Origin of the sequence: Pseudomonas sp. PP3, from assembly GCF_905336995.1 — a bacterium.
GTDB classification, from domain to species: domain Bacteria; phylum Pseudomonadota; class Gammaproteobacteria; order Pseudomonadales; family Pseudomonadaceae; genus Aquipseudomonas; species Aquipseudomonas reinekei.
Genome location: NZ_HG995459.1, coordinates 4,690,219 through 4,920,904, shown reverse-complemented (window position 1 = coordinate 4,920,904; position 230,686 = coordinate 4,690,219). Strand labels below are relative to the sequence as shown.

Below are 230,686 nucleotides of genomic sequence, written 5' to 3'. Positions count from 1 at the left end.
TTTTTGTCCGCCAGCGCCGCGCTGATGCTGCTGCCGATAATCAGCAGCGTCATGATGGCCACGGTCAGGCCCAGTTGCAGGTGGTTGTTTTCCCCCGGCGCGGTCAGGAGGCTGCCAGTGGGCAGCACCAGATTGAAGGCGGCCATGCCGGTGAAATGCATGCTGATGATGCCGGCCCCGAGCACCAGGCTGGCGCCGTACTTGAGCAATTGATGAAAAGCCCCTGTGCCATTGCGCAAGTAAGTCGACAGCAGCAGCGCCGCCAGGCTGGCGCCGATGGCGATCACGATCGAAAGGCCGAACAGCAGCGGTTGATAGTAGGTCTGCGCCGGTGTACGCAGTGCCGACATGCCCACGTAATGCATGGCGGCGATGCCCAGGCCGATACCGATGGCGGCCCTGAAGCATTGCCACAAGCTCAGTTGCGTATGGCTGAGGGTGTGCATCGCCAGCCACGAAGCGAGCAGGGCGATCAGCAGGGAAACGAGGGTGATGGGCAAGTGGTAATGGATAGCGACAGGCGCCTGGAACGCCAGCATGCCGATGAAGTGCATGGCCCAGATTCCGCCCGCGAGGCAGCCGGCGCCGACCCAGCGCCAGAGTCGTTGTGAGGCCTTCTTTTCTGCGTGAGCCACCCGCTCGGCCATGTCCAGCGTGGCAAAACTGCCGGCGCAGGCAACCAGATAAGCCAGCAGCACCAGAAAAGGGTCATGAATGCAGTTGAGTATGACCTGCCCACTCTCTGGCAGCTCGGTAATGAAATGCAGACCAAGCCACTCCATAGCATGCCCCGTCGTTGTCTTCCTGACCGGCACAATGAGTGCCAGCGAATGACATGGAGTATAGAAGGAGACGGGGGAACGCAAGCCGTAGTGGCACATTGGCCTGCAATCCTTTTGGAATTATGGCTAGATCGTTTAGAAATAAAATGTTGCACGGGCCACGGCGGATCCGATGGCCGGGTATCAGCTTTACGAATAATTACAGACAGCAGTGGGGCGCCTGACTAGATTGCAGGTTCCGGGCTCGGATGCACTGGCAGTGAAGCCCCCATAACAATAAATGAGACGGACCCATGCAGAACTCGACCCAAGCGGCGAATGCCTGGCGCATTCTGTTCCTGCTGTTCCTGGCCAACCTGTTCAACTTTTTCGACCGCACCATCCCGGCCATCATCATCGAACCGATCCGCATGGAATGGCACCTGAGTGACTTTCAACTGGGGATCATCGGCACCGCATTCACCATCGTCTACGCCATTGCCGGCCTGCCCCTGGGACGGATGGCCGACACCGGCTCGCGTGCCAAGCTGATGGGCTGGGGCCTGGCAGCATGGAGCGGGTTGACGGCGGTCAACGGCATGGTGGGCAGTTTCTGGAGTTTCCTGATCGTGCGCATGGGCATCGGCATCGGCGAAGCCAGTTACGCGCCCGCCGCAAATTCGCTGATCGGCGACTTGTTCCCGGCTCACCGTCGGGCGCGGGCCATGGGCATTTTCATGCTCGGCCTGCCCTTGGGCCTGCTGCTGGCGTTCTTCACCATTGGCGCGATGGTCAAGGCTTTCGACAGCTGGCGCGCACCCTTCTTCATTGCCGCCGTCCCGGGGCTGATCCTTGCGGTCTTCATGTTTTTCATCAAGGAGCCGAAGCGCGGCGCCGCTGAAAGCGTGCAGGTTTCGCAGGAGAAGGTTGACCGGCCGATTCGCCGGGTGCTGGCGGTGCCGACCTTCCTCTGGCTGGTCATGGCCGGGCTGTGCTTCAACTTCGCCACCTATGCCTGCAACTCGTTCATGGTGCCGATGCTGCAGCGTTATTTCCTGATGCCGTTGCAGGAAGCCGCAGTGGCGACCGGGGTGATCGTCGGCGTGACCGGGTTGTTCGGCCTGACGCTGGGTGGCTGGGTCGCCGACAAGATTCATCAGCGGGTTGCCAATGGACGTCTCCTGTTTGCGGCGTTCAGTCTGATCATCTCCACGGTCTGCACGGCTTGGGCGCTGCATTCGGGACGGATAGAGATCGGTGTGTTCGTGGCGGTATTCAGCGTAGGCTGGTTGTTTGCCTACAACTTCTACACCTGCGTGTACACGGCGATCCAGGACGTAGTCGAGCCACGCTTGCGCGCCACGGCCATGGCGCTGTTCTTTGCCGGTTTGTATTTGCTCGGCGGTGGATTGGGGCCGGTGGTGGTGGGTGGGTTGTCCGACCACTTCGCCCACACGGCGATGCTCGCGGCTGGCGCTGGGCAGATGACCGAAGCGTTCAAGGCTGTCGGCCTGCACGACGCGATGTACCTGATTCCGGTGGCGCTGTTCTTCACCATGGTGTTTCTGGTGCTGGCTTCGCGGTGTTTTGTGCGCGATGCCAAGCGGATGAAGGAGGGGTTGGTGGCAGTGGTTGGGCCTGAGGTTCCAGCGGCTGCGGCTTTGTAGCCATCACGCAAAACCTGTAGGAGCCGGCTTGCTGGCGATTGGATGCGGCGTTTAACCAGACCATACGCGTCATCGGTAACGACCATCGCCAGCAAGCCGGCTCCTGCGGGGCGCGCGACCCACCCCAAAAAAAGGCTCGCATCGCTGCATAATGCTGTTCAGTTAAGAGATAGAGCGAGCAATCAGTAACCTGTGGCGAGGGAGCTTGCTCCCGCTGGACTGCGTAGCAGTCCCATTTTTGGGGGCGCTTCGCTCCCCAGCGGGAGCAAGCTCCCTCGCCACAGGTACAGTGTTCGTCCTTAAATGAATAGCATTACGCATCGCTGCGGGCCTTTTTATTACCGGTGGAGCAGGGGGCTTAACCCGCCACCAACACCCGGATCGCTTCCAGTCGCAGCGCAGCCTTGTCGAGCATGGCCAGGCCTTGCTCGCGTTGTTTGCGCAGGGCAACCAGTTCGCTGTCACGAACGGTCGGGTTGACCGCTTGCAAGGCGGTCAGGCGCGCCAGTTCTTCGTCGGTGTCGGCGGCCAGGCGACGTTGCGCCTCTGCCACACGCTCGGCGTGACGCGGGAAGATCTTGTCTTCGCCGGCATTGATCCGTGGTGTCAGCTGATCGCGCTGAGCCTGGATGAACTTGTTGGCGCTGGCGCGCGGAACGCTTTCCAGTTGATCGTTCAGGGTCTCGAACGACACCCGGGCCGACAGGTCGTTGCCATTGGCATCGAGCAGGCAGCGCAGCGCCGCCGGCGGCAAGTAACGGCCCAGTTGCAGCGAGCGCGGGGCAACCACTTCGCTGACGTAGAGCAGTTCCAGCAACACGGTGCCAGGTTTCAGCGCCTTGTTCTTGATCAACGCCACGGCGGTGTTGCCCATGGAGCCGGACAGCACCAGATCCATACCACCCTGGACCATCGGGTGTTCCCAGGTGATGAACTGCATGTCTTCGCGAGACAGCGCCTGGTTACGGTCGTAAGTGATCGTCACGCCTTCGTCGTCGCCCAGCGGGAAGCTGGCGTCGAGCATTTTTTCGCTCGGCTTGAGGATCAGGGCGTTTTCCGAATGGTCCTCGCTGTCGATGCCAAAGGCGTCGAACAGGGTTTCCATGTAGATCGGCAGGGCGAACTGGTCGTCCTGTTCAAGAATGTCTTCGACCAGTGCGTCGCCTTCGCCAGCGCCACCGGAGTTGAGCTCCAGCAAGCGGTCACGACCGGTGTGCAGTTCGGCCTCCAGGCGCTCACGCTCGGTGCGCGCCTCGTCGATCAGCGCTTGCCACTCGCCATCGTCGGCTTCTTCCAGCAACGGCAGCAGGCGTGGGCCGAACTGGTGCTGCAAGGCGTTGCCGGTCGGGCAGGTGTTGAGGAACGCGTTGAGCGCTTCGTGATACCACTGGAACAGGCGCTCTTGCGGGCTGGTTTCCAGGTACGGCACGTGCAGTTCGATGGTGTGCTTCTGGCCGATCCGGTCCAGACGACCGATACGTTGTTCCAGCAGGTCCGGGTGGGATGGCAGGTCGAACAGCACCAGGTGGTGGGAGAACTGGAAGTTGCGACCTTCACTGCCGATTTCCGAGCAGATCAGCACTTGCGCGCCAAATTCTTCATCGGCGAAGTAGGCGGCGGCGCGGTCACGCTCGAGGATGTTCATGCCCTCGTGGAACACCGTGGCCGGAATGCCGGAGCGCACGCGCAGGGCGTCTTCCAGGTCCATGGCGGTTTCGGCGTGGGCGCAGATCACCAGCACTTTGGTGCGTTTGAGCATTTTCAGCTGATCGATCAGCCACTCGACACGCGGGTCGAATTTCCACCAGCGCTCTTCTTCATTGGCGTCCGGCTGAGCCTGGAAGCTGACTTCCGGATACAGCTCGGCGTGATCGCCCAGCGGCAGTTCGAGGTATTCGTCCGGGCATGGCAGCGGGTACGGGTGCAGTTTACGCTCCGGGAAACCTTGCACGGCGGCGCGGGTATTACGGAACAGCACGCGACCGGTGCCGTGACGGTCCAGCAGCTCACGCACCAGACGGGCACTGGCTTCAGTGTCGCCATCGTTGACCGCTGTGAGCAGGGCCTCGCCTTCGTTGCCGAGGAAACCGTGGATGGTCTTGTGTGCTTCAGGCGACAGGCGACCCTTCTCCAGCAACTCCTGAACGGCTTCGGCCACCGGACGATAGTTTTCGCTCTCGGCGCGGAAAGCGGCCAGGTCATGGAAACGGTTCGGGTCGAGCAGGCGCAGTCGGGCGAAGTGGCTGTCCTGGCCGAGTTGTTCCGGGGTGGCGGTCAACAACAGCACGCCGGGAATGGTTTCAGCGAGTTGCTCGACCAGCGTGTATTCAGGGCTGGCCTGGTCTTCGTGCCACACCAGGTGATGCGCTTCGTCGACCACCAGCAAGTCCCAACCGGCCGCGAACAGCGCGTCCTGAGCCTTCTCGTCTTCCACCAGCCATTCCAGGGCCACCAGCGCGAGCTGAGTGTCTTCGAACGGGTTGGAGGCATCGCTTTCGATAAAGCGCTCTTCGTCAAACAGCGCAACCTGCAGGTTGAAACGGCGACGCATCTCCACCAGCCACTGATGCTGGAGGTTTTCCGGGACCAGGATCAGCACGCGATTGGCGCGGCCCGAGAGCAGTTGGCGATGGATCACCAGACCGGCCTCGATGGTTTTGCCCAGGCCTACTTCGTCGGCCAGCAAAACCCGCGGTGCAATACGGTCGGCCACTTCGCGGGCGATGTGCAGTTGATGCGCGATCGGTTGCGCACGCACGCCACCCAGGCCCCACAGCGAGGACTGCAGCTGGCGGCTGGTGTGTTCGAGGGTGTGATAACGCAGGGCGAACCAGGCCAGCGGGTCGATCTGCCCGGCGAACAGTCGGTCGCTGGCCAGGCGGAACTGGATGAAGTTCGACAGTTGGGTTTCCGGCAGGGTAACCACTTCGTTCTGCGCGTTGAGGCCGTGGTAGACCAACAGGCCATCGACGTCGTCGACTTCGCGAACGGTCAGTTTCCAGCCTTCGAAGTGAGTGATGGAGTCACCCGGCGAAAACCGTACGCGGGTGAGGGGCGCATTCCTTAGCGCGTACTGGCGGGTGTCGCCAGTGGCCGGATAGAGCACGGTCAACAAGCGGCCGTCCTGTGCCAGAACGGTGCCCAAACCCAGCTCGGCTTCGCTGTCACTGATCCAGCGTTGCCCCGGTTGATACTGCTGCGCCATGCTGCCTGACTCCCACCTTGAAAAAGCGGGCTATCTTAACGGAATCAGGTCTCCAGACCAAAGGAATACCTGTGTAGAAGCTGCCGTAGGCTGTGATTCTATGATCCTCAGGGCCTGAACAAATCGTAGCTGGCGACCGTTATTGCAGTGTCGATTGGGTCACAGTTTGCGACCGATGGCTCAAGTCGCCATCCACGCAGCCGACACCCTGCTGACAGGAGACCAAAAACATGCTGCCACCGATGCTCCCCCTGAGTGCCGTGCCGATCACCTCACAGCACGACCCGGTCCGCCCGCGCCCGGACATCGCCCCTGTGGTGCCCGTACAGGAAAGCTCCACGGACAGCACCATCGACCTGAAAAATCGCGACCCCGACGAAGCCGCCTTGCTACTGCGCGAAGAACAGCGCCGCAAGCAAGAACAGGAACGGCGTCGACGTGAAGCCGACGAAGACCCAGAAGCGCACCTGGCCATTCCCGGGGATGAACTCAATGCCGACAACACCGTGCCGGTAGCGCCCTTGATGGAAGATCAGCCCCGTCAGGGTTTGTGGGTCGATATCGAGATTTGAGCGAGTGGCTGGTCAGCGCCGTCGCCAGACCGCATTATTGGCGCAAACCTGCCGAGCGAAGCGGCAGCTGAATTCATTTTCAAGCGATGCACTGAACGCCATGAGCCAAGACGACAAACTGATCGACCTCAATGCCGAACGCGCCAAGCGTGTCCATGACCTCAACGACAAGCGCCTGAATGAAGTGCGTCAGGCCTTCGAGCAAGCCATGCCGCTGGGCAAACCGAAGAAAAAGCCGAAGAACAAACCGAAAAAACGTTGAATCCCCCTGCATCGTTTGATGCAGGTCAGTTTTTCCCCTCCTTTGAGCCCTGTCTTGGGCGACATTGATCCCGGTCAATATTCTCTCCTGCCCATTTGGGTAACTTAGCCCTATCGCAACAGGGCAAGAGCAGGAGACGCGTCATGTTTTTCGACAACGTGGTGATCGCCGGAGTGCTGACCGTCAGCCTCATGTTCGTTTTTTTTGCAGGATTCGGATTTTTTATCTGGAAGGATTCGCACAAACGGAAAAAGCCGTAGGTCTTTCCGGATGCAATGAGCACGCAAGGCATTTTGGGCAACTTCGGTTGCCCTTTTTTTTGCTCTGAAGAATCTATTGGCATGCACCGATCCCCAGTAGACGCGAAGACATCGGCAATAAAAAAGGCGCGGTCCTTGCGGAACGCGCCTTTTTCGTTCGGCTGCTGATCAGCTGCCGAGTGCCTTCGAGGCCAGCCAGAACAATCCGGCCGACAGCGCGACCGTGGCTGGCAGGGTCAGAACCCAGGCCAGCAGGATGGTTTTGACGGTGCCGCCTTGCAGGCCGCTTTTGTTGGCGACCATGGTGCCGGCAACACCCGAGGACAGCACGTGGGTGGTGGACACCGGCAGGCTGAAGATGTTGGCCATGCCGATCAGGCTGGCGGTGGTGATCTGCGCCGACATGCCCTGGGAATAGGTCATGCCCTGCTTGCCGATCTTCTCACCGATGGTCAGTACCACGCGTTTCCAGCCAACCATGGTGCCCAGGCCCAGGGCCAGTGCAACCGCCAGAATCACCCAGAACGGCGCGTATTCGGTGGTGGTGGTCAAGTCCTTGCGCAGCTTGTCCAGGTCAGCCTTTTCACGGGGTGCCAGGCCAGGCAGCTTGCTGACCTTTTTCGCCGTGTCATCCAGGCAGAGCAGGTAGCGACGTACTTCGATGCGGCTATCAGACGGCAGCGAGTGGTAGTCGGCTACACCCTTGAGGGTGCTCAGCAGCGCGGCGATGGTCGGCTCGGTCTGCTGCGGGTTGCAACGGAATTTCTCCGGCAGATCGCCTTCCACGCTTTTGCCCAGGGCCAGGAACTCGCCCAGGGTCTCGGCGTTGCGCTGATAGAACTGGTTCAGGTGCAAAGTGGCGTCGCGGGTACGTTCGATCTGGTAGGTGGTGCTGTTCAGATCAAGTACGAACTGCGCCGGCACGATGCCGATCAGTACCAGCATGATCAGGCCGATACCTTTCTGGCCATCGTTGGAACCGTGCACGAAGCTCACGGCCATGGCCGAGATCACCAGCACCAGGCGGTTCCAGAACGGCGGGTGTTTCTTGTCGTCGATCTTGCGGCGCTGCTCCGGCGTCTTGTGCATCTTCGACAGCGGACGCCACCATTTCAGGCCGATCAGAATCAGCGCGGCAATCAGAAAACCTGCCATTGGCGAGAACACCAGCGACATCGCGATATCGATTGCCTTCTGCCAGTTCACGCCATCGGCCAACGGGATATCGTTGATCAGGGCGTTGGCCAGGCCTACACCGAGGATCGAGCCGATCAGCGTATGGGAGCTGGAGGCAGGGATACCGAAGTACCAGGTGCCCAGGTTCCAGGCGATGGCGGCGGCGAGCAACGAGAACACCATGGCCAGTCCGTGACCGGTGTTCACATTGATCAGCAGCTCCACCGGCAGCAGGTGGACAATGGCATACGCCACGCCAACGCCGCCCAGCAACACGCCGAGGAAATTGAACACACCGGAAAAGAACACCGCCAGATGAGGCGGCATCGCTTTGGTGTAGATAACAGTGGCGACCGCGTTAGCGGTGTCATGAAATCCGTTGATGAACTCGAAGGCGAGGACAAAAGTCAGGGCGAGCAGGAGGCTCACTAGCACCCAAGCATCCAGTCCGCTGAATAAATCGATCATGAAGGTTTTCTGACCCGGTCATAAGGGGGGCGGGATTATGCCAGAAAAGCGTGTCAATCAATGCACTAGCTGCTCGTCGGTAACATTCTTCAACGAATTAATTGACGCCGAAGCCCGGCACGCCAATGGTTTTCAGGGGTGTGCAAGTCGTTGAATTTCTTTGAAAACGCCTATGGCACAAGGGTTTCGCTCGCCTGATGGCGGGTTCTGAACGCTTGTGTGAAATTTCTGAGATGAGGGTCAGATATGCACCCTTTACCCTGTCAGATGAGGAAGGGAGCCGCTGCCCGCTCGTAGCGGGCGCAAAAGGCAACATCCATACATCCCGCTTTTAACGGGTGCAATCGTAGACCCTTGAAAGAACTCGAACCGAGGCCGTCAAGGCTCTTCGGCTTTGAGTTCCTTTTCCATTTTTTCAAGTTCTTGCTTGAAAACCTGATCCTGAACGGTGGCGCGTTTACGCCAGGGTTTGCGTTCCGGTTCGGGCTGGGCGGCGTAGGTGGTGACTTCCCCGCCGTAAACTTCCTTGTAACGTTGTTCCTGGCGCTCAAGTTCCACGCGCAGTTCTTCTTTCGTCACAGTGCTACCTGATTGAGTTGAGATAAATTCTGGTGATACGCGCTGCATTCAATGTATTGACCATGCTCGACGCAACGACAAGGCCGGTGAAGGCATCGTTTTACGGCTGGGCGATCAATACGTCCATGTTGCAGGCGGCCACGGCACCAGAGATAAACAGCTGACGCAGCATCAGCTTCCAGTTTCAGCGAGCGCATTGACGATGCAAATGCAGTCAGCGTCGGGCGCTTGCCGGGGGCGGCAGCGATGGAACATCGTGCCACCGGGTAGCGGAGTCGGCCAGTAGAAAACCGTTTGGCTACTGATTTGCATTATAGCGAGCGATTCACAGAACTCTATCTCCAAAGAGTTAAAAGTTGGTCGTGATGTGTGATTGTTTTGTTACTCGTAACTTTCACTGCCAACTAGAACACGCAATGATGTCACTGTGCAGTGATGTCTTTCTGGCGCCATTAAGTCGAACAACTTTGGGCAAGTACATCGACTGTGTTAACTGTGCACGCTGGCGGCAGCGAAAATATTTATCCCGCTCTTTCGTCGTCGGAATTTCAGGGTGCCAGCGATTGCGATTATCGGTCGATGGTTCGATAATCGCCCAATCTTGGCTGGCCGGGGTTGTGCGCCGGACCGATAGCCGCTTGTAATAGTCGCTGATCCGTGTGGGACAAGGACCTTATATGAACGATCAATTGCGTAATTCTTTCGCTTCTGTGGCTCCGCCCATCGTCGCTTCGCCTGCCAAGCGGATCCAGGCTCTGACCGGTGATCCGGACTTCATGACTTCGCTGGCGCGTGGGCTGGCGGTCGTGCAGGCGTTTCAGGAGCGCAAACGGCACCTGACCATCGCCCAGATCAGCCACCGCACGGAAATTCCCCGCGCCGCCGTGCGACGTTGCCTACATACCCTGATCAAACTCGGCTACGCCACCACCGACGGCCGCACGTACTCTCTGCTGCCCAAGGTGCTGACCCTCGGCCATGCCTACGTCTCCTCGACGCCGCTGGCGGTTTCGGCCCAGCCGTACCTGGACCGCATGAGCGAACAACTGCACGAGGCCTGCAACATGGCCACCCTGGAAGGCGATGACATTCTGTACATCGCCCGCTCGGCGACCACCCAGCGCCTGATTTCGGTCGATCTCTCGGTCGGTGGGCGCCTGCCGGCCTATTGCACGTCGATGGGCAGGATTCTTCTGGCGGCGCTGGACGACACGTCCCTGGGCGAATACCTCGACCACGCCGATTTGCAGGCCAAGACCAGTCGCACGATTCACACCCCCGACGCATTGCTCGAATGCCTGCAGGAAGTCCGGCAGCAGGGCTGGTGCATCGTCGATCAGGAACTGGAGCAAGGCCTGCGCTCGATTGCCGTGCCGGTGTATGACGCTTCCGGACAAGTGGTTGCAGCCCTCAACGTCAGCACTCACGCGGGCCGGGTCAGTCGCAATGAGCTGGAGCAGCGCTTCCTCCCCGGTTTGTTAAGCGCCAGCCGCGACCTCAGCGCTCAGCTGTTTGCCTAAGGTGTTCGATAATCGCACGGAGTCGCGCCCGGTGAATTGACGCTGTTTCCTGTGGGTCATTAATGTCGCGGCTGCGCCAGCGTTGGCTGGCTACACCGATCGACTGTGATCCACGGATAAAAATAATGAACCAGCCTCAGTCTGCTGTAGGAAACTGCCTCGACGTGCAGTCCTTCATCAATGCTCAACCCATTTCGCGCTATCAGTGGCGGGTTGTGATTCTCTGTTTCCTCATTGTCTTTCTCGATGGCCTCGATACCGCGGCCATGGGTTTCATCGCGCCTGCGCTTTCCCAGGATTGGGGCATTGATCGCGCCAGTCTCGGGCCGGTGATGAGTGCCGCGTTGATCGGCATGGTCTTCGGCGCATTGGGTTCCGGCCCGTTGGCTGACCGCTTTGGGCGCAAAGTCGTGCTGGTCGGCGCGGTGTTGCTGTTCGGTGCGTTCAGCCTGGCTTCGGCTTACAGCACCAACGTCGAGCAACTGTTGGTGTTGCGCTTCCTGACCGGATTGGGCCTGGGCGCCGGTATGCCCAATGCCACGACGCTGCTGTCAGAATACACCCCGGAGCGCAAGAAATCCCTGCTGGTGACCAGCATGTTCTGCGGCTTCAACCTGGGCATGGCCGGTGGCGGATTTATTTCGGCCAAGTTGATTCCCGCGTTCGGTTGGCACAGCTTGCTGCTGATCGGCGGGATTCTGCCGTTGATCCTCGCCGTCGTGTTGCTGTTCTGGCTACCGGAATCGGCGCGTTTTCTTGTAGTGCGCAATCGCGGCACCGACAAAGTCCGCAAGACGCTGGCGCCGATCGACCCAACGGTGGTCGCCCAAGCCTCGAGCTTCAGTGTGCCGGAACAGAAAACCGTGAAGGCGCGCAACGTGTTTGCGGTGATCTTCTCCGGCACCTACAGCGTCGGCACTTTGTTGCTGTGGCTGACCTACTTCATGGGCCTGGTGATTGTTTACCTGCTGACCAGCTGGCTACCGACCCTGATGCGTGACAGCGGTGCGAGCATGGAACAATCGGCGTTCATTGGCGCATTGTTCCAGTTTGGCGGCGTATTGAGCGCGGTGGGTGTGGGTTGGGCGATGGACCGGTTCAATCCACACAAGGTGATCGGCATTTTCTATCTGCTGGCCGGCGTATTTGCCTACGCGGTTGGGCAGAGCCTGGGCAACATCACGCTGTTGGCGACCCTGGTGCTGGTGGCGGGGATGTGTGTCAACGGCGCGCAATCGGCGATGCCGTCGCTGGCCGCGCGGTTCTATCCGACTCAGGGGCGTGCCACCGGGGTTTCGTGGATGCTCGGGATCGGTCGCTTTGGTGCGATCCTCGGTGCCTGGATGGGCGCAACGTTGCTGGGCCTGGGTTGGAACTTCGAGCAGGTCCTGACGGCGCTGGTCATTCCGGCGGCACTGGCAACCGCAGCGGTGGTGATCAAAGGCTTGGTCAGTCATGCGGATGCGACCTGATCCTGGCTCGAAATAGCGGTGTCCTGATCGTTCCCGCGCAGGGCGTGGGAACGATCAATAGCCAGACAACAATGTGTTCGATAAACGAACACTCAGTCGATTATCGGATTGTTTGGCGTTTTTTACAGGCTTAATCTGCAGTCATTCCGGCGCTGCGCATCGGCGCCTTTTTCCACTGTCGGTTAATAACAAACGGGAGCCTGCCCCAATGGCTGAAATTCTTTCGCTGCACGACGCGGTGAAGCAATTCGTAAACGATGGCGATACCGTCGCGCTCGAAGGCTTTACTCACCTGATCCCTACGGCGGCGGGTCACGAAATCATTCGCCAGGGCAAGAAAGACCTGACCCTGGTGCGGATGACCCCTGACCTGATCTACGACCAGTTGATCGGCGCCGGTTGTGCTCGCAAGCTGATTTTCTCCTGGGGTGGCAACCCTGGCGTAGGTTCACTGCACCGTCTGCGTGACGCTGTCGAGAAGCAGTGGCCACACGCGCTGGAAATCGAAGAACACAGCCACGCTGACCTGGCCAATGCCTACGTCGCCGGTGCTTCCGGCCTGCCGTTCGCAGTGCTGCGAGCCTACGCCGGTTCCGACCTGCCAAAGGTCAATCCGCTGATCAAGTCCGTCACTTGCCCGTTCACCGGTGAAGTGCTGGCCGCCGTGCCTTCGGTGCGCCCGGACATCACCGTGATCCACGCACAGAAAGCCGACCGCAAGGGCAACGTCTTGCTCTGGGGCATTCTCGGCGTGCAGAAAGAAGCCGCACTGGCCGCCAAGCGCTGCATCGTTACCGTTGAAGAAATCGTCGACGACCTCAATGCACCGATGAACGCCTGCGTATTGCCGACCTGGGCCCTGAGCGCGGTCTGCCACGTCCCTGGCGGCGCGCATCCGTCCTACGCCCACGGTTACACCGAACGCGACAACCGTTTCTACCAGGCCTGGGACCCGATTGCCCGCGACCGCGACACCTTCACCGCGTGGATCAACGAGTACATCCACGGCAGCGCTGACTTCAGCGAGTTCCAGGCCAAACTGGCCGCCGCTTCGGAGGCGAAGTAATGACTTACACCACCAATGAAATGATGACCGTCGCCGCCGCTCGCCGCCTGAAAAACGGTTCGGTATGCTTCGTAGGCATCGGCTTGCCATCGAAAGCGGCCAACCTGGCGCGCCTGACGTCCTCGCCAGACGTCGTCCTGATCTACGAATCGGGCCCGATCGGTGCCAAGCCGAGTGTATTGCCGCTGTCGATTGGTGACGGTGAGCTGGCTGAAACCGCCGACACCGTAGTGCCGACTGGCGAAATCTTCCGCTACTGGCTGCAGGGCGGGCGGATTGACGTCGGCTTCCTCGGCGCCGCGCAAGTCGACCGTTTCGGTAACATCAACACCACCGTGGTGGGTGATTATCACGCACCTAAAGTGCGTCTGCCGGGTGCCGGTGGCGCGCCGGAAATTGCCGGTTCGGCCAAGAGCGTGCTGATCATCCTCAAACAGTCGGCGCGTTCCTTCGTCGACAAACTCGACTTCATCACGTCGGTTGGCCATGGCGAGGGCGGTGATTCGCGCAAGCGTCTCGGTCTGCCGGGCGCCGGTCCGGTCGGCATCATTACCGACCTGTGCATCATGGAGCCGGAGGAGGGTACCCACGAGTTCGTGGTCACCGCACTGCACCCGGGCGTGACCCGCGAGCAAGTGGTCGCCGCTACCGGTTGGGCGATTCGTTTTGCCGACCATGTCGAGCAAACCGCTGAGCCGACCGAGGTCGAGCTGACTGCATTGCGTGATCTCGAAGCCCGCACGGCAGCCGCCCACGGCCAAGCACCTGGAGAAGCGTGATGCGTGACGTTTATATCTGCGACGCGATTCGCACCCCGATCGGCCGTTTCGGCGGTGGCCTGTCGACGGTTCGCGCCGACGACCTGGCCGCCGTGCCGATCAAGGCCTTGATGGCGCGCAACCCGTCGGTGGACTGGACGGCGGTAGACGAGGTGTTCCTCGGCTGCGCCAACCAGGCCGGTGAGGACAACCGCAACGTCGCGCGCATGGCGCTGCTGCTGGCCGGTTTGCCGGAAAGCATTCCGGGCGTGACCCTCAATCGCCTCTGCGCTTCGGGCATGGATGCCATAGGCACTGCGTTCCGCGCTATTGCCAGTGGTGAAATGGAATTGGCGATTGCCGGTGGCGTCGAGTCGATGTCCCGCGCGCCGTTCGTGATGGGCAAGGCTGACGCTGCTTTCTCTCGCAACATGAAACTGGAAGACACCACCATCGGCTGGCGCTTCATCAACCCGTTGATGAAGGCCCAGTACGGTGTGGATGCGATGCCACAAACCGCCGACAACGTGGCGGACGATTACAAGGTGTCCCGCGCCGATCAGGACGCGTTCGCCTTGCGCAGCCAGCAACGTACCGCCGCCGCGCAAGCCGCCGGTTTTTTCGCCGAAGAAATCGTCGAAGTGCGCATTACCCACAAAAAGGGTGAAACCGTGGTCAGCCAGGATGAACATCCTCGCGCGGATACCACCCTGGAAGCCCTGAGCAAACTCAAACCGGTCAACGGTCCCGACAAAACCGTTACCGCCGGCAATGCGTCGGGCGTCAACGACGGCGCCGCCGCGTTGATCCTGGCTTCAGCCGAAGCCGTGAAGAAACACGGCCTGACTGCCCGCGCCAAAGTGCTGGGCATGGCCAGCGCCGGTGTGGCACCGCGTGTAATGGGCATTGGCCCGGTACCGGCGGTGCGTAAACTGATCGAGCGCCTCGGTGTGGCGGTCAGCGATTTCGACGTGATCGAACTCAACGAAGCCTTTGCCAGCCAGGGCCTGGCGGTGCTGCGTGAACTGGGCGTCGCCGACGACGCGGCCCAGGTCAACCCGAACGGTGGCGCCATTGCCTTGGGCCATCCGTTGGGCATGAGCGGTGCGCGTCTGGTGCTGACTGCGTTGCATCAGCTGGAGAAGACCGGTGGCAAGAAAGGCCTGGCGACCATGTGCGTCGGTGTCGGCCAGGGTCTGGCTTTGGCAATCGAACGGGTCTGACACACCCTGTCGGCTAATAAGAACTGAGGAAAAAGTAATGACTGACAAGCCTGGTTACCGTCGCCCGCAGGAGGGTACTCAGCCCGAGTACCTGCACCCGAGCTATCAATCCACCAACCTGCGCTCGCCCTCCAAGCCGTTGGTGTTTTTGCCCCATTCGCTGTCGGAAATCACCGGGCCAACCGTCGGCGCCGAGCGCGTCAACGAGAAGGACAACGACCTGACTGCCCAGCACGAAGGCGAACCTCAGGGTGAACGCATCATTATCCACGGCCGCGTGCTGGACGAAAACGGTCTGCCGGTGCCGGGGATTCTGGTGGAGATCTGGCAGGCCAACGCCGCCGGTCGCTACGCCCATGCCCGTGACCTGCACGACGCGCCGCTGGATCCGAACTTCACCGGTACCGGCCGCACCGTGACCGACGCCGATGGCTGGTACCAGTTCCAGACCATCAAGCCCGGTGCGTATCCGTGGGGTAACCACCACAACGCCTGGCGCCCGGCGCACATCCACTTCTCGCTGTTCGGCCCGAGCATCCTGACGCGGCTGGTCACGCAAATGTATTTCCCGGGCGACCCGCTGCTGGCCTATGACCCGATCTACAACTGCGTGCCCGACACTAGCGCCAAAGAGCGTTTGATCGCCACGTTCGATCTGGAAAAAACCATCCCTTCCTATGCCCTCGGTTATCGCTGGGACATCGTTTTGCGCGGCCGCGACGCCACGCCGATGGAGAAATAAGATGACGCTGACTGCGACCACGTCCCACACCGTCGGACCGTACTACCACATCGGCCTGACCTGGCTGAACCGCGAAAACCTGACTGTCGAGCAAACCCTGGGCGAGCGCGTGGCGATCACCGGGCAAGTGGTCGATGGCAACGGCGATGTCGTCAACGACGCCATGCTGGAAGTCTGGCAGGCCAACGCCGCCGGCAAGTATGACCACCCGGAGGACGACCAGGAAAAACCCCTGGACCCGAACTTCGAAGGCTTTGGCCGGGTGCCGGTGGATGCCGAGGGGCGCTTCCGGTTTACCACCATCAAGCCGGGCACGGTCGAGGGCCTCAAGGGCACGACCCAGGCGCCGCACCTTGTGGTTCTGGTGTTTGCCCGTGGTTTGGTCAAGCACTTGCTGACGCGGATCTACTTCGATGGCGAACCGGCCAACGTCGACGATCCGTTGCTCGAATGTGTACCGGCCGAGCGCCGGACTACGCTGATGGCGAAGCAGGATGCGAGCGGTGTGTATCAGTGGAACGTCATCCTGCAAGGCACTGATGCCGAGACGGTGTTCTTCGATTACTGATTGGATACAGAACTTGTGGCGAGGGAGCTTGCTCCCGCTGGCTCGCGAAGCGAGCCCAAACCCGGCGATCACGATAAATCAGGCAGACCACGTCGGCCGAATTTACGACTGCTTCGCAGCCGAGCGGGAGCAAGCTCCCTCGCCACGGGAACGTGTGTTGGCTTTAGGCTTATGCATCTGCGGAACGGGACTGTTGCAAAGTGTGTCTAGACTCTCACAGTCCCCATTGAGTAAAAAACAATGACAACGACCACCGCTACAGAACCTCTATACACCGGCGAAGAACGCAGCAAGCGGATCTTCGCCATTGTCGGTGCCTCGTCCGGCAACCTCGTCGAATGGTTCGACTTCTACGTCTACGCCTTCTGCGCGATTTATTTCGCCCCGGCTTTTTTTCCGTCAGACAACCCCACGGTGCAGCTGGTAAACACGGCAGGCGTGTTCGCCGCCGGGTTCCTGATGCGACCGATCGGCGGCTGGATCTTCGGCCGTGTCGCGGACAAGCACGGGCGCAAGAACTCGATGCTGATCTCGATTCTGATGATGTGCTTCGGCTCGCTGCTCATCGCCTGCTTGCCCACCTATAAAGACATCGGCGTCTGGGCTCCGATCCTGTTGCTGTTCGCGCGCTTGCTGCAAGGTTTGTCGGTGGGCGGCGAGTACGGCACCACCGCGACTTACATGAGCGAAGTGGCGCTCAAGGGCCAACGCGGTTTCTTCGCTTCGTTCCAGTACGTGACCCTGATTGGTGGACAGTTGCTGGCCGTGTCGCTGGTGGTGATCCTGCAACAGTTCCTCACAGAGGAAGACCTGCGTGCCTACGGCTGGCGGATTCCGTTCGTGGTCGGTGCGGTGGCGGCGTTGATTTCGCTGTTCCTGCGTCGTTCGCTGAAGGAAACCACCAGCAAGGAAATGCGTGAAAACAAAGACGCCGGCAGCATCCGCGCACTGTTTCGCGACCACAAAGCCGCGTTCATCACCGTGCTGGGTTACACCGCCGGTGGCTCGCTGATTTTCTACACCTTCACCACTTACATGCAGAAATACCTGGTGAACACCGCCGGCATGCACGCCAAGACCGCCAGCTACATCATGACCGGCGCGCTGTTCCTGTACATGTGCATGCAGCCGCTGTTCGGCATGCTCGCCGACAAAATCGGTCGACGTAATTCGATGCTCTGGTTCGGTGGCCTTGGTACCTTGTTCACGGTGCCCATCCTGCTGAGCCTGAAAACTGTCGGCAGCCCATTCCTGGCCTTTGTGTTGATTACCCTGGCCTTGGCGATCGTCAGTTTCTATACCTCGATCAGCGGCCTGGTGAAAGCCGAAATGTTCCCGCCGGAAGTGCGCGCATTGGGCGTGGGCCTGGCGTATGCGGTGGCGAATGCGATCTTCGGCGGTTCGGCGGAATTTGTGGCCCTGAGCCTGAAGAACGTGGGCATGGAAAACTCCTTCTACTGGTACGTGACGGCGATGATGGCGATCGCCTTCCTGTTCAGCCTGCGTTTGCCGAAACAGGCGAAGTATCTGCATCACGATCTTTGATCTTCACGCGCGGGCCGCCAAGGCCCGCGCCTTCAGGAACTGTTTATGAACCAGCGACCGGGCAACCAATTGTTCGATGCCTATTTCACTGCCCGCGATATGCGTGAAGTGTTCTGCGATCAGGGCCGGGTCCAGGCCATGCTTGACTTCGAAGCCGCGCTGGCCCGAGCCGAAGCGCGGGTCGGGTTGATTCCGCAGTCTGCGGTGGCGCCGATCAGTGCGGCGTGCCAAGCCGGGCATTACGATTTCGCGGCCCTCGGCGAGGCGATTGCCGTCGCCGGCAACTCGGCGATTCCGTTGGTCAAGGCACTGGGCAAACAGATCGCTTCGCACCATGCCGAGGCTGAGCGCTACGTGCATCTGGGCGCGACCAGTCAGGACGTGATGGACAGCGGCCTGGTCCTGCAACTGCGGCAGGCGCTGGAACTGATCGAAAACGACCTGGCGCAATTGGGGCAAATCCTCGCGGACCAGGCCCAGCGTTATGCGGCGACACCATTGGCCGGGCGCACCTGGCTGCAGCACGCTACCCCGGTGACCCTCGGCATGAAAATCGCCGGTTGGCTGGGGGCGGTGACGCGCAGCCGTCAGCGACTGGTTGAACTCAAACCGCGTCTGCTGGTGCTGCAATTCGGTGGTGCTTCCGGAACGCTCGCGGCCCTCGGCGACCAGGCCATGCCGATTGCCCAGGCGCTGGCTGAAGAGCTGCAACTGACATTGCCCGATCAACCGTGGCACACCCAGCGCGACCGGGTGGTGGAATTTGGCGCGGTGCTTGGCCTCATTGCCGGTAGCCTCGGCAAGCTCGGCCGCGACATCAGCCTGCTGATGCAAACCGAGGCCGGCGAAGTGTTCGAGCCTTCGGCGCCAGGCAAGGGCGGCTCGTCGACCATGCCGCATAAACGCAACCCGGTCGGCGCGGCGGTGTTGATCGGCGCGGCGACCCGTGTGCCGGGCCTGCTGTCGACGCTGTTCAGCGCCATGCCGCAAGAACATGAGCGCAGCTTGGGGTTGTGGCATGCCGAGTGGGAAACCCTGCCGGAAATTTGCTGCCTGGTGTCCGGCAGCTTGCAGCAGGCGCTATTGGTCGCCCAAGGTCTGGAAGTGGACGCCGAGCGTATGGCCCGCAACCTCGACCTGACTCAAGGCCTGGTGCTCGCCGAAGCGGTGAGCATCGTCCTCGCGCAACGGGTTGGCCGCGATACCGCGCATCATCTGCTGGAACAATGCTGTAAACGCGCCGTGGCCGAACAGCGTCATCTGCGCGCGGTACTCGGCGACGAACCGCAAGTGACTGCCGAACTGACGGCCGCCGAACTCGATCATCTGCTGGACCCCGCCCATTACCTCGGTCAGGCCAAAACCTGGGTCGAGCGAGCGGTGGCTGAACATTCTGCGTTGACTGCCTGAAGGAGATTGCTGTGGCTTTCGTACAACTCGCCGATGGCGAACTGAATTACCAAGTTGACGGTCCGGTCGATGCGCCGGTGCTGGTGCTGTCCAACTCATTGGGTACCGACCTGCACATGTGGGACGCGCAAATCCCGGCGTTCACTGAGCATTTTCGCGTGCTGCGTTTCGACACCCGGGGTCACGGCAAGTCGCTGGTAACGCCGGGGCCGTACAGCATCGAGCAACTGGGCCGCGATGTGCTGGCGCTGCTGGATGCGCTGCACATCGAGCGCGCGCATTTCTGCGGGTTGTCCATGGGCGGCTTGATCGGGCAGTGGCTGGGAATCAATGCCGGCGAGCGCTTGAACAAACTGATCGTGTGCAACACCGCGGCGAAAATCGGCGATCCGTCGGTGTGGGACCCGCGTATTGAGATGGTCTTGCGTGATGGTCAGGCCGCCATGGTTGCCCTGCGCGATGCGTCGATTGCACGCTGGTTCACCCCGGACTTCTCCGAAGCCAACCCGGCGGCGGCCAAGCAGATTACCGACATGCTGGCGGCGACTTCGCCTGAGGGCTATGCGGCCAACTGTGCGGCGGTGCGTGATGCCGACTTCCGCGACCAGCTGTCGTCGATCAAGGTGCCGCTGCTGGTGGTTGCCGGCGCGCAGGATGCGGTGACACCACCGTCCGGCGGGCATTTCATTCAGGAACATGTGGCGGGTGCCGAGTACGCCGAGTTCTACGCGGCGCACCTGTCCAACGTGCAGGCCGGTGACGCGTTCAGCCAGCGGGTCCTGACGTTTTTGTTGGCTCAATAAGGGGATTGTTGTGGACGAGAAGCAACGTTACGACGAGGGAATGAACGTTCGTCGCGCGGTATTGGGCGACGCCCACGTCGATCGCAGCCTGACCACCCTGACCGAGTTCAACTCGGAGTTTCAGGAAATGATCACCCGCCACGCCTGGGGTGACATCTGGACGCGCCCGGGCCTGCCGCGCCACACCCGCAGCCTGATCACCATCGCCATGCTGATCGGCATGAACCGCGAAGGCGAACTCAAACTGCACCTGCGCGCCGCCGCCAACAACGGCGTGAGCCGTGGCGAGATCAAGGAAGTGATCATGCAAAGCGCGATTTACTGCGGCATCCCGGCAGCCAATGCGACATTCCACCTGGCGGAGTCGGTGTGGGATGAATTGGGAGTTGAATCGCGGGAGTGATCCCGCGATTGTTGTTGCCTGAACTGACGCCATCGCGGGCAAGCCCGCTCCCACAGTGGTCCGGTGTGAACGCCAATTTTGTGGTCACTGAAGATCCCTGTAGGAGCTGGCTTGCCAGCGATGGCGTCAGCGAAATCGCCATCGCGGGCAAGCCCGCTCCTACAGTGGTCCGGTGTGAGCGCCAATTTTGTGGTCACTGAAGATGCCTGCAGGAGCTGGCTTGCCCGCGATGGCGTCAGCGAAATCGCCATCGCGGGCAAGCCCGCTCCCACAGTGGTCCGGTGTGAGCGCCAATTCTGTGGTCACTGAAGATCCCTGTGGGAGCTGGCTTGCCAGCGATGGCGTCAGCGAGATCGCCATCGCGGGCAAGTCATGCTCCTACAACAGGCTGATCGGGTAGCTGATGATCAAGCGGTTCTCATCGAACTCGTTGTTGCTGTAATCCCGGCGCATGGTCGAGTTACGCCATTTCACGTTCAGGTCCTTCAGCGCACCGCTTTGCACGGTGTAGCCCAGTTCACTTTCACGTCCCCATTCCTTGCCGTCGGTGATGGTGCCGGTGTGCACGTTGTCGCCGCTGATGTAGCGGTTCATCAGGGTCAGGCCCGGCACGCCGAGGGCGACGAAATTGTAGTCGTGACGCACCTGCCAGGATTTCTCCCGGGCGTTGTCGTAGCTGGAGTTGTAGCTGTCGTTGGCCAGGGTGCCGCCACTGGTGCCGTTGACCCGCATCCATGGGCTGTCGCCGGTGAGTTTCTGCAGGCCGACGTAGAAGGTGTTGCCGCCGTATTTGGCCGAGAGCAGACTGTACATGGTTTTGTTGTCGAGCTCACCGGCGCGGGCGCTGCCGTCATCCTTGCCATAGAAGAAACCGAGGTTGGCGCCCAGAGTCCAGTCACCCAGCGGCTGGCTGTGGGTCAGGTTGATGAACTGCTGGCTGTAGATGTCCTTGAGTTCGGCGTTCCACAGGCCGATCTGCGTGCGCTTTTCGTTGAACAGGTATTCGCCGCCCTGAAAGTTGAAACGGTCGGAGGTGAACGCCGCTTTGCCGGTCATCGACATGTCGTCCATGCTGCTGTCATCGCGGGGGCTGTTCTGGCGGAACTGGCCGCCGTACAGCGTCAGGCCCGCGATTTCCTTCGAGGTGATCTGCCCGCCGCGGAAGGTTTGCGGCAGTGAACGCCCATCGTCCGAACGCAGGATCGGCAGCACCGGCATCCACTCGCCAACCTTCACTTCGGTCTGCGACAGCTTGGCCTTGAACGCCACGTTGGTGCGCCCGAAGTTGTCGGCCGGGCGGCCGTCACTGTTCAACGGCAGCAGTGCCGTACCGCCAGTGCCTTTACCGCCATCGAGTTTCACCGAATACAACCCCAGCACATCCATACCAAAACCGACGGTGCCCTGGGTGAACCCGGACTTGGCGTCGAGGATAAAGCTTTGCGTCCATTCTTCAGCCTTGCCCTGGGTCTTGGTCGGGTTGGTGAAGTTGCGGTTGATGTAGAAGTTGCGCAGGTTCAGGTTGACCTTGGCCCCTTCAACGAAACCAGATTCCTCGGCGTGGGCGGGCAGGGCGGCGGCCGCGAGGGCCAGGGCGATCAGGCTGGGAACAAAATACTGCGCAGGAGAAGGCGTCATGGGCTCGGGTCTCTCTAATTTTTGTAGATAAAGCGAGGGTGATGCCGCAACTCTTCAGTTGCAGACGAATACGGGAAAACAGGGCAAACGAATCGGGATCAGCCGGACAGGGCGGGGCGCGGGGGCATGCTGTAGAACCTGTTGTTTTTAGTCTTGTGGAGCGGATGGTGCGGGGAATGTACTGGATGGTTCAATCGGTGAAAGCGGGTTTTGGGCGATTATCGAACGTAAGATTGATCCGGGTTTTTGTGCTGTTCTTCAGCGCTTCATCGCTGGCAAGCCAGCTCCCACCGGTTCACAGTGGACCCTGAAATTTACGTACGACACGGACACTGTGGGAGCTGGCTTGCCAGCGATGAAGCCCGCACGGCTAACACCGCTTTTCCCGCAACCAACAAAAAGCCCACCAAAAGGTGGGCTTCGTATGTTCACCGCGGTATCAGAACAACTTCAACTTCGGCGCTTCTTCCTTCAACGGCTCGACCTTCGCCGTCTGTTCGTTCCAGCCACCCCCCAGTGCCTTGTACAGGTTCACTGCGCTGACCAGTTGCGCCAGGCGGTCAGTAATCAGCACTTGTTGTGCGCTGAACAGCTGACGCTGGGCATCGAGGAAGGTCAGGTTGCTGTCGACACCGATACGGTAGCGACGCTCGGCCAGGCGGTAGTAATCCTGGTTGGCGCTGACGAAGTCACGCTGAGCCTGCAACTGCTGGGTGTAGGTCTGGCGGGCAGCCAGGCCGTCGGCGACTTCCTGGAAGGCCGTTTGAATGGACTTCTCGTAGTTCGCCACGCCGATGTCTTTCTGGATCTTCGAGTAGTCCAGGCTGGCACGCAGGCTGCCGGCGTTGAAGATCGGCAGGTTGATCTGCGGCTGGAACAGCCAGGTGCCCGAACCGCCCTTGAACAGACCGGACAAGTCCGGGCTCAGGGTCCCGGCGTTGGCGGTCAGGCTGATGCTCGGGAAGAACGCTGCGCGCGCCGCGCCGATATTGGCGTTGGCCGCTTTCAGGTTGTATTCGGCTTGCAGGATGTCCGGACGACGTTGCAGCAGGTCGGACGGCAGGCCCGGCGGTACGTCGCTCAGCAGATCGTCCGCCAGCGGTTTGGCCGCTTGCAGGTTGGCTGGAATGCCGGTGCCGAGCAGCAGCACCAGGCTGTTCTCATCCTGGGCGACCTGGCGGGTGTACTTCGCCAGTTGTGCACGGGCGTTTTCCACCGAGGTCCGCGACTGCGCCAGGTCCAGCGCCGAGGCGACCCCCACTTCGTTGCTGCGGGCGGTGAGCTTGTAGCTCTCCTCGAACGCGGCCAGGGTGTCCTGGGTCAGCTTGAGCAGTTCCTTGTCAGCCTGCCAGGTCAGGTAGGCGTTGGCCACGCTGGCCACCAGGCTGATCTGAGTGCTGCGACGGCCTTCTTCAGTGGCGAAGTACTGCTGCAGTGCTTCTTCGTTCAGGCTGCGAATTCGACCGAACAGGTCGAGTTCGTAGGCGCTGACACCGACGGTGGCCGAGTAGGAACTGGTGATGCTCGATTCGCCGGTCTGCGACGCATCGGCCGGAACCCGTTGACGGCTACCGGTGCCATTGGCCGAAACAGCCGGGAACAGGTCGGCGCGGGAGATGCGGTATTGAGCCGCAAACGCGTCGATGTTCAGGGCCGCGACGCGCAGGTCACGGTTGTTTTCCAGGGAAACCTGAATCAGCTGCTGCAGCGCCGGGTCATGGAAAAACTGCTTCCAGCCCTGCTCGGCAGCGGCCTGAGCCGGCGCCTGGGCCGGCGAATACGCCGGCCCTTGAGGGTATTGGCCCGCCACCGGAGCATCCGGTTGCTGATAATCAGGTATCAGCGAACAGCCACCGAGCACGAAGGCGGCGACTGCCAGGGAGAGTAGCGACTTGCTCATTAGCCAGCCTCTTTAGGAGTTTCAGTAGCGTCTTCCTGGTCGACGTTTTTACGCTGACCCATGGCCGACACAGTGACGAAGAACAGTGGGACCCAGAAGATCGCCAGTACGGTTGCCGTGATCATACCGCCAATCACCCCGGTACCGATGGCATGCTGGCTACCCGAGCCTGCGCCCGTGGAGATCGCCAGGGGTACCACACCGAGGACGAAGGCGAGCGAGGTCATGATGATCGGTCGCAGACGCATGCGGCAGGCTTCGATGGCCGCCTCGCGCAGGCTGCGTCCCTGTTCGTGCAGTTCCTTGGCGAACTCGACGATGAGGATGGCGTTTTTCGCCGCCAGACCGATGGTCGTCAACAAGCCCACCTGGAAGTACACGTCGTTGGACAAGCCGCGCAGGCTGGTGGCCATCAGCGCACCGATGATCCCCAGCGGCACCACCAACATCACCGCGATCGGAATCGACCAGCTTTCATACAGCGCCGCCAGACACAGGAACACCATCAGCAGCGACAGGGCATACAGCGCTGGCGCTTGCGAGCCGGACAAACGTTCCTCGTACGACAAACCGGTCCAGGAAATACCGACACCGGCCGGCAGTTTCTTGGCAATGGCTTCGACTTCGGCCATCGCTTCACCGGTGGAGTAACCCGGGGCCGGGGCGCCGAGGATTTCCATCGCTTCCACGCCGTTGTAACGGGCCAGTTTCGGCGAGCCGTAAATCCATTCACCCTTGGCGAACGCCGAGAACGGAACCATGGTGCCGGCGCTGTTGCGCACGTACCACTTCTTCAAGTCTTCAGGGCTCATGCGCGCCCCCGGCTGGCCTTGTACGTAAACCTTCTTCACCCGACCGCGGTCGATGAAGTCGTTGACGTAGCTACTACCCAAGGCGATCGACAGGGTGTTGTTGATGTCCGCGATGGTAATGCCCAGGGCACTGGCCTTCTCGTCATCGATTTCCAGCTGGTATTGCGGCTCGTCGTTCAGGCCGTTCGGACGGACCTGAGCCAGGATCTTGCTCTGCGCGGCCATGCCGAGGAACTGGTTACGCGCTTCCATCAGTTTCTCGTGACCGATACCGGCGCGGTCCTGCAGGAACACGTCGAAACCGGTGGCGTTACCCAACTCCAGTACCGCTGGCGGAGCGAAGGCGAACACCATGGCATCGCGGAAGGTGAAGAAGTGCTGTTGGGCACGGGCCGCCACCTTGAACACGCTGTTGTCGGCGTTACGATCGCCCCACGGGCGCAGCATGATGAACGCCATACCCGAGCTCTGGCCACGGCCGGCGAAGTTGAAGCCGGTCACGGTAAACACCGAGTTCACCGCATCGCCTTCACCACCGTCCTTGCTCGGACGCAGCAGGAATTCACGCATTTCGTCCACGACCACTTGGGTACGCTGGGCGGTCGAACCGGCCGGCGTCTGCACCTGGGCGAACAGTACGCCCTGGTCTTCCTCAGGCAGGAACGCGGTTGGAATGCGGGTGAACAGCCAGATCATGCCAACAACGATGATCAGGTACGCCAGCAGATACGGCGCCTTGTGCGTGAGCATGCTGCCCACGCCGCGCTCGTAGCTTTTGACGCCACGGTCGAAGTTGCGGTTGAACCAGCCGAAGAAGCCGCGTTTCGGGGTGCCGTGGTCGCCTTTCGCAATCGGCTTGAGCATGGTGGCGCAGAGCGCCGGGGTGAAGATCAGCGCAACCAGTACCGACAGGGCCATGGCCGAGACGATGGTGATCGAGAACTGCTTGTAGATTACACCGGTGGAACCGCTGAAGAACGCCATCGGCAGCAGTACCGCCGACAGTACCAGGGCGATACCCACCAGGGCGCCCTGGATCTGGCCCATGGATTTCTTGGTAGCTTCCTTGGGCGACAGGCCTTCTTCGCTCATCACCCGTTCGACGTTTTCCACCACGACGATGGCATCGTCCACCAGCAAACCGATGGCCAGCACCATACCGAACATGGTCAGGGTGTTGATGCTGAAACCGGCTGCCGCGAGGATCCCGAACGTACCCAGCAACACCACCGGAACGGTCATGGTGGTGATGATGGTGGCGCGGAAGTTCTGCAGGAACAGGAACATCACCAGGAACACCAACGCTACCGCTTCAACCAGGGTGTGAACCACGCCCTTGATCGACTCGGTCACCACCGGCGTGGTGTCGTACGGGAACACCACTTCCATCCCTTGCGGGAAGAACGGCTTGAGGCTGTCGATGGTGGTACGCAGTGCCTTGGCGGTATCCAGCGCGTTGGCGCCGGTGGCCAGTTTCACCGCCAGACCGGACGCCGGAGCGCCGTTGAACTGAGCGTTGATGCTGTAGTTCTCGCCACCCAGGCCAACTTCGGCGACATCTTTCAAGCGAACTTGAGAACCGTCCTTGTTGACCTTGAGCAGGATCTTGTCGAATTGCTCGGCGGTCTGCAGACGGGTCTTGCCGATGATCGTCGCGTTCAGCTGCGTGCCGGGCAGGGCAGGCAGGCCGCCGAGTTGACCGGACGACACCTGCACGTTCTGTGCGGCAATGGCGGTCTTGACGTCGATCGGGGTCAGGTTGAAGTTGTTCAACTTGGCCGGGTCGAGCCAGATACGCATGGCGTACTGGGAACCGAACACCTGGAAGTCACCGACACCGGCGGTCCGCGAGATCGGGTCCTGCATGTTGGACACGATGTAGTTCGACAGGTCGTCCTTGGTCATGCTGCCGTCGCGCGACACCACGCCGATGACCAGCAGGAAGTTCTTCACTGCCTTGGTCACGCGGATACCCTGTTGCTGCACTTCTTGCGGCAGCAGCGGGGTGGCCAGGTTCAGCTTGTTCTGGACCTGAACCTGCGCGGTATCGGAGTTGGTGCCTTGCTCGAAGGTCGCGGTGATGGTCATGGTGCCGTCGGAGTTACTTTCCGAAGACACATAACGCAGGTTGTCGATACCGTTGAGCTGCTGCTCGATCACCTGAACCACGGTGTCCTGCACGGTTTGCGCAGAAGCGCCCGGGTAGGTCACGGAAATGGCGATCGCAGGCGGCGCGATGCTCGGGTATTGGTTGATCGGCAACTTGAGGATCGATAGTGCCCCGACCAGCATGATCACCAGGGCGATTACCCAGGCGAAAATCGGACGGTCGATAAAAAATTTCGACATGGTTTACTCCCCTTTGCCGCCAGACGCTTTATCAGCTGCCTGTGCGGGGGCCGGGTTTTTTGCGGCAACGTTGGTCGCCTCGCTGGCTTTGACTTCGACGCCCGGTTTGACGTATTGCAGGCCTTCGGTGATCAGGCGATCGCCGGCTTTCAGGCCATCTTCGATCAGCCATTGGTTGCCGACAGTGCGGCTGGCCTTGAGCTGACGCAGTTCAACCTTGTTGTCCGGGCCGACGACCAGTGCGGTCGGCGTGCCTTTGAGGTCGCGGGTCACGCCTTGCTGCGGGGCCAGAATCGCCGCGCTGTTCACACCGGCCTGCAACTGGGCGTGCACGAACATGCCCGGCAACAGCGTGTGGTCAGGGTTCGGGAATACCGCGCGCAGGGTGACGGAACCGGTGGTCTGGTCAACCGAGACTTCGGAGAACTCCAGCTTGCCATCGAGTTTGTACTGGCTGCCGTCTTCGAGGGTCAGCTTGACCTTGGCCGAGTTGTCGCCGGCCTTCTGCAAGCGACCGCTTTCCAGTTCGCGGCGCAGCTCGAGCAGCTCGACCGAGGACTGGGTCACGTCGACGTAGATCGGGTCGAGTTGCTGAATCACCGCCATCGCCTCGACCTGGGCATTGCTGACCAGTGCGCCTTCGGTCACCGAAGAACGACCGATACGACCGGTCAACGGGGCATAGACCTTGGTGTAGCGCACGTTGATCTGGGCCGATTGCAGTGCGGCTTCCGATTGCAGGCGGTTGGCGACCGCGGTGTCGTATTCCTGACGGCTTACGGCTTGCTCGTCGACCAGTTGCTTGTAGCGGTCGGAGATCGACTTGGTCGAACGCAGGTTGGCTTCGGCGCTTTTCAGGGTCGCTTCATAGACCGACGGGTCGATCTGATAGAGCTGTTGGCCGGCTTTGACGTCGCTGCCTTCCTTGAACAGACGCTTGAGAATGATGCCGTTGACCTGTGGACGCACTTCAGCAATGCGGAATGCACTGGTGCGGCCGGGCAGTTCGGAGGTCAGCGTAAACGTTTGCGGTTGCAGGGTGACAACGCCGACCTGAGGCGGTGGTGCGGCCGGTGCCGCTTCTTCCTTTTTGCATCCGCTGAGCAGCGATGCCAGGGCGACGGCGGCGACCAGAGCGGTAAGAGCTGGCTTGAATTGCATGAAAATCCTCGGGTCAGGCGCGTAATAAACGCACAAGAAAAGATGGAAAGTAAAAATGGGGTGCCGGGTGGATAAGTAGCTTGCTAAGGAATATACTTACGTTCACGGCTGTTTGTAAATACCTTGGCTGTGTACCCACGCTGTTACAGAAGCCATCGAATGGCTGCAATTGTTGGCCCGGGGACGATACCCAAGAGCGATCGCCCCACTTTTATTCAGCTGATATCCAGACATCGCTGAAGCATCCTGATTGAGGTTGTACTGCCATGGTCCGTCGTACCAAAGAGGAAGCTCAAGAAACCCGCAGCCAGATTCTCGAGGCGGCTGAAAAAGCCTTTTTTGAAAGGGGCGTGGCGCGCACGACCCTGGCGGACATCGCAACCCTGGCCGGCGTTACGCGCGGGGCCATCTACTGGCATTTCAGCAACAAGGCGGATCTGGTGCAGGCCATGCTCGATAGCCTGCAAGAGCCCCTTGATGAACTGGCCAAGGCCGCCGAGAGCGAAGACGAGCTCGATCCACTGGGCTGCATGCGCCGGCTGCTGATTCATTTGTTTCATGAAGTTGCGCTGGACCCCAAGACCCGGCGCATCAACGAGATTCTGTTCCATAAGTGCGAATTCACCGATGAAATGTGCGACCTGCGTCAGCAGCGTCGTGCGGCCAGCCTTGAATGCAACACGCGCATTGGCCTGACCCTGCGTAATGCCGTCAATCGTGGGCAGTTGCCAGAAGACCTCGACACTGCCCGTGCCGCCATCAGCTTGCACGCCTATATCGATGGCATCCTGTATCAGTGGCTATTGGCCCCCGACAGTTTTGAGCTGCACATCGAGGCCGAGCGCTGGGTTGATACCGGTCTGGATCTGTTGCGTTTCAGCCCCAGCCTGCGCAAATAAAGCAAGATGCTAATCGGCGTCTTGTGTGTCAACCGTTGAAGCCGTGGATGAACAGTTCTTCACGTGCTTTGCGCTAATGGGGTGCTTTTATATACGTCCGTTCACGCGGATGACAGGTCGTCAGCGACGTAATTTGTAGGAATTTTGTGTCGATTGTGTTGGCAGTGGGTGCACTTGGCATAAACCTCAGCAAAACACCGCACGCTGTAAGAACGAGCTTGCTCGCGATGACAGTGGATCAGTCGACGGTAAATAGAATGCGATCGCCGACCTCAGACTGTCGTTCAGCTAATGGTAATTGCACGGACTTGCCCACCCATTCGAATGGCCCCGGCAGAGGCAATGCCGTTTCACCTTGCAGGGGCGCAAAAGTACTCTGGAAGTACTTCCGCCCCTGATTTGTCTGTTGGAATTACATCTGTCTGCCATTACGCGCAGCTATCGCGACGGTGGTCGGCGAATCAGCAAGAGGAACGAACTGTCGAGTCGCACCATCCAGCGCATCAATGCACCCCGCCTCGATGTCGTAGACCCAGCCGTGCAGATTCATGCGTCCCTGCTCGAGCGCAAGGGCAACCGATGGATGCGTACGCAGATTCGCCAATTGCGCGATCACGTTTTCGCGCACGAGGCCATCGAGCTTTTCGCGGGGTGTGTCGAACTCATGCGCGGCGTTGATCGCTTTTGCGGCGTCCGAGTGACGTAGCCAGTTCGCGACCGCCGGAAGATGATCCAGGCACGTGCAGCGCGAGATCGCGCCCATCGCCCCGCAGTCCGAGTGGCCGCAGATCACGATGTCCTGTACGCCAAGTACGGCGACCGCGTATTCGACGGTAGCCGACACGCCGCCGGGTTCGGGACCATAAGACGGCACAATGTTGCCGGCGTTGCGAATCACGAACAGTTCGCCCGGCTCGCGCTGCGTAAGGAGTTCGGGCACAACACGGCTGTCCGAACAGGTGACGAATAACACTTTCGGATTTTGTGCCGTCGCGAGCTGCTTGAACAGCTCGACGCGTTGCGGATAAACCTCGCGCTGAAAGCGCAAAAAACCGTCAATAATGTCACGCATCGAGTTCTCCAAATTCTGATGCCGGATGCTGACACGAGCACTCGATATGCCATCGTGCCGCAGTGGCCGCCATTATTGCAGACGTTGATCGCGCTGGCTGTACTCGATCATCAATGGACGTCGTACCGCGACCAGCACGGCAGGTGTCCGAAGCATCCTGTCTGCCTTCATCCACCGCCACATCGCGCATTTTTCAAACAGGCCCCCAAGCCAGCCACGAACCAGATGAACAAAACACCGAGAGCCCTCGGCGGTCTATTCTCAACGACTTGAGTTCACTTGAACGGGGCACCGATGTATGAATTCTCTCTGGATCGCACTGGCCATTTTCGGGTGCCTGCTAGCGTCTTCGCTTCTCATGATGCATTGGTACCCCAAGCTCGCAGTGCACCACAGGGATGAGGACACCAACACGGTCGTTCGCCTGGTCGCCAATATTTTTGTAGTCATGACGTCGCTGGTCTTTGGCCTGATGATCAACTCTGCCAAGAACACCTTTGAGTCCATCGACGCGAACTTCCATGGGTACGCAACCAGCCTGATCATTTTTGACCGGACTCTGCGTAGCTACGGGGATGCCACACAAGACACGCGCAGCCGACTGCTTGCTTATCTTGAGCGCGCGATCGAGACCCCCTATCGAGGAGACGAAGCCTTGCAGCATCGTAACAGCGAGGCGGCGAAATACCTGGATGACATAGGAAAGTCGTTGACCGGTATCAAGCCCCCGGATCGCTTCCATGAAACGATGTTTCAGGATATCCGTCAGCAATACCGTTCGCTCATCGAGCAGCGCTGGAGAATCGTCGAGCAATCGGAGGGGGCGATTCCGGGCCCATTGATCGGGATGCTGGTCGCGTGGTTGACCCTCATCTTCGCCAGTTTTGGTTACCGCGCGCCCCGGAACCCGATCGTGATCGGGATGTTTATCATCTCGTCATTGCTTATCGCGGCTTCTGTCTACCTGGTGTTAGACATGGATGAGCCATTTCACGGGCCTATCCAGATATCCGACGAGCCCCTGCGCAGGGCGCTCGCAGTCATGCAGCTCTAGGTTGTTCATTGGGCGCTTGTATTCACAGCGATTGGTGCTCGTTTAAGGGATGGACAGCGAAATGAGTAATCTTGAGAGACAGCCGGGTGTCATGCATATTGCGTGAAGCACGCGAAGGGCGCGTGATGCAGAGATATTGATATTGGCAGGGCTGCTCCGCTGAGCGGTCTCACGAAAACAGATGCGTCAAGGTAGACATCGATGGATAGAGCCAACAATCAAAAGGATTCGGCCGCTGACAAGAGGGTAGGCGATCGCCCTCCCGGCGTGGTTCTGGACTTGCGTTGGCTTATTCTCACCCTTGTGGTGCTCTCGGTACTGGCCACTTTAGGCAACAGCCTCATCACGGCCTATCGAGTGCAACGGGATGCGTTGGTAGAACATGCGCTTCAGGCAAACAGTGCTTACGCCGCGAAAGTAGCCTCAAGCCTTTCTGAATTTATTCGCTCGGCCCAGAGCCACCTGCACTACGGTGCTGTGGAGTTGGGCAAGGAGTGGGGCAATGCCAAGGAATTGCGTGCCGAAGCGATGCGTCTGCAGAAGCAGGATGCCGATTTCAATTCAATCGCGATTGTCGACGTTGATGCCCGGGTGCTGGAAGCGTATCCGGATACGCTGCAAATCATCGGTTCTACACTGAACTCCGACGCCGTTCAGAAAGCCATCGAGGCGAGGCGCCCGTTTATCAGTCCTGCTTACAAATCAGCGGCTGGCAACCTGGTCGTGTTCGTCTCTGAGCCCATCTATGATTCGTCAAACCGTTACGTTGGCATCATTGGCGGTTCAATTTACCTGCAGCAGGACAATGCGCTGCATACCTTGATCAGCCGGCATTTTTATCACACCGGGACATTTGCCTTCGTCGCGGATCAGGATCGACATCTGCTCTATCACCCCGAGGCGTCGCGAATTGGCGAAACGCTTGGATGGAGCAAGACCGTGGACGCTGCGTTACGCGGCGAGAGCGGATCCATGGAGGTGCCTAATTACAAGGGCATACCGATGCTTGCTGGATACGCTCAGGTTCCGGGCGCCGGTTGGGCTGTGGTCGCACAGCAGCCGCGCGAGGTCAGCCTTGCGCCTCTGAAGACGTTGATGGATAACGTGATTATGGGCATGGTGCCAGCTGCTCTGATCGGCTTTGTGCTCATGTGGTGGGGGGCTCTATTGATCTGTCGACCTTTGCACCAGCTTTCCAGCATCGCTGGCCAACTGTCGGCACCGCAAGCGACTGAGAAACTTCACCACGTGAAGGCTTGGTATCGGGAAGCTTTTTCTATTCGTCAAGCGATGCTGACCAGCGTGCAGCTTTTGCAAGCAAAAATAGGCCGCCTCAATCAGCAGGCGTTAACTGACCCGCTGACAGGTCTTGCCAATCGCAGGGCGATGGATGGAGAGTTGCTTGGGCTAGAGCAGGCAGGCCGCACATATTCGGTACTGTCACTGGATATCGACCATTTCAAAAAAGTGAATGATACCTTCGGCCACGACAAGGGTGACTTAGCGATCAAGCAGGTCGCTGGAACACTGGCGAGCTACTCACGCACCGGTGATCTCGCGTGTAGAGCGGGTGGAGAAGAGTTCTTGCTGATTCTGCCGGATACCGATCTCGACTCGGCGAACTTGATTGCCGAGCGAATTCGCCAAGCCATCGCTACGGGTGACATCCCTGGGGTCGGGCGTATTACCGCGTCGATCGGTATCGCTACATGTGTGCAAGCACCCACTCCCGCGGACGTTGTGCTCAAGCAGGCAGACGAATGCTTGTATCGCGCCAAACAGAGCGGGCGTAATAGAGTGGAATCGTGCCTTGCATCAACGCTTCAAAGTGCCGGACCAGAATAAGATTAATCGGGCGTATCCCCCGCGCTTTCGACTCGCTGATGGCTTGTTGATCGGCTCCAGGATTTTAAGCTAAAAGCAGCAATCCTCATCAACGACCCGACACGTCAAACCACGGCCAAGACGCGTCATTAGCCATTGCTCAGGCGGTGATATGAACAGTTCAAGGATCAGCAGCCAGGGTATGCTTCTGGCGCTCCTATCGGTCATCGTCCCGCTGGCCCTCACTTTTGCGGGTGGATGGCTGTTGACGACCTATGTCGCCAACGAACGACTCCACACCCTCGCGCAGATTGCCAGTCAACGCGCCAGCGCTACGTTTGAACAGGCATCCCAAACGCTCAAAAACGTTGCCCTTACCGATCTGCAACCCTGCACGCCGGAAAGCATCGAGCAGATGCGCATGATTGCCATGAACACTTTTTCGGTTGAGTCGGTGGGCTACGAGGAAGATGTGTTTGCCTGTAGTTCCTGGGGCGCTACGTCGCCACGCGCCACTCAGTGGCCCGAAGATTTCGTCACCGAGGATGGCGTGAAGGTTTCCATCGAAGCGTACGACGACAACCCTCTGATCAAGCCGATGCTGGCCCTGCAGTTCGCGGCGTTCAATGTTCTGGTGGACCCCGAGCAATTTCGCGAAGTGGACTTCGATCAAGGCATCAAACTGGCAGTGGGGACACGGCAAGGCCGTTTGCTGGGCCCTGCGCTGCCGAACATGGCGAGCTTCCTGGCATTGGTCCACCAAGGCCCGACTCACGGTCTGAAAGACGGTTTTCTCTATACGTCGGCGGCGCAGGGCAACTTCACAGTCATTGCCGCTATCCCGCGGCAGGAACTGCTGCGAAGTCTCTGGAAACATGTGCTTTATCTGCTGCCTGTTGGCCTGATTGTCTCGGCAGCGTTGCTAATGGTTAATCTGCGCTGGTGGCGGCGAAAACTGTCACCGCTTAACGCTTTGGAACAGGCTGTACGCCGGAACGAATTTCTCGTCCATTACCAGCCAATCATCGAGATTGAAAGCCATCGATGCATTGGCGCCGAGGCGTTGGTCCGCTGGCAAAAAACCGACGGCACAATCGTCTATCCCGACCACTTCATCCCTTTGGCCGAGTCCAGTGGCTTGATTGAGGGCATCACGAATCAGGTGATCCAGACCGTTCTCAATGACCTCGGGACAATACTGGCCAGTGATCGCTCGATGCACGTGGCGTTAAACCTGGCGGCGGCCGACGTGTGTACAGGGCACTTTTTGCCGAAACTACTGGAGGAGGTTCAGCGCCTGGACGTTCTCCCGGGGCAAATTTGGCTGGAGGTGACTGAGCGCAGCCTGCTTGATCCTGCTCCAGCCAAAATCACCATAGAGCGTGCGCGTAATGCCGGGTTCATTATCGCGCTGGATGACTTCGGTACAGGCTATTCAAGTTTGCAGTATCTGCAGCAGTTGCCGCTCGATGCGCTCAAGATCGACCGGTCGTTCGTTGAGCAGGTCGGTGCAGCTGCTGAAAAGACGCTCTTGGTCACTCACGTCATTCAGATGGGCCGCGCCTTGGAATTGACGCTGATTGCAGAGGGCGTCGAGACGACAGGGCAGCTCGACTACCTGCGTGCGAACCAGGTCCGTTACGCTCAGGGATGGCTGTTCGCGAAGGCTATGGATTGTGCGCAGTTCAAAAAACTTTACTGGGCAAGCAGACCTTTGGCGCTGCGGCACAGCTACGATGTTAATGAGAGTTCTTGAATGTGATGTCGGCGCGCTGAGAGCGCCGGTCAGAACCCATGCAAGTGACTGGTCAGGTCGGATGCAAACGGGTAGTCAAGTGGAGCGCAATTTCGCCGTTGAAAAAGCCGCGTTCTTACGCGCAATGCTGTTCAGTTAAGAGATAGAGCGAGCAATCAGTAACCTGTGGCGAGGGAGCTTGCTCCCGCTGGACTGCGTAGCAGTCCCATTTTGGGGGGGCGCTCCCCAACGGGAGCAAGCTCCCTCGCCACAGGTACAGTGTTCGTCCTTAAATGAACAGCATTGCGTTCTTACGCGGCTTTTTTACGCCACATGAGCCGTCGCTATTGCCTGGTGTCTCTGGGCTCACGATCAGCCTCTCGATCCAGCACCTTCGCCACATCATCGATCACCGCTTTGCTCATCGCCGTCAGGTAATGCGCGGCCCAGGCGTGGCGGTCGGTGTCTTTGGCGTAGGCGGCGTCGACGGTGAGTTCCTTGGCGAGGAACAGCAGGTTGGAGGCTTGAGCCAATGCGTCGGCGAGGGGCACGCCGCGGCTGACATGAAACAGCGCCTGGTTCGAGCAGTAGATGAAAGGGGTGAAGCCGATGGTTTTGAGTTCTGAAGGATCGATTGGATTTGTTTTAGCCATGGTGAAGCTCCTAATTTGAAAGAGCTGCTGCATTCGTTTCCAAGCGAATGGGTGGCAACTGTGCGCAGGTTGGAAAACCGGGAAATTAGGAAACCGGCACGCCCGAAGACGTCCCGCGCACAGCCGCCATGACTCAACTTCGTGATGGGCAAACTGTTGCTTTCAATTTCGACGGGTTTCCAAGCCCGATCGCTGAATGGTCAGCGACGTCCGGAGACTATCCCGTCAAACAAAAACGCAACAAGGCATCAAAGTGCCCAAAAGCAAGATTCGGAGTTTGCCTACAAGGTCCTACGGCGTCATCTGATATTGCGGTTTCGTAATTAAACGAGACTAATTAATGGGCGTGCCGGCGGGGCGCGCAGCCGCAAGTGTCCGCTGTCCTGGGACCGAGGACACGTTGAGCATTCGGAGCTAATCGCTGTCAATAGCTCGATTCAAGATTTCCAGTACCTGGATGCGTTCGCAACAAAAAGCCCCGGCTCTTTCGAGTTCCGGGGCTTTTGCATTTCTACGGGAAGCGCTTACAGCGTCGGGTAGTCGATGTAGCCGACCGGGCCCTTGGCGTAGAACAGTTCCGGACGCGCTTCGTTCAGCGGCGCATCGGCCTTCAGGCGTGCCGGCAGGTCCGGGTTGGCAATGAACGGTACGCCGAAGGCGACTGCATCGGCCTTGCCAGCGGCCAGCCAGGCGTTGGCGCTGTCCTTGGTGAAGCGTTCGTTGATGATGTACGGGCCGCCGAAGGCTTCCTTGATTTGTGGGCCGAGGCTGTCGGCGCCTTCTTTCTCGCGGGAGCAGATGAAGGCGATGCCACGCTTGCCCAGTTCACGAGCGACGTAGGTGAAGGTTTCGGCCGGGTTGTCGTCGCCCATGTCGTGGGAATCGGCGCGCGGTGCCAGGTGCACACCGACGCGGCCGGCGCCCCAGACTTCGATGGCGGCATCGGTCACTTCCAGCAACAGGCGGGCACGGTTTTCCAGGGAGCCGCCGTAGATGTCGGTGCGCTGGTTGGTGCTGCTTTGCAGGAACTGGTCGAGCAGGTAACCGTTGGCGCCGTGGATTTCCACGCCGTCGAAACCGGCGGCCTTGGCGTTTTCGGCGCCGGTGCGGTAAGCGTCGACGATGTCGGCGATTTCAGCGGTTTCCAGGGCGCGAGGCGTCGGGTAGTCGGACAGCGGGCGAACCAGGCTGACGTGACCTTTTGGCTGGATGGCGCTCGGTGCGACCGGTGCTTCACCATTCAAGTACAACGAGTGCGAAACCCGGCCCACGTGCCACAGTTGCAGGAAGATCTTGCCGCCCGCGCCGTGGATCGCCTTGGTCACGTTGGCCCAGCCACGCACTTGGTCGTTGGACCAGATGCCGGGGGTGTCCGGGTAGCCGACGCCCATTGGCGTGACCGAGGTCGCTTCGCTGAGGATCAGGCCGGCGGAGGCGCGTTGTACGTAGTACTCGGCCATCAGCGCGTTGGGCACTCGGCCTTCGTCAGCGCGGCAGCGGGTCAGCGGTGCCATGATGATGCGGTTGGACAGTTCGAGGTCGCCCAGTTTGATCGGATCGAAAATAGTCGTCATTTAATTGCTCTCTTTTGAAGATCAGTTAGTAGCAGGAGCCAGTTCGGGATTGCCGTTCTGACGGAAAGTAATCAGGGTCACCACCAGGGCGAGTACGGCCAGTGCGGCGGCCGCGAGGGGCACGCTGGTCAGGCCGAAACCGTGGGCAATCACGCTGCCGCCGACCCAGGCGCCGAGTGCGTTGCCGACGTTGAAGGCGCCGATGTTCAGGGTCGAGACCAGGTTCGGCGCGGCCTTGCCGTAGGTCACCACGTTGACTTGCAGGGCAGGCACAGCGGCGAAACACGCGGTGGCCCAGAGGAACAGGGTGATTTCAGTCGGGATCAGCGCGACGCTGGTCCAGGTCAGCACGGTGGAGACCACGGCCATGGCGATGAAGACGCCGATCAATGTGGCGGCCAGGCCTTTGTCGGCCAGCTTGCCGCCGATGATGTTGCCGACCGTCAGGCCCAGACCGATGAGCATCAGGGTCCAGGTCACGCCACGGGGCGAGACGCCGGTGACTTCGCCCAGCAGCGGCGCGACGTAAGTGAAGAGGGTGAACACCGACGCGGCGAACAGTGCGGTCATGCTCAGGGACAACCAGATACCGGCGCCTTTGAGGGCACGCAGTTCGGCGCGCATGTCGAGTTTTTCTTCATCACGCTTGGCCGGCAGGAAACGGATCAGGCCGAACAGCGCAATCACACCAATCACGGTCACTGCCCAGAAGGTCGAACGCCAGCCGGCTTCCTGACCGAGGGCGGTGCCCAGTGGCACGCCGAGTACGTTGGCCAGGGTCAGGCCGGTGAACATCAGGGCCACGGCCGAGGCGCGTTTGTTGGCCGGCACCAGGCCGGCGGCTACCACAGAACCGATACCGAAGAAGGCACCGTGGCACAGGGCTGTGACCACGCGGGCAAACATCAACACGTTGTAGTCACTGGCCACGGCGCAGAGCAGGTTGCCGATAATGAAAATCCCCATCAACGCCACCAGCGCTGCTTTGCGCGGCAGTCTGGCGGTGGCCAGCGCCATGAACGGCGCACCGATGGCCACGCCCAGGGCGTAACCGGTCACCAGCCAGCCGGCACCGGGAATCGACACACCGAGGTCGGCCGCCACATCGGGCAGCAAGCCCATGATGACGAACTCGGTGGTGCCGATGGCAAAGGCGCTCAACGCGAGGATGAGTAGCGAGAGGGGCATTGGTTAATTCCTTGTCGGCTGGCTGACGTAAAGGGTCAGAGCTCTTTGCTGAAGATTTTGAGGAACTCCTGAATGGTTTCCTCATTGCGTTTGAAAAAGTGCCACTGGCCGACTTTGCGGCTGCTGATCAGGCCGGCGCGTTGCAGGGTCGCCAGGTGCGCGGACACCGTGGACTGCGACAGGCCGCAACGTTGATCGATCTGCCCGGCGCATACGCCGTGCTCGTTGCTGTGGGACTGGTCTGGAAATTCGACGTCCGGGTTTTTGAGCCAGTGCAGGATGTCTCGCCGTACCGGGTGTGCCAGGGCTTTTATTATTTCGTCGAGTTCAAGGTTCATGATGGGGGCTCGTGATCAGTAAAACGCTATATCGCGATGAAGCGAAATTTAAATCGTTATTTCGCGATATACAAATATGATTTTGCTCTGATGACCGAGCAAATCGGTATATCGGGTTATAACGATATGTGAGGTGTCGATACCAAGGCGCAATGCTAAGCTGCGCCCATGAACTATCTCGCACATCTTCACCTCGGTGGCCAGCGCCCCGGTCAATTGCTCGGCAGTCTGTATGGCGATTTCGTCAAAGGCAGGCTGCAAGGGCAGTTCGAACCGGAGATCGAAGCGGCCATCCAGCTGCATCGCAGCATCGACGTGTTCACCGATCGCCATCCGTTGGTGGATGCCTCGCTGTCGCGGTTTTCCCTGACGCGCCGGCGCTACGCCGGGATCGTCCTCGACGTGTTTTTCGACCATTGCCTGGCCCGGGACTGGGCGCTGTACGCGGACCGGCCGCTGGAGCTGTTCACCTCGGATGTGTACCGCGTGCTGTCCAGCGAACGGCAACTGCCGGAGCGGCTGGCGAAGATCGCCCCGCACATGGTGGCCAATGACTGGTTGGGTTCGTATCGGGAATTCGAAGTACTGGAGCAGGTGCTGCGGGGGATTTCGCGACGCTTGACCAAGCCTGAAGAGCTGGCGGCCGCCATGCAGGAATTGCGGGTGTTGTATGAGCCGTTGAGCGAGGATTTCCGGCTGTTCTACCCGCAGTTGCAGGATTTTGCGCAGAGCCATCCGACAACATAGATCACTGTGGGAGCTGGCTTGCCAGCGATAAGTCCGGATCATTCAACATCTACATTGGCTGACCCACCGCTATCGCTGGCATGCCAGCTCCTACAGGGGGATGCGTTCAGGCTGCGATGGCAGGGCGCAACGGGACTTGCTGTTTTTCCGGGATCGCCCCAAACAACGCCTTCTGCACGGCCTGTTGCGCCTCGAACGCCAATGCCGCGCGTTCACGTCCTTCGCAAGCGATCGGCTTGAGCAAATGGATCTCCACACCGCCGCGGTCATTGGCAAACAAGCGCATCAGGTGTGAGAGCAAATCGTCATCGCCAATGAACGGCGCCAGCGTATCGAGCTCACCATCACGCACGTAACGAATCGCCACCGGTTGCAACGCCACGTCGGAATCGATGGCGGCGGACAGCAGGCGCCCGTGGAACGTGCGCAACGAACGGCCATCGGTGGTGGTGCCTTCCGGGAACATCAGCAGTGGATGTTCATGCTGCAGATGGCGGGTCATTTGTTTGCGGATCAACTGGCTGTCGCCCGAACCCCGACGGATAAACAGGCTGCCGGCCTTGGCCGCCAACCAACCGGCCACTGGCCAAGTGCGCACTTCGGCCTTGGACAGGAACGACAGCGGGGTGAGCATGCCCAGCAGCGGGATGTCGGTCCATGACACGTGATTGCTGACCCACAGCATCGGCGCTTTCGGTAATTGACCGTGAACGGTCACGTCGAAGGGCAGGGCATTGCTCAGGCGCGCCATGAAAAATCGCGACCAGCGCTGACGACGTTCCATCGAATGGGCCAGGCCCAGACGTTCGAACATCCCGAACACACTGGCCATGCTCAGCCCCAGCGCCACCACCAGCAACACTCGCGCGATTCGCGCGTACACCCGCAGCCGGCTCATTACACAGCCGCCTTGAAGTGTTTGGCGTAGCGCGGGCAGAGTTCGTCGCGCTTGAGCAGGATGAACACGTCGGCGACCTGAAAATCTTCGTCCCAGCAGGGTTCGCCACAGATTTTCGCGCCCAGGCGCATGTAGGCCTTGAGCAGCGGCGGCATTTCGGCGATTACGTTGGAAGGAATATCCAGGGTCGGCAGCGGTTTTTTCGGTTCGGCGCGCAGGTGTTCGGTGCACAGGTAGCGCTCGCGCAGACGCTGCATGATGGCGTGGGCCTGAATGCCGCCGTCCTGCATCGGGATGCTCGCGCAACCCATCAGGTAGCTGTAGCCGCCCTGGTTCAGCACTTCGGCCAGTTCGCCCCAAAGCACGGCGATGGTGCCGCCGTTGCGGTAGGCCGGGTCGACGCAGGTGCGGCCGATTTCCAGGATCGGCCCTTGCAGATGAACCAGGCCATGCAGGCTGAATTCTTCTTCGCTGTAGAACTTGCCCAGGCTGCTGGCGGCGGTGTGGTCGAGCAAACGGGTGGTCGCCACCAGACGCCCGGTGTTCAAGTCACGCACGCCGATGTGGGCGCAGTGAACATCATAGTCATCCATGTCCAGACCCAGTTCCGCGCCTTTCAGCTTGGCGTTGAACTCGCCGCTGAACACGTTGAAACGCAAGGCCTGAGCTTCCTGCAGAGCCTCGGCGCCCACCAGGCGTTCGGCTTGCAGGCGGCGTTCGTTGCCGGTGTCGCTGATGCGGGCGATCTGAGTCATGGCGAATCTCCGTGCGGGCTGCTCACCCGTCTTTGGGTTACAGCGGATCGACTTTCTTTATCCAGCCTTGTTGTGCAAAGTCAGGCTATGTAGCCCCGGTGTCATCGCCATGAAGCTTTGGTGATGCTTATATGACAGCCCAAAAGGAGCCTCTTATGCCCTGGCAAACCCTGTTGAATAGCCGCGATCGCTTGCCCGCCAACCCGGACCTGGGCGAAGGGTTCGCAACCCTGTTACAGCAATTGGGCACGGTCACGCCGTTCGAGTTGGCGGTGGCGGGCGGGCGCCTGATGGCGACGCCGGGGTTGGCGTTTCTGGTGGGGTATCAGGCGGCATTGCGCATGCTTTGGCCGAGCGCGCCACTCAGCCTCGGCGCCCTGTGCGCCACCGAACAACGCAGCCTGCGCCCGGCCGACATGCAAACCCGCCTGAGCGGTTTGCGCGTGAGTGGGCGCAAGGATTTCGTCACCGCTGGCGATGCCGCCGACTGGCTGCTGATCGCCGCTCGCAGCGAGCAACCCGGCGACGATCCGCGCTTGAGTCTGACGGTGGCCTATCCCGATGAGCCCGGTGTGCGGGTGGAAAAACTGCCGCCGATCCCGTTGATGCCGGATATCAGCCACGGTCGATTGTTTCTGGATAACGCGTTGTGTGAATTGCTGGCGGGGGATGGCTGGGACGCGTACGTCAAACCGTTCCGCACCCTGGAAGATGTCTATGTGCTGAGTGCCATGACGGCGTGGCTGTATGGCGTTGGTCAGGACTGTGATTGGCCGCAGAATCTGCAGTTGCGCTTGCTGGCGTTGCTGGCCGGGTGCGCGGAAGCCAGTCGGCAGGCACCGAATCATCCGGCCGGGCATGTGTTGCTGGGTGGATTGTTTGCGCAGTTCGAGGGGCTCAAGACTGAGGTCAATGAAGCGCTGGCCGAGGGACCGGCGGAGTGGGCGACGATGTGGCAACGGGATCAGGCGGTGATGGATTTGGCGGCGGGGGCGCGAGCAAAGCGTCTCGCCAAAGCATTGGCGGCGACCTGACGGGCCTCATCGCTGGCCAGCCAGCGCCTACAGGGATTTCAGGCGAATGAAATATTGTGTACGACGCAGATCCTGTAGGCACTGGCTTGCCAGCGATGACGGCCTCATTGACAGCACAAATCCCGGAACTGTCATCAACCTCGGCTAGGCTCAGCAGGTTCACTTCCAAGAGCCCCCCGCTATGCCCAAAGGCCTGTCGCTGTTTTTCCTGCTGTTATTCAGCCTCTCGGTCCACGCTGAAAACTGGCCCGCCGAACAATGGGCAACCGGCCCGGCCGTCACCGGTCCAGCGCTTCAATCTCTGGAAAACTACGCCTTCCCACCGCGCAACGACACCACCCGTCAAGGCATCCGCACTGACGCCTTGCTGGTGATCCGCGACGGCCAATTGATCTACGAACGGTACGCCGGCCCGACCTCCGCCGAGACGCCGCACCTGACCTGGTCCATCAGTAAAAGCCTGATGGCCACGGTCCTCGGCGTGGCCTATGGCGAAGGCTTGTTCAAGCTGCAGGACCCGGTGCAGAAGTTTTACCCGCCACTGAAAAAACACCCGGACATGAACATGGCCGACTTGCTGCATTGGGCCTCGGGCATCGACTGGCAGGAAGACTACGAATACGCGCCGTTGAAGTCGTCGGTGGTGGCCATGCTTTACACCCGAGGGCACCAAGACATGGCGGCATTCACCGCCGAACACGACCGATACGCGGCGCCGGGCCAGGCGTTTCGCTACTCCAGCGGCGACAGCAATCTGTTGTCCGCCGCGCTGAAAACCATCGTCGGTGCGAATCGCTATGGGGACTTTCCATGGACGGCATTGTTCGAGCCGCTGGGCATTCGCCACGCGGTTTGGGAAACCGATGCCACGGGCACGTTTGTCGCGTCCTCGTATGCCTACCTCACCGCGCGGGATCTGGCGCGGGTCGGTTTACTGATGGCCCGCGACGGGCGCTGGGGCGACAGGCAATTGCTGCCCAAGGATTGGGTCGCCTTCAATCGTGAACCGTTCGACCACTACCGCGCCCATCAGGATGAGGCGGTGCCCGGCGGCCACTGGTGGCTCAATCGTGCCGTGGATAGCGCCGCGCAACCTTGGCCCGATGCGCCCGTCGATACCTTTGCGGCACTGGGTCATTGGGGGCAGGCGATGTATGTGATCCCCAGCGAAAAACTGGTGATCGTGCGCTACGGCGATGACCGTGACGGCCGCTACCGGCACAACGAAATGCTCAAGCTCGCGCTGAAGGCGTTTGCCGGGAAGGGGCAGCCATGAGTGGTTTCATCAGGCGTCGACCGATCAGCTCATTGTTGTTGATCCTGCTGCTCGTCTTGCTTGGCTGGCTCTGGCATGAGCGGGTCGCGCTGTGGGCATTCCCCGACATCATCAGCGCCTACACCGCCAAGGAATATTGCTCGTGCCGGTATGTGATGAACAACGAGGCCGAGTATTGCCGTGGATACGTCAAACAGTGGCTACCCACCAGCAGCTTCACCGATGACACTGCCAGCAAGCGCATCACCGTCAGCGGCATGGGCCGCAGCAACAGCGCCGCCTGGCTCGGCGAACACCAGGGCTGCCGCTTATCCCCCTGACTGCGGCGATGCTTTTTGTGGCGAGGGAGCTTGCTCCCGCTCGGCTGCGCAGCAGTCGCAAAGTCAGCGACGCGGTGAATCAGACACGCCGCGGTTGCCGGTTTTGGCGCTGCTTCGCAGCGCAGCGGGAGCAAGCTCCCTCGCCACAAGGGGCCGCCAGTGAGATCGACGGCCATCAGGTTCCACACCGTGGAACCACATTCGATTGTCCTCACGCGCGACTCGCGGTTATCTGGCGGTGAGCGCGACCTGCCTTGATGTGTCGCGAAATCAAAACGAACAAAAAGAACGGGACTTCACCCGGCCCGAGGACAATCGTCATGACCCGACATCAGCACATTCTCGCCTGGCTCAGCGACGTGGCCAGCGACCTGCACGCCACCCGCCAGGACATCCATGCCCACCCCGAACTCGGCTTCGAGGAAAACCGCACCTCGGCACTGGTGGCCAAATCCCTCGAAGCGTGGGGCTACGACGTGCACACCGGCATCGGCAAGACCGGTGTGGTCGGCGTCCTGCGCAACGGCAGCAGCCCGCGCAAACTCGGGATTCGGGCGGACATGGACGCACTGCCGATCATTGAAAATACCGGCGCCGCGTACAGCAGCCAGCATCAAGGTTGCATGCACGCTTGCGGGCATGACGGTCACACCACCATGTTGCTGGGCGCCGCGCGCTATCTGGCGGCAACCCGTCAGTTCGACGGCACCCTGACCCTGATTTTCCAGCCGGCCGAAGAGGGTCAGGGCGGCGCCGAAGCCATGCTCGCCGATGGCTTGCTCGAACGTTTCCCCTGCGATGCGCTGTTCGGCATGCACAACATGCCGGGCCTGCCTGCCGGGCATTTGGGTTTTCGAATAGGGCCGATGATGGCCTCGCAGGATTTGCTCACTGTCACCATTGAAGGTGTTGGCGGCCACGGTTCGATGCCACATCTGGCGGTCGATCCGCTGGTGGCGGCGGCGAGCGTGGTGATGGCGTTGCAAACGGTGGTCGCGCGCAACATCGATGCGCAGCAGGCCGCTGTGGTGACGGTCGGCGCATTGCAGGCGGGAGAGGCGGCCAACGTCATTCCACAGCAGGCAATCCTGCGCCTGAGCCTGCGCGCGCTGAACGCCCAGGTGCGTGAGCAGACCCTCGACCGCGTGCGTGCGATCATCGAATCTCAGGCTAAGAGTTTTGGTTGCAGTTCGACAATCGAACATCGCCCGGCTTATCCGGTACTGGTCAACCATGCCGCCGAAACCGAGTTCGCCCGGCAGGTCGGTGTCGAGTTGGTGGGCGCCGACGCAGTGGACGGCAACACCCCCAAACTCATGGGCAGCGAAGACTTCGCCTGGATGCTGCAACGCTGCCCCGGCGCCTACCTGTTCATCGGCAATGGCGTGTCGAGGCCGATGGTGCATAACCCCGCATATGACTTTAACGATGACATCCTGCTGACCGGCGCTGCGTACTGGGGCGCGCTGACCGAGAGCTGGCTCAAGCCTGCCTGATTTCCTCACTTTCTACTGCCGCTGGAACGGGCGCGCGCTGGCGTGCCCGCCGTTACCCATCAGGTTTTTGGAGAGTTCCCATGCAGACTTCGAGCACTGGCGTTTCGCGCACCCGGCAGGTGGTCGCCGCCGTTATCGGTAACGCGCTGGAATGGTATGACTTCATCGTTTACGGCTTTCTGGCGAGCATCATCGCCCGGCAATTTTTCCCGTCTGAAGACGAATACGCATCGCTGCTGATGGCGCTGGCGACCTTCGGCGTTGGCTTCTTCATGCGCCCGGTGGGCGGCATTCTGTTGGGCATGTACTCGGACCGCAAAGGCCGCAAGGCAGCGATGCAGATGATCATCCGCCTGATGACCGTGTCCATCGCCCTGATCGCCTTTGCACCGAACTACGCCGCGATCGGCATGGGCGCGCCGCTGCTGATCGTGGTTGCACGGATGCTGCAAGGCTTCGCCACGGGCGGCGAATACGCCAGCGCCACGGCGTTCCTGGTGGAGAGTGCGCCCGCGCATCGCAAGGGTTTGTACGGCTCGTGGCAATTGGTCGGGCAGTGCCTGGCGGTGTTTTCCGGCGCGGGCATGGTGGCGTTGTTCACTCACCTGCTGACCCCTGAGGCGCTGGACAGCTGGGGCTGGCGGATCCCGTTCATGATCGGCTTGTTGATCGGTCCGGTGGGCTTGTGGATTCGCAAGCACATGGAGGAACCGGAGGAGTTTCTTGAAGCGCGCAAACAGGCCAAAGGCGCCAGCCCGAGCTTGATGCAAGTGATCCGCGAACATCGCCGCGCCATTCTGGTGTCGATGGGCCTGGCGTGCGGTGCGACCGTGTCGTTCTACGTGGTGCTGGTGAACATGCCGACGTTCGCCCACAAGAATCTTGGCTTGCCGCTGGACCAGGTGTTGTTGGTGCAAATGCTGGCCGTGGCGCTGATGACGGTGATCATTCCATTGTCCGGTGCACTGTCGGATCGCCTGGGCCGACGCCCGGTATTGATGGCCTTCACCCTGGCGTTTTTCGTGATGGTGTATCCGCTTTACGTGTGGGTCGCGGCAGCACCTTCCATCGAGCGCTTGCTGGTGATGCAACTGTTGCTGTGCAGCGCGATTGGCGGCTTTTTCGGCCCGGCACCGACCGCGCTGGCCGAGCAGTTTCCGATTGAAGTGCGCTCCACCGGGGTATCAGTGGCCTACAACGTGGCGGTCATGGTCTTCGGCGGTTTTGCGCCGTTGATCGTCACCTGGCTGAGCAAGGTGTTGGCGACACCGGTGGCGCCGTCGTTCTACGTGTTGTTCGCTTGCCTGCTGACGCTATTGGGGACTTACTGCATGCAGGAAGCACCACGGGCAAAGCGATCTGTCGAACTCAACCTTGAGGTGAAACCTTGAGCATCAATCCAATTGTAGAAATGGACGCCGATGCGCTGTCCCGGGCCATCCACGGGCGGCAGGTGTCTTGTCGCGAGGTAATGCAGGCGTATCTGACGCAAATCGAGCGCTTCAATCCGCAGGTCAATGCGCTGGTGTCGCTGCGTGCGGACGATGAATTGCTGGCCGAAGCGGACGCCTGCGACCGGCAACTGGACCAGGGCCAGTCCCGTGGCTGGATGCACGGCATGCCGCAAGCGGTCAAAGACCTGGCCGCCACTTCCGGTTTGCGCACCACCATGGGCTCGCCGCTGTTTGCCGGGCAAGTGCCGCAGCACGACGCCATCAGCGTGGCGCGGGTGCGTGACTGCGGGGCGATCATCATCGGCAAGAGCAACGTCCCGGAATTCGGTCTTGGTTCGCACACCTACAACAGCGTGTTCGGCACCACCACCAATGCCTACGATCCGACGCTGGCCGCCGGTGGCAGCAGCGGCGGGGCGGCGGTGGCGCTGGCGTTGCGCATGCTGCCGGTGGCCGACGGCAGCGACATGATGGGCTCGCTGCGCAACCCGGCGGCGTTCAACAACGTCTTCGGTTTTCGCCCGTCCCAAGGCCGCGTGCCGCACGGTCCGCAGCCGGAGGTGTTTGTCCAGCAACTGGCGACTGAAGGGCCGATGGGCCGCACGGTCACCGATGTCACACGGTTGCTCGGGACGCAGGCCGGTTACGACTCGCGCGTGCCGTTGTCGCAGACGCAGGACCCGGCCATTTTCCATCAATCACTGGCGCAGGATTTCAGCGAGGTCCGCGTGGGATGGCTGGGGGACTACAACGGTTATCTGCCCATGGACCCCGGTGTGATGAGCCTGTGCGAATCGGCGCTGCAGGACTTCGCGGCACTCGGTTGCAAGGTCGAAGCGTGTCAGCCGGATTTCTCCATGGAGCCCCTGTGGCAAACCTGGCTGACCCATAGGCACTGGCTGGTGCAAGGCAGCCTCGGTGCGTTGTACGCCGACCCACAGAAACGCGAGCAACTCAAAGCCGAAGCGCAATGGGAAGTCGAAGGCGGGCTGCGCCTGACGGCAGCGGATGTCTATCAGGCTTCGGTCAACCGTAGCGACTGGTATCGGGCCTTGAACGAGCTGTTCGAACGTTACGACTTCCTGTTGCTGCCCACCGCCCAAGTGTTTCCTTTTGATGCACAAACACCCTGGCCGCGCGTCGTTGGCGGGCAGAGCATGGACACTTACCACCGCTGGATGGAAGTCGTCATCGGGCCGACCCTGGCCGGATTGCCGAGCATGAACGTCCCCGTGGGTTTCAGCCCGGGCGGACTGCCGATGGGCCTGCAAATCATTGGCCCGGCCCAGGCTGACTTCGCGGTGCTGCAACTGGCGTATGCCCACGAGCAGCTGACCCAGTGGGTCAAGCGTCGGCCGCCCGGTTGTCTGCAAAACGCCTGAGCCTTTGGGGGCGGCGCGCATCTTGCTGTACTTTGAAAAAAGAGCAAGCGAGCGTCCATTCCGGCTGAGGGAGATCGAACCGATGGAGACCAAGGCAGAAACCGGCAGCGTGCGTTCGGTCGAGCGTGCGTTGGCGATCGTCGAACTGCTCGGCGAGCATCAGGCGTTGGGGCTGGAGGAACTGCATTACCTGACGCGCCTGCCCAAGGCCACCGTGTCGCGCATGCTGTTGACCTTGCAGGAGCAGGGCTGGATCTACCGCGGCTTGAGCGACCGGCGTTACCGCTTGTGCGCCAAGCGTTTGTTTGGCGACAGCCAGCAACGCTTCAAGCGACGACTGGTGGAAAACGCTGCGCCGTTGTTGCTGGAGTTGAGCGAACGCACCGGGCTGGTGGTGGACCTGTCGTGCTTCGACGGCGAACGAATCGAGGTCATGGAAAGTGCCATTCCCACGGTGCTGCGCAAACGTTACCCAAACAATTGCCAGATCGTCGGCCAGCACGCCAGCCTGTTTCATTCGGCCATGGGCCGGGCTTGTCTGGGGGAACTGGACAGCCATGAAGTGCAGCGCCTGGCCGAGCGTGAACGATTGAGCGACGAAACGCTGTTCAATACCTCGCAAACGGCATTGCATCAGGGCTTTGGCCAACGCACCGAAGGTTACTGGGAATACCCGGTGCGCTTGCCGTTCCTGATTCGCGCGGTGGCCTTGCCGATCCGTACCGATGGCCGACTGGTCGGCAGCATGGCGCTGCACTGGCCGATGGATCAGGCACCGGTGGAGCGGGTGCTGAACCTGCACCTCAACAGCCTGGCCACGACCATTGGCGATGTGCAGCAGGCGATGGCCTGAGTGGAACTTGTTTTGGTTTAGAGACTCAAGGCAACACATTTCTTGCAACCTGTGACAGGCCGGTTAAGGTTCAGCACAGGTTTACTTGCCCCCACGAGTCTCTATGTCCAAGCGGTCAGTCACCCACACCCTTGCTTTACTGCTGTTGGCCGGCGCTTCGCTGTCGGCCCAGGCCAACTGGTATCTGGACGGCGAGTCTTCGCGGCTGTCGTTCGTCAGCACCAAAAACGCCAATGTTTCCGAAGTGCAGCGCTTTCTGGTGCTGCACGGCAAAGTCGATCCCAAAGGCCTGGCGCAGGTTGAAGTCGAGCTGGACTCGATCAACAGCGGCATTCCGCTGCGTGATGAGCGCATGCGTAACAACCTGTTCGAGATCGACAAATTTCCCGAAGCGCTGATCACCACGCAAATCGACCTGCGCCCGATCAACGACCTCGCTCCCGGTGCGCAACTGGAGTTGCGGCTGCCGCTGACTGTCGACCTTCACGGCAAGCAACACACCTACGACGCCGAACTGCTGGCCACCCGCCTGGATGACCGGCGCTTCCAGGTGGTGACGCTGGAACCGCTGGTGATCAATGCCGAAGACTTCGACCTGGCGCCGGGTCTGGAAGCGTTGCGCAAGGTCGCCGGTTTGTCGGCCATCAGCCTGTCGGTGCCGGTGGGTGCGGTGCTGATTTTTACGGCGCGTTGACATGGCCGGGGCGATTTTTCCGTGGCGTGAAGGCAACCACTTCGAACTGCTGATCGACGGTCCGCAGTTTTTCCCGCGCATGCTGGTGGCGATTGCCCGTGCCGAGGAGCAGGTCGAGCTGGAGTTGTACCTGGTGGAGGCGGGCGCCTGTGCCGAGGCCATGGTCCAGGCGCTGGTCCAGGCAGCCGAACGCGGTGTGCGGGTGCGTTGCCTGTTCGATGATTACGGCAGCCTCGCGTTCACCCTGGCCTTGCGCCAGCGGCTGATGGCGGCCGGGGTCGAATTGCGTTTCTACAATCGCCTGAACTGGCGGCGCTGGGTCGGCAATTTTTACCGCGATCATCGTAAGCTGTTGCTGGTCGATCAGAGCATGGCGGTGGTCGGTGGTACTGGCGTCACCGATGAGTTCTGGACGCCGGGCGAAGACGTCAGTGAATGGCACGAAGTGATGGTGGAAATCACCGGCCCGCTGGTGCTCGACTGGCAACTGTTGTTCGACCGCCAATGGATCGCCAACCGCCATCGCCGCGCCTGGAAACCCGCCGCGCATTTCGGTTTGCCGCGTTTGCCTCGCGTGCCGTCGATGGGCGAGGGCATGGGCCGCGTTGCCTACGCCGACGCCCGCCAGCACCGCGACATTCTGCAGTCGCTGATTCGTGCACTGAACAGCGGCCACAAGCGCATCTGGCTGGCCACACCGTACTTTCTGCCGACCTGGAAAGTCCGTCGCTCATTGCGTCGTGCGGCTGGTCGCGGCGTCGATGTGCGCCTGCTGCTGACCGGGCCACGCACCGATCACCCGTCCGTGCGTTACGCCGGGCATCGCTACTATCCGCGCCTGCTCAAGGCCGGGGTGAAGATCTACGAATACCAACCGTGTTTCCTGCACCTGAAAATGGTGTTGATCGACGACTGGGTCAGCATCGGCTCGTGCAACTTCGATCACTGGAATTTGCGCTTCAACCTGGAAGCCAACCTCGAAGCACTGGACCCCGGACTGACCCGGGACGTGGCGGCGAGTTTTGAGAAGGACTTCGCGCTCAGCCAGGAAGTAAGCCTTGAAGCCTGGCGACGCCGACCGCTGTGGCGGCGGATCAAGCAGCGGGTGTGGGGATGGGTGGATCGGCTGGTGGTGAATCTGCTGGATCGACGGGGTTGATCCCGAATTCCTGAACACCCACAAACCACTGTAGGAGCTGGCTTGCCAACGATGGCGCCATAACATCCAACATCTTCGCTGGATGTTACGCGATGCCCTTGTAGGAGCTGGCTTGCCAGCGATGAGGCCATAACATCCAACATCTTCGCTGGATATTACGCGATGCCCTTGTAGGAGCTGGCTTGCCAGCGATGGGGCCATAGCATTCAACATCTTCGTTGGATATTAAACAGCCATCGCTGGCAAGCCAGCTCCTACAGAGGGTCGTGATGTGTTGGATTACAACAACTCAAAACTCTGCTGCGTCACATCCTGGGAATCCAGGCCGATCTGCACATTGAACTTGCCCGGTTCAGCCGCGTACTTGAGCTGGCTGTTGAAGAACTTCAGGTCATCCTCGGCGATGGTGAAGTGCAGGACCTTCTGTTCGCCCGCCTTGAGCAGCACTTTCTGGAAGTTCTTCAATTCCTTGATCGGGCGAATCATCGAGCCGGTCACGTCCTGGATGTACAGCTGCACCACGGTTTCGCCGTCACGCTTGCCGGTGTTTTTCACCGTGACGCTGGCGTCGAGCTTGCCGGTCTTGTTCAGCGTGGTCGACGACAAGGCCATGTCGCTCAGGCTGAAATCGGTGTAGCTCAGGCCGAAACCGAACGGGAACAGCGGACCGGTGGTGTCATCGAAATACTGCGAGGTGTAGTTGCCCGGCTTGCCAGGCGTGAACGGCCGGCCAATGCTCAGGTGGTTGTAGTAGGTCGGAATCTGGCCCACCGAGCGCGGGAAGGTGATCGGCAGTTTGCCCGACGGGTTGTAGTCGCCGAACAGCACGTCGGCAATGGCGTTGCCGCCCTCGGTGCCGCTGAACCAGGTTTCCAGGATCGCGTCGGCCTGTTCCTTCTCTTCGAGGATCGACAGCGGGCGGCCGTTCATCAACACCAGCACCAGCGGTTTGCCGGTGGCTTTCAGGGCACGGATCAGCTCGCGCTGGTTTTCCGGGATGTTCAGATCGGTACGGCTCGACGATTCGTGGGACATGCCACGGGACTCACCCACCGCCGCGACCACTACGTCAGCATCCTTGGCGGCTTTTACCGCTTCGTCGATCAACACGTTCGCCGGGCGCGGGTCATCGACCACTTCCGGGGCATCGAAGTTGAGGAAGTTCAGGTAGTCGAGGACCTTCTTGTCGCTGGTGATGTTGGCGCCACGGGCGTAGATCAGGGTCGATTTATCGCCCAGCGCGGCACTCATGCCATCGAACAGGGTCACCGATTGCGCCGGGCGACCGGCAGCGGCCCAGCTGCCCATCATGTCGATCGGCGCCTTGGCCAGTGGACCGACCAGGGCCACTTTCGCGGTTTTCTTCAGCGGCAGGGTTTCGTTCTGGTTCTTCAACAGCACCAGGCTGCGACGCGCGACGTCGCGGGCCTCGGCGCGGTGCAGGCGGCTGTCGGCGTAGGTGTCGGCCGGATCATCCTCGGCCTTGCCGATGCGCAGGTACGGGTCCTTGAACAGGCCCATGTCGTACTTGGCGTCGAGCACCGCACGCACGGCGTTGTCGATGTCGCTCTGCTGGATCTCGCCGGACTTCAGCAAGCCCGGCAGTTCCTTGCCGTACAAGGTGTCGTTCATGCTCATGTGGATGCCGGCCTTGATCGCCAGCTTCGCCGCTTCACGGCCATCGCGTGCGACGCCGTGCTTGATCAGCTCGAAAATCGCCCCGTGGTCGCTGACGGCCAGGCCCTTGAAGCCCCATTCCTTGCGCAACAGGTCGTTCATCAGCCAGGTGTCGGCGGTGGCTGGCACGCCGTTGATCGAGTTCAGCGCAACCATCACGCCGCCGGCACCGGCATCAATCGCCGCGCGGTACGGCGGCAGGTAGTCCTGGTACATCTTGACCGGGCTCATGTCGACCACGTTGTAGTCGCGACCACCCTCGACCGCGCCATACAGGGCGAAGTGCTTGACGCTGGCCATGATGCTGTCGGCCGCATTGGCGCCAGCCCCCTGGAAGGCCTTGACCATCACCCCGGCAATGCGCGACACCAGGTAAGTGTCTTCGCCGAAACCTTCGGAGGTGCGGCCCCAACGCGGGTCGCGGGAGATGTCGACCATCGGCGCAAAGGTGATGTCGAGGCTGTCAGCCGCGGCTTCCTTGGCGGCGATACGCCCGGACAGGCCGATGGCCTCCATGTCCCAGCTCGACGCCAGGGCCAGCGGGATCGGGAAAATGGTACGGTGGCCGTGGATCACGTCATAGGCGAAGAACATCGGGATCTTCAAGCGGCTGCGCATGGCCGCGTCCTGCATCGGACGGTTTTCCGGGCGGGTGATCGAGTTGAACGTGCCGCCGATGTTGCCCGCTGCAATTTCCTTGCGGATCATCTCCCGGGGCATTTCCGGGCCGATGCTGATCAGGCGCAGCTGGCCGATTTTTTCATCGAGGGTCATTTGCTTCATCAGGTTGCTGACGAAGGCGTCCTTGTTCTCCAGAGGTGCGGGCGTCGTGGCGGCCAATACGTTATGACTGGCCAGGCTGACGAACAGGCCCAGCAAACACAGCTTATTCATGAATAGTTTTCTCAAGGGCCCAAACGGCGATGTACACGCCGGCCAGCCAAAATTTAGGGAGCGACTATTGTTGTTCGGGTACCGGTGCAAAAAATGCCGGATACGGTTGTTTGCGCAGGGCATCTTTTAGCCCATTGCCCCGATGCAATCCAGTGGCGCGGCCGATTATGCCCCAAGAGCCGGCCGAGAGGGTCGCCGGTTGTTTTTTCCATGCCTGTGAAGGGAGCATCACTGATATGAATGTACGACAGTCCTACCGATCGAGCCTGCAAGTTGCCACGTTATTGGTGCTCGCTACGTTGCTGACCGCCTGCGGTATCAACAACATTCCGACCCTCGACGAACAGGCCAAGGCTGCCTGGGGCCAGGTGCAAAACCAGTATCAGCGGCGCGCCGACCTGATCCCCAACCTGGTGGAAACCGTCAAGGGCTACGCCGCCCATGAAAAGGAAACCCTGACCGCCGTGATTGAGGCACGGGCCAAGGCGACCTCGATTCAGGTCGATGCCTCAACCCTCGATAACCCGGAAAAACTCAAGCAGTACCAACAGGCTCAGGATCAGCTCAGCGGTGCCTTGAGCCGCTTGATGGTGGTGTCCGAGCGCTATCCGGACCTCAAGGCCAACCAGAATTTTCTCGCCCTGCAATCGCAGCTTGAAGGCACCGAAAACCGCATCAGCGTGGCCCGGCGGGATTTCATTCTGGCGGTGCAGAAATACAACACCGAGATCCGCACCTTCCCCGGTCGGCTGTGGCACAGCGTGATGTACAGCGACTTGCAGGTACGCGAAACCTTCGAAGCCACGCCGGGTTCGGAAAAACCGCCCGAAGTTAAGTTCTGATCGGTGCGTCACCACGGGCGAGGTTGCACATGCGCGTCTTGAAAGCTGGCCTGGTGCTGTTGCTGTGGGTATTTGCCCTGGCGGCACAAGCCGAATTGAAGTTCCCTGAACTGACCGGTCGGGTGGTGGACAACGCCGGGATGATCGAACCGGTGGTGCGTGAGCAACTGACGCAACAGCTTCAGGCCCACGAAAAAGCCACCGGTGAGCAACTGGTGGTCGTAACGTTGCCGGATTTGCAGGGCACTGACATTGCCGACTTCGGTTATCAACTGGGGCGCCACTGGGGCATCGGGCAAAAAGACAAGAACAACGGCGCGCTACTGATCGTCGCGCGGGATGAGCGAAAACTGCGTATCGAAGTCGGCTATGGCCTGGAAGATCGCCTGACCGATGCGCAGAGTTCGGTGATCATCCATCAGGTGATCACCCCCGCGTTCAAGGCCGGCCATTTCAGCAAGGGCATCAGCGACGGCGTCGCGGCGATGCTGGTGGTGCTGGGCGGAAATCCGCTGGATGAACCATCAACCGTGTATGAATCCACCGGCGATCCGAGTGATGATTTCATCTCGCGGCATCCCGGCCTGTTCGTGTTTTTGCTGCTGTTGTTCATCCTGACTGTGTTTGTTTGCCAGATGCTCGGTATTCTTCCCGCCGGCCGGGGCGGTTCAGGCGGATCCGGTGGTGGTTTCGGCGGAGGCGGTTTTGGCGGTGGCGGTGGCGGTGGGGGCTTTAGCGGCGGCGGTGGCAGTTTCGGCGGCGGTGGTTCATCCGGCGGTTGGTAACAACACAAATGAGCAGGCATTTCACAACATGGCATTACTGACTGAACACGAACAACGCAAAGTCGCCGAAGCGATTGCCCGGGTCGAGCGTGACACCGACGCCGAACTGGTGACCGTGCTCGCGGCCCGCGCCGACGACTATGCGTACATCCCGCTGCTGTGGGCCAGCCTGCTGGCGCTGGTGGTGCCGGGGATCGTGCATTACCTGACGGGCTGGCTGACCCTGCACAGCCTGCTGATGGTGCAGTGGATTTCCTTCATCGTGTTGTGCCTGGTGTTCCGGTTGCCGAAAGTCACCACCCACCTGATTCCGCGCTCGGTCCGTCACTGGCGCGCCTCGAACCTGGCGCGCCGGCAGTTCCTGGAGCAGAACCTGCACCACACCGAAGGCAGCACCGGCATTCTGATTTTCGTCTCTGAAGCCGAGCGCTACGTGGAGATCCTGGTGGACGAGGGCATTTCCAGCCGCCTCGACAATAAGAACTGGGACGCGATTGTCGCCGCCTTCACCCAGCAGGTGCGGCAGGGGCAGACGCTGCAAGGGTTTGTCAGTTGCGTCGAGGCATGCGGTGAGTTGCTCAAGGTGCATGTACCAGTGACGCATGTGCGAAATGAGTTGCCGAATCGCCTGGTGGTGTTGGGCTGACAATCCCTATTGTGGCGTTCCGACAAGCTCCGTCGCCACAGAATTCTTGCCGTTCAGCAAATAACCGCGTGTTCCTTGACGCCATCCCCCCTAAAATACCCGCCATTCTCGATCCGCCCGCCTGAGGCCGTTTTTTCATGTCTGTCACCGCCACTCCCGCCAGCCTCGCGCCGGATCATCACGCCCAGTTCATCGACCTGCTGCAAAGCAGCCTCGAGCAAAACGCCTTCATCAAACTGGTGCTGGCCAAGTACGTGGGCGATGAAACCGATCTGCAGCGGATTATCATCAAACCGGTGACGGTCAAGACGCAGCCTTGCCTGTCCTTCGTCTACCGCTACAAAACCCGCGACATCACCAAGAACCTGCCGCTGGCCGAAGGCGTGGCGAGCATTGCCGAGCTGCTGCCGGCCTCGTTCAAAAATGCGCATCTGTTGGCACTGACCGACGAAGCCCAGCTGGAATACAGCAAAAAGGGCAAGCCTTCGCTGTTCAAGAGCAAACCTCAGCAATTGCGTGAAGTGCCGTCCGCTGAGCACAACCGCGAGAAAAACCGTTTTCTGGATTTGAGCCGACCGTTCCTTGCCGACCTCGGCGTGACCAACAGCAAGCACGAGCTGATCCCGGCGATGTCGCGCAAGTGGAAGCAGATCAACAAGTTCATCGAAGTGTTCAGCCATGCGCTGACCTCGTCGCCGCTGGCGCTGGACAAACCGGTGCGCGTAGCGGACTTCGGCTCGGGCAAGGGTTACCTGACCTTCGCCATTCACGATTACCTGCGCAACACCCTGAACGCCGACGGCGAAGTGACCGGGGTCGAGCTGCGTGAAGACATGGTCACCCTGTGCAATGCGGCGGCCGCCAAACTCGAGCATCCGGGGCTGGTGTTCAAGTGCGGCGACGTGCGCAGCGTGGCGCCGAGCGAGCTGGACGTGATGATCGCGCTGCACGCCTGCGACATCGCCACCGACTATGCCATCCACACCGGCATCCGCTCCGGGGCGTCGATCATCATGTGCTCGCCGTGTTGCCATAAGCAGATCCGCCTGCAAATCCAGAGCCCGGCCCTGCTCAAGCCGATGCTGCAATACGGTTTGCACCTGGGCCAGCAGGCGGAAATGGTCACCGACAGTTTGCGTGCGCTGTTCCTCGAGGCCTGCGGTTACGAAACCAAGGTGTTCGAGTTCATCTCACTGGACCACACCAACAAGAACAAGATGATCCTGGCGGTCAAACGCGCCGAACCGGTTGACCCGGCCCAGCTGCTGACGAAGATCCAGGAACTGAAGGATTTCTACCACATCACCGAGCATTGCCTGGAAACCCTGCTGCGGGCCGACGGCTATCTCTGATCCCTTGCAGGCGCCGGCTTGCTGGCGATGGCGATCTTGAGGGCGCCATCGCCAGCAAGCCGGCTCCTACAGGTTCAGGCGGTGGCGACGCGGGCGGGTTTGACTGCGGTTTTTCGCCCGAGCATCACAGTGACGATCACCCCGCCGGCAAACAACCACGTCACCGGCTCGACGTGTTCGCCAAAGAACAGCGCGGAAAAGGCGATGGTGAAAAAGATCTGCAGCAACTGGATCTGACTGACCCGGGCGATGCCTCCCATGGCCAACCCGGCGTACCAGGCAAAGAAGCCGATGAACTGCGAAAACAGCGAGACGTACCCGAAGGCCCACCAGGTCTTGGCGGAAATCTCGCCCTGATGCTGCAGCGCCAGATACACCACCGGGCCGATCAGCAGCGGCGTCGACAGCACCAACGCCCAGCAGATCACCTGCCAGCCGCCCATTTCCCTGGCCAATCGGCCACCCTCGGCATAACCCAGGCCACCCACGGCAATCGCACCGAGCATCAGCAAATCGCCCGCCTGAATGCTGCCGGCGCCGCTGATCAGCGCGTAACCGAGCACCAGCGCACTGCCCAACGCGGCGCAGGCCCAGAAGGCTTTCGATGGACGTTCATGGGACAACCACGCGGCGTACAGCGCCACGCACAGCGGCTGCAAACCGTTGACCAATGCACCGTGGGACGCCGGCAAGGTTTGCATGGCCCAGGCTGACAACACCGGAAAACCGAGAATCACCCCGGCAATCACCAGGCTCAGGCCTTTGATCTGTTTCCAGGTCGGCCACTTTTCCCGGCGCCACAGCAACAGCAACGCCGCCGGAACCGCTGCGAACAATGCGCGGCCAAGGCCATTGAGCAGCGGATGGAGTTCCTGCACGACGATGCGTGTGAAGGGCAGGGTGAGGCTGAAGATGACGACGCCGAGCAGGCCCAAGGCCATGCCGGTGTTTTCGCGGGAGGACATGATGGCGACCGAAATTGTGGGTTATTGGAAGTGCTTTCATCTAGCCATAAACCGTGGGGTTCGCGCTGTTACAGCTAGGCGCAGAGTTATCCGTACAGTTGGGAGCGAAGCTCTTGTGGCGAGGGAGCTTGCTCCCGCTCGGCTGCGCAGCAGTCGTCAAACCTGCGCACGCTTTCTCAAAATAAGACGCAAGGGGCCGCTTCGCAGCCCAGCGGGAGCAAGCTCCCTCGCCACAAAAGCGCAGTGTCCGTAGTAGTCGGTTATTACCCACCCCCGCGGATAAGGACTACCTTGAATACTCCTGCATGCCCACGTTTCCCAGAGGAGTCCTCCCCATGGCCGCTAAAAAAATTCTGATGCTGGTCGGCGATTACGTCGAAGACTACGAAGTGATGGTGCCGTTTCAGGCGCTGCTGATGGTCGGCCATACCGTTCACGCGGTGTGTCCCGACAAAACCGCCGGCCAGACCGTGCGCACGGCCATCCATGACTTCGAAGGCGACCAGACCTACAGCGAGAAACCGGGTCACCTGTTTGCCCTCAATTTCGACTTCGCCAAGGTCAAGGCAGCAGATTACGACGCGGTGCTGATCCCGGGCGGTCGTGCGCCGGAGTACCTGCGCCTGAACGAAAAAGTCCTGGAGCTGGTACACGATTTCGACAAGGCCGGCAAACCGATTGCCGCTGTGTGCCACGGCGCGCAATTGCTGGCGGCGGCGGGGGTTCTCGAAGGGCGCGAGTGCAGCGCTTACCCGGCCTGTGCCCCGGAAGTGCGTCTGGCCGGCGGTACGTTTATCGATATCCCGGTGACGGACGGCCACGTTCAAGGCAATCTGGCCACGGCACCGGCCTGGCCAGCGCACCCGAACTGGCTCGCCGGTTTCCTCGGTTTGCTGGGCACCAAAATCACGCTGTAACGAGGAACCTGTCATGTGCGAGCTCTACGTCAAGGCTGACCCGATTCTCTACGAATCGCGTTCCCGCTCGCTGCGCATCTGCGGTGTGGTGACCACCTTGCGCCTGGAGAACCAGTTCTGGGACATCCTCAGCGAAATCGCCGAGGTCGACGGCATGACCACCAATCAGTTGATCGCCAAGCTGTATGAAGAGGTGATGGACTACCGCGGCGAGGTGGTGAACTTCGCCTCGTTCTTGCGGGTGAGTTGTACGCGCTATTTGAGTCAGCGGCGGGTTGCACCTGCGGGGTTGTCGGTGGTGCGCGCAGTGGTGAAGTAGGAACTCCGCATCGCCCCCATCGCGGGCTTGCCCGCGATGGGGCCCATACAGGCGACAGAAATCCCGGCTTGGTCTTTACTCTGAAGCGCGCAACCTCTCAATCGCCAAGGAGAAACAGCATGTCCGGATGGTACGAAGTGAGTAAGAGCAGCACCGGTCAATTCCGGTTTGTATTGAAAGCGGCGAACGCCGAAACCATTCTGACCAGCGAGCTGTACACCACCCGCGCCGCAGCCGACAAAGGCATCGCGTCGGTCCAGGCCAATAGCCCGCTGGATGAGCGCTACGAGAAGAAAACCACCAAGGATGGCCATCCTTATTTCAATCTCAAGGCCGGCAATCACGAGATCATCGGCAGCAGCGAATCGTATTCCTCCGACGCTGCCATGGACAAAGGCATCGCCAGCGTGAAGGCCAACGGCCCGAGCAAAGTGATCAAGGACAAGACCTTGCCGGTACTTTGAACCCACCACACTTCCCCTGTAGGAGCTGGCTTGCCAGCGATGGGGCCGGCACAGCCAACGATGGTGTCGTCTGACATGACGCTATCGCTGGCAAGCCAGCTCCTACAAAAGGGCTGTGCAGGGTGGCAGATCAACGTAGGGCTTTGAGCAACCCTTGCAGTTGTTCACAACCGGCCTCGCTCAGCGGGAACACCGGCAGCCGCGGATCCCCAACTTCCAGATCGGTCGCCCGCAAACCCGCCTTGATCGTCGCCGGCAAGCCACCCTTGAGGATGAAATCCAGCAACGGCAACTGGCGATAGAACAGCTCGCGTGCCTTGCCCAAATCATTGGCCAGCACCGCTTCGTACAAATCCAGATTGAGCTGCGGGATCAGGTTCGGCGCCGCCGTGCACCAACCTTTGGCCCCGGCCGCGAAGGCTTCCAGCGCCAGCGGATTGCAGCCGTTGTAGAACGGCACCTGGCCCTCGCCCAAGCGTTGCAGTTGATGCATACGCTGAATATCGCCAGTGCTCTCCTTGACCATGGTCACGTTTTCCACGCCGTTGACGATGCGCAGGATCAGGTCCACCGACATATCGGTGCCGCTGGTGGCCGGGTTGTTGTAGAGCATGATCGGCACGCCGATGCTCTCGCCGATGGCGCGGTAGTGGGCGAGGATTTCCGCTTCGCTGAGCTTCCAGTAGGACGTCGGCAGCACCATCACCACGTCAGCGCCGTGGGCTTCGGCGAAGCGTGCGCGGCGCACCGCTTTGGCAGTGGTCAGGTCGGACACACTGACAATGGTCGGCACGCGCTTGGCCACATGCCTGATGCTGAACTCGGCGACCTGGTCCCACTCCGCGTCGCTCAGGTAAGCGCCTTCACCGGTGCTGCCCAGTGGTGCGATGGCATGCACGCCGCCATCGATCAAGCGGTCCATGGAACGCCCGAGCGCGTCAAGATCAACGCCTTCGCCGTTGGCGGTAAACGGGGTGATGGTGTAGCCGATGATGCCGTGAATGGTTGCGCTGGACATGGTGTCTCTCCGTTCAAAAAATGGTCAGGGGTCAGTTCAGGCAATCGGCGTGTTGGCGCAGATTCTGTCGGGCGTAATAGTTGAAAGCGGCGGCGTGGCGTTTCGGCCGGGCAATCCAGTCGTGGGCTTCACGGCCAAGCTCCGGGATGATTGGCTTGATGGTCCCGGCACTCATCGCCAGCAACTGCAACTTGGCTGCGCGTTCGATCAATTGCGCGATCACACAGGCCTCCTCGATGGTGGTGCCGGTGGACAACTGGCCGTGGTGGGAAAGCAGGATCGCCCGTTTGTCGCCCAGTGCACCGGCAATCAACTCGCCCTCTTCGTTGCCGACTGGCACACCGGGCCAGCCTTCGAGGAACGCGCAGTCGTCGTAGAGCGGGCAGAGGTCCATGTGGGAAATCTGCAGCGGCACTTCCAGCATCGACAACGCGGCGACATGGGTCGGGTGGGTGTGAATGATGCAGTTCACATCCGGTCGGGCGCGGTACACCCAACTGTGAAAACGGTTGGCCGGGTTGGGCATGCCGTGGCCTTCGAGCACTTCCAGGTCTTCGTTGACCAGCAGCAGATTGCTCGCGGTGATTTCGTCGAAACCCAGGCCCAGTTGTTGAGTGTAGTAAGTGCCAGGTTGCGGGCCGCGGGCGGTGATTTGCCCGGCCAGACCCGAGTCATGGCCATTCTCGAACAGAATACGGCAGGTCAGGGCCAGCTTTTGCCGGTCGGTCCACGTATTATCGGCGAGGGTGTTTTGCATCTGGTTGAGCGCTTGCTTGACCAGTTGATCTTTGGGCAGTGCTAATGTCTTGGCCATATCGGAGTCCTCTTTGGCTGAGTCATGCAGATGACACGAAAGATGCTATATGACACTTTGTGTCATGAGCAAGGACAATTCGTCACCTTCTTGATGGATTAATCGCTCCACATGTCTATCCGTTTGAAATTATTAAGAAAAAAACTTGGGGTAACCCTTGAGGCGCTGGCGGAAAAATCCGGCATGACCAAGAGTTACCTGTCGAAGGTCGAACGCGGGCTCAACACGCCATCGATTGCGGCTGCGTTGAAACTGGCCAAGGCGTTGAACGTGAAGGTCGAGGAATTGTTCTCGGAGGACAACGTCAGCGTCGACAGCTACAGCCTGGTGCGTAGCCACGAGCGGCAACCTTTGGGCGCCAGCGACGACAATCCGGGTTACGCCGTACTGGCCCATCAGGTGAGTGAACGTAACCTGCTGCCGTTCATCATTTATCCGCCAAGCGAGTTTGCTGACAAAACCTTCAAGGAACATTTGGGCGAAGAGTTTCTGTTCGTCCACGAAGGGCAGGTGGAAGTGGATTTCGTCAGCGAGCGAGTGCTGCTCAATCGGGGTGATGCGCTGCACTTCAACTCACAGAAACCGCACCGGATCCGCTCAGTGGGCGAGGTGCAGGCGCAGCTGCTGGTGGTGGTGCATAGCGCCGAGGAATGAGCGGTGAGGCTCTTTGTGGCGAGGGAGCTTGCTCCCGCTCGACTGCGCAGCAGTCGTAAAACCTGCCAGCGGATTTACCCTGAAAGTATGCAGGGGGCCGCTTCGCAGCCCAGCGGGAGCAAGCTCCCTCGCCACAAGTTCAGTGTTTGTCTCAGACTTCAACCGGAACAGTGAGCTTCGGGCTGCCAAGCGCATGGGTCTTCGAATCAAAAAACCGCAACTCAATACCCGTTCCTTCGAACACCTTCGCGTAATGCCGCTTCTGATGCTGGATGAACGCCTTGCTGCGCGGATAAATCGAGATCGCCAGCACCTGCGGTTTTGCCAGGCGCAGGGCGTGGATGATGTGGCTGTCCTGCTCGCCCAGCGCATGTCCGAAGATGCACAAGCCGTCGCCGTGGCCGAGTAGCTGCTCGTAGCAGAACGACAGGTAATCGGAACTGCGAATGGTCTTGAGCTTGTCCGCACTCGGGCCTTCGTTGACGAACAGCGGTACGTCATCGAGGGTCTTGATCGTGTTGTTGATGGCGAAATTGCCCAGCAACGTGCCCTCGGTCGACATCAGTTTGCGCGCCGTACCGTCCTGATTGCGCACCAGGTGCAGCCCGCCATGCAGGTACAGCAAACGGGTTTTATCGGTGGCGGTGACGCTCAGGTCGAAGGCGGGTTCGTCACCCTGAAACAGATCGGTGATCGCCTCGGGCTGATGTTGCACCGCCCAGTAGTTGAGCAGGTCGTAATTGGTGGTGAACACCGTGCGATAGGTGCTCAATTCCTGATTGATGGTCGCCAGCGTCGACGGCACCACCAGTCGCCAAGGGATGTGCACCGCATGCACGGTGTTGATCAGCGCTTCCTTGATCGCGTAGTAGCGGTTACGCGGCGCGGCGGAACTCACGGCCAGCGCCTTGTTGACCCGGCTGGTGGTTTTCAGCGCGCTCAGCACTTGCTCGAAACTGCGGCTCTGCATCGCGTCGAACACGCTCAACTCGGAGGGGCTCAGCGGTTTTTCTTCGACGGTGCGAGCGTTTTCGAACAGTGAGTCGTAGCCGAAATCGTCCCACACCGCGCGGCTGGCGCCATTGCCCACCAGCAGGCCGCCGAACGCAGCGTTCGTGCGCAGGGCGTTCCAGTCTTCAAGTTGGGCATCGACATCCTGGAAATCGGTCATTGCGTTGTTCGACTCACGGCAAAAAAAGGGTGATGGGCGGCGACTTTATCACGACCGGGTGCAGAGCCAGCGTGTTCTCACCGGGCACAGCCCGGGCGAACAACGCTATGCTGCGACTTCGTCCGAGCCAACATCACCGAGCCCCTGATGCTGCAAAAAAGCCTGATCCGCCGCCTCGACCTGATCACCCTGCAACTGTTTGTCGCCGTGCACGAAGAGGGCACGCTGACCCGTGCCGCCTCGCGCGAAGCGATTGCCGTGTCGGCGGCGAGCAAGCGTTTGATGGAGCTGGAAGAGGCGCTGGGCATCAGCCTCTTCGTGCGTCAGGCCAAAGGCATGACGCTGACGCCGGCCGGCGAAACCTTGCTGCATCATGCGCGGCAAATGCTGTTCAACGTCGAGAAAATGGGGCTGGAACTGGGCGAGCACAGTCACGGGGTGCGCGGCTATGTGCGGATGCTCGCCAATCTCTCAGCGATCATTCAGTTTCTGCCGGAAGACTTGCGGGACTTTTCCGCGCGTCACCCGCAGGTCAAGACCGACCTCGAAGAACGCCCCAGCGCCGGGGTGATTCAGGGGGTTCTGGATGGCGTGGCTGACCTCGGCATCTGTTCCATCGACAGCGACATCAAAGGCCTGCACAGCGTGTTGTACCGCCCGGACAAACTGGTGGTGCTGATGCCGCCGCATCATCCGCTGGCCAACCGTTCAAGCGTCGCCTTCGCCGATACCCTGGACAGCGATTACGTCGGCCTGCACGCCGCCAGCTCGATCAACATGCGCACCCACGCCGCCGCGCGCGAGGCCGGCAAGGTGCTGCGGGTGCGCATCCATGTGCCGGGGTTCGACGCCATGTGCCGCATGGTACAGGCCAACATGGGCATCGGCGTCCTGCCGCAGCGGGCCTATGAATTGTTTGGTCGGGCACTGGGACTGACGGCAGTGCCGCTCAGCGACGACTGGTCGGATCGCGCCTTGATCGTGGTGGTGCGTGATGAGGCGTTGCTGTCGCCGGTGAGCCGGATGTTGTTTGAGCATTTGCGTGGTTCTGTCTGACAGATTTTCATTGACTGGACTGGTCTCTTCGCTGGCAAGCCAGCTCCTACAAGGATCGGCGGCGCACACGGATCCCTGTAGGAGCTGGCTTGCCAGCGATGGCGGCATGGAGGCCGCGATAATCTCCGCGGTCGTTCGCGTTTCGCGAACGCCCGTTGCCCACTGAAGGTTGGATTCCTTTGTCCCCGGTCCTCTAGCCTTGGCAGCAATTCCAAGAACAACTAGAGGTCCCCCGCGATGACTGCCCCCTTGAGTGCAATCAAAGTGATCGAGATCGGCACGCTGATCGCGGCGCCGTTCGCCGCGCGCATGCTCGCCGAGTTCGGCGCCGAAGTGATCAAGATCGAAGCCATGGGCCAGGGCGATCCCCTGCGCAAATGGCGCAAGCTGCACGAAGGCACCTCGTTGTGGTGGTACCTGCAATCGCGCAACAAGAAATCCCTGGCGCTGAACCTCAAATCCCCCGAAGGTATCGAGCTGGTCAAGCAACTGGCGACCAGCGCCGACGTGCTGATCGAAAACCTGCGCCCCGGCGCCCTGGAAAAACTCGGCCTCGGCTGGGATGTGTTGCATGCCCTCAACCCGAACCTGACCCTGGTGCGGATTTCCGGCTACGGCCAGACCGGCCCGTACCGCGACCGGCCCGGCTTCGGCGCCATCGGCGAGGCCATGGGCGGGATTCGCTACACCACGGGCACCCCGGGTTCACCGCCGGCGCGGGTGGGCGTCAGCCTCGGCGATTCCCTGGCGTCGCTGCACGCGGTGATCGGTGCGCTGATGTCGCTGCTGCGGGTCAAGACCGGGCAGGGCGGTGGGCAAATCGTCGATGTGTCATTGGCCGAAAGCGTGTTCAACGTCATGGAAAGCCTGGTGCCCGAATACGACATGCTCGGCCATGTGCGCGAACGTAGCGGCGGTGCCTTGCCGGGCATCGCGCCTTCCAACACGTACCTCACGGCCGATGGCGCCTACGTGGTGATCGCCGGCAACAGCGACCCGATCTATCGCCGCTTGATGAACGTGATTGGCCGCGCTGATCTGGCTGAAGCGCCGGAATATGCCCACAACGACGGACGTGCGGCCAAGAGCAATCTGCTCGACGCAGCGATCACCCACTGGACCAGCAGCCTGCCCATCGACGACGTGCTGGCCGCGCTGGAAGCCGCCGAAGTCCCGGCCGGGCGCATCTATTCGGTGGCCGACATCGTAGCCGATCCGCACTATCAGGCGCGGGACATGCTGCTCAACGCCGAACTGCCGGGCGGCGTCACGGTGAAGATGCCGGGCATCGTGCCGAAACTCTCGCAAACCCCCGGCGGCGTGAATTGGTCAGGTCCCGGACTGGGCCAGCACACCGACGGCATCCTCGCGCAATTGGGCCTGACCGTCGCCGACATCGAACGCCTGAAAACCCAAGGAGTGGTGCAATGATCACTGATTATTCCGAGCGCCTGATCGTTCAGGAAGTTTCCCCGCGTGACGGTTTGCAGATCGAGCCGACCTGGGTTGAAACCGTCGACAAAATTACCCTGATCAATCAACTGTCGCTGGCCGGGTTCAGTCGTATCGAAGCCGGGTCGTTCGTGTCGCCAAAAGCCATTCCGGCCTTGCGCGATGGTGAACAGGTGTTCAAGGGCATCGACCGGCAACCGGGGGTGATCTATGTCGCGTTGATCCCCAACCTGAAGGGCGCGCAACGGGCAATGGCCTGCAGCGCCGATGAGCTGAATCTGGTGATGTCCGCCAGCCAGACCCACAACCTGGCGAACATGCGCATGCATTGCGAAGACTCGCTGGCCGCGTTTGGCGAGATCGTACAGTCCGTTGGTGATAGCAACGTTCGGCTCAACGCCAGCATCGCCACCACCTTCGGCTGCCCCTTCGAAGGCAAGATCGATGAAGACCGGGTGTTGCAGATCGTCGAGGCCTATCAGGAACTCGGCATCCAGGGCATCACCCTGGCCGACACCACGGGCATGGCCAACCCGCGCCAGGTGGATCGCCTGGTGCGGCGGGTGTTGCAGCGGGTATCGCCCGCGGATCTGACCCTGCATTTCCATAACACCCGAGGCCTCGGTTTGTGCAACGTGCTGGCCGCTTACGAGGCTGGCGCTCGGCGTTTCGACGCGGCCTTGGGCGGCCTGGGCGGCTGTCCATTCGCGCCGGGAGCTTCGGGCAATATCTGCACTGAAGACCTGGTCAATTTGTGCGATGAGATCGGGATCCCAACCGGCATCGATCTGCCGTTGTTGCTCAAGCTCTCCCGAGAATTGCCAGCGTTGCTCGGCCACGAAATACCCGGCCAACTGGCCAAGGCCGGACGTAACTGCGACCTGCATCCCCTGCCGCACAACTTGTAGGAGCCGGCTTGCTGGCGATGCGGACGTGCCAGTCAACCTCAATCTCGACTGACACACGGCATCGCCAGCAAGCCGGCTCCTACAGAAAGAAAGTCACCACCCACCAGACAACAAAAACAATCGGACACCCCAAGGGAAGTCCGCCTGGAGAAATGCAATGAGCCTTAATGCACTGGAGGCCGGCGCGATCCCGGCCGTTAGCCACGATGAAGAAAAAGCCCTGGTCAGCAAGGTCGCCTGGCGCCTGATGCCGCTGATCATGGTCTGCTACTTGTTCGCGTTTTTCGACCGCATCAACATCAGCTTCGCCAAGTTCCAGCTACAGGCCGACCTGAGCCTGAGCGACACCGCTTACGGCCTCGGCGCCGGGCTGTTCGTGGTCGGTTATGTGATTTTCGAAGTGCCGAGCAACATGATGTTGTACAAGGTCGGCGCTCGACGGTGGATCGCCCGGATCATGATGTCCTGGGGCCTGGCCACTGCGTTGATGGTGTTCGTCAACAGCGAATGGCAGTTCTACGTCCTGCGCTTCGTGATCGGTGCGATGGAAGCAGGCTTCGCCCCTGGCGTGCTGTATTACCTGACGCTGTGGTTCCCGCAGCACTACCGCGGGCGCATCACTTCGATGCTGTTCCTGTCGTCGGCGTTCGCTGGCCTGGTTGGCGCGCCGTTCTCCGGGCTGGTGTTGCAACACCTCGACGGTTTTATGGACATGCGTGGCTGGCACTGGTTGTTCCTGCTCGGCGGCGTGCCTTGCATCGGCCTCGGTTTGCTGGTGCTGACCTTGCTCAAGGATCGCATCGAAGACGCCCATTGGCTGACACCCTCTGAGAAAACGCTATTGGCCAGCCGCATTGCGCACCATGAACCCCACAAGAGCGGCGGGTCGTTACTTGCAGCGCTGCGGATTCCGGGTTTCCTGACCCTCGGCTTGATCTACTTCCTGATTCAGGTAGCGTCCTACGGCTTGAATTTCTGGGCGCCGCAATTGATCCGCAGTGCCGGCACCGAAAGCCCGGTGATGATCGGTCTGCTGACCTCCATCCCTTACATCTGCGGCGCCATCAGCATGGTGGTGATCGGGCGGTTGTCCGACTCGACAGGCGAGCGGCGCAAGTTTGTCGCCGGATTGGTTGCTGTCGGCGCGATTGGCTTCTTCTGTGCGGGAATCTTCGCTGACCACACGACCTTCCTGATTGTCGCCCTTGGCTTGCTCGGCGCCGGGATCATCGCCTCGATCCCGAGCTTCTGGACCCTGCCACCGAAACTGCTGGCCGGTGCTGGCGCAGGGGCTGCGGGCGGGATTGCGGTGATCAACACCCTGGGCCAGTTCGGCGGTATCGTCAGCCCGGTCATGGTCGGCCGCATCAAGGACCTCACCGGCAGCACCACGCCGGCGCTGTATGTGATTGGTGTGTGTGCGCTGATCGCGGTGGCGCTGCTGATGTGGGGACTGCCGCAGAAACTGCGCACCCTCGACAAAGCCTAGAAAAATCGCAAGTTACGCCATCTCCCACAGGGACCACGCATCCCTGTGGGAGATGGCGCAGCCTGCGATCTTCTGATTCTCAAGATGTCACCGTCATCACTTCCCCTCCCTGCTTTACCCGAAATTCATCGACTGATGAAGTTCTTCGACGATCTGTCAGTCAGCAACTAAAGACCTGATATAGACTGGCGACCATTTACCACCTGTGCAAAAGGACTTCCCATGACCCCCTCGTTGCTGATGGCTGTTCTCGCCTCGGGATTCATTTACGGCATCACCCCGGGACCGGGTGTTTTGGCCGTGTTTGGCATTGGCGCGGCGCATGGGCGGCGAGCGGGGGCCGGGTTTCTTTGCGGGCATTTGCTGGGGGATGTGATCTGGTGCAGCACCGCGCTGGTAGCGATTGTCGGGGCACGGGAAATCGGCAGCACCGCGTTTGACGTGCTGGGCGTGCTCAGTGGCCTCTATCTGTTCTGGCTCGGCTGGCGTGCGGTGAGGGCGCGGCGCAACAGTGCCGATGCGCCGCAAGGCCCGGCGCGCCAACCGTTTTGGCATGGCATCCTGTTCGGCCTGACCAACCCGAAGGCCTACCCGGTGGCGGTAGCCACGTTCACGGCATTGTTGTCGAGCCGCGCCGAATTGTTGACCTGGTCGATGTTGCCGTGGCTGATATTCCTGAGCTTTGTTGGCGGCCTTATTGCTTACGCTATCCTCATCGGCATTGTCGGGGCGCAGCGGGTTCGCACCTTGTATCAACGTCATGAGCTGGCGATTACGCGGTTGTGCGGGGTGATGTTCATCGGTTTTGCTATCAATGCTTTGGCCCATGCGCTGCCGGGGCTGGTGACGAACAAGGTTTGACGCTGATCGCTCGGATGCATCAGCCGCACATGTACGGGTCAGGGATATGTTTCTATTGCTGCATTGTTCGGACACGCGCTCGGCACCATGACCACCAGAAACTCCGCTCCGATGGCGAGCTACATCGACCTCCTGCTGGACGCCGTTTGCGCGGTCGACAAACAAGGTCGCTTCGTTTTTGTCAGTGCCGCCTGTGAGCGTATTTTTGGCTATACCCCCGACGAATTGATCGGCCAGCCAATGATCGAACTGGTGCACCCGGCCGATCGCCAGCGCACCCTCGACGCCGCCCGCGAGATCATGGACGGCGAGCCCAAGCTCAACTTTGAAAACCGTTACCTGCGCAAGGACGGCCAGGTGGTGCACATCCTCTGGTCGGCGCGCTGGTCGGAGGTCGACCAGCTGCGAATTGCCGTGGCCCGCGACATCACCGAGCGCAAGCAGGCCGAGTCCCGGCAGGCGGCACTTTATGCGATTTCCGAAGCAGCCCATGCGGCGGAAGACCTGCTGGCGCTGTTTAAACGTATCCACCTGATCATCGGCGAATGGTTGCCGGCGCTGAATTTTTCCGTCGCGTTGTTCGACGAACACTGCGCAGAGCTGAATTTCCCCTACCACGTCGACGACCACGAACCACAACCCGAGCAGCCCGGCACGATCACCGCTCGGCTGTGCGCCGAAGTTATCCGTAGCGGCCTGCCGATCCTGCTGACCCCGGGCCAGGAAAACCCGCCCAAGGGCTTCGAGGTGCTGGTGACCGGGCAGAGTTCGCCGTGCTGGCTCGGCGTGCCGCTGAACTCACAGAACGGCACCATCGGCGCACTGATCGTCAAAAGCATCCCGGGGGGCGAGCGCTACACCGAGCAGGATAAAGAGCTGTTGCAGTACGTCTGCGCCCAGGTCGCCACGGCGATCGAACGCAAGCAATTGCACGAGCGGTTGCAACGCATGGCCCAGTACGATCAGTTGACCCAGCTGCCCAACCGCGGATTGCTGCGTGACCGGCTCAAAGTTGCCATCGAGGCGGCGCGTGAGGCGCAGGGGCGCATGGCGCTGCTGTACGTCGACCTCGATCGCTTCAAGCAGGTCAACGACACGCACGGTCATGCGGTGGGCGACATGCTCCTGCAAACCGTGGCCAATCGGCTCAAGGGCTGCGTGCGCGAAACCGACACGGTGGCGCGCATCGGCGGCGATGAATTCGTGGTGTTGTTGCACAGCATCCACGCCTCGGGCGATGCCGATTGCGTGGCGGGCAAAATCCGTCAGGTGCTGGCCGCACCACTGCGCCTGGACGGGCACAGCCTGAACATCCAGCCAAGCATCGGCGTTGCCCAGTATCCCGAACACGGGACGGAAGAAACGCAGTTGTTCCGGCATGCCGACGAAGCCATGTACACCGCCAAGCGCGAGCAACACCTGCGGCTCGTCTGAAAAAATCGCCACCGTTCGTCGTGGCGATTACAGGTTTTCTAAACCTTTTGCATCGCGAAAATTCAGATTCTATGCGGGCTCCAGCTCGCCGCGATCAATACCAAGAGGTAGAGAATCATGCCTAACTCAAGAAACTCGAACTCGGGAAACTTCGCCAACGATCGAACCAAGGCCTCTGAAGCCGGTCGCAAAGGTGGGAAAACCACCACAACGACTGTCGATAAAGAGCCTGCGAAACCCGATATGGGCCGCAAGCCCGGACAGAAATCCAAGTAAGGATGAAGGTGGTTTTGATTGAGAAGCGGGGGCGAAAGCTCCCGTTTGAATTTGAAGAGGAGGGCGCGACCATGAGCCCGATGGCCACCCGATTACGCAACAGCGGTTTTGCCGTATTACTGGGCCTGTGCGCCAACAGCGCCTTTGCCCAGACACCCACCGAATTCATCAACGATGCATCGGCCAAGGGGGTGGCCGAAATCGAAGCCAGCCGCCTGGCGCATCAGAAAGCCGAATCCAAGGAGGTCAAGGATTACACCATCGTCGTGATCAACGACCGCACCACCGCCAACCAGCATCTGGCGAAAATCGCCAAGCAACTGGACCTGCCGGTGGCACCCCGCGAAGAAGTCGTGGAGAAGGCCAAGACCTTGATGCCGCAGGTCATGGACGGCGCGACGTTCGATGAGGCGTACGCCGCGAGCCAGGTGAAGACGACTCAAGAAGCCATCGAGCAACTTGAACAAACGGCGCAAACCACCGACGTGCCGCAAATCAAAGCCTTCGCCGAAGAAACCTTGCCCAAACTGCAAAACCATCTGCAAATGGCCAGGGCGCTGCAGGCCAGTCGCTAGGCGCTGCATGGCTCAGGCGACTTCGGTCGCCTGAGCAACTTCAGCAGTCCTGCAAACCTGACTTGCCCTTTTCTTCGACAACAGTACCTTCCAGTTTTATCGTCTGTCCCTCGCCAAGCTTGCGGTACTGCTTTCTCAGCGCCTCCAGTTCCTTGAGGTCCAGCGCTTCCAGGCCCAGCATCGCGTTCTGCGCTTCTTTCGTCACCCGCAGCAATTCATCGACCTTCAAATGCAAAATGTCCGTGTCGCGGTTCTGCGTGTTCTGGATCAGGAACACCATCAGGAACGTAATGATGGTGGTCGAGGTGTTGATGACCAGTTGCCAGGTGTCGTTGTAACCGAATAACGGACCGCTCACCGCCCACAAAAAAATCAGAATGATCGCACCCATGAACGTCGTGGGGCTGCCGGCCCACAGAGCGAGTTTCTGCGCGACTTTTGCGAATTTCATGGTCGTGTTCCTTATTGGGGATGAACCTGAAATTCAGACATCGGCGGTGGGATGAAAATTCGGCTGAGATCGCGCTAATGAATCGAGGTAGTGGGCTAAATCTTAATTCTGGGTGGGAATCTTCCTTTGTGCCGGTTTGTGTCTAGTATCTATGACAGTCAATTTGCCAGCATGCATTAACACGGAACGATATCGAATAAGAGGGTACTCATGGAATTCTTCGAAAAGTTAGCAAGTCTCGCTGCCAAGGTCCGTTTGCAGGGTGCAGCCATCCAGACGGAGGAGGCGACCAAAAATGCTTTTGTCATGCCGTTTATCAGTACGGTACTGGGCTACGATGTTTTCGATCCGACCGAAGTGACGCCCGAGTTCGTTTGCGATATTGGAACGAAGAAGGGAGAGAAAATTGACTATGCGATTATGAAGGGGGGAGAGGTTCAGATACTTATTGAGTGCAAAAAAATAGGCGAGCCATTGCACATCAATCACGCCTCCCAGCTGTTTCGTTACTTTCACGTTACCAGCGCAAGAATCTCGATCCTTACCAACGGTCAGGTCTACAAGTTTTTCACCGACCTGGACGCGCCGAACAAAATGGATGAGAAACCGTTTCTGGAACTCGATCTATTGGACATCGATGAGTATTCGGTCCCCGAGTTGATCAAACTCACTAAGTCGGCGTTTGATGTAGATTCGATCATTAGCGCCGCAGGTGAGTTGAAGTACGTCAGCCAGATCAAGAAGGTCATTGCTTCTCAGGTGAGCAAGCCCGATGACGATTTCGTAAAAGTGTTTGCTTCACGGGTTTACGACGGGGTGATTACGCAAAAGGTCCGCGATCAATTCCACGAACTTACGCGAAAGGCTGTTGTGCAGTTTCTCAATGACCAGATCAATGACCGTCTCAAGTCGGCCATGAGTGGCGCCATTCAGCCTGCACTGGCCTCACTGCCGATCACTACCGGTAACTCTGAGCAACCAGAGGTTCGAGACGAGTCAGAGGACAAAGTATTGACGACGTTGGAAGAACTGGAGGGCTATCACATCGTCCGTGCAGTGGTCCGGTCGGTTGTCGATGCCAAACGAATTGTTCAACGCGACACCCAAAGCTACTTCGGCATCTTGCTTGATGATAACAACAGGAAACCGATCTGCCGCCTGCACTTCAACCGTTCACAGAAATACATCGGCATATTTGACGAAGAGAAAAATGAAACCCGGCATGCCATCAACTCCGTCGATGACATTTACGAGTACTCGGATCACTTGAAGAAGACCGTCGGATACTACGATTAGGTTTGCTGTCTAGCGACGATGGTCAATCTATTTGCAAAACCTGTGGGAGCGAGCTTGCTCGCGATAGCGCCCTGTCAGTCCACGACAATGTTGACTGTGCATTCGCCATCGCGAGCAAGCTCGCTCCCACAATTTTTGTGCCAAAAGTGCAATAGAGCAGACCTGCCGGCCGATGTATCGTAGCAATCCGGTTTGGCTTAATGGGCTGAACGACGCACCGACAGGAGAACGCAATGAGTTGGTCCGCCAAACAATACGTCGCTTTTGAAGATGAACGCACCCGTCCCGCCCGTGACCTGCTGGCGGCGATTCCCGCTGGGGACGTGCGTTCGGCCGTGGACATCGGTTGCGGCCCCGGCAACTCCACCGAGTTGCTGGTAGAGCGTTTTGCCGGGGCGACGGTGCGGGGGCTGGACAGTTCGCCCGATATGATCGAAGCCGCACGCAAGCGCTTGCCGCAGGTGCGGTTCGACCTTGCGGACATCGACACCTGGCTGGAAAGCGGCCCGTTCGACGTGATTTTTGCCAACGCGGTGTTGCAGTGGTTGCCGGACCACGCCACGTTGCTGCCTTCGCTGGTGAGCAAACTTTCTCCCGGTGGCAGCCTGGCGATCCAGATGCCGGACAATCTCAACGAACCTTCGCACCGCTTGATGCGTGAAGTCGCGGCTGACGCCCCATGGGCGGGCAAACTGGCGGGCGCCGCTGGCCAGCGAACTGAGATGGAAAGTGCCAGCGGTTACTACTCGATACTGAAAGCCTGCTGCACCCGCGTCGATGTGTGGCGCACCACCTATCATCACCCATTGGCGGGCGGTGCCTCGGGTGTGGTCGAGTGGTTCAAGGGCAGTGGTTTGCGGCCGTTTCTCGAACCGCTGGATGAGGCAGAACGGGCGCAGTATCTGAAGCAATATCAGGCGGCTATCGAAAAGGCTTATCCGGCGCTGAGCGATGGTTCGGTGCTGCTGCCGTTTCCGCGGTTGTTTCTGGTGGCGACGCGCTGAGGTGAAAAAGGGGCAGGTGTCATCTGCCCCTTTTTTTCGCGCGTCTGGCGCTCAGGTATTCAAAAATGAATGAAGCAAAGCCGAACAACCCGATCATTGAAATGATCATGATCCCCAACTCTGAACTGGCCATGTTGATCTCTTGGCTAAAGGTGAGCCGAGAGAGTAATTGATCTTTCTCCGGGCTCAACGCCTTGCTACGGATTCTTTACTGCCGCTCGAAAATCCATACGAAAAATAGACGAGCGCCTTCAAAGGCGCCCGAATAATCGTCAGGACGTTTCTGCGTCCATGCGCCGGGCGATCACATCCAACACATCGCAACCATCGCGCAATGGTATGGAGCACAGCAATGCGAAGTCGCTGAGAATGACCGAGTCGGTGCTGATTTCATCTCGCATCGCGAGGTTTTCGAGAACCTGCGTCACGGCACCGATTCGATATCGGGCGCTGCTGAGCAGTGAGTGAAGCGGTTGGGTGGTGTTGACGTAAAACGAAGGGAGGTCGTCGGCGTTGCTGGTTAAAGCCATATATTCATTCATGAGTGATTCCTTGAATTGAGGAGATTCCACCACTCAGTGTCGCCAAACAAAGGGTGGCAGCTATACGCGGGTTGGCGAACCGGGACAAGGCAAACCGGCAGACCCTAGAGTCTCCCACGCACAGCCGCCAAAAAAGGCAGATGAGTGCGTTCAGAAACGCTCCGAGATAGCCCGGAGGTTTCTGTGCTTTGCCATCGAGTCGCCAAACGCGATACGCCATTTGGGCGCGTACCGACTATAGATCTCATGACAAAAGCACAGCAATGCGCAAGTGTACGGACATTTCCCAGACTATTGTAGGACGTTGCTTTTTCTGAAAAACGGCTTCGTTTGAGCGTTCTAATTTCGAGGGTGGGACCAGCGATTCACGAAATGCCGGACATAAAAAAACCGGCCATCAAGGCCGGTTTTTTCTGTCTCTACATCCCCCGTCAAAATCCTCTTAACGTGAGATCAAAATTCGATTGGAGCGGTGAAGGGAGCAGAAGTATTCAGAAGATATAGGGGTTCTAAGATGTTTTGAAGTGCTGGTGTACATGTGGGTGTACAAAATAAAATTTCCAGTAGCTAACGCGAGCTATGGCTTTCAACGCAATCAAGCTATCCAGCACTTAGGTGTTCCAGATGTTCAATGCAGCGGAGCTGTGCAGATTCTGACCTACGTTGAAAGGTGATGTTGGGTGGCGGGGCCAGGCCAACAGCCGTCGTTCCATGACGGGAGCGGATCGGCGAATTGCGCGCCGATCGCGGTGAAAGTCAGTACACAAGCCAACATGGCGGCCAGAATCGTTTGTGCACGTACCGTTTTCATCAATTCGGCTCTCAAAATAGAGACCGCGCCCAATGATACGGGAGCGGTCCAGCTAGCGGGATCAGCCTTGCATTGCGCGAACATCAATTGAGTGCGCCCGCCCGCCGGCGGACGCGAGGTGCGAGTTTTTTCTGTTTTTTCTGTTTTTTCTGTTTTTCTGTTTCATCTTTTCAGCAATTTCTTTGTCTACTTCCTCACGTATCTGATCGATGCTGAAGCTCGCCGGACGTTGACTTGGCGGATATCCGAGTAAGACTTCAGCTTGCTGAGAAGATGCGTGATTTGGCGCTCTTCAACTTGGCCATCGATAGCAAACTGTAGGATCGAGCGTACCGCGAAGTCGACCGAGCGCGGGAAGAAGGCAAGTCGCGCCAAGTAGAGCTGCGCGAACTGCAGCGTCAGTTGAAGGATAGCCGGCAAACGCTGGAAGCCTGCCACACGGCATTGACCGAGTGTAAACGCGAGGCCTCGGCCCAGCAGGCGCGCGCTGAACTCGCGTCGGAACAGGGCGGCCAGGAACGAGCCGCCTTGCAAGCACAAGCCGAGGCGGCGCAGCAGGTGCTAGCCGAGGTTCAGCGCAACGCCATTGCGCAACAGGCGCGTACTGACGCCCTCGAAGCTCAATTCGCTCAATTGCGAGACACATTGCAGAGCAAACGGCAGCGCAATCGCCCTTGATCGGCGGCACTACTTCACTTTGATCACACAGGTCGCGCTCGCCGCATTGAACGACATGAAACCAAGGTTTGCATAGGAGCAACTGATGACCACTGATGACCTGCAGTCGGCCCATGGGAGAAGGCTGCGACGAAGCTGCACCGGGATTGACGCCGGCCGCTCAATACCCGGTGTTCGCGCGCCTAAATCTCTGTGGAGTTACTCGCTGGCCTGGACACAATCGCTCGCCCCACGACGTTCGCAGAGCCGGTAGCGCAAGCGCTCAGCCCAGTAGAGCCCGGCTGCGTTGACATCGCTCCATGAGTCGTAGGTGCTGCTTTCAAACAGACCGATGATCGGCCGCCGCGAGCCGACCCGGCGATCGATTTCGGCGGCGATCACTTCTCCGGTCTTGGCGTCGTCAATCTTGCCTTCGATGGTCACTTGTCCGGTAAACGGTGGCTTGCCGGTGGTCTGTGTGATCGTCTGCATGGTCGCGGCCTTGGCCCCCGGCAGGCCAATCGGGATCGGGATGTAGGAGGCGGCTTTCATCGAGGCATCAGCCGCTTCAGCATCAACAATCGCCACCGAAATTTGCAAGGTGTCCGGCCCAGGCTGATTGACGATCTGGTAGTCCTTGCCCAGTTGTTCGGTCAATTGCTGGTGGAAGCCTTGAACGATGGCGGCGGTGTCGGTCGCAGGGGCATCGTGCAGCTTGGACTTGGGCCCGGCGTACAACTTGATCGGGTCAATGAGCACTTTGTTGTAGTGCGTAAAACTGGCGGCGGAAGCGAATTTCGGGTTGCGATACAAGCGCAATGCTTCCTTGTCTTCGCCTTCTTTCATTTTCGGATAGATATCCCCCAGGAACCCGGAGCCTGTCACGTCCTCCCCGAGGCTTGTGTGCCGGCCTGGCTGCGAAGTCGAAGAACAACCGGCCATCGTGATCAGTGCGGCAGTGAGGGTCAAAGTACTCAAGCGTGATTTCATGAAGTTCTTCCTTGGTTGCATCTTGGTTGGCCCTGCGGTTTAAAACCCAACATTCAGGGTAGTCGATCGAATGGCTGATGCACGTACCCGCACGGATTTCCTCCTAAACGCCAACCTTTGCACATTCTCGGCACGGGTTTACTACGCTGGCAGCATCTGATGGAAAGTTGGCGTGAAATGCAAAAACCGGATGGCCAAGGTGCATCAAGCTGACCTTGGGTCTGCGTGATCCGAAACTCAAAAAACAATTGCCGGAGCGACGGCTTCGAGCACGTCGCAAGGATCTCGTATGACGAAAACAACAATGCCCGTGGGTGCGGGCGGGCAAACCCCGCAAATTCCCCGTTCGGTGTTCATCACCGGGGCCAATGGTTTTATCGGCAAGGCACTGCTCAAACGCTACAAGGCTCTGGGTGCGCAGGTGCGAGGCATGGATCTGTTTGCCGACCCGGAAAATGACGTCGTCGCCGGGGACCTGACCCGGCCACAGGTCTGGGCCGAGCACGCCAAGGGTTGCGATTTGTTCATAAACACGGCGGCGGTCGTATCGCTGGCTGCGCCGTGGAAGCTCTATCGGGAAGTGTCAGTACAGGGCGTGCGCAATTGCCTGAACGTCGCGATTGCCGGCGGTGCGACGCGCTTCGTGCACATTTCTTCGATTGCGGCGCTGGGCTGGAACTACCCGGACAAGGCCGATGAATCATGCGACGTGGTGATTGGTAACCAGTATCGCTACGGCGTGGCCAAGGGTGCGAGCGAGCATGTGGTGTTGGCCAGCCATGCCGCCGGTGAGATCGATTGCACCGTTGTGCGGCCTGGTGATGTCTATGGTCCGGGTTCACGAGCGTGGCTGATCGAGCCGTTGAAGATGGCCAAGGCCGGTGCACTGATTCTGCCCAATGGCGGCAAGGGCGTCTTCACGCCGGTGTACGTCGAGGATTTGCTCGACGGCATCATGCTGGCGGCGGGCCTGGATCAGGCGTGCGGGCATATCTTCCATCTGAGCAGCGCCAGCCCCACCACCTGCAAGGCGTTTTTCGCCAATCACTGGCGCTGGGCCGGGCGCAGTGGCACGCCACGCACACTGCCACTGAGCCTGGCGACAGCGTTGACGCAGCTGATCTGGCGGGTCAACGGTTTGCTCAACATCAAAAGCGAAGTCACCCCGGACGCGATGTACATGCTGGCCCGTAGCGGCGATATTTCGATTGCCAAGGCACGGCGTTTGCTGGGGTATGAGCCGAAGGTGTCATTGGAAGAGGGCTTGCGTCGTTCCGAGGGCTGGTTGCGGGTGAACGGGCAGATCGCGCTGTAACCAGCGGGAGCGGGCTTGATGTTCACCCCTAGTAAATGGCAGCCATTGGCTGCCATTTTTTGCAGGCATCGATTTTACCGAGTGTGCTTGTTGAACTTCAGCACCGACGCCAGCGCCGGCATCAACAGCAGCGCACCCACCATGTTCCACAGGAACAGCAGTACCAGCAACAACCCCATGTCCGCCTGGAACTTCAGCACCGAGAACGACCACGTTGCGACGCCCAGGGCGAGGGTGATGCCGGTGAAGGCCACCGACGTGCCGGTGGTTTTCAGCGCTTCAAAGAACGCAGCCTGGAACTTCAATCCTTGATGCAGAAAGCCTTCGATGCGGCTGTACAGGTAAATCCCGTAGTCCACGCCGATGCCCACGCCCAGGGCAATCACCGGTAGCGTGGCGATTTTCACCCCCAGTCCCATTTTCGCCATCACTGCTTCGCACAGCACGGTGGACAGGTACAGCGGCGCCATCAAGGCAAAGGTCACCTTCAGCGAACGGAACTCCCACAGCACCACCAGGCTGATGATCACGAACACCAGGACCAGCATGGTTTTTTCCGATTGCTGGATGGTGATGTTGGTCGCCGCTTCGATCCCAGCATTGCCGGCGGCTTGCAGGATTTCGAAGTCACCTGCGTCGTAGCGGGCGTTGAAGGCATTCACGGCATCGACCACGCGGGTCAGGGTTTCGGCCTTGTGGTCGGCCAGATAGAGGCTGATCGGCGCGACGCTGCAATTGGGGTCTACGAACTCGCCCGAGACATTCGAGCGCGCGTTGTTCATCACAAACTGGTCACGGGAAAACTCGGCCCATTTCGGATTGCCCTCGTTGCGCGCGAGGATGTTGAAACGCATCGCGTTGTACAGCGACTGCACCGATTCCACGCCCGGCACTTCGCGCATGTGCTGTTCGAATTGATTGGCCAGATCGGCGGCGGCATAGCGCGAGCATTGCTCCGCCGGTGTCTTGAACATCACCACGAAAACATCGGTGCTGGTGGTGTAGTGATCGAGCAGGTACGCGTTGTCTTGGTTGTAACGCGACTCCGGACGGAACTCCGGTGCGCCTTTGTCGAGGTCGCCGATTTTCAGGTCCTGGCGCGCGTAGTAGCCGATACCAAGCAGCATCAGGCTGACCACGATCAACGCCATGGCGCGACGAGGCTGGACGATGCTCGCCACCCGGCGAAACACCGGCCACGACGATCGACTGCGCTTGAGTTGTTGCTGCAAACCCCGTGGGCTGACGCCGACATACGACATCAACACCGGCAGCAGGAACATTTTGGTAAAAATCGCCACGAACACGCCGATGCTGGCGGTGATCGCCAGTTGCTGGATCACCCCGATGTCGATCACCAGCAAAGTGATGAAACCGACCGCGTCCGCAAGCAGCGCGGTGGTGCCGGGAATGAACAACGCACGGAACGTGCGCCGCGACGCTTCGACAGGCGTCACGCCATGGCTCATCTCGCTCATCATCAGGTTGATGTTCTGCACCGCGTGGCTGATGCCGATGGCGAAAATCAGGAACGGCACGAGGATCGAATAAGGGTCGAGGCCAAAGCCCAGCAGGCTGAGCAGACCCAACTGACAAACCACTGTCAGCAGGCAGGTCAACACCGTCACCGCCGTACTGCGCCAGCAACGGCAATACCAGAACAGCAGCGCGCTGATCAGGCCCACGGTCAGGGCGAAGAACAACGCGATATCGCTGGCGGCGGCGAGCAGGTCGCCAATGATCTGGGCAAATCCGATCACGCGAATCGTTACGCCTTGGGCGGCGAAGTGCTGGCGAACCTGGGTTTCCAGGGCCTGGGTGAGGGCGCCGTAGTCCAGTGGCTGGCCGGTTTGCGGGTCGCGCTCGAGCAATGGCACGCGGATGATCGCCGACTGAAAGTCATTGGCCACGAAGCTGCCGATCATGTTGGCGCGCTGGATATTGCGTCGTACCTGATCCAGCGCTTGCGGGCTGCCGTCGTAGGTGTCCGGGATCACCCGGCCGGCGCGCAGGCCTTCTGTGGTGACTTCCGACCACAAGGCATTGGGCGTCCACAGGGACTTGAGGTTGCTGCGGTCGACGCCGGGAATATAGAAAACCTTGTCGTTGACCTCGCGCAGGGTCTCAAGAAACTCCTTGGTGACGATGTCGCCCTTGGGGTTTTGCACCAGTACACGCAGCACATTGCTTTGCGGGCGCAGGACGTCTTCGAACTTCAGGTAATTGGCAATGAACGGGTGCCCGGTGGGAATCATCCGCGTGAAGCTGGCGTCCGGTCGCAACGACAGTGCCGCGATGCCCAGCACCACCGATGCAATCATGAAAAAAGCCAAAACCAGCCAACGATGACCGAACAGCAGGCGCTCGGTGAAGCCCACGGCACGTTGCATGGCGCCGATCTTGATCGGGTCCTGAGGGAGGGGGGCATTCATTTTACGTGTTCCTTGAAGGGCATCATCGGCAGAACCTGCAGGCCGGCAGCGCCGACCAGCAACAGTTGCCCGGTGTGGGTTTCACTGACATTGAGCAGCGCTGCCTTGCTCGGCGCGCGCCATTGCTCGAAGGCCTTGCCATCGGTGCTGTACAGCAACAAGCCACCTTGTCCCGCCAGTACCACGGCGCCAGAAGACAACTGCCTGACGCCGTACAGACTGGCCTTGACCGGTAATTCGCGAAACGCCCAACTCACACCCTGATCATCACTGACCAGCAACGTACCGCCGAAACCGGCTGCCAATACCTGGCCGCTGGACAGTTTGGCCAAGGTGTACAGCGATGCATCGGTCGGCTGTTGAGTAGGTTGCCAGTGTTCGCCGCTATCGACAGAACGATAAAGTCGGCCACCTTCACCGGCGACCAGCAAGCTACCATCGGCCAGGCCCAGAATGCTGTTCAGGTGTAGGCGGTCCGGGTTTTCCAGGCCGTTGACCGCGCGCCACGAAGCGCCGCCATCAGTGGTCTTGAGAAAGATGCCGTAGGCGCCGACCACCCAGCCTTCGCGGGCATTGCGAAACCACAGGCCCAGCAGCGGACGAGAAGGGCCGGACTCACTGGCTGCCTGGGCGTCATCTAGCGCAAACCGGGCATTTTCCAAGGCGTTGGCGAAGTGATCGTCATCGGGTGCAGCGCTGGCAGCCTGCTCGGCAGTGGCCAAAACGTCTTCGGCTGCCTTGAGCAGCAACGGATTGATTGCACGGCCATCAAGTTGCTTGTTCCAGGACCGACCGCCATCCTGGCTGTGCAGCACCACACTGTCGTGGCCCACGGCCCAGCCGTTTTGCCCGTCGACGAACTGCACGGCGGTCAGCAGCAGATCGACCGGCACCTGGGCTTGTCGCACCTGGCCGCTGGCATCGCGCAGCAGAATATGACCTGCCGCGCCGACCATCACTTGTTGCTCGCCAACTGGCTGGACATCGCTCAACAATGTTTGAGCCCCCAGTGCGGTCGATTGCGACGGGCGCTCCAGGCGATCGTTCAGCGTTGCTGCATTTACGGCCGTAGTGCCCAGACAAAGCAGCAGGGCGAAAGCGGGATGTAGGGGGAATTTGAGTGGCATGGCGCACCCTGTTTTTTAGGGAGAGAACGTAAAACAGGCGGTCAACTTGTGCCGACCGCCCGGCCATCGAGGAAGGGACTAGCGGCCGCTGCGACGCAGGGCGGCGGTGCTGAAGTCCTTGAGGTCGGCCTTGATGCCGAACTGCGCGCGTTTCTCTTCGTTTTCCAGACCCGAAACGATGTAGCGGCGAGCCTGCAAGTCATAGCCGACGTCGCTGATGTGAATCGCCGAGAGCACGTCATAGCGCTGCAAACTGTGGGCTTCCTGCACACGCCACAGCTCGCCGCGACCGTCATACAAATCAGCGGCCAGGATTGCCCAGCTGTCTTCGTCGATGTAGAACACGCGCTTGCCGTAGATGTGACGCTGGCCAGGCTTGAGCGTGGCTTCCACCACCCAGACGCGGTGCGGTTCGTAACGAATCAGATCCTGATTGAGGTGATCGGGCTGGATGATGTCGCCGTACTTGAGTGAGTGGGACGCCAGTTTGTAGGTGTTGTAGGCCACCAGCATGTCTTTCTTGCCGACCAGCTTCCAGTCATAGCGATCCGGTGCGCCGTTGAACATGTCCATCATGTCGTTGGTGCGCAGCCCTTCGGACGTCACGACCGGCGAGTCATAAGAGATTTCCGGTGCGCGCAGCACCCGGCGCTGACCCGGGTTATAGGTCCAGGCAAGGCGGGTTTCGGTGGTCTGGTCGATGGGTTCATGCACCAGGTTCTGGCTGCCCGCCACGCTTTCCGGCGAAGTGACCTTGCCCAGGTAGTAATAGAGGCGATTGGGCTCTGGGTTGCCCATCGCCGAGGCCATCATCACCGAGACATCACGACGCACCGGGGTGAACTTGCCGTTGGCTTGCACCACCATTTCCGTCGGGTAGTTGTGATAGCCGCCGGCGCGGTAACGGACCATGTGGTTGTAGATGGCTTCCAGGCCCGTCTTGGGAATCGGGAACGGAACTGACGTGTTCTGGTAATTGAGCATGCCGTTGCCGTTGTCGGCGAGCGAGACCGTGGCTGCTTCCTTGCGGATTTCGGCGTACTCGCTCTGCGGCAGGGCCGCCGTGCGATGGCTTGGGTAGACCTGCATCTTGAAGGTCGGGTACTTCTGCAACATCGCTTGGTAACCCGGCGTCAGCTCGGCCTTGTATTGGGCCATGTTGGCGGCCGTCACGGTGTAAAGCGGTTTCTCATTGGCGTACGGGTCGAGGTAGTCCTGGGCCGGGTTGGAACCGGCGGGCGCCGTGGTTAGTCCGCCGGTCCAGGCAGGAATGGTGCCACTGGCGTTGCCGGCCTTTTCCGCGCCCACCGGGGTCAGGTCGGTGCCGAGGCGGGCGATGTCCTTGCTATCCAGGGCGGCCAGTGCCGGGGCGCTGGCAACGCTGATCATGGCGCCGAGCAGAGTGAGTCGAAGCAGTTTTTTATGGTTCATGGTGAAGTCTCGAACTAGAAGCCCATGCGCAGGCTGAGAGAGATGAAGTCCTTGTCGGTGGGAGCGAAAGGGGTGTTGCCAGTGCCCGACCAGGACACCTCGGCGGAGTAGTCCTGCAAGTAATCAGCGCGCAGGCCGACCGAACCCAGCAAACGGTCTTCGACGAAATTGCCGTCGTAGGACCAGCCCTTGACGTCCTGGCCGAAAGCCACGAACGGCGACAGGTTGACCCCGGCTAACACGCCCGGGTAATTCAACTGGGCACGCAGGCGATAACCCCAAGAGAACCGGCTGGTGTAGCCATCGCTGGAGCAGGCGTACTGTTTGTATTGCTGCACCGTGACCCCGGCGGCGCAGCCGGCCGCGCTGCCGGACGCCAGGTCACTGCCGTAGATTTCCGACTTGTTGTAGCGCCGGTCCGACTGGTCTGGCAGGTCGTGCATGTACTTCATCGCCGCTTCGCCCATCAGGTTCAGACTGTCCGCGCCGAGCACCTGCGGAATAGATTTGATGAAGCCCAGGGAAAACTGGGAAATCTCCAGACGGTCGTAGCCGTTGTAGACCGAACCCGGTGTGGCACGCAGGGCGTCATTGCCCAGGGTCAGCGGCTGGCCGATGGCGGCGCCGGTCGCTGCGGCGTTGCCGGCGAAGGCCGGAATCAGGTCGCCAGTGGCCAATTGCACAGGCTGGTTCGGGCGATAGCTGTACTCGCCGAACACCGAGGTGCCCCACAGGTTGGTGGAGAAACTCAAGCCGAAAATGCTGATGTCTTCGGGGAAGTCGGCAAAGTACGTGGCGTTTCTTGACGCATTACCCGGAGCCAGGTTGGGATCACGCCAACCGGCACCCGCCGGACCATAGAGGTCGGTGTTGATGCTGGCGTAAGGCGTGCGCGAGTGAATGTTCATGGCGTAGGCGCCGAACTCGGTGTCGATGGCGTCGACGAAGTAGCGCAACGACACACCGAACTGGCCGCTGTCACGGGGATCGTTGTCCGGGCCACGGTTGATGTACTGGCCTGCTGCATAGGAGGCCGGGTCATTGGCACCCGCGCGTGGCACGCCGTAGCAGCCGTCGGTGATGTAGTCGTTGCTGGAGAAGTACGTGCCGCAGCCTTCCAGGGTCGAGGCCTTCCATTGCAGTTGGTAAAAGGCTTCGAGGCTCAGGTTGTCGGTCAGGCCGAGGTTGCCGAACAGCATCGGTACCGGCACCAGCGCTTCCTTGAGTTGCGAGCCGGGGCGGCGCAGGGCCGCGGTATCGACCGGGTTGACGGCGTTGATGCCGTTCTGGAAGAACAGGCCTTCACCCCAGTTGACCACCTGATTACCGGCCCGGGCATTGAGCGGGTGCCCGGCGAGATCGAAGTCACCGAACACGTAGGCGTCGAGCAGCTCGATGCCCTGGAACTGCGCAAGATCATCGAAGTGACTGTCGTTGAGCGTGCTGTTGGCCTTGTAGCCGTTGGCGGAATGGCCGAAGTCGACGTTGTGCTGGTTAAGTGTGTAGTCGTACCAGGTTTTGCCGCGGATGAATGCGCCGTAGTTTTTCCAGTTCAGCTCCATTTCACCGAGCACTGTCACGGGGGACGACACCAGGTCGCCCTTGCGCCAGTTCAGGCGGCTGTCATCGACGTTGCGCGCGCTGTTGGGGTTGTACTTTCCGGCATGACCACGTCCGATGCTGTCGGCGTTGCCCTGGAAGATGTAATTGCTGTTGGGGTTCTCAGCGCTCCACACCGAACCCACGCTGATGCTGCCGTTGGCTCGGCCACTGATTTCTCCCCATTGAAACTCCCCCGCTTGCACGGTCTGCATGACAGCCAGTGACAGTGGCGAGAGGACTAGGGCGGTGCGGGCCAGCAAGGTGCGACCACGGATTGGGGTCATAAAAATGCCCTCCTGATTTTTATTGTTGGGGGCTTGAAACAGGCGCGGATTACCTGGGGCCTTGCGCCACTGCGTTACGCAGCCGCGGCAAGGTGGACAAGCTGAGGGAGATGATGGATAGCGCAGCAGGGGAATTCAGTGCATATCACGCCAGTGATTTACCAAATGCTGTCAAAACCTGTGTGCGAGCTTGCTCGCGATGGCGGCAGTACATCCAACATCAAAGTGCCTGACACACCGCCATCGCGAGCAGGCTCGCTCTTGCAGGCTTGTTTCGGTCAAGACTGTGCCTTTTGCTGCTTCAACCACTGCCGCGGACTCACGCCAAACCAGCGTTGGAACGCACGGCTGAAAGCACTCTGGTTGGCGTAACCCAGCACTTCGGTGAGTTGCATCAGGGTCATGTCCGATTCTTCGAGGTAGCGCAACGTCATCGATTGACGGGTGTCGTCCAGCAGTGTCTGGAACGAGGTGCCTTGCTCGGCGAGGTGGCGTTGCAGCGAGCGCGGGCTCAGGCGCATGAAGTCGGCGATGTGGTCGATGGTCACGCGGCCGCTGGGCAGGAAACTGCGCAGCAGTCGCTGAATGTGGCTGGGCAACTGATTGCTGTGCAAGCGGCTGATGTTGTCCAGGTGCTGCTGCATCAGACGATGCAGGGCCGGGTCGGCATCGCTCAAGGACACGCTCAGCAGGTTGACGTCGAACATCCACGCATCGAAAGCGCTGTTGAACCTCGGCGCCACACCGAGCAATCGCCGGTAGCGCACGGGATTTACCGCCGCCGAGTGCTGGAACATCGCCACCGCCGGTTGCCAGCGATTGCCCAGCAGCGTACGCATCAACTGGTGCCCGACACCGACCACCAACTCACTGACATGACGGCTGCCGGGTAGGTTTTCCGCCTCGCTGGCGTAGTAAAGCAGGGCATGTTCATCGGCCTGATGGACCACGACATCGCCATAGTTATCGTGCACGTGAAAGTAGTGTCCGAGATCGCGCAGGGCGTCACCGACGCTTCTGGCATTGCGCACCAGATACAGCAGCGAGCCGAAGATGCCCACGCCCTGATAGAGACCGAACTCCAGCCCGAATACCGGGTTGGCGCTGGCTTTGCTCGCCAGTTCAAGCACCAGGGCGAAGCGGTGAAAGGAGATCAGTGCGTCCGGATTTTCCATGACATCACGAGGCAGGCCCGCCTCGCGCAAGAGCATGTCGGGATTGATGTTCTGGCTGCGGGCGAACTCATTGAAGCCATGCAGTGATGACGCACGGGTGAGGTAAGTCATATGGATTTGCTTGCCTGTATGGCGGGCCGCGCCGGAGCACGACCCTGGGTTGAATCAGAAACGCCAGGTCACGCCGCCACCAATGATATGAAGTGCGCTATTGGGATACTGCCCCGACAGGGTTTCGCCTGAACGCTTGCGCTGCTGTACGTCCATGTCGCCGAGCCAGACCAGCGTGTAATTGACGTTGACGTCCATGTCCTCGGCGAACCGATAGTGCAGGCCGGTGGCCAGGCGCCAGGTCTCGTTCATCGGGTTGTCGACGGTGCGGTCCTTGTCCTTGACCGCCGAGCTGTCGTAGGCGACGCCCATGTTCCAGCGCAGTTTCGGGCTGAGCTGGTTCTGTGCACCGAAGGACAGATGCCAGGTGTCCTGGTATTGACGACTCACCGTGCGCGAGACCGTACCTGCCGCGCTGTCCACCGAGACGCCAATATCGCCGAAGTCACTCCAGTCCTGCCAGTTCGCCGAACCGAGCAGGGTCCATTGCTCGTTGAGTTGGTGGGCAACGCTCACAGTCAGCGTCTGCGGGATATTCATGTCCAGCTCCAGGTTGTCCGCATCGAGTCCGGACAGGGCTTGGCGGAGCAACGGGTTCTGGATGCCTTTGGCCTGTGGCGAATCCTCGAAGTCGAGTTTGACCTTGCTGGTGTAGGCCAAACCCACTGTGGTATGTGCATCCAGTTGGTAGCGCAGGCCCAGGTTCAAGCCGACCCCGGTGGTGGTGTCCTTGTACTGCAACTGGCCATCCTGCTTGAAAGGGCTGACCGGCAGAAACGCATTGTTGTCTAAGGCCATTTCGGTGTTGTAGTAACCCACCACCAGACGCGGGCCGATGCCGACCGACAGATCGTCGCTGATCCTGTAGGCGAAAGTCGGCTGCATCGAGATGCCGAGCAGGGTCGACTTCTGGGTGAAATATCGACCGGCCCAGTCATCATCGTAGTTCACGCTCAGGCCGAAATTCCCGTACAAACCGAATCCGATGCTGGCCCGATCATCGAGTTGATGGCTGATGAACAGGCTGCTTCCCGGCAGGATCGGCAGCGGGTTGCCACCTTCGTTGCCCGGGAAGTCATTGCCGCTATCTCGCTGGAAGCCAAGGTCGCCGAACACGGCCTGACCGTTGAGACTGACTTGCGTACCCTTGAGCGCGCTGATGCCGGCCGGGTTGGTCATCAGTACGCTCGGGTCACTGGCCAGCGCCGCGGAACCGGCATTGGCCAGTCCGGCGCCTTCCTGGCCGACCTCGTAGAGTTGAATGCCACCGGCCAGCGCTTGTGCGCAGTTGCCGGCCAGGGCAAGGAGCATCAATGATTTAGACATGTTCATTTGTGATTACTTGGCAGCAAGGGTGGAGGTGTCCAGTCGCCTTTGATCAGGGCGGCCGACGGGCCATAGGCGCGGAGGGTCAGGGCGAATTCGTGCTCCGGTGCTGGCAGCCAGTTACCCACTTTGTCTTCCGTCGGGCGCCGGTGTTGGATGTACAACGTCAGCGAGCCGTCGGCGTTGTATTTGAGGTCCTTGTTCTTGGTGCCGGTCGAGTAGCGCTTGATCTCGTTGGCGGCGAAGAAGTGCAACGGGTCATACAGGGTCAACGACCAGAAACCCGCCACCGGTGGCGTTTGCCCGGCCGGGAAGGTCAAGGTGTAGCTGCGCTGGCCGGTGAGTCGCTGGCCGTCGCCGTCTTCTTCGCGGAACAGGTAGGTGGTTTCGTTGACGTGATTTTCGAAGATGTTGGATTTGGCAATCGCCAGGCGCGTCAGGTAATCAGTGCCGAAGGCCGCGTTGTTGAACGGACGGTTCCAGCCATTGGCGATGCGCACGCCATTGCTGCTCAAGTAAAACAGGGGGTCGACAAGTTCTTTCTCGCTTTGTTCTGCTGTGTCTTGCAGCACCTTGGCAATCGCCGGGTTCGCTTCGCCAGCGGCAATCAGCGCTCGGAACTGCGCATACAGCGACTCTTCCCCCGGCAGCGGCGGCACCTCGGCCAACACCCGCTTCAATTGCCCGAAGAAGCGCCCGGGCGTGACCCATTTAGTTTCACCGGCCGGCTTGTCGACGCCCGCTTTGGGTAACGGCAGCTTGGGCAGGCTTTTCCAGTCGACGATCTTCACCTTGCCGTCGAATGCCGAGAGCGGGTACATGGCGATCTGGTTCAGGACCGGCTGGATTGCCTGGTGATCTTCTGTCGTATCCGCCATAAACACCCGCGGGACAACTACGCCGGTATTGGTCGGCGAGCGCAGCACCGCTTCGACGCCGGCAGGTTTTTCGCCTTTCCAGTCGGGACCGACGATCAGGTAGAAGCCCGGTTTGGTACCGTAGATTTTTGCCACCTGGGCAAAGCTGTCAGTGCGTTGGTCAGCCAGTTCGAACATCCAGAAGCGGTCGGCGAAATCCGGGACTTGCAGGATCACCGGTTCCTTATCCAGCGCCAGGGCGCCGAAACCGTAGACAACGTCCTGATTGGGGTGGGCGACGATGCGGATGTCCGGGTCGATGTAGTCCGATAGCATGGCCAACTGATTGACCGGCGCCACCGGGGTCGGGCCGAGCAGGCCAATGGTCGGTACCTGTTCATACATCATGCGCCGGGTTTGCAGGTTCACCAGCGGCCAACCCCAGGCGTAGGCCATTTGCGCCACAGCGCGGGCGTAGCCTGGTGTCATCACCGTGTTGGTCACTGGACCTGCGGGAATCACCGTTTCGTTGGCGCTGACCGGTAGCGTGATCAACAGGCTGCTCATGGCCATTGCGGTGAGGGTCATGCGCATGAGTTTCGGTTGGTTGAGCTTATTCAACGGCTTCCACCTGCGGCAGTTCATATTTGCCCTCAAGCACTTCGCCTTTTGGCTGGTACAGCCGCAGGATCGTGTAGAACGGGCCCTTGGGTGCCGGCAGCCAGTTGGCGGCGAACTCGCCATCGGGCTTTTCAGCCTGCAACGGCACTTCGAACGAGCCGTCGGCACGGACCTTCAAACCCTGGGTATCGGAGCCGAGCTTGTAGCGGGCGATGGGGTTGTCCACCAGCATTTTGTCCACGGCGTTGTAGACCGTCAGCGACCAGAAGGCATCCACCGGTGGCGCGCTCTTGAAGCGCAAGACATAGCGTTTTGCGCCGGTAAGTTGCTGGCCCTTGGCATCGGTGGAGCGCAGGGGGTACATGGCTTCTTTCTCGCCCTGACCGCCCAGGTAAGGGCCACTGACCAGCGCGCGCAGCGGGTAGTTGGTGCCGAACTGATCAAGACCGGTCGCCCAGGCCCAGCCGTTACGCTGGGTCGCCGCCGTGGCCAGCGCCGACACTGCGACTTTCGGCCCATCGGCCAAGGCTCGTAGCAGTCCGGCCTTTTGTGGAGGAGTGAGTCGCGAAGGATCGAAACCCTTGGCCGTGAGACCGAAGCGGCCGAATTGGGCAAACAGGGCTTCGTCACGCGGTGCTACCGGGTTGTCCTTGAGCGCCGCCGCCAGATCGCGGAAGAAATCCAGGCCATCGTCACTCGCCGCGGGCAGGGGCGACAGGGACTCCGCCTTGGGCTGATAGTCGCGGTTGTCGCGTTGCGACAGCGGGCGCAGGGTGAATTGTTTTTGCAAGGCGTGCAGGGGCGCTAGGTCTTCACCGTCCTTGACGTGCAAGCGACCCCAGAGCCAGACCTTTTTAGTGCTGACATTCAGGCGTTTCAGGCCTTCGGGCAGCTTGCCTTGCCAACCCGGTGGCACGAGCACGTAATCCCCGGCGGCGGTGCCGGTGGTGCGGCGGCCGACGTAATGCTCCAGTTCCTGCCACATGTTGAACACGTCGACCACGTAGTAACGGTCGGCGGTGTCGGGAACGTGCAGCACATAAGGCTCATCCAGTTGCACCACCGAGCTCAGGTACAACGTGTCGTTGTTGGCGGTCGGCATGTCCTTGGCCGCTGGCGTGGCCAGGGTTTCAGCCCAGCCCAACTGGTTGAGCGGGGCGCGGTAGCTGGTGGTGGGGCGCGGGCTCGGTACCGAGGTGTAGTCGCGCATCACACGCTCCATGCGCACCAGCGGATAACCCCAGACGTAAGCGTTGATCCCGTTGGCGTAAGCGTCTGCTTCAAGCCCGGCGACGATGTTTTCCTGGCTGGTGGGCATGCTCAGCAATGCATCGGGCTGGCTTTGGGCGAAAACCGTTGTGCTGCAAATGCCACTGCTGAGCACGGCGGTTGCCAGGGCGCAGCGTAGCCATATCGATTTTTTAGGCATGAAGACTCTCCCATGCGCTCGGCGGACGCCCTGTCGGGGCGCCCGGTTTCGCATGTGCTGAAGGTGATGAGACGGGTTGGGGTGTTGCGTCAGTTCGACATCGAAGCCATGCCGATGCCACCCGCGCCTTTTTGCGACGGTGGGTAATCCTTCATGCTCTTGGCGAAAGCCTGCATGTAGGGCGCGATGATCGGAATGATCCAGCTGCGCTGCTGCTGCCAGCGGAAGTGGTCGCCGGCTTCAGGCGAACGTTCATACGGATCGACCTTGATGTCGATGACCAGACCGCCCGGGATATTTTTGGCTTCATCCATCCACTTGTCCTTGACGGCGGTGTGCACCTTCCACTGATCCACTCGCACGGCATTCATGTGGGTTTCGCCAAAGAAGAAGAACTCGTGGCGGTTCGACTTGCCGTCGGGTTTGGTCAGCATGTCCAGTTGGTTGTAGCCGTCCAGGTGGTTCTTGAAGGTCTTGTCATCGACGTGTAGGCCGGTGAGCAGTTTTTCTTTGACGTCGGTCTGGCCGACCGCCGCCATCAGGGTCGGCACCCAGTCTTCGGAGGTCATGAACTCGCCGGTCCAGGTGTTGGGCTTGATGTTACCCGGCCAGCGAACTAGCATCGGCACGCGGAATCCGCCGTCCCAGGTCAGGCCTTTTTCACCGCGAAACGACGCTGCACCCGAGTCCGGCCAGTGGGACAGGTTGACGCCGTTGTCGGAGGTGAACAGCACGATGGTGTTCTTCGCCAGCCCCTGGTCATCCAAGGTTTTCAGCAGTTTGCCCACCAGCGAATCGAGTTGCAGGATCGCGTCGGTGTATTCGGTATGGCCGCTCTTGCCCAGCCATTCATCGCTGACGTGGATCTTCTGGTGCATGCGCGACGGGTTGTACCAAAGGAAGAACGGCTTTTCGGCGGCTTTCTGCTTCTTGATCCAGTCGATCGACAGGTCGGTGAACTGATCGTCCACGCTCTTCATGCGCTCGATGGTTAGCGGACCTTCATCGGTAATCTTCTGCTTGCCGACGCGACCCCAGCGCGGGTCTTCGGTGGCGTCGTCATTGGCCGTGGCCACCGAGTGGATCATATTGCGCGGAATACCCGGAAATTTCGGGTCTTTGGGGAAGTTGGTCATCTCGGCGATTTCCATCACGTTCAAGTGATAGAGGAAGCCAAAGAACTCATCGAAGCCGTGGACGGTCGGCAGGTATTCGTTGCGATCGCCGATGTGCGACTTGCCGAACATCCCGGTGGCGTAGCCCTGAGCCTTGAGCAATTGGGCCAAGGTCACGTCGCTGTCCTGGATACCCACTTTCGCGCCGGGCTGGCCGACGGCGGTGAGGCCGGTACGAATCGGATACTGGCCGGTAATGAACGCGGCGCGGCCAGCGGTGCAGCTTGGTTGCGCGTAGTAGTCCGAGACCATCATGCCTTCCTGGGCAAGTCGGTCGATGTTGGGTGTGGTGACGGCGCCGAGCCCGCGGTTGTAGGCCGAGACATCCATGGGTGCCATGTCGTCGACCATGATCACGACGATATTGGGCTTTTCGGCAGCCTGGGTAACGCCCATCGCCGCGAGGCTCAGGCCGATACCCAGCACGGCAGTTCGAATAAAGTGCATGTTGAATTCCTGTTCAATGCGGGAACGGCAAGCCAGAGCTAGTGTGGTTCAGGCTTTACCGTTGCGCAAAAAAAAGCGGCGTTGACGGGATGCTTCAACGTCGGTGAAGGTTGCCGTGTTTGGCATGCCCGACGTAGAACGCCGGCCGGGTGCCCGGGAACATCCAGAACGGCGTCATCTCGGACGATGGAAAGACATTTGGAAAACGCGGGTCGCGCTTGGAGGGTCCGGCGACGGTCGCTTCCTGGACCATGGAGATGTATTGGTCGACGGCGTTTTCCAGGGTGTTGCCGTTGATGATCACTTCGGTGCCGATCATTCGCGCGTAGTCGGCCACGCCGCTGGCGCTGGACAGATGAGGCGCATAGGCATCGACGCTGACACCGTTTTCACTGGTCACCCACAGGCCTTCGTCGGTGTGCACGACGATCGAGTGATTGCCTTCGGTGTGCCCCGGGGTGTGCATCAGCGCCACGCCGTCACCGAGCATGATCGAACCATCGAAACAGATCACCTTGTCTTCCGGCACGCCGGCAATGCCACTCGGGCAGTACCAGTCAGCCTGATAGGGGTTCAGATCCTTGGTCGACTCCCACTCGCGCCAGTGCACCAGCAATTTGGCGTTGGGGAACAGTCCGGGTTGCTTGTCAGTACCGAGCCAGCGGCGGATGTCTTGCGTGTGCAAGTGGTCGTAGGTGATGAAGTCAATATCTTCCGGGCGCAGACCAAGGCGCGCGAGGATCTCGGGCACGGTGTTCTGACGGTCGATAAGGATTTTGGTCAGCCAATTGGCCGTGCGGTCCTGCAAGCGGCGGAAGAACGGTGTTTCACCGTTCCGCTCGTGGTCCGAGGGCGAGACCAGCATCGTTTTCACGCCTTGGGGCGTGTCGAACTGAACCACGAACAACCGATTCTGGATGTGCATGTACTCGACGAAACGCTCGCGCGAGAACGCATTGCGCAGGCCATAACGGACCGGGTAAGGCACCTTGACCAGATTGAACGATTCGAAATAGCGGGCCTTGGGACCGTTCAACATGTCAGCGCGAAATTGCAGCGCGGCAAAACGGGTGTCCTCGACGCGCGCCTGCTGGCCGGCTGCGGCGCGTGAATCTTCAAAATGGCGGATTTGTTCAAATGCACTCATGTTGCAGCGTCCTGTGGGTGATGGGGCGGGATCAGTCGTTGAGCACGGCGCCGTTGCCGCGAAGACTTTTCGCCAGATTGCGGTCGACGATCCAGCGCTGCAGCGACGTGCATTTGCGGGCGAGGGCGCGGATCACCCTGGCCTTGAACCCCGGCGTGATCATGAATTGCCGGCGCTGAATGCCACGCAGAATTGCGGTTACTGCCTGATCCACCGTCAGTACCCCGGCGACCGCGTTCAGCGAGCGGGTCACCGGACTGCCATGCTGGCGTTCGTAGTCGAGCAGCGGCGTCTGGATTTCGCCGGGGCAGACCACCGACACATCGATGCCGCACAGTTTCTGTTCGGCCCGCAGTACTTCGGCCAGACCCACCACGCCGAACTTGGAGGCGGCATAAGCCGATTGCGTGTAGCTGCCGACAATCCCGGCCAGCGATGCCATGAACACCAAATGCCCTTGGGACGAGAGGTACTTGAGGGCACTGGCGGCGAAGTTGCGACTGCCGATCAGGTTGACGTTGATCACCTGAGTGAAGGTTTCAAACGACAACTCGGTGAACACGCCATTGCGCATCAAGCCGGCGCAATTGAAGGCCAGGTCGGCTGACCCTTGCCGTGTCTGCGCCTGTGCCATGACCGCATCCATCGCCAAAGGATCGGTGACGTCCACGGGATACCACGCTACCGATTGATCCGGCGCCGTGCAGGCCTGGCGCAGCCGTTGGTAGACGTCGTCAGCGAGCAGCAGATCGAAGATCGCCACACTCGTGCCTTCATTGAGCAGTGCCAGGGCAATGCCCAGCCCGATGCCGCTGCCACCGCCGGACAGATAGGCAACGCGCGGGCGCCGATACTTCCACTTCGTCATGGACTGACCCGTTATTGAGAGGTTGGGAGTGCTGACAATTTACCTTTGCGCGCCTGCGGTGACTTGACATTTGGCGAATGAAAGTTGATTTATTGCGAATCTTGAAACGAAGGGCGAGCCCACATGTTCCTGTTACGCAGCGGTGCGATCGATGGCTTTGGCAACTTGGTTTCCGAGCTGGGACAAAACCCGGTCACCCTGATGCGTGACGCCGGGATGGTCGTTGCCCAATTGCGTCAACCGAACAGTTATCTGTCTTATGAGAAGACCGCGGACCTGCTCGATGAAACCGCCCGGCAATGCCGGGAACCGCTGTTCGGCTTGCGGCTGGCCTCGCGCCAGAACCTGTTGGCCATCGGTGAAGTGGCTTTGTCGGGCAGTCGGCAGCCGACCGTGGGCGATGCCTTGGGCTTTGCCCGGCAATACCTGTATTTGCACGCCAGCGGCTTGCATCTGGAACTCAGTCAGCGCGGCGAGCGTGCCGAAGTCAGGTTGAATTTTGACTTCAGCAACGCCAGCGGCTTGCTGCACTTGAGTCAGCTCAGTGCCGCACAGTTGTTCAATGCCGTGAAAATAATGACCGGCGCCGATAGCCCGCAGATTCGTCTGCACCTGCAACAAGTAACGGTTAAGAGCCCTGGCTGGCAAGCGGGTAATGTGTACGGCAAGGTGCGTTTTGACAGCGCCTTCGACGGCGTCAGTTTTCCATTCGAGTTCCTTAAGCGTTCGCCACTGGCCAACGAAGAATTGATGCGTGAGCACTTGGTGCATCGCATGCAGTTGCTCAAGACCCAGTACCCGGACAACCTCAAGGCGCAGGTCTGCCATTTGATCGGCAGCCTGCTGCATACCGGTGAATGTGGCATTGAGGCAGTCAGCAGTTCGTTGGGGCTGCAACCTCGGGTGTTGCAGAAACGCTTGCAAGCGGAAGGCAGCAGTTTCAGTCAGTTGCTTCAGGAAACCCGGCTGGAAATCGCCAAGCAGAACCTGCTGCGGGACAAAACCAGCATCACCGACCTGGCATTGAATCTGGGTTATGCCGACGTGTCGGTGTTCAGCCGGCATTTCAAGCTATGGACAGGGCTTTCGCCGCGAAACTGGCGGGCCGCACAGCCGCCGTCCGTTGAAATCTGACAACCGTTCATCGCTGAACTACGCTGCGTTACGTACCCTGGACCTGATTTTGTGACCTAAGGAACTGACGCATGCTGAGCAGGTTGCTCGCTGTAATTTTTACTGTTTTCGGGATGTTCTGGTCAGTTCTTCTGTTCGCGGAGGACACCCCCGCACCGGTTGAGCAACCTTCCGCCGAACTGAAAATCGCCAATCGAAGCATCATGGTTTTCCGCGCCGCTTTACTCGGTGAGGCGCCGGAAGTTCGGGTCAAACGCGCGAAAACAGCGATTAATGAAGCACTGGATGATGCGGATGATCTGCGAGTCAGCCTTGATACCATTCAAAACAGTTATCTGGTGCTGCTGGGCTCGAAGCGCGCCTTTATCGTTTCCCCTAAAGATGTCGATGCCACTGAATTCGAATCGGTCCAGCTAGCGGCCGAAAGCGCGGCCGACAAGTTGCGTCAGGTGGTAGCCGAAACCCAGGAAGCGCGCAGCCTGCGCCTGATTCTCCGGTCACTGGGCGCTGCGGCGCTGGCCACGGGTATCTACATTGCGTTGCTTTGGGGCATGGCGTATCTGCGTCGCCGCTTGCTGAAGAAACTGCCTGACTTGATGCATCGGCACACCCAGGCGCTGAAAGTAGGGCGGGTGCAGGTGATCGACGCCAATTACCTGTATCCGCTGGTCAGTCGCTTGCTGGGGCTGCTGCGCTGGCTGGTCGTTTTGCTGCTCACCTACGAATGGTTGGGGTTTGTCCTTTCGCGTTTCCCCTATACCCGGCCTTGGGGCGAGAGTCTGAACAACTATCTGATGGAGGTCGCCGGTTATCTGCTCCAGGGCATCGTCGGTGCAATACCGGGCCTGGGCGTTGCGGTAGCGATCTTCTTCATTGCCCGGGGTGCCACGGCGTTTACCCGCCGGATCCTGCGACGCATGGCCATGCCAGGCACCCTGAGCTGGCTGAACCATGAAACCCTGCAACCGACCCAGCGCTTGACCTCGCTGGCGATCTGGTTGTTTGCGTTGGCCATGGCTTATCCCTATCTGCCTGGCGCGGGCACCGACGCGTTTAAGGGGTTGTCGGTGTTGATCGGCCTGATGATCTCCCTCGGAGCCACCAGTGTGGTGGGGCAGGCAGCGGCGGGCCTGATCCTGACCTACACCCGAACTCTGCGCCCCGGTGAATTCGTGCGCATTGGCGACTATGAAGGCACGGTCACCGAACTCGGCATGTTCACCACCAGCATTCGCACCGGTCTCGGGGAAGTGCTGACGCTGCCAAATTCAATGATTACCGGCACGGTCACCAAAAACTACTCGCGCACGGTGCAAGGCCCCGGCTATGTGGTCGACACCGTGGTGACCATCGGCTACGACACGCCATGGCGGCAAGTAGAAGCGATGCTGCTGGAAGCGGCCCAACGCACGCCTGGGATTCTCGAAGTGCCGCCGGCCCAGGTGTTCCAGACCGCGCTGTCGGATTTCTACCCTGAGTACCGGCTGGTGGCTCAGGCCATTCCAAGCCAGCCTCGGCCGCGCGCCGTGCTGCTGAGCATGCTGCACGCCAACATCCAGGATGTGTTCAACGAGTACGGCGTGCAGATCATGTCGCCGCACTATTTGGGTGATCCGAACGAAGAGAAAAGGGTGCCCAGGGACAAGTGGTACACAGCGCCAGCGCAAGAACCGAAGGATCTTTGATCGCACTGAAAGGGAGACCGCACCATGCTCGAGTTTCTGCTCCATGCCTTGCGGACCGACCCAGAAATTGCGGTGTTCCTGGCCATTGCGCTGGGCGTGTTCGTGGGCCGCATCCACATTGGCAGCTTTCATCTCGGCTCGGTCGCCGGGGCGTTGTTGATGGGGCTGCTGATCGGTCAGATCGGCCTGGAAGTGCCGACCGGATTGAAGTCAGTGTTTTTTGTGATGTTCATCTACGCGGTCGGTTTCAAGAGCGGGCCGGAGTTTTTCGGCAGCCTCAATCGTGGCACGCTGAAACTGGTGCTGTTGTCGGTAGTGTTGTGCGCGACGGCGCTGGGTTCGATTTTGCTGATGAACGCGATCTTCGACTTTGACGCCGGCTTCACCGCTGGCCTTGGCGCCGGGGCGCTGACCGACACGGCGATCATGGGCACCGCCACCAGTGCGATCAATCAACTGGCGATCGACACCGCTGCCAAAGCCGAACTCAATAGCCATATGGCAATTGCCTACGCGATTACCTACCTGTTCGGCACCATCGGCTTGATTGTCTTTGTCGGCAGCATTGCCCCGAAATTGCTGGGGGTTGATCTCAAGGCGTCGGCCCGGGAACTGGAGCTTGAGTTGGGGATTGCCAAGGAAGAAGAGGCGATCACCGTGCCGTACACGCGCATTGTCGTGCGGGCGCATCAGGTGGCGGCCAATGGGCCTGCGGACGGCTTGCAGATTACTGAACTTGAAAGCCAGCACGAGTCGCTGACGGTTGAGCGGGTGGTGCGCGCCGGCCAAATCATCGAACGCGATGAAGGGTTCACCCTCAAGGCCGGCGACATCATTGGCGTCTACGCCTTGCGCGAAGCGGTCGGCCCACTCTCGCAGTGGGTGGGGCCGGAAATCGATCATATTGAATCGCTGTCGTTTCCGACCCGTCAGGTCGACCTCGTCCTGACCTCGCCGGAGTTCGCCGGCAAGACAATCAAACAGGCCAAATCCCGCCTGGAAAATACCCGGCGCCTAGGCTGCTTCATCAACACCATCACCCGCCAGGGCTACGAACTGCCGCTGCTGCCCAATACCGTGCTGCGCCGGGGCGACGTGCTGACCCTGACCGGCCGCACCGCCAGCGTCGAGGCCCTGGCCAAACGCCTGGGACGGATTCGTGAAAACAACTACAAAAGCGATATCGCCGTGCACACGCTGGGGATGGTGCTGGGCTCATTGTTGGGGTTGCTGTCTACGCACATCGGCATGATCCCGGTGGAGCTTGGTATTGGTGGCGGTGTGCTGGTCGCCGCACTGGTGATCGGTTGGTACAACTCACGGCACCCGGAAATCGGCGCATTGCCACCGGCCGCGCAATGGGCGTTCTCCGAATTTGGCTTGACTGCGTTCGGTGCTGTGGTCGGCCTGCTGGCCGGACCGGCGGCATTCGCGGCCATGAAAGAACAAGGTCTGGCGTTGCTGCTATCCGGCGCCGTGGTAACCATCTTGCCGCCGCTGGTGGCGCTGTACTTCGGCCGCTACGTGCTGCGCCTGCACCCGATGATCCTGTTCGGCGCCCTGGCGGGTGCACAGACCGAAGCCGCATCGATGAACAAGATCATTGAGCAATCCGGCAGCAACACGCCGGTGATTGGCTTTACCGTGTGTTATGCGATTTCCAATGTGCTGCTGGCGGTGTGTGGGCCGATTATCATTTTTGTGGTGGCGGGGTAAGTGGGAGCACGGTCAACTGTCGGAGCGCCGCGCCATCAGAAACCACTCTCGCGCATGAACACCGCCAGCAAATGCGTCGCACCATCGGCCAGCAAACTACGCCGCTCACCCTCGATTTTCAGATGCCCTCGGGTTTCCCTCAGGCTTGGCAGCGGTTCGTCCAGTTGGATCAGTACCTGAAACAGCGCCGTGCTTGGCACCACTGCGTGTTCTGCTGTGGTAATCGGTATTGGGCCGCCGAAGCGTGATGCCAACATACGGTGCGAGAGCTGGCTGGCGCGGGTGCTGCCGATCTGCAAGACGTGACCGCTGAGCGGGGTAGTCTGGCCGTCGGGGTAGAACCGCACGCGATCGCCGGTGGCCATGCGGTGCACCTGGTCCTGGGCAACATAGGCATCCACTTGCCAGCTGCGCGGATCGATCAACATCCCCAGAGATTCCTGACGGCCCACCCATTGGCCAGGCTTCCAGTCGGGATTGACGTCCAGCCATAACCCGGCAAATGGCGTTTGCAGGTTGAGCCGGGCGATTTCCGAGCGCGCCGCCCGGGCTTCTTCGAATTGCACGTTCAGGCGTTGGCGGGTAACCGCGTCTTCCGCCAGGCCACCGGGATCGGCCAACAATCCGGACAAACGCGCTTCATAACTGCGGGCATTGGCTTCGCTGCTGAGCACGCGCGAGGCGATGTCGGGCTCGTCGAGGACGATCAGGGTTTCCCCGGCGTTGACGGGACCATCGGCGTGGATCGATTGCAAGCGTGCCGGGTAGGGCGCATAGACCCGCAGCTGATGTTCGGCGCGGGCCACACCGACCGCATCGATTTGCGTTCGCCAGGGAATCGCCAGTCCCGCCAGAATCACCGCCAACACTGTGTAGAACAGCATTTTGCGCCGCCCCGGAACGGCTGCGCGGTGTTGCCACCAGTGATTCAATTCGCGCACCACCGGCATGGCGATAAACCAGGAGAGTTCGACCATGAACAGGATGATCCCCAGCAATTTGAAGAAGAACAGGTAGACCGCCAATGCGATCCCGAGAAACAGCACCAGCCGATACAGCCAGGTGATGATCGCGAACGTCACCAGCAGTCGACGCTGACCGGTTGGGAATGACTCTGGCCAGTCTTCCTGTAAACCCAACAGATTGCGTCGCAGCGTAACCCGCGCCAATGCGGAGGCGCGTTCATGCAGGTTGGGGAAGTCCAGCAAATCCGAAAGGATGAAGTAACCGTCAAAACGCATAAACGGACTGGCGTTGAGCGCCAATGACAGCAACCAGCTGGTGGTCGCCAGATAGAGCAGGGCATTGCGCAGTGCACCCGGATCGCACAAGGCCCAACCCAGGGTCGAGAGCCCGGCCAGGGACAGTTCGGTGACGATCCCGGCTGAAGCAATCGCCAGGCGTTGCCGTGAACGACTGAGCTTCCAACTCTCGCCGGTATCGGTGTAGAGCATCGGCCACAGCACCACGAACGCGATACCCATGTGCCCGACTCGTAATCCCAGGCGCGTCGCGACCAGCGCATGTCCGAGTTCATGCAGGGTTTTGGCGACGATCAGCGCCAGAGCAAAGCTAAAAAGGCCTTCAGTGGAGAACGACTCAACCACGGCGTGGGTAAAGGTGTCCCATTGTTGCAAGACCAGAATCACCCCGATCAAACTCAGGCAAAACACCAACAGCCCGGTGAGCGGGTGAAACAGCCAGCCCAGCGCTCGGGCCAGATGTTGCAGCGGCTGTTGCGGGCGCAGCAGCGGTATGCGGAAAAACAGGTAATGGTGCAACCACCAGCGCCAGCTCAGCCAACTGCCTTCTTCACCTTTGGCCTGGAGCCGCGCCATTGCGGCTGGACCGGCTCGGAGTAACTGGTGCTGTTCGAGGAACTGGCGGAAGTCGAGGATCTGTTCGACATCCGGTTTGAGCGCGGTGCGTTCGGCGATCTGCTGGCTGATTTGCCGGGGTGATTGACCCCAGCGCAGCAGGCACTCGAACTCCAGCCAGCCGATGCGGTAGAAACGGTTGATCACCGTGTCCTGAATGACCCAGGCCGGTTCACCGTTGCTGCCGTGGGCGGCCTCGCTCAGACGCAGATCCTCACGCAGCGGTGGCAGGGGCAGGTCGGCCGGATCAAGCATCACCAGCCACTCCACGCCCGCAGCGTCGCCAGTGGTCGGCGCAGCAAGTAGTAACCGAGCATCACTCGCCCGCCATAGAGTTTGGCGGTGCCGTGCAGGCCGAGGCGTGCATGCTCCGGTGTGCCGTCGATACTCGCCAGCAGGCGATAAGCGACCACGCCTTCATCGCTGGGGCGCGCCTGGTAACTGGTTTCGAGGATCTTGCCCTTGAGCGGGGTCAGCGGGTACGCAGTGAGGAACAACGTCACTTCGGCGCCCGGTTCCAGGGCGATGGCATCGGCGACGGCCAGCTGAATCAGCATCGCCGGTTGAGTCGGGTCGGCTACCTGCATGATGCGTTCGCCGGTGACCACCGGTTTGCCCAACCAGTCATTGGGATCGCTGAACACCGCGACACCGCCCCGTGGCGCCAGCACTTTGGTGCGTTTGAGCTGGGCCTGCACCGCCGCCAGTTCGGCTCGGCGTTGCTGGGCTCGGCCCTCAAGCAGGGTCAGTTCGCTTTTGCTTTGCGGGTTGTCAAAGGCCCGTTGGCTGGCAGCCTGTAATTCGGCATCAGCCACGGCGACTTCCTTGCCCAGCACTTCGGCGCGGCTGCGCAGAGTGGTTTCGTCCAGCGAGAACAATGGCGTACCGGCGTCTACAGGTTGATTGGGGCGGACCTGAATTTTTTCGATCACCCCGTCGATGGGCGAACTGATGATCTGCGCCTGACGGGAGACGATTTCCGTGGGCGCCAATGCAGTTTGCCGAACCGGCAGCAAAAGCAGGGCGCCCAATACCAACATGCCGAGCAACAATTGTCTGCGATTGAGACGCCAGCGATTGAAACGCCGACGCCGGGTCAATGCCATCCAGCAGTAGCCCCAGGTGTTGACCAGACCTTTGAGGTGCTGCCACAAAACGGCAGGCGGTTCCTGATCCAGCAACAGGACCAGTATCCCCAGTCGCTGCTCGTCTCGGTCTTGCACCGGTACGCACCACAATCCTGACGGCCACCATTCACCCCAGCCTTCGGCAATATCCGCCGGCGGATTGCTGCTGTCCTGGGTCAGCCAGACCGGCTCGCCATCGGGTATCTGTGTAGTGACCCAACGACTGGCACGCCGTAGCCACACCAGATACGGCGAGTCTTCGCTGGGCCGGGACAGGCCGGACACGTTCAACAGTTCCAGGGACGATTCACGCTGGGCAAATACCAGCGCCTGATGGAAGGCGAGCAACGGATACAAATCATTGGCCATGCTGAACGCCAGAGCATTCAGCGAGTCGGCCGCCATCGCCTTGTCACGCAGGGCGTCGAGTTCGAGCAGCAGGTGAGGGTGGGGCAGGGGCTCGTTCATCGTCATGGCTGGAGACTGTTTTGCTTAGCATTGGTCTGCTGGGCATTGTCCTGGTTGAAACGTGCCGTGCCGCTCATGCCGGCCATGAGGTCAGGGAATTTTTCATCGAGCTGCGCTTCCAGCTCGACAGTCTGGGCCACCGCATCGACCCGTGAATTGATCGCGCTGACGTGGGCCGGGTAGGTTTTGCCGGTTTCATAAATGCTTACCTGCAACGGCAAGCCCGGCTTGAGGGATTTCAGCAGGTTGGACGGAACGTTCAGGCGCACCTTCAAGGCGCCGTCACTGACCAGATCGAACAACGGCGTACCGGCCGTGACGGTCTGGTACGGTTTGACGTACACCTTGGCTACCCGCCCGGAAAACGGTGCAAGGACCTGGCAGTAGCCACTCTGAGAGACGCCCATGGCGCGGGCACCGTCGGCTTTCTGAACTTCGGTGTTGGCCATCGAGACCTCGATATCGCCGACGGCATTGAGCTGACGCAGCTGTTTTTTCGCCTCCAGGTTCTGTCTGGCCATGGCCAGTTCGGCGACGGCCACTTTGCTCCGGGCCTCGGCTTCGTTGCAGTTGAATCGGGCCAGAACCTCGGCTTTTTTCACCTGCTCGCCAAAACCGGTTTTCAGTTCACCCAGGGTCCCGCTCATCTGGCTCGATAAAGTGGTTTCCAGTTCAGCGGCAAGCAGGACGCGAATGGCGCTGGCGCTTTCCAGCGACGGGGCCGATGGCGTGTCATCGGCATTGACGGACAGGATCAGACAGGCCAACAACAGGGCCCCTACACGGGACTCAAGGGCGGTTTTGCGCATTCGGCATTCCTTGCTGAGTGATGAGCAGACGTTGTTGTTCTTGTTCGTTCAATGTGCGCTGGATTTCCCGGGACAGGGTCTTGATGTCGTGTTTCGAGATTTCAGTCGGCAGGACGTCCAGGCCCACGGAGTTGTACAAGCGTCCCCATGCGGCCTGAGCACTGGAGAACGCCGCTTCACGCTGGTAACGCGACAGCAGGAAGCGACCTTCGGAGCGAATCACTTCCAGTTCTGAACCCAAGGCCCCGGTTTTTGCGGCCTGGGCGTAATCGAGCAGGCTGCGATCGACCCGCAGACTGTCCTCTGCGAACGCAACTTCCTGACGCGCCAATTGATAACGTAGCGTACCGACCCGTACCTGAGTCAGGATCGCCATGGACAGCGCTACGCGCCGGGTATCGTCGGTTTCGTTCTGGGATTTCTCCGCCGCGTTGAGTGACGGTAATTGCAGCAAGCGCAACAGGTTCATCGACACTTGCAGACCGGTGCCCATCCAGTCGCTGTTGTAGAGGTATTTGTTGGAATCGTACTTGTAGCCAAAATCCACGCTGACGTTCGGCCATAGCTGCGCCTTGGCGATGTCCAGGTCTTTCTGGTTGACCCGTTTGCGATACCACTCCTCCATGATTTCCGGGCGATGTTCCATGGATAGCTGTTCCAGCTGCGCCATGCTTTGCTGCACTTCCGGCAACGGCGGATCAGGCATGTCGGCCAGGACCATTTTCGAACCCGGTGGCAGCGACATCAGCGCGGCGAGTTCGGCCTGGGCAAATTCCAGGTCCTGGCGGCGCACGGTCAGCAAATAGATCGAATCCAGCAACGCGCGTTGGTAGGCGAGTATTTCCTGACGTGGCAACAGGCCGCGTTGCTCAGCTTCCCGGGCAGAGGTCAGTGCGGTGTGGGTACGCATCAACAGCTTGTCCACTTCCGGCATAAGCCGTTGCGCACCGAGTGCACGCCAGTAGGCGTTGCGCACGTCTTGCAGAACGTTTTGCGCGACTTTGCGTCGCCGCTCTTCGGCCATCAGGATCTGATCGGACTTTTGCTGCGTGCGATAATAAGCCACGCCGAAATCCAGCAGGCTCCAGCTCAGGCCCAGGCCATACAGTTCGCGATAGCGCTCTTCGGAGGTCGATGGCCGCAAGCTGACCTGGCGGTCTTCGATGCCGATCGACGTGCCGCCGGAGTCATTGTTGCGCCCGGCATACCCAGCCGAGGCGACCAGTCGTGGCAGCATTTCATGGCTGGACACGTCACGCAGATCCGACGCCAGCGCGCTTTCCATCAGTTTGAGTCGATAGTCGAGGTTGTACTTTAATGCCCGGGCGGCGGCTTCGTAAAAGGTGATCGGCGCGGTGACAGGTTCCTGGCCGGAATACATGCGTGACTGGTCGGCAATGATGCGCTGACGGTTTTCTTCGTCGGTGGAGGGCTTGGGCTCCAGCGATGAGCAAGCGCTGAGCAGCACAGCAGAGGCGAGGGCGGTACTGAGAAACCTGGTCGCGTTTTTCCGCATGTTCAGTCCTTTGTATTCTTGGAAATTATTCGGGTCGAGCACTTCAGTTTCCCCGTCCGCCTGGTCGCAGGCGTTCGGCGGCATTGCGCAACTGGGCGCTGAAACCCCGTGGCGCCGGACGCTGCTCGGGGCTTGCTTGAGTCTGTGCCGGGCCACGGATCATGTCCGCAGCGTCGGTGGCAAACAGCGACGGGTCACTCAACAGGCCATCGGCCGTCAGGCTGGTACGGCCCTGGCGACCCAGGATCCACAGCAAATCAAGGTCGCTTTCGACCCGGCTCTCGCGTACTGCCTGGGCGACGAACTGTCCAGGCACCACGCCCAACCCGTTGCCCAGCGATTCGCTGTTGAATTCGCCGACGGCTGCCAGTCGCAAATTGCTGCCATCGACGCCCCAGGTCGAGAGTTCATTGACCTGCGCGGCACGCTCGACCACGGGCGTCACGAAGATGGCCGGAAGCGGGTCGGGCAGCAGCAGGTTACCGTTGCGGTTGTTCGGATCGCGGTCGAAGAAGTTGCCTTGCGGCGCCGGAATAAACGGTGTGGCGATGTCCAGGTTAATCACCAGTTCAGCCTGGTCGCTGGCGCCGTTGAGGTCATTGATGGTGTAAGTGAACACGTCCTGCAGAACCAGGCCCAGGCCGGCCGCTGCCAACACCTGCGGATTGTTCTGGTCGATGGTGTAAGTGAAGCTGCCATCGGCGTTGAGCACCAGGGTGCCGTAGAGACCGATGATGGGCTGGCCAATCACGCCTGTCGTGCCGGAACCATTTTCGGCACCGGTACGCACCGCCACCACTTGCAGGTTGTCGTTGGTATCCAAATCGCCGTCATTGGGCAGCACGTTGCCGGTAGCTTGCGGTGCGGGTGTCTGGTCGCTGGCTGTGACGCTGTCGTTTTGCGCCACCGGAGCATCGTTGGCGCCCTGAATGACCACAGTCAAACGCGCATCGGAAGTCGCACCCGCCGTATCGGCCATGCGGTAGGTGAAGGTTTCGCTGAGCGTTTCACCAGCAGTGCGCAAGGCTTGAACCGTCGGGTTGCTGTTGTCGATCAGGTAGGTGTAGCTGCCATCGGCGTTGAGCACCAGTTGCCCGTAACGTCCGACCAGCACTTGCCCGGCACCACTGGACTGACCGTTTTCGCTGGTGACACTCAAGACCTGTTTGCTTTCGCCATTGGCCACGCTGTCGACGTCGTTATCGTTGGTCAGCACATTGCCGGTGGCATTGGTGCCCGGTGTGCCGTTGGCGACGCCGCCGGCTTCGAGTGCAGTCGAGCCGTCGTCCTGGGCGGCAGGTGTGTCATTGCGGCCATCGACGGTGATGTTTAACTCGGCGAGGCTGGTGGCGCCCCAGAAATCGACCACGGTGTAGCTGAACACTTCGTTGAGGGTCTGGCCGCTCTGACGCAGGGCCTGCACCACGGCGAGGCTGTTATCGACGGTGTAGGTGTAGCTGCCATCGGCATTGATGACGAGATCACCATAAAGCCCGCGCAACGCCGTGCCCACGGAACCGACCGTGCCGGTGTCAGCCACACCGCCCGTACGAATTCCGATGATGTGCAGGGCGTCGCCTTCGTTGTCGGTGTCGTTATCCAGCACGTTGCCGCCAGGGTCGATGCCCGCCTGACTGTTGTTGATCCCGCCGGCCTCGACAGCCGTCGCCGTATCGGGAGCAGGGATCGGCGCCGTGTTGCGCCCGCGGATGATGATGTGGATCTCCGCCAGATCGTTTTGCCCGCCACGGTCGGCGACCTGATAGGTGAACCGTTCGTTGAGGAACTGCAGCGGCCCCAGAGCCAGGACGGTCGGGTTATTGGAGTCGAGGTTGTAGGTGAAGGTCCCGTCGGTACCGATGATCAATTGTCCGTAGAGCCCGTTGATCAAGGTACCGTTGCTGTTGTTTGTGCCCGTCGTCACACCGCTGAGCGTACCGCCTGCCGCTTCGGTACCGGATCGGATACCGGTAACTTGCAGGCTGTCGCCCTGATCGACATCGGTGTCGTTGGGCAAGACATTGCTGCTCGGGTTGACGCCGTTTCCGGAGCCGTCATCGGCGACTGCGATGACCGTATCGTTGGTGGCCACTGGCGCATCCCAGGCACCATCGATGCGGATGCTCAGTTGTGCGATGTCGGTGGCACCCACGGTGTCGCGCATCCGGTAGGTAAAGGTTTCCACCAGCGAATCGCCGACCTTGAGTGCCTGCACGGCGGCGAGGTTGTTGTTGACCACGTAACTGTAAGTGCCATTGGCGTTGATGGTCAGGGTGCCGTACAAACCAGCGAGGGTCTGGGCCGTGCCGAGGGTGGTAAACGTGCCGCCAGCGGCTTCGCTGCCGGTACGGATATCGGTGACGGTCTTGCTGTCACTGGCATCGACGTCGGTGTCGTTGGTCAACACGTTGCCGCTGGGATTCACGCCCGGTGTGCCGTTGGCCGTGCCGCCAGCCTCCACGGCTACCGTGCTGTCATCGACCGCCAGCGGGTTGTCGTTGGCGCCGCGAAGGGTGATGGTCAGCGTGGCGGTACTGGTGGCGCCGGCGAGGTCGCGGATCTGGTAGGTGAAGGTTTCGGACAGCACATCCGCATTGGTGCGCAGGGCCTGGACTTGCGGGTTGTTGTTATTGACCACGTAGGTGTAGTTGCCGTCGGCACCGAGGGTGAGTGTGCCGAAAGCACCGGCGAAACCGCTGCCGATGACGCCGACCGAAGCGCCTTGATTTACCCCGATCACGCTGAGCGTTTCGCCATTGCCATCGACGTCGCTGTCGTTGGTCAGCACGTTCCCGCTGGGGTTGAGCCCCGGTGTGGCGTTACCCAGGCCACCGGCCTCGATCGCAGTGTTGACGTCGTTTTGCGCGACCGGCGTGTCGTTGCGGCCCTCGATGGTGATGTTCAGCGTGGCGATGTCGGTGGCTGCGGCAGCGTCGATTACCGAGTAGCTGAAGCTGTCGATCAGCGTGTTGCCGACGCGCAAGGCCTGGACCGCAGCCATGCTGTTGTCGAGCCGGTAGCTATAGCTGCCGTCGGCGTTCATGGTCAGCCAGCCATAGGTGCCGCGCAATTCGCTGCCCAAGGTGCCGGCGGTGCCGCTGCCGGCTTCAGTGCCGGTACGAACCGACGACACGGCACGGGTTTCGCCGTAATCACGAGCGGGCAGGTCGCCGGGCACCTCGCCACCGTCGACATCGTTGTCGTTGGTCAATACGTTGCCGACGGGGTCCTGGCCAGGCTGATTGTTGTTCAAACCGCCCGCTTCGATGGCGGTGGCGGCATCGTCGGCGGCGACCGGGTTGTCGTTTTGGCCGCGGATCAGGACGATGATTTCCGCCGAGTCGATTTCCGGCGTTGGGTTGACCTGATCGCTGATGGTGAAAGTGAAGCGTTCCAACAACAAATCCGTGCTGCGGCGTAGAGCCTGAACATCGGGATTGTTGTTGTCGACCGCGTAGGAATAGCTGCCGTCAGGAAAAATCGTCAGTGTCCCGTATAAACCGACAACCACCGTACCGCCGACGTTGACCGCGACCGGCGTACCGGGATCGCCAATGGCTCCCGTCTTGATCAGGGTCACGGTCAGCGGGTCGCCATCGGGGTCAGTCGCATTGGCGGTGACATCGCCGGAAGGATCGACACCGGCCGTGCCGTTGTTGATGCCACCTTTTTCGGTGGCGACGGCAATCACATTCTGCGCCACGGGTGGATCGTTGACGCCGTGGACGGTGATCACCAGTTGCGCGGTGTCGGTCAGCCCTTTGGTATCGGTGATCCGGTAGGTGAAGAATTCTGTCAGGGTCTGCCCTGGGGCCAGTGCCTGGACGGCAGCGTTGGTGCTGTCGACATCGTAGAAGAACGAACCGTCGGCGCCGATGCGCAGCGTGCCGTACAGACCGACCACCAGCGTGCCGTTGGCTGAAGTCGTACCCGTGGCGACACCACTGAGGACGTCGACAGCCGGGTTGTACGCGGCCTCGCTTTTGTTGATCACGCCATTGACCAGCAACTGGCTGCTTGGCTGATCGGCGGCGTCTACGTCCTGGTCGACACCGTTGCCGCCAGGCTGGGTGATCGGGCCGGGACGACTCGGGAACTGAACGACGTTGCCGGTCGGATTGCTTTCCGAGGCGGTGCCATTGGTGGAGGCGGCTTGCGCCGAGGCGGCGTCGTCGCTGGCCACCGGGTTGTCATTGGCGCCCTGAACCACGATGCGCAATTGCGCGACATCATCCAGCCCGCCGGTATCGGTGACCCGGTAGCTGAAGAACTCGATCAATTGCTCCCCGGCACTCAGGCGTTGCACCGTGACGTTGTTGTTATCAATTACGTAGGTATAAGAGCCATTGGGATTGATGGTGAGGGTGCCGTAGAGCCCGGTCACTACAGTGGCGCCGGCAACCGGAGTAAACGGCGCGGTGCCGGCCTCCGCCACGGGGCGAATGCCGGTGAGGGTCTTGGTTTCGCCATTGGCAACACTGTCTACATCGGTGTCGTTGGTCAATACGTTGCCGGGGGCGTCGCTGCCCGGTGTGCCGTTGGCGACGCCCCCGGCCTCTATGGCAACACCGTTGTCATCCACGCCTTGAGGCGTGTCGTTGGCGCCCTGGATCGTCACCGTCAAGGTAGCGGAGGAGGTGGCGCCCTCAAGGTCGCCGACCACGTAGTCAAAGCGATCGGTCAGAGTCTGGCCCGCCAGACGCAAAGCCTGTACCAACGGGTTGTTGTTATCGACCACGTACTCATAGGAACCATTGCTGCCGATCAGCAATTGCCCATATTGCCCGGAGATCACCAGCACGCCGACGACCGGGGTCTGGATGCCGGACCCCGTCGTTCCCACCGACACGACATGCAATTGGTCGGCATTGGTGGCGATGTCCACGTCGGTGTCGTTGGTCAGCACGTTGCCCCGTGGGTCGACGCCGATGGCGGTGTTGTTGGTGCCGCCAGCCTCGACCGCCGTGGCGCTGTCGGCGACCGCGACCGGCGTGTCATTCACCGCTTCGAGGATGATTTGCAAGGTGTCGGTGTCGGTCAGTGCGTCTGCTGCCGTACCGGGTAAGCCGTCGCCATCGGCATCACCGTAGTTGCCTCGGTCGTTGCTGAGGACGGTCAATGTGTCGGTGCCATTAAAGTTTGCGTTGCCCAGATAACGCAGGCTGGCCAAAGCGGTATTGATGTCGGCGAGGTTGCCGGTCAGGGTCAGGTTGGCGGTGTTCGCGCCACTGACGGTGACGCCGGGCACCGTGGCGTCAAGGAACAGCGTGCCGTGGGTCACACTCAAAATGATGCTGACAGCGCGGTCATTGACGTTCGGATCGCGGTCGGCATCCACATCGGCGACGCTGATGCCGCCGATGTTCAGCACGACGTCTTCCTGACCTTGCTGGGTGCCGGGGAGGGTGTTGACCGGTGCGTCGTTCTGTTCGACGTAACCGGCATTGGCCGCTTGCGTGTCAGCGTCGCCGAGGGTGATGGTGACCTGACCAAGGGTGCCGGCATCGCTGTCGACCCTCACGCGCAAATCGCCCACCGGTTGCGGGAAACTGACCAGACCGGCCGGCACATCGATACGGAACACGCCCAGCGGCAGCACGCCAAAATGGTATTGGCCGTTGGCGTCGGTGACCGTGGTAAATATCAGGTTGTCGGCAGTGGTGCTCAGCACTCCGTCGGCGCCGGCCCAGGTCAGGGTCACGGTTTGTCCGGCCAGGCCGGCTCCGTCGGGTGTCGCACTGGCCGTCGGCGAAGCGGTGTCGTTCCACAAGGTGCCGCTGATAACGCCGAGTCCGGCGTTGTCGCGCAGGATGTACTGGTTCGGTCCGACGGTGCTGCCCGTACGTTCACCGTCGACGGCGCCATCGGTGCCGACGCTGTTGCCGCCCCAACTGGTGAAATCCTCGGGCAGGCTGCTCCAGGTCAGGGTCGCATTGCTGCTGGCGACGATCGAGGCATTGGGCAAGGTGACTTGATAGCGCACTTGGATCTGCGCACCGACATCCAGCTGATCGAAGTTGACGCTCACCCCGCCCGTGGTGCTGAAGCTGACCCCTGCGGGCAAGTTGCCTGGGCCGAAAGTCGTGCCATTTATGGTTACGCTGACCAACGTGTAATTGCTGCCACCGGCGAAGCTGTCACTGATTTGCGCGTCGAACGCCGGCAAGCCACCGTTCTGGGTAAAACTCAGTTGCACCGTGGCGCTGCCAGTGGTGCCGCTCGGGTTCGGGTCGAAGGCCACAATGGTTTTATCCAGGCCACTGAAGCTCGGTTCAACAATGTTTTCGACAATCGTATTGCTGCTCGCGCGACCGGCGCCGTTGACGATTTCCAGAGCCGAGACGCCAAGCTGCGCACCGGCAATGTTGCTGGCCACGTTGGTGACCCGCACGTTGAACTCGATGGAGATGCCTTCCAGGTCATCATCGTTACCGTTGCCATTGACCACGTTGCCAAGATTGAAAGTCACGGTCTGCGTGCCATCGGGATTGGTCACGATGGTCAGGCGACTCGGATCGAACACGCCGTTGGGCGCCAGTCCCGAAAGGTCAGCGGTAATCGGCAAGGCTTCAGGGCTGTTTTCGTTGCCGTCGACATTGAGGGTGCCGCCGACTATCAGGTTGGCGTCGCTGGTCAACCCGCCATTGGAAATGAACGCGATGCGCAAGGCATTGACCAGTGCGTCCGGGGAGATGAACTGCAAGCCGTTGGCCAGGGTGATCTGGATCTGATAGTTGGGGTTATTGCCTTCGGGCACCAGTACCACGACCCGATAACGGATGACTTCACCCACGGTCACCTGCTCCACAGGCGCTGTGGTCGGGGCTGGGGCCGTTGTGTCCGGCAACCCGCCAACCCGGGAGATCTGAATGGCTTGAGCCACCGGCACGATCAGGGTCGAAAAATTGCGGTAATCGTTGAGGGTGCCGCCGTTGAGCTGGCCATCGACACCGGTACGTTCGCCTGCCTGTGTTCCATCCAGACTGGTCCATTGCACGTTCGCCACGTTGGCGAAATTGGACTGCGAGGCCGCCGTGGCATTCACCACGCCGGTAATGCTCAGGACAATGCTGCCGCCCTTGGCGATGTCGATGTTGGCACCGTTGACGGTACGCAACTGGCCACCGACCAGCTCGAAATCCACGCCGCCATTGTTGGTGGCGCCATTCTGGTACAGCACACCCGTCAGCGTCAGACCACTGAGTTGGCTCGGCAGGTTGTCGAGGAACGTGATGTCGAAGGCGTTGAAGTCGCTGCCGCCACTGCCGTTGCTGATGGTGATGGTGAAGCTGACGGTGTCGCCCTGGTCATAGCCTCCCAGGCCGGAGGTGGAGGTCAGCACCTGAGTGACCTGCAAGGTCGGTTCACGCACGATTACCGTGGGCAGGCCACCGCTGACGCCGACATTGCGATCCACTGCAACGTTGCCGTTGGGGGTGTCGCTGTCCGGGTCGCTGAAGGTCAATTGCGCGTTGTTTTGCAGCGAGACATTGGCCTGGTTGCTGATGACGTTGTTGGCCACCAGTTGCAGGCGAATCACGAACGTGTTGTTGCCGGTCTGATTGTCGGCCGAGACGCTGGACACACTGAATGTCCAGCGCGCATCTACGCCATCGGCGCCTACCGTGCCGCCGACACCGGTGAAACCGCTGATCAGAACGCTGCCGGCAAAGTTGGCGGTCAACGCGCCACTGTCTGCGGTGGTGGTGATGATCTGATAACCCAGCCCGTTATTGAACGTTGTGTCCAGACGCATGCCCGGCGGGATCAGATCATCGATGCGCAGAGTCTGTGTGGTGCCTTCCGGCAGGGTGACCACGATGTCGTAGCGCATGCTTTCGCCGACCACCAGGTCGCTACCGGTGGTGTGAGTGGCACTGGAGTCGCCGTTGTCCAGCGTGCCGTCGGCAAAGACTTTAGTGATGACGGGCGCCGCGACTTGCTGGTTGGCCAGGTCGGTCAGGTCGACCGGTGTGAAATCGGTGCCGCCGTTGACGCTGGCGTAGTTACTCAAGGTCGCGGTGGATTGCAGGGTGCGGCTGGCTTCGATCGTGGCGCTGACTACCACGTCGTAACTGATGACCACCACATTGGCGCCGCTGTTGTCGGCGGTGGTGCCGCTGCGCCCGGCGAGGAGGGTCGCTTGACCACCGGCATCGAGGAAGGTGATCTGGTTGCCGGTCACGCTGTAATCGGTGCCCAGCACCAGCAACGTTCCGTCGCCACGATAAATCTGCAGGTTCGCCGCCGCCAGGCTGCCGCCAACGAAGCTCAGGCCGGAGGGCAGGGTGATGCTGGTGCTGACATCGTAGGCTCCGCCGCCGCCAGTGTTTTCAATCGCCGTGACCAGCCGCAGGCTGTCGCCGCCGTCGATGTTGATGATGTTGCCGTCCACGGCGGCAAGGTCGGTGACGCTGCCGTTGAACGGCACGCCGCTGGTGCCTGGAGGGTTCCAGCTGCCGGTGGTGTTGCTGACAGTGCCGTTGGAGCCGGATACCACGCCATGCTTGATGTTCAGCACCGGTTCGGCCACGGAGACAATGGCGACCACGTCGGATGAAATCAGCGTGCGGTCGGTGAGGGTGGTTTGCTGGCTCGATTGCGCCAACACATCCAGCGAGCGTTGGTCACCAAACGGTTGGTCGCCAACCCGTACGGTAAAGCGGATGACGATGCGACTGCCGGTGGTGGCAGCCGTGGCGAAACTGCCGAAATCGAACACCAGCGAGTTGCCCGGGCCGCTGAAGACGCTCACCACGCCACCGGCATTGGTGTTGCCGGGGCCAAGCTCCCACTGCCCGACATCGCTGCCATTGGCCCAGGTCACGCCGGTGACATCGAACAAAGGCAGTGGCAGATAGGCAGTCAGTTTGAATTGTTCGTAGTCGCCCGTGACCAGGTCGTAGCTGAGTTCGAAAGTCACCTCATCGCCGGGGCGCAATTCACCGCTGGCTGGCGGCGTACCGTTGTTGACTTCCACCAGATTGATATCGACGTTGCTGGTGGGAATCACGCTAGTGGTCGCTGAGTTGTCGGTTTCACTCTCGCCTGTGAGGTTGAAGAAATCCAGCAGCAGGGTGCCGTCGACGATGGCCGTGTTGCCCAGCTCATCACCTTCGTTGATGTCCGGATGCGGGTTGCCCGAAGGCGGTTTGTAGGTTTGGCCGACAACGGCCGAATAGCTAAGCACCGCCAGCACTGCGCCTTGCAGTGTGTCATCGAACGCCAGGTCGCCATTGAGCCAGCCGCGGATGTTGGAAAATGCATTGCGCAGTGACTGGGCGATATCGAACGCCATTGAGGTGCTGCCGTCGGCGTTGGTGACCACGGTGGTGACCAGCGTAATGGTTTGGGTAACGCCGTTGATGGTGACGGTCAGGGTCGGTGTGCCGGTGAGGGTCTGGCCGTCACTGAGTTGGTCGCGCACGATCAACTGGCCTTCATTGAAGAAGTCCTTGCCGAAGGCAAAGTAGTCGGAAATCGCCAGGTTCAGGGTGTATTGCAGGGTGTCGCCAGGCGTAATGCCGGCGTGTCCGATGTCGGTCTGCAAAGTCGCGGTTTTGATCAGCGTGATCGATTTTGCGATGAATTCCGTAGTGACGCCGGTGCCGCTGAAGTCGATGGTGGTGTTTGGTGCGGTGACGTCCCTCGGGTCGAGCGGCACCCATTGGCCGGACGCACTTGGCGCCCCGAGGGTGATGGTCACCGCGTCGCCGGTGACCGGGTTGATGATCGGCAGGCCATTGGCGTCGACTTCCGGTACATAGAACGCCACCACGGTATCGGTCTTGCCGGTGAGGCTGTCGTACACCACGGTAAAGGAGTTGATGTACACGTCATCGGCGGCGATCAACACGGCTATTTGCGCGGCATTGGTCACCACCGTGCCGTCGTGCAGGGTGATCGAGGTCAATCGGCCACCGGCACCGGGGGTGATGGCGGTGACCTGGATGTTGTCCGGCAATGGCTGGGTAACGATCACATTGGAAAGCGTCTGACCGGGCGCCGAGGTTACAGACACGGTGAGCGTACGGCCAAAGTTGGGCCCGGTGGCGGTTTCACCTTCAGGCGTGCTTAGTGTTTCGTTGAAGGTGATGACGGTCGGATGCACCACAAACGCTGCGGTGCCGGCTTCGATCAGGCTGGGGTCGTTGGTCGGGTTGTCCAGCGCATCGTTGCCGAACTGGAAGCCACCACTGGCGCGGATGGTCAGGTCAGGGCTGCCATTGGAAAAGTTGGTGTCGGCCAGATTGCTCAGGCTGGCTGTGATCTGCACTGGCACCACTGGCTGTTGATTGGTGACGCTGGCGAAAGGTAGTTCGATCACCACGAGTTTATCGCCGGCCCGCATGCCGTACGTCGAGGCGTTGATGATCAGGAAATTGCCATTGGCGTCTTTGGCCAGAGGATGGGTGGCGTTGCCATTGGCGTCAAATGTCACAACATGGCTGATCAGGTTGTTGCCCAGATAGCTGGCGGAGATGAAGTTGACCCCGTCGTCGCCGTCCTTGCCGGTAGCGGGTAACGCCAGATTGATGAACGGTGCAAAGCCTGTCTGGGTCGAGGTATTGCTGAAATTCACGGTAAACGTGAAGCGATCGCCCAACAAAACGTCACTGCCAGCGGTGGGCAAACTAACGGTGGGCGCGGCATCGGCCAGTAAACCATCGAAATTGGCCATTGCTGCGCTACTGAGGGCGATGGCCTTGTCGATATCGCCAACCCTGGTTTCCAGCGCCCAGTCACCGCCTGCCTTGGTGCTGCCGGTGTCATTGCTGGAGGCGGCCACATCGGCGCCGGTCCAGCGCGCCAGCTCGGTGACCAGGGTTTTGCCTGCCAACCCGGCACCGATATCGCAACCGTAGAGCAGGATATCCGAGCCTTGGGTCAGATTGTTACGCCATTGTTCGAGGATCTGGCTCAACTGATCGACGTTGTCAGAGGTGATCGTGCGATTGCCCAGGGTGAACTGCCCGGAGGCGCCGTGGGACATGACCTGAATCGAATCCACTTTACCCAACTGCGCCAGCGCTGCTGAAATCGCCGCCAAGCCATCTTCACCGGCATTCACCACGATGGCCGTGACGTTATCGGGTAACTGGGCGAGCAGTTGATCGCGGTTTTCGATTCGGCTATCGAGTACCAGCAGGGTGCGTGCAGCCGAAGGCGCTTGCTCGGTAGCCGGATGACCTTCGGTCGGGGTGGCGTGAGGGACGGCGGGTTCAGCGGGGGCAGGGGTGGTAGCAGCAGGGTCACTGTGATGCTGATCAGTGGCTGCCGATGCTGCCGCGCCGTCGAACAGAATCCGTGGCTCAAGTGCAAGGGACTGGCGCTGAGGGCGCAGATGGGAAGCAGAAAAAGTACGCCCTGACTCTTGCATAGTGAGGCCCTCTGACTACGCGGTGAACCAATCCGTTGATACACAAGCCCACCATTGGACAGATTGAGCGTAGGACTTTTCCTCGGATTTTCAAGAAGCTGTACGAACTTCTGGATGCAAGTCAGCCGTATTAAAAGGCCATTATTCTTGGTTTTGAAGATTTCCAAGAGAGGTAAAGCGCATCGAACAATACGCTTGCGCCCAGGTACGTACCAGTGGCTGGCTCAGCGTCACTGTCTACTATGGGTCGGTTTCAGCCGGTCGCGACAGGCAAAAATCGACTTCTTCCAGACCGATCAGCTGCTGTAACGCGTAAAAAAATCGACCCATACGTGGATTGAAGGAGGCGAGTTGTTCCGCACCAGGGTCCCGGCCTCGTGCGGGCTCACACCCACCATATTGGTAGATGGGTAATCTTCGCCGCGAAAGTGTTTGGAATAAAAAAAACCGCTTGAGCATTGCCCGGCGGGGCTTTCATTTGCCTACTGCTGCCACCCTGCTGTCACCGCTAAACTGATCTGCCAGGTAAAAGTCTTGAGAGGCCCGGATTATATGGTGTCCCAGGGCAGGTTCGAGCTGCCAACCTTCCCCTTATGAGGGTAGGTTGGTCCATTTAGAGGGGGACTGACAAGCAGTAATTTATGAGCCTGTCAGAAGTGCATCAGTTCCCAAAGGACTGTTGATATACCCATGTTTGCGGTAATTTTCGACCTTGCAGGGTGCAGTCGATACAGGTCAATTTTTTTGGATCGGTCCCGTCAAATGCCAACGTTTGTCCGTATTTTCTGACGTTGTTTTCGGTGTAAACCTCGGTCCAGATTAGTGAGGAGCTTTTTCGACGTCCTTCGAAAATGACGAACTTCTCGCGATCGGCGCTTGACCAAATCATTGAACCATTTCCTTCTTTCCCAATTTTCAGTACGAAATGGTCAAGGTTGTATCCAGTTGCTTCGTATACCCCATCCTTCGGACCATTCTCTCCGCAGCAATCCTCTGCTTGGCCGACAACAACCCCCTTTGACCATAGTCCTTGGCCAATCACGTTTGGCATCTTTCCCCACCCTGAGCTGAGCAGGGCGTGGTACATGGGTTTTGCTTCGGCAAAACTTGCGAAGTGCTGTCCCTGCGCATCATTCAAATAGAGATATTTTTTGCCCTCAGGGTACTCGACCTCGAAATCTGTCTCTCGAATCCCAGTTGACGAGCTTTCAATGAGATGAGCGCCGTTTCCTTTGATCAGCAAAGTCATGTCCATAAGGGGAGCATAGGATCGATATTTATAGGCACCATCCGCGTCGAAAGTTGCTTCGCTTGCGTTCACAATGCATGTAGTAAAAAAAGCAATTAAAACGAAATTCGCTAATTTCAACGTAAGTCTCCTTTTAACTTGTCTTTCAATTGGATGTCAGTTGGGGAGCGCTATTTTGGCAAGGTGAAGAACTGCCACGTATTGGGAAGGCCGCTGCCCAGTCCACAGTTAAAGCAGTCCAGATTTTTTTCATCCAAGGCACGAGCAAAGACGAATGTTTTACCTTTGACATTAGTTAAAAAAGTTTTCCGTCTTTTTCTTTAACGCTAAATTTGTCTTCATTCAGGATGAGTTTGCGAAAGGGGTCGATTCTTATCGCTTTGGCTTCACTTCCATCTATCGAAAGTACGATCATGGGGCCGATAATTCCGTCCATTGACCGATACATACCGTTGTAGTCCTCTCCACAACCGCTAAGCATGACAATGGATAAGAACAAGCCTGCCCACATCATGTTCTTTGAGTGCGTTTTTCATTTCCATTGATTTACTGAGTGGTTAATGCTCAGCCCAGCTCATCCGTGCCAGAAGCTCCATGTCGAATTTTTTTGATCATTTCCTGAGGTTAATGCAGGATTTTTCAACACATAATAGGCGAGGGGAGGCAGTCCGTAGATCTGCCTCCCCTTCATCCAGCAGCCTGAGCATCCTTCATTTGTTGAGTGGAACGCTCCTTCTATTGCTCTACTAACGCTGCATGGAGTCACTGTATTGTAATTTTGGGTCATGTCAATAAGCCATCAAAGGCGTGTGTGAAGCTCTTCACATCACCCCCGATAGCTCAAATTCACGGGCGAATCTCGCTCGTTGCACGGACACATCTGATGACAGGCATTCGCCCCAACAGCTATCTAGTAGTTGTTGTCTAGCGACCTCTTGTGTTTCTGCCAAGATGTGCAGCAAACAGTCTCGAACGGACCCATGATTCGTCATTAATGCTATGGCACGGATTGCATAATTCTCAACGGCGTCAGAGTCAACCAACTGGCTACTGACGGACAGCGCTGGTTCCAATTGAAGAAAGCCCGATTCGAGTAGTAGGCTCCAGCTTGATTTTGAAACGGCTTGTCGAGCCTCATCTATCGTCTCGCCTAAAACCCGTAACAAGGCTTCGCGAGCTTTTTGGTCAGGGCAAAGTAAAGCTACTGCTCGAAGGGGATTTCTGGCTCGTGTCATATAGATAGGTCCTAACTGTGAATGAAAATCTGCGATGCGATCAGCCCGGCTCCTAAGCCGATGAGAACACTGAACAGCTCATTAGCTAATTGCTTTTCCTGTCTGCTCCGCAAAACGAATATGGCAGTTGCAGTCGTGAGGAGTGCCAGCGATCCCCAGGCCAGTTGGCCTGTTAGAAAGCTCGGCCAGACCGGCACGGCAGCGATCAGCGGAATGCTCAAGAGCAAGGTGGCCAACCAAACAGCACGAATTTGAGTCGAGTTCATGTCAGGCGCTCCCCACATAGGAGACGGTGGCAGCCGGAAGTTGTTCCACCAAGCGTTGGTACCAGCACAGGTGTATCTCCTCCAGTCGCGCATCTAGTCGATTCCGCTTGTTCAGTTCAGCCAATACCAGAGCGAAAGTGAAAACATCAATGTCGGGTGTTTCTACTAGCCGTACTTCAATAGGTGTCTGTTCCTGCCAGTCAAACGCAGGGATGCCACTCAGCTGAGGGCGTAGATGCTCTGGGTCGCCACGCAAAACCCAACACAATCCAGGCCATGGCGCGAGCGCATCAAACATGTATCGAAGATCTACTGGGGTATCCCAGGTTTTGGTCCAATCAGCAGTTAGGTAATCATCAAATGTTAGGCCCATGATTGGCTCTCAATAGATTGCTGGAACCCGCATCGTTACTGAGAGTTTTGTGTGCCAGTAGCTATTTCGTGTTTCCGATCTTGGGATCTGAAATCAGGGTGTGACGAGTACGCAGCCCAAAATTAGGTTTGATCATCATGATCTTTCGGTGACCTCGTTTTCTGGCTGCGCGGAGTCCGTCCTTGGGCGAACTTGTTTGCGTTGCTCGCCGGGCGCGAGTTGTCGATACTCGCTCGTTTTGGATTCAAGCTTGGTCCGCTGTAACTACCTCGGTCGGAGCCTTGAGTGTTCTGCCGTGCTGCAGGATTCAAAACAACCGCGCGGCCTTTGGTGCCGCTCCCACCGCCACCACCACCTCCGTTGTTTTTACCGGACGGACCAGTCTGGCTGGCGAATTTAAGTGCAGCTTTTTTATATCCGGAAAGCGACGTGACTAAATCTGCCGTTGCCTTCATCGCTTGAGGTGCAGTCACCGCTTGAGCGCGGGCTGCACCCAGTATCGCTGTGACGCTAACTCCGGTGAGCTTGGTGGCAAGCCAGGTTGCAGTTAATAACAGCACACCAAAAACCATCTGAATCATGCCGTACACCATGTCGATATCAGCACCACCACCCTGCCACCCTGCCGCAGATGCGGCTTGGGCCAGAGCCGCGCTGCTCATTACCACCGACGAGCTCACAGCGATGAGATGAGCGAAAAGAATACATAGCACGGGAAAGACCAGCATAGAGAGCCAGCTCGTCAAACTGTGGAAGCCACGTAAAGGCGATAGTAGAAATGCAATTGGTCCGGTGATTAGAACGAGCCAAAATATGCCAGCCATCGCCCCCACAAACATCGGAAGTAACGTTTGCAGTTCGAGCCAGGCGACCGCGTTTTTTCCCATTTGCCAGGTAGACATCGTTCCAGAAATGATGGCATTCAGACTGCTGGGGGCTACCTTTTCTCCGCCCGCAAACGTCGCCTGCTGGACACGCATCCATGCTTTTTGAGCAGCTAACACGCCAGTGTCGCTATCGACATTTTGACCACCTGACGCTTTCACGCTGCCGGTTTCTACTAGCCCGTTGTAGGCTTGCTCCGCGGCAAACTGGGCGACTTGGTAAGCCTCGACGCAGTTTTTGGGGGCGTACCCTAAGGCTGCCCCCTTGCCTCCTTCCTCCGGTTGCCAAGCTGCGACATTGTTTATCATCTTCGTCGCTAGCTCGGCGGGGGCATCACTTATCTTCAAGTAACTGGGATTTGATTCCGGGTTGCCAGAAGCAATTGCCGTCCAATATTCCCTAGTGGGAAGCGCGTAGGCTCTGGCGGTTACAAACGGTTTTGCATCTTTTTCTAAGGCGCTTATCCCCTCTGCTCGACGGTCTCGTACCGAGCCAGCATCCAGAATGCTATTAGCCATGTTTTGCATTGTTTGAATCTGTGTCCAAGGCATGCTGCCGATAATCTCTTTCGCGCCTTGGCCCGCGATTTTCATTTGCGCGATCCGACTGATCTTTTCATCCGGTATGCCCAGTCCACTACCACCTAACAGCCCAACGGCGTGGTAGGCCTCTATTGAGGTTCCGTCGGCATAGTCCCTGATTGCGCGTGGGGATGGCGAACACTGCCCGTTGTAGTCACGGATGAGCCTTGCCAAATCGCTATTCGCATACTCATTAGCCGAACGCTCAACGCTGTATTGAATCAGCGCAGAGGTTGGTATGAAGGCACCGTCAACATGCATCTCCGCCATGGTGTTGCTAAGCGTCGCATTCAAGGTTCTATTGAAGGACATCACAAGGGAATAGGCTATCCGTTGGCCATGAGTGGCCTCAATCGTAGAGCCGCCCGTTAATGTCAAGGTGGTCGGGCTGAGGCCGTATGTAATAACCAGAAAAATCGCCGCTGTGCTGAAAATTGCTTTGAAAGGGCCATCGGCAGGCAGGCGAATAAGCGCGATGATCAAGGCGATGAAGCCGACTGCTGGTAGCCAAGCATTGATACTTTTACCCAGGGCAGAAAAAAAAGGCGCAGTCGCAACGATCAGGAAGTCGAGTGCGCCGTCAAACAATCCGAACAGCCATTCAAGGCCAGCCAGTGAGTCGGCGCCCATTTTTATAGGCTCCTGTCGTTGTTGATTTTTTTCCTGGGGGCAAGCCAAACGAGTAACAAGGTACCTAATAGCAGTCCAGGCGCGTGCCCCAAGTAGGGAACCTGATCAATGCCATACCGGGCCAGCCAACCACAAAGACCAACTACCATGCCCATCCCCGCAATTCGAAGAACCCTGACTTTTCTTCCTGCCGCTTGATTGTCGCAGGTGTTCATTGCCCAGGAATCGGCATCGCCTTTTTTGAGGCGTTCGAACAGGCGGGCGATTTTTTGCGTCGGCGTGTCGCTGCATTTTTTCTTGCTGGGAGAAGGGCGCATATTGCTATTACGCATATCAAGCTGTCCTTTTGATGACCTGGTAGGCAGTAAATCTCACCGTAAATGTGGGTGCCAGCCAAAATAGGCCCTAGAAATTCACCCATGGTGTGATCGACTTATTTACTTGATCCGAGGTAAACGCTGGTGATCGAAATTCGTTCGTGACCGAGCTCCAGCGAGATGAGCTGCCGCGCTTCGCGATCGCTCAAACCCGCGTGGGTCGAGTCTGTGAGCGAAGGTATTGACCCGACCCGGCCTAGCCAACCAGACTCGAGACCACCAATCAGTTGGCCTTGTTCGATACGCTCAATAGAGGCCCTTACCGCGGGGGCTTGTTTGCCGGTGAGCTCCAAATATCGCTGTTGTGCATAGTGATGGCGCAGCCCGTGCATACGAGTAAGTCCCGCAGCTCGAAGCTGATCTTCATAGCGCCTCAGTTGCTCCCGATAGTTAAGTTGTGCAGGAATCAGGCTGGCATTGCCCGCAAACGCTCTGACCTCGTCCAACACCGTCCGCTGGAGAAGTGTTCGAACCGGGATGGATCTGGATTTTCCCCCTTTTGTCCAGGAAGCTTTCAATTCGATTCGGTTTCCCTTGTCGGCGACTGCAACGATGAACTTGATTGCTTCTTCTCGACGCAAGCCGAATGCCGCCTGCAGGCGCAGGCTCTGACGGACATGTGGGTCTGTGATTTTTTCGAGATTGGCAGCTGGCAAATCGCGTGCTTTGCTTTCCTTCACGACATAGGTGCGCCGAGCGATACCCAGCTCATCATTGGTGATTCGCGCAACGCCGACACGTCCTGCTTTTTCGAGTGCCCAGCGCAGATGACTCATTCGGTTTTTTTGGACTCCGGGACTGATGCCGGTTTCCTGCCAGTGGGCTACGAGCGCCTTGATATGTCGTTGTCCAAACGTTTCGGAACGTAGATTGCGATATCCCAAGTCGCGCAGTTGCTGGGCGCTTAATTTCAGCGTTGCCGCCCGCGCCGCCTGAGTCGAATAAGAACCGTCGCGGTTGCGCCTTTGCTGCTGGGAAAAGTCCCACTGTAATTTGTCCATAAGCTCGTCCCATCCGCTGCTAGAAATCCACAAGACTCGTCGAGTTCGAAACGCCAAAATTTCGGTAAGTGTTGGTTCCTGTCCTCGTCGCAGGAGCGAGAGGAGCTGAGCTTTCGCTCAGGAGCGGAACGGCGTTTCCACAGGCGGCCCAGTTGGGCATCGACTACGGCATATCCCGGGGGAATTGCGGTAACGATAGGCGGGCGCTTGATCACGGAGGAATAGCTGCAGCCACCATCAGCTGTGCGCGGTTTTAGACCGCAATCTCGTCGAGCATGGATCGACAACCCAACCAATTCTGGTTGGTGGACGGGAGCCCGAGCGCCATGCTGCGCCGGGAGGACTTGCTCCGAAGAGTCTGCCCATTACTGATTAGATCCCTGGTCTAATCAGGCCTTTTTTCGCGGTGGGCACGACTCAGTTTTAAGTCCGGAGCTGGACGTTTGCTCTACATCCCAAATCAGCGTTTGAGCCTTCTACTGATTGGTCCGGTTTACGACTTGGCTGTCGGGTGATGAAGCACATCAGGTCGGTTACCAATCCGATCGATGTTGCCGTGTCGTATACCTGCAGTAGCGGGTGAGCGACTTGGCGACGGCACGTGATCAGAAAGGCTGATCAACGTGCCATCTCTCATCAGCAAGGTCTCAAGAAATAACGAGAGGCCCTGGGTGCTGATGATGAGAGTTTGTAGGTCATCACTAGGCTGTCACTGAGCAAATTAGCTCAAATGTAGGCAGTGGCAAAGTGAAAATGAGGGCTGGAAATTCCGTAGGTGTACACGGTTATTTTAGGGAATATTGCTTTTGGCGAAATCACCTTCATGCAGTGGCCAGTCTGTCCAAGCAGGCATGATCGGACCACTAAACAACTCCGCTTCCAGCTTGAGTTCCGGCCTTTCTCCTAAATTCGCAAAGGCTGCTTCCGTTATGAATCGCGAGCCGCTGGGGGCCGCTTTGCGGCCCTACGCTTCGCGTCACTACCGAGTTGTAGTGACGCGAAGCTAAAAGCTGCGTATCTCTATCCCCGAAGCTCCCCTCTTTTTCCCTGAATTGCCCTGAGTGTCCCTCACGCATACCTCATTAATCCCCCATTTCTCCCCCATTGCTCAACCTGAGGAAACCACGGCTGATACATATTCCCTCAGAAATCCCCCATTCTCCCCGTAATGGCCGAAAGCTCCCCGACAGCTCCCCGAAAGCCCCTGTATGATCCCTGATCAAAACGGAGCATCAGATACAGGGTTCATTACGACGGTGGGTAAATCAGGCTGGGATCTCCGCTGCCCTACCCGCGTAGAGGGTGGCTGCCTGCTTGATGGGCTCTTACGGCCTCTATTCAGGTTGATACAGAGCATGGCACACCACATACGCGCGATGTTCGTACGCACTTCTGTGATTTCCGCTCGACACACCAAGTCATTTAGAACACTTGTGAGGAACGGCCTGCGCGCTTCGCTTGCTTACTATTTAGTGAAAAAACTTAGGAGGGTAAGGCTGGTGAAATTTGTCCGAAGCTAAGGCCTGATGCGCCCGTACTGGGCGCGTCTTGTGCCGCAGCTCGTGGATGATTCTGGAAGAATCATGGATGCAATTCTGGCGCTTGTCGCAACGTTAAGCCCTGATTGGGTTCTGACGATTTTGCTGGTTACCGTTACTACGGGGTTTGGACGCTATTGCTACGGGGAAATGGTGCTGATACTACGGGCGTTCCTTCGGGCGGTGAATCGTCCATTTGCCCTTGGCGTATTCACTCAGGGTCCAGCCGATCACCTCTAGCTCAGCTAATGATTTGCGGGCGGTTGTGCGACGTTTCTTGAGTGCACTGACGTTGCTGGTGTCGCTGGGCCAGACATAGTCGCAGAGGGTCTCGAGCCTTGCATTGCCGGCCTTACCAGGATCAATCCAACCGCAGAGACGCTGATGAATTAGACGGGCTGCATCCGACTTAAGCGCTCTAACCTCAGCCATTTCGATACGGGTGTAAGGGCGTTGCCCTAGAACTGCTTCAGCAATACGCGGATTGAGCGCTACGAATAGGGTTTTATTTATTTGGTCAAAGGTATGGCTCATCAGATGAAAAGACGCTTGTCGGTGTCCTTTCATCAATACGACAGTGACATTGGACATGCGGATGAGGCTGGCTTTAACATTTTTGATGTTATCGCCCCCATCAGTCAGGCCGATTTCGGTAAGTAGCTTGGAGACGCTTGCATGCACAACAAGTCCGTCTTGCTGTGTAGCTTCAAGCTGTGGGTCAAGTAGCAGTCGAAGTTGTTGGTTTTTGTCGCATTTGGGGACGGAGGTGAGCAATATCCCATTGGGGCCTGCCAGCGCGACGAGGCCTTGCATTAGGCGCAAGTCATCAGCGCACAACGGCTCAAAGCCTATAAATCGGACCTGTTCATCATCACCATATTGGTATCTCACATCCAACTTGTGTTTTGTTCGTTCACCACGCTTAAGACTTCGGAACAAGCCGGGAGCTAGACAATGGGCTGGGTCATGACGGACGTGACTAAGTTCATACTTCATCTCTCCGTCCTTTTTTCTTCACGCCCGTACTTAGCTCCTGAACGTCAACGGGAACCAATACACCGCCATGGCTACGGTTATACCACCGGTTGCGAGGTGTAATGTCGTAGTTCTGCTTGCTCACACCGAATCGTACAAAGCTGCCCCGTTGGTCGCTAAAAGAGGCCGTGTCTTGGTTCAAAAATCGTATTTTCTTAGTCTCATCTTCTCCCATTTTCGCCAGATAGCCGCACCACCGCACATTGTCGATCAGAGCAGACGCGCCCCTCGCCGCGTGTTGTTGGTCGGTCTGGCCCTCACGCGCGCTGCCCTTACTCACGTGGTGCAAATACAATACCGAAGCACCTGTTTGATCTGCGACGTACTCAAGCGTAGATATGAGGTAAGCCATTTCTCCGTTGCTGTTTTCGTCAAGCCGGTGGATTCGACTCAACGTGTCCAATACGATTAAGCGGCAACCAGTACATTCGCTTACCAAGCTGTCCAGTTCCTCTTGAACCATAATGTTCCATCGATTGCCTGTGATCACCTTCAATGTCATGGATTTCGTAATTGCAAGACGGGCGCTTGGTGTGAGTTTTTGGCCAATACTGTAGATACGCGGATGGAGCGCAGAAACCGGATCTTCAGCGGCTATATAAACTACATGCCCACTGCGCGTCGGTGAAATATTCAGCAGATCACCACCGGGCACGCTGCAAGCTACAGCCATAGCTGCTTGCAGCGCCCAGAAGGTTTTTCCAGTAGCCCCGGGTGCGACTATTGCCCCTACCGTTCCAGCTAAAAAACCAGGCCAGATGAAATCCAGCTCAGGGGGGGCGTTTTCAAATGCTGCTTTAAGATTCATCGGCATTACCGCTCCCTGATACTGAGGATCACTGATTCAGTGGCTACTTCAGATTGAAGCGATACGTCTGATTTTGAGCTGGCTACCGCTGTACGAGCGGCAAGCTTCGACTTCTGCCAAAGAGCCAATTCTGACGATACAAATACGACCCGTGCTTGGCGGGCAGAGCCATCTTTGATCGGTCGAGGGAATGAAGCATCACTGGCCATGAGCTTGTACAAACCGCTGCGCGATTTGCAAAGGAGCTTGCAAGTCTCAGCCAGGCTGAGCATTTGGATTGGTGTGTCGGTGTGCATCAGTAGGTCTCCGTTTGATCACGGATTCCTACTGTATAGAAGCGATTTTTTTATAAAAGCCAAAAGGACCCCTAGTTTTTCAACCGCCATTTTATTCATTTGTCGAACCGGCGAATCCCAGATTGGACTCGGCCATCAAATTCGGCACGTTGAGAAGGTGTCATACCTTTTTCTAGGCTGTCTAAATAATCACCGTACCACTGCATCATGGCTCGGCGCTGTGAAAGATATTGAGCCTTGTTATAAATGCCCGCGACTCCTGCTTCGGTGTGCGCCAACTGGGCTTCGACATGTGCCTTCTCCCAACCATGCTCCCGCAAAAGGGTACTGGCTGTGTGACGGGTGCCATGGCCTACTAGCTTGCCCTTGTATCCAATTTTTTTCAGTGTCAGGTTGATGGTGTTTTCGCTGATGACTGCTTTTTTTGATCCGATTCCAGGGAATAAATAGCGACCTCGCCCGGTACTCCGCTGGAGATCTCGTAGCGCCTCAACGGCTTGCGAAGAAAGTGGTACGACATGGTCGCGTTTGCTTTTCATTTTGGCGGCAGCGATCGACCATGTGCTTTTCTCTAAATCAATTTCTGACCACTCGGCCCACCTCACCATTCCGGGACGAGATGCAGTCCACAGACATAACCACGTCGCTGTGCGCGCGGAAGTACGGCTAGTGCTACTGCGAAGAGCTGTCAGAAAAGCAGGAAGCTCGGGTTCCAACAGATGTGGGTGTGGAATAGCCGCCGGAGTTTTTGTGGCAATCGTTACGAGCTCGGCAGCGGGATTGACTTCACACAGCCCTCTAGCAATCGCTTGACTGAAAATTTGACGCAATGCCACACGAATTTTATCCCTGGTGTTTGTTGCCCCTCTCGCTTCGATTTTCTCTTGGAGGAGGGCGCATTCCCTTGGTGTGATTTCGGCTACTGGTCGCTCCCCTAGCGCGGGCAAGATATCGTTATCCAGATATCCTCGCATAAGGCGAAGCGTGCTTTCAGCAAGCCCGTCATCAACCTTTCGTTGATACCAATACGCTACGGACTCTCTAAAGGGGTTAATGGAGGCCGCAGATTTCGCGGCGCGCTCCTTCGCCTTATGCTCGACTGGGTCGATACCCTTGGCCACTAACTCACGTAATTCTATGGCTTTCTGGCGTGCAATTTTGGCAGGGGTGTCCGGGTAAGCGCCAAGTCCATGCCAGCCCCATCGACCATCAGGTTTTTTATGGCGAAGCAGCCAACCTTTCTGGCCGTTGGGCTTCACACGAAAATACAAACCGTGGCCATCAAGCTCCCGGTACTCTTTGGCTTCCGGTTCTAGACTAGCTAGCGCAGTGTCAGATATGGGGCGCTTTTTGATGTCCGAACGCTTCATTTTTGTACACCAGAGTTATGTGTTTTTTTCAGTGTACAGCTGGGTGTACACCGATCACAACCGTATGGGGCATCAAGCAAAAGCATCCGGACACAAAAAACCGGCTAAGGAGGCCGGTTTCTCTAGGGGTTAGCTGCTCGCCGGCATATGCGGGAACATGCTGAAACAAGGAAGTGGAGCGGGTGAAGGGAATCGAACCCTCGTTATCAGCTTGGGAAGCTGGAGTAATGCCATTATACGACACCCGCTCAGAGCGGTGACTTTGTACCAGATGTGGGCATGGAAATGAAGTTTTTCTTTGCGCCAGACGGGTTTAGCACAGATGACACGGAGCAACGACCGGATGACGGTCTGTCGCGGGCAAGCTTCGTTCCAGCAGGAATGCCATAAACGCAGCGGGGCGAAGCTTGCTCGCGATGACTCTCTTTCAGATTGCCAATGCATGGTGGTCCTGGACGTAGTGGTAACGCGGTCGGCTTTCGTGCAGCGCCGGCTTCAGGAACCCCATCAAGGCGTTGCGGCTGTCTCGGCAGGCGGCTTTGTGTTCCATGTCGAGAAAGTGGCCGGTGGCCTCAAGGGTGGTGAAGGTGGCGTTTTGCACGTGGTTGGCGAACAACCGGGCGCCATCGGCGGCGGTGTATTCGTCCCATTCGCCGTTCATGAACAGCACTGGCACGTTGATTTTCTCCGAGGCTTTCAAGAAGCACTGGCGGTCGCTGTGCAGCAGGTCGTTGATGTGGAAATGCATCTGCCCGTATTCGTGATCGGCCAGGCTGCTGACGTGCCGGTAGTTGAAGCGCTTGAACAGCGTCGGCAGGTGTTTGCCGATGGTGCTGTTGACCAGGTTGCCGACCCGGTCGCCATCGCGACTGCCGAGGTAATCCACACCGCGCTCGAGGTAGTCGAGCATGTGCGCGTTGATTTCCGGGGAGAACGAGCTGATCACGGCTTTTTCGATGCGCCGTGGCCGGTGGGCGAGGGCGACCAGGGTCGCGGCGCCACCCCAGGAAAACGACAGCACGTGTTCAGCGGCGAAGTGGTCGATCAGCTCCAGGAGGATCTGCCCTTCGACTTCCTTGGTCAGCAATTTCTCATGCAGGTTGTGGGCTTTGGACTTGCCCGCGTAGGGCTGGTCGTAGCAGACCACATTGAATTGCGGGTGAAGGTTCTTCACGGTTTGTGCAAACGACGCAGTCGTGGCCATCGAGCCGTTGACCAAGATGATGGTCTTCTCTGCGGCGTCTGCGCGATAGAACTCCGTGTAAACCCGATACTGACCCTGTATATCCAGCACAGCGATTTCTGGCCTCATGTCATAAGACTCCTGGCAAGCGGGTATGCGCGCAAAAGAGATTGCACGAGCTTTGTGACAGGTAGGCATATGCCTGGAATTTTGAGAGGCCCATGTCGATCCAGTGCAGTCCGGTCGACGGGTATTGTTATTGGCGGGCAGTCTGCCGGGTGAGGCCGGAACCCAAGGGTTCCTACCGGCAAAAAGTTTCTTAGAAGTATGTGGTGACTTGTCGGTCACATTTCGGCCGACGTCCTGATTCAAGCAGGGGTCACATCATTGCGCAAGTGCCGTTGGTAAATTGTTCGACAACTTCTGCTCAGCGGTAGGCTGCTTAGATCAATTCGATCTCATCAACCCTCAGCGGACGGTATTCGCCCGGTTTTAACGCATCGTCGAGCACCAGTGGGCCCATGCGTTCGCGGTGCAGGCGCAGCACTTTGTTGTTGAAGTAGCCAAACATGCGCTTCACCTGATGATAGCGACCTTCGACGATGCTCAGGCGCGCGCACTTCGGCCCGAGCAGCTCCAGCTCGGCGGGCTGGGTGGTGAGGTCTTCGAAGGCGAAGTACAACCCTTCGTTGAATTTGATCGCGTATTCGGGGCCGATGACTTGCTCGGTTTCGACGTAGTAGACCTTTGGCAGTTTGGTCTGCGGTTGGGTCAGGCGTCGTGACCAACTGCCGTCGTTGGTGATCAGCATCAGCCCGGTGGTGTTGAAGTCCAGGCGTCCGGCGATGTGCAGTTCGTCCTTGTCCGGTTCATGGATCAGGTCGAGCACGGTCGGGTATTGCGGGTCGATGGTGGCGCTGACACAACCGGCAGGCTTGTTCAGCATGAAGTGGCGCAACGGTTTACCGGTTTGCAGCACCTCATTGTCGACTTCAACACGGCTGAATTCGCGGACGTCGCTGTGCGGGTCGCTGACGATTTTTCCGTCAACCCGCACGCGCTTTTCCACCAGCAGCAGGCGTACCTGCTTACGGTTGAAACGGGGCAGGCTGCTGAGGAATCGGTCGACGCGCATGGTTAACAATCGGGGATGAAAGGGCCGCGCATGTTACGCGATCGGCCGCGTCGCTGCTTGCAACTGCGCCTCGACCTCGGCACAACGCGGGCACAGGCACGCGGCGTTGCGCAGTTCGGCGGGCAGCGCTTCAAGCACCGCCGGGTCGATGCTGACGCCGTAGCACCAGCAGGCCTGGTCGGCGGTGCGCGGGTCGGCCAGGGCGCAGTCGTTGGGTGCGCCGCAGGCGGGGCAGAGGTCAGGCTGGTTCATAACTGGAGTGAGGCTTTTCCACGCAGGTGCGATTGCGGCCACTTTGCTTGGCCCGATACATCGCATGATCGGCCCGCGACAGCAGGGTGTGCAAGGTGTCGTCGGGTTGCAGGGTGGTCAGGCCGATACTGACTGTCAGATGCAGGGTGCTGCCGTTGTAGGCATAACGCTGCTGTTCGACATGATGACGAATTTTCTCGGCGATCATCAGACCGGTCTCACCGTCGGTGTCCTTGAGCAGCACGATGAATTCTTCACCGCCCCAGCGACAGACGATGTCGGAATGCCGCAGGCAGCTCTCCAGGTCCCGGGCAAAGCCGATCAGCACCTGATCGCCAGCGAGGTGGCCATAGGTGTCGTTGAGGGCCTTGAAGTGGTCCAGGTCCAGCAGCAACGCCGTCAACGGTTTCGGCTCCCGCTGGGCTTCGTGCATGGCTTGCGCGGCCAGCAAGTCGAAGCCGCGGCGGTTGGGCAGGTCAGTCAGGCTATCGAGGATGGCCTGGGCCTGGATCCTGCTCTGATAGCGTTTGATCACCCGATTGAGCAGGGCCAGCACGGTCAATGTGACGATCAGGCAGATCAGCAGGTTGAGGTACAGCGAGCGACGGATGTCACTGAGGTCGCCGTCTTCGCGCTTGTCGACGAACAGGTACCAGTTCAACTCCGGGATGAAACGCACGTTGAGAAAATGTCCCTGGCCTTCGCCGGAATATTCGTAGCTGCCGCTGTGGGGTTTGGGCAACTGGCTGACCAGGTTCTTCATGCTGTCGAGTTCGCCCAGGGTCTGCCCGATACGTGCGCCATCCGGACCACCCTCGGCGCCGGTCAGCACCACGCGTCCGAACGTGTCGACGAAGTACACGCTGCGCTGGTAGCGCTGCTGGTATTTGTCGATCAGTTTGATCACTGCATCGACCGTCAGCCCGACACCCGCGGCACCAATGAAACGGTCGTCGTAGTCGTAGACTTTGTAGTTGATGAATACCGTCAGGTTGTCCTTGTTGGCGAGGTCCGGGTCGACGTTGATCTCGTAGGGATCCTTCATGTCGCGCACGCGAAAGTACCAGGCATCGCGCGGCTCGGCGGCCTTGACCTGCTTGAGCACGCCTTTGGCGTGGTAGTACGTCAGGCTGGTGTTGGAGACGAAGAATGCGGTGTAGGCGCCGTAGTGGGTCATGACCTCGTTGAGGTAGCGGGTCATCTGGTCGGAGTCTTTTTCACCGTTGACCACCCAGTCGCGCATGAAGGTGTCGCGGGCCATCATCGAGGAAATCAGGATCGGTCTGACAAGGTCTTTCTGGATTTCCGAGTACACCGTGTCGGATGTCAGCGGCAGTTCGGTGTTAACGATGTTGTCGCGGATCGACGCCCGCGAGGCGTAGTAACTGAGGAATGACGTGGCGAGGAAACCCGCGCCCAGCAACGCGACCAGCGTGAGGACCAACGAACGTTGAGAATACAGCGGCGAGCGAAGCGGCATGGCAATTCCGTTGTCAGTAATCCGATGGCATGCATTCTAGTGGCACTGCCGGGAAATAACTGCTCTATGTGCGCCGCGAATGGTCGTAAATCTTGCCCGGACCTTGTGGGGGCGAGCTCGGGATCGCGCAGTATCAGACACCCGTGAAGGGCGTGCTGACGTCATCGCGAGAAAACTCCCACAGGCTTACTGTCCGACGTAATGCTGTTCAGTTAAGGACGAACACTGTACCTGTGGCGAGGGAGCTTGCTCCCGTTGGACTGCGTAGCAGTCCTTTTTTTGCGGGCCGCTTCGCGCACCATCGCGAGCAAGCTCGCTCGCCACAGGTTACGGCGTGCTCGCTCTATCTCTTGAATGAACAGCTTTACACTGTCAGACGAGGCTTTTCAGATACGCTCGCCATCCGCCGAGCTGGCTGATGTCGGTCGCTCCCTGCAAGCCATACGCCTCGCAGATAAAACCGCTCTCCCAGCGACCATCCGCCAGTTGCACTTTGCCCAACCCCAGCGGTGCGGGAATCCCGGTCAGGAACGAGCCCAATTCGTTGCTTGGCAACTCCCACACTTCCACGGCAATCGCCACGCCACCGTCCTTTACCCGAACCATGCCGGGACGAAACGGCGGGCCACCGGCCAGGGCGTACAGTTGATAGTCCGGTGAGCTGAATGTCGTTTCCACCCATCGCCCACCGCGTTGCTTGAGCTGCCAGTTCAGCGCCAACCCGTCCAGGTGCGCGCCACAGACCACCAGTCGGGCGCGGTCATTGCGCGCAACGGTTGTCGGCGCAGGCGTTGCCAGACCTTGTTGGCGCTGCAAACCGTGCGCCACGCTCAATAGATATTGATCGGTAAACGCCCGGCCAAACAGCGTGACGCCCCACGGTAAACCATTGCCCATGAAGCCGCTCGGCACGGCGATGGCGGCGTAGTCCAGCAGGTTCATGAAGTTGGTGTAGTAGCCCAATTCGGAATTGCGCTGCACCGGTTCGGCGGCGAGTTCTGCCAGGGTGACGGGGCGGCCAATGGTCGGCGTGACCACGCAATCGAGGTTTTCCAGCGCTTTGTCGCACAGGGCTTTCAACGCTTGCAGGCGGTACTGGGCGCGGAAGGTTTGCACGCCGCTGACGGCTGGCGCCTTGGCCAGCACGGCACGAATCACCGGCAGCACGGCTTCGGGATTCTGCTCCATCAGCTCGCCAGCCACGCTATAGCGCTCGGCCACCCAAGGACCTTCATAGAGCAGGCGCGCCGCTTCAAGGAATGGCGTCAGATCCAGTTCCACCGCTTCGCCGCCCAGGTGCTTGAGTTGCTCGATCGCATCACCGAACAACACGGGGCCTTCAGCACAACCGAAAAACGCCAGGTCTTGTGCGCGGGGCACGCCGAAGCGGAACGGGCGCGGCGTGCCAAACGCCGAGCCGTCATTCCACAGCGGATTGTCGCGGCTGTACTCATCCCGAGGGTCAAGTCTGGCGGTCAATGCCAGCAACTGACTGGCTTCCCGGGCGGTCGCCGTAAATGTGGTCACACAATCCAGCGTGCGACAGGCCGGCACCACCCCTGCGGTGGAAATCAGACCCTTGGTGGCTTTCATCCCGACCAGATTGTTCAACGCCGCCGGAACGCGTCCGGAGCCTGCCGTGTCGGTGCCCAAGGAAAAACTCGCGACACCGAGCGCCACGGCCAAGGACGAACCGGCACTGGACCCCCCCGACGGATATTCCGGCAGCACGCTGTTCGGGCAAACGCCATACGGCGAGCGACTGCCGTTGAGGCCCGTGGCGAATTGATCGAGGTTGGTCTTGCCCAACGGCACCGCGCCCAGCGCCAGCAGTTGCTCAACGATGGTTGCCGAACGCTGTGGCACGTAAGTAAAGGCCGGGCACGCTGCGGTGGTCGCAATACCCGCCAGATCAATGTTGTCCTTGATCGCGAAGGGCACGCCGTACAACGGCAGGCTGTCGATGTCGCGACCGTCGAGGGCCGCCAGATACGGTTCCAGTTCCTCGACACTCAGCAAGTGGATGAACAGGTGATAGTCCGGGTTCAGCGCCGCGGCTTTGTCCCGCAGGCTCAGCAGCAATTGCCGGGGCGTGGTGCTGCCGTCGCGGTAAGCGTTGCGCAGGGCGTCGAGTTGCAGATTGATGTTCATGTTGTGCGTCCTTTTCAAAATGGGTTCAGTCGAGTTCCAGCACCACGACGCGTTGTCCGGCGCGCACGGCCGAACCGGGTTGCACGCGAATTTCGCGGACCACCCCGGCCATCGGGGCGAGCAGGGGGATTTCCATCTTCATCGACTCCAGAATCACCAGCACATCACCGGCCTCGACGCGGCTGCCGGTTTCCACCTGCACCTGCCAGAGGTTGCCGGCGATATGGCTGTCGACGCTCAGTTGGCCGTTGGCCAGCGCGGCATCTTCGGTCGCTTCCGGGACCTGTTCCTCGCTGTCGAAATGCGCCTGGCCGCTGGCGATCCAGCGCTCGCGTTCGGCGTTGAACGCGGCTTGTTGCTGATCGCGAAAGGCGCTGATGGTCTCGGCTTCCTGCCCCAGAAATGCCTGGTAATCCGCCAGGTTCAGCTGGCTGTGCTCGATGTTCAGGTCGAAGCGCCCGAGCGGGAAGTCCCGGCGGATGCGCAGCAGTTCATCGGCGCTGACCGGGTAGAAACGGATCTGGTCGAAGAAGCGCAGCAACCACGGTTTGCCATCGAACGCGGCGACTTCGCGGTAGCGGTTCCACATCTGCAAGGTGCGCCCGACAAACTGATATCCACCGGGGCCCTCCATGCCGTACACGCACATGTAGGCGCCGCCAATGCCCACCGAGTTCTCGGCGGTCCAGGTGCGGGCCGGGTTGTACTTGGTGGTGACCAGGCGATGGCGCGGGTCGAGCGGGGTGGCGACCGGCGCGCCGAGGTAGACGTCGCCCAACCCCATCACCAGATAGCTGGCGTCGAACACGGTGCGCTGCACTTCATCGAGGTTCGGCAGGTCGTTGATGCGGCGGATGAACTCCAGGTTGCTCGGGCACCACGGCGCGTCCTTGCGCACGGTGGTCATGTATTTCTCGATAGCCAATTGGCACGCCGGGTCGTCCCAGGACAGCGGCAGGTGGACGATGCGCGACGGTACTTGCAGGTCCTTGGCGGCACACACCGCGTCCCATTCGCCGGCCACGATGCCGAGCAAATCGGCCAGTGGCAGTTGTTCGGGCTGGTAGTGGATTTGCAGCGAGCGGATGCCGGGGGTGAGGTCGATCACGCCGTGCAGGGTCTTGCTTTCCAGCGCCTGCATCAGTGCGTGGGCGCGAAAGCGCAGGACTAGGTCCAGCTCAGGCGCACCGATTTCCAGGAGCAGGTGCGTGTCGCCGGACAGGCGTGCAACCAGCTGCGTATCGTCCTGACCCAACTCCAACACAACAGGCGACATAAGAACGTGTGGAAACACATCCCCTGTGGCGAGCAAGCTCGCTCGCGCTGGGTCGCGAAGCGGCCCCGATCCTTCAAGCACACCATAGGTGCCTGATTGCGAGTGCTGTGCACTCGAGTGGGAGCAAGCTCCCTCGCCACGAAGGCTCTGTGTAGCCAGCTTACGGGCGGTGTTGATGTCAACGGGGGAGAACTGAACCTTGTCCCCAGCCTTCAACTGCCCCAACTGCCAGAGATCCGCCTCGATCACTGTCACCGGGCATACAAAACCGCCAAGGCTTGGCCCATCCGGGCCGAGGATCACCGGCATGTCACCGGTAAAATCCACCGCGCCAATTGCATACGGATTGTCATGAATGTTCGACGGATGCAGACCTGCCTCGCCACCGTCGGCACGCACCCATTGCGGCTTCGGCCCGATCAGGCGCACGCCGGTGCGGCTGGAGTTGAAGTGCACTTCCCACTGAGTGGCGAAAAAGGTGCCGATGTAGTTTTCGGTGAAATATTCCGGGGCGCCGTGGGGGCCGTAGATCACGCGGATCTGCCTCACGGTTGGCAACGCGGTCACGTGCTCTTGCGCCAGTTGCTGACCGACGCTGCGATCGCTCAGCGCGGGTACATGCAACACGTCGCCGGCACGCAAGGCGCGACCGCCGTGCCCCCCAAACTGACCGAGGGTGAAGGTGCTTTTACTGCCCAGATAATCCGGGACTTGCAGGCCACCGCGCAGGCACAGGTAGCTGCGGGCACCGGTGCCGGCGATGGTGCCGAGGCTCAACGTCGCCCCCGCAGGAATCAGCAATGCCGTGTTCATCGGCACGGTTTCGCCGTTCAGCGTCAATGGAATCACCGCCCCGGTCACGGCAACCACGGCGTCGCAATTGAAGCGCAGCAGCGGTCCGCTCATGGTGATTTCCAGTGCCGCCGCGCCTTCGTCGTTGCCCAGCAAGCGGTTGCCCAGACGCAACGCGCGACTGTCCATCGGCCCCGACGGCGGAACGCCAACGGCCCAGTAACCGAGGCGGCCGGGATAGTCCTGCACGCTGGTTTGGGTGCCGGCACTGATGACTTCAAAGGTGTTGGCCTGATACACCAGACCTTCCAGACAACGGGTCCATGGCTGGCCGCTGGCGAAGGGCACATCGAGCAGAATCTGCCGCAGGTAATCGCGATTGGTTTCCACGCCATACAGCAGGCTGTCGCCAAGGGCACGGTGCAAATCGGCGCGGGCTTCTTCGCGCGTTGGCGCCCAACTGATGACCTTGGCAATCATCGGGTCGAAGTACGGAGGGATCTCGCAGCCCGCTTCGACCCAAGTGTCGATGCGCAGCTGGATGCCGTTGGCGGTCGGGAAATTCACGGCAGTGAGCAAGCCCGGGCTCGGCTGGAAATCCCGGCCCGGATCTTCGGCATACAAGCGCGCCTGAATCGCATGGCCCTCGGGTTGCAAGCCCTGCATCAGCTCGCTCAGCGGCGGCAAGTCACCGGCAGCCAGCTGCACCATCCAGCGCACCAGGTCCACGCCCCACACTTGTTCCGTGACGCCGTGCTCCACTTGCAAGCGCGTATTTACTTCAAGGAAATAGAAGCGCTGGGCGTCACTGTCGAAAACGAATTCCACGGTGCCGGCGCTGCGGTAATTCACGGCTTTGGCCAGTTTGATCGCGGCGGCGCAGAGTTCATCGGCCATGCCGTCTGGCAGGTTCGGCGCCGGAGTTTCTTCGAGGACTTTCTGGTTGCGCCGCTGCACCGAGCAGTCGCGCACACCGAGGGCAATCACCTCGCCACAGCCGTCGCCAAACACCTGCACTTCCAGATGCCGGGCGCGCTGGATGTACTTCTCGATGAACACACCCGCGTCGCTGAAATTGTTTTGCCCCAGGCGTTTGACCGCTTCGAAGGATTCACTCAACTCGGCCGCACTGCGGCACACACGCATGCCGATGCCACCGCCGCCAGCGGTGCTCTTGAGCATCACCGGGTAGCCGACCTGTTCACCGGCAATCAGCGCGGCGTCGAGGCTGTCGAGCAGTTCGGTGCCTTCGAGCATCGGCACGCCATGTTGTTTGGCCAGGGCGCGGGCGGTGTGCTTGAGGCCGAACACGCGCAGTTGCTCTGGCGTCGGGCCGATGAAGGCGATGTCGGCGGCTGCGCAGGCTTCGGCGAACGCGGCGTTTTCCGAGAGAAATCCGTAGCCGGGATGGATCGCCGTGGCACCGGTGGACTTGGCAATAGCGAGGATTTTGTCGACCGCCAGATACGTGCCGGCGGCAGCACCTTCGCCGAGGCTGTGGGCCTCATCGGCTTGCAGGATGTGCAGGCTGGCGGCATCGGCTTCGGAGTACACCGCGATGCCCTGGACGTGCAGCTCACGCAGGGTGCGCAGGATGCGGCAGGCGATGGCGCCACGGTTGGCAATCAGGACTTTTTCGAACATGGCATAACCCCTGAAGGGGATGCGGGCCGTCCCGCAGTTTTTCGACAGGCATCCGGGCCGTCCCGGATGTAGAAATCCACATCAACTGTATTAGCTGGCAAGCCAGCTCCTGCAGGGATTAACTGTGTTTTTACTTTTTGAGGCACTGGCCTGAACGGGCCTGGCACAGGGCAAACAACCAGCGACGCAACCGCGAAAATTTCAGTTCCATACCAGCAGCTCCGCAGGGGTCGGGTTGTAGGCGTTGCACGGATTGTTCAGTTGTGGGCAGTTGGAGATCAGCACGATCACGTCCATCTCGGCGCGCAGATCGACGTATTTGCCCGGTGCGGAAATCCCGTCTTCGAAGGTCAGCCCGCCGTCAGCCGTGACCGGCACGTTCATGAAGAAATTGATGTTCGGCCCGATGTCGCCCTTGCCCAAGCGGCCATCGTGCACACAGGCTCGCAGGTAGTTGTCGCGGCAGCTGTGCATGTAGCGTTTTTCCAGGGCGTAGCGCACGGTGTTGCTCTCTTGCGCGCAGGCGCCGCCGAGGGTGTCGTGACGCCCGCAGGTGTCGGCGACGATGGTCAGCATCGGCTTGCCAAGGTTGGAATACAGCACGCTGCCGGTGCTCAGGTACACGCTGTTCTGCCGGCGCAAGGTGCGCTGTACGTCGTAGCGTTCCTTGGGATTGGCAACGCTGTAGAACAGGGTGTCGACCGCCTGATTGCCTTCGAGGTCAAGGATGCGCAGGGTCTGGCCAGCCTTGACCTCCATCAGCCAGGGTTCGCCGGCGGGAATGGTGGCGCGGTAGATTGCGGTTTCTGGCTGCTTTTCAGTATTGATGAGAGCGAGTGACATGGCAGCGATCCTCAGGCGAACAGACGGTCGGTGTTGATGAAGCCGCGCTCGTTTTCCGGGCGCGAGGTGCGGCAGTGTTCGGCGACGCTGGCGTCGGCGTTCATCCAGCTGAGTTTCAGTGGTTTCGGTGCGTATTGCGGCGACGGGTCCATCGGGTGTTGCAGGGCGGTGAGCACCACCAGCGTGTCCATCGGTGCGTACAACTCGATGTAATCACCTGCCTCGGAGTTGCCCTCGACAAAGTGGAAGCGTCCGGCGTCGTCGACGTTGACGCGGCTGAACAGGTTGAGGGTCATCAGCAAATCCGACAGGCCCAGACCCCACTTGCCCAGCTCCACCAACAGGTTGTCGGTGCCGTTGCGGAAGAAACCGTTGCGCAGTTCCTGATAGCGCCCGGCGCCGTATTTTTCGGCGACTTCTTCAGCGCAAAGCACACCGCCGAGGCTGTCGCTCCAGCCGCAGGTGTCGGCGGTGATGGCCGCGAGCACGCGGCCCATGTCCGAGTACAGGCAATGGCCGGTGGTGAGCTTGGCGGTGTGTTGGCACTTGAGGCTGTCGGGCAGGTTCAGGCGTTCGGTTTTTTCATTGGCGTTGAGCAGCGTCAGGCTGACGTTGGCGCCGCCGCGAATGTCAGTCAGGCGCAGCAGTTGGCCGCGTTTCAAAACGAAGGAACGATGGCCGCCGCCGGGGAGCATTTCTTCGGCGAAGGGCGGAAACAGTTGGGTCGAATCAGTCATTGTCAAAGTCCTCTCAAGCGGTTCGAAGTGCGCCTGCCAGTTGCACCGGCAAGGCGTCGACGGCGGCACGGGTGGCGCGGCGGTCGCTGTTCAAAGGGATGTCGTAAGTGATGCGTGCGCCATAGCGGCCGGGTGCATGGGGGTCAAGACGGACCTTGTCGAACACCAGCAAACGGGTGCCGAGGCTGAAGCCTTCGGACAGATCATGGGTGACCATGAATACCGTCAATTGCGTTTCGCGCCACAGCGCCAGCAGCAACGCGTGCATGTCCTTGCGGATACCCGGATCGAGCGCGCCGAAGGGCTCGTCGAGCAGCAGCACGCGCGGCTTCATGATCAACGCCTGGGCGATGGCCAAGCGTTGTTGCATGCCGCCGGAGAGCTGCGCCGGGTACTTGTCCAGCGAGTGCCCGAGGCCGACTTTGTGCAGCAGCGCCGAGGCCTGTTCGCGGGCTTCTTTTTTCGCACTGCCGAACAGGCGACCGAGCAATGGCGAGCGCGGCAGTTCAAGGCCGAGGGCGACGTTGTCCAGTACGCTCAGATGCGGGAACACCGAATAGCGCTGGAACACCACGCCACGGCTGGCATCCGGCTCACCGGCCAACGGTTGGCCGTCGAGCAGGATCTCGCCGCGGCTGGCGCGCTCCTGGCCGAGCAGCAGGCGCAAGAAGGTCGATTTGCCGCAACCGGAAGCGCCGACCAGGGTGCAGAACTCGCCCTCGTTGACGGTCAGGTTCAGGCCTTCGAGCACCACCTGGTCGGCGTATTGCTGCCAGACGTTTTTCACGGTGATGAAGCTCATGCCCGTGCTCCTTCATACCAGGGGAACGCACGTTGGGTCAGGCGTTTCAGGCCCCAATCCATCAGCCAGGCGAGCAGGGTGATCCACACCACGTAGGGCAAAATCACGTCCATCGCCAGGTAGCGGCGCACCAGGAAAATCCGGTAGCCGAGGCCGTCGGTGGAAGCAATCGCTTCGGCGGCAATCAGGAATAGCCATGCCGAGCCGAGCATCAGCCGCAGCGAGATCAGCAGCCGTGGCAGCAGTTGCGGTAATACCACGCGCAGCATCAAGGTCCAGGTCGAAGCGCCGAGGGTTTGGGCCTTGATCAGCAGTTCCACGGGAATTTCCCGGGCGCGCTGTTCCAGATCCCGGGCCAGAGCCGGGGTGATGCCGATCACGATCAGCATCACTTTCGACAGCTCGCCCAACCCGAAAACGATAAACAGAATCGGCAGGATCGCCAGCGGCGGCACCATCGACAATACCGTCAGCAAGGGCGACAACGGCGCGCCAAACAGCGGCAGGGTGCCGGCGGCCATGCCCAGGCATAAGCCGGCGAGGGCGCTGATACCCAAGCCGATAGCCAGGCGTCGCAGACTCGAAGCGCTGTCCTGCCAGAGCAGGTATTCACCGGTGCGGCTGTCGGCGACGAACGCCAGGCGTTTAACCGCATCGGTCATCTGCACGGCGCTGGGTAGCAGCTTGTCGTTGGGATTGTCCGCCAGTCGCTCGGCCGAGCCCATGAAGTAGGCGAACAGCACCAGGGCGAACGGCAGGATTACCAGCAACAGGCGACTCGGGCGATCCGGGTGGCGATTGATCAGGCGCATGGCCAAGTCCTCTTCTTACAACTTGGCGTCGGCGGCCATCTGTACATAGCTGGGGTCGAAGCGCAGTTTGAGGTTGCCTTTGTCGCCGCTGGTCACGCCGTTGGCGAAAGCCATGCCGACCGCACTGGTGTCCTTGGCGCCTTCACCCAGCAAACCGTGCTGGAAGGAGAACTCGGCGACCTTGCGCATGGTTTCCGGCAGTTGCTTGCTGGTGCTGAACGCGAGGGCTTCTTGCGGCGTGGCGAACAGCTTGGTGGTGTCCAGTTGCGCCTGGAAACCTGCCAGGTCGGTGCCCGAGGCTTTGGCCATGTGTTCGAGCGCGGCTTTGCTGGCGGCGTTTTTCGCGTTCATCAACTCGACCACTTCGAACCAGGCGCCGGTCAGTGCTTTGCCGAGGGCCGGGTTGTCTTTGAGGGTGGCGCTGTTGACCACCATCATGTCCATGATTTCGCCGGGGATCTGGCTGGAGTTGAAGACTTCGGTCACTCCGGGCTTGGCCTTGATGTCCGAGAGCATCGGGTTCCAGGTGGTGACGGCGTTGACCTGATCGGTGTTGAAAGCCGCCGCGATATCGGCGTCGGAGGTGTTGACCACTTTCAGGTCCTTCTCGGTGAGGTCCACCGAATCCAGGGCCCGGGCCAGCAGGTAATGGGACACCGACAACTCGACCAGATTGACGTCCATGCCCTTGAGGTCGGCGACTTTTTTGCCTTCGCCCTTGAGCACAATGCCGTCGTTGCCGTTGGAGAAATCGCTGACGATCAGCGCGGTGCTGTCGACGCCACCGGCAGCGGGAATGGTCAGCGCGTCCATGTTGGTCATGGTGCAGCCGTCGAACTGGCCGGCGGTGTACTGGTTGATGGATTCGACGTAATCGTTGAGCTGCACTACGTCAATCTTGATGCCGTACTTCTTCGCCCACTTGTCGACGATGCCTTGGCTGCCGGCGTACTCCCAGGGCATCCAGCCAGCATAAATCGTCCAGCAGACGCTGAAGTGGTCTTTCGGTGCAGCGTGGGACGAGACGCTCACGAGGGCTGCGAAAGCAGCGGCGAGCAGGGTGGGTAAACGAAGCTGGGACATGGTGGTTCTCCAGTTGATCAAGGACGGGCAGGAAGGCAGCGGCACCGCGAACGGTGGCTTGTCTCCCGGGCTTTTGTCCCGCCGTGTAACCTCAACTGGAGGTCGCCAACTCTCGGACCAGTCACTCGCGAAGCGAGCCGGAACCCTAGTCAGCCATTGCAAATTGTGGTGCCGCGAACCTGTGATGACTCCTGCACGCAATTGTTAAAGCGAGAGCCGTGCCAAGTCCGTAGAACGCGTCTAGCGCGCGGTGGTGAGGCAATTCTCGGTGAGTGAAGTGGGGAAGGGCTGCTTTGTGATGGTGCATCGGTGCACTGTGATGTGGCGTGGGTGGCCGTTATTACGGCGGTGGATGTCACCCTCTCCACTACCAATCAGCGCGTGAATGGATGAAAAACCTTTCATCGGCGAGATGTTTCAACTTGTTGCAGGGACGCACCAGATTCTGAAATCGATGTCTGATCTTTCGACAGTCGCCGAATAATCGACTGTCGCCTGCCAGCGTCGCTGGTGTGGCTCACTCGCGGTCCAGGAGGCCGCCATGCTCTCTCGAATTCTACTGATTGCTGTGTTGGGTTTGTCCCTTGGTGCATGCGTGCCTTATTCCGATGGAGGAGTCAGCTACTACAGTTCCGAGGTTTATACCTCGCCAGCGCCAGGCTATTACGCCGGTGGTGATCGCTACTATTCCAATGGCGGTTATTACTCGCCGCCAGCCCGTTACTACGCGCCGCCTGCGCGGTATTACAAGCCATCGCCGCGCTACTACTCGCAGCCGCGGATTTATCAACCCTCACCGCGCTATCACCAGGCGGCACCGCGTTACTACCAGGCGCGCCCCGATTACCGGGCGCATCAGAATCATGGCTGGGATGGCCGCAAGCGTGGCGGCTGGGACAACGACCGAGGCCATGGCGGTCGCAACAACAATCACGGCGGGCGAGGTGACCATAACGGACGCGGTGATCGCGACGGCCGGGGCAATCACCGCTAATCATTCCTTGTAACTACAAAACCTGTGGGAGCGACTCGCTCCCACAGTTCGTTCAGTATCCAGAAAGATCCGCCAACGGATGCCGCCCCTCCCACGCCTTATGAAAATGCGCCTCCACCACCGCATCCGGCACATTATTGATGTCCGGCCAGTGCCAGTGCGGCTTCTGATCCTTGTCGATCAACCGCGCGCGCACGCCTTCACTGAATTCCGGATGGCGGCAGCAGTTGAGGCTTAGCGTGTATTCCATCTGAAAGACTTCGGCCAGCGACAGGTGGCGGGCGCGGGCGATCTGTTCCCAGACCAGATGGGCGGTCAGCGGTGAACCTTCGCTCATGGTTCGGGCGGCGCGGCTGAGCAGCGGGTCGGCGTCATCGCGCAATGGGCTGATGGCTTTCCATGCGCACCGCACGTCGCTCACATCCAGCAGTTCATCGATGCGCTGGCGCCGCGGCAGCCATTGAGGTTCGGGCATCTGTGCGACGGCTTCCTGCTGCAAAGCCTTGAGCAGACTGTTGAGTTGCATCGGCGTCTGTTCCTGCCAGTTCAGTTGCAGCAAGCCTTCGAGTAGCGCTGCCTGTTGCTCGTCGAGCAGGAAGCGGTCGGCCAGGTCCAGATCGATCGCATCACGAGCGTTCATGTGGGCGCCGGTCAAGCCGAGGAACAATCCAAGCTTGCCGGGCAAACGGGACAGGAACCAACTGGCGCCGACGTCCGGGTACAGGCCGATGGTGATTTCCGGCATGGCCAGTCGACTGCTCGGCGTAACAATGCGGATGCTCGCACCCTGCAGCAGGCCCATGCCGCCGCCGAGCACATAACCATGGCCCCAGCAGATCAACGGTTTTGGATAGGTATGCAGGCTGAAGTCCAGGCGATATTCCGCTGCAAAGAAGTGCGCGGCCAGGGGAGGCACTTCGCCGGGATGGTCGCGGCAAGCTTCTACCAGGCTGCGCACCTCACCACCGGCGCAAAAGGCCTTGGCGCCGTTGCCTCGCAGCAGGACGCAGACGATTTGCGGTTCCTTGGCCCAGGCGTTCAGTTTGTCGCTCAAGGCGTTGATCATTGGCAAGGACAGCGCGTTCAGCGACTTTTCGGCATCCAGCGTGGCAACGCCGATGCGGGCGCCGTCGGTGCCGGTGAGTTCTTCGAAGTGCAGATTCATCGTGACCTCGATCAGGAAATTGAGGGTTAAGTATGATCGCTGTGTAGGAAAGTGCCGGATCTGTGTCAGATCAATTGACAAGCGTGATGCGCTTTCCTAGGGTTCGCCCCATTGTTTTTGCCGGATGTAACCATGACTGCTGATGACCGTATCAAACTCGAACCGAGCTGGAAGGAGGCCCTGCGTGCCGAATTCGACCAGCCCTACATGACAGAGTTGCGAAACTTTCTCCAACAGGAACGGGCGGCCGGCAAGGAGATCTATCCACCGGGCCCGATGATTTTCAACGCGCTCAATTCCACGCCGCTGGATAAGGTCAAGGTCGTGATTCTCGGCCAGGACCCGTACCACGGCCCGGGCCAGGCCCATGGCTTGTGCTTCTCGGTGCAACCGGGCGTGCCGGCACCGCCATCGCTGGTGAACATTTACAAAGAGTTGAAGCGCGACCTGAACATCGACATCCCCAGCCACGGTTATCTGCAAAGCTGGGCCGAGCAGGGCGTGCTGATGCTCAACACCACCATGACCGTCGAGCGCGCCAACGCCAATGCGCACAAGGACAAGGGGTGGCAGTTTTTTACCGATCGGATCATCGAAGTGGTCAGCCAGCAGCAACCGCACCTGGTGTTCATGCTGTGGGGCGCTCATGCCCAGAGCAAGCAGAAGCTGATCGATGCGACCAAGCATCTGGTGTTGACCTCGGTGCACCCGTCACCGCTGTCGGCCTATCGCGGCTTCCTCGGTTGCGGGCACTTCAGCCGCACCAACAAGTTTCTTGAGCAGAATGGCGAGACGCCGATCGAGTGGCGGTTGCCGCCGGTTTGAGGAAAGGAGTGGAGCTTTTGTGGCGAGGGAGCTTGCTCCCGCTGGGCTGCGAAGCAGCCCCAAGTCCCGCGACCTGATTTCTACTGACAGACCGCGCACATAGGTTTTACGACTGCTATGCAGCCGAGCGGGAGCAAGCTCCCTCGCCACAGTGGGCGGTGTCAGGATTGCTCCGGGGCCCGGTTCCAATACTTGAACAACGGCTCCGCCAGAAACAACACAAACAACAACCGCATCACCTGCATCGCCGTCACCAACGGCACCGACAGTTGCAGGGTCTCCGCCGTCAGGCTCATCTCCGCAATCCCGCCCGGCATCATGCCCAGCGTCAGTGAACGCAGATCCAGATGAGTCAGCGCACTTAAACCCAATGCCGCTGCCGTGGCGATCAACATGGTCAACACCGTACCGATCAAGGTCCGGCCCATGAATGAAGGCGCACGACGGAAAAACTGCCGGTTGAAGTGACAGCCCAGACCGCTGCCGATCAACCATTGGCCGATCTGGCTACCGCCGTTGGGTAGGCCGATATGCAAATCCCAACCGATACTCACCGCCGCACTCACCAGCAACGGCCCGAACAGCCACGGGTTGGGTTGACGCAGACGCTCCCATATCCAGGCGGCCAATGCGCCTGCAGGGAACAAAATCGCCAGCCAGCGCCAGTCGATGCTGCCAGCGTGGGAAATCGGTGCTCCGTCGCCCAGCAGGTATTTGAATGCTGCCGGTACGCACAATACGACGACCAGGACGCGCAAACTCTGCCCAGCCGCAACACGGCTGAGCACCGCGCCATTGCGGGCGCCGAGGTTGACCATTTCTCCGGAACCACCCGGCATGCTGGAAAAAAATGCAGTGGCGCGATCTTCACCGGTACGTCGCATCAACCAGACACCGACCACGGCCGACAGGCTGGTGACCAACGCACCGAAGAAGATCAAACCGAAATGACTCAGCACCTGCTCCATCACCACCGGGGTGAAATGCAGGCCAATGCCGATGCCGACGATCCACTGGCCGCACTTACGGCCGCCAGGGATTTCCGCCAGTTGCCAGGGTGTCAGGCAGCGCACGAGGATAATCGCCAGCAACGAGCCGACCATCCACGGCAAAGGCCAGCCGACCTGGCTGGCGAGATAACCGCCCAGCAGGCCGACCAGCGGTGTTCCCCACCAGGCTTTGAACGGTGTTCGATCAGACATCGGCAATCGCGCGTTGCGCAGCCGAGCGTTTGCGCCAGATGCGGATGAGCGGCATCAGCAGCATGATCGCCGTCAGCACCCAGCAACCGAACGTGATCGGGCTCGACCAGAGGATTTCCAGTGCACCGTTGGAAATCGACAGGGCGCGACGCAGGTTTTGTTCCATCAAGCCGCCGAGGATGAAGCCCAGCAATACCGGCGACAGCGGGAAGTCCAGCTTGCGCAAGATGTAACCGAAGATGCCGATGCCGATCATCAGGAACAGGTCGAAGGTGGTGGCATGCACCGCGTAGACGCCGATCCCGGTAATGATCGCGATCACGGGTACCAGTGCCCAGTTCGGCACGGCGAGGATGCGGGTGAAGATGCGGATCATCGGGATGTTGAGGATTACCAGCATGATGTTGGCGATGAACAACGACGCGATCAGCCCCCAGACGATGTCCGGTTGTTGCTGGAACAGCAGCGGACCCGGTGTGATGTTGTACAGCGACAGGGCGCCGATCATCACCGCCGTGGTGCCCGAGCCCGGAACGCCGAGGGTCAGCATCGGCACCAGCGCACCGCAGGCGGCGCCGCCGATGGCGGTTTCCGGCGCAGCGAGGCCGCGCATGTCGCCCTGGCCGAAAGTACCTTTGGCACCCGCCATGCGTTTTTCGGTCATGTAGGCCACGGCGCTGGCCAGGGTCGCGCCGGCACCCGGCAACACGCCCATGATGAAACCCAGTACGCCGCAACGGATGTTCACCACGAACACCGACGCCGCTTCCTTGAAGTTGAACATCATCCGGCCGGTGGCTTTCACCGCTTCCTGCCCGTGGTGGGTTTTTTCCAGTAGCAGGAGGATTTCGCTGATGGAGAACAGGCCCAGCACCAACACGACGAATTGAATGCCGTCTGTCAGGTGAATGTTATCGCCGGTAAAACGGTACACGCCGCTGTTGGCGTCGATGCCAACGGTCGACAAGAACAAGCCGATCAGTGCCGCGATAAATGTTTTCAGTGGTCGGTCGCCGGCCATGCCGCCCAGGCAGACGATCGCGAATACCATCAGCACGAAGTATTCCGCCGGTCCGAAGGCAATCGCCCATTTCGCCAGCAGCGGGGCGAACAGCACCATGCCGCAGGTGGCGATGAAGGCGCCGATGAACGAACTCCATGCCGACAGCGACAGCGCCACACCGGCCAGGCCTTTGCGGGCCATTGGATAACCGTCGAGGGTGGTCATCACGGTGGAAGCTTCGCCCGGAATGTTCAGCAGGATCGAGCTGATCCGGCCGCCGTATTCGCAACCCAGATACACCGCCGCCAACAGAATCAGTGCCGACTCCGGTGGCAGGCCGAGGGCGAATGCGATCGGGATTAACAGTGCCACGCCGTTGATCGGGCCCAGGCCCGGAAGCAGGCCAACGACGGTGCCGATCAGGGTGCCGCAAAGCGCGGTCACCAGGTTGTACGGGCTCAGTGCGACGCCGAAGCCCTGACCCAAATAGCCGAGAGTATCCATATCAGTTCTCCAGAACGTCGAGCACGCCAAGTGGCAGCGGCACGTCCATCAACTTGTCGAACAGCAGGTAGAGGCCGACGGCCATCAGACTGATGATCACGATGCTTGGCACCCAGCGACCGCCATACAGACGGGCCATGGGCACGCCGATCAGGATGCTGGCGACGATGAAACCCAGCGGTTCGAAGGTACCGGCGAACACCAGTAGCAGCGCTACGCAGAGGCCGATCTTGGTCAGGGTTTCGCGATCCAGCGGCGGCTCGTCATCGCTGTGCTTGATCGGTGCCGGACGGAACACCATGTACAACAGCGCTGAGCCCATCAGGCCAAGCATCAATAGCGGAAAGGCCCGAGGCCCCACCGGTTCATAGGAAAAAGCCGCTTGATACGGCCACGCCATCAGCGCGAGGCCGAGACAGGCCAGCAACAGCACCGAAGCAAAAATGCGTTGTAAGAGCATGAGGAACTCCTGTGCCGCGACTCCGCCAAACGGAGCCGCAGCCGCTAGACAGAGGCGATCACTGGATCAGGCCGAACTCTTTGGCCAGCACTTTGTAGTCCGCGACTTGCTTCTTCACGTAGGTGTCCAGTTCCGGGCCGGTCATGGCGAACGGGAACAGCTCACGCTGATCGCGCAGCTTGGCGAACTCAGGGGAGGCCAGCAGTGTGTCGAAGGAGCCTTTCCACCAGGCATAGTCTTCGTCGCTGACTTTCGGCCCGAGGTAGAAGCCGCGAACCACTGGCCAGACGATGTCGTAGCCTTGCTCGCGAGCGGTCGGGATGTCCTTCATTTCCGGCTCATCGAGACGCTTGTCGGAGAACACCGCCAGCAGGCGCATGTCGCCGCTCTGGATGTGCGGCATGGAGTCGGAGATGTCGGTGCTGCCGACCTGGATGTGGCCGCCGAGCAGAGCGGTGGCGATTTCACCGCCGCCTTCGAGGGCGACGTAACGCAAGTCACGCGGGTTGATTCCGGCGGCCTTGGCGATCAGGGCGGTTTGCATCCAGTCTTGGCTGCCGACGGTGCCGCCGGAACCGATCACCACTTTGCTCGGATCTTTCTTCAGTGCCTGCACCAGATCGTCCAGGGTCTTGTAGGGCGAATCGCTTTTAACCGCGATGGCGCCGTAGCTGGTGCCCACAGCGGCGAGCCAGCGCACATTGGTTTCGTCGAAACGACCGAACTTGCCCTGGGCCAGGTTCAGTAGCGAACCACTGGACCAGGCCACCAACGTGCCGGCGTCCGCCGGGCGCTGGGCAACCACTGCGTTGTAGGCCACCGCGCCGACACCGCCGGGCATGTAGGTCACGCGCATCGGTTTGGTCAGCAGTTTTTCGTTGACCAGCGCGCTTTGCACCAGTTTGCAGGTCAGGTCGAAACCACCGCCCGGTGAGGCCGGGGCGATGCATTCCGGGCGTTTGGGCTCGGCCATCAGTTGGCCGGCAAACAGCATGCAGCTGGCGGCGAGGGCGAAACGACGCAGTGATCGATTCATTTTTTTCTCCACGGGAGTTGTTGTTTTTGGGGATGTTTCAGGTGCGGCGGTTTCGCTTCGCGCCGCCGATGACGGCGCCGGCAAGCGTAAACGATGGGGAGCGGGAAAAGGCGTGGGGCGGGCAAATCTGGAGCTGGGTGGACAGCATGGCGAAGTACCTCGTTATTGTTCTTATTGGCGAAAACGCATCAAGGCGTTTTTCGGGAGCTACATTTCAAAGCAGGAGCGATGGCTGCGATTGAAACCATCCGTGGATCGACTCTAACGGTCGAACCTTTCGCTAACCTTTCATCGGGCTTTCACGGTTTTTCGGGCTTCACAGTCGTGGATGCGCCTGTAAACTCCGCGCCAAAGAATGGCGTCGACCATCCCTGAATGAGGTAAAGATCCATGCGTGTCCTGCTCGTCGAAGACCATTTGCAGCTCGCCGAAAGTGTCGCCCAGGCGCTCAAGAGCACCGGCCTGACCGTGGATGTGCTGCACGATGGCGTGGCGGCTGACCTGGCGCTGGGCAGCGAGGAATACGCCATGGCGATCCTTGATGTCGGCTTGCCGCGCATGGATGGTTTCGAAGTGCTGGCGCGCCTGCGTGCGCGGGGCAAGAACCTTCCGGTGCTGATGCTGACGGCGCGCAGCGACGTCAAGGACCGGGTCCATGGCCTGAACCTCGGTGCTGATGATTACCTGGCCAAACCTTTCGAACTCACCGAACTCGAAGCGCGGGTCAAGGCTCTGCTGCGCCGCAGTGTGCTGGGCGGTGAACGCCTGCAACGCTGCGGCGTGCTGGCCTACGATCTGGACACCCGGCGCTTCACCCTTGGCGAAGAGTTGCTGACCCTGACCTCCCGCGAGCAGGCCGTGCTCGAAGCGTTGATCGCCCGTCCTGGTCGGGTGATGAGTAAGGAACAACTGGCCTCTCAGGTCTTCGGTCTCGACGAAGAGGCCAGCCCCGACGCCATCGAAATCTATGTGCACCGCTTGCGCAAGAAACTCGACGGCCAGCCGGTCGCCATCGTGACGTTCCGCGGCCTCGGTTATTTGCTGGAAAGCCGCGATGCATAAGCCCAGCAGCCTGCGCTGGCGGTTGCTGTGGAATCTGGCATTGCTGCTGGTGGTGTTGATGCTGGCCAGCGGCTTGAGCGCGTACTGGAACGGTCGCGAAGCGGCCGATACGGCTTATGACCGGACTTTGCTCGCCTCGGCGCGGACCATCGCGGCGGGCCTCTCAGAACGCGACGGCAGCCTCAGCCTCGACGTGCCTTACGTGGCCCTGGACACCTTCGCCTACGACAGTGCCGGGCGGATTTTTTACCTGGTCAATGACATCAACCAGAAGCTGATTTCCGGCTACGAAAACCTGCCTGGCCCGCCTCCTGGGACGCCGCGCACCGATGATTATCCAGCGCTGGCGCGGTTCTACAATGCGACTTATCGTGGGCAGAACGTGCGTGTGGTCAGCCTGCTCAAACCGGTCAGCGAACCGAACATGAACGGCATGGCGGAAATCCGCGTGGCGGAAACCGATGAAGCGCGGGTCAGCATGGCCCGCAGCCTGGCGGCAGATACATTGCTGCGTCTGGGCATGCTGGCGGTCGGGGCATTGATGATGGTGTGGTTTGCGGTAAGTGCCGCACTGCGTCCGTTGGAGCGCTTGCGCACGGCGGTGGAGGAGCGTCAGCCGGATGATCTGCGGCCGTTGCCGCTGGTGGAAGTGCAACACGAATTATGGCCGCTGGTGCGTGCCCTCAATCACTTTACCGAACGCCTGCGCGGACAATTCGAGCGGCAAGCGCAGTTCATTGCCGATGCCGCCCATGAACTGCGCACGCCACTGGCGGCGCTCAAGGCCCGGCTTGAGTTGGGCTTGCGTTCGACCGAGCCACAAACCTGGCGCAGCACGCTGGAAACCACGGCTCAAGGCACTGATCGCCTGACGCATCTGGCTAATCAGTTGCTCTCGCTGGCGCGGGTCGAAAACGGCGCCCGGGCGATCGCCGAGGGCGGCGCGCAATTGCTGGATCTCAGTCAACTGGCGCGAGAACTGGGCATGGCCATGGCGCCGCTGGCCCACAAACGTGGGGTGGCGCTGGCGCTGGAGGCGGACGAGCCGGTTTGGTTACGCGGTGAGCCGACGTTGTTGAACGAGCTGTTGAGCAACCTGGTGGACAACGCCCTGGCCCACACGCCGTCGGGCGGCAACGTCATTCTGCGGGTCTCGGCACCGGCGGTGCTGGAGGTCGAAGACGACGGTCCCGGGATTCCCCTGGATGAGCGTGATCGGGTGTTCGAGCGTTTTTACCGGCGCAACCAGCAAGTGGCTGGGTCAGGCCTGGGGTTGGCGATTGTCGGCGAGATCTGTCGTGCGCACCTGGCGCAAATCAGTCTGCATGATGGGGAGAAGGCGGGGTTGAAGGTGCGGGTGAGTTTCATAGCCGGGGAGTGATCACCGCTTTTTGTGGCGAGGGAGCAAGCTTCCTCGCCACATGGATCGGCTCAGGCTCAGTAAAACATCGACCGCGTTTCTTCCAGTTCCGCGCACCTGGCTTTGTTGTCCAGATCAATCCCGAGTTTGACGAAGGCCGGGACGCTGAGTGGATCGATGCGCGAAATCGGGTGGTCGGTGTCTTTGTGGCAATACAGGCTGGCAACCTGCACCAGGTCGACATAATCGATGCGGGCCGATTGCCGCTTGAAGTTCTGATACAGCAGTGGCACCTGCACCAGCAACTCCGGAAACTCCCAGACCCTGAGCAGCTTGTCGCCGAGCAGCGGATGAATGCGCTCAATCACATGGTTGAGGCTGACCGGATCGGCCAGCAGTTCATAGTGATCTTCGGCATACGTCAGGATCGGCAACACGCCAATCTGATGCACCAGACCGCCAAGGGCAGCCTGGTCAGGCTTGAGTTGGGTGTAAGTGCGGCACAGCGCATAACTGACGCCGGCAATCTCCAGGCTCTTGCGCCAGACATCGCGCATTTTCTGCTCAACCACCTCGGAGCGGGCATGGAAAATCTGTTCCATGACCAGGCCGATCGCGAGGTTGCTGCTGTAATTGATGCCCAGGCGAGTGATTGCCGTGTGCAAGTCAGTGACTTCCTGCGTCGCGCGCAGCAAGGGGCTGTTGACCACTTTGATCAGGCGCGCCGAGAGTGCGGCATCACGACCGATTACTTTGCTCAAACTGCTGATACTGATTTCCGGGTCTTCAGCGGCCTTGCGAATCTGCAACGCCACTTCCGGTAATGTCGGCAGAACCAGGTCATCGTTATCGATGGCCTCAACCAAATCCTGTTGGACCTTTTCCGCCAGCTCAATCATTTAGTTTCTCTAGGTGTCGCAAAAGGGTACTGCGTTATCGCTGGATCTCGCGGTCGCGGTCCAGTTGATAAGGCAGGTCGAGCAAGTGCAGCGCCGGGCCATCGATTGCGCCCACATGAATATCGCCACCCTCTGCAGCTTCGGCTTGCAACACGGCCAACAGTTCAATGTGGTTTTCGGCGTTTGCGGCGAGCACCACTTCACCGATTGCACTGTTATGGCTTGGGGAGAACAGCTGGGTGCCAGGTTCAGGCAGGGCGCTGGCGTCCAGTTTCACCCGATAGAGTCGACGCTTGAGTTTGCCCAGGTACTGCATCCGCGCGACGATTTCCTGGCCGGTGTAGCAACCCTTTTTGAAACTCACGCCGCCAACGGCTTGCAGATTGAGCATCTGCGGAATGAACAGCTCGCGGGTGCCGGGCATGACCTGGCCGATCCCTGCGCGGACCTGGCCCAGCAGCCATTGATTGAGGTCACCTTCCGCCAGCAGCGCTGACAGCTTGCCCTTGATGCTGTTGGCTTGATCCGCAGCGGCCCAGAGTTCGGCGCGCTCGGGCGATACGCGAATGGCGATCAAACCGTCATGTCGCGCGACGCTGTCGGTGTCTGCCGGCAGGTCAAGTCCAAGGCTGTTCAGTGCGACATCACCATGATCAATGCCGAATCGAATCCAGGCAGTGCTTTCGTCAGTCAGTTTGGATTTGGAAAACACGGCGTACTTTTTCAGGTCGGCCAGTTGCGGTTCCAACAGTTCACTGGCCATGGCCAGCAACACGCCGTCACCTTCGAGCAGGATACGGAAGCTCGATTGCATTCGGCCTTTCTGGGTGCAGCGCGCACCGAGGCTGGACTGTGTGTCGCTCAGGTAATTGAGGTTGCAGGTCAATTGGCCTTGCAGGAATTTGCCGGCGTCCGCGCCGCGGACCGCCAGGACACCTTCATGAGACAGCGTGCAGAAAAAAGCAGAATCGGCCATGGGTCATCGCAGGGTAAAGAGTCTGGCGGACATGATAAGGGTGCGCCTTCGAAATGGGTAGTTCACAAAGGATCGCCGGTGCCCGACCAAAGCTGACTGTTCGGCGCGGCGAGGCGCTGTATACTTGCGGCCTATTTGAGGAGCGCTCCATGGTCGAAGATGTTGAACTGAATCGCCTCTACTGGCACAGCCGCCGCGGCATGCTTGAGCTTGACGTGTTGCTGGTGCCATTCGTCAAAGAGGTTTACGCAGGTCTGAACGAGGTGGATCGCGCGTTGTACGTCCGCCTGCTGGAATGCGAGGATCAGGACATGTTCGGCTGGTTCATGGAGCGCAACGAATCGGAAGATCCGGAGCTTCAGCGCATGGTTCGCATGATCCTGGATCGTGTCCAGCCCAAGTAATTCGTTCGAATGCCGCTGGCATGCCTCGCGGCAGTTGCTGGCGGCATATCTGTTGGCCCAGTTGCTCGCGCTGGGATCGTTGTGCCTGCTTGAAATCCCGCTCTGGGCCAGCCTGCCTGGCGCTTTGTGCTGTCTGCTGCATGGTATTCGGGCGTTGCCTCGTCAGATTCGGCTGACACACCCACAGGCATTTTGCGGCTTGCGTCGCGATGCCGATGGTTGGCAGTTATGGAATCGGGCGGGGGGATGGCATCCGGTGCAGCTGCGTCCGGACAGCCTGGCGCTGCCGTTGATGGTGGTGCTGCGTTTTCGTCTGCAAGGCGAGCGTCGGGTCCGGGCAATCTGTGTGCCCCGGGATTCGCAGGCGGCGGATGTGCACCGACGCCTGCGGGTTCGGCTCAAGTTCAGTCGGCGTAGGTGGGCGGCACCAGAATAGTGTCGAGCGCGACGGGCAGCATCTCCGGATAGTCGAGCGTGTAATGCAGGCCGCGACTTTCCTTGCGCTCCATGGCTGACAAAATCATCAATTCGGCCACCTGGGCGAGGTTGCGCAATTCAATCAAGTCCCGGCTGACCTTGTAGTTGCTGTAAAACTCGTCGATTTCATCCAGCAACAACCGCACCCGGTGCTGAGCCCGTTGCAGGCGCTTGTTGGTGCGCACGATCCCCACGTAGTCCCACATGAAGCGCCGCAGCTCATCCCAGTTGTGCGCAATGATCACGTCTTCGTCGGAATCCGTCACCTGGCTTGCATCCCAGGCGGGCAGGGCGATGGGCGCTGAAACCTGCGGCAACTGCTCAACGATGTCCGCAGCCGCCGAGCGCGCGTAGACAAAACACTCCAACAGCGAGTTGCTGGCCATGCGGTTGGCACCATGCAGGCCGGTGAAGCTGGTTTCGCCAATCGCGTACAGCCCGGGTACATCGGTGCGACCTTGCTGGTCGACCATTACGCCACCGCAAGTGTAATGCGCCGCTGGAACCACCGGGATCGGTTGCCTGGTGATGTCGATGGAAAATTCGAGGCAGCGTTCGTAGACGGTGGGGAAGTGCGTCTTAATGAAGTCTTCGGACTTGTGGCTGATGTCCAGATACACGCAGTCAACGCCCAGGCGCTTCATTTCATGGTCGATGGCCCGTGCGACGATGTCTCGGGGCGCCAGTTCGGCCCGCGGGTCGAATCGCTGCATGAAGCGCTCGCCATTGGGCAGCTTCAAGTGCGCGCCTTCACCGCGCAGGGCTTCAGTGATCAGGAAACTCTTCGCTTGCGGGTGATACAGGCAGGTGGGGTGGAACTGGTTGAATTCCAGGTTCGCCACCCGGCAGCCCGAGCGCCAGGCCATGGCAATGCCGTCACCGCAGGCGCCGTCGGGGTTGCTGGTATAAAGGTAGACCTTGGCGGCGCCGCCGGAGGCGAGAATCACGAAGCGGGCGCCATAGGTGTCCACTTCACCGGTGCCGCGATTGAGCACGTAGGCGCCCAGGCAGCGGTCGCCTTCCAGGCCGAGGCGTTTTTCAGTGATCAGGTCGACGGCGACTCGCTGTTCCAGCAGTTCGATGTTCGGCCTTTGCCTGGCCTGGGTCAGCAAGGTTCTGAAAATCGCTGCGCCAGTGGCGTCGGCGGCATGGATGATGCGGCGATGACTGTGCCCGCCTTCACGGGTCAGGTGGAATTCGAAGCCGCCGTCTTCGACGCTGGACTGTTCGTCACGAGTGAAGGGAACGCCCTGGTCGATCAGCCATTGAATCGCCTCTTTGCTGTGCTCGACAGTGAAGCGCACGGCATCCTCGTGACACAGGCCGCCGCCGGCATTGAGGGTGTCATCGACGTGGGATTCGACAGTATCGGTGTCATCCAGCACGGCAGCGACACCGCCTTGCGCCCAGAACGTCGAGCCATTGGCGAGATCGCCTTTGCTCAGTACGGCGATACGCAAATGACCGGGCAAGGTCAGCGCAAGGCTCAAGCCGGCAGCGCCGCTGCCAATTACCAGAACATCGTGTTGAAACTGTTGGCTCATTTCAGGATTCCGCTCAAAGCGACCCGGGTTGGGGGAAGCGCTGGACAACTGGACAGGCGAGTCAGGTTTGCGAACAGCCCACTAGTATATAGAGGGGGGGAGCGGCACAATAGCCGAGCCCATATGGCATTGTGAAACTACTCTTGCGGAAATCACCTGACGCTTCGTCGGATGTTTTTTTGATCGATTCGGCGATAAGTGAACTGTATCGTGGATTTAACAGTCTTTTTCGCTGCGTGGTTGCACAATGTCGGTTTCATGCAGCTATAAATATTTGGAACTTTTGCCAAAGGCCCAAGATCAATAGACGGTTGCCTGATTCAAGGGACAGTGTCGGCTTCAGCGCGGGATCTGCTTTGGATCCTTGTCGGCGAAACCGATAACAAGATTATTCGCGCAGCCGGGGAATCTCGCGCTGCGTTTTTCGTGCGTGCCGAATCAGAGCCCGCAGGAAACTTGCCTGGAGGGGGAGAACTTTTGCGAAAAGCCCGAGTCTATGTTTGCAAGTCCGGTCGTTTAGTTATGCAAGCCTCCTCCGAGCTTATCGAGGAGTGTTCATGCTAACCCAGGAAGAGGATCAGCAGCTGGTCGAACGCGTTCAACGCGGCGACAAGCGCGCGTTCGATCTGCTAGTGCTGAAATACCAGCACAAAATTCTCGGGTTGATCGTGCGTTTTGTGCACGACACCCATGAAGCCCAGGATGTGGCACAAGAAGCCTTTATCAAGGCTTACCGTGCACTTGGAAATTTTCGCGGAGACAGCGCGTTTTATACGTGGCTTTACCGCATCGCCATTAACACGGCGAAAAACTATCTGGTTTCACGCGGCCGCCGGCCGCCGGATAGCGATGTCAGTTCCGAGGATGCAGAGTTCTACGATGGCGATCATGGCCTCAAGGATCTCGAGTCGCCAGAACGGGCTTTGCTGCGGGATGAGATCGAAGGCACCGTCCATCGAACCATTCAGCAACTACCGGAAGATTTGCGTACGGCTTTAACTTTACGTGAATTCGACGGTCTGAGTTACGAGGACATTGCGAGCGTCATGCAATGTCCGGTGGGCACCGTGCGCTCCCGGATTTTCCGCGCTCGGGAGGCCATCGATAAAGCCCTGCAGCCGTTGTTGCAGGAAAACTAAAGACAGCGGCGACAGCCAAGAGAGGAACGCCATGAGTCGTGAAGCCCTGCAGGAATCGCTGTCCGCAGTGATGGATAACGAAGCGGACGAATTGGAATTGCGTCGGGTACTCAGTGCCTGTGACGATGTTGAAACCCGTGAAACATGGGCTCGTTATCAGATCGCTCGGGCAGCGATGCACAAGGATCTGCTGCTTCCACGTCTGGACATCGCCGCGGCCGTTTCCGCAGCCTTGGCTGACGAAGCCGTACCGGCAAAAGCCACCCGTGGTCCATGGCGCAGCCTGGGTCGTCTGGCAGTCGCTGCTTCGGTAACGGTTGCTGTATTGGCGGGTGTTCGCCTGTACAACCAGGACGAGATCGCCGGTGTAGAACTGGCTCAGCAGTCCAGCCAACAGAATCTGGCCGCTCCTCAAGTGAAGGGCCCGGCCGTTTTGGCAGGCTACAATGAGAGCTCGGAAGCCACTGGCCCTATGGCCAACGGCGTATTGCAAGGTCAGCCAGGCTGGCACGATCAACGTCTGCCGAGCTACTTGCGTCAACATGCTCAACAGGCTGCATTGAAAGGCACTGAGAGCGCGCTGCCTTACGCTCGCGCAGCAAGCCTGGAAAACCGCTAAGGAGGATCATGCGCGCCATACCTCTACTTTCGCTTCTGCTCAGTGGCTGGTTTGTTGTCCCAGCCCACGCCGATGAAGCCCAAGACTGGTTGACCCGTCTTGGTAAGGCCGAGCAACAGCAAAGCTTTCACGGTACCTTCGTCTACGAGCGTAACGGTAGTTTTTCTACCCATAACATCTGGCACCGCGTCCAGGATGGCAAGGTCCGCGAGCGTTTGCTCCAGCTCGACGGATCCGCTCAGGAGGTTGTGCGCGTTGATGGCCATACACAATGCGTCAGCGGCACCCTGATTGCAGGGCTTGGGGATTCTCCAAATTCCGCCGCTCGTGCACTCGATCCACAAAAGCTCAAGAACTGGTATGACCTTGCTGTCATCGGCAAGTCGCGTGTGGCCGGGCGTTCGGCGGTCATCGTGTCACTGACTTCTCGCGACCAGCACCGTTACGGGTTCGAGCTGCATCTGGACAAGGAAACCGGCCTGCCACTCAAGTCATTGTTGCTCGATGACAAAGGGCGACTGCTGGAGCGTTTCCAGTTCACGCAACTGGACACCGCTGATGTTCCGCCCGAGAGCGATCTGCAGCCGGGCAGCGATTGCAAGGCAGTCAACCTCGACAGTGACAAGGCTTCGGCAGTCAAGGCTGCGCAGGTCTGGCATTCAGACTGGTTGCCACCAGGATTCGAGCTGACCAGCAGCACGTCACGCAAAGACCCCGAGACCAAAATCCAGGTCAACAGCCAGATGTATGACGATGGCCTGGCGCGTTTTTCTGTTTTCCTTGAGCCTTTGAACGGCGCTGCCGTCACCGATACCCGCACTCAGCTCGGGCCAACGGTGGCTGTATCCCGGCGATTGACGACCCCGCAAGGTGAAATGATGGTGACGGTGGTGGGTGAAATTCCGGTCGGCACTGCTGAACGGATAGCCTTGTCCATGCGCCCCGGCGTCACTGCAACCTCCAAGCAGTGAGCTGAAATCGAAATGTTTCGTGAGCATTTCAGTTTGCAAATACCTCCAAAGTTTTTTATAGGTCAGAGCCCCTCGGCTCTGGCCTTGTTTGTTGTTCCCGGAACAAAAATACCGGCGTATCTTTTCCGGTGTTCCTTGATCCATATCGCTTAACCATGCTCGTCGTAACGGGAGCCGTATGTCGATACTACGCTTGAAGACTTATCTATCCATCTTTGCCACTGTGCTGGTGCTCGGTCAGTCGGTCGCTGCGCAAGCAGTCGAATTGCCTGACTTCACGCAACTGGTTGAGCAGGCATCGCCCGCGGTCGTGAACATCAGTACCACGCAGAAGCTGCCGGATCGCAAAGTGAACCAGCAAATGCCTGATCTTGAAGGCCTGCCGCCCATGCTGCGCGAGTTCTTCGAGCGCGGCATGCCGCCACAACCGCGTTCGCCTCGCGGCGATCGTCAGCGTGAAGCCCAATCCCTGGGTTCGGGTTTCATCATCTCGCCTGACGGCTACATCCTGACCAACAATCACGTCATCGCTGATGCCGACGAAATTCTCGTGCGTCTTGCCGATCGCAGTGAAATGAAAGCCAAGCTGGTCGGCACCGATCCACGTTCCGACGTGGCGCTGCTGAAAATCGAAGGCAAGGACCTGCCGGTTCTGAAACTCGGCAAATCCCAGGACTTGAAGGCCGGCCAATGGGTCGTGGCAATCGGTTCGCCGTTCGGCTTTGACCATACCGTGACCCAAGGCATCGTCAGTGCCGTCGGTCGCAGCCTGCCCAACGAAAACTACGTACCGTTCATCCAGACCGACGTGCCAATCAACCCGGGTAACTCCGGTGGTCCGCTGTTCAACCTGAACGGAGAAGTGGTTGGCATCAACTCGCAGATCTACACCCGTTCCGGCGGCTTCATGGGCGTGTCGTTCGCGATTCCCATCGATGTGGCCATGGACGTTTCCAATCAGCTCAAAAGCGGCGGCAAAGTCAGCCGTGGCTGGTTGGGTGTCGTGATCCAGGAAGTGAACAAGGATCTGGCCGAGTCGTTCGGTCTGGACAAGCCAGCTGGTGCGCTGGTTGCCCAGATCCAGGATGACGGCCCGGCTGCCAAGGGCGGCCTGCAAGTCGGCGACGTGATCCTGAGCATGAACGGTCAACCGATTGTCATGTCCGCCGATTTGCCGCATCTGGTGGGTGCACTGAAAGCCGGTGCCAAGGCTAATCTGGAAGTCATCCGCGAGGGCAAGCGCAAGAACGTCGAGCTGACCGTCGGTTCCATTCCTGACGAAGACAAAGAGCTCGATGCATTGCCGAAGACAGGCGCAGAAACCAGCAGCAATCGCATGGGCGTTTCGGTTGCCGAGTTGACCGCCGAGCAGAAGAAAACCTACGACCTCAAGGGTGGTGTGGTGATCAAGGAAGTGCAGGACGGTCCTGCTTCGATGATTGGCCTGCAACCAGGTGACGTCATTACACACCTGAACAACCAGGCTATCGAGTCCGCCAAGCAATTCACCGACATCGCCAAGGCGCTGCCGAAGAATCGTTCGGTATCGATGCGCGTATTGCGTCAGGGTCGCGCCAGCTTCATCACCTTTAAACTGGCTGAATAATCCAGTTGCAGGTTGAATAAAAAACCGCCTCGAAAGAGGCGGTTTTTTTATGTCTGAAACAAACTATCCCATCATGTCCTTGATCATGCGCTCCTGCTCCATCAGCTCTCGCTGGCGGGCATCGATGCGTGACGACAGTGGGAAGTTGGAGCCGGCCTTGCGCTTGGCGAAGTCCAGTTGCTGGATGGCCTGGCGGTAGTCGCCGACCAGTGCGAAGTACTCGGCGCGAGCCTGATGCAGGCCAATGATGTTGCCTGACAAGCCGCGAGTTTCTGCCACCTGATACCACACGTCCGGATCGTCCGGGCGCGACTTGAGCAAACCTTCCAGTGCTTTCTCAGCGTCCGCGGCGCGGTTCTGTTTCAGCAGCAGATCGACACGCACCTGGTTCAGCGGATAGTTGCCGGGGTATTGAGTCAGCATCCGGTCAACGCGGGTCTGCGCATCCGGCAGACGGTTGTTGGTGATGTCCAGATCAATCTGGGCGAGGTTGTAGATAATCTCGTTGGGCGCCTTGGCCAGCAGCAGCTTGAGATTCTCCCGTGCCTCGTTCAGTTGGCCACCCTTGACCTGGGCAATGGCCAGCCCGTAGCGAGCGACATCGCTTTTCGGGTTTTCATCCAGCTGGGCGCGGAAGCGCTTGGCGCCCAGGCCCGGAGTTTCCTCATAAATCAATTGCACGCGTGCGCGAATCAGTTGATAGCGCACGGTGTCTTCGATTCCCCCTTGTGGAGCCTGTTCGGCGCGGTTGCGGGTGTCGGCGATCCGCGATTCGGTGACTGGGTGAGTCAGCAGGAATTCGGGTGGCTTGGCATCAAAACGGTACTGACGCCCCAGACGCTCAAACATGGTGGGCATCGAGCGCGGGTCGTATCCGGCCTTTTCCAGGTTGAGAATGCCGATACGGTCGGCTTCCTGTTCGTTCTGACGAGAGAAGCGTCGTTGTTCCTGAATCGCCGCCGCCTGCGTGCCGGCAATGGCCGCGATCCCGGCATCACCGGCACCGGCCGCCGCAATCACGATCCCGGCCAGCAGCGCGGCCATCATCGGCACTTGCATACGCTGTTGGGCTTCTACGCCACGAGCAAAGTGGCGTTGCGACAAGTGAGCCAATTCGTGGGCCAGCACCGAGGCATACTCGCCTTCGGTCTGGGCGTTAAGGAACAGGCCGCCATTGACCCCGACAATGCCACCCGGCGCTGCGAATGCGTTGAGTTGCGGGCTGTTGATCAGGATGAACTCAAGACGCCGGTCATTGACCTGGCTGGTTTCCACCAGGCGATAAACGCTGGATTCGACGTAGTCCTTGAGTTGCGGATCGTTGAGTTGTGACACCTGGCTGCGCAACAGCGCGAGCCAGGCGCGACCCAACTGATATTCCTGCTGCGGCGAGACAATGGCAGAACTGGCGTCGCCGAGTGACGGCAGGTCGTCGGCGAAGCCCGGTGAGGCGAGCAGGCAAGCGAGCGTCAGCAGGGTAGGGCGCAAAAAAGTCATGCACAAAGCCTTAGTCGACAAAGACCTTACTGTAGCCGGACACCAGCCTTGCGACCAGATATTCTAGGCAACTCGACTATGTGACCCGGAGTGATGCAATGATCGATGCTGTAGCCCATGACGTTGAGCTGGACGCCAGTGGCCTGAATTGTCCGCTGCCGTTGCTCAAGGCCAAGATGGAACTCAATCGGATGGCCAGTGGCGCGATACTCAAGGTCATTGCCACCGATGCGGGTTCGCAGCGCGACTTTCGCACCTTTGCCCGATTGGCCGGTCATACGCTGCTTCGTGAAGAAGACGAAGCAGGCGTTTACCGCTACTGGTTGAAAAAAGCCTGAAACCTGCGGCATTTGTTCTTAAGGATTATTGATGTTCAAAGTGTTACGCGACTGGATTCAGCGCTATTTCTCCGATGAAGAAGCGGTGGTGCTGGCGGTGCTGCTGTTTCTGGCGTTCACCGCGGTCCTCACGCTGGGTGGCATGCTGGCGCCGGTACTGGCGGGGATGGTGCTGGCGTACCTGATGCAAGGGCTGGTGTTGGCGCTTGAACGAATGCGCGTGCCGGGCTGGGTGGCGGTGGGGCTGGTTTTCGCCTTATTCATGGGGTTGCTGCTGGTATTCATCGTGGTGGTCGTGCCGCTGCTGTGGCACCAACTGATCACGCTGTTCAATGAGTTGCCGGGGATGCTCGCCAAGTGGCAATCGCTGTTGTTGCTGCTGCCCGAGCGCTATCCGCATCTGGTGTCCGACGAGCAGGTGCTGCGGGCCATCGAAGTGGCGCGGGGCGAGATCGGCAAATTTGGTCAGTGGGCACTGACATTCTCGCTGTCGAGTCTGCCGCTGTTGGTCAACATCATGATCTACCTGGTCCTGGTGCCGATCCTGGTGTTCTTCTTCCTCAAGGACCGGGCCATGATCGGCCAGTGGGTGCGTGGCTACTTGCCGCGCGAACGGGCTTTGATTACCCGGGTCGCCCATGACATGAACCGGCAAATCGCCAACTACATTCGCGGCAAGGTCATCGAGATATTCATTTGCGGCGGTGTGACCTACATCGCCTTCGTCGTCCTGGAACTCAACTACGCGGCACTGCTGGCATTGCTGGTGGGGATTTCGGTGGTGGTGCCGTATGTCGGCGCGGTTGTGGTGACTGTGCCAGTGTTTCTGATTGCGCTGTTTCAGTGGGGCTGGAGTGATCAGTTCATCTATTTGATGGCGGTGTACGGAATCATTCAGACGCTGGATGGCAACGTGCTGGTGCCGCTGCTGTTTTCCGAAGCGGTCAACCTGCATCCAGTGGCGATCATCTGTGCAGTGCTGCTGTTTGGCGGGCTGTGGGGGTTCTGGGGAGTGTTCTTTGCGATTCCCCTGGCAACGCTGTTCAAGGCTGTGCTGGATGCGTGGCCGCGCAAGGAGCCAGTGGTGGCTCCGCTGCTTTAAAGAATGTTGATAAAAAAATCGCAGCTCAGGGCTGCGATTTTTTTTGATGATCAGGCCTTGTTCAGCGCCTGAGCCGCAGCCAATACCGCATCAACATGCCCCGGCACTTTCACGCCGCGCCATTCCTGGCGCAAGACGCCATTCTTGTCGATCAGGAACGTGCTGCGATCCACGCCCATGTATTCCTTGCCATAGAGCTTCTTCAGCTTGATCACGTCGAACAGCTGGCAAAGCGCTTCTTCCTTGTCGCTGATCAGCTCGAACGTGAACGCCTGCTTGGCCTTGAAGTTCTCGTGGGACTTCAGGCTGTCGCGGGACACGCCGAACACTTCGGTGTTGGCAGCTTTGAACGCGTCCAGTTGATCGCGAAAGCCCTGCCCTTGGGTTGTGCAACCCGGTGTGCTGTCCTTCGGATAGAAGTAGATCACCACTTGCTTGCCTTTGAGGCTCGCCAGGCTGACGGTTTGCCCGCTGGTGGCGGGTGCTTCGAAGTCGGCAACCGGTTGGTCGATAGCAACGGCCATGAATAGCTTCCTTACATTGGGTTCTGTGGGCGCCACGGTTCGATCAGGGCGTCCAGGTTCAGCGCGTCGGCGAAGTCGAGGAACTGATCGCGCAGCCAGCTGATTTGCACGCCGGCCGGCAACGTCACGGTAAACGTGGCATTGAGCATGGTGCCGCCGGTCTGTGGGGCCTGATAGGTGTCGCAGGTCAGGTTTTCCAGCTCGACGTTGTGGTCCATGAAGAACTGGCACAGTTCATTGATGATGTCCGAACGGTAAGCCGAGCTGACATAAGCCACGTAAGGCAGGGCCTGGGGACGATTCTCCAGTGCCGCGCTGCGCACCACGTTAACGGTAAACGCATGACGCTTGGCCAGCACCGGCAGGCTGCCTTCCAGGCGCGCCAGGGCGTCCCAGCTGCCGGAGATTTCCAGGACCAACGCACTGCACTCGCCATGACGGGTCAGGCGGGAGGTGACGACGGCGCAGCGGTTTTCATGGCTGGCTCGGCACAGGACGTTAGTCAGCTCCATGGGGTTGGCGCCGAGGGCACTGATGACAAGGAATTGTTCGCGAACTGTGGGGGTGGACATGCAGCATTCCTAAAGCGATGAGCGGTCGGTACTTCTATTGGCTGGTTCTGCCGGGAGTGAGCCTGCGAATGCGAATTCAGAAAGCCCCGGGCGCAGGTTGCAACGTGCTCCAGTATGGCAGGAGCGGGGGGTAGCAACGCTGGGGTGGGGCTTATGATGCCGAAATTGGAGGCTTAAACCCGGTGTACGAGCTTGTCAGTAACGATCAAAGTCTGAAGGGTAGCGAAAAGCGACGCCAAGGGGAATGGCGGCAGCGCAGTACTTCGCTTGTACAAGCATCTTGGCGCCAGTACCATTACGGCTCTCTTTTTCCGGCAGGAGCGGTTTCATGATTGCGGGCAGTATGGTGGCACTGGTCACTCCCATGGATGCACAAGGGCGTCTTGACTGGGACAGCCTCAGCAAACTCGTGGACTTCCATCTCAAGAACGGTACCCATGCCATTGTCGCGGTCGGAACGACCGGCGAGTCGGCAACCCTTGATGTAGAAGAACACATCGCCGTCATCAAAGCCGTGGTCAAACAGGTTGCCGGGCGTATCCCGGTGATTGCCGGTACCGGCGCCAACTCGACTCGCGAAGCTGTCGAACTGACCCGTAACGCCAAAGAGGCCGGCGCCGACGCCTGCCTGCTGGTCGTGCCGTATTACAACAAGCCGACCCAGGAAGGCCTGTACCAGCACTTCAAGCACATTGCCGAAGCCGTCGACATCCCTCAGATTCTCTATAACGTTCCTGGCCGCACCTCCTGCGACATGCAGGCCGAGACCGTTATCCGTCTGTCCACAGTGCCGAACATCATCGGCATCAAGGAAGCGACCGGCGACCTGAAACGCGCCAAAGCCATCATCGACGGTGTGAGCAAGGACTTCATCGTGCTGTCCGGCGATGATCCGACTGCCGTCGAACTGATCCTGCTGGGTGGTAAGGGCAACATCTCGGTCACCGCCAACGTCGCACCGCGCGAAATGGCCGACCTGTGCGAAGCCGCTCTCAAGGGCGACGCCGCGACCGCCCGTGCAATCAACGAAAAACTGATGCCCCTGCACAAAGACCTGTTCATCGAAGCCAACCCGATTCCGGTGAAGTGGGCTTTGGTTGAAATGGGCTTGATGCAAGAAGGCATTCGCCTGCCGCTGACCTGGCTGAGCGCACCTTGTCATGAAACGCTTCGCACGGCCCTGCGCCAGTGCAGCGTCCTGGTTTAATTGAGGAAGTACAACGCATGAAGCGAATGGCCGGACTTTCCGCACTTGCCTTGATTATCTCCAGCACCAGTGGCTGCGGATGGATCTGGGGCCCGGAAGGTTATTTCCGTGACCGTGGTAGTGATTACCTGGAAGCGCAACAGACTGCACCGATGCAACTGCCACCCGACATCAGCACCGCCAAGCGTCTGGATCCGCTGTTGCCGATCCCGCGTAACGTCGCTGATGACACCGCCAAGGGCGAGTACGTTGTACCTCGTCCGCAGCCGTTGTCGGCCGCTGCCGATGCCAGCGCCTACTCCCTGCAAAAGAGTGGCGATACTCGCTCGATCCTGGCGCAGAACCCTCCGGCCGAAGTCTGGCCTGTGGCCGTGCAGTTCTTCCAGGACAACGGTTACCGCCTGGATGAACAGCGCCCGCAAACCGGCGAGTTCACCACCACCTGGCAGCATTCCGACGAGCTGTCCGCAGCCATGGCCAAGCGCCTGAGCGCGGCCGGTGTGAGCACCGACAGCGAAACCCGCGTCCGGGTCCGCATCGAGCCGGGCGTGCAGCGCAACACCAGTGAAGTCTACGTGGTCAGCGCCGAGCGTCCTGCCGGCAGCACTGCCGATGTCGCCTTCACCAACCGTTCGGTCAATACAGGTCTGGACGCAGCACTGGTCGACGACATGCTCGCGAGCATGAGCCGTATCTCCGAGAAGGGCGGTTCGGTTTCCATGCTGGCTTCCCGTGATTTCGACGCACCTAGCCGTGTCAGCCTGAGCGAAGATGGCAGCGGCAACCCTGTGCTGAACGTCGGTACCGATCTGGATCGTGCCTGGTCGAGCGTCGGTCGTGCGCTGGAACAGGGCGAATGGCGCGTTGAAGACATCAACCGCAGCCTGGGCCTGTACTACATCAACGTGGCCGAAAAAGCCGAGAAGAAAGACGACAAGCCAGGTTTCTTCAGCAGCCTGTTCGGCAGCGCGCCGAACAAGGAAGAAGTTGAAGCCCGTGCCGAGCGTTATCAGGTTCGCCTGAGCAAGGTGGGTGAAAACGTTCAGGTCACCGTCGAGAAGAACATCAACACCGTGGCGCCTGCTGACGTGGCGCGTAAAGTGTTGAGCGTGATTCAGGACAATCTGGGCTGATCACATGCGTTTTGCCGTTCTCGGCAGCGGTAGCCAAGGGAACGGCACGCTGATAGCCAGCGCTGATACGTACGTGCTGGTGGATTGTGGTTTCTCCCTGCGGGAAACCGAAAAACGCCTGCTGCGCCTGGGTGTGAACCCTGCGCAGCTGAGCGCGATACTCGTGACCCACGAACATGCCGACCACGTGCATGGCGTGGGTTTGCTGTCTCGGCGCTACAATCTGCCTGTCTACCTCAGTCGCGGGACCCTGCGCGGGATGCGCAAACCGATTGAACCCGCAGGCCTTCTGGCCGGCGGCGAGCAACTGCAAATCGGTGACTTGAGCATTGGTGTCATTGCCGTGGCCCACGATGCTCAAGAACCGACGCAATATGTGTTCAGTGATGGTGAGCGGCGTTTCGGCCTGTTGACCGACCTGGGCTCGTATTGCGACAGGGTGCTGGACGGCTATCGGGACCTCGATGCATTGATGATCGAGGCCAACCATTGCCGTGACATGCTGGCTCGCGGTCACTACCCTTATTTTCTCAAGCAGCGGGTAGGCGGTGAATTGGGACATTTGAACAACCACCAGGCGGCATTCCTGGTGTCCGAGTTGGGCTGGCAAGGCCTGCAACATCTGGTCCTGGCCCATCTGAGCAGCAAGAACAACCTGCCGCAGCTGGCCCGGCAATGTTTTGTCGACACCCTCGGGTGCGACCCGGACTGGCTGCAATTGGCCGATCAAGATTCAGGGCTCGACTGGCGACACATCGCCTAGCCCATCTACTTAGCAAGCGGAGCCCATCATGGAAAAACGTGAAGAACTCTACCGCGGCAAAGCCAAGTCGGTTTACAAGACCGACGACGCTAACCGTTTGATCCTGCTGTTTCGCAACGACACTTCGGCGTTCGACGGCAAGCGCATCGAGCAGCTCGACCGCAAAGGCATGGTGAACAACAAGTTCAACGCCTTCATCATGCAGAAACTCGAAGCTGCCGGCGTACCGACACAGTTCGACAAGTTGCTGGGCGACAATGAGTGCCTGGTGAAGAAGCTGGACATGATCCCGGTTGAATGCGTCGTGCGTAACTACGCCGCCGGCAGCCTGGTCAAGCGTCTGGGTGTTGAAGAGGGCATGAAGCTCAACCCATACACCTTCGAACTGTTCCTCAAGGACGACGCCAAGGGCGACCCGTTCATCAATGAATCCCACGTCGTGGCTTTCGGTTGGGGCACCGCCGAGCAACTGGTTCGCATGAAAGAACTGTCGCTCAAGGTCAACGAAGTCCTGAGCAAGCTGTTTGACGACGCCGGCCTGCTGCTGGTCGACTTCAAACTGGAGTTCGGCGTATTCCACGACGGCTCCATCGTCCTGGGCGACGAATTCAGCCCTGATGGCTGCCGTCTGTGGGACAAGGCCACCAAGAAGAAAATGGACAAGGACCGCTTCCGTCAGGGCCTCGGTGACGTCATCGAAGCCTACGAAGAAGTCGCCAATCGTCTGGGCGTACCGCTTTAACCGACGCAAGCATCTGATAGCACAGAAATATTTCGCTCAGGGGGTTCGCTTCCGGCAAAAGTGTTGTTATGATGCGCGCCGTTGGAGAGATGCCAGAGTGGCCGAATGGGACGGATTCGAAATCCGTTGTACCTTCACCGGTACCTAGGGTTCGAATCCCTATCTCTCCGCCATTACATAGAAAAAGCCCCGTAGCTGAAAAGTTACGGGGCTTTTTTGTTTGTGCGGTTTTTCTCTCGATGGATGAGTGTCGGACATAGCAGCATTTCGATGTAAGAAAAATATGCCGATTTTCAAGAAAAATTACCTACCCCTGTCGCTGAATTTACCGACCCCTTAATCCATTGGTCGCCCCCGCGGTCCAAGGTTTTCTCCCGAAATATTCTCTGACACCCCGACGCTTCGCTGCCGAAAAACCTCATCTACTCTGGCATTCACGGGTCAGCGACCTGTTGTAATCAGTCATCGCAAGGAGCGAACAATGTATTTTGAGATTTACAGGCAAACCCGCGGCTCGATCCTGACTGGGAAAGGCCAGTGGAGGTGGCGTTTGCGGGCGGGGAATCATGAAACGATTGCCAGCGGCGAGGCGTACGTCAACAAGGCCGATTGCGTGCATGCGATCAGTTTGATCAAGGGCACGTGCGACGTGACTCCGGTCAAGGAGATCTAAGTCAGTCGGCGAAGCCGATCAGTCAGCCACTTTGTCCCGGTCGGTCAGTTAATTTGCAGAGTGTTGCGGCTATTCGCTCGTGTTGCATAGACGCCGATTGGGACATCTCCCTAAACTGTCGACAGTTTTTGGGCGCGGGGCAATGGATGAATCGCAACGAACTACGCAAGGCCGACATCAACCTGATGGTGGTGTTTGAAGCATTGATGCTTGAGCGCAATGTCACGAAGGTGGCGAACAAGCTGTTTCTCGGTCAGCCGACCATCAGCTCGGCGCTCAACCGTTTGCGTACGATGTTCGACGATCCGTTGTTCATTCGCGTCGGCCATCGCATGGAACCGACCGCACGGGCCGAAGAGATCTTTCGCTACTTGTCGCCGGCACTGGACTCGTTGTCGGTGGCATTGAGCCTGACCCACGATTTCGACCCGAGCAACAGCACCATGACTTTTCGTATCGGCATGTCGGACGATGTCGAGTACGGGCTGCTGCCGCCACTGCTGCGCGCGCTGCGCCAAGAAGCGCCGAAAGTGGTATTCGTGGTGCAGAACGTCGATTACTGGCGGATTCCCGATTTGCTGGCGTCTGGCGATATAACGGTCGGTATCAGTCAGACACGTGGGCTACCGGCCAATGCCAAGCGCAAGTTGCTGCGGCACATCTACCCCAGTGTGCTGCGGGCCGATGCGTCCGATACGCCGTTGACCCTCGATGAGTATTGCTCGCGCCCGCATGTGCTGGTGTCCCACATCGCCAACGTCAGTGGTTTCGCTGATGAGTGGTTGGCGCAGATTGGTCGTTCGCGTCAGGTGGTGCTCTCGGTGCCGCAGTACAGTTCGTTGCCGGCTTTGCTTGCAGGGACAGATCTGATTGCCAGCCTGCCTGACTACACCGCCGAAGCCATGGCGGCTTCCGGTCATCTGTTCAAAGAACCATTTCCCTTCAATACTCCGACCCTTGAGTTGTCGATGGTTTGGCTCAGCCATGCCGACAGCGATCCTGCGGAGCGCTGGTTGCGCTCACGAATTGAAGCGTTCATGGGTGAGCGCAATTTGATGTCATTACCGCAATGACTCGGGCAGCGCCGTGTTATATGTACGAACTTTCCACCCACCTACAGGAGTTACCCCATGCCTCATCTGCACTTGGAATACACCGCGAACCTGACTGATCTGAACGCCGATGTAGCGTTGATGCGGCTGAACAATACGTTGGTGGGTTCCGGGCAGTTCGGTGCCGAGTTCGACATCAAGAGCCGCGCGGTGAAAGTCGAAACGTTCAAGGTCGGGACGGCGATGGCAGAGCGGGGCTTCGTGCATGTGAAACTGGCGGTGTTGAGCGGTCGCTCGCCGCAGATCAAGCAGCAATTGTCGGAAAGCCTGCTGACGGTGGTGAAGGAGTTGTGTGAATGGCCGGCAGGCGTTGAAGTCCAGTTGTGCGTGGAAATCCTCGATATCGATCGTGAGCCTTACGCCAAGGCTGTCATCGGCGTCTGAGTTTCAGCTTTCCGGCTCGACACAAGCCTTGAGCACCTGCTCGCGCAACCAGGTATTGGCGCTGTCCTGATCGACATTTTGACTCCACTGCATGTCGAGGCTGAAACCTGGCAGACCAATGGGTGCTTCACAGTGATTGAACACGGCCTCGTTGGCCAGCAACCGCTGGATGCGTCGGGGCAGGGTCAGGAGAAAGTCTGTGCCGGTGATTGTCTTCAGTGCCGCGCTGTAGCTGTTGGCCCGGGCAATAACCTTCCGTTGCCGGGCCTGCTTGGCCAGCCAGCCGTCGATCATATTGGTGCTGGATGTCCACGGTGTCGGGAACACATGCTGGCGCTCAATGAAGCTTTGCAGGCTCAAGCGCGGCTCCGGCGGGGTGGCGCGTTTATCGAAGACGCAGACGAGATCCTCTTCCAGCAGCGTTTGCGCGTTGAGGTCGCCGTGGCTTCGATGGAAGTTCGGCCCGAAACCTATCACCAGGTCAAGGCTGCCGTCACGCAATGCGTCAGCCGGGATGTCTGTTTCCAGTTTGTGCATATTGACCATGACCGGCAACCGGTCAAAAGCAAAGCTCTTCAACAAGCGCGGCAGGACCAATTGCTCGAAGTATTCGGGTGCGCAAATGTTGAAGGTCGCCGGCTGCAAGGTCGGATCGAAGGTGGAGGCTGCGGTGTGACACAGGTTGATGCTTTCGAGGATATTCAGCATATGGGGGTACATGGTGCCGGCTTTGAGCGTGGGGCGCATGCCGGCGCGGGTGTTGATGAAGAGTTCGTCCTCGAAGCCGGTACGCAGCTTTTTCAGGCAGTAACTTACGGTGGACTGGCTGACGCTCAGCGTCTCGGACACACCGGTGACACTGTTTTGTTCATACACGGCGACAAACACCATGAGGTCCTGCATATCCAGTTTTCTAAGTAAATTGCTGTTCAGCATCCATTCCGTCCCGCGGTACCCATTGCGCTGATCATGCACAATCTTGTGTGAAAGATCCTAACGGAATGGAGAGTGCCGGAGAAAGTCACTGGGCACTCAGCGCTCAGTGAATATGTCGGGCGTAGTGCTGGGGATCGAAGCGCAAGACCATCAGCAGCATCAGCAGCATGACACCCGTCAGTGACCACCAGGCCCATTCGAAGCTGCCGAGCTGATCACGGATCAATCCGGCAATCAGTGGCGAGAGGCCGGCGATCAGGTAACCGATGCCTTGCACGAAAGCGGTAAGGCTTCCTGCACGGCGTGGCTCATCAAGATGATCCAGTGCCACGATCAGGCTCATTGGAAACAGGCCGCCAATCCCCAGCCCCAGCAGAGTCGGCCACAGCAGGCTTAGCTGATTCGGGCAGAGTATCAGCCCGCAAAAACCGGCCATGATCAGCACCAGCAATGCCCCCAATACCCAGCGCCGATCGCGGCTGCGATTGGCAATGGCCGGTGTCAGCAAGCCCGATATCACTTCCATGGCGGTCAGAAAACCCAGCAGCAATCCGGCGTTCTGTTCGCTCCAGCCTTTTTCCACGTAATACGGGGCCAGCCAGGCCAGGACGCAGGTGTAGGACGCCGTGCCCAGGCCAAAGAAGATGGCGAGTAACCAGGCGCGGGAATTGTTAAAGAAGCTTTCGTTCGCTGAAGGCTTTGCAGGCTGAGCCGACATCACTGCACGCTGGATGCACCACAACAGCAACGCGATCACCGCCAGTGCAGCCCAGATCGCCAGGCCCATTCGCCAACTGCCGGTGCGGGCCGTTACCACTGGCGCGAAAGAGGCAGCAATGGCGGCGCCGGCCATGATCGAGGTGACATAGAGGCCCATGCACAGGGCAACGTTGTTGGTGAAACGGGACTTGATCAGCGCCGGCATCAATGCCTGGATCAGTGCGATACCGACTCCTGCCAGCACCGCGCTGAGGATCAGCTCTGCCGCCGAATCGAGGAACAACCGCGATAGCGTGGCAATCCCCACAATCAGCAGCGAAAGCACCACCGTGCGGTGTTCGCCAAGGCGCTGGCTGATTGCAAATCCGAAGAACATCGCCAATCCCATCGCCATCACCGGCAGCATGGTTAGCAATGATGCCAGGCTGAAACTCAGCGGGATGTCGAGGCGAATGGCCGATAGCAATGGTCCGACGGCAGCCATTGATGGGCGCAGATTCAGGGCGACGAGAACGATGCTGAGCATCAACAGGTAGGCGGGGCGAGTGTTTGTGCGAACGGTTTCCATCATCGGACCTTGGGGGGGCAAGGAGCCGATTAGGCGCTCGTGCTCTCAGGGCGGCAAATCAGAAAGTCGGTAGAGGTATCTGGAAATCAAATACTGTTGCGACGCCCCAAAACTCGTGGGTTGCATTGAACAATCACTGAACCAGAGCTGAACCATTCTCAAATAAAATGGAAATTTGATTCTGCGAGGGCAGGCCAACTAATCGTTGGCTTCTTTTTCACAAAAAATTGATGGTCCGCTACCCAGAATTAGTGTTGTCACAGTAAATGAAATTTTCACATTTACAGCAGGCACTTCTTTTCAGGAACAGCCAATCATCATGTTGAAGATTAAAGCCGTTCGCCCCGAGTGGGTGACACTGATTGCCAGCGCTTTTCTAATAACCGGCTTTAACCTGGTTCTATGGAAACATCTGTTTGAAATCACCGCGACTGACGCTGCGGGCATCCTCATGCGTCTGGCATTCGGGGCGATGATCTTCGCGGCCTTCAATATTGTGCTGACCCTGCTGGCGTTCAGGCCAGTGATGAAGCCGTTCTTGACGCTGTTGTTCATGGTCAGCGCGGGTGTCGCGTATTTCATGAGCCAGTATGGCGTATTGATCGATGCCGGAATGTTGCGCAATTTCGCCGAAACCAACGCCACGGAAGTTCGTGACTTACTGTCATTGAAGTTGTTTGTTTATATCGTGTTGCTCGGAATTTTACCTTCGTGGTTGTTGTGGAAGACCCCAGTTAATTATCGCCGCTGGCATCGTGAGCTATTGAGTAAAGTGTTGGTATGTTTTGCGTCGGCGGCGGTAATCGGTAGCGTTGCACTGATGAACTATCAAGGCTTGTCGTCACTGTTTCGTAATCACCACGAGTTACGTCTGATGGTGGTGCCAAGCAACTACATTGGTGCTTCGTTTGGTTATTTACGTGAACAAGTCGCGTCGGCCCGGCAACCTTTTATCGCTGTAGGTGAAGACGCGCAGCGCAATCCGGCCTGGCAAACCCACGGTCGAAAATCCCTGACGGTATTGGTGGTGGGTGAAAGTGCCCGGGCCGAAAACTTCGGCATCCTCGGTTATGACCGCGACACGACCCCAATGCTGAATAAAGAAGCCGGCCTGATCGCGTTTACCGATGTGCACTCATGTGGCACTGAAACCGCTGTATCGGTGCCGTGCATGTTTTCCAACATGGGCCGCAAGGATTACAGCGCCAGCAAGGCGAAGAACGAAGAGGGCCTGTTGGATGTGCTCAAGCGTGCCGGTCTCGACGTGATCTGGCGCGACAACCAGTCCGGCTGCAAAGGCACTTGTGATCGGGTCACGCTCGATGATGTCAGCAAGCTGAAAGACCCGGTGCTGTGCGCCAACAGTGAATGCCGCGACGAGATTCTGCTGCAAGGTCTGCAGCACTTCATCGATAACCTGGATAAAGACACGGTATTGGTGCTGCACCAAATGGGCAGTCACGGTCCGGAGTATTTCAAGCGTTACCCGAAAGCATACGAACGCTTTACCCCGGTGTGTGAAAGCAACGCGCTGAACAATTGCAGCCGCGAAAGTATCGTCAACGGCTACGACAACACCCTGGTCTACACCGACCATGTGCTGTCGACCCTGATTGATTTATTGCGCAGCAATCAGGACAAGGTCGATACCGCGATGCTTTACCTGTCGGACCATGGCGAATCCCTGGGCGAGTACAACCTGTACCTCCACGGCACACCGTACATGCTGGCGCCGGAACAACAGAAGCGCGTGGCGATGCTGGCCTGGTTCTCCGACAGTTATCAAAAGTCGTTCTCCGTAGACACTCATTGCCTGCAACTGAGCCGTGAAAAACCCCTGAGCCAGGACAACCTGTTCCACTCGATGCTGGGGTTGCTGGAGGTCAACAGCAAGGTCTACAACCAGGATCTGGATATGTTTGCCGGATGCCGCTCAGCGGTGATCGATGGCGTGTTGGCCGAAAAATGAGGGCCGCATCTCCTTTAGTCGAGTTTGCTTACATGCCCTGTAAGGCCGCTTGAGTGGGGACTTGCGGGCTATTCTCAGTGAGCGTCGGGTGTTTTCGCTAAAGCTCTTGTTCAGTGGATGCGCGGAAATCGCCGGGGGCGATATATACTGCGGGCCATTCTTCAAGGGAGAGCCGTGTGGCCATCGATATTCACTGGATTCGCGACAACGATAGCCTCGGTCAATTTTGCGCCGAGTGGCAAAAGTTGCCATTCGTTGCTCTCGACACCGAATTCATGCGGGTCGACACCTTTTATCCGATCGCAGGTCTGCTGCAGATCGGCGATGGCGAACGCGCTTACCTGATTGATCCACTGACCATCGACAACTGGCAGCCCCTGGCCGCGTTGCTGGAAAACACAGCCGTGGTCAAAGTCCTGCATGCCTGCAGTGAAGACCTAGAAGTCTTGCTGCGCCTGACCGGCAGCCTGCCGGCGCCGCTGTTCGATACGCAGCTGGCCGCCGCTTACCTGAACCTTGGTTTCTCGATGGGTTACTCGCGTCTGGTGCAGGAAGTGCTCGGCATTGATCTGCCCAAGGGCGAGACCCGTTCCGACTGGCTGCAACGCCCGCTTTCCGAGACCCAGATCAGCTACGCCGCCGAAGATGCCGTGCATCTAGCGGAAGTTTTCGTACAGCTGCGTCCGAAACTTTCCGACGACAAATATGCCTGGGTCCTGGAAGACGGCGCCGAACTGGTGGCCAACCTGCGCCGCGAGATCGACCCGTACGAGGTCTATCGCGATGCCAAACTGGCCTGGAAGCTCTCCCGCGCTCAGCTCGCGGTGCTGCGTGAACTCTGCGCCTGGCGTGAAAAAGAGGCCCGTGCCCGTGATTTGCCGCGTAATCGCATCGTCCGCGAGCATTCGCTGTGGCCACTGGCGCGCACGCAACCGGACAACCTTGGCGCGCTGGCGAAAATCGAAGACATGCATCCGCGTACCGTGCGTCAGGACGGCGAGTTTCTGCTTGATCTGATCAAGCGCTCTGGCAGTGTGTCGCCAGATCAATGGCCGCCAGCCGTGCCGGAGCCGTTGCCCGTGGACGCCGCCGCACTGCTCAAACAAATGAAAGCCATCGGCCAGGCCGAGGCGGAGCGTCTGAACATTGCGCCGGAACTGATGCTGCGCAAGAAAACCCTGGAAGCGCTGCTCAAAAGCGGCTTCCCCAATGGTCCTTACCAATTGCCTGATTCGCTGCGTGGCTGGCGCCGCGAATTGATGGGCCAGGCGCTGCTCGACAGCCTGGCCACCGCCGGAGAACAGCCTTGAAACGTATTTGCTCCATCTACCGCAGCACCAAACGCAATGAAATGTACCTCTATGTGCTCAAGAGCGATGCCTTGGAGCGCGTACCTGAAACGCTGATGGCGGCATTCGGCAAAGCCATCCACGCCTTCGACCTGGTGTTGAGCCCGGAGCGCAAGCTGTCGCGCGAGGACATCACGGTGGTGCTGGAAAACCTCGACAAGCAGGGTTATCACCTGCAAATGCCGCCCGCCGAGGACGAGTACATCGAACACTTGCCGGAAGAGTTGTTGCGACGCAACGACCCTATGTAATCGGTAGACAGGCTCTGTTCAGAGTCTTGATGAAACACTGGAATGATTTTGGCGATGGTCGTGAGGACGGAGCGAAGCTCTGTCGGCGACCGTCTGCACTGTTTTCGAAAGGTTTGATGCATGCGCGTTCTGATTGCTGAACACGACCACCCGGTGTACGCCCAATTGTTGCGGGAGGCCGCGCCTGATCTGGAAGTACTGACCAGTGGTGACTCCGCCGAACTGGCCCGTCAGGCAGCCGATTGCCCGATCTGGCTCGGCCAGCCCGATTTGCTGGCGACGTTGCTGCGACAGGGACACCAGCCGCAATGGCTGCAATCGACATGGGCAGGCATTACGCCGCTGCTGGTCGACGGCCTGCCACGGCACTATCGCCTGACCCGCGCAGTGGGGATTTTTGGTCAGGTCATGGCCGAGTACGTGCTCACCTACATGCTGGGGCATGAGCGCGAAGTGCTGGCGCGGTTGGTCAGCCAGGTTGAACGCAAGTGGGACAGTCGCCCTTGCCAGAGCCTGGCGGGTCGCAAGGTGCTGATCGTCGGCACCGGTGACATCGGTCAGACCGTTGCGCAGTTCCTCGTGCCGTTTGGCGTTGAACTGTACGGCATTGCCAGCAGTGCCCGGGAGCAGGCGCCTTTTATCGAAGTCGGCGCGATGGCGGATTTGCCACGCCTGGTCGGCGAGGTGGATTACGTGATCAATCTGCTGCCAAATACTCCGAACACCCACGATATCTACGATGCCGCTCTGTTCAAGCAGTTCAAGCCGACTGGCTTGTTCATCAACGTCGGACGTGGCGTGGCGGTGGTCGATGCTGATTTGGTGGAAGCCTTGAAAGAAGGGCATCTTGCGGGGGCGGTGATTGACGTCTGCCGTCAGGAACCTCTGCCGCAGCGCCATCCGTTCTGGACTGCCTGGGGCTTGTTGTTGACGGGCCACAGTTCGGCACCGACGTCGCCGTCGTTGATGGTCAAACTGTTTGTCGAGAACCTGCGGGCGTATCAGGCGGGTGAGGCGTTGCGCGGGGAAGTGGATTTCAATCGCGGGTATTGAGTCAGGACTGAAAAAAGATCGCAGCCTGCGGCAGCTCCTTCAGGTTATTTACACCAGAAGGCGCTGCCGCAGGCTGCGATCTTTTGCTTTTAAAGGGTGAAGTCGCCTTCAGCCGCCAACTCGCTCAACGGACGACGCGGACTCGGCTCTTCGCGGGCCTGCAGGTACTCCGCCAGTGTGGCCTTGTCACCCAGCTTGCCTACCGCGACAGCCGCGTGCAGGGCGTAGCCTTCAGGAATGTTCAGCTCCTTGCGGGTCAGTTCCTGATCGAAGCCGGCCATGCCGTGGGTGTGCCAGCCGCTGAGGCTCGCTTGCAGCGCCAGGTGGCCCCAGGCCGAACCGGTGTCGAAGGTGTGCCACAGCGCCGGGGTTTCTTCGGTCGCACCCGGTACGGCGAAAGTGGTCTTGGAGATCACGATCACCAATGCCGAGGCGTGTTGCGCCCAGCTACGGTTGAACTCGTTCAACAGGCCCAGGTAGCGCTGCCAGTTTGGCGTGTCGCGGCGCGCGTAAAGAAAGCGCCAAGGCTGCGAGTTGTACGCCGATGGTGCCCAGCGGGCGGCTTCGAAGAAGCTCAGCAGGGTTTCTTCAGGGATGGCTTCGCCGGTAAAGGCGCGGGGCGACCAGCGATCGGTGAACTGAGGGTGAATGGCGTATTCGGCAACGCGTGGGTTTGCACTCATCAAGAGATTCCTTGCTACGTCTGAAAGTGATAGGCGACGCAAAACCCTACTTGGCGGCGCAATAACTGACAAGCGCGTTCTACCGACAGTCGCCAATGCTTGGCCCGCGGGGCTGCGGGCACTAGACTGGCGGCCTTTTCACCACCTGATGTTGACGCTCGAACCATGGCCGCCAAAGTAGAACCGTTCTGGATACGCAAGACCCTCGATCAACTCGATCAAGAGGAATGGGAATCGCTGTGCGACGGCTGTGGGCTGTGCTGCCTGCAAAAGCTTGAAGACGAGGACGACAACAGCGTCTATTACACGCGCATCGCCTGCAAACTGCTGGACTTGAAAACCTGTCAGTGCACCGATTACCCGAACCGTCGCGACTCGGTACCCGATTGCATCCAGCTGACGCCGGGCAAGGCTGACGAGTTCAAGTGGCTGCCACCTACCTGCGGTTATCGCCTGGTCAGTGAAGGCAAGGATCTGCCACTCTGGCATCACCTGGTCTGTGGTGATCGCGACGCGGTGCACCACGAGCGTATTTCCCAGTCCGGACGTATGCTCGCCGAAGGCAGCGTGCCGGAAGATGATTGGGAAGATCACCTGATTTTCCGCGCGGGTTAAGCGCCCCGCGAGTCGACGGTTTTATCAAGGAGTGAGTATGGCTGTGGGATGGCGGCGGGCGCTGATCGTTGGAATGTGGATCTTGAGCTCACCGGTGTGGGCAGCGAAGAAGGTCGATCTGGATTACCACGTGCGCCTGCTGCCGCAAAGTGATCAGGCGGAAGTACGCCTGACCCTGGCCCAGGGCTCGGCGGTTCGCAGTCTGGATTTTGCCCTCGGCGACGGCAGCCGCTACAGCGATTTCAGGGCCGACGGCCAATGGCAGCTCACACCGGGCAAGCAGGCCCGCGGCATCTGGCAACCGGCGGCGGACAAGGCCAGCCTGACCTACCGAGTGCGTATCAGCCAAGGCCGCAAAAGCGGCAGTTTTGACACACGCATGACGCCGGGTTGGGCGTTGATGCGCGGTGACGATCTGGTGCCGGCTGCCAGGCTTGATCAGCAGGACGGTATCGAACTCGTTTCCCGACTTGAGTTCGAGTTGCCCAGCGGCTGGAAAAGCATCGAGACGGCCTGGCCGCGGATCGGCAAGAACACGTTCCGCATCGACAACGTCTCCCGCCTGTTCGACCGGCCCACGGGCTGGATGCTCGCAGGCAACCTTGGCAGCCGCCGCACCCGGCTCGGTGAAACCGAAGTCACCGTGACTTCGCCGCAAGGCCAGGGCATGCGGCGCATGGATGTGCTGACGCTGCTGACGTTCGTCTGGCCGCAAGTACAAGCGGTGTTCCCTCGTCATCCCTCCAAGTTGTTGATTGTCGGTGCCAACGATCCGATGTGGCGCGGCAGCCAGTCGGCGCGTGAGTCGATCTACCTCAACAGTCGCCTGCCATTGGTCAGCGAAAGCGGTAGCAGCGCGCTGGTGCGTGAACTGGTTCAGGTGTTCGGGCGGATCAATGATTCGCAGCGCAGTGACTGGATCAGCGAAGGGTTTGCCGAGTATTACGCCATTGAACTGGTGCGCCGCGCCGGTGGCATGAGCGATGAGCGGTTCGAGAGCCTGCATGGAAAACTGGTCAAGTCTGGGCAGAAGGTCACGACGCTGCGCGGGGAGCAGGTTAATCCGGCGCAGGTGGCCAGGGCGGTGGTGTTATTGCAGGAGCTGGACCGCGAGATTCGCCTGAAGACGCGCAACAAACGTTCGCTGGATGATGTGGTGCGCGGGGCGATGCGGTTGGAGAGCATCGATACCAAGGCGTTTGTGCAGCTCAGTGAGAGCGTAATTGGCGACTCATCCAAAGTCCTTGATACCGGGTTGCTTCAGTGAAACCGCCATCGCGAGCAAGCTCGCTCACACCGCACAACCCTGCGGGAGCGGGTTTGCTCGCGATGGGGCTTTCAAACTCGCCGACCCTTGCCGGTCAGACGCCGGTTTTTGGCGACTTCAACGAATCATTTCCGGTGACGGTGGCGGTTTTGGTCGCCGCTTCGGCATTGGCCTTCAGCGTCTGCAACTCTTCACCGGCACGCTGAATTTTCGCCCGCACGTTATTCATGTCCTGACGGCTTTTTTCCAGCAGGCTTTTCGCCGAGCTGTGGCCGGTGATGCCACGGGCCAGGGCTACGCCGCCGATGGCCACCTGGATCAGGCCAAAGAAGCCGCCGCGACGCAGACCCTTGCCGACCATCACCACGCCACCGGCCAGTGAGCCGAGGCGTTCCCAGCCCTGAACGTTATGATCGGACGGGGTCTGGAACGGGGTGGATTCGATGCGCTCTACACGTTTGAGTTCGCTCATGATCTGTCTCCAGGCAGGAAGGGCTGCTTCAGTAATCGATAGTTAAGCTGACTGCGCGGGCATGTCGCTTGTTCCATCGGATGTGCGGCAACTCAGCGGAATTTCGGTCCCGAGCGGGTATTGAGGCCCTTTGCCATGCGGTCATAAAGCACGACATTGACCGTGGCGGCCAGATTCATGCAGCCGGTGGTCGGGATGTAGACCACGTCTTCGCACCAGTCGCGGATTTCTTTATCCAGCGAGCCGTCTTCCGGGCCGAAGATGTACAGCGCGCGGTCCGGGTGAGTGTACTCGGGCAGCGGGCGGGCGCCTTCGACCAGTTCCACGGCGACCGGAACGCAGTTCAGTGGCAGGATTTTCTTCAGGTCGTCGATGCCGATCAGCGGGATGTCGTAGTGGACGCGCTTGGTATCGGTGACGAAATCGGCGGCGCGTTCATAACGCTTGCCGGTGTAGAACACCGACGCCACGCCATAACAGCCAGCGGCGCGCATCACCGAACCGACGTTCTCCGGTGATTTGGGGTTATACAAACCAATGCAGCTGTACCGTTTGTCTGCCACGAGCGGGGTGCCTTTCGGGAAAAAAGCGCGATTATACGGGGATTGGGGAAGGGGTGCTCAGGTTGGCGATCTATGTGTCTGGGCTATTGCTATCGCGGGCAAGCCCGCTCCCACAGAGATTTCTGTCGTTCACAAAATTTGTGTACACCCGATAACCTGTGGGAGCGGGCTTGCCCGCGATGAGGCCAGTTCAGGCAATGAAGGTGTTCAGTCTTCTTTCTTCATCAGGCCGGCCAGTGCGGCAAACGGGTTATGCGTCGCCTTGGCGATTTTCGGCGTGCTCAGCGAGCCTTCGCCGAAGTACTGCTGGTCGGTGTAGCGCGAGTGTTCGTTATCGTGGCAGTACAGGCACAACAACTCCCAGTTCGAGCCGTCCTGCGGGTTGTTGTCGTGGTTGTGGTCGCGGTGGTGCACGGTCAGTTCGCTCAGGCGCTTGCCGGAGAACTCACGGGCGCAGCGGCCGCACACGTGCGGGTACATCTTCAGGGCTTTGTCGCGGTAGCCCATTTCCTTGTCGCGCTGATTGTCGGCGAGGATGCGATCGAGCTTCGACGTGTTGGTTGGGGTGGACGAACTCATGGGTTCACCTTTGTAGAAAGACTAATGACGGTTATGCAGCCAGTTTAGCTCAGCCCTTGAGCTTCTCGGCAATCCAGATGGTATGGCGGGTGCCCTTGTTGCCGTGGGCGAAGACCTGCACTTCTTCGGCCTTGAACCCGGCTTTTTTCAGTTTGTCGGAAAACTGCCGGTCTGCGCTGGCCGACCAGACCGCCAGCACGCCTTTGGGCCGCAGGGCCTTGGCGCAGGCGCTGAGGCCGCCGGCGGAGTAGAGCCAGCTGTTGGCCCGTTGGGTAAGGCCTTCGGGGCCGTTGTCGACGTCGAGCATGATCGCGTCGAAGCCCTGTGGCTCGGCTTGCAACACGTTGGCCACGTCCTCCATGCGGATGACAGTGCGCGGGTCCTGCAGCGGGTTTCCGGCTTTTTCACCCAAGGGCCCACGGTTCCATTCCACCACGCCCGGCACCAGTTCGGCGACCACCACTTCGGCGGTCTTGCCCAGGTGCTTGAGTGCCGAGGCGAGGGTGAAGCCCATGCCCAGGCCACCAATCAACACCCGAGAATTCGGACGACCGGCGACCTTGCGGCAGGGGATCTCTGCCAGGGCATCTTCGGACCCGTGCATGCGCGTGTTCATCAACTGCCCGCCGTCGCCGCCCTGGATCTTGATGACGAAATCCTCGCCATACTCGAACAGGCACAAGGCGCCGCCGTTTTCGGGAATGGGGGCGGTATCGAGTAGAACGAAACGTTTCATGGGGCTCACTTGAGGAAAAATGGCAGCACAGGGGGAAGGCAAATCGACGCAGTTGGGAGTAGCCTGCAACAGACCACAAGGCCAACGGAGCCATTGATGAAGCGCACCATTCTAACGGTCATTGCCATGGCCGCGCTCTCGATTACTGCAGTGCAGGCCCAACAGCTGCAATCCCTTCCCGTCAGCCCCGCACCCATGCCCGGTTCACCGGGGACCGCGACGCCTACGCCGTATCCGCAAATCAGCCCGGCACCCTTGCCCAGGGTCGGTCCCGGCAGCGGCGGCCCGCCGTTGGTGCCCATCGAGAGACCGAGCCCGCCACCCAAGGACCAGCCGTTACCGGGTGTTGAACCTGACCCGCCGAAAGCCAAATCGCCCGGTGGTTAGACCTGCTGCGTAAGCAATTGCCCGTCAGCCATGCGCAGGCGTTTGGAAAGCGCGATGGCGAGGGCGCGGATGATCTTGGCGGCGATTTTCGGTGCGTCGTTGAGCATTTTTTCCAGTGAGTCCTTGCCCAGATTGAGCAACTGGCAGTTGCTCGCCGCCACGCAACTGGCCGAACGCCGTTCACCATCGAGCACGGCCATTTCGCCGAACGAGCGACCACTGCGCAAGGTCGCAATGGTCACCTGCTGGCCGTCACTGGTGGTCTTCTGCACGGCCACCTGGCCGGTGTGGATGATGCACATGAAACTGCCGGCATCACCCTCGTGGAAAATCTCTTCGCCCTGGGCAATGGTGCTGATGCTGAAGTAGCCCGAAGCCGCGGCAAAGTCCGCTGGCAGCAGCTGGTCGAACAGACCGCAGTCCATCAGCCAGTCGCGGATTTCGTTGTTCAGGAAGGTGGGTTCTGACATGTCGACGGTCTTTTTTGTTGTGTCTGATGGCGGCTTTTTGAGTATTCCCAATCCATTGTGGAAGCGAGCCTGCTCGCGAAGGGGTCTGCACATTCAAGATCAATGTTGACTGATTCGACGCTTTCGCGAGCAGGCTCGCTCCCACAGGGATCTTCGTTGTTTCGGGTCCGGTGTACTGGTCTTAAGACCGGTTCATCGGACCAAGTTCCTCAGGCAACGCCCAAAACCTTGAACAAAAATGCATATTCGAGCGCTACGTCACGCAATCCCTGATACCGGCCGCTCATCCCGCCATGCCCGGCGCCGAGTTCGGTCTTGAGCAGCAGGGGATTGGTGTCGGTTTTGGCAGTGCGCAATTTCGCCACCCACTTGGCCGCTTCCCAATACTGCACGCGACTGTCGTTGTAGCCGGCAATGACCAGCATGGCCGGATAGGCTTGCGCCTTGACGTTTTCGTAGGGGGCGTAAGCCTTGAGCCGCTCATAGACGTCTGGCTCCTGCGGGTTGCCCCACTCGTCGTATTCGGTGACGGTCAGCGGCAGGTCCGGGTCGAGCATGGTGTTGAGCACGTCGACGAACGGCACTTCGGCAATCGCCGCACCGAACAGCTCCGGGCGCTGGTTGAGCACCGCGCCGATCAACAGGCCGCCAGCGCTGCCACCGCTGATCGCCAGTTGTGGCGCGCTGGTGAAGCCGTTCGCTATCAGGTGCTCGGCGCAGGCTATGAAGTCGCTGAAGGTGTTTTGCTTGTGTTCCTGTTTACCGGCGCGATACCAGGCCTCACCCAACTCGCCGCCACCGCGAACGTGGGCAATGGCGAACGCCATGCCGCGATCGAGCAGGCTCAGGCGCGCGTGGGAGAACCACGGGTCGAGGCTTTCGCCATAGGCGCCGTAACCGTACAGATACAGTGGCACCGGTTTGCCGAGGGCTTCGCGCTTGATCACCAGGCTGATCGGTATCTGCGTGCCGTCGGGCGCGGTGGCCCACAGGCGCTGGCTGACGTAGGCGTCGGCATCGAACGGGCCGAGCACCGGGGTTTGCTTGAGCACTTGCTGTTCGCCGTTGCTCAGTTGCAATTGGCGAATCTGTGCCGGACGGTTCAGCGCTTCATAGCGCAGGCGAATCCGCTCACTGGCAAACTCCAGAGTGTTCTGCACATGCAGGCTGTACGCCGCGTCCGGCAGTTGCACGCGGTAGCTCGGCAAATCCTGTGGGTGAACTTCGATGATCGGCAGGCCACCTTCACGCAGGCTCAGGGTCATGGCGCCGGCGTTCAGGCTCATGCCGTCGATCATCACCGTGTCGCTGTGCGGGATCAGGATTTGCCATTGCGCCTCGATCGGCGCCACGCCGGTATCGACAGCGGTGTACAGCGCGAAGTTGATGCCGTCGCGGTTGGTGCGGATGAACCAGGTCCACTGGCCGTCGAGTGCGCCGTGGTCGACGTCGTATTCGTGGTCTTCGACCCTTGGCGCGATACAGGAAAAGTCTTGTTGCGGCTGGTTGGCATCGAGCACCCAGACTTCGCTGGTGGTCTTGCTGCCCACGGACAGCAGCAGTTGTTGCTCGGAGCTTGCGCGGTAGCAATGCATGAAGAAGCGGCCGTCCGGCTCATGGAACACTTCTTCGGCCGCCGTGCCGTCCAGACGATAGCGATACAGCTTGTGCGGGCGGTGGGTGTCGTCCAGCTCGCCAAAGAACAGCGTCAGGCTGTCGTTGGCCCAGGTCATGCTGCCGTCGCAGTCCTGGAACTCCAGTTCGCTGACACGGCCGTCGGACAGTTCCTTCACGAACAGCGTGTAAATCTCATCGCCCGTGGAGTCAATGCTGTAGGCCAGGCGCTGGTGGTCCGGGCTGATGCTGAACGCCCCGAGGGAAAAGAAGCCGCCGTTGGCCAGCACGTTCGGGTCCAGCAGCAGTTGTTCCCGGCTTTCGTCGAGCGTCAGGCTGTCGTCGGCCGGACGCGGGCAGCGGTAATGGAGGGCGTATTCATCGCCTGCCGTGGTGCGCGTGTAATACAAGTACGGCCCCCAGGGCGAGGGCAGGGACAGGTCGGTTTCGAGAATCCGGCCCTTGATCTCCTCGAACAGGGTTTCACGCAACGCGGCCTGATCGGCGGTTTGCGCCTGCTGGTAGCTGTTTTCAGCCTTGAGGTAGTCGAGCACGGCCTCGGTGTCGCGCTCCTGCAGCCAGGCATACGGATCGGAGCCTTCGGCCTTGTGGGCGATCGGGGCGTCGCAAATGATGGCGGATATGGACATGGAGGGCTCTCGAACAATGTACGGAATATAGGGTTTCGTAGAAAACAGGGCAGTCTTGAAGCCTGCAGAGACTCTGTGGGAGTGCCGGCAGGCATTGGTGCAGCCTGATGGGCGAAAAGTCGTTATCATAAGCGCCTCTTTGCCTGCCTTGCCATGGACACCATGACCGAGAACGACTATCTGATCGCTTGGGGCCTCTACGCCTTTGCCGCTTTGGGCTGCCTGTTGGTGTGGATGCGCATTACCCGCTGGATGTGGCGCTGGCTGCGTGAACCGCTGCGGTTGCTGATGGCGGTGCTGCTGTTCAGCCCGACGATCATTGACCCGGTGAAGGAAAAGGTCGCCCCGGCCATTGCCATTACTGCCCTGGACCTGCTGTTCAAGGTCGGCAACAACGCCTGGCGGGCCATTTCCGATCTGTTCATGTACGGCATGATCGCGTTCGGCATTTACCTGGTATTCGTGGCCATCCGCTTCCCCCTCGAACGCGCCGCCAACGCCCGCAAGGAACAGGCCGCCGCCGCCAAGGCCGCTGCCCGTGCCGACGATCCGGAAGAAGAGGATCATCCTTTTGGTGGTGCCGGCGATGATCGCTACGGCCGTCCGCCGGTACCGAGCAATCCCCAGCGTATGCGGGTCGAACCTCGTCTTTAACCGTGCCCCCTGCCATTGAGCGAGAGTCCGAGCATGTGTGAGTTATTGGGCATGAGCGCCAATGTCCCGACCGATATCGTGTTCAGCTTTACCGGGCTGATGCAGCGCGGCGGGCGCACCGGTCCGCACCGTGATGGCTGGGGCATCGCCTTCTACGAAGGTCGAGGCTTGCGGCTGTTCCAGGACCCGGCGGCGAGTTGCGAGTCGGAAGTGGCCAATCTGGTGCAGCGCTACCCGATCAAGAGCGAAGTGGTGATCGGGCATATCCGCCAGGCCAACGTCGGCAAGGTCTGCCTGTCCAACACCCACCCGTTCGTCCGTGAACTGTGGGGCCGCAACTGGTGCTTCGCCCATAACGGGCAGCTGGCGGATTTTCAGCCGACGGCCAGTTTCTATCGTCCCGTGGGCGATACCGACAGCGAGGCGGCGTTTTGCGATTTGCTCAACCGCGTGCGCGCGGCGTTCCCCGAGCCGGTCGAGGTCGAAGAACTGCTGCCGGATCTGGTGGTCGCTTGCGCCGATTACCGTAGCAAAGGCGTGTTCAACTGCCTGCTCAGCGATGGCGACTGGCTGTTCTGCTATTGCTCGACCAAGCTGGCGCAGATCACCCGTCGAGCGCCGTTCGGCCCGGCCCGCTTGAAGGATGTCGATGTGATTGTCGACTTCCAGGCTGAAACCACACCCAACGATGTGGTGACAGTGATCGCCACCGAACCGTTGACCGAAAACGAAACCTGGACCCGTTACGAACCGGGTCAATGGAGCCTGTGGCGACGCGGTGAATGCGTCAGCCAGGGCCAGACCTCATAAGGATCTACTGCCCATGTTGCTCAGTTATCTACGGCTGGTGTTGTTCGCGGCGGGACTGTTGATCGGTGTCCAGGTGCCGGGGTTCATCAGCGATTACGCCAAGCGGGTCGAGGCGCACCTGATTGAAGCGCAGACCGGGTTGAGCGGATTCCAGAACACCGCCAATCAGTTTTTCAAGGGCGATATGCAGGCCTTGGTGGCGCATTATCGCGCCAGTGAAGACCCGATCTTTCGCAGCGATGCCGACAGCCTGAGCAATCTGCTGACCCGTCAGGTCGCGCTGGATAAACAGTTCCAGGCGATGCAAGGCCCGTGGTACATCCGGTTCCTGCAAGTGGTGCTGGCCGCCGACCCGGACATCCGCAAGGAAACCTGGAATGGCTACAGCTACCAGATCCTGCTGACTCCGCAAGCGATGATTTGGGGCATGAGCGGCGCGTTGCTGCTGTCGTTCGGGATTGAGTGCCTGTTCCGGCTGATCGACTGGGTGGTGCTGGGCGGCAAGCGCCTGCGCCAGAGCCGGCCGATTGAAGAGCGGGATTTGCGCGGGCTGTAAAAATCAACCTGCAGGCGCTGGCTTGCCAGCGATCCAGGGCGATGCGGTGGGTCAGACAGGACGCCATCGCTGGCAAGCCAGCTCCTACAGGGGGCTTCAGCGATTCAGGGTGATGTAGTGTTCGCCCACCTTCAACGCATATTCCTCCAGCACCTGCTGACACAACGCCACAATCTCTTCGACCCACTCCACGCCCACGCGCCACGACACCACCACCTGCAAATCCGGTGGCCGTTGCTCGATGTCGAGCAAGGTCAATTCCCCGCGCGCCAGTTCCTCGGCCACCAGCACCGGCGGCAACGCGCCAATGCCAAAGCCGTCACGCAACAACCGGGTAATCGCCGACACCGAATTCACGCAATTGAGTCGCGGTGTCGCCACGCCATTGGCCTGCATCAGGGCGAGCACTTCCTGATGCGGGTGGGAGTTTTTCGAGTAGGTGATGATCCGTTCGTTCGCCAGGTCGGCGATGCCCGAATACTCGCGGTTGTAGAGGGCGTTGCTGGCAACGATCCAGCCCATCGGATGGCTCGCCAGTTCGAGGCTGCGCACGCTTTCCTGGCGTAGCAGGTCGGTTTGCAGGATGACATCGAGAAAGCCCTTTTGCAGCTGATCGCAGAGGTTCAGCGAGGTATCGGCCACCAGCTCGATTTCCACCAGCGGGTAGTGATCGGTCATCTGCGCCACCAACGGGCTGAGCCAGGTGTGGATGACCGTGTCCATCACACCGATGCGTATGCGCCCGGCCTTGCTCGAACGGGTCTCGATCGACTGCTTGAGCGCCTGCATGGTGTCCATCATCTGCTCGGCGTAATCGAGCACTTTCAAGCCTTCGGGCGTCAGGCTCACGCCGCGTGAGTCACGCAGAAACAGCTTCACCCCCAGCTCGCTTTCCAGCACGGCGATGCGGCTGGAAATCGACGCCTGAGTGGTGAAGAGCTTGTCGGCGGTCAGGCGAAAACTCTTGAGTCGGGCGACCCAGACAAAGGTCTCGAGGAACTTCAGGTTCATGGGATAAAGATTTCTTATGCCTAAGGCGGGGTTTTATTAGTTGGACGCAGCAGGGAAGGGCGCACAAAAATCAGGGCCATCCGGTTCCCACGATAGGCGTCGTCGGGGCTCAGAACAATACCAATAAAATCAGCGCGGAGATTTGCCATGAGTGCGCCCGACACTACCGCCATCCCGAAAGCCTCGGCCCGCCCGGGACCTTTCGACTGGTATCGCAACATCAATCAACAGGAACGTCGCACCTTCTGGAGCTGCAAGATCGGTTATGGCCTCGATGGCATGGACACCCAGATGCTCAGCTTCGTGGTGCCGACCCTGATTGCCATGTGGGGCATTACCACCGGCCAGGCCGGGTTGATTCACACCAGCACGCTGATCGCTTCGGCCATCGGTGGCTGGGTGGCGGGGATTCTCTCCGACCGTATCGGCCGGGTGCGTACGCTGCAGCTGACCGTGCTGTGGTTTGCCTTCTTCACCTTCCTCTGCGGTTTCGCGCAGAACTACGAACAATTGCTGATCGCCCGCACCCTCATGGGCTTCGGGTTCGGTGGCGAATGGACCGCGGGTGCGGTGTTGATCGGCGAGGTGATTCGCGCCAAGGATCGCGGCAAGGCCGTGGGCATGGTGCAATCCGGCTGGGCGCTGGGTTGGGGCCTGACGGCGATTCTGTACGCGGTGCTGTATTCGATCATGCCGCCGGAAGACGCCTGGCGCGCGCTGTTCATTCTTGGCATCGTGCCGGCGATTTTCGTGATCTTCGTCCGTCGCCTGGTGAAAGATCCGGAGATCTACCGAGAAGCCAAGGCCAGACAGGAGCCAAGCAACCCGTCGAAGTTCTACGAGATCTTCGCCCCCGGCATTCTCTTCACCACGATTCGCGCTTCGCTGCTGACCACCGGTGCACTGGGCGGCTATTACGCGATCACGTCCTGGCTGCCGACGTTCCTGAAGAACGAGCGCGGTTTGAGCGTACTCAATACGAGCGGTTATCTGGCGATGGTGATCGTCGGGTCCTACGTCGGCTACGTCATCAGCGCCTATCTGACTGACATTCTCGGCCGCAAAAAGAACTTCATCCTGTTCGCCGTCGGCTCGTTCACCATCGTCTTGCTGTACACCCAACTCTCCGTCAGCAACGGCGTGATGCTGTGGCTGGGCTTCCCGCTGGGCTTCTTCGCCTCGGGGATTTTCAGTGGCATGGGCGCATTCCTGACCGAGTTGTTCCCTACACGCATTCGCGGTTCCGGCCAGGGCTTTTGCTACAACATCGGCCGGGCGCTGGCGGCGTTGTTCCCGCTGTTGATCGGTCTGCTGAGCCAGACTGTGCCGCTGAGCGTGGGCATCGGTGCCTTCGCGGCGGTGTCCTACGGCGTGGTGATTCTGGCGGCGTTGAGCCTGCCGGAAACCCGTGGCAAACAACTCGACGCCCAGTAACTGATAATCTGCGGGCGTGTCATACGGATATGTCCCACAGCCGAAAAGAATAAAGCCTACAGGAGTGTTCACCGTGAGCCGCCTGCTATTGAACTGCGACATCGGCGAGAGCTTCGGCAACTGGACCATGGGTCTGGACGCCGAGGTCATGCCTTTCATCGATTGCGCCAACATCGCCTGCGGTTTTCACGCCGGCGATCCCAGCATCATGCGCAAGACCGTCAGCCTCGCGCTCAGCCACGGCGTACAAATCGGCGCCCATCCGGCGTATCAGGACCTCGTGGGGTTCGGCCGGCGTTCCATGGCCTACGCGGCCCAGGAACTGCAGGACATTTTGCATTACCAGATCGGCGCGCTCGACGGCATCTGCCGGGCTCAGGGCGGTCGGGTGAGCTACGTCAAACCCCACGGCGCGATGTACAACGACATGATGGCCAACCCGGCGCAATTGCGCGCCGTACTGCAAGCGGTGGCGTCCTATGGCCGCGACCTGCCACTGATGTTGATGGCGACCAAGGACAACAGCGCCGCGCAGCAGTTGGGTGATGAGTATGGCGTGACCCTGTGGTTCGAAGCCTTCGCCGACCGTGCCTACGACAGCGCCGGCATGCTGGTTTCGCGGCAGCTGCCGGGGGCGGTGCATCACGATCCGGAAAAAATCATCGGGCAGGCGCTGACCATTGCCCGTGGCGACCCCCTCACCGCCAGTGACGGCAGTGCCTTGCATTTGCAGGCCAACACCCTCTGCGTGCACGGCGACAACGCCAGTTCGGTGGCCGCCGTGCAACGCATCCGCCAAGCCCTGAACCAGCAGGGCACGTCATGAAACTGCGGGTGGAAGTCGTCGCGCTGGATTGCCTGATGGTGCGCCTGTTCGATGAAATCGCCGAAGCCAACATGCCGTGGATGCTCGCGGCCAGCGAAAGTCTGCGGGCTGCGTTTGCCGGGCACCTGATCGATCTGGTGCCGTCCTACACGACGTTGATGGTGCATTACGATCTGACCGCATTGAGTCCGGCCCAGGCCCGCGAGTTGATCGCCCACGCGTTGATTGATCTGTCGCCCAATGCGCGGGCACGCGGCACCTGTCATGTGCTGCCGGTGTGGTACGACGTGAGCGTGGGCCCCGAGTTGAGCCTGTTGGCGCAACGCAGCGGGTTGGCGGTGGAGGAGGTGATCCGACGCCACAGTGAGCGTGAATATCAGGTGTTCGCCCTGGGCTTTGCGCCGGGTTTCGCGTTCATGGGGTTGGTCGAAGAAGTGCTGGCTGCGCCGCGCTTGAACACCCCGCGCAAGAAAGTCGCCGCCGGCAGCGTCGGCATCGCCGAGCGACAAACCGCAGCCTATCCGGTGGTATCACCGGGCGGCTGGAACCTGATCGGCCGAACGCCGGCCAAATTGTTCGACCGCAACCGTGACGGCTACAGCCTGATGCAACCGGGCGACACCGTGCGCTTTGAAGCGGTCGGTCATGCCGAGTTCATCAATCTGGGCGGTGACGACACGCCACTGGAGGCCCAGGCATGAGTCGTTTGACGATTGAGGCGAGTACGCCGCTGTGCCTGTTGCAGGACGCCGGGCGTTTTGGCGTGCGGCATCTGGGCGTGACCCAGGGCGGCGCGGCTGATTGGCGGTCGATGTCGTGGGCCAATTGGTTGCTGGGCAATAGCCTGGATGCCGCCGTGATCGAAATCACCCTCGGTGGTTTCACGGTGGTGGCTGAACAAGATTGCGTATTGGCACTGGCCGGCGCGGATCTCGGCGCGCAGGTGGACGGTGAGGCGTTGGCACCCTGGCGCAGTTTCCGGTTGCACAAAGGCCAGCGTTTGCAATTCACCCAACCGTTGCTAGGTGCGCGTGCCTATCTGGCGGCACCGGGTGGCTTCGATGCGCCGAAAGTGTTGGGCAGTGCCGCGACGGTAGTCCGTGAAGAGCTCGGCGGGCTGGATGGCATGGGGCGTGCGCTGAGCCAAGGCGCGAACTTGGGCTATTCGGGCAACTCCGTGATGCTGCTGCGGGAATTGACCGCAGACCAGCGGCCGGACCTGAACCTCAATGCGCCGCTGGATTTGGTTCTCGGTGCACAGATTGGTGAATTCAGCGGGCAGAGCCTGTTCGATGCGTTCAACTGCGCATGGCGCCTGGACAGCCGCGCCGACCGCATGGGCATTCGTCTGTTGGGCCCGGCGTTGCAATACCAGGGCAAGCCGATGATCTCCGAAGGCATTCCGCTGGGCGCCGTTCAGGTGCCGCCGGATGGGCAGCCGATTGTGCTGCTCAATGATCGGCAGACCATTGGCGGTTATCCGCGGTTGGGGGCGTTGACGCCGTTGGCGCTGGCGCGGCTGGCGCAGTGTTTGCCGGGGGCGAAGGTGCGGTTGCGGCCGGTGGTGCAGGACGTGGCGTATCGCGAGCAGGTCGAATATCTACAGCGCTTTTAGTTGTGGCGAGGGAGCTTGCTCCCGCTGGACTGCGAAGCAGTCCCGTTTTTTCGAGAAAAGGGGTCGCTTCGCAACCCAGCGGGAGCAAGCTCCCGCGCCACAGGTTCAGTGTGTTATTTGGACAAAAACCGCATCCCTTCCTCCAACCCGCGAAGGGTCAGCGGATACATCTGGTCGTCAATCAAGTCCCGCACAATATTGGTCGACGAGGTATAGCCCCATGTGTCCTTCGGATACGGGTTGATCCAGATGAGCTTCTTGTACTTCTCCTTGAACCGCTGCATCCACACATAACCGGCTTCTTCGTTCCAGTGCTCGACACTGCCGCCCGCCTGGGTGATTTCATACGGCGCCATCGCGGCATCGCCGATGAAGATTACTTTGTAGTCGGCGCCATACTTGTGCAGCAGGTCCTGGGTCGAAGTGCGCTCGGACGTGCGGCGCATGTTGTTTTTCCACACCGATTCATAAATGAAGTTGTGGAAGTAGAAGTACTCCAGATGCTTGAACTCGGTCTTGCAGGCCGAGAACAGCTCTTCGCAGATCTTCACGTGCGCGTCCATCGAACCGCCGATGTCGAACAGCAGCAGCAACTTGACGGTGTTGCGCCGCTCCGGTCGCATCTGGATGTTCAGCAGCCCCGCGTCCTTGGCGGTGTGGTCGATGGTGCCATCAATGTCCAGTTCTTCCGCCGCACCCTGACGGGCGAATTTGCGCAAGCGCCGCAGGGCCACCTTGATGTTGCGCGTACCCAGCTCGACCGAGTCATCGAGGTTCTTGTATTCACGCTGATCCCAGACCTTGGCCGCCTTGCCCTGGCGCTTGCCGGCGTCGCCGACCCGGATGCCTTCCGGGTTGAAACCGCCGGAACCGAACGGACTTGTGCCGCCGGTGCCTATCCACTTGTTGCCGCCCGCGTGGCGTTCTTTCTGTTCTTCCAGGCGTTTCTTGAACTCTTCGATCAGCTTGTCCAGGCCACCGAGGGACTGGATCGCCGCGCGCTCTTCATCGGTCAGGGAACGCTCGAATTCCTTGCGCAGCCAGTCTTCGGGGATCAAGGCCTGCAAGTGATCGTCCAGTTTTTCCAGGCCATTGAAGTAGGCACCGAAGGCCCGGTCAAACTTGTCGAAATGCTTTTCGTCCTTGACCAGAATCGCCCGGGACAAGTAGTAAAACTCATCCATGTCGGCGAAGGTCACGCGCTGTTTCAGCGCGTTGATCAGGTCCAGCAACTCTCGCACCGAGACCGGTACCTTGGCTGCGCGCATTTCATTGAAGAGGTTGAGCAACATGGGTTGACGCCTGTTTAGTAGTGCTTAGCGGCTGCCGCGACGACTCATGAACGCCAGACGTTCAAGCAGTTGCACGTCCTGTTCGTTTTTCACCAGCGCACCGGCCAGTGGCGGGATGGCTTTGGTCGGATCACGTTCACGCAGCACGGCTTCGCCGATGTTGTCGGCCATCAACAGCTTCAGCCAGTCCACCAGCTCGGAGGTCGAAGGCTTTTTCTTCAGGCCCGGCACTTTGCGCACGTCGAAGAACACGTCCAGCGCTTCGCTGACCAGGTCTTTCTTGATGTCCGGGTAGTGCACGTCAACGATTTTTTGCAGGGTGGTGCGGTCCGGGAAGGCGATGTAGTGGAAGAAGCAGCGACGCAGGAAGGCGTCCGGCAGCTCTTTCTCGTTGTTGGAGGTAATGATGATGATCGGACGCTTCTTGGCCTTGATGGTCTCGTCGATCTCGTAAACGTAGAACTCCATCTTGTCGAGTTCTTGCAGCAGGTCGTTAGGGAACTCGATGTCGGCCTTGTCGATTTCGTCGATCAGCAGGATCACCCGCTCTTCGGACTCGAAGGCTTCCCAGAGCTTGCCCTTTTTCAGGTAGTTGCGCACGTCGTGGACTTTTTCGTTGCCCAGCTGAGAGTCGCGCAGGCGGCTGACCGCGTCGTACTCGTACAGGCCCTGATGGGCCTTGGTGGTGGACTTGATGTGCCAGGTGATCAGCTTGGCGCCAAAGGATTCGGCCAGTTGCTCGGCGAGCATGGTCTTGCCGGTGCCCGGTTCGCCCTTGACCAGCAACGGCCGCTCCAGGGTGATGGCGGCGTTGACCGCGAGCTTCAGGTCATCGGTGGCGACGTAGGCCTGGGTGCCTTCGAACTTCATCTGCTAATCCTCGAACGGTAACGCCGACCTGAGCGAGGCAGGGCGGGGCGCAATAAAATAGTCAGCCCCGACTATAACGCGCTGCCCGGTCGACTGTGAACGCAGACGACTTATTCAGTCTCTGAATGGGGCGTCACATCTTGACTTGGTTTCGACGTGTGGCCGGTATTGAGCTAGGTTCGAGCAGGCCGTGCTCGGGGACGACGGCTGGTGCGTTGAATGGCCTGAGCTAGACATCCAGATCGGCGCCGATACGTTGTATCTGGATGCGCTCGCGCAAAACGCAGCCGACGAAAATACCCGGATTTTCATCGATTGGCGCGCTCGCACCGGCCTGCCGTTGCATCAGGCCGCCGAGGCATTGGGCATCAGCACCCGCAGCATCACTCGCTACAGCAGCGGTCGGGAGCCTGTGCCACGCTCATTGGCGCTGGCCTGTCTCGGCTGGGACTTCCTGCAACTGCAAGCGAAATCGCCAAGGGCAGCCGAAGAGACCGGGCGGTACACCGTCACACGAAAACGTTAACCGGCATCCGGCTTCGGCCGCTCATACCGTGCATTGAATGCCTGGATGAAACCATTGCGTAAAATCTGCAAAAACGCTTCGAATGCGCTGATATTTTGCTGGTGTACGCTGCCACTGAGCTCAACCCGCGTGGCGAACTGGTTTTTGCCCTGATTTTTCAGCACGGTTTCGGAACCGCCGACGATGGCCTCCCAAATGGAACGGAACAGGCCTTTGTCTTTGTTTTCCACGTCTTGCTGCCAGTTGAACACGTCGACGTCTTTCAACAGTGGCTTGATATAGCCGGTCAGTCTGGCCTTTTTTGCCTTGGCTTCGATCACCACATCGCCATGGCCCGCGTTGAAATCGAATTTTCCGTAGGCCGAGGCGAAGTCGTTCATGCGTTTGAGCTCGATATCCCTGGCCCGCAAGCGGAACTCGAAATCTTCGAAATTGCTCAGCGGGTCAAACGTTGCGGTGGTTTCCAGCGGCGCATGCCCCAGCAGCAGCGCTTTGCCTTCGAAACGGGCATCGCGTTTGCCTTCGGTGTCGACCACATTGGTCAGGTTGAAAATGCTGGCGTCGACATTTGTGGCATTCATGTTCACCGGTGGTTTTGAGTTGAAGTTTCGAAAAGTGATTTTGCCATCGCTGATTCGCACCTCGTTCAGGGTGATAGGCAGCAGTTTGCCCAGTTGCGCCCGCCAGTCGGTGCCCTGACCGGTCTGGGAATTCTGTTTGTTGGCGCCGCCGTCGACGAAGTTCACTTCGGGTTTGATGAACTGGACTTCGGCGACCACGGCATGGTCGTACCAGAGCGAATGCCAGCTGACGGAGAGGTCGATCAACGGCGCGTTGACGAACGGTACCGGAACCTTGCCGTCGACCTTGACGATTTTCAGCCCGTTGATCTTGTAGGCACCCCGCCACAGGGCCAGGTCAACATCGGTTATCTGGCCACGGTAATCGCCCATGTCCGCCAACCTGTCGTTCAGGTAGTCACGCACCAGGTAGGGCAGGGCAAAGTGCAGGGCAATGAGTAGCACAACGAGACCGGTGAGGGTCCACAGTGGCCAGCTGTATCGACGTTTCATGGTGGCAAATCTCTGGCGATCTAAAGCCATTGACTGCACTGACCTGCGGACGTTCGACCTGACTGGACGCCTACCGGCAAGAGGCTTACCTTGATGCCCTATTTCAATGCTGTCGTTAAGGACCCAGCCATGAGCCGTATTTTCGCTGACAACGCCCATTCCATCGGCAATACGCCGCTGGTGCAGATCAACCGTATTGCTCCCCGTGGTGTGACCATCCTGGCCAAGATCGAGGGGCGAAACCCCGGCTATTCGGTCAAGTGCCGCATCGGCGCCAATATGATCTGGGATGCCGAAAGCACCGGCAAACTCAAGCCGGGCATGACCATTGTCGAACCGACTTCCGGCAATACCGGCATCGGCCTGGCCTTCGTTGCCGCCGCGCGGGGCTACAAACTGATGCTGACCATGCCTTCTTCCATGAGCATCGAGCGCCGCAAGGTGCTCAAGGCACTGGGGGCGGAGCTGGTGCTGACCGAGCCGGCCAAGGGCATGAAGGGGGCTATTGAAAAGGCTGGGGAAATCGTCGCGAGCGATCCTTCCACCTACTTCATGCCGGCGCAATTCGACAACCCGGCAAACCCGGCCATTCACGAAAAAACCACCGGTCCGGAAATCTGGAACGACACCGATGGCGCAGTGGATGTTCTGGTGGCAGGTGTCGGAACCGGTGGAACCATTACCGGTGTGTCGCGGTATATCAAGAATACCCAGGGCAAACCGATTCTCTCAGTGGCGGTCGAGCCCGTCGTATCGCCGGTAATCACCCAAGCGCTGGCCGGTCAGGAAATCAAGCCGAGCCCGCACAAGATCCAGGGTATCGGAGCCGGTTTTGTGCCGAAGAACCTCGACTTGTCGATTGTCGATCGCGTGGAGCTGGTCAGCGACGAAGAATCCAAGGCCATGGCCCTGCGTTTGATGCAGGAAGAAGGCATTTTGTGCGGTATCTCCTGCGGCGCGGCGATGGCGGTGGCGGTGCGATTGGCCGAGACCCCGGAAATGCTAGGGAAAACCATTGTGGTGATCCTGCCGGACTCCGGCGAGCGCTATTTGTCGAGCATGCTGTTCAGCGATCTGTTTACCGAGCAGGAGAACCAGCAGTAAACCGCAGCGTCCGGTTGATGGTGGAGGAGGGGCAAAAGCCTTCTCCATCAAGGCTGATTGACGTCAGCCAGCGTTCAGGCCCTTCGTGCTAATAAGTGCTTTGTTGCACATTCGTTAACACTGATTGTTGGCCCAGGCGGGTTTTCCCTTGGTGGGTAATGTTTATCATGCCGGTTGCAACGTCGGGTAAATGGCGTTGTGCAACGTGTTTACTGCCAAGGAGTTGTTGATGACCTTTTCTTTTGCCGCGAAGGCTTCGTTGTTGCTGCTGTTTCTGGGCAGTACCCTCTATGTGCATTTACGTGGCAAGGCGCGTTTGCCGGTCCTGCGCCAGTTCGTCAACCACTCGGCACTGTTTGCCCCCTATAACGCCTTGATGTACCTGTTCTCCAGCGTGCCTTCCAAACCTTATCTGGACCGCGACAGGTTTCCCGAACTGGACGTGCTCAAGCACAATTGGCAAGCCATTCGCGACGAAGCGATGCACCTGTTCGACGAGGGCTACATCCGCGCCGCCGAGAAAAACAATGACGCCGGTTTTGGCTCGTTTTTCAAGAAAGGCTGGAAGCGTTTCTATCTCAAGTGGTACGACAAACCATTGCCCTCAGCAGAACTGCTGTGCCCGAAAACCGTGGAGCTGGTCAACAGCATTCCCAACGTCAAGGGCGCGATGTTTGCGCTCCTGCCAGGCGGCAGTCACCTCAACCCGCATCGCGACCCGTTCGCCGGCTCCCTGCGATATCACCTGGGCCTGTCCACCCCCAATTCCGACGATTGCCGGATCTTCGTCGACGGCCAGGAATACGCCTGGCGTGACGGAGAAGACGTGATGTTCGACGAGACCTATGTGCACTGGGTCAAGAACGAAACCGACCATACCCGGGTCATCCTGTTCTGCGATATCGAGCGGCCCCTGAGCAATCGCGTGATGACGCGCATCAACCGTGCCATCAGTGCGTTTTTAGGACGCGCCACTGCGCCCCAGAACCTGGATGACGAACATGTCGGCGGGATCAATCGGGCTTACGCCTGGAGCAAGAACTCCAGTGATAAAGTCAGCGGTGCAGTCAAACAGTGGAAACGTGGTAATCCAAAGGCTTACCGAGTGCTGCGGCCTGTGTTGGCTGTGCTGGTATTGGCGTTGTTGGGGTATTGGTTGTTCGGGTGATGGTCTGCATAAAAAAACCGCTCTCTTGGAGCGGTGAACAACCGTTTTACTTGGTCAGCGCATGCTCGGCCCGCACCGAGTTCATGAACGCCTGCATCGCCGACGACTGAATGCGATGACGGCGAGTGATCAAGCCGTACGGTGGCAACCGTGCTTCGAACTTGATCGGCAGCACAGCCAACAGGTCACGACCGGGATAATCCTCGACCACCGACACCGGCGTGACACCCAGCATGTCGGTCTGTTGTATCAATGAAAGCAGGGTCATGATCGAAGTGGTTTCGACGATGCTGCTGGGGATGTCGACCCGGGCGTTGTGGAACACCTGATTGATGATCGCGCGCATCGGACTGGGTTGTTGTTGCAGCACCCACGTCATGTTCTGCAACTCTGCCCAACCCAGATTTTTCTCTTGCGCCAACGGATTTTGCGCACCGGCAATCACGCACAGTTCTTCTTCACCGAGGCTGTCGAAAAGCAGTTCTTCAGCCCGCGCACCGGGCGGAATCCGCCCCAGCACGATGTCCAGTTGATCCTGCAGCAGTGCCTGTACCAGCACGTCGCTGGTATCGACCTGGATGCTCATGGACAAGCGTGGATGGCTCTGTTTCAACGTGGCAATGGTGCGGGTCAACAGCCCCGAAGCCAATGCCGGAATGGCACCGACCGCGACCCGCCCAAGGTTGCCCGATTGGAGCGCCACCAGTTCTTCGCGCATGCCGCTGAGTTCGGCGAACACCATGCGTGCGTAGTAGATGACGGTTTCACCAAAAGGCGTGGAGCGCATGCCCCGAGGCAGGCGTTCGAAGAGCTCGACGCCGAGCAAATCCTCAGCCTCGTGCAACATTTTGGTCGCCGCCGGCTGGGTCATGCCGATGTGGTCAGCGGCGCGCCGCAACGAACCGAATTCCTCCAGCGCCAGCATCAACCGCAGTTGGCGCAGACGCAGTCGACTGTGGATTACATTGGCATCTGGAATTCGGGACATGGGCCGTACTCGCAATAAAGACTGCGGCAAGCCTGACAACAAATGTCAGGCCTTGCCAGCATTGCCGTGTCACAGCACCGATTTTGGTTTGGCGACGTGAGGTTTGCGCAGGCCCAGCAGCGCAGCCAGCGCCTTGGAAATCAACGGCCAGAACAGCATCAGCAGCGCTGCCGTGGTCAGGCAGCCCACCAGTGGGTTGGACCAGAAAATGCTCAGGTGGCCGTCAGAGAACAGCATCGACTGACGGAACGCATCTTCAGCCTTGTCTCCCAAAACAGCCGCCAGCACCAGTGGCGCAATCGGGTAGCCGAGTTTCTTGAACAGGTAACCCAGCGCACCGAAGCCCAGCATCAACACCACGTCGAAGAACGAGTTGTGCACCGAGTACGCGCCGATGGCGCAGACCATGATGATGATTGGCGCGATGATCGAGAACGGAATGCGCAGGATCGAAGCGAACAGCGGCACGGTGGCCAACACCACGATCAGGCTGACCACGTTGCCCAGGTACATGCTGGCGATCAGGCCCCAGACAAAATCGTGTTGCTCGACGAACAACGTCGGCCCCGGGTGCAGGCCCCAGATCATCAGGCCACCGAGCATCACCGCGGCCGTGGCAGACCCCGGAATGCCCAGGGTCAGCATCGGCAGCAGCGCGCTGGTGCCGGCGGCGTGGTCGGCGGTTTCCGGGGCGATCACGCCTTCGATTTCGCCTTTGCCGAAGTTGTCGCGGTTTTTCGAAAAGCGCCGCGCCAGGCTGTAGCTCATGAACGATGCGGCCGTCGGGCCACCAGGCGTGATACCCATCCAGCAACCGACCAGGGTGCTGCGCACAATCGTCCACCAGTAGCGCGGCAGTTTTGCCCAGGTGCGCAAAATCACCATCGGTGTAATCCGCGCGTGTTCGCCACGGAACACCAGGCCTTCTTCTACAGTGCAGAGGATTTCGCCGATGCCGAACAGGCCGATCACCGCGACTTCAAAACTGATCCCGGTCATCAGGATTGGCTGGTCGAATGTCAGGCGCAGGTTGCCCGACACGGTGTCCATGCCGACTGCCGCCATGGCGAAACCGATCATCATCGCCACCACGGTTTTCAACGGCGGGTTCTTGCTCATGCCAATGAAGGTGCAGAACGCCAACAGGTACACCGCGAAGAATTCCGGCGAGCTGAAGGACATGGCGAACGCGGCGATTTTTGTCGACAGGAACGTCAGCAACAACACCCCGCACAAGGCACCGATCAGTGCCGAGCTGAACGCCGCGGTCAACGCTTCGGCAGCGCGGCCTTCGCGGGCCATCGGGTAGCCGTCAAACGTCGTCGCCACCGATGAGGGCTCACCGGGTATGTTGAACAGGATCGAGGTGATCGAACCGCCAAACAAAGCGCCCCAATACATGCACGACAGCAGGATGATCGCCGACACCGGCGACATGGTGAACGTCAGTGGCAGCAACAGCGCCACGCCGTTGGGGGCGCCAAGGCCGGGCAGGACGCCGACCAGAATGCCCAGCAGCACGCCGATCACCATCAGGCCGATGTGGCCCGGGGTCAGGATCAGGTTCATGCCTTGCAACAGGGAATCGAATTCGCTCATTTGAAAGTTCTCCCGGCCAGGGCAATCCAGTCGCCCATCGGGCCGGCATCCAGCGGGACCTTGAACCACAGCGCGAAGATCAGGTAGCTGGCGAGTACCGCGCCGAGGGATACGCTGCCGATCATCAATTTGCCGTACGGTTTTGCACGGGCCTTGTCACGCCACATGAACCACGCGATGAAGCACGCCGAGGCGACGTAGATGCCGGTGAACGGCATTGCGCCGACGAACAGGGCGATGGGCACGAACACCGACATCACTTGCCTGAACGCACTGCGGCTGACGAATGCAACGCTCATGGCTTGCCAGCGCACCACGGTCAACACGCCGTTGGCGACGCTCGCAGCGCTCAACATCAAGCCGATGTAGAAGGGAAAGTAACCCGGCTCAGGGCCGGCATCGCCCCAGCCGATGCCTTGTTCGATACTGCCGTACATCACCACCGCGCCGAGCAGTGCGGTGAAGACCGTCAGGCCGAGCTCGACCCAACGGGTGCCGACCAGCGCCGGTGAATCCGAAGAATGGGACATCAAACACCTCCAGCAGGTGACGGCCGCCCGTGGGCGAGCGGCCCTGGCAACTTCAGTTTTTCAGCCAGCCGGCTTCCTTGAACACCGGAGTGACGCGGGCGGTGTCTTTTTCGATGTAGGCGGTCAGCGGTTCGCCTTCAAGGAAGGTTGGCACCAGCGCGTTTTGCTTCACGTAGGCCTTGAACTCATCGGTCTGCGTGACTTTGCGCATCAGCTCGACATAAAACGCCCGTTGTTCGGCGCTGATATCGCCGGGCATGAACACGGTGCGCGGGAAGCGATATTGGTCGATACCCAGGCCTTGTTCGTGGCAGGTCGGTACGTCGGCCCAGGATTTCTCGCCAGCCACCTTCTCGGTGTAGCTCATGCGCTCCTTACTGAACACACAGAGTGGCTCGACCTGGTCGCCACGCCATTGGCTGATGCTTTCGCTGGGGTTGTTGACGTTGGCGGCGATGTGTTTGCCGGCCAGTTGCGTCGCGGCTTCACTGCCGCTCTTGAACGGGATGTACACCAGTTTGCTGTTGTTGGTCTGGTTGAGCAGCAAGGTCAGGGTCTGGTCGACGTCCTTGGACTGGCTGCCACCCATGCGCAGTTTCGACGGATCAGCCTTGGCCGCTTCGTAGAAGCCCTTCGCGTCTTTCCACGGCGCGCCTTTGTAACTCCAGAGGATGAAGTCATCTTCGGCCACGGCGGCAATCGGTGTCAGTTCCTGCCATTGGTAACCGAGCTTGGACACCAGCGGTAACAGGTAGATGTTGTTGGTGCCGATCACCAGTTTCTCGGCATCGCCCTTGTTCATTTTCATGTCGAGGAACGCTTCGGCGCCGTTGCCGCCGCCCTTGTTGAGGACGATGGTATTGACGTCGAGCAGCTTGTGGGTGGTGATGATTGACTGGATCAGGCGACCGAGTTGATCGGTTCCGCCACCGGGGCCGCCGGCGACAACGATTTCGACGTTCTTGTCCGGTTGCCAGGCGGCCTGAGCGAGAGCGGGAAGGGCACCGGTGGCGATCAGGCTGCAGCCAAGAACCAGACGGGAAGTGCGACGGACGAATGCATTTCGCATGATGGAAGAGCCTCGTTTTTGTAGTTGTTATGAGTGACTTGTCTGCGCTGTGAAGCCGCAAGCCTGGCCTGAGTGTGGGAAGGCGCGGTCGCCGCGTCTAGTCAAAACAATACATACACCGATAGCCTAGGGTTATAGCTCGTTACCGGGAAAACCGTGGATATTGCTCAGAGACCTGCGCTAGAGCTTTTCCCGAAACAAGTCGAAATAGATAGAGGTGGGTGAAAGCCCAGTGAAAGCAGCCTGTGCCATAACCCGAAGCTATCACCTGATTTCAAGTTTTGATTAGACGGTTATCACCGGGCCTTCGATAGTGCTCATAACGTCGTGAAAAACGCGGCACAACGCTCACCCGGCTCCTACAGATTGACGTTTGCATCTCCACAAAAATAATAAAACGAGGTTCGCACCATGGCTCGTCCCAGTGCTTCCCTGCATCTGCCCGGCGTAGAGGCTCCACCCGCCGTCGCGGCTGTACCGCAGGCCACCGCCGCCAAGGCCAGCAGTGTGCGCTGGCGAATCTTCGCGATCGTCTTTGCGCTGACCATGGTCAACTTGATCGACCGGGTGTCGCTGTCCATCGCGATACCGACCATTGCCCATGAGTTTTCCCTGTCGCCGAGCATGCAAGGGCTGATCCTCAGCAGTTTCTTCTGGGCCTGCATGCTCGGCGGTGTTCGTGCTGGCGACGTTGTTCATCAGCCTGGATGAGGTGCGCCATGGCTAATGCGCAATGGGACACCCAGCGGGCGATGTTCGCCAGCAACTTTCCGGTGGACAGCCTGTGCGGCTCGTTCGACGACATCTACAGCGGTTTCAAATCCATCGTCGCCGATCTGCCACAGGCTGATCAGGAGCGACTGTTCTACAGCAACGCGCAGCGCATCTATCGCTGCGAACCTTGCGCCATTGACCAGGCGCGACCTGAATTCTTGAGGAGTGAAGCATGAAAAAAACCACTATCGCCATGGTCCTCGGTGACCCGGCGGGCATTGGCCCGGAGTTGATTGCACGCTTGCTCGCCGAGCCCGACGTGCGCAGCAAGGCCAACGTCATCCTGATCGCCGACGAAGCGGAAATGCTTCGCGGCATGCGCATTGCCGGCACCGAGTTTCCTTATCGTCGAGTGGAGACTTTGCAAGCGCTGCAGTTTGTCGATGACACGCCATTGTTCTACGACTTTCGCGGTGAGGCGGTGGGTGAATTCCCGCGCAGCGAGGCCAGCGTGATTGGCGGTCGCTACAGCCTCGATACTTTGGAACAGGCCCTGCGCCTGACCGAAGCCGGGACCACTGACGCAATCCTGTTCGGGCCGCTGAACAAGACCTCGCTGCACATGGCCGGCATGGCGCACAACGACGAACTGCACTGGTTTGCCGAGTTGCTGGATTTCCACGGGCCGTTCTGCGAATTCAATGTGCTCGACAATCTGTGGACTTCACGGGTGACTTCCCACGTGGCCCTGGCCGAGGTTTCGGGTCTGCTCAGTGAGCAGCGGGTGGTTGAAGCGATTCAACTGATCGACACTGCGCTCAAGCGCAATGGCCTGGAGAAACCGCGCATCGGCGTTTGCGGTTTGAACCCGCACAACGGCGACAACGGTTCGTTCGGCCGTGAGGAACTGGACATCATCGGCCCGGCCGTACGCTCGGCGCAGGCGCTGGGGATCGCGGCGGAAGGGCCGTATCCCGGGGACACGATTTTCCTCAAGGTCCAGGGCGATGCCAGTGCCTTCGACGCGGTCGTGACCATGTACCACGACCAGGGCCAGATCGCGATCAAGTTGATGGGCTTTTCACGGGGCGTCACGGTGCAGGGCGGCCTGCCCATCCCGATCACCACCCCGGCCCATGGCACTGCATTCGATATTGCAGGGCAGGGCAAGGCAAATGTGGGCGCGACTCGCCAGGCCTTTGAGATTGCCTGCCGGATGGGGGCCAACAGCTACTAACGCAACGCAATACCCCTGTAGGAGCTGGCAAGCCGGCTCTGATTGGTGGTGTCTCCAAATTTTTTTGAACAATGCAATTCCCCTGTAGGAGCTGGCTTGCCAGCGATGACGGCCTGACAGACACCCTGGAGTGACTGCCAGGCCCCAATCGCAGGCAAGCCAGCTCCTACAGTTTTATGTAATACCCGATAACTCGATCTACCTGATAACTGCTTTTTCCTATCACCCCAGGTTATCGGCGGATACGCATAAGTGATTATCCGCATCCCCCGGGCGCTGGCTAAAGTCGGCCCATCGAATGCCGGAGCCGACCGTTCTGCGCACACGACCGACAACTACAAGAAACCGGCAGCCCAAGGAACTGTATTCATGAAAATCAAAGCGATCCGTACCCGCGTATTCGAGTGGAAAGGCAAAGTCGTTCCACCCCAAGCGCACTTCTGCACCAACGCCAGCGACATCCTCTTCGAGCGCGGCGATGCCATGGGCTCGTTCCGTTTCCACGGCTGGCTGGTGGTGGAAGTCGAGACCGACACCGGTCTTGTCGGCATCGGTAACTGCGCCCTGGCGCCGCGTGTGGCCAAGGAAATCATCGACACTTACCTCGCGCCGATCGCCATTGGCGAAGACCCGTTCGACAACGAATACATCTGGCAGAAAATGTACCGCCAGAGCCACGCCTGGGGCCGCAAAGGCATTGGCATGGCGGCGATCTCGGCGATCGACATCGCGATCTGGGACATCATGGGCAAAGCGGTCAACAAACCCGTCTTCAAGCTGCTCGGCGGTCGCACCAAGGAAAAGATCTGGACCTACGCCTCCAAGCTCTACGCCAACGACAACCTCGACCTGTTCCTCGAGGAAGCCCAGGGCTACCTGAACCAAGGCTTCACTGCGTTGAAAATGCGCTTCGGCTACGGCCCGAAAGACGGCCCGGCGGGCATGCGCAAGAACATCGAACAAGTACGCGCGCTGCGTAATCTGGCCGGCCCTGACGTCGACATCATGCTCGAATGCTACATGGGCTGGACCCTGGAATACGCGCGGCGAATGTTGCCGAAACTGGCCGAGTTCGAACCGCGCTGGCTGGAAGAGCCGGTGATCGCCGATGACATCGAAGGCTACATCGAGCTGAAGAAGATGGGGATCATGCCGATTTCCGGCGGCGAGCACGAATTCACTTCCTACGGCTTCAAAGACCTGCTGGAACGCCGCGCCATCGACGTGATCCAGTACGACACCAACCGCGTCGGCGGCATCACCGCCGCGCGCAAGATCAACGCCATGGCCGAAGCCTGGTCGGTGCCGGTCATCCCCCACGCCGGGCAGATGCACAACTACCACCTGACCATGTCCACCACGGCTTCGCCGATGGCCGAGTTCTTCCCGGTGTTCGACGTCGAAGTCGGCAACGAGCTCTTCTACTACGTGTTCAAGGGCGAGCCGCAACCGGTCAACGGCTACATCCAGCTCGACGACAACAAGCCGGGCCTGGGCCTGGAAATCTCCGATGAGTACTTGAGCGACTTCAACATCATCGAGTGACCTGGAGGCGCCGCAAACCTGCGGCGCCCACCCTGAATTTCTGGAGGCCAGCATGCGCCTGATTCAATTCGAAAACGCCAACGGGGAGCGCCAGGTCGGACTCGTCGACGGGGCACAAGTCCAAGTGCTCCAAGGCACCCGCAACACCCGTGAACTGGCACTCGCCGCGATCCGCGGCAAACGCAGCCTGCAAGAAGAGGTCGCCTTGCGCGGCACCGAGCCGGGCCCGGATTACGCACAGCTGTTGCAACAAGGCAAAGTCCTGCCGCCACTCGACCATGAAGACCCGGCCCATTGCCTGATCAGCGGCACCGGCCTGACCCATTTGGGCAGCGCCTCGGCGCGGGACAAAATGCACCAGCAGGAAGGTGCGGTGGAAGCCGGCATGACCGACACCATGCGCATCTTCAAATGGGGCCTTGAAGGCGGCAAACCTGCGGCGGGGCAGGTCGGTGCACAACCGGAATGGTTCTACAAAGGCGACGGCAGCATTGTCGTGCGCCCCGGCGCGGACTTCCCGGTGCCGCCGTTTGCCGAGGATGCCGGTGAAGAACCGGAGCTGACCGGCCTCTACGTGATCGGCGACGACGGCCAGCCGTATCGGGTCGGTTATGCACTGGGCAATGAGTTCTCCGACCATGTCATGGAGCGGCGCAATTACCTGTACCTCGCCCACTCGAAACTGCGCAGCTGCTCCTACGGTCCGGAGCTGCGCGTCGGTGAATTGCCCAAGCATCTGGTCGGTACCAGCCGCATCAAGCGCAATGGTGAAACGATCTGGGAAAAGGAATTTCTCAGCGGCGAAGACAACATGTGCCACAGCCTGGCCAACCTTGAATTCCACCACTTCAAGTACGCGCAATTTTTGCGCCCTGGTGACGTCCATGTGCATTACTTCGGCACCGCGACCTTGTCGTTCGCCGACGGTGTGAGGACCCAGCCGGGGGATCGTTTCCAGATCAGCCTCGACGAGTTCGGTGCGCCATTGGTCAACGGCATTGGTGAAAGTGCCCAGCCGTTGCAAATCGGTCAGGTGCGCACACTCTGACCCCGCATCGGGAACGCCGACGAACCTGTAGGAGCTGGCTTGCCAGCGATTGGCCTTCCAGCCTTGTGCCGTCCTTGTGGACGCCATCGCCAGCAAGCCGGCTCCTGCAAGGTTTGCCATTGATCAAGGAATCCACATGACCATTCTTTTTGGACACAACTACATCGGCGGTCGCCGCAGCGCCAACGGCACCTTGCAATTGCAAAGCCTCGATGCGACCACCGGCGAACCCTTGCCCGGCACATTTTTCCAGGCATCCGAAAGTGAGGTAGATGCAGCCGCCAAAGCCGCTGCTGCGGCGTACCCGATCTATCGCAACTTGAGTGCGGAAAAACGTGCCCGGTTCCTCGATGCCATTGCCGATGAAATCGACGGACTGGGCGATGACTTCGTCGCTACCGTGTGCCGCGAAACCGCGTTGCCGGCCGGGCGCATTCAAGGGGAACGGGGACGCACCAGCGGCCAGTTGCGCCTGTTCGCCAAAGTACTGCGTCGCGGTGATTTCTACGGCGCGCGCATCGACCGCGCGTTGCCGGAGCGCCAGCCATTGCCGCGCCCGGATCTGCGTCAGTACCGCATCGCCCTGGGGCCCGTGGCGGTGTTCGGCGCGAGCAATTTCCCGTTGGCGTTTTCCACCGCTGGCGGCGATACCGCGTCAGCGCTCGCCGCCGGTTGCCCAGTGGTGTTCAAGGCCCACAGCGGCCACATGGCAACCGCCGAGTGGGTGGCCGATGCGATCATCCGTGCCGCTGAACGGACCGAAATGCCGACTGGCGTATTCAACATGATTTATGGCGGCGGTGTCGGTGAGTGGCTGGTCAAGCATCCGGCCATTCGGGCGGTGGGCTTCACCGGTTCGCTCAAGGGCGGCAATGCCTTGAGCCACATGGCCGCCAACCGGGCGCAGCCGATTCCGGTGTTCGCCGAGATGTCGAGCATCAACCCGGTGTTCCTGTTGCCCGAGGCACTGGCAGTGCGCGGTGAGCAGATTGCGGCGCAACTGGCCGGTTCGGTGACGTTGGGTTGTGGTCAGTTCTGTACCAATCCGGGTCTGGTCATCGGCTTGCGTTCGCCGCAGTTCAGCCTGTTTCTGGAAACCTTCTGCGCCAGCATGAACCAGCAACCGGCGCAGACCATGCTCAATGCCGGCGCTCTCGCCAGCTACAGTCAAGGCCTTGGCGAGTTACATGAACATCCGGGCCTGACGCATCTGGCGGGCAAGCCGCAACAGGGCACTCAGGCGCACCCGCAAGTGTTCAAGGCCGATGTCAGCCTGTTGCTCAAGGGCGATGAACTGCTGCAGGAGGAGGTGTTCGGACCAACCACCATTGTCATCGAAGTCGAAGATCGCGCGCAGTTGGCGGCGGCATTGCACGGCCTGCACGGGCAATTGACGGCGACCTTGATCGGCGAGGCAGACGAGTTGCTGGAATATCGTTGGCTGGCAGAGGTGCTGCAAGAGAAAGTCGGGCGGATTTTGCTCAACGGCTATCCGACCGGAGTTGAGGTGTGTGAGGCGATGGTGCATGGCGGGCCGTATCCGGCGACCTCGGATTCGCGGGGCACATCGGTGGGCACGCTGGCTATTGATCGGTTCCTGCGGCCGGTGTGTTTCCAGAATTATCCGGATGCGTTGCTGCCCGAGGCGTTGCAGGATGCCAATCCGCTGGGCATACGGCGGTTGGTGGATGGGGAGGTGAGTGCTTTAGCCCTTTAGATGTGGGTGCCTGATCGACCGCTATCGCTGGCAAGCCAGCTCCTACAGTGTCAGGTGTTGTACGTAAATTACGTGGGCAACCCCGATCCCTTGTAGGCGCTGGCTTGCCAGCGATGGCGTCATCAGCGGCACCACAAATCTATTTGGCCGCTACCTTAGCCACCTTCACCAGTGCCGGCTTCAACACCAGCCACAACGCCACGGCAATCAATACCCCGCCATAGATATGCGCCATCGACAGCGGCTCATCCAGAAACAGCGCGCCCCACAACACACCGAACAGCGGGATCAGGAAGGTCGTGGTCATCGATTTCACCGGGCCAACCGAGCTCAGGAGGCGGAAGTAAATGATGTACGCAAACGCCGTGCAGCCCAGGCCCAATCCCAGCAGCGATAGCCAGACACTCCAGCCGCCCCAGCTCGCCGGTGGTTGGCTGATAACGCTGTAGCCGAACAGCGGCAGCAGGAACAGCGTCGCGCCGAGCATGCTGCCCAGTGCCGACAAGCGGCTGTCGAGACCTCCGGCCTGATCGAGCCAGCGGCGCGCCAGAAAGCCCGCAAATCCGTAGCACGTGGTCGCGAGCAGGCAGGCGACGGCACCCATCAGCAGTTCCATATCGAACGCCACCGGACCGGCACGGGTCAGCACGCCCACGCCGAACAGCCCGAGGAACACGCCGCCGAGCTTGGCGCCGGTGAGCCGTTCATGGAAAAACAGGCCGCCGATCAACACGCCCATCAACGGGGTGGTGGCATTGAAAATCGACGAATAACCGGCGGGCAGCACCTGCGCGGCCACCGAATAGAGCGTCGCCGGAATGCCGGAGTTGATCACCCCGAGCAGCATTACGGTTTTCAGTTTGCCCTTGAAATCCCAGCTGATACGCATCAGCCCCAGAATCACCAGCAACCCGGCAGCGGCAATCGACACACGGAAAAAAGCGGTAGGGATGCTGCCTATCACCGGCGCAATGATGCGCATGAACAGGAAGCTCGCCCCCCAAATGGCCGCAAGTGACAGTAAACGGAATAAATCGACGGGGTTCACAGCGCGTTCCTTCCTTGATGAGGGCGAGAGTGTTGCTGAGCGCCTGATCGATGGCAACCGGAAAACGAGCAGGTAACTCTCAAGGCGTTGATGACGCGGCAGTCACAAAATTACGCTTCTCCTGCACCCGTTTCACTGGCTAAGCTCAAGGCTCACGAATTCCCGCAGAGGTCTCACCATGCCGCAGCAATGGCCAGCCGCCGACATCGCCCGTTTGATCCTCGATGGCTTTGACGATTACCGCGAGCATTTTCGCCAGATCACCGACGGCGCCCGTGCCCGCTTCGAACAGGCCAAGTGGCAGGAGGCGCAGTCGGCGTCGGCCGCGCGGATCAGCCTGTATGAAGAAAAAGTCAGTGAAACGGTGGGCCGCTTGCGCACGGCATTTGACACCGACACGCTGGACGTCAGCTGCTGGCCACTGGTGAAAAGCGCCTACATCAGCCTGATCGACCTGCGCTTCGACGATGAACTGTCCGAGACCTGGTACAACTCGATTTTTTGCGGATTGTTCAGCCATGACCTGATCAGCGATGGCTGCATGTTTATCCACACCACCCGACCCAGCCTGCGCCGGGCCCGCGCTGCGCAAACCCGCACCTATAAACCCCAAGGGCAATTGTCCGGCATGCTCGCGAGCATCTTTGCCGATTACCGCTTCAGCGAGGAATACGCCGACCTGTCCGGCGACCTCAAGCGCCTCGAAGCACAACTGCGCGAGAACCTGCCGGACTGGGTGTGCAAGGACCCGGAACTGAGCGTCGAACTGTTTTCCTCGGTGCTTTACCGCAACAAGGGCGCTTACCTGGTGGGGCGCATCTACACCGCCGACGAACAATGGCCGCTGGCGATCCCGTTGTTGCACCTGGAGGGTCGCGGCATCCAGATCGACGCGCTGATCACCGACGAGGCGGACGTGTCGATCATTTTCTCGTTCACCCGTTCGTATTTCATGGTGGATGTGCCAGTGCCGGCTGAGTTCATCGGCTTCCTTAAACGCATTTTGCCGGGCAAGCACATCGCCGAGCTGTACACCTCGATCGGTTTCTACAAGCACGGCAAGTCCGAGTTTTACCGAGCGCTGATCAATCACCTGGCCAACACCGACGACCAGTTCATCATGGCCCCCGGTGTGCGCGGCATGGTCATGAGCGTGTTCACGCTGCCGGGGTTCAACACCGTATTCAAAATCATCAAGGACCGTTTCTCGCCGTCGAAAAACGTCGACCGCGCCACGGTGATCGAAAAGTATCGCCTGGTGAAAAGCGTCGACCGCGTCGGGCGCATGGCCGATACCCAGGAGTTCGCCGACTTCCGTTTTCCGCTAAGCAAATTCGATCCGGCGTGCCTGGAAGAGCTGCTGGAAGTCGCGCCGTCAACGGTGTCGGTGGAAGGCGACACGGTGCTGATCCGCCACTGCTGGACCGAGCGCCGCATGACGCCGCTGAATCTGTACCTGGAAAACGCCAACGAAGCGCAGGTGCGCGAAGCGCTGGAAGATTACGGCCTGGCGATCAAGCAACTGGCGGCGGCGAACATTTTTCCCGGGGACATGCTGCTGAAGAACTTCGGCGTGACCCGCCACGGTCGTGTGGTGTTTTATGACTACGACGAAATCTGCTTCCTGACTGAAGCCAACTTCCGCCACATTCCCGAGCCGCGTACACCGGAAGACGAAATGGCGTCCGAACCGTGGTATTCGATCGGGCCACTGGATGTGTTCCCTGAAGAGTTTCCGCCGTTCCTGTTTGCCGATTCGGGGCAGCGCAAGCTGTTCGATCAACTGCATGGCGAGTTGTACAACGCCGACTACTGGAAAAGCCTGCAAGAGGCGATTCGCGCCGGCAAAGTAATCGACGTATTTCCCTATCGCCGCAAAGGTCTGGATAACGAGTAACTTCATTGGAGCCACCACAAACCTGTAGGAGCCCGGCTTGCCGGCGATAGCGGTCTTACGGACGCCATCGCCGGCAAGCCGGGCTCCTACAGGTCTAGGGTGAACACCCAGTGGCGAGGGAGCTTGCTCCCGCTGGGGTGCGAAGCGCCCCCGAAACCAGGCGCCGCGCAGTTTCAGACTTATCGAGATCGCCTGATTGCGACTGCTGCGCAGTCGAACGGGAGCAAGCTCCCTCGCCACAAAAGTGCTCTGGCCACAAAAGCTCCCTCGCCACAAAAGCGATCTGGCCACAAATGCCCCCTCGCCACAGAAGTGGTCAAATCTGCGACAATCGCCAACCTGCGCCACTAGACGACTGAATTGCGTACCCGATGACCGACGAATCGCCCTCCATCGACAAACTGCTGAAAAACCTCGATCACGCCATGCTCGCCGACCGCCACCGGCTGCGGCGGCAGTTGCTTGAGCTGCGCAAGAAACCCGATGAGGCCAAGCTGGCCCAATGGGTGGCGCGCATGCAGGCGTCCTGTGATCAGGTGCTGGCGCGCCGCGCCAGCCTGCCGGTGATTCGTTACGACGACAGCCTGCCGATTGCCGCCAAGCGCGACGAAATCAAGAAAGCGCTGGAAAAGCATCAGGTGCTGATCATCGCGGGCGAGACCGGTTCGGGTAAAACCACCCAGTTGCCGAAGATCTGCCTGGAAATCGGTCGTGGCCAACATGGCCTGATCGGCCACACCCAGCCGCGCCGCATCGCCGCACGCAGCGTGGCCGCGCGGGTCGCAGAAGAATTGGGTACGCCGTTGGGCGCGCTGGTCGGTTATCAGGTGCGGTTCGAGGATCAAAGCGATTCCAACACCCTGATCAAACTGATGACCGACGGCATCCTGCTGGCGGAAACCCAGAACGACCGTTACCTGGAACGCTACGATACGATCATCGTCGATGAAGCCCACGAGCGCAGCCTCAACATCGACTTCCTGCTCGGCTACCTGAAAACCCTGCTGCCGCGTCGCCCCGACCTGAAAGTCATCATCACGTCGGCGACCATCGATCTGGAGCGCTTCTCCAAGCACTTCGACGATGCGCCCATTGTCGAAGTGTCCGGGCGTACCTTCCCGGTAGACACCTGGTACCGCCCGCTGACACTGGAGCAGGATGAAGAGGGCAACCGTGTCGAGGATGACTTGACCGTGGACCAGGCGATCCTCGCCACCCTCGACGAAATCGCCGCTTATGAGCGCAGCGAACGCCGCAGTCCCGGTGACGTGCTGGTGTTCCTGCCCGGCGAGCGCGAGATTCGCGACGCTGCGGACATGCTGCGTAAAGCCCAGCTCAAACACACCGAAATTCTGCCGTTGTACGCGCGGCTGTCGCCGGCCGAACAGCAGCGGATTTTCCAGTCGCACCCAGGCCGCCGTGTGGTACTGGCGACCAACGTCGCGGAAACCTCGCTGACCGTGCCGGGTATCCGCTACGTGATCGACAGTGGCACCGCGCGCATCAGTCGCTACAGCTACCGCGCCAAGGTCCAGCGGCTGCCCATCGAAGCGATTTCCCAGGCCAGTGCCAACCAGCGTAAAGGTCGTTGCGGGCGGGTCGAGCCGGGCATCTGCGTGCGCCTCTACAGTGAAGAAGATTTCCTCGGGCGCCCGGAATTTACCGATCCGGAAATCCTGCGGACCAACCTTGCAGCCGTTATTTTGCAGATGCTGCACCTGCGCCTCGGCGAGGTCACGGCGTTCCCGTTTATCGAGCCGCCGGATGGCAAGGCGATCAGCGACGGCTACAACCTGCTGCAAGAACTCTCGGCGGTGGACCGCAACAGCCAGCTGACCCCGCTCGGTCGGCAATTGGCGCGGCTGCCGGTGGACCCGCGCATGGGCCGCATGTTGCTCGAAGCGGCCAAGCTCGGCAGCTTGCAGGAAGTGCTGATTGTCGCCAGCGCCATGTCGATCCAGGACCCGCGCGAGCGCCCGCCGGAGCGACAGCAAGCGGCGGATCAGGCCCACGCACAATGGAAGGATGTCGACTCGGACTTCGCCGGGCTGGTCAATCTGTGGCGCGGGTTCGAAGAGCAGCGCCAGGCGCTGACGGCCAGTCCGTTGCGTAACTGGTGCCGCAAGAACTTCCTGAATTACCTGCGCCTGCGCGAGTGGCGCGATTCCCATCGCCAGTTGAGCCTGATCTGCCGCGACATGCAGCTGAGCCTCAACAAAGAGCCGGCGGACTATCCGAAACTGCACAAAGCGGTGCTGGTGGGTTTGCTTAGCCAGATCGGCCAGAAAACCGAAGACGGCGACTACCTCGGCGCACGGCAGCGGCGCTTCTGGATTCACCCGTCGTCGGGCATCGGCAAGAAGCGCCCACAATGGCTGATGACCGCCGAACTGGTGGAAACCACCAAGCTCTACGCGCGGATGGTGGCGAAGATCGATGCCGACTGGATCGAGCCGCTGGCCGGGCACCTGATCAAGAAAAACCACTTCGAACCGCATTGGGAGAAGAAGCGCGGCCAGGTGGTTGCCTTCGAGCAGATCACTCTGTTCGGGCTGATCGTGGTCGGTCGCCGGCCGGTGCATTACGGCCCGGTCGATCCGGTGGTGTCCCGCGAGCTGTTCATTCGTGAAGCGCTGGTGCGTGGCGAGATTCAGTCCAAGGCCAAGTGCCTGACCGCCAACAAGCAATTGCTGGAACAGCTCGACGAACTGGAAGCCAAGGCCCGACGTCGCGACATTCTTGCCGACGAAGAAACCCTGTTCGCCTTCTACGATGCGCGGCTGCCGGCGGAAATCCATCAGACCGCGACCTTCGACAGCTGGTATCGGATCAACAGCCAGAAAGACCCGCAGCTGTTGATCATGCGCGAAGAAGACGTACTGGCCCGCGAAGCCAGCGAAGTCACCGCGCAGCATTACCCGGACACGCTGCACATCGGCGATCTGGAATTGGCCCTCAGCTACCACTTCGAACCGAACCACCCGCGCGACGGCGTGACCCTGCGCGTGCCGGCGCCGCTGTTGCCGATGCTGCCGCCGGAGCGCCTTGAGTGGCTGGTGCCGGGTGTCATCGAGGCCAAGTGCATTGCCCTGGTGCGCAACCTGCCCAAGGCGTTGCGCAAGAACTTCGTGCCGGTGCCGGACTTCGTCAAAGCCGCGTTGCAACGCATGACCTTCGCCGAGGGCTCGTTGCCTCAGGCTTTGGGCCGCGAGTTGCTGCGCATGACTGGCGCCCGGGTCAGCGATGAAGCCTGGAGCGAAGCGGCGCAGCAGGTCGAAAGCCATTTGCGCATGAACCTGGAAATCGTCGACGCCCAAGGCAAGTTCCTTGGTGAAGGCCGTGATCTGGCCGAGCTGACGGCGCGTTTTGCCGAGGCGAGTCAGGCCGCGTTGGCGGTGCCGCAAACCGCGAAAAGCCAACAACCGGTCGAGCCGAAGGTGTTTGCCGCGGTTGCCGAGAAGACCCAACAGAAGATCGCCGGGCTGTCGATGACGGTGTATCCGGCGTTGGTGGAAGAGGGCGGTACGGTCAAGGAAGGACGGTTCTCGACCCCGGCCGAGGCGGAGTTCCAGCATCGTCGGGCCTTGCAGCGGTTGTTGATGCAGCAACTGGCCGACCCGGCGAAGTTCCTGCGCGGCAAGTTGCCGGGCCTGACCGAGCTGGGCCTGCTGTACCGCGACATGGGCCGTGTCGATGCGCTGATCGAAGACATTCTGCTGGCCAGCCTCGACAGCTGCATTCTTGAAGGTGAAGACCCGTTACCTCGCGACGGCGCCGGCCTGGCGTCGTTGGCCGAACGCAAGCGTGGCGCGTGGACCGAGCACGCCGAGCGGGTGGCGAAGCTGACGCTGGAAATCCTCAAGCATTGGCATGGCCTGCAAAAGCGCTTCAAGGGCAAGATCGACCTGGCACAGGCCGTGGCCCTTAACGACATCAAGCAGCAGCTCAGTCACCTGGTGTATCCGGGGTTCGTCCGGGAAACGCCGATGCAATGGCTCAAGGAGTTGCCGCGATATCTCAAGGCGATCGAACAGCGCTTCGAGAAAATCGCTGCTCAGGTGCAACGAGACCGGGTCTGGAGCGGCGAGTTGTCGGGCCTTTGGACGCAATACCAGACCCGCGCCAACAAGCACGCCCAGGAAGGCAAGCGCGATCCGCAGCTGGAGCTGTATCGCTGGTGGCTGGAGGAATACCGGGTTTCGCTGTTCGCCCAGCAATTAGGGACCAAGGTGCCGATCTCCGACAAACGCCTGAACAAACAGTGGACCCAGGTCGAGCCCTGACGCAGACCCCGTAGGAGACGGCTTGCTGGCGATGGCGTTCTTAAGAGCGCTGTCGCCAGCAAGCCGGCTCCTACAGGTCCTTCATCCGCATTCCGAAACGCTGTTTCATGGCGGGTCATCTCCCAAATAGGGCGAAAACCCTGGGTTTATGGCAAACTTCGCGCCTATAAACGCCGGCCCCGCGGTTTTGAGCCTTCGCCACTGCGGGCAGACCGGAATAAAGCGATGCCAGGTTTGCGTCCCCCGGATGGGAATAGACCCTTTGTGTATTGGTACGACGGTGCCAATGCTTTCTGCCTGAACAGATTAGAGACACGACCATGCATAACGTCGTCATCAGTGGCACCGGCCTGTACACCCCGGCCAACAGCATCTCCAACGAAGAGCTGGTGCAGTCTTTCAATGCCTATGTCGCGCAATTCAACGCCGACAACGCCGATGCCATCGCTCGCGGCGAAATCGAAGCATTGACCGAGTCCAGCGCAGCGTTCATCGAAAAAGCATCCGGCATCAAGAGCCGCTTTGTCATGGACAAGGAAGGCATTCTCGACCCGCAACGCATGGCGCCACGCCTGCCGGAGCGCTCTAACGACGAATGGTCGGTGCTCTGCCAGATGGCCATCGGCGCCGCCGAGCAAGCCTTGCAACGCGCCGGCAAGACCGCAGCGGACATCGACGGCGTGATCGTCGCTTGCTCCAACCTGCAACGTGCCTACCCGGCCATTGCCATCGAAGTACAGGAAGCGCTGGGCATCCAGGGTTTCGGTTTCGACATGAACGTGGCGTGTTCTTCGGCGACCTTCGGTATTCAGGCCGCCGCCAACAGCATCCAGCTGGGCCAGGCCCGGGCGATCCTGATGGTCAACCCGGAAGTCTGCACCGGTCACTTGAACTTCCGCGACCGCGACAGTCACTTCATCTTCGGTGATGCGGCCACTGCCGTGATCATCGAACGCGCCGACCTGGCCACGTCCGAGTACCAGTTCGACATCGTCAGCACCAAGCTGCTGACCAAGTTCTCCAACAACATCCGCAACAACTTCGGCTTCCTCAACCGCGCAGCGGAAGAGGGCATCGGTGCCAAGGACAAACTGTTTGTCCAGGAAGGTCGCAAGGTGTTCAAGGAAGTGTGCCCGATGGTGGCCGAACTGATCGGTGCGCACCTGGAAGAAAACCAGCTCAACGTCAGCGACGTGAAGCGCTTCTGGCTGCACCAGGCCAACCTCAGCATGAACCACCTGATCGTCAAGAAACTGCTCGGTCGCGACGCCACCGAACAGGAAGCGCCGGTGATTCTCGACACCTACGCCAACACCAGTTCCGCCGGTTCGGTCATTTCGTTCCACAAGAACCAGGACGATCTGCCGGCCGGATCCCTGGCGGTTCTCAGCTCGTTCGGTGCCGGTTACTCGATCGGTAGCGTGATTCTGCGCAAGCGCTGAGTCTTCGGGTTACCCCCGGTCCTTGTGGGAGCGAGCAGGCTCGCTTCCACAGTGGATCGCCGCGATATTCAAATTCGCGGCAAACGAATGACCGCCGTCAGCCCGCCACCCGGAGTTTCCTCCAGCTTCAACTCTCCGCCCAGACGTTCAGCCGCCTCACGGGCGATGGTCATGCCCAGGCCCACTCCACCGGAGTTGCGATTGCGCGAACCTTCCAGGCGAAAGAACGGTTCAAACACCGCTTCACGTTGCTCCGCCGCGATGCCAGGGCCATGGTCGATCACTCGAATGATCAACTGCTCGCGATGGTCTTCGAGGGTAATCAGCGCCTGGCCGGCATAACGCAGGGCGTTGTCCAGCAGGTTGTTGACGCAGGAACGCAGCGCCATGGGTTGTACTTGCAGTGGTGCGCAATGACCATTGGCCTGTACGTCGGCGCCCTGGTCCTGGGCGTTTTCGCACAGGGATTCAACCAACGCCTGCACATCCATCAACTGCGGTTGCTCGCTGGTGCGCTGTTCGTGCAGGTAGGTGAGGGTGGCGTCGAGCATGCTGATCATGTCGTCCAGATCCTGGCGCATCTGGCCCTGCAGTCTGTCATCGTCGATCTGTTCCAGTCGCAGCTTCAGGCGTGACAGTGGCGTACGCAGGTCGTGGGACACTGCGCCGAGCATGCGCGAGCGCTGCTTCACCTGCTCGATGATCTTGCGCTGCATCTTGTTGAAGGTGTGCGCCGCCTGCCGCGCCTCCCGTGGACCGGTTTCATCGAGCGGCTCGCTGTCGAGGTTTTCGCTCAGGCGCTCGGCGGCGTCGCTCAGACGCTGGATCGGTCGGCTCAGCAGTTTGGCGCCGTACCACGCAGCGATGATCAACGAGATCAACTGGAACGTCAGCGGCACCACTGGCCCACCGAACCATGGCCGTGGCGGTCGACCGTCGAATCGCGGGTCGGGTGCCGGACGTTGTCCGTCAAACGCTTCGGAAAACTCCGCGGGCGGCGGTGGTGGTGGAGGGCCGTAATGGCGAAACCAGGCAAACGCCAGCAGGTGCGCCAGGATAATCGCCACCAGCAGCACGCCAAACAGGCGACCGAACAGCGTATCGAAGCGCCCGCGCATCAGCCGATGTCTCGTGCGTCGAACAGATAGCCTTCGCCGCGCACGGTTTTGATCAGTTGCGGTGCCTTGGGGTCGTCCCCCAGTTTCTGGCGCAAGCGCGACACCAGCAGGTCAATGCTGCGATCAAACGCTTCGATCGAGCGCCCGCGGGCCGCATCAAGCAGTTGCTCGCGGCTCAGGACCCGGCGCGGACGTTCGATGAATACCCAGAGCAAGCGGAATTCTGCGTTGGACAGCGGCACCACCAAACCGTCTGCGGCGATCAACTGGCGCAACACGCTGTTCAGGCGCCAGTTGTCGAAACGGATGTTCGCCCGCTGTTCACTGCGGTCGTCGCGCACCCGACGCAGGATGGTCTGGATGCGCGCCACCAGTTCCCGTGGTTCGAATGGCTTGGCCATGTAATCGTCGGCACCCAGTTCCAGGCCGATGATCCGGTCGGTGGGTTCGCAACGGGCCGTGAGCATCAGGATCGGGATATCCGACTCGGCGCGCAGCCAGCGGCACAGCGACAGACCGTCTTCGCCCGGCAGCATCAGGTCGAGCACCACCACATCGAAATGCTCGGCTTGCAGGGCTACGCGCATGGCGGCGCCATCGGTGACGCCGCTGGCGTGGATGTTGAACCGGGCCAGGTAGTCGATCATCAGTTCGCGGATCGGGACGTCATCGTCGACGATCAGGGCGCGAATGTTCCAGCGTTTGTCGTCGCCGGGCGCTTTTTGATCGTCGTTCAGGGGGGCTTGGGTGTTGAGCATGCGTGCGTTCATCTGCCAGGTAGGCTGCCAACCACAAAGATGGGCTGCGAGGTTGTGGTTTCAGCATAGGCGTCCGGCCCGGGGGCGGGAAGTGCTGTTGTAAGGACGTATTGCGGTTGGCGAGGGTAGCGGACAAGGGTGTTGCGGGCATGTCGGATGTGTACCGAACTCGACACAATTGCGGCAAAGGCTAGTCTTGCCTGAGCGCTATCGACGATTTACCGATCATCGGGTCCCGCAGCGGCGCTGGTTCCGCTACAATGCGCGCCGATTTCGACTTGCCTGAGAGCCCACTCATGTCCGCCTGCCAGACTCCTATCATCGTCGCCCTGGATTTCCCTACCCGTGACGCCGCACTGAAGCTGGCCGATCAGTTGGACCCGAAACTGTGCCGGGTCAAAGTCGGTAAAGAACTCTTCACCAGTTGCGCCTCGGAAATCGTCGGCACCCTGCGTGACAAGGGCTTCGAAGTGTTCCTGGACCTCAAGTTCCACGACATTCCAAACACCACCGCCATGGCTGTGAAAGCGGCAGCGGAAATGGGCGTGTGGATGGTCAACGTTCATTGTTCCGGTGGCTTGCGCATGATGGCGGCCTGCCGTGAAGTGCTGGACAAGCGCAGCGGCCCACAGCCTCTGCTGATCGGTGTGACCGTGTTGACCAGCATGGAGCGTGAGGATCTGGCGGGCATCGGCCTGGACATCGAGCCGCAAGAGCAAGTGCTGCGCCTGGCCGCATTGGCGGAAAAAGCCGGGATGGACGGTCTGGTGTGCTCGGCCCTGGAAGCCCAGGCCCTGAAGTCGGCGCACCCGTCGCTGCAACTGGTGACCCCGGGGATTCGTCCGGCGGGCAGCGCCCAGGACGACCAGCGCCGCATCCTGACCCCGCGTCAGGCATTGGACGCCGGTTCCGACTACCTGGTGATCGGCCGTCCGATCAGCCAGGCAGCCGATCCAGCGAAGGCGTTGGCCGCTGTGGTAGCCGAACTCGCCTGAATATCGATCTGTAGGAGTCGGCTTGCTGGCGATAGCCTCACCACGGTTCACCTGAACCCGCGCGGTGGGGCCATCGCCAGCAAGCCGGCTCCTACAGGTTGGGGTTAAACCTTCAACACCAATTTGCCGAAATTCTCCCCGCTGAACAATTTCATCAGCGTCTCCGGAAACGTCTCCAGTCCTTCCACGATGTCTTCCTTGCTCTTGAGCTGCCCCTTGGCCATCCAGCCGCCCATTTCCTGCGCGGCACTGGCGAACTGCGCGGCGTAGTCCATCACCACGAAACCTTCCATGCGCGCGCGGTTGACCAGCAACGACAGGTAGTTGGCCGGGCCCTTGACCGCTTCCTTGTTGTTGTACTGGCTGATGGCGCCGCAGATCACCACGCGCGCCTTCATGTTCAGACGGCTCAGCACCGCGTCGAGAATATCGCCGCCGACGTTGTCGAAATACACGTCGACGCCTTTCGGGCATTCGCGCTTGAGGCCGGCAATCACGTCTTCGCTCTTGTAGTCGATCGCTCCGTCGAAGCCCAGTTCATCGATCAGGAACTTGCACTTGTCCGCACCGCCGGCGATACCGACCACACGACAACCTTTGATCTTGGCGATTTGCCCGGCAATGCTGCCCACCGCGCCGGCGGCACCCGACAGCACCACGGTGTCACCGGCCTTCGGTGCACCGACATCGAGCAAGGCGAAATACGCGGTCATGCCGGTCATGCCCAACGCGGACAGATAACGCGGTAGCGGCGCCAGCTTCGGATCGACCTTGTAGAAACCTCGCGGCTCCCCGAGGAAATAATCCTGCACGCCCAAGGCGCCATTGACGTAGTCCCCGACGGCGAACTGCGGATTGTTCGAAGCAACGACCTGACCGACGCCCAGGGCGCGCATCACTTCACCAAGCCCGACCGGCGGAATGTAAGACTTGCCTTCGTTCATCCAGCCGCGCATGGCCGGGTCCAGGGACAGGTATTCGTTCTTGACCAGGATCTGACCTGCCGCCGGCTCGCCGACCGGTACTTGCTGATAGGTGAATGTTTCGCGGGTGGCTGCGCCCACCGGGCGTTTGGCGAGCAGGAACTGGCGATTGGTCTGGGAGGTCATGACTGGCACTCAAGATGAATGAAGCCTTGTTGATAGCCCTTCATGGGCGATGCCGCAAGTTTGGCTGATGCGGCGAATGCAGGTTTATCCAGTGCAGTGATAGTTGGTACGGCAGTTCCATCACTGCAACTCATGGGCAGCCAACCGGCCACCTGATAGTGCTGCCTCGGCAGGGGCCGCTGTGGCTAGACTGGGAAAACGCGACCCCCCGCAAACTTCTCTTCGAGGACATAACAATGAGCATGACGTTTTCCGGCCAGGTAGCCGTAGTGACGGGCGCCGCCAATGGTATCGGCCGGGCGACCGCCCAGGCGTTCGCCGCCGAGGGCTTGAAGGTGGTAGTCGCCGACATGGACACGGCGGGTGGCGAGGGGACGGTGGCGCTGATTCGCACGGCGGGCGGCGAAGCGACGTTCGTGCGGTGCAACGTCACCGTAGAAAGCGAAGTGAAAAATCTGATGGATGAAGTGGTCAACACCTACGGTCGTCTCGACTATGCCTTCAACAACGCCGGCATCGAGATCGAAAAGGGCAAATTGGCCGAAGGCACTGTCGACGAGTTCGACGCGATCATGGGCGTCAACGTCAAAGGCGTGTGGCTGTGCATGAAATATCAGTTGCCGTTGCTGCTGGCCCAGGGCGGCGGCGCAATCGTCAACACCGCTTCGGTGGCTGGCCTCGGCGCCGCGCCAAAGATGAGCATCTACGCCGCCTCCAAGCATGCGGTGATCGGCCTGACCAAGTCCGCTGCCATCGAATACGCCAAGAAAAAAATCCGCGTCAATGCGGTGTGCCCGGCGGTGATCGACACCGACATGTTCCGCCGCGCTTACGAAGCCGACCCGAAGAAAGGCGAGTTCGCCAACGCCATGCACCCGGTGGGTCGCATCGGCAAGGTTGAGGAAATCGCCAGCGCGGTGCTGTACTTGTGCAGCGATGGCGCTGCGTTCACCACGGGGCATTCGTTGGCTGTGGATGGTGGGGTCACGGCGTTCTGAAAAGAGCCCCCTGGAAACCCCGGACTACAGTTTTTCGCTTGCCTTGAATGTCCCGGCAGTGTGTTTCAAATGGTTAAAACCGCCGGTTTTGGCGGCGTTGTCGCACATCCCGTCGAACGCTCCTGTGATTAACTGTTTCCGGCAGAACCCACAGGAGTTTTCTTGCTCATGGAATTGAGAATAGATCGACAGGCATTGGTGCCGGTCGTACAGCAAATCGTCGACGCACTGGTCTGTTGGCTGCATTGCAACGAGTTGGCGCCGGGAGCGCGTTTGCCTCCCGTGCGCCAGATCGCGCGAAACAACCTGCTCAGTCAGTCCTGTGTCGTCGAGGCTTGTGAGCGTCTGGTGGTGCAAGGTGTGCTGGAATCTCGACAGGGCGCCGTTTTCGTCGTGGCGGCGTCAACGCCCGATGCCCGGGATCGCCAGGATGATTTGTGGTTTCGAGGCGCAGAGCCGGGACCTTCGTCTGAATTGCAACTGGGCTGTGGTGGGCTGCCCGAAAGTTGGCGCGAGACGGACGATTTGAGTTACGCGATCCGTCAGGTCAGCCGCACCGACATGGCCGGCCTGTTCAACTACAGCACGCCCTTGGGGTTGCCCGCCTTGCGCGAGCAAATCCTCAAGCGCCTGAAACCGCTGGCCATCAACGTAGAAGACAATCGAGTCATGACCACCGCAGGCGCCAGTCAAGGGTTGGACCTGATCGTGCGGACGCTGTTCAAGCCGGGGGATTGCGTGGTGGTCGAGAGCCCGGGCTATCCGATGTTGTTCGACCTGCTGAGGTTGCACGGAATCAGCATGCTCGAGGTGCCACGAACGCCTCATGGGCCAGACGTCGCCGTTCTGGAACAACTGCTGGTGGAGCACCGCCCGCAAGGGCTGTTCATCAACAGCTTCCATCACAACCCTACGGGCGGCAGCCTGGTCCCGGTGGTGGCGCAACGGTTGCTGCAACTGACAAGAAAACACGGTGTGCTGCTGATCGAGGATGATGTCTACGCCGATCTGCACAGCGGTGCCGGTACGCGTCTCGCTGCCTTGGATGACCGTGTGATCTACGTCGGCAGCTACTCGAAAACCCTCAGCAGTTCCTTGCGAGTCGGCTTTGTGGTGGCCAGTGCCGACGTGATTGCGCGGTTGGCTGAAGTCAAGATGATCAGCAGCCTGGGCGCTTCACGATTTTGTGAGTCGGTGATGGCCTGCCTGCTGGCTAATGGCGCCTATCGCAAGTTGCTGAAGCGTCAGAGGCAGCGTTTGAACACTGACAGGCAAGCGGCTTTGCAGTTGCTGGAAGATGCCGAGTGGGAGGTTTTCGGCAAGCCCACTGCCGGCCTGTTCATCTGGGCGCGTTCACGGTGGATGGACTGCGCGCAGGTGCATGCCCGGGCGCAACGTCATGGTGTCGTGTTGTCTTGCGCGACAACCTTCAGCCCCATGGGCGAGGCCACTGATTGGCAGCGTATCAATGTGGCTTGTGCCTGCGATCCGCGAGCCAGGGCATTTTTTCAGGCCACCGCTCCGAATCGACCTCAAACGTTCTGAAAACGACGTGGGCGTAGCTTTTTGCCATTATTCCGATGCCAGAGACTTGTGTTGATAGAGGCCCGTTGCGAATCTGCGTCCATAGACTATGGCAGGGGACTACACGCAATGATTTCGGCCGTGCAAGGACGTTTTGCCAACCTCGGTATGGCAAAAAAACTGGGTGTCGGGTTTGTGCTCGTGCTGCTGTTGACCGCCTTGGTGGCGGCCATCGGCGTATGGTCCCTGCAAACCATCAGTCAGCGCTTCGACGGACTCAAGCAGATGTCGTCGCTCAACAGCGGTTTGCTCAAGGTGCGGCTGCTGGAGCAGGAGTACGCCTTGCACGGCAACCCGAAAACCGCCGATGCCCTGCGTGAAGGGGTGGACGGCCTGATTGCGCTGGCGAATCAGCTCAAGGCTGAGTCTGCAGCGAATGTGCCGGTGATGACTGATGTCGAGCAATCCCTTGCGGCGTATCGCAAGGCGTTTGATGAGTTTGTCTCGCTCAGTCAGGCCAAGGACCTGGCATTGGAAATGGCCAGTTGGTCGGTGTCCAGCGTTGCCAATAATCTCGACGTCTTGCAGGCGGGGCTCGCCGATGACGGCGCCTATACCCTGAAGGATTCCGAAGGCAAGGACGGTGCGCAGTTCATCGAGCAAGCCAGTCAGGTCAGCCAGGTTTCGCGCCTGATGCTGCAAGCCATGAATGAAGCGCGCGTGCGCCTGGACCAGAGCCGCAAGGGCGACGACAGCGCAGGGCAGGGCAAGATCGAGCAGGCCAGTCAGGCATTGACCCAAGCCGAAGCATTGAAAACCACGGTCAAGGATGAGGGTTATCAAACGGTTCTCAATGAAGTGAGCGGACATATCGCCAGCTTCAACGACAAGCTCGCCGAGTACACCGGTTTGCTGGAGCAGGAAAAAACCGTTTACCAGCAACTGCATCAACGCGCCGGCCAAGTGGTGGAGCGGGTGGACCAGGCGTATGCCGCCGAAGACCAATCGATGCAGACAGAACTGAAAAAGAATTCGCTGCTGATCATTGGCTCATCGGCCCTGGCGTTGTTGGTGGGGTTGATCGCGGCTTGGGTAATTACCCGGTTGATCGTGGGGCCACTGCGCAGTGTCATCCGTGTGGCGCAGCAGATCGCTTCGGGGGATTTGAGCGGGACTGTCGAAGTCACCCGTCGGGACGAGATTGGCCAATTGATGCAAGCCATGCAGCAAATGGGCGCGGGTCTGAGCCAGATCGTCAGCGGTTTGCAGGCAGGCATCGAGCAATTGGCAACGTCGGCTCAATCGCTGTCAGCCGTGACTGAGCAGACCAATCTTGAAGTCAGCAGTCAGAAGGAAGAAACCGAGCAAGTCGCCACAGCGATGAACCAGATGACCGCCACCGTTCACGACGTCGCGCGTAATGCGGAGGAGGCGGCCCAGGCTGCGCAAACGGCAGACGGCAAGGTTGAAAGCGGCCAGCACGTGGTGCGTCAAAGCATGGCGCGGATTGAGCAGTTGGCCGACTCCGCCCATTCGGCCAGTTCAAGCATCGAAAGCCTGAGTGCGGAAATCCAGAACATCGGCACGGTGCTCGGTGTGATCAAGAGTGTGGCTGAGCAGACCAACCTGCTGGCGCTCAATGCGGCCATTGAAGCCGCACGCGCCGGCGAGCAGGGCAGGGGCTTCGCGGTGGTAGCCGACGAGGTGCGCGCCCTGGCCAAGCGGACGCAGCAATCGACCGAGGAAATCGAACGTCTGGTCAGCGCCTTGCGCGTAGCGGCGCAGAGCTCTGTGCAGCAGATTCAGAACAGTGGCGAACTGGTGAAGCTGGCGGTCAGTGATGCGCTGCAAACCGAGAGTGCGCTGGGGAGTATTGCGGCGGCGGTTTCGTTGATTCAGCAGATGAACCAGCAGATTGCGGCGGCAGCCGAGGAGCAAAGTTCGGTGGCTGAGGAGATCAACCGCAGTGTCACGAGTATTCGTGCCAGTGCTGATCAGTCTTCGTTGGCGATGCAGGGGAATGCGGCGTCGAGTATTGAGCTGGCGCAGTTGGGGGTTGAGTTGCGGGGGATGGTGGGGCATTTCAGGCTTTGAGCTTTTTTGATTGGGTACCTATCCGGTGCTGCGGTAACGGCTGCTTATGGTTTCGCCCTTACGGCGAGTCCCTTTTGGCAAACGCCCCAAAAGGAACCAAAAGGTCTCGCCCCTTTCGTACGGCACCTCGCTCGGGCTCGGTGTTCCTTCGCTCCGGCATTCACCCGGGGGCATCGCCTCCGGTCTGCTTCGCGACGACCTCCTCTCGATGTGTGCGGCTGCGCCGCACGGCGCTACGCGCCCACCCCCGGATAAACGCCTCCACTCAGCCTGCCGAGGGGGCGGGTGGATCAAAAACGGCAGGCGAGCTAACGCTCGGCCTGTGGAGTGGTGAAGAGCTCGGGTGTACTCATATCCACTGTAGGAGCCGGCTCGCTGGCGATGACGTCCTGACATTCAACGTATTTCACTCGGATGTATGCATCCTAAAAATCCAACCCCAAAAAAAGCCACCTCTCGGTGGCTTTCTCTTTTATCGCTGATCAGTCGTAGATCACTTTCTTCTTCCAGTCCGCATCCGCCTCGACGTCTTTGAGGCCTTCGGTCAATTGGTTGACTTCGCCTTCTACCGGGGCAATACGGTCCATGACCTGGGCGTTGGCGCGGGCCAGGAGTTTTTCCAGATACTCGAGCTGTTCGGCATAGATCTGCGGCTCCTGCTGTTTGCGCAGGTATTGCACGCCACGTTCGAACGCCAATCGCGCCTGGCCAGGTTGGTTCTGTTGCAACGAGTGCTGACCGAGGTTGTTGAAGAACTCGATGTGCAGCAGCACCAGAATATGACGGACCTCGCGGATCCAGCGCTTGGCTTCATTAGGCGGCAGGTAGCCGTCCTGTGCGGCGCGGGTGATCTGGCCGTGCAGGGCTTCAAGCAGGAAGCGCACATCCTTGGCCTTGGCTTCGGTCTGGATCGGCGCCGGCGGGTTGTTGACCGGGATTGATTCGCCCTGGGCGACCAAAGTCTCCAGCTCGCCAATCCGTGCCTTGAGGTTGGAGCTGGTTTTTTCCAGATTCAACAGGCGCTGGCAGACGTTCAATTCCAGGCGGGTCATCAGCAGCTTGAGCGCCGGCGTCATCAACTGGCCGGGGAAGGTCTCGGTGATCTCACCGCAACGACGCAGGCGATCGTTGAGTTCAACCTTGGTGCGGGCCCTTTCCAGCTTGTTGTTTTCCACCACATGGTTGATGTAGCCAATGGCGATCAATAATGCGATCCCGGCTACGACGAGCAGGGTGATCATGAGTGGTGTCACCGGTAAGACCTCTTTTTAGGGTTCGCGTGCGAGTGTAGTGGCTGGGCATATAGGCGCCTAGGGCCGCTCGACGAGCTGATCGATGTGGCCCAATCTGTATCGGCCGCAGTCTTCTTATATGAATGCTGGCATCGGTAGGGCGGATTGCCATCATTGCTGGCTCCGACTATAACGCCTTGGCGAGTGTCAGAATATAGGCGCCAAACACCGGGCGACGGAAAATCCGGATTGGTGCCGGAAAGCAGGGCGAAGTCATTGATTTAAATAAATTTATATCAGGGGGTTGACGACCTCTCAATCCATCCATAGAATGCGCGCCACTTGCAGCGTAAAGCACACAGCGAAACGAAGCAGGGAGTGAATGTTGTAGTGTGTCCCCTTCGTCTAGTGGCCTAGGACACCGCCCTTTCACGGCGGTAACAGGGGTTCGAGTCCCCTAGGGGACGCCAATGCGGGAATAGCTCAGTTGGTAGAGCACGACCTTGCCAAGGTCGGGGTCGCGAGTTCGAGTCTCGTTTCCCGCTCCAATTTTAAACAGCGTTGCTTTCGGGCAGGGCTGAGTGAAACCAGAACCAAGTCTTCGGACGCGGATCTGGGCACCGAAACACACACCATGTGTTCCGGGCAGCGTGTCCCCTTCGTCTAGTGGCCTAGGACACCGCCCTTTCACGGCGGTAACAGGGGTTCGAGTCCCCTAGGGGACGCCATTTGCGGGAATAGCTCAGTTGGTAGAGCACGACCTTGCCAAGGTCGGGGTCGCGAGTTCGAGTCTCGTTTCCCGCTCCATATTTAACGAAAACGCCGCTCAGCAATGAGCGGCGTTTTTGTTTGTGCGCGATTCATGTTCCAGATAAAAAAAGGCCCGCCAGCCTGACTGTGCGGGCCTTTTGCATGTCCTGCGCATTTACATCGACAGCATCAACCGCCCAGCAAACAAAATCAGGACCACCCCCATGGTGCGTTCGAACCAATGCCCCATGCGCATGAACAGCAATCTGACCCTGGGACTGGAAAAGAACAGCGCCACGATCACAAACCACAGGGCATTTACAAAGCACATCCACACCCCATACAACGCCTGAATCTTCAGCGGTGTCGTGGCGCTGATGAGCGTGGTGAAAATCGCCAGGAAAAACAGCGTGGCCTTGGGGTTGGTGGCGTTGGTCAGAAAACCGGTGGTGAAGGCCTTCAGCAATGTCTGCTGGATAATCGGTTCGTCGGTGGCTTTATCGCCCTCAAGTACGGGTTTGGGCTGACTCCGTACCAGGCTCACCCCCAAATACAGGATGTAGGCACCGCCCGCGACCTTGGCCACCGTCAGTAGCCAGGGCGTGGTGTGCATCAATGCGCCGACGCCAAGTACCGTATACAACACATGTACGGAAATGCCCGCGCCGATGCCAAGGGCCGTGCAAATCCCGACCCACCGGCCGAAGCGTACGCTCTGGCGGATTGTTACGGCGAAATCCGGGCCGGGGGCGACCACGGCGAGAAAATGGACGATCGCCAGCGCCAGAAACTCGGCCAGGTAATTTGAAAGCATCTCAACTCCAGAAAGTCAGCGGGGGAAGCGAGAGTCGACGAAGCCCTCGAATGCAGGCGCCATCCGGCGTTGGGCAACGGCATGGGCGCCCTTGCCCAAGGGCTCAATCCACGTGGTAGTGGACGGATAACGTCCCTTTCTTTTGCGCAAGGGATTCGATTGTGACCGTGCCCAGATCCTTCAGGCTACGTACATGGGTGCCGCCGCAACCGTAGGCGGGCAGTTCACCGAAACCGATTTCCCGGGCGCCTTCGCGCAGAGATATCAGGCGCGGCAGGTCGTGGGCGATCCACTGCGCAATGCCTTGTTGCAGGATGTCTGCTTCAACTTCCTGGGCTGATTCCGTCGGCTTGAATTGCACGCGCCCTTCGCCAGGCCAGTGATGCGCCTTGATCGGCATCCAGCCCATGGCCTGGACAAAATGGCCAATCAGATGCCCGGCGGTATGCATGCGTGTATTGAACTGGCGGCGCTCCTCGTCGATCCGGATCTGGGTCATCCCGATTTTTACCGGACTGTCGACGAAATGGATGATCCGGTCCGGGTCCTGGACCACGCGCAGCACTCGGCTCTCACCGATCCAGCCGGTATCGAAGGGTTGTCCGCCGCCCTGAGGGTGGAACAGTGTTGCGCGCAGCACCACGGCGAATTCGATCTCGTGGGGTGTGCAATCCAGGACTTCCACGTTGGCCTTGAGGTCATCACTGTGGAAGAAGAGGCGAAGCGTCATGTTCCATGCTCGAATTAAAATGTCTGATTTTTATTATATGAAGGGTGGAATAGCGTGATAATCCGTTCAAACATCAAAGGACTGTTGTGTTGTGAGCATAAATCTTCCACTGCCACTGCTGGGTGAAATGGCGATTTTCGTCAAGGTTGTCGAGACCGGCAGTTTCTCCGAAGCGGCACGTCAACTGGGCTCTTCACCCTCGGCGGTCAGTCGCAGTATTTCGCGGCTGGAGAAAGCGCTGGCGACCCGGCTCCTGCAACGAACCACGCGCAAGTTGCGCTTGAGCGACGGTGGGGAAGAGGTATTCAAACGCTGCCAGGAGATGGTCAACGCTGCACGTTCGGTGATGGAGATCAGTGGTCAATTTACCGATGAGCCCGAAGGGGTGGTGCGTCTCAGTGTGCCAAAGGCGGTGGGCCGGATCGTGATTCATCCGCACATGCCGGAGTTTTTGCGCCGTTATCCCAAAGTCGATGTGGAGTTGTTGCTGGAGGATCGCCAGGTGGATTTGATCGACGATCACGTCGACCTGGCGATACGCATCACCGATCGCCCGCCTGCGGGGCTGGTGGGTCGCCAGTTACTGACGATCGACCATTTGCTCTGCGCTACCCCGCAGTATCTGGCCGAACATGGAACGCCGACCCATCCCCATGACTTGCTCAACCACAGTTGCATTTACCTGGGGGAAACCCCGAGCGATGCGCGGTGGAAATTCAAGAAGGGCAGCAAGTCGGTCACGGTCGGTGTGCGCGGGCGCTATGCCGCCAATCACACGGGCGTGCGGTTTGGCGCGGTATTGCAACACATCGGCATTGGCAGCCTGCCGTATTTCACGGCGCGCCGAGCCTTGGAAAAGGGGTTGATGGTGCAAGTGTTGCCGGACTGGACTTTCCTGGCGTCCTACCACGGCGGTGCCTGGCTGCTGCATTCGCCAACTCGATACCTGCCTCCCAAGCTGCGGGTGTTGATCGATTACCTGGTGGAATGCCTGGAGAAGGAGCCGACACTGGGCAAGCCCGGTAAACCGGGTCGCCTGAGTACGGCGGTATCGGAGTATGAGCTGCCCGAGAGTGATGGGTTGTTCTGAGGAAGATCAAAAGTTCGCCGGGAAAAACAAAAAAGGTCCGCATGCGGACCTTTTGTTTTGCTGATCCTGGATCAGTGCTTGCTGTCCTGATTGGACAGCGCCAGCAGCTGTTTTTCCTGGTTCCAGTCAAACGGTTCGTCATTCTGTTCAGCTTCGAAACGACGCTCTTCCAGCGCCTGATACAGGTCGATTTCGTCGTCGGGCATGTAGTGCAGGCAGTCACCGGCGAAGTACCACAGCAGGTCGCGCGGGACCAGGTGGGCGATTTGCGGGTAACGGGTGATCACCTGGCACAGGATGTCCTG

Annotated in this window: 196 protein-coding genes, 6 tRNA genes, 4 pseudogenes and 1 riboswitch (2 of these 207 running past the window's edge); of the genes and pseudogenes, 109 read left to right on the top strand and 97 right to left on the bottom strand. The window is 59.7% G+C overall.

The genetic code is table 11. From position 1 onward, the window contains the following. Window positions 1–782 carry the 5' end (the start) of a bifunctional diguanylate cyclase/phosphodiesterase gene (locus KHO07_RS22375; RefSeq protein ID WP_212625577.1) on the bottom strand. It extends 1,435 nt beyond the left edge of the window, so the window shows 782 of its 2,217 coding nt (coding positions 1–782); its start codon is at window positions 780–782; the stop codon falls past the left edge of the window. A gap of 293 nt (window positions 783–1,075) precedes the next feature. Between KHO07_RS22375 and KHO07_RS22370 the strand changes: the two genes are divergently transcribed. After that, window positions 1,076–2,428: an MFS transporter gene (locus tag KHO07_RS22370; protein ID WP_212625576.1), complete on the top strand. Its 1,353-nt coding sequence runs from the start codon at window positions 1,076–1,078 to the stop codon at window positions 2,426–2,428. 358 nt (window positions 2,429–2,786) lie between these two features. Here KHO07_RS22370 and rapA read toward each other — a convergent pair whose 3' ends face one another. After that, on the bottom strand, window positions 2,787–5,633 hold the full coding sequence (gene rapA, locus KHO07_RS22365) for an RNA polymerase-associated protein RapA (RefSeq protein WP_150732170.1): 2,847 nt from the start codon (window positions 5,631–5,633) through the stop codon (window positions 2,787–2,789). Window positions 5,634–5,863: 230 nt separating this feature from the next. Here rapA and KHO07_RS22360 point away from each other — a divergent pair, with 230 nt between their 5' ends. The 3 genes from KHO07_RS22360 (at window position 5,864) to ccoM (ending at window position 6,727) form a co-directional block, all read left to right on the top strand. Continuing rightward, window positions 5,864–6,205, top strand: coding sequence for an aspartate-semialdehyde dehydrogenase (locus KHO07_RS22360; RefSeq protein WP_212625575.1), 342 nt, complete (start codon window positions 5,864–5,866; stop codon window positions 6,203–6,205). Window positions 6,206–6,305: 100 nt separating this feature from the next. Continuing rightward, on the top strand, window positions 6,306–6,467 hold the full coding sequence (locus KHO07_RS22355; RefSeq protein ID WP_092267318.1) for a hypothetical protein: 162 nt from the start codon (window positions 6,306–6,308) through the stop codon (window positions 6,465–6,467). A 143-nt stretch (window positions 6,468–6,610) separates the two neighbouring features. Then, window positions 6,611–6,727, top strand: coding sequence for a cytochrome c oxidase subunit CcoM (ccoM, locus tag KHO07_RS29405; RefSeq protein ID WP_056856105.1), 117 nt, complete (start codon window positions 6,611–6,613; stop codon window positions 6,725–6,727). A 168-nt stretch (window positions 6,728–6,895) separates the two neighbouring features. On the opposite strand, the gene KHO07_RS22350 is transcribed toward ccoM, so the two are convergent. Beyond that, window positions 6,896–8,371, bottom strand: coding sequence for an inorganic phosphate transporter (locus KHO07_RS22350; protein WP_150732172.1), 1,476 nt, complete (start codon window positions 8,369–8,371; stop codon window positions 6,896–6,898). A 378-nt stretch (window positions 8,372–8,749) separates the two neighbouring features. Further along, entirely contained in the window at window positions 8,750–8,950 is a 201-nt protein-coding gene (locus KHO07_RS22345) for a hypothetical protein (protein WP_075949566.1), read from the bottom strand. 677 nt (window positions 8,951–9,627) lie between these two features. Here KHO07_RS22345 and pcaR point away from each other — a divergent pair. The 11 genes from pcaR to pcaC all read left to right on the top strand — a co-directional run bounded on the left by pcaR (window position 9,628) and on the right by pcaC (window position 20,460). After that, complete coding sequence (gene pcaR / locus KHO07_RS22340; protein WP_150732173.1) at window positions 9,628–10,470, top strand: pca regulon transcriptional regulator PcaR; 843 nt, start codon at window positions 9,628–9,630, stop codon at window positions 10,468–10,470. A gap of 125 nt (window positions 10,471–10,595) precedes the next feature. Then, the gene (locus KHO07_RS22335) at window positions 10,596–11,942 is read left to right on the top strand and encodes an MFS transporter (protein ID WP_212625574.1); all 1,347 of its coding nucleotides are present in this window, start codon (window positions 10,596–10,598) and stop codon (window positions 11,940–11,942) included. Window positions 11,943–12,150: 208 nt separating this feature from the next. Next, entirely contained in the window at window positions 12,151–13,008 is an 858-nt protein-coding gene (locus KHO07_RS22330; RefSeq protein WP_150732175.1) for a CoA transferase subunit A, read from the top strand. After that, window positions 13,008–13,787 (top strand): CoA-transferase subunit beta, encoded by a 780-nt coding sequence (locus KHO07_RS22325; RefSeq protein ID WP_103394508.1) that lies wholly within the window; start codon window positions 13,008–13,010, stop codon window positions 13,785–13,787. Before KHO07_RS22330 ends, KHO07_RS22325 begins: the two co-directional genes overlap by 1 nt. Continuing rightward, window positions 13,784–14,989, top strand: coding sequence for a 3-oxoadipyl-CoA thiolase (pcaF, locus tag KHO07_RS22320; protein ID WP_212625573.1), 1,206 nt, complete (start codon window positions 13,784–13,786; stop codon window positions 14,987–14,989). The genes KHO07_RS22325 and pcaF overlap by 4 nt, the downstream gene beginning before the upstream one ends. A gap of 37 nt (window positions 14,990–15,026) precedes the next feature. Continuing rightward, a complete protein-coding gene (gene pcaH / locus KHO07_RS22315; RefSeq protein WP_150732177.1) occupies window positions 15,027–15,731 on the top strand; it encodes a protocatechuate 3,4-dioxygenase subunit beta in 705 nt (234 codons plus the stop codon). Window position 15,732: 1 nt separating this feature from the next. Further along, window positions 15,733–16,299: a protocatechuate 3,4-dioxygenase subunit alpha gene (gene pcaG / locus KHO07_RS22310; RefSeq protein WP_150732178.1), complete on the top strand. Its 567-nt coding sequence runs from the start codon at window positions 15,733–15,735 to the stop codon at window positions 16,297–16,299. Between the two features lie 240 nt (window positions 16,300–16,539). Continuing rightward, window positions 16,540–17,844, top strand: coding sequence for an MFS family transporter (locus KHO07_RS22305; RefSeq protein WP_150732179.1), 1,305 nt, complete (start codon window positions 16,540–16,542; stop codon window positions 17,842–17,844). Between the two features lie 45 nt (window positions 17,845–17,889). Next, window positions 17,890–19,254, top strand: a complete 1,365-nt coding sequence (locus tag KHO07_RS22300; protein ID WP_212625572.1) for a 3-carboxy-cis,cis-muconate cycloisomerase — start codon at window positions 17,890–17,892, stop codon at window positions 19,252–19,254. An 11-nt stretch (window positions 19,255–19,265) separates the two neighbouring features. Beyond that, complete coding sequence (pcaD, locus tag KHO07_RS22295) at window positions 19,266–20,057, top strand: 3-oxoadipate enol-lactonase (protein ID WP_150732181.1); 792 nt, start codon at window positions 19,266–19,268, stop codon at window positions 20,055–20,057. 10 nt (window positions 20,058–20,067) lie between these two features. Continuing rightward, window positions 20,068–20,460, top strand: coding sequence for a 4-carboxymuconolactone decarboxylase (gene pcaC / locus KHO07_RS22290; RefSeq protein ID WP_034146727.1), 393 nt, complete (start codon window positions 20,068–20,070; stop codon window positions 20,458–20,460). A 378-nt stretch (window positions 20,461–20,838) separates the two neighbouring features. Here pcaC and KHO07_RS22285 read toward each other — a convergent pair whose 3' ends face one another. From KHO07_RS22285 to emhA, 4 genes are all read right to left on the bottom strand, one after another. After that, on the bottom strand, window positions 20,839–22,098 hold the full coding sequence (locus tag KHO07_RS22285; RefSeq protein ID WP_212625571.1) for an OprD family porin: 1,260 nt from the start codon (window positions 22,096–22,098) through the stop codon (window positions 20,839–20,841). A 439-nt stretch (window positions 22,099–22,537) separates the two neighbouring features. Continuing rightward, window positions 22,538–23,998 carry an efflux RND transporter outer membrane subunit EmhC gene (emhC, locus tag KHO07_RS22280; protein WP_212625570.1) on the bottom strand — a complete coding sequence of 487 codons (1,461 nt, stop codon included), beginning with the start codon at window positions 23,996–23,998 and terminating at the stop codon, window positions 22,538–22,540. Further along, the gene (gene emhB, locus KHO07_RS22275) at window positions 23,998–27,159 is read right to left on the bottom strand and encodes an efflux RND transporter permease subunit EmhB (protein ID WP_212625569.1); all 3,162 of its coding nucleotides are present in this window, start codon (window positions 27,157–27,159) and stop codon (window positions 23,998–24,000) included. Before emhB ends, emhC begins: the two co-directional genes overlap by 1 nt. Window positions 27,160–27,162: 3 nt before the next feature. Then, window positions 27,163–28,320: an efflux RND transporter periplasmic adaptor subunit EmhA gene (gene emhA, locus KHO07_RS22270; protein ID WP_150732186.1), complete on the bottom strand. Its 1,158-nt coding sequence runs from the start codon at window positions 28,318–28,320 to the stop codon at window positions 27,163–27,165. A 266-nt stretch (window positions 28,321–28,586) separates the two neighbouring features. On the opposite strand from emhA, the gene emhR reads away from it, so the two are divergent. Continuing rightward, window positions 28,587–29,219, top strand: coding sequence for an efflux system transcriptional repressor EmhR (emhR, locus tag KHO07_RS22265; RefSeq protein ID WP_150732187.1), 633 nt, complete (start codon window positions 28,587–28,589; stop codon window positions 29,217–29,219). A gap of 412 nt (window positions 29,220–29,631) precedes the next feature. On the opposite strand, the gene KHO07_RS22260 is transcribed toward emhR, so the two are convergent. Further along, window positions 29,632–30,291 (bottom strand): carbonic anhydrase, encoded by a 660-nt coding sequence (locus KHO07_RS22260; protein WP_212625568.1) that lies wholly within the window; start codon window positions 30,289–30,291, stop codon window positions 29,632–29,634. Window positions 30,292–30,589: 298 nt separating this feature from the next. Here KHO07_RS22260 and KHO07_RS22255 point away from each other — a divergent pair, with 298 nt between their 5' ends. The 3 genes from KHO07_RS22255 (at window position 30,590) to KHO07_RS22245 (ending at window position 34,925) form a co-directional block, all read left to right on the top strand. Then, window positions 30,590–31,345 carry a hypothetical protein gene (locus KHO07_RS22255; RefSeq protein WP_212625567.1) on the top strand — a complete coding sequence of 252 codons (756 nt, stop codon included), beginning with the start codon at window positions 30,590–30,592 and terminating at the stop codon, window positions 31,343–31,345. 201 nt (window positions 31,346–31,546) lie between these two features. Further along, complete coding sequence (locus KHO07_RS22250) at window positions 31,547–33,190, top strand: sensor domain-containing diguanylate cyclase (RefSeq protein ID WP_212625566.1); 1,644 nt, start codon at window positions 31,547–31,549, stop codon at window positions 33,188–33,190. A gap of 181 nt (window positions 33,191–33,371) precedes the next feature. After that, complete coding sequence (locus tag KHO07_RS22245) at window positions 33,372–34,925, top strand: EAL domain-containing protein (protein WP_212625565.1); 1,554 nt, start codon at window positions 33,372–33,374, stop codon at window positions 34,923–34,925. A gap of 323 nt (window positions 34,926–35,248) precedes the next feature. On the opposite strand, the gene KHO07_RS22240 is transcribed toward KHO07_RS22245, so the two are convergent. From KHO07_RS22240 to KHO07_RS22225, 4 genes are all read right to left on the bottom strand, one after another. Then, the gene (locus tag KHO07_RS22240; RefSeq protein ID WP_212625564.1) at window positions 35,249–35,557 is read right to left on the bottom strand and encodes a DUF3077 domain-containing protein; all 309 of its coding nucleotides are present in this window, start codon (window positions 35,555–35,557) and stop codon (window positions 35,249–35,251) included. A 524-nt stretch (window positions 35,558–36,081) separates the two neighbouring features. Beyond that, the gene (locus KHO07_RS22235; RefSeq protein WP_150732193.1) at window positions 36,082–37,131 is read right to left on the bottom strand and encodes an alkene reductase; all 1,050 of its coding nucleotides are present in this window, start codon (window positions 37,129–37,131) and stop codon (window positions 36,082–36,084) included. Window positions 37,132–37,152: 21 nt separating this feature from the next. Next, complete coding sequence (locus KHO07_RS22230) at window positions 37,153–38,319, bottom strand: MFS transporter (protein WP_150732194.1); 1,167 nt, start codon at window positions 38,317–38,319, stop codon at window positions 37,153–37,155. Between the two features lie 35 nt (window positions 38,320–38,354). Next, window positions 38,355–38,657, bottom strand: coding sequence for a metalloregulator ArsR/SmtB family transcription factor (locus KHO07_RS22225; RefSeq protein WP_150732195.1), 303 nt, complete (start codon window positions 38,655–38,657; stop codon window positions 38,355–38,357). 168 nt (window positions 38,658–38,825) lie between these two features. On the opposite strand from KHO07_RS22225, the gene KHO07_RS22220 reads away from it, so the two are divergent. Beyond that, on the top strand, window positions 38,826–39,404 hold the full coding sequence (locus KHO07_RS22220) for an ACP phosphodiesterase (RefSeq protein ID WP_150732196.1): 579 nt from the start codon (window positions 38,826–38,828) through the stop codon (window positions 39,402–39,404). Between the two features lie 106 nt (window positions 39,405–39,510). Here KHO07_RS22220 and KHO07_RS22215 read toward each other — a convergent pair whose 3' ends face one another. Together KHO07_RS22215 and olsB are read right to left on the bottom strand one after the other, a co-directional pair. Continuing rightward, on the bottom strand, window positions 39,511–40,302 hold the full coding sequence (locus KHO07_RS22215; RefSeq protein ID WP_150732197.1) for a lysophospholipid acyltransferase family protein: 792 nt from the start codon (window positions 40,300–40,302) through the stop codon (window positions 39,511–39,513). After that, a complete protein-coding gene (gene olsB / locus KHO07_RS22210) occupies window positions 40,302–41,057 on the bottom strand; it encodes an L-ornithine N(alpha)-acyltransferase (protein WP_034146715.1) in 756 nt (251 codons plus the stop codon). The genes KHO07_RS22215 and olsB overlap by 1 nt, the downstream gene beginning before the upstream one ends. Before the next feature lie 155 nt (window positions 41,058–41,212). On the opposite strand from olsB, the gene KHO07_RS22205 reads away from it, so the two are divergent. From KHO07_RS22205 to KHO07_RS22165, 9 genes are all read left to right on the top strand, one after another. Continuing rightward, window positions 41,213–42,091: an acyl-CoA dehydrogenase family protein gene (locus tag KHO07_RS22205; protein ID WP_212625563.1), complete on the top strand. Its 879-nt coding sequence runs from the start codon at window positions 41,213–41,215 to the stop codon at window positions 42,089–42,091. Window positions 42,092–42,272: 181 nt separating this feature from the next. Further along, on the top strand, window positions 42,273–43,367 hold the full coding sequence (locus KHO07_RS22200) for a serine hydrolase (RefSeq protein ID WP_212625562.1): 1,095 nt from the start codon (window positions 42,273–42,275) through the stop codon (window positions 43,365–43,367). Further along, on the top strand, window positions 43,364–43,687 hold the full coding sequence (locus KHO07_RS22195) for an amidase (protein WP_212625561.1): 324 nt from the start codon (window positions 43,364–43,366) through the stop codon (window positions 43,685–43,687). The genes KHO07_RS22200 and KHO07_RS22195 overlap by 4 nt, the downstream gene beginning before the upstream one ends. A 320-nt stretch (window positions 43,688–44,007) precedes the next feature. Beyond that, window positions 44,008–45,183: a M20 aminoacylase family protein gene (locus tag KHO07_RS22190; RefSeq protein WP_212625560.1), complete on the top strand. Its 1,176-nt coding sequence runs from the start codon at window positions 44,008–44,010 to the stop codon at window positions 45,181–45,183. A gap of 80 nt (window positions 45,184–45,263) precedes the next feature. Next, window positions 45,264–46,574: a citrate-proton symporter gene (locus KHO07_RS22185; protein WP_150705149.1), complete on the top strand. Its 1,311-nt coding sequence runs from the start codon at window positions 45,264–45,266 to the stop codon at window positions 46,572–46,574. A gap of 20 nt (window positions 46,575–46,594) precedes the next feature. Next, entirely contained in the window at window positions 46,595–48,019 is a 1,425-nt protein-coding gene (locus KHO07_RS22180; RefSeq protein ID WP_244858320.1) for an amidase, read from the top strand. A gap of 82 nt (window positions 48,020–48,101) precedes the next feature. Beyond that, window positions 48,102–48,872: an IclR family transcriptional regulator gene (locus KHO07_RS22175; protein WP_150732203.1), complete on the top strand. Its 771-nt coding sequence runs from the start codon at window positions 48,102–48,104 to the stop codon at window positions 48,870–48,872. 103 nt (window positions 48,873–48,975) lie between these two features. Continuing rightward, on the top strand, window positions 48,976–49,566 hold the full coding sequence (locus KHO07_RS22170) for a YceI family protein (protein WP_075947543.1): 591 nt from the start codon (window positions 48,976–48,978) through the stop codon (window positions 49,564–49,566). A gap of 1 nt (window position 49,567) precedes the next feature. Further along, on the top strand, window positions 49,568–50,725 hold the full coding sequence (locus tag KHO07_RS22165; protein ID WP_212625559.1) for a phosphatidylserine/phosphatidylglycerophosphate/cardiolipin synthase family protein: 1,158 nt from the start codon (window positions 49,568–49,570) through the stop codon (window positions 50,723–50,725). Window positions 50,726–51,004: 279 nt separating this feature from the next. On the opposite strand, the gene bglX is transcribed toward KHO07_RS22165, so the two are convergent. Next, window positions 51,005–53,296: a beta-glucosidase BglX gene (bglX, locus tag KHO07_RS22160; RefSeq protein ID WP_212625558.1), complete on the bottom strand. Its 2,292-nt coding sequence runs from the start codon at window positions 53,294–53,296 to the stop codon at window positions 51,005–51,007. Between the two features lie 236 nt (window positions 53,297–53,532). On the opposite strand from bglX, the gene KHO07_RS22155 reads away from it, so the two are divergent. From KHO07_RS22155 to KHO07_RS22140, 4 genes are all read left to right on the top strand, one after another. Continuing rightward, window positions 53,533–54,138, top strand: a complete 606-nt coding sequence (locus KHO07_RS22155; RefSeq protein WP_212625557.1) for a LemA family protein — start codon at window positions 53,533–53,535, stop codon at window positions 54,136–54,138. Window positions 54,139–54,167: 29 nt separating this feature from the next. Next, complete coding sequence (locus tag KHO07_RS22150; RefSeq protein WP_150732207.1) at window positions 54,168–54,923, top strand: TPM domain-containing protein; 756 nt, start codon at window positions 54,168–54,170, stop codon at window positions 54,921–54,923. A 28-nt stretch (window positions 54,924–54,951) separates the two neighbouring features. Then, window positions 54,952–55,569 carry a TPM domain-containing protein gene (locus tag KHO07_RS22145; protein WP_212625556.1) on the top strand — a complete coding sequence of 206 codons (618 nt, stop codon included), beginning with the start codon at window positions 54,952–54,954 and terminating at the stop codon, window positions 55,567–55,569. Between the two features lie 137 nt (window positions 55,570–55,706). Next, the gene (locus KHO07_RS22140; protein WP_212625555.1) at window positions 55,707–56,921 is read left to right on the top strand and encodes an SAM-dependent methyltransferase; all 1,215 of its coding nucleotides are present in this window, start codon (window positions 55,707–55,709) and stop codon (window positions 56,919–56,921) included. 74 nt (window positions 56,922–56,995) lie between these two features. Here the strand turns inward: KHO07_RS22140 and KHO07_RS22135 are convergent, their stop codons facing one another. Next, a complete protein-coding gene (locus KHO07_RS22135; RefSeq protein WP_212625554.1) occupies window positions 56,996–57,886 on the bottom strand; it encodes a DMT family transporter in 891 nt (296 codons plus the stop codon). Between the two features lie 335 nt (window positions 57,887–58,221). Between KHO07_RS22135 and KHO07_RS22130 the strand changes: the two genes are divergently transcribed. The 3 genes from KHO07_RS22130 (at window position 58,222) to KHO07_RS22120 (ending at window position 59,586) form a co-directional block, all read left to right on the top strand. Further along, the gene (locus KHO07_RS22130; protein WP_212625553.1) at window positions 58,222–58,803 is read left to right on the top strand and encodes a DJ-1/PfpI family protein; all 582 of its coding nucleotides are present in this window, start codon (window positions 58,222–58,224) and stop codon (window positions 58,801–58,803) included. Between the two features lie 13 nt (window positions 58,804–58,816). Further along, complete coding sequence (locus tag KHO07_RS22125) at window positions 58,817–59,122, top strand: ribbon-helix-helix domain-containing protein (RefSeq protein ID WP_212625552.1); 306 nt, start codon at window positions 58,817–58,819, stop codon at window positions 59,120–59,122. Window positions 59,123–59,241: 119 nt separating this feature from the next. Further along, on the top strand, window positions 59,242–59,586 hold the full coding sequence (locus tag KHO07_RS22120; protein ID WP_212625551.1) for a YegP family protein: 345 nt from the start codon (window positions 59,242–59,244) through the stop codon (window positions 59,584–59,586). Between the two features lie 130 nt (window positions 59,587–59,716). Here the strand turns inward: KHO07_RS22120 and KHO07_RS22115 are convergent, their stop codons facing one another. Beyond that, complete coding sequence (locus KHO07_RS22115) at window positions 59,717–60,604, bottom strand: dihydrodipicolinate synthase family protein (RefSeq protein ID WP_212625550.1); 888 nt, start codon at window positions 60,602–60,604, stop codon at window positions 59,717–59,719. A 31-nt stretch (window positions 60,605–60,635) separates the two neighbouring features. Next, window positions 60,636–61,418: an aldolase gene (locus KHO07_RS22110; RefSeq protein ID WP_150732215.1), complete on the bottom strand. Its 783-nt coding sequence runs from the start codon at window positions 61,416–61,418 to the stop codon at window positions 60,636–60,638. A 111-nt stretch (window positions 61,419–61,529) separates the two neighbouring features. Between KHO07_RS22110 and KHO07_RS22105 the strand changes: the two genes are divergently transcribed. Next, window positions 61,530–62,072, top strand: coding sequence for an XRE family transcriptional regulator (locus KHO07_RS22105; protein WP_034150121.1), 543 nt, complete (start codon window positions 61,530–61,532; stop codon window positions 62,070–62,072). Between the two features lie 151 nt (window positions 62,073–62,223). Here the strand turns inward: KHO07_RS22105 and KHO07_RS22100 are convergent, their stop codons facing one another. Further along, entirely contained in the window at window positions 62,224–63,243 is a 1,020-nt protein-coding gene (locus tag KHO07_RS22100) for a DUF4917 family protein (protein ID WP_212625549.1), read from the bottom strand. A 147-nt stretch (window positions 63,244–63,390) separates the two neighbouring features. Here KHO07_RS22100 and KHO07_RS22095 point away from each other — a divergent pair, with 147 nt between their 5' ends. The 8 genes from KHO07_RS22095 to KHO07_RS22060 all read left to right on the top strand — a co-directional run bounded on the left by KHO07_RS22095 (window position 63,391) and on the right by KHO07_RS22060 (window position 71,294). Continuing rightward, on the top strand, window positions 63,391–64,299 hold the full coding sequence (locus KHO07_RS22095; protein WP_212625548.1) for a LysR family transcriptional regulator: 909 nt from the start codon (window positions 63,391–63,393) through the stop codon (window positions 64,297–64,299). 237 nt (window positions 64,300–64,536) lie between these two features. Then, window positions 64,537–65,730: a CaiB/BaiF CoA-transferase family protein gene (locus KHO07_RS22090; RefSeq protein ID WP_212625547.1), complete on the top strand. Its 1,194-nt coding sequence runs from the start codon at window positions 64,537–64,539 to the stop codon at window positions 65,728–65,730. Further along, complete coding sequence (locus tag KHO07_RS22085; RefSeq protein WP_212625546.1) at window positions 65,727–66,659, top strand: hydroxymethylglutaryl-CoA lyase; 933 nt, start codon at window positions 65,727–65,729, stop codon at window positions 66,657–66,659. Before KHO07_RS22090 ends, KHO07_RS22085 begins: the two co-directional genes overlap by 4 nt. Window positions 66,660–66,816: 157 nt before the next feature. Then, window positions 66,817–68,148, top strand: coding sequence for an MFS transporter (locus tag KHO07_RS22080; protein ID WP_212625545.1), 1,332 nt, complete (start codon window positions 66,817–66,819; stop codon window positions 68,146–68,148). A 222-nt stretch (window positions 68,149–68,370) separates the two neighbouring features. Then, complete coding sequence (locus KHO07_RS22075; RefSeq protein ID WP_212625544.1) at window positions 68,371–69,009, top strand: LysE family translocator; 639 nt, start codon at window positions 68,371–68,373, stop codon at window positions 69,007–69,009. 87 nt (window positions 69,010–69,096) lie between these two features. Continuing rightward, window positions 69,097–70,443 (top strand): sensor domain-containing diguanylate cyclase, encoded by a 1,347-nt coding sequence (locus tag KHO07_RS22070; RefSeq protein ID WP_212625543.1) that lies wholly within the window; start codon window positions 69,097–69,099, stop codon window positions 70,441–70,443. A gap of 117 nt (window positions 70,444–70,560) precedes the next feature. Beyond that, window positions 70,561–70,719: a KGG domain-containing protein gene (locus tag KHO07_RS22065; protein ID WP_007976786.1), complete on the top strand. Its 159-nt coding sequence runs from the start codon at window positions 70,561–70,563 to the stop codon at window positions 70,717–70,719. Between the two features lie 71 nt (window positions 70,720–70,790). Then, complete coding sequence (locus tag KHO07_RS22060; RefSeq protein ID WP_150732225.1) at window positions 70,791–71,294, top strand: DUF4142 domain-containing protein; 504 nt, start codon at window positions 70,791–70,793, stop codon at window positions 71,292–71,294. A gap of 40 nt (window positions 71,295–71,334) precedes the next feature. Here the strand turns inward: KHO07_RS22060 and KHO07_RS22055 are convergent, their stop codons facing one another. Continuing rightward, on the bottom strand, window positions 71,335–71,745 hold the full coding sequence (locus KHO07_RS22055) for a low affinity iron permease family protein (protein WP_150732226.1): 411 nt from the start codon (window positions 71,743–71,745) through the stop codon (window positions 71,335–71,337). 210 nt (window positions 71,746–71,955) lie between these two features. Between KHO07_RS22055 and KHO07_RS22050 the strand changes: the two genes are divergently transcribed. Further along, window positions 71,956–73,041, top strand: coding sequence for a type I restriction endonuclease (locus tag KHO07_RS22050; protein ID WP_212625542.1), 1,086 nt, complete (start codon window positions 71,956–71,958; stop codon window positions 73,039–73,041). Window positions 73,042–73,274: 233 nt separating this feature from the next. Continuing rightward, window positions 73,275–74,045, top strand: coding sequence for a trans-aconitate 2-methyltransferase (gene tam / locus KHO07_RS22045; RefSeq protein WP_212625541.1), 771 nt, complete (start codon window positions 73,275–73,277; stop codon window positions 74,043–74,045). Window positions 74,046–74,317: 272 nt separating this feature from the next. Here the strand turns inward: tam and KHO07_RS22040 are convergent, their stop codons facing one another. Then, the gene (locus KHO07_RS22040) at window positions 74,318–74,587 is read right to left on the bottom strand and encodes a short-chain dehydrogenase (protein ID WP_212625540.1); all 270 of its coding nucleotides are present in this window, start codon (window positions 74,585–74,587) and stop codon (window positions 74,318–74,320) included. A 1,045-nt stretch (window positions 74,588–75,632) separates the two neighbouring features. Here KHO07_RS22040 and KHO07_RS29295 point away from each other — a divergent pair. Next, window positions 75,633–75,716, top strand: a pseudogene (locus tag KHO07_RS29295) (integrase); the annotation flags it as partial. Window positions 75,717–75,800: 84 nt separating this feature from the next. Next, window positions 75,801–76,076, top strand: coding sequence for a hypothetical protein (locus tag KHO07_RS22035; protein WP_212625539.1), 276 nt, complete (start codon window positions 75,801–75,803; stop codon window positions 76,074–76,076). Between the two features lie 198 nt (window positions 76,077–76,274). Here KHO07_RS22035 and KHO07_RS22030 read toward each other — a convergent pair whose 3' ends face one another. Beyond that, on the bottom strand, window positions 76,275–77,045 hold the full coding sequence (locus KHO07_RS22030; protein WP_212625538.1) for a DUF3313 domain-containing protein: 771 nt from the start codon (window positions 77,043–77,045) through the stop codon (window positions 76,275–76,277). Between the two features lie 289 nt (window positions 77,046–77,334). Here KHO07_RS22030 and KHO07_RS22025 point away from each other — a divergent pair, with 289 nt between their 5' ends. Further along, on the top strand, window positions 77,335–78,360 hold the full coding sequence (locus KHO07_RS22025; protein WP_212625537.1) for an NAD-dependent epimerase/dehydratase family protein: 1,026 nt from the start codon (window positions 77,335–77,337) through the stop codon (window positions 78,358–78,360). 74 nt (window positions 78,361–78,434) lie between these two features. Here KHO07_RS22025 and KHO07_RS22020 read toward each other — a convergent pair whose 3' ends face one another. The 11 genes from KHO07_RS22020 to KHO07_RS21970 all read right to left on the bottom strand — a co-directional run bounded on the left by KHO07_RS22020 (window position 78,435) and on the right by KHO07_RS21970 (window position 94,392). Further along, window positions 78,435–80,750, bottom strand: coding sequence for an MMPL family transporter (locus KHO07_RS22020; protein WP_244858319.1), 2,316 nt, complete (start codon window positions 80,748–80,750; stop codon window positions 78,435–78,437). Between the two features lie 38 nt (window positions 80,751–80,788). Beyond that, entirely contained in the window at window positions 80,789–81,919 is a 1,131-nt protein-coding gene (locus KHO07_RS22015) for a YCF48-related protein (RefSeq protein WP_212625535.1), read from the bottom strand. Window positions 81,920–81,997: 78 nt separating this feature from the next. Then, a complete protein-coding gene (locus KHO07_RS22010) occupies window positions 81,998–83,350 on the bottom strand; it encodes a DUF1329 domain-containing protein (RefSeq protein WP_212625534.1) in 1,353 nt (450 codons plus the stop codon). Window positions 83,351–83,364: 14 nt separating this feature from the next. Continuing rightward, on the bottom strand, window positions 83,365–85,236 hold the full coding sequence (locus tag KHO07_RS22005) for a DUF1302 domain-containing protein (RefSeq protein WP_212625533.1): 1,872 nt from the start codon (window positions 85,234–85,236) through the stop codon (window positions 83,365–83,367). 278 nt (window positions 85,237–85,514) lie between these two features. After that, the gene (locus KHO07_RS22000; RefSeq protein ID WP_212625532.1) at window positions 85,515–86,522 is read right to left on the bottom strand and encodes an AraC family transcriptional regulator; all 1,008 of its coding nucleotides are present in this window, start codon (window positions 86,520–86,522) and stop codon (window positions 85,515–85,517) included. A gap of 54 nt (window positions 86,523–86,576) precedes the next feature. Further along, the gene (locus KHO07_RS21995) at window positions 86,577–87,854 is read right to left on the bottom strand and encodes an OmpP1/FadL family transporter (protein ID WP_212625531.1); all 1,278 of its coding nucleotides are present in this window, start codon (window positions 87,852–87,854) and stop codon (window positions 86,577–86,579) included. Then, a complete protein-coding gene (locus KHO07_RS21990) occupies window positions 87,851–89,326 on the bottom strand; it encodes a DUF1214 domain-containing protein (protein WP_244858243.1) in 1,476 nt (491 codons plus the stop codon). Before KHO07_RS21990 ends, KHO07_RS21995 begins: the two co-directional genes overlap by 4 nt. Further along, a complete protein-coding gene (locus tag KHO07_RS21985; protein WP_212625530.1) occupies window positions 89,319–90,755 on the bottom strand; it encodes a DUF1254 domain-containing protein in 1,437 nt (478 codons plus the stop codon). The genes KHO07_RS21990 and KHO07_RS21985 overlap by 8 nt, the downstream gene beginning before the upstream one ends. A gap of 89 nt (window positions 90,756–90,844) precedes the next feature. Then, window positions 90,845–92,377 (bottom strand): arylsulfatase, encoded by a 1,533-nt coding sequence (locus KHO07_RS21980; RefSeq protein ID WP_212625529.1) that lies wholly within the window; start codon window positions 92,375–92,377, stop codon window positions 90,845–90,847. 94 nt (window positions 92,378–92,471) lie between these two features. Beyond that, window positions 92,472–93,524: a hypothetical protein gene (locus tag KHO07_RS21975; RefSeq protein ID WP_212625528.1), complete on the bottom strand. Its 1,053-nt coding sequence runs from the start codon at window positions 93,522–93,524 to the stop codon at window positions 92,472–92,474. 31 nt (window positions 93,525–93,555) lie between these two features. Then, window positions 93,556–94,392 (bottom strand): SDR family NAD(P)-dependent oxidoreductase, encoded by an 837-nt coding sequence (locus KHO07_RS21970; RefSeq protein ID WP_212625527.1) that lies wholly within the window; start codon window positions 94,390–94,392, stop codon window positions 93,556–93,558. A 123-nt stretch (window positions 94,393–94,515) separates the two neighbouring features. Here KHO07_RS21970 and KHO07_RS21965 point away from each other — a divergent pair, with 123 nt between their 5' ends. From KHO07_RS21965 to aspT, 3 genes are all read left to right on the top strand, one after another. Next, a complete protein-coding gene (locus KHO07_RS21965) occupies window positions 94,516–95,526 on the top strand; it encodes an AraC family transcriptional regulator (RefSeq protein WP_212625526.1) in 1,011 nt (336 codons plus the stop codon). Between the two features lie 71 nt (window positions 95,527–95,597). After that, on the top strand, window positions 95,598–97,211 hold the full coding sequence (locus KHO07_RS21960) for a mechanosensitive ion channel domain-containing protein (RefSeq protein WP_212625525.1): 1,614 nt from the start codon (window positions 95,598–95,600) through the stop codon (window positions 97,209–97,211). Between the two features lie 24 nt (window positions 97,212–97,235). Continuing rightward, entirely contained in the window at window positions 97,236–98,927 is a 1,692-nt protein-coding gene (gene aspT, locus KHO07_RS21955; RefSeq protein ID WP_212625524.1) for an aspartate-alanine antiporter, read from the top strand. A 35-nt stretch (window positions 98,928–98,962) separates the two neighbouring features. Here the strand turns inward: aspT and KHO07_RS21950 are convergent, their stop codons facing one another. From KHO07_RS21950 to KHO07_RS21820, 27 genes are all read right to left on the bottom strand, one after another. After that, window positions 98,963–101,059, bottom strand: coding sequence for an HlyD family efflux transporter periplasmic adaptor subunit (locus KHO07_RS21950; RefSeq protein WP_212627675.1), 2,097 nt, complete (start codon window positions 101,057–101,059; stop codon window positions 98,963–98,965). Beyond that, window positions 101,059–102,405, bottom strand: a complete 1,347-nt coding sequence (locus KHO07_RS21945; RefSeq protein ID WP_212625523.1) for an HlyD family secretion protein — start codon at window positions 102,403–102,405, stop codon at window positions 101,059–101,061. The genes KHO07_RS21950 and KHO07_RS21945 overlap by 1 nt, the downstream gene beginning before the upstream one ends. Next, the gene (locus KHO07_RS21940) at window positions 102,402–103,208 is read right to left on the bottom strand and encodes an efflux RND transporter periplasmic adaptor subunit (protein WP_212625522.1); all 807 of its coding nucleotides are present in this window, start codon (window positions 103,206–103,208) and stop codon (window positions 102,402–102,404) included. The genes KHO07_RS21945 and KHO07_RS21940 overlap by 4 nt, the downstream gene beginning before the upstream one ends. Then, window positions 103,189–104,724, bottom strand: coding sequence for a TolC family protein (locus KHO07_RS21935; RefSeq protein WP_212625521.1), 1,536 nt, complete (start codon window positions 104,722–104,724; stop codon window positions 103,189–103,191). The genes KHO07_RS21940 and KHO07_RS21935 overlap by 20 nt, the downstream gene beginning before the upstream one ends. Window positions 104,725–104,767: 43 nt before the next feature. After that, window positions 104,768–116,104 (bottom strand): VCBS domain-containing protein, encoded by an 11,337-nt coding sequence (locus KHO07_RS21930; RefSeq protein ID WP_212625520.1) that lies wholly within the window; start codon window positions 116,102–116,104, stop codon window positions 104,768–104,770. A gap of 661 nt (window positions 116,105–116,765) precedes the next feature. Beyond that, the gene (locus tag KHO07_RS21925; RefSeq protein WP_212625519.1) at window positions 116,766–117,473 is read right to left on the bottom strand and encodes a hypothetical protein; all 708 of its coding nucleotides are present in this window, start codon (window positions 117,471–117,473) and stop codon (window positions 116,766–116,768) included. A gap of 1,126 nt (window positions 117,474–118,599) precedes the next feature. Continuing rightward, window positions 118,600–118,854, bottom strand: a complete 255-nt coding sequence (locus KHO07_RS21920) for a hypothetical protein (RefSeq protein WP_212625518.1) — start codon at window positions 118,852–118,854, stop codon at window positions 118,600–118,602. A 1-nt stretch (window position 118,855) separates the two neighbouring features. Beyond that, complete coding sequence (locus KHO07_RS21915) at window positions 118,856–119,227, bottom strand: hypothetical protein (protein WP_212625517.1); 372 nt, start codon at window positions 119,225–119,227, stop codon at window positions 118,856–118,858. Between the two features lie 122 nt (window positions 119,228–119,349). Further along, window positions 119,350–121,323: a hypothetical protein gene (locus KHO07_RS21910; RefSeq protein WP_212625516.1), complete on the bottom strand. Its 1,974-nt coding sequence runs from the start codon at window positions 121,321–121,323 to the stop codon at window positions 119,350–119,352. Window positions 121,324–121,325: 2 nt separating this feature from the next. After that, the gene (locus KHO07_RS21905) at window positions 121,326–121,655 is read right to left on the bottom strand and encodes a hypothetical protein (protein ID WP_212625515.1); all 330 of its coding nucleotides are present in this window, start codon (window positions 121,653–121,655) and stop codon (window positions 121,326–121,328) included. A 101-nt stretch (window positions 121,656–121,756) separates the two neighbouring features. Beyond that, on the bottom strand, window positions 121,757–122,701 hold the full coding sequence (locus KHO07_RS21900) for a phage integrase N-terminal domain-containing protein (RefSeq protein WP_212625514.1): 945 nt from the start codon (window positions 122,699–122,701) through the stop codon (window positions 121,757–121,759). Between the two features lie 1,700 nt (window positions 122,702–124,401). After that, complete coding sequence (repC, locus tag KHO07_RS21895; RefSeq protein ID WP_212625513.1) at window positions 124,402–125,235, bottom strand: replication protein C, IncQ-type; 834 nt, start codon at window positions 125,233–125,235, stop codon at window positions 124,402–124,404. Continuing rightward, window positions 125,225–126,088, bottom strand: a complete 864-nt coding sequence (locus KHO07_RS21890; RefSeq protein ID WP_212625512.1) for a helicase RepA family protein — start codon at window positions 126,086–126,088, stop codon at window positions 125,225–125,227. Before KHO07_RS21890 ends, repC begins: the two co-directional genes overlap by 11 nt. After that, a complete protein-coding gene (locus KHO07_RS21885) occupies window positions 126,088–126,378 on the bottom strand; it encodes an AlpA family phage regulatory protein (RefSeq protein ID WP_212625511.1) in 291 nt (96 codons plus the stop codon). The genes KHO07_RS21890 and KHO07_RS21885 overlap by 1 nt, the downstream gene beginning before the upstream one ends. A 95-nt stretch (window positions 126,379–126,473) precedes the next feature. Beyond that, window positions 126,474–127,748: a tyrosine-type recombinase/integrase gene (locus KHO07_RS21880; protein WP_212625510.1), complete on the bottom strand. Its 1,275-nt coding sequence runs from the start codon at window positions 127,746–127,748 to the stop codon at window positions 126,474–126,476. A gap of 174 nt (window positions 127,749–127,922) precedes the next feature. Continuing rightward, window positions 127,923–127,996: transfer RNA gene (locus tag KHO07_RS21875), tRNA-Gly, on the bottom strand. Between the two features lie 179 nt (window positions 127,997–128,175). Then, window positions 128,176–129,060, bottom strand: coding sequence for an alpha/beta hydrolase (locus tag KHO07_RS21870; RefSeq protein WP_150732228.1), 885 nt, complete (start codon window positions 129,058–129,060; stop codon window positions 128,176–128,178). A 313-nt stretch (window positions 129,061–129,373) separates the two neighbouring features. Beyond that, entirely contained in the window at window positions 129,374–130,066 is a 693-nt protein-coding gene (locus KHO07_RS21865; protein ID WP_212625509.1) for a pseudouridine synthase, read from the bottom strand. A 33-nt stretch (window positions 130,067–130,099) separates the two neighbouring features. After that, entirely contained in the window at window positions 130,100–130,318 is a 219-nt protein-coding gene (locus KHO07_RS21860) for a cysteine-rich CWC family protein (RefSeq protein WP_212627674.1), read from the bottom strand. Continuing rightward, on the bottom strand, window positions 130,305–131,798 hold the full coding sequence (locus KHO07_RS21855; protein ID WP_212625508.1) for a sensor domain-containing diguanylate cyclase: 1,494 nt from the start codon (window positions 131,796–131,798) through the stop codon (window positions 130,305–130,307). The genes KHO07_RS21860 and KHO07_RS21855 overlap by 14 nt, the downstream gene beginning before the upstream one ends. 372 nt (window positions 131,799–132,170) lie before the next feature. Further along, the gene (atzF, locus tag KHO07_RS21850; protein WP_212625507.1) at window positions 132,171–133,949 is read right to left on the bottom strand and encodes an allophanate hydrolase; all 1,779 of its coding nucleotides are present in this window, start codon (window positions 133,947–133,949) and stop codon (window positions 132,171–132,173) included. 25 nt (window positions 133,950–133,974) lie between these two features. Next, entirely contained in the window at window positions 133,975–137,661 is a 3,687-nt protein-coding gene (uca, locus tag KHO07_RS21845; RefSeq protein ID WP_212625506.1) for an urea carboxylase, read from the bottom strand. A 201-nt stretch (window positions 137,662–137,862) separates the two neighbouring features. After that, window positions 137,863–138,504: an urea amidolyase associated protein UAAP2 gene (locus tag KHO07_RS21840; RefSeq protein WP_075947510.1), complete on the bottom strand. Its 642-nt coding sequence runs from the start codon at window positions 138,502–138,504 to the stop codon at window positions 137,863–137,865. Between the two features lie 11 nt (window positions 138,505–138,515). Then, the gene (locus KHO07_RS21835) at window positions 138,516–139,241 is read right to left on the bottom strand and encodes an urea amidolyase associated protein UAAP1 (RefSeq protein ID WP_212625505.1); all 726 of its coding nucleotides are present in this window, start codon (window positions 139,239–139,241) and stop codon (window positions 138,516–138,518) included. 13 nt (window positions 139,242–139,254) lie between these two features. Beyond that, a complete protein-coding gene (locus KHO07_RS21830) occupies window positions 139,255–140,043 on the bottom strand; it encodes an ABC transporter ATP-binding protein (protein WP_212625504.1) in 789 nt (262 codons plus the stop codon). Then, window positions 140,040–140,855 carry an ABC transporter permease gene (locus KHO07_RS21825; protein ID WP_150732237.1) on the bottom strand — a complete coding sequence of 272 codons (816 nt, stop codon included), beginning with the start codon at window positions 140,853–140,855 and terminating at the stop codon, window positions 140,040–140,042. The genes KHO07_RS21830 and KHO07_RS21825 overlap by 4 nt, the downstream gene beginning before the upstream one ends. 15 nt (window positions 140,856–140,870) lie before the next feature. Beyond that, entirely contained in the window at window positions 140,871–141,938 is a 1,068-nt protein-coding gene (locus KHO07_RS21820; protein ID WP_150732238.1) for a putative urea ABC transporter substrate-binding protein, read from the bottom strand. 60 nt (window positions 141,939–141,998) lie between these two features. Further along, a riboswitch (guanidine-I (ykkC/yxkD leader) is annotated at window positions 141,999–142,098 on the bottom strand. Window positions 142,099–142,479: 381 nt separating this feature from the next. Here KHO07_RS21820 and KHO07_RS21815 point away from each other — a divergent pair. After that, window positions 142,480–142,932: a hypothetical protein gene (locus tag KHO07_RS21815; protein ID WP_150732239.1), complete on the top strand. Its 453-nt coding sequence runs from the start codon at window positions 142,480–142,482 to the stop codon at window positions 142,930–142,932. A 52-nt stretch (window positions 142,933–142,984) separates the two neighbouring features. On the opposite strand, the gene KHO07_RS21810 is transcribed toward KHO07_RS21815, so the two are convergent. Next, a complete protein-coding gene (locus KHO07_RS21810; protein ID WP_150732240.1) occupies window positions 142,985–144,097 on the bottom strand; it encodes an enoyl-CoA hydratase/isomerase family protein in 1,113 nt (370 codons plus the stop codon). A 132-nt stretch (window positions 144,098–144,229) separates the two neighbouring features. Here KHO07_RS21810 and ung point away from each other — a divergent pair, with 132 nt between their 5' ends. After that, on the top strand, window positions 144,230–144,922 hold the full coding sequence (gene ung, locus KHO07_RS21805) for a uracil-DNA glycosylase (protein ID WP_075947504.1): 693 nt from the start codon (window positions 144,230–144,232) through the stop codon (window positions 144,920–144,922). Window positions 144,923–145,083: 161 nt separating this feature from the next. On the opposite strand, the gene KHO07_RS21800 is transcribed toward ung, so the two are convergent. From KHO07_RS21800 to KHO07_RS21785, 4 genes are read right to left on the bottom strand one after another with little or no spacing between them, the layout of a single operon-like run. Beyond that, complete coding sequence (locus tag KHO07_RS21800; protein WP_212625503.1) at window positions 145,084–146,124, bottom strand: AbrB family transcriptional regulator; 1,041 nt, start codon at window positions 146,122–146,124, stop codon at window positions 145,084–145,086. Then, complete coding sequence (locus KHO07_RS21795) at window positions 146,117–147,631, bottom strand: tripartite tricarboxylate transporter permease (protein ID WP_150732242.1); 1,515 nt, start codon at window positions 147,629–147,631, stop codon at window positions 146,117–146,119. The genes KHO07_RS21800 and KHO07_RS21795 overlap by 8 nt, the downstream gene beginning before the upstream one ends. A 1-nt stretch (window position 147,632) precedes the next feature. Beyond that, the gene (locus KHO07_RS21790; RefSeq protein WP_150732243.1) at window positions 147,633–148,091 is read right to left on the bottom strand and encodes a tripartite tricarboxylate transporter TctB family protein; all 459 of its coding nucleotides are present in this window, start codon (window positions 148,089–148,091) and stop codon (window positions 147,633–147,635) included. A 58-nt stretch (window positions 148,092–148,149) separates the two neighbouring features. Then, window positions 148,150–149,127: a tripartite tricarboxylate transporter substrate binding protein gene (locus KHO07_RS21785; RefSeq protein ID WP_150732244.1), complete on the bottom strand. Its 978-nt coding sequence runs from the start codon at window positions 149,125–149,127 to the stop codon at window positions 148,150–148,152. Here KHO07_RS21785 and KHO07_RS21780 point away from each other — a divergent pair. From KHO07_RS21780 to KHO07_RS21770, 3 genes are all read left to right on the top strand, one after another. Next, window positions 149,115–149,369, top strand: a complete 255-nt coding sequence (locus KHO07_RS21780) for a hypothetical protein (protein WP_212625502.1) — start codon at window positions 149,115–149,117, stop codon at window positions 149,367–149,369. The two genes, KHO07_RS21785 and KHO07_RS21780, sit on opposite strands and share 13 nt — an antisense overlap. 148 nt (window positions 149,370–149,517) lie before the next feature. Continuing rightward, on the top strand, window positions 149,518–150,189 hold the full coding sequence (locus KHO07_RS21775; RefSeq protein WP_075947499.1) for a response regulator: 672 nt from the start codon (window positions 149,518–149,520) through the stop codon (window positions 150,187–150,189). Continuing rightward, entirely contained in the window at window positions 150,182–151,570 is a 1,389-nt protein-coding gene (locus KHO07_RS21770) for a sensor histidine kinase (RefSeq protein ID WP_150732246.1), read from the top strand. Before KHO07_RS21775 ends, KHO07_RS21770 begins: the two co-directional genes overlap by 8 nt. A 56-nt stretch (window positions 151,571–151,626) precedes the next feature. Here the strand turns inward: KHO07_RS21770 and KHO07_RS21765 are convergent, their stop codons facing one another. Together KHO07_RS21765 and KHO07_RS21760 are read right to left on the bottom strand one after the other, a co-directional pair. Then, window positions 151,627–152,448: an HDOD domain-containing protein gene (locus tag KHO07_RS21765; protein ID WP_150732247.1), complete on the bottom strand. Its 822-nt coding sequence runs from the start codon at window positions 152,446–152,448 to the stop codon at window positions 151,627–151,629. Between the two features lie 34 nt (window positions 152,449–152,482). Continuing rightward, window positions 152,483–153,424, bottom strand: coding sequence for a folate-binding protein YgfZ (locus KHO07_RS21760; RefSeq protein WP_212625501.1), 942 nt, complete (start codon window positions 153,422–153,424; stop codon window positions 152,483–152,485). Window positions 153,425–153,573: 149 nt separating this feature from the next. Here KHO07_RS21760 and KHO07_RS21755 point away from each other — a divergent pair, with 149 nt between their 5' ends. Further along, window positions 153,574–153,828, top strand: a complete 255-nt coding sequence (locus tag KHO07_RS21755) for a succinate dehydrogenase assembly factor 2 (protein ID WP_150705051.1) — start codon at window positions 153,574–153,576, stop codon at window positions 153,826–153,828. After that, window positions 153,812–154,264 carry a protein YgfX gene (locus KHO07_RS21750; protein WP_212625500.1) on the top strand — a complete coding sequence of 151 codons (453 nt, stop codon included), beginning with the start codon at window positions 153,812–153,814 and terminating at the stop codon, window positions 154,262–154,264. Before KHO07_RS21755 ends, KHO07_RS21750 begins: the two co-directional genes overlap by 17 nt. On the opposite strand, the gene nadB is transcribed toward KHO07_RS21750, so the two are convergent. Beyond that, a complete protein-coding gene (gene nadB, locus KHO07_RS21745) occupies window positions 154,233–155,849 on the bottom strand; it encodes an L-aspartate oxidase (protein WP_150732250.1) in 1,617 nt (538 codons plus the stop codon). The two genes, KHO07_RS21750 and nadB, sit on opposite strands and share 32 nt — an antisense overlap. Before the next feature lie 557 nt (window positions 155,850–156,406). On the opposite strand from nadB, the gene rpoE reads away from it, so the two are divergent. The 4 genes from rpoE to KHO07_RS21725 all read left to right on the top strand — a co-directional run bounded on the left by rpoE (window position 156,407) and on the right by KHO07_RS21725 (window position 160,184). Beyond that, window positions 156,407–156,988 (top strand): RNA polymerase sigma factor RpoE, encoded by a 582-nt coding sequence (rpoE, locus tag KHO07_RS21740; protein WP_003172477.1) that lies wholly within the window; start codon window positions 156,407–156,409, stop codon window positions 156,986–156,988. A 31-nt stretch (window positions 156,989–157,019) separates the two neighbouring features. Further along, window positions 157,020–157,607, top strand: a complete 588-nt coding sequence (locus tag KHO07_RS21735; protein ID WP_056856020.1) for an RseA family anti-sigma factor — start codon at window positions 157,020–157,022, stop codon at window positions 157,605–157,607. A gap of 8 nt (window positions 157,608–157,615) precedes the next feature. Beyond that, a complete protein-coding gene (locus KHO07_RS21730) occupies window positions 157,616–158,578 on the top strand; it encodes a MucB/RseB C-terminal domain-containing protein (protein WP_212625499.1) in 963 nt (320 codons plus the stop codon). Between the two features lie 178 nt (window positions 158,579–158,756). Further along, window positions 158,757–160,184, top strand: a complete 1,428-nt coding sequence (locus tag KHO07_RS21725) for a DegQ family serine endoprotease (RefSeq protein WP_212625498.1) — start codon at window positions 158,757–158,759, stop codon at window positions 160,182–160,184. A 63-nt stretch (window positions 160,185–160,247) separates the two neighbouring features. Here KHO07_RS21725 and KHO07_RS21720 read toward each other — a convergent pair whose 3' ends face one another. Then, window positions 160,248–161,681, bottom strand: a complete 1,434-nt coding sequence (locus KHO07_RS21720) for a M48 family metalloprotease (protein ID WP_075947491.1) — start codon at window positions 161,679–161,681, stop codon at window positions 160,248–160,250. A gap of 98 nt (window positions 161,682–161,779) precedes the next feature. Between KHO07_RS21720 and KHO07_RS21715 the strand changes: the two genes are divergently transcribed. Together KHO07_RS21715 and KHO07_RS21710 are read left to right on the top strand one after the other, a co-directional pair. Continuing rightward, complete coding sequence (locus KHO07_RS21715; protein WP_056856016.1) at window positions 161,780–162,019, top strand: sulfurtransferase TusA family protein; 240 nt, start codon at window positions 161,780–161,782, stop codon at window positions 162,017–162,019. A 31-nt stretch (window positions 162,020–162,050) separates the two neighbouring features. Beyond that, the gene (locus tag KHO07_RS21710) at window positions 162,051–163,121 is read left to right on the top strand and encodes an AI-2E family transporter (RefSeq protein ID WP_212625497.1); all 1,071 of its coding nucleotides are present in this window, start codon (window positions 162,051–162,053) and stop codon (window positions 163,119–163,121) included. Window positions 163,122–163,171: 50 nt separating this feature from the next. On the opposite strand, the gene KHO07_RS21705 is transcribed toward KHO07_RS21710, so the two are convergent. Next, window positions 163,172–163,645: a peroxiredoxin gene (locus KHO07_RS21705; RefSeq protein WP_008034924.1), complete on the bottom strand. Its 474-nt coding sequence runs from the start codon at window positions 163,643–163,645 to the stop codon at window positions 163,172–163,174. Between the two features lie 11 nt (window positions 163,646–163,656). Then, window positions 163,657–164,217 carry a glycine cleavage system protein R gene (locus KHO07_RS21700; protein WP_007979776.1) on the bottom strand — a complete coding sequence of 187 codons (561 nt, stop codon included), beginning with the start codon at window positions 164,215–164,217 and terminating at the stop codon, window positions 163,657–163,659. Between the two features lie 328 nt (window positions 164,218–164,545). Between KHO07_RS21700 and dapA the strand changes: the two genes are divergently transcribed. The 8 genes from dapA to KHO07_RS21660 all read left to right on the top strand — a co-directional run bounded on the left by dapA (window position 164,546) and on the right by KHO07_RS21660 (window position 170,231). Continuing rightward, a complete protein-coding gene (dapA, locus tag KHO07_RS21695; protein WP_150732256.1) occupies window positions 164,546–165,424 on the top strand; it encodes a 4-hydroxy-tetrahydrodipicolinate synthase in 879 nt (292 codons plus the stop codon). Between the two features lie 17 nt (window positions 165,425–165,441). Continuing rightward, complete coding sequence (gene bamC / locus KHO07_RS21690; RefSeq protein WP_150732257.1) at window positions 165,442–166,557, top strand: outer membrane protein assembly factor BamC; 1,116 nt, start codon at window positions 165,442–165,444, stop codon at window positions 166,555–166,557. Window positions 166,558–166,561: 4 nt separating this feature from the next. Next, entirely contained in the window at window positions 166,562–167,320 is a 759-nt protein-coding gene (locus KHO07_RS21685; RefSeq protein ID WP_212625496.1) for an MBL fold metallo-hydrolase, read from the top strand. Between the two features lie 28 nt (window positions 167,321–167,348). Beyond that, window positions 167,349–168,062, top strand: coding sequence for a phosphoribosylaminoimidazolesuccinocarboxamide synthase (purC, locus tag KHO07_RS21680; protein ID WP_034150052.1), 714 nt, complete (start codon window positions 167,349–167,351; stop codon window positions 168,060–168,062). 83 nt (window positions 168,063–168,145) lie between these two features. After that, a tRNA-Ser gene (locus tag KHO07_RS21675) sits at window positions 168,146–168,235 on the top strand. Between the two features lie 308 nt (window positions 168,236–168,543). Further along, window positions 168,544–168,735 (top strand): DUF1508 domain-containing protein, encoded by a 192-nt coding sequence (locus KHO07_RS21670; protein WP_150732268.1) that lies wholly within the window; start codon window positions 168,544–168,546, stop codon window positions 168,733–168,735. 146 nt (window positions 168,736–168,881) lie between these two features. Beyond that, entirely contained in the window at window positions 168,882–169,808 is a 927-nt protein-coding gene (locus tag KHO07_RS21665; protein WP_212625495.1) for a LysR substrate-binding domain-containing protein, read from the top strand. A 57-nt stretch (window positions 169,809–169,865) separates the two neighbouring features. Further along, window positions 169,866–170,231: a 5-carboxymethyl-2-hydroxymuconate Delta-isomerase gene (locus KHO07_RS21660; protein WP_150732270.1), complete on the top strand. Its 366-nt coding sequence runs from the start codon at window positions 169,866–169,868 to the stop codon at window positions 170,229–170,231. A gap of 3 nt (window positions 170,232–170,234) precedes the next feature. Here KHO07_RS21660 and KHO07_RS21655 read toward each other — a convergent pair whose 3' ends face one another. Further along, the gene (locus KHO07_RS21655) at window positions 170,235–171,167 is read right to left on the bottom strand and encodes a LysR family transcriptional regulator (protein WP_212625494.1); all 933 of its coding nucleotides are present in this window, start codon (window positions 171,165–171,167) and stop codon (window positions 170,235–170,237) included. A gap of 103 nt (window positions 171,168–171,270) precedes the next feature. Further along, the gene (locus KHO07_RS21650) at window positions 171,271–172,455 is read right to left on the bottom strand and encodes a cyanate transporter (protein ID WP_212625493.1); all 1,185 of its coding nucleotides are present in this window, start codon (window positions 172,453–172,455) and stop codon (window positions 171,271–171,273) included. A gap of 319 nt (window positions 172,456–172,774) precedes the next feature. On the opposite strand from KHO07_RS21650, the gene KHO07_RS21645 reads away from it, so the two are divergent. From KHO07_RS21645 to KHO07_RS21630, 4 genes are all read left to right on the top strand, one after another. Then, complete coding sequence (locus KHO07_RS21645) at window positions 172,775–174,424, top strand: phosphoethanolamine--lipid A transferase (RefSeq protein ID WP_212625492.1); 1,650 nt, start codon at window positions 172,775–172,777, stop codon at window positions 174,422–174,424. Between the two features lie 176 nt (window positions 174,425–174,600). Continuing rightward, entirely contained in the window at window positions 174,601–175,734 is a 1,134-nt protein-coding gene (gene rnd / locus KHO07_RS21640) for a ribonuclease D (protein ID WP_150732274.1), read from the top strand. Next, window positions 175,731–176,024 (top strand): YcgL domain-containing protein, encoded by a 294-nt coding sequence (locus KHO07_RS21635; RefSeq protein ID WP_053155806.1) that lies wholly within the window; start codon window positions 175,731–175,733, stop codon window positions 176,022–176,024. Before rnd ends, KHO07_RS21635 begins: the two co-directional genes overlap by 4 nt. A gap of 120 nt (window positions 176,025–176,144) precedes the next feature. Then, entirely contained in the window at window positions 176,145–177,077 is a 933-nt protein-coding gene (locus KHO07_RS21630) for a D-2-hydroxyacid dehydrogenase (RefSeq protein WP_150732276.1), read from the top strand. Between the two features lie 89 nt (window positions 177,078–177,166). On the opposite strand, the gene KHO07_RS21625 is transcribed toward KHO07_RS21630, so the two are convergent. Beyond that, a complete protein-coding gene (locus tag KHO07_RS21625) occupies window positions 177,167–177,760 on the bottom strand; it encodes a nitroreductase family protein (protein WP_212625491.1) in 594 nt (197 codons plus the stop codon). Window positions 177,761–177,925: 165 nt separating this feature from the next. On the opposite strand from KHO07_RS21625, the gene KHO07_RS21620 reads away from it, so the two are divergent. Continuing rightward, window positions 177,926–178,375, top strand: coding sequence for a YcgN family cysteine cluster protein (locus tag KHO07_RS21620; protein ID WP_008015986.1), 450 nt, complete (start codon window positions 177,926–177,928; stop codon window positions 178,373–178,375). 37 nt (window positions 178,376–178,412) lie between these two features. Beyond that, window positions 178,413–179,642: a hypothetical protein gene (locus KHO07_RS21615; RefSeq protein WP_212625490.1), complete on the top strand. Its 1,230-nt coding sequence runs from the start codon at window positions 178,413–178,415 to the stop codon at window positions 179,640–179,642. 94 nt (window positions 179,643–179,736) lie between these two features. On the opposite strand, the gene KHO07_RS21610 is transcribed toward KHO07_RS21615, so the two are convergent. The 4 genes from KHO07_RS21610 to KHO07_RS21595 all read right to left on the bottom strand — a co-directional run bounded on the left by KHO07_RS21610 (window position 179,737) and on the right by KHO07_RS21595 (window position 181,992). Further along, entirely contained in the window at window positions 179,737–180,114 is a 378-nt protein-coding gene (locus KHO07_RS21610) for a DUF2892 domain-containing protein (protein ID WP_150732280.1), read from the bottom strand. A 92-nt stretch (window positions 180,115–180,206) separates the two neighbouring features. Continuing rightward, the gene (locus tag KHO07_RS21605) at window positions 180,207–180,677 is read right to left on the bottom strand and encodes an RNA methyltransferase (RefSeq protein WP_007911337.1); all 471 of its coding nucleotides are present in this window, start codon (window positions 180,675–180,677) and stop codon (window positions 180,207–180,209) included. A gap of 207 nt (window positions 180,678–180,884) precedes the next feature. Continuing rightward, entirely contained in the window at window positions 180,885–181,256 is a 372-nt protein-coding gene (locus KHO07_RS21600) for a YajD family HNH nuclease (protein ID WP_007944009.1), read from the bottom strand. Window positions 181,257–181,305: 49 nt separating this feature from the next. Continuing rightward, window positions 181,306–181,992, bottom strand: a complete 687-nt coding sequence (locus tag KHO07_RS21595) for a hypothetical protein (RefSeq protein WP_212625489.1) — start codon at window positions 181,990–181,992, stop codon at window positions 181,306–181,308. 96 nt (window positions 181,993–182,088) lie between these two features. On the opposite strand from KHO07_RS21595, the gene KHO07_RS21590 reads away from it, so the two are divergent. Further along, window positions 182,089–182,379, top strand: coding sequence for a hypothetical protein (locus KHO07_RS21590; protein ID WP_212625488.1), 291 nt, complete (start codon window positions 182,089–182,091; stop codon window positions 182,377–182,379). Here KHO07_RS21590 and KHO07_RS21585 read toward each other — a convergent pair. Together KHO07_RS21585 and KHO07_RS21580 are read right to left on the bottom strand one after the other, a co-directional pair. Then, a complete protein-coding gene (locus tag KHO07_RS21585; protein ID WP_150732283.1) occupies window positions 182,376–182,849 on the bottom strand; it encodes a cyclic nucleotide-binding domain-containing protein in 474 nt (157 codons plus the stop codon). The genes KHO07_RS21590 and KHO07_RS21585 overlap by 4 nt on opposite strands. Before the next feature lie 209 nt (window positions 182,850–183,058). Further along, window positions 183,059–185,113 carry a S9 family peptidase gene (locus tag KHO07_RS21580; protein ID WP_212625487.1) on the bottom strand — a complete coding sequence of 685 codons (2,055 nt, stop codon included), beginning with the start codon at window positions 185,111–185,113 and terminating at the stop codon, window positions 183,059–183,061. Between the two features lie 153 nt (window positions 185,114–185,266). Here KHO07_RS21580 and KHO07_RS21575 point away from each other — a divergent pair, with 153 nt between their 5' ends. Genes KHO07_RS21575 through KHO07_RS21565 form a run of 3 tightly spaced genes read left to right on the top strand, consistent with a single transcriptional unit; the run spans window position 185,267 to window position 187,133 of the window. After that, on the top strand, window positions 185,267–185,767 hold the full coding sequence (locus tag KHO07_RS21575) for an MFS transporter (RefSeq protein WP_212625486.1): 501 nt from the start codon (window positions 185,267–185,269) through the stop codon (window positions 185,765–185,767). Between the two features lie 33 nt (window positions 185,768–185,800). Continuing rightward, the gene (locus KHO07_RS21570) at window positions 185,801–186,577 is read left to right on the top strand and encodes a class II glutamine amidotransferase (RefSeq protein WP_212625485.1); all 777 of its coding nucleotides are present in this window, start codon (window positions 185,801–185,803) and stop codon (window positions 186,575–186,577) included. Window positions 186,578–186,590: 13 nt separating this feature from the next. Further along, complete coding sequence (locus KHO07_RS21565) at window positions 186,591–187,133, top strand: DUF2937 family protein (protein WP_150732288.1); 543 nt, start codon at window positions 186,591–186,593, stop codon at window positions 187,131–187,133. Between the two features lie 96 nt (window positions 187,134–187,229). On the opposite strand, the gene KHO07_RS21560 is transcribed toward KHO07_RS21565, so the two are convergent. Beyond that, window positions 187,230–188,144 carry a LysR family transcriptional regulator gene (locus KHO07_RS21560; protein ID WP_212625484.1) on the bottom strand — a complete coding sequence of 305 codons (915 nt, stop codon included), beginning with the start codon at window positions 188,142–188,144 and terminating at the stop codon, window positions 187,230–187,232. A 147-nt stretch (window positions 188,145–188,291) separates the two neighbouring features. Here KHO07_RS21560 and KHO07_RS21555 point away from each other — a divergent pair, with 147 nt between their 5' ends. The 4 genes from KHO07_RS21555 to KHO07_RS21540 all read left to right on the top strand — a co-directional run bounded on the left by KHO07_RS21555 (window position 188,292) and on the right by KHO07_RS21540 (window position 192,019). Further along, window positions 188,292–189,578: an MFS transporter gene (locus KHO07_RS21555; protein ID WP_150732290.1), complete on the top strand. Its 1,287-nt coding sequence runs from the start codon at window positions 188,292–188,294 to the stop codon at window positions 189,576–189,578. A gap of 73 nt (window positions 189,579–189,651) precedes the next feature. Beyond that, window positions 189,652–190,404 carry a 5-oxoprolinase subunit PxpA gene (locus tag KHO07_RS21550; RefSeq protein ID WP_212625483.1) on the top strand — a complete coding sequence of 251 codons (753 nt, stop codon included), beginning with the start codon at window positions 189,652–189,654 and terminating at the stop codon, window positions 190,402–190,404. After that, complete coding sequence (pxpB, locus tag KHO07_RS21545; RefSeq protein WP_212625482.1) at window positions 190,401–191,105, top strand: 5-oxoprolinase subunit PxpB; 705 nt, start codon at window positions 190,401–190,403, stop codon at window positions 191,103–191,105. Before KHO07_RS21550 ends, pxpB begins: the two co-directional genes overlap by 4 nt. Continuing rightward, window positions 191,102–192,019 carry a biotin-dependent carboxyltransferase family protein gene (locus KHO07_RS21540; RefSeq protein WP_212625481.1) on the top strand — a complete coding sequence of 306 codons (918 nt, stop codon included), beginning with the start codon at window positions 191,102–191,104 and terminating at the stop codon, window positions 192,017–192,019. The genes pxpB and KHO07_RS21540 overlap by 4 nt, the downstream gene beginning before the upstream one ends. A 113-nt stretch (window positions 192,020–192,132) precedes the next feature. Here KHO07_RS21540 and KHO07_RS21535 read toward each other — a convergent pair whose 3' ends face one another. After that, the gene (locus KHO07_RS21535) at window positions 192,133–193,311 is read right to left on the bottom strand and encodes a VWA domain-containing protein (protein WP_075947462.1); all 1,179 of its coding nucleotides are present in this window, start codon (window positions 193,309–193,311) and stop codon (window positions 192,133–192,135) included. Between the two features lie 24 nt (window positions 193,312–193,335). Further along, window positions 193,336–194,181 (bottom strand): MoxR family ATPase, encoded by an 846-nt coding sequence (locus KHO07_RS21530; protein WP_025110627.1) that lies wholly within the window; start codon window positions 194,179–194,181, stop codon window positions 193,336–193,338. A gap of 178 nt (window positions 194,182–194,359) precedes the next feature. Here KHO07_RS21530 and KHO07_RS21525 point away from each other — a divergent pair. Continuing rightward, window positions 194,360–194,707: pseudogene (locus KHO07_RS21525) on the top strand (hypothetical protein); the annotation flags it as partial. On the opposite strand, the gene KHO07_RS21520 reads toward KHO07_RS21525, so the two are convergent. Continuing rightward, the gene (locus KHO07_RS21520; protein WP_150732296.1) at window positions 194,704–195,780 is read right to left on the bottom strand and encodes a DUF748 domain-containing protein; all 1,077 of its coding nucleotides are present in this window, start codon (window positions 195,778–195,780) and stop codon (window positions 194,704–194,706) included. The pseudogene KHO07_RS21525 and the gene KHO07_RS21520 sit on opposite strands and share 4 nt — an antisense overlap. A gap of 129 nt (window positions 195,781–195,909) precedes the next feature. Here KHO07_RS21520 and cysK point away from each other — a divergent pair, with 129 nt between their 5' ends. Continuing rightward, entirely contained in the window at window positions 195,910–196,884 is a 975-nt protein-coding gene (cysK, locus tag KHO07_RS21515; protein ID WP_212625480.1) for a cysteine synthase A, read from the top strand. A 229-nt stretch (window positions 196,885–197,113) separates the two neighbouring features. Then, window positions 197,114–198,052 carry an aspartyl/asparaginyl beta-hydroxylase domain-containing protein gene (locus tag KHO07_RS21510; RefSeq protein WP_150732298.1) on the top strand — a complete coding sequence of 313 codons (939 nt, stop codon included), beginning with the start codon at window positions 197,114–197,116 and terminating at the stop codon, window positions 198,050–198,052. A 46-nt stretch (window positions 198,053–198,098) separates the two neighbouring features. On the opposite strand, the gene KHO07_RS21505 is transcribed toward KHO07_RS21510, so the two are convergent. The 4 genes from KHO07_RS21505 to KHO07_RS21490 form a co-directional block, all read right to left on the bottom strand. After that, window positions 198,099–199,040 carry a LysR family transcriptional regulator gene (locus tag KHO07_RS21505; protein WP_150732299.1) on the bottom strand — a complete coding sequence of 314 codons (942 nt, stop codon included), beginning with the start codon at window positions 199,038–199,040 and terminating at the stop codon, window positions 198,099–198,101. A gap of 69 nt (window positions 199,041–199,109) precedes the next feature. After that, window positions 199,110–200,639: a tripartite tricarboxylate transporter permease gene (locus KHO07_RS21500; protein ID WP_212625479.1), complete on the bottom strand. Its 1,530-nt coding sequence runs from the start codon at window positions 200,637–200,639 to the stop codon at window positions 199,110–199,112. Continuing rightward, window positions 200,636–201,169: a tripartite tricarboxylate transporter TctB family protein gene (locus KHO07_RS21495; protein ID WP_212625478.1), complete on the bottom strand. Its 534-nt coding sequence runs from the start codon at window positions 201,167–201,169 to the stop codon at window positions 200,636–200,638. Before KHO07_RS21495 ends, KHO07_RS21500 begins: the two co-directional genes overlap by 4 nt. A 52-nt stretch (window positions 201,170–201,221) precedes the next feature. Next, on the bottom strand, window positions 201,222–202,238 hold the full coding sequence (locus tag KHO07_RS21490; protein ID WP_212625477.1) for a tripartite tricarboxylate transporter substrate binding protein: 1,017 nt from the start codon (window positions 202,236–202,238) through the stop codon (window positions 201,222–201,224). Window positions 202,239–202,649: 411 nt separating this feature from the next. Between KHO07_RS21490 and KHO07_RS21485 the strand changes: the two are divergent. From KHO07_RS21485 to KHO07_RS21460, 6 genes and pseudogenes are all read left to right on the top strand, one after another. After that, window positions 202,650–202,898, top strand: a pseudogene (locus tag KHO07_RS21485) (MFS transporter); the annotation flags it as partial. An 83-nt stretch (window positions 202,899–202,981) separates the two neighbouring features. Continuing rightward, window positions 202,982–203,188 (top strand): annotated as a pseudogene (locus tag KHO07_RS21480) (amidohydrolase family protein); the annotation flags it as partial. Continuing rightward, window positions 203,185–204,189 (top strand): 4-hydroxythreonine-4-phosphate dehydrogenase PdxA, encoded by a 1,005-nt coding sequence (locus KHO07_RS21475; RefSeq protein ID WP_212625476.1) that lies wholly within the window; start codon window positions 203,185–203,187, stop codon window positions 204,187–204,189. The pseudogene KHO07_RS21480 and the gene KHO07_RS21475, both read left to right, overlap by 4 nt. A gap of 369 nt (window positions 204,190–204,558) precedes the next feature. Continuing rightward, on the top strand, window positions 204,559–205,734 hold the full coding sequence (locus tag KHO07_RS21470; protein ID WP_034150001.1) for an L-rhamnonate dehydratase: 1,176 nt from the start codon (window positions 204,559–204,561) through the stop codon (window positions 205,732–205,734). A 52-nt stretch (window positions 205,735–205,786) separates the two neighbouring features. Next, window positions 205,787–206,782 carry an AraD1 family protein gene (araD1, locus tag KHO07_RS21465; protein ID WP_212625475.1) on the top strand — a complete coding sequence of 332 codons (996 nt, stop codon included), beginning with the start codon at window positions 205,787–205,789 and terminating at the stop codon, window positions 206,780–206,782. A 136-nt stretch (window positions 206,783–206,918) separates the two neighbouring features. Then, window positions 206,919–208,499 (top strand): aldehyde dehydrogenase (NADP(+)), encoded by a 1,581-nt coding sequence (locus KHO07_RS21460; RefSeq protein ID WP_212625474.1) that lies wholly within the window; start codon window positions 206,919–206,921, stop codon window positions 208,497–208,499. Between the two features lie 139 nt (window positions 208,500–208,638). On the opposite strand, the gene KHO07_RS21455 is transcribed toward KHO07_RS21460, so the two are convergent. Then, the gene (locus KHO07_RS21455) at window positions 208,639–209,547 is read right to left on the bottom strand and encodes a DMT family transporter (RefSeq protein ID WP_212625473.1); all 909 of its coding nucleotides are present in this window, start codon (window positions 209,545–209,547) and stop codon (window positions 208,639–208,641) included. A 178-nt stretch (window positions 209,548–209,725) separates the two neighbouring features. Between KHO07_RS21455 and aceK the strand changes: the two genes are divergently transcribed. The 3 genes from aceK to KHO07_RS21440 all read left to right on the top strand — a co-directional run bounded on the left by aceK (window position 209,726) and on the right by KHO07_RS21440 (window position 217,169). Beyond that, a complete protein-coding gene (gene aceK / locus KHO07_RS21450) occupies window positions 209,726–211,444 on the top strand; it encodes a bifunctional isocitrate dehydrogenase kinase/phosphatase (RefSeq protein WP_212625472.1) in 1,719 nt (572 codons plus the stop codon). A gap of 371 nt (window positions 211,445–211,815) precedes the next feature. Then, window positions 211,816–215,727 carry an ATP-dependent RNA helicase HrpA gene (gene hrpA / locus KHO07_RS21445; RefSeq protein WP_212625471.1) on the top strand — a complete coding sequence of 1,304 codons (3,912 nt, stop codon included), beginning with the start codon at window positions 211,816–211,818 and terminating at the stop codon, window positions 215,725–215,727. A 320-nt stretch (window positions 215,728–216,047) separates the two neighbouring features. After that, window positions 216,048–217,169, top strand: a complete 1,122-nt coding sequence (locus KHO07_RS21440) for a beta-ketoacyl-ACP synthase III (protein ID WP_212625470.1) — start codon at window positions 216,048–216,050, stop codon at window positions 217,167–217,169. Window positions 217,170–217,237: 68 nt separating this feature from the next. Here the strand turns inward: KHO07_RS21440 and KHO07_RS21435 are convergent, their stop codons facing one another. Together KHO07_RS21435 and KHO07_RS21430 are read right to left on the bottom strand one after the other, a co-directional pair. Next, window positions 217,238–218,287 carry a HAMP domain-containing sensor histidine kinase gene (locus KHO07_RS21435; RefSeq protein ID WP_150732309.1) on the bottom strand — a complete coding sequence of 350 codons (1,050 nt, stop codon included), beginning with the start codon at window positions 218,285–218,287 and terminating at the stop codon, window positions 217,238–217,240. Further along, complete coding sequence (locus tag KHO07_RS21430) at window positions 218,287–219,045, bottom strand: response regulator (protein ID WP_212625469.1); 759 nt, start codon at window positions 219,043–219,045, stop codon at window positions 218,287–218,289. Before KHO07_RS21430 ends, KHO07_RS21435 begins: the two co-directional genes overlap by 1 nt. Window positions 219,046–219,341: 296 nt before the next feature. On the opposite strand from KHO07_RS21430, the gene pyrF reads away from it, so the two are divergent. Then, window positions 219,342–220,040, top strand: a complete 699-nt coding sequence (gene pyrF / locus KHO07_RS21425; RefSeq protein ID WP_130931720.1) for an orotidine-5'-phosphate decarboxylase — start codon at window positions 219,342–219,344, stop codon at window positions 220,038–220,040. A gap of 104 nt (window positions 220,041–220,144) precedes the next feature. Here pyrF and KHO07_RS21420 read toward each other — a convergent pair whose 3' ends face one another. Continuing rightward, window positions 220,145–221,149 (bottom strand): NADP-dependent oxidoreductase, encoded by a 1,005-nt coding sequence (locus KHO07_RS21420; protein ID WP_150732311.1) that lies wholly within the window; start codon window positions 221,147–221,149, stop codon window positions 220,145–220,147. Window positions 221,150–221,385: 236 nt separating this feature from the next. Between KHO07_RS21420 and KHO07_RS21415 the strand changes: the two genes are divergently transcribed. The 3 genes from KHO07_RS21415 (at window position 221,386) to KHO07_RS21405 (ending at window position 225,765) form a co-directional block, all read left to right on the top strand. Then, complete coding sequence (locus tag KHO07_RS21415) at window positions 221,386–222,147, top strand: SDR family oxidoreductase (RefSeq protein WP_075947444.1); 762 nt, start codon at window positions 221,386–221,388, stop codon at window positions 222,145–222,147. Between the two features lie 168 nt (window positions 222,148–222,315). Beyond that, window positions 222,316–223,692: a PLP-dependent aminotransferase family protein gene (locus KHO07_RS21410; RefSeq protein WP_212625468.1), complete on the top strand. Its 1,377-nt coding sequence runs from the start codon at window positions 222,316–222,318 to the stop codon at window positions 223,690–223,692. A gap of 108 nt (window positions 223,693–223,800) precedes the next feature. After that, window positions 223,801–225,765, top strand: coding sequence for a methyl-accepting chemotaxis protein (locus KHO07_RS21405; protein ID WP_212625467.1), 1,965 nt, complete (start codon window positions 223,801–223,803; stop codon window positions 225,763–225,765). Between the two features lie 482 nt (window positions 225,766–226,247). Here KHO07_RS21405 and KHO07_RS21400 read toward each other — a convergent pair whose 3' ends face one another. Beyond that, the gene (locus KHO07_RS21400) at window positions 226,248–227,006 is read right to left on the bottom strand and encodes a hypothetical protein (RefSeq protein WP_173668848.1); all 759 of its coding nucleotides are present in this window, start codon (window positions 227,004–227,006) and stop codon (window positions 226,248–226,250) included. Window positions 227,007–227,391: 385 nt separating this feature from the next. Here KHO07_RS21400 and KHO07_RS21395 point away from each other — a divergent pair. The 4 genes from KHO07_RS21395 (at window position 227,392) to KHO07_RS21380 (ending at window position 227,804) form a co-directional block, all read left to right on the top strand. Next, window positions 227,392–227,467, top strand: a tRNA-Glu gene (locus KHO07_RS21395). 2 nt (window positions 227,468–227,469) lie between these two features. Then, window positions 227,470–227,545: transfer RNA gene (locus KHO07_RS21390), tRNA-Gly, on the top strand. A 104-nt stretch (window positions 227,546–227,649) separates the two neighbouring features. After that, window positions 227,650–227,725 (top strand) — tRNA-Glu (locus KHO07_RS21385). A 3-nt stretch (window positions 227,726–227,728) separates the two neighbouring features. Further along, window positions 227,729–227,804, top strand: a tRNA-Gly gene (locus KHO07_RS21380). A gap of 118 nt (window positions 227,805–227,922) precedes the next feature. Here the strand turns inward: KHO07_RS21380 and KHO07_RS21375 are convergent. Both KHO07_RS21375 and KHO07_RS21370 read right to left on the bottom strand, forming a co-directional pair. After that, window positions 227,923–228,561: a LysE family translocator gene (locus tag KHO07_RS21375; RefSeq protein ID WP_150732314.1), complete on the bottom strand. Its 639-nt coding sequence runs from the start codon at window positions 228,559–228,561 to the stop codon at window positions 227,923–227,925. 103 nt (window positions 228,562–228,664) lie between these two features. Then, window positions 228,665–229,291 (bottom strand): alanyl-tRNA editing protein, encoded by a 627-nt coding sequence (locus KHO07_RS21370; RefSeq protein ID WP_212625466.1) that lies wholly within the window; start codon window positions 229,289–229,291, stop codon window positions 228,665–228,667. Window positions 229,292–229,382: 91 nt separating this feature from the next. Between KHO07_RS21370 and KHO07_RS21365 the strand changes: the two genes are divergently transcribed. Next, window positions 229,383–230,381 carry a LysR family transcriptional regulator gene (locus KHO07_RS21365; RefSeq protein ID WP_150732316.1) on the top strand — a complete coding sequence of 333 codons (999 nt, stop codon included), beginning with the start codon at window positions 229,383–229,385 and terminating at the stop codon, window positions 230,379–230,381. A gap of 71 nt (window positions 230,382–230,452) precedes the next feature. Here the strand turns inward: KHO07_RS21365 and KHO07_RS21360 are convergent, their stop codons facing one another. Next, window positions 230,453–230,686, bottom strand: partial view of a PA2817 family protein gene (locus KHO07_RS21360; RefSeq protein WP_007972361.1) — the 3' portion only. Its footprint extends 174 nt past the window's final position; the window shows 234 of its 408 coding nt (coding positions 175–408); the start codon falls outside the window, past its right edge — the gene reads right to left on this strand; the stop codon is at window positions 230,453–230,455.

Coding starts and splice junctions, on each gene's coding strand:
- KHO07_RS22120 (WP_212625551.1), top strand. CDS start 59,242: ATGTCCGGATGGTACGAAGTGAGTAAGAGCAGCACCGGTCAATTCCGG.
- KHO07_RS21945 (WP_212625523.1), bottom strand. CDS start 102,405: ATGACGATGAACGAGCCCCTGCCCCACCCTCACCTGCTGCTCGAACTC.
- KHO07_RS22255 (WP_212625567.1), top strand. CDS start 30,590: ATGAATTCTCTCTGGATCGCACTGGCCATTTTCGGGTGCCTGCTAGCG.
- ung (WP_075947504.1), top strand. CDS start 144,230: ATGACTGCTGATGACCGTATCAAACTCGAACCGAGCTGGAAGGAGGCC.
- KHO07_RS21620 (WP_008015986.1), top strand. CDS start 177,926: ATGGCCGCCAAAGTAGAACCGTTCTGGATACGCAAGACCCTCGATCAA.
- KHO07_RS22025 (WP_212625537.1), top strand. CDS start 77,335: ATGACGAAAACAACAATGCCCGTGGGTGCGGGCGGGCAAACCCCGCAA.
- KHO07_RS22195 (WP_212625561.1), top strand. CDS start 43,364: ATGAGTGGTTTCATCAGGCGTCGACCGATCAGCTCATTGTTGTTGATC.
- purC (WP_034150052.1), top strand. CDS start 167,349: ATGGAAAAACGTGAAGAACTCTACCGCGGCAAAGCCAAGTCGGTTTAC.
- KHO07_RS22095 (WP_212625548.1), top strand. CDS start 63,391: ATGCTGCAAAAAAGCCTGATCCGCCGCCTCGACCTGATCACCCTGCAA.
- KHO07_RS22155 (WP_212625557.1), top strand. CDS start 53,533: ATGAATGTACGACAGTCCTACCGATCGAGCCTGCAAGTTGCCACGTTA.
- KHO07_RS21870 (WP_150732228.1), bottom strand. CDS start 129,060: ATGAGGCCAGAAATCGCTGTGCTGGATATACAGGGTCAGTATCGGGTT.
- pyrF (WP_130931720.1), top strand. CDS start 219,342: ATGTCCGCCTGCCAGACTCCTATCATCGTCGCCCTGGATTTCCCTACC.
- KHO07_RS22150 (WP_150732207.1), top strand. CDS start 54,168: ATGCGCGTCTTGAAAGCTGGCCTGGTGCTGTTGCTGTGGGTATTTGCC.
- KHO07_RS21840 (WP_075947510.1), bottom strand. CDS start 138,504: ATGTCACTCGCTCTCATCAATACTGAAAAGCAGCCAGAAACCGCAATC.
- KHO07_RS22115 (WP_212625550.1), bottom strand. CDS start 60,604: ATGTCCAGCGCAACCATTCACGGCATCATCGGCTACACCATCACCCCG.
- KHO07_RS21540 (WP_212625481.1), top strand. CDS start 191,102: ATGAGTCGTTTGACGATTGAGGCGAGTACGCCGCTGTGCCTGTTGCAG.
- bamC (WP_150732257.1), top strand. CDS start 165,442: ATGAAGCGAATGGCCGGACTTTCCGCACTTGCCTTGATTATCTCCAGC.
- KHO07_RS22055 (WP_150732226.1), bottom strand. CDS start 71,745: ATGAAATTCGCAAAAGTCGCGCAGAAACTCGCTCTGTGGGCCGGCAGC.
- KHO07_RS21440 (WP_212625470.1), top strand. CDS start 216,048: ATGCATAACGTCGTCATCAGTGGCACCGGCCTGTACACCCCGGCCAAC.
- KHO07_RS22360 (WP_212625575.1), top strand. CDS start 5,864: ATGCTGCCACCGATGCTCCCCCTGAGTGCCGTGCCGATCACCTCACAG.
- KHO07_RS21560 (WP_212625484.1), bottom strand. CDS start 188,144: ATGAACCTGAAGTTCCTCGAGACCTTTGTCTGGGTCGCCCGACTCAAG.
- araD1 (WP_212625475.1), top strand. CDS start 205,787: ATGCGCCTGATTCAATTCGAAAACGCCAACGGGGAGCGCCAGGTCGGA.
- KHO07_RS22020 (WP_244858319.1), bottom strand. CDS start 80,750: ATGCAACGTGCCGTGGGCTTCACCGAGCGCCTGCTGTTCGGTCATCGT.
- rapA (WP_150732170.1), bottom strand. CDS start 5,633: ATGGCGCAGCAGTATCAACCGGGGCAACGCTGGATCAGTGACAGCGAA.
- KHO07_RS21510 (WP_150732298.1), top strand. CDS start 197,114: ATGACCTTTTCTTTTGCCGCGAAGGCTTCGTTGTTGCTGCTGTTTCTG.
- KHO07_RS21900 (WP_212625514.1), bottom strand. CDS start 122,701: ATGGACAAATTACAGTGGGACTTTTCCCAGCAGCAAAGGCGCAACCGC.
- KHO07_RS21410 (WP_212625468.1), top strand. CDS start 222,316: ATGGAATTGAGAATAGATCGACAGGCATTGGTGCCGGTCGTACAGCAA.
- ccoM (WP_056856105.1), top strand. CDS start 6,611: ATGTTTTTCGACAACGTGGTGATCGCCGGAGTGCTGACCGTCAGCCTC.
- KHO07_RS21705 (WP_008034924.1), bottom strand. CDS start 163,645: ATGGCCGTTGCTATCGACCAACCGGTTGCCGACTTCGAAGCACCCGCC.
- KHO07_RS21615 (WP_212625490.1), top strand. CDS start 178,413: ATGGCTGTGGGATGGCGGCGGGCGCTGATCGTTGGAATGTGGATCTTG.
- KHO07_RS21565 (WP_150732288.1), top strand. CDS start 186,591: ATGTTGCTCAGTTATCTACGGCTGGTGTTGTTCGCGGCGGGACTGTTG.
- KHO07_RS21370 (WP_212625466.1), bottom strand. CDS start 229,291: ATGACGCTTCGCCTCTTCTTCCACAGTGATGACCTCAAGGCCAACGTG.
- KHO07_RS22285 (WP_212625571.1), bottom strand. CDS start 22,098: ATGACGCCTTCTCCTGCGCAGTATTTTGTTCCCAGCCTGATCGCCCTG.
- KHO07_RS21765 (WP_150732247.1), bottom strand. CDS start 152,448: ATGATTGAGCTGGCGGAAAAGGTCCAACAGGATTTGGTTGAGGCCATC.
- KHO07_RS21660 (WP_150732270.1), top strand. CDS start 169,866: ATGCCTCATCTGCACTTGGAATACACCGCGAACCTGACTGATCTGAAC.
- KHO07_RS21800 (WP_212625503.1), bottom strand. CDS start 146,124: ATGTCTGATCGAACACCGTTCAAAGCCTGGTGGGGAACACCGCTGGTC.
- KHO07_RS22090 (WP_212625547.1), top strand. CDS start 64,537: ATGACTGCCCCCTTGAGTGCAATCAAAGTGATCGAGATCGGCACGCTG.
- KHO07_RS21975 (WP_212625528.1), bottom strand. CDS start 93,524: ATGAGTGCATTTGAACAAATCCGCCATTTTGAAGATTCACGCGCCGCA.
- rpoE (WP_003172477.1), top strand. CDS start 156,407: ATGCTAACCCAGGAAGAGGATCAGCAGCTGGTCGAACGCGTTCAACGC.
- KHO07_RS21890 (WP_212625512.1), bottom strand. CDS start 126,088: ATGCCGATGAATCTTAAAGCAGCATTTGAAAACGCCCCCCCTGAGCTG.
- KHO07_RS21910 (WP_212625516.1), bottom strand. CDS start 121,323: ATGGGCGCCGACTCACTGGCTGGCCTTGAATGGCTGTTCGGATTGTTT.
- aceK (WP_212625472.1), top strand. CDS start 209,726: ATGCCGCAGCAATGGCCAGCCGCCGACATCGCCCGTTTGATCCTCGAT.
- KHO07_RS22300 (WP_212625572.1), top strand. CDS start 17,890: ATGAACCAGCGACCGGGCAACCAATTGTTCGATGCCTATTTCACTGCC.
- pcaH (WP_150732177.1), top strand. CDS start 15,027: ATGACTGACAAGCCTGGTTACCGTCGCCCGCAGGAGGGTACTCAGCCC.
- KHO07_RS21855 (WP_212625508.1), bottom strand. CDS start 131,798: ATGCCGCTTCGCTCGCCGCTGTATTCTCAACGTTCGTTGGTCCTCACG.
- KHO07_RS21375 (WP_150732314.1), bottom strand. CDS start 228,561: ATGCTTTCAAATTACCTGGCCGAGTTTCTGGCGCTGGCGATCGTCCAT.
- KHO07_RS22215 (WP_150732197.1), bottom strand. CDS start 40,302: ATGAGCCGGCTGCGGGTGTACGCGCGAATCGCGCGAGTGTTGCTGGTG.
- hrpA (WP_212625471.1), top strand. CDS start 211,816: ATGACCGACGAATCGCCCTCCATCGACAAACTGCTGAAAAACCTCGAT.
- KHO07_RS21535 (WP_075947462.1), bottom strand. CDS start 193,311: ATGTTGCTCAACCTCTTCAATGAAATGCGCGCAGCCAAGGTACCGGTC.
- KHO07_RS22065 (WP_007976786.1), top strand. CDS start 70,561: ATGCCTAACTCAAGAAACTCGAACTCGGGAAACTTCGCCAACGATCGA.
- olsB (WP_034146715.1), bottom strand. CDS start 41,057: ATGACTCAGATCGCCCGCATCAGCGACACCGGCAACGAACGCCGCCTG.
- KHO07_RS21625 (WP_212625491.1), bottom strand. CDS start 177,760: ATGAGTGCAAACCCACGCGTTGCCGAATACGCCATTCACCCTCAGTTC.
- KHO07_RS22105 (WP_034150121.1), top strand. CDS start 61,530: ATGTCTATCCGTTTGAAATTATTAAGAAAAAAACTTGGGGTAACCCTT.
- emhB (WP_212625569.1), bottom strand. CDS start 27,159: ATGTCGAAATTTTTTATCGACCGTCCGATTTTCGCCTGGGTAATCGCC.
- KHO07_RS22325 (WP_103394508.1), top strand. CDS start 13,008: ATGACTTACACCACCAATGAAATGATGACCGTCGCCGCCGCTCGCCGC.
- KHO07_RS21665 (WP_212625495.1), top strand. CDS start 168,882: ATGAATCGCAACGAACTACGCAAGGCCGACATCAACCTGATGGTGGTG.
- KHO07_RS22070 (WP_212625543.1), top strand. CDS start 69,097: ATGACCACCAGAAACTCCGCTCCGATGGCGAGCTACATCGACCTCCTG.
- KHO07_RS21470 (WP_034150001.1), top strand. CDS start 204,559: ATGAAAATCAAAGCGATCCGTACCCGCGTATTCGAGTGGAAAGGCAAA.
- KHO07_RS22220 (WP_150732196.1), top strand. CDS start 38,826: ATGAACTATCTCGCACATCTTCACCTCGGTGGCCAGCGCCCCGGTCAA.
- KHO07_RS21810 (WP_150732240.1), bottom strand. CDS start 144,097: ATGAATCTGCACTTCGAAGAACTCACCGGCACCGACGGCGCCCGCATC.
- KHO07_RS21435 (WP_150732309.1), bottom strand. CDS start 218,287: ATGCGCGGGCGCTTCGATACGCTGTTCGGTCGCCTGTTTGGCGTGCTG.
- KHO07_RS21970 (WP_212625527.1), bottom strand. CDS start 94,392: ATGACGAAGTGGAAGTATCGGCGCCCGCGCGTTGCCTATCTGTCCGGC.
- KHO07_RS22125 (WP_212625552.1), top strand. CDS start 58,817: ATGTGCGAGCTCTACGTCAAGGCTGACCCGATTCTCTACGAATCGCGT.
- KHO07_RS22350 (WP_150732172.1), bottom strand. CDS start 8,371: ATGATCGATTTATTCAGCGGACTGGATGCTTGGGTGCTAGTGAGCCTC.
- KHO07_RS21715 (WP_056856016.1), top strand. CDS start 161,780: ATGATCGATGCTGTAGCCCATGACGTTGAGCTGGACGCCAGTGGCCTG.
- KHO07_RS21595 (WP_212625489.1), bottom strand. CDS start 181,992: ATGAAACGTTTCGTTCTACTCGATACCGCCCCCATTCCCGAAAACGGC.
- KHO07_RS21670 (WP_150732268.1), top strand. CDS start 168,544: ATGTATTTTGAGATTTACAGGCAAACCCGCGGCTCGATCCTGACTGGG.
- KHO07_RS21830 (WP_212625504.1), bottom strand. CDS start 140,043: ATGAGCTTCATCACCGTGAAAAACGTCTGGCAGCAATACGCCGACCAG.
- KHO07_RS21405 (WP_212625467.1), top strand. CDS start 223,801: ATGATTTCGGCCGTGCAAGGACGTTTTGCCAACCTCGGTATGGCAAAA.
- KHO07_RS22370 (WP_212625576.1), top strand. CDS start 1,076: ATGCAGAACTCGACCCAAGCGGCGAATGCCTGGCGCATTCTGTTCCTG.
- KHO07_RS22085 (WP_212625546.1), top strand. CDS start 65,727: ATGATCACTGATTATTCCGAGCGCCTGATCGTTCAGGAAGTTTCCCCG.
- KHO07_RS21720 (WP_075947491.1), bottom strand. CDS start 161,681: ATGACTTTTTTGCGCCCTACCCTGCTGACGCTCGCTTGCCTGCTCGCC.
- KHO07_RS22075 (WP_212625544.1), top strand. CDS start 68,371: ATGACCCCCTCGTTGCTGATGGCTGTTCTCGCCTCGGGATTCATTTAC.
- KHO07_RS22010 (WP_212625534.1), bottom strand. CDS start 83,350: ATGAACCATAAAAAACTGCTTCGACTCACTCTGCTCGGCGCCATGATC.
- KHO07_RS21835 (WP_212625505.1), bottom strand. CDS start 139,241: ATGACTGATTCGACCCAACTGTTTCCGCCCTTCGCCGAAGAAATGCTC.
- KHO07_RS21415 (WP_075947444.1), top strand. CDS start 221,386: ATGAGCATGACGTTTTCCGGCCAGGTAGCCGTAGTGACGGGCGCCGCC.
- KHO07_RS22000 (WP_212625532.1), bottom strand. CDS start 86,522: ATGACTTACCTCACCCGTGCGTCATCACTGCATGGCTTCAATGAGTTC.
- repC (WP_212625513.1), bottom strand. CDS start 125,235: ATGAAGTATGAACTTAGTCACGTCCGTCATGACCCAGCCCATTGTCTA.
- KHO07_RS21570 (WP_212625485.1), top strand. CDS start 185,801: ATGTGTGAGTTATTGGGCATGAGCGCCAATGTCCCGACCGATATCGTG.
- KHO07_RS22175 (WP_150732203.1), top strand. CDS start 48,102: ATGGAGACCAAGGCAGAAACCGGCAGCGTGCGTTCGGTCGAGCGTGCG.
- KHO07_RS22240 (WP_212625564.1), bottom strand. CDS start 35,557: ATGGCTAAAACAAATCCAATCGATCCTTCAGAACTCAAAACCATCGGC.
- KHO07_RS21915 (WP_212625517.1), bottom strand. CDS start 119,227: ATGGGCCTAACATTTGATGATTACCTAACTGCTGATTGGACCAAAACC.
- KHO07_RS21785 (WP_150732244.1), bottom strand. CDS start 149,127: ATGAATCGATCACTGCGTCGTTTCGCCCTCGCCGCCAGCTGCATGCTG.
- pxpB (WP_212625482.1), top strand. CDS start 190,401: ATGAAACTGCGGGTGGAAGTCGTCGCGCTGGATTGCCTGATGGTGCGC.
- KHO07_RS22165 (WP_212625559.1), top strand. CDS start 49,568: ATGGCCGGGGCGATTTTTCCGTGGCGTGAAGGCAACCACTTCGAACTG.
- aspT (WP_212625524.1), top strand. CDS start 97,236: ATGCTCGAGTTTCTGCTCCATGCCTTGCGGACCGACCCAGAAATTGCG.
- KHO07_RS21645 (WP_212625492.1), top strand. CDS start 172,775: ATGTTGAAGATTAAAGCCGTTCGCCCCGAGTGGGTGACACTGATTGCC.
- tam (WP_212625541.1), top strand. CDS start 73,275: ATGAGTTGGTCCGCCAAACAATACGTCGCTTTTGAAGATGAACGCACC.
- KHO07_RS22235 (WP_150732193.1), bottom strand. CDS start 37,131: ATGACGACTATTTTCGATCCGATCAAACTGGGCGACCTCGAACTGTCC.
- KHO07_RS21960 (WP_212625525.1), top strand. CDS start 95,598: ATGCTGAGCAGGTTGCTCGCTGTAATTTTTACTGTTTTCGGGATGTTC.
- KHO07_RS21520 (WP_150732296.1), bottom strand. CDS start 195,780: ATGAAACGTCGATACAGCTGGCCACTGTGGACCCTCACCGGTCTCGTT.
- KHO07_RS22060 (WP_150732225.1), top strand. CDS start 70,791: ATGAGCCCGATGGCCACCCGATTACGCAACAGCGGTTTTGCCGTATTA.
- KHO07_RS22185 (WP_150705149.1), top strand. CDS start 45,264: ATGCAGACTTCGAGCACTGGCGTTTCGCGCACCCGGCAGGTGGTCGCC.
- KHO07_RS21820 (WP_150732238.1), bottom strand. CDS start 141,938: ATGTCCCAGCTTCGTTTACCCACCCTGCTCGCCGCTGCTTTCGCAGCC.
- dapA (WP_150732256.1), top strand. CDS start 164,546: ATGATTGCGGGCAGTATGGTGGCACTGGTCACTCCCATGGATGCACAA.
- KHO07_RS21815 (WP_150732239.1), top strand. CDS start 142,480: ATGCTCTCTCGAATTCTACTGATTGCTGTGTTGGGTTTGTCCCTTGGT.
- emhR (WP_150732187.1), top strand. CDS start 28,587: ATGGTCCGTCGTACCAAAGAGGAAGCTCAAGAAACCCGCAGCCAGATT.
- KHO07_RS21775 (WP_075947499.1), top strand. CDS start 149,518: ATGCGTGTCCTGCTCGTCGAAGACCATTTGCAGCTCGCCGAAAGTGTC.
- KHO07_RS21880 (WP_212625510.1), bottom strand. CDS start 127,748: ATGAAGCGTTCGGACATCAAAAAGCGCCCCATATCTGACACTGCGCTA.
- KHO07_RS21650 (WP_212625493.1), bottom strand. CDS start 172,455: ATGGAAACCGTTCGCACAAACACTCGCCCCGCCTACCTGTTGATGCTC.
- KHO07_RS21995 (WP_212625531.1), bottom strand. CDS start 87,854: ATGAACATGTCTAAATCATTGATGCTCCTTGCCCTGGCCGGCAACTGC.
- KHO07_RS22110 (WP_150732215.1), bottom strand. CDS start 61,418: ATGGCCAAGACATTAGCACTGCCCAAAGATCAACTGGTCAAGCAAGCG.
- KHO07_RS21790 (WP_150732243.1), bottom strand. CDS start 148,091: ATGCTCTTACAACGCATTTTTGCTTCGGTGCTGTTGCTGGCCTGTCTC.
- KHO07_RS22130 (WP_212625553.1), top strand. CDS start 58,222: ATGGCCGCTAAAAAAATTCTGATGCTGGTCGGCGATTACGTCGAAGAC.
- cysK (WP_212625480.1), top strand. CDS start 195,910: ATGAGCCGTATTTTCGCTGACAACGCCCATTCCATCGGCAATACGCCG.
- KHO07_RS22250 (WP_212625566.1), top strand. CDS start 31,547: ATGGATAGAGCCAACAATCAAAAGGATTCGGCCGCTGACAAGAGGGTA.
- KHO07_RS22040 (WP_212625540.1), bottom strand. CDS start 74,587: ATGAATGAATATATGGCTTTAACCAGCAACGCCGACGACCTCCCTTCG.
- KHO07_RS21730 (WP_212625499.1), top strand. CDS start 157,616: ATGCGCGCCATACCTCTACTTTCGCTTCTGCTCAGTGGCTGGTTTGTT.
- KHO07_RS21755 (WP_150705051.1), top strand. CDS start 153,574: ATGGTCGAAGATGTTGAACTGAATCGCCTCTACTGGCACAGCCGCCGC.
- KHO07_RS21500 (WP_212625479.1), bottom strand. CDS start 200,639: ATGAGCGAATTCGATTCCCTGTTGCAAGGCATGAACCTGATCCTGACC.
- emhA (WP_150732186.1), bottom strand. CDS start 28,320: ATGCAATTCAAGCCAGCTCTTACCGCTCTGGTCGCCGCCGTCGCCCTG.
- KHO07_RS22355 (WP_092267318.1), top strand. CDS start 6,306: ATGAGCCAAGACGACAAACTGATCGACCTCAATGCCGAACGCGCCAAG.
- KHO07_RS21700 (WP_007979776.1), bottom strand. CDS start 164,217: ATGTCCACCCCCACAGTTCGCGAACAATTCCTTGTCATCAGTGCCCTC.
- KHO07_RS22080 (WP_212625545.1), top strand. CDS start 66,817: ATGAGCCTTAATGCACTGGAGGCCGGCGCGATCCCGGCCGTTAGCCAC.
- emhC (WP_212625570.1), bottom strand. CDS start 23,998: ATGAGCAAGTCGCTACTCTCCCTGGCAGTCGCCGCCTTCGTGCTCGGT.
- KHO07_RS21460 (WP_212625474.1), top strand. CDS start 206,919: ATGACCATTCTTTTTGGACACAACTACATCGGCGGTCGCCGCAGCGCC.
- KHO07_RS21795 (WP_150732242.1), bottom strand. CDS start 147,631: ATGGATACTCTCGGCTATTTGGGTCAGGGCTTCGGCGTCGCACTGAGC.
- KHO07_RS21610 (WP_150732280.1), bottom strand. CDS start 180,114: ATGAGCGAACTCAAACGTGTAGAGCGCATCGAATCCACCCCGTTCCAG.
- KHO07_RS21430 (WP_212625469.1), bottom strand. CDS start 219,045: ATGCTCAACACCCAAGCCCCCCTGAACGACGATCAAAAAGCGCCCGGC.
- KHO07_RS21725 (WP_212625498.1), top strand. CDS start 158,757: ATGTCGATACTACGCTTGAAGACTTATCTATCCATCTTTGCCACTGTG.
- KHO07_RS21420 (WP_150732311.1), bottom strand. CDS start 221,149: ATGACCTCCCAGACCAATCGCCAGTTCCTGCTCGCCAAACGCCCGGTG.
- KHO07_RS21505 (WP_150732299.1), bottom strand. CDS start 199,040: ATGTCCCGAATTCCAGATGCCAATGTAATCCACAGTCGACTGCGTCTG.
- KHO07_RS21475 (WP_212625476.1), top strand. CDS start 203,185: ATGAAAAAAACCACTATCGCCATGGTCCTCGGTGACCCGGCGGGCATT.
- KHO07_RS21770 (WP_150732246.1), top strand. CDS start 150,182: ATGCATAAGCCCAGCAGCCTGCGCTGGCGGTTGCTGTGGAATCTGGCA.
- KHO07_RS21950 (WP_212627675.1), bottom strand. CDS start 101,059: ATGCTTGATCCGGCCGACCTGCCCCTGCCACCGCTGCGTGAGGATCTG.
- KHO07_RS21885 (WP_212625511.1), bottom strand. CDS start 126,378: ATGCACACCGACACACCAATCCAAATGCTCAGCCTGGCTGAGACTTGC.
- atzF (WP_212625507.1), bottom strand. CDS start 133,949: ATGAACATCAATCTGCAACTCGACGCCCTGCGCAACGCTTACCGCGAC.
- bglX (WP_212625558.1), bottom strand. CDS start 53,296: ATGAATAAGCTGTGTTTGCTGGGCCTGTTCGTCAGCCTGGCCAGTCAT.
- KHO07_RS21980 (WP_212625529.1), bottom strand. CDS start 92,377: ATGCACTTTATTCGAACTGCCGTGCTGGGTATCGGCCTGAGCCTCGCG.
- KHO07_RS21400 (WP_173668848.1), bottom strand. CDS start 227,006: ATGATCACCCTGCTCGTCGTAGCCGGGATCGCATTATTGATCGCCATT.
- KHO07_RS22170 (WP_075947543.1), top strand. CDS start 48,976: ATGTCCAAGCGGTCAGTCACCCACACCCTTGCTTTACTGCTGTTGGCC.
- KHO07_RS21630 (WP_150732276.1), top strand. CDS start 176,145: ATGCGCGTTCTGATTGCTGAACACGACCACCCGGTGTACGCCCAATTG.
- KHO07_RS22205 (WP_212625563.1), top strand. CDS start 41,213: ATGCCCTGGCAAACCCTGTTGAATAGCCGCGATCGCTTGCCCGCCAAC.
- KHO07_RS22140 (WP_212625555.1), top strand. CDS start 55,707: ATGTCTGTCACCGCCACTCCCGCCAGCCTCGCGCCGGATCATCACGCC.
- KHO07_RS22100 (WP_212625549.1), bottom strand. CDS start 63,243: ATGACCGATTTCCAGGATGTCGATGCCCAACTTGAAGACTGGAACGCC.
- KHO07_RS22200 (WP_212625562.1), top strand. CDS start 42,273: ATGCCCAAAGGCCTGTCGCTGTTTTTCCTGCTGTTATTCAGCCTCTCG.
- KHO07_RS22305 (WP_150732179.1), top strand. CDS start 16,540: ATGACAACGACCACCGCTACAGAACCTCTATACACCGGCGAAGAACGC.
- KHO07_RS21940 (WP_212625522.1), bottom strand. CDS start 103,208: ATGCGCAAAACCGCCCTTGAGTCCCGTGTAGGGGCCCTGTTGTTGGCC.
- KHO07_RS21600 (WP_007944009.1), bottom strand. CDS start 181,256: ATGAGTTCGTCCACCCCAACCAACACGTCGAAGCTCGATCGCATCCTC.
- KHO07_RS21760 (WP_212625501.1), bottom strand. CDS start 153,424: ATGGCCGATTCTGCTTTTTTCTGCACGCTGTCTCATGAAGGTGTCCTG.
- KHO07_RS21590 (WP_212625488.1), top strand. CDS start 182,089: ATGAAGCGCACCATTCTAACGGTCATTGCCATGGCCGCGCTCTCGATT.
- KHO07_RS21935 (WP_212625521.1), bottom strand. CDS start 104,724: ATGCGGAAAAACGCGACCAGGTTTCTCAGTACCGCCCTCGCCTCTGCT.
- uca (WP_212625506.1), bottom strand. CDS start 137,661: ATGTTCGAAAAAGTCCTGATTGCCAACCGTGGCGCCATCGCCTGCCGC.
- KHO07_RS22330 (WP_150732175.1), top strand. CDS start 12,151: ATGGCTGAAATTCTTTCGCTGCACGACGCGGTGAAGCAATTCGTAAAC.
- KHO07_RS22005 (WP_212625533.1), bottom strand. CDS start 85,236: ATGACCCCAATCCGTGGTCGCACCTTGCTGGCCCGCACCGCCCTAGTC.
- KHO07_RS21735 (WP_056856020.1), top strand. CDS start 157,020: ATGAGTCGTGAAGCCCTGCAGGAATCGCTGTCCGCAGTGATGGATAAC.
- KHO07_RS22190 (WP_212625560.1), top strand. CDS start 44,008: ATGACCCGACATCAGCACATTCTCGCCTGGCTCAGCGACGTGGCCAGC.
- KHO07_RS22015 (WP_212625535.1), bottom strand. CDS start 81,919: ATGCCACTCAAATTCCCCCTACATCCCGCTTTCGCCCTGCTGCTTTGT.
- KHO07_RS21655 (WP_212625494.1), bottom strand. CDS start 171,167: ATGCTGAACAGCAATTTACTTAGAAAACTGGATATGCAGGACCTCATG.
- KHO07_RS21710 (WP_212625497.1), top strand. CDS start 162,051: ATGTTCAAAGTGTTACGCGACTGGATTCAGCGCTATTTCTCCGATGAA.
- KHO07_RS21825 (WP_150732237.1), bottom strand. CDS start 140,855: ATGCGCCTGATCAATCGCCACCCGGATCGCCCGAGTCGCCTGTTGCTG.
- KHO07_RS22260 (WP_212625568.1), bottom strand. CDS start 30,291: ATGCGTGACATTATTGACGGTTTTTTGCGCTTTCAGCGCGAGGTTTAT.
- KHO07_RS21965 (WP_212625526.1), top strand. CDS start 94,516: ATGTTCCTGTTACGCAGCGGTGCGATCGATGGCTTTGGCAACTTGGTT.
- KHO07_RS22135 (WP_212625554.1), bottom strand. CDS start 57,886: ATGTCCTCCCGCGAAAACACCGGCATGGCCTTGGGCCTGCTCGGCGTC.
- KHO07_RS21685 (WP_212625496.1), top strand. CDS start 166,562: ATGCGTTTTGCCGTTCTCGGCAGCGGTAGCCAAGGGAACGGCACGCTG.
- KHO07_RS22225 (WP_150732195.1), bottom strand. CDS start 38,657: ATGAACCTTGAACTCGACGAAATAATAAAAGCCCTGGCACACCCGGTA.
- KHO07_RS21985 (WP_212625530.1), bottom strand. CDS start 90,755: ATGCCTAAAAAATCGATATGGCTACGCTGCGCCCTGGCAACCGCCGTG.
- KHO07_RS21860 (WP_212627674.1), bottom strand. CDS start 130,318: ATGAACCAGCCTGACCTCTGCCCCGCCTGCGGCGCACCCAACGACTGC.
- KHO07_RS21575 (WP_212625486.1), top strand. CDS start 185,267: ATGGACACCATGACCGAGAACGACTATCTGATCGCTTGGGGCCTCTAC.
- KHO07_RS22245 (WP_212625565.1), top strand. CDS start 33,372: ATGCTTCTGGCGCTCCTATCGGTCATCGTCCCGCTGGCCCTCACTTTT.
- KHO07_RS22335 (WP_212625574.1), top strand. CDS start 10,596: ATGAACCAGCCTCAGTCTGCTGTAGGAAACTGCCTCGACGTGCAGTCC.
- KHO07_RS21920 (WP_212625518.1), bottom strand. CDS start 118,854: ATGAACTCGACTCAAATTCGTGCTGTTTGGTTGGCCACCTTGCTCTTG.
- KHO07_RS22050 (WP_212625542.1), top strand. CDS start 71,956: ATGGAATTCTTCGAAAAGTTAGCAAGTCTCGCTGCCAAGGTCCGTTTG.
- pcaR (WP_150732173.1), top strand. CDS start 9,628: ATGAACGATCAATTGCGTAATTCTTTCGCTTCTGTGGCTCCGCCCATC.
- KHO07_RS21865 (WP_212625509.1), bottom strand. CDS start 130,066: ATGCGCGTCGACCGATTCCTCAGCAGCCTGCCCCGTTTCAACCGTAAG.
- KHO07_RS22030 (WP_212625538.1), bottom strand. CDS start 77,045: ATGAAATCACGCTTGAGTACTTTGACCCTCACTGCCGCACTGATCACG.
- KHO07_RS21580 (WP_212625487.1), bottom strand. CDS start 185,113: ATGTCCATATCCGCCATCATTTGCGACGCCCCGATCGCCCACAAGGCC.
- nadB (WP_150732250.1), bottom strand. CDS start 155,849: ATGAGCCAACAGTTTCAACACGATGTTCTGGTAATTGGCAGCGGCGCT.
- KHO07_RS21555 (WP_150732290.1), top strand. CDS start 188,292: ATGAGTGCGCCCGACACTACCGCCATCCCGAAAGCCTCGGCCCGCCCG.
- KHO07_RS21585 (WP_150732283.1), bottom strand. CDS start 182,849: ATGTCAGAACCCACCTTCCTGAACAACGAAATCCGCGACTGGCTGATG.
- KHO07_RS21930 (WP_212625520.1), bottom strand. CDS start 116,104: ATGCAAGAGTCAGGGCGTACTTTTTCTGCTTCCCATCTGCGCCCTCAG.
- KHO07_RS21490 (WP_212625477.1), bottom strand. CDS start 202,238: ATGCGAAATGCATTCGTCCGTCGCACTTCCCGTCTGGTTCTTGGCTGC.
- KHO07_RS22145 (WP_212625556.1), top strand. CDS start 54,952: ATGGCATTACTGACTGAACACGAACAACGCAAAGTCGCCGAAGCGATT.
- KHO07_RS22230 (WP_150732194.1), bottom strand. CDS start 38,319: ATGCCCCTCTCGCTACTCATCCTCGCGTTGAGCGCCTTTGCCATCGGC.
- KHO07_RS22180 (WP_244858320.1), top strand. CDS start 46,595: ATGGACGCCGATGCGCTGTCCCGGGCCATCCACGGGCGGCAGGTGTCT.
- KHO07_RS21495 (WP_212625478.1), bottom strand. CDS start 201,169: ATGTCCCATTCTTCGGATTCACCGGCGCTGGTCGGCACCCGTTGGGTC.
- KHO07_RS21530 (WP_025110627.1), bottom strand. CDS start 194,181: ATGAAGTTCGAAGGCACCCAGGCCTACGTCGCCACCGATGACCTGAAG.
- KHO07_RS21905 (WP_212625515.1), bottom strand. CDS start 121,655: ATGCGTAATAGCAATATGCGCCCTTCTCCCAGCAAGAAAAAATGCAGC.
- pcaG (WP_150732178.1), top strand. CDS start 15,733: ATGACGCTGACTGCGACCACGTCCCACACCGTCGGACCGTACTACCAC.